This window comes from Mesorhizobium sp. M0029 (genome assembly GCF_040323735.1).
Classification (GTDB): Bacteria; Pseudomonadota; Alphaproteobacteria; order Rhizobiales; family Rhizobiaceae; genus Mesorhizobium.
In genome coordinates this window covers 55,225-278,459 of sequence record NZ_JAMYVF010000005.1, presented here as the reverse complement: position 1 = coordinate 278,459, position 223,235 = coordinate 55,225, and the positions used below count along the sequence as shown (strand labels likewise).

General features: G+C 61.9%; 218 protein-coding genes, 1 tRNA gene and 10 pseudogenes (2 of these 229 only partly in view). 128 read left to right on the top strand and 101 right to left on the bottom strand.

Features of this window, described 5'->3' with window-relative positions:
* From NKJ76_RS11805 to NKJ76_RS11795, 3 genes are all read left to right on the top strand, one after another.
* Positions 1-836 carry the 3' portion of a flavin-containing monooxygenase gene (locus NKJ76_RS11805; RefSeq protein ID WP_352537472.1) on the top strand. It extends 367 nt beyond the left edge of the window, so only the last 836 of its 1,203 coding nucleotides appear in the window; its start codon lies beyond the left edge, outside the window; the stop codon is at positions 834-836.
* A 232-nt stretch (positions 837-1,068) separates the two neighbouring features.
* The gene (locus NKJ76_RS11800; RefSeq protein ID WP_023819283.1) at positions 1,069-1,554 is read left to right on the top strand and encodes a MarR family winged helix-turn-helix transcriptional regulator; all 486 of its coding nucleotides are present in this window, start codon (positions 1,069-1,071) and stop codon (positions 1,552-1,554) included.
* Positions 1,551-2,231: a GNAT family N-acetyltransferase gene (locus NKJ76_RS11795; protein WP_352537471.1), complete on the top strand. Its 681-nt coding sequence runs from the start codon at positions 1,551-1,553 to the stop codon at positions 2,229-2,231. The genes NKJ76_RS11800 and NKJ76_RS11795 overlap by 4 nt, the downstream gene beginning before the upstream one ends.
* Positions 2,232-2,246: 15 nt before the next feature.
* Here the strand turns inward: NKJ76_RS11795 and NKJ76_RS11790 are convergent, their stop codons facing one another.
* The gene (locus NKJ76_RS11790) at positions 2,247-2,471 is read right to left on the bottom strand and encodes a hypothetical protein (RefSeq protein ID WP_023673272.1); all 225 of its coding nucleotides are present in this window, start codon (positions 2,469-2,471) and stop codon (positions 2,247-2,249) included.
* A 240-nt stretch (positions 2,472-2,711) separates the two neighbouring features.
* Here NKJ76_RS11790 and NKJ76_RS11785 point away from each other — a divergent pair, with 240 nt between their 5' ends.
* Together NKJ76_RS11785 and NKJ76_RS11780 are read left to right on the top strand one after the other, a co-directional pair.
* On the top strand, positions 2,712-3,053 hold the full coding sequence (locus tag NKJ76_RS11785; protein ID WP_023819282.1) for a hypothetical protein: 342 nt from the start codon (positions 2,712-2,714) through the stop codon (positions 3,051-3,053).
* 4 nt (positions 3,054-3,057) lie between these two features.
* Positions 3,058-3,768, top strand: a complete 711-nt coding sequence (locus NKJ76_RS11780; RefSeq protein ID WP_023687516.1) for a phosphatase PAP2 family protein — start codon at positions 3,058-3,060, stop codon at positions 3,766-3,768.
* Between the two features lie 16 nt (positions 3,769-3,784).
* Here the strand turns inward: NKJ76_RS11780 and NKJ76_RS11775 are convergent, their stop codons facing one another.
* Positions 3,785-3,976, bottom strand: a complete 192-nt coding sequence (locus NKJ76_RS11775; RefSeq protein WP_352537470.1) for a hypothetical protein — start codon at positions 3,974-3,976, stop codon at positions 3,785-3,787.
* A 79-nt stretch (positions 3,977-4,055) separates the two neighbouring features.
* On the opposite strand from NKJ76_RS11775, the gene NKJ76_RS11770 reads away from it, so the two are divergent.
* The gene (locus NKJ76_RS11770) at positions 4,056-4,325 is read left to right on the top strand and encodes a helix-turn-helix domain-containing protein (protein WP_023673276.1); all 270 of its coding nucleotides are present in this window, start codon (positions 4,056-4,058) and stop codon (positions 4,323-4,325) included.
* A 79-nt stretch (positions 4,326-4,404) separates the two neighbouring features.
* Positions 4,405-6,126: a SulP family inorganic anion transporter gene (locus tag NKJ76_RS11765; RefSeq protein ID WP_352537469.1), complete on the top strand. Its 1,722-nt coding sequence runs from the start codon at positions 4,405-4,407 to the stop codon at positions 6,124-6,126.
* An 18-nt stretch (positions 6,127-6,144) separates the two neighbouring features.
* On the opposite strand, the gene NKJ76_RS11760 is transcribed toward NKJ76_RS11765, so the two are convergent.
* Complete coding sequence (locus NKJ76_RS11760) at positions 6,145-7,002, bottom strand: NHL repeat-containing protein (protein WP_023710373.1); 858 nt, start codon at positions 7,000-7,002, stop codon at positions 6,145-6,147.
* Between the two features lie 115 nt (positions 7,003-7,117).
* Between NKJ76_RS11760 and NKJ76_RS11755 the strand changes: the two genes are divergently transcribed.
* Together NKJ76_RS11755 and NKJ76_RS11750 are read left to right on the top strand one after the other, a co-directional pair.
* Positions 7,118-7,918: a helix-turn-helix domain-containing protein gene (locus NKJ76_RS11755; protein WP_023739823.1), complete on the top strand. Its 801-nt coding sequence runs from the start codon at positions 7,118-7,120 to the stop codon at positions 7,916-7,918.
* Between the two features lie 116 nt (positions 7,919-8,034).
* Positions 8,035-9,411, top strand: coding sequence for an adenylate/guanylate cyclase domain-containing protein (locus NKJ76_RS11750; RefSeq protein ID WP_023755333.1), 1,377 nt, complete (start codon positions 8,035-8,037; stop codon positions 9,409-9,411).
* Between the two features lie 142 nt (positions 9,412-9,553).
* On the opposite strand, the gene NKJ76_RS11745 is transcribed toward NKJ76_RS11750, so the two are convergent.
* Positions 9,554-9,850, bottom strand: a complete 297-nt coding sequence (locus tag NKJ76_RS11745; RefSeq protein ID WP_023703852.1) for a YciI family protein — start codon at positions 9,848-9,850, stop codon at positions 9,554-9,556.
* A 64-nt stretch (positions 9,851-9,914) separates the two neighbouring features.
* Complete coding sequence (locus NKJ76_RS11740) at positions 9,915-10,742, bottom strand: oxidoreductase (protein WP_352537468.1); 828 nt, start codon at positions 10,740-10,742, stop codon at positions 9,915-9,917.
* Positions 10,743-10,865: 123 nt separating this feature from the next.
* Here NKJ76_RS11740 and NKJ76_RS11735 point away from each other — a divergent pair, with 123 nt between their 5' ends.
* A complete protein-coding gene (locus tag NKJ76_RS11735) occupies positions 10,866-11,456 on the top strand; it encodes a TetR/AcrR family transcriptional regulator (RefSeq protein ID WP_352537467.1) in 591 nt (196 codons plus the stop codon).
* Positions 11,457-11,463: 7 nt separating this feature from the next.
* Here NKJ76_RS11735 and NKJ76_RS11730 read toward each other — a convergent pair.
* From NKJ76_RS11730 to NKJ76_RS11720, 3 genes and pseudogenes are all read right to left on the bottom strand, one after another.
* Positions 11,464-12,263: pseudogene (locus NKJ76_RS11730) on the bottom strand (C40 family peptidase).
* 42 nt (positions 12,264-12,305) lie between these two features.
* Positions 12,306-13,247, bottom strand: a complete 942-nt coding sequence (locus NKJ76_RS11725; RefSeq protein ID WP_352537466.1) for a CHAD domain-containing protein — start codon at positions 13,245-13,247, stop codon at positions 12,306-12,308.
* A 105-nt stretch (positions 13,248-13,352) separates the two neighbouring features.
* Positions 13,353-13,832, bottom strand: coding sequence for a CYTH domain-containing protein (locus tag NKJ76_RS11720; protein ID WP_352537465.1), 480 nt, complete (start codon positions 13,830-13,832; stop codon positions 13,353-13,355).
* Between the two features lie 91 nt (positions 13,833-13,923).
* Here NKJ76_RS11720 and NKJ76_RS11715 point away from each other — a divergent pair, with 91 nt between their 5' ends.
* The 4 genes and pseudogenes from NKJ76_RS11715 (at position 13,924) to NKJ76_RS11700 (ending at position 17,629) form a co-directional block, all read left to right on the top strand.
* Positions 13,924-14,628: a CerR family C-terminal domain-containing protein gene (locus NKJ76_RS11715; RefSeq protein WP_352537464.1), complete on the top strand. Its 705-nt coding sequence runs from the start codon at positions 13,924-13,926 to the stop codon at positions 14,626-14,628.
* The gene (locus NKJ76_RS11710) at positions 14,625-15,578 is read left to right on the top strand and encodes an HlyD family secretion protein (protein WP_023739818.1); all 954 of its coding nucleotides are present in this window, start codon (positions 14,625-14,627) and stop codon (positions 15,576-15,578) included. The genes NKJ76_RS11715 and NKJ76_RS11710 overlap by 4 nt, the downstream gene beginning before the upstream one ends.
* The gene (locus tag NKJ76_RS11705) at positions 15,575-16,495 is read left to right on the top strand and encodes an ATP-binding cassette domain-containing protein (protein ID WP_352537463.1); all 921 of its coding nucleotides are present in this window, start codon (positions 15,575-15,577) and stop codon (positions 16,493-16,495) included. Before NKJ76_RS11710 ends, NKJ76_RS11705 begins: the two co-directional genes overlap by 4 nt.
* Positions 16,492-17,629 (top strand): annotated as a pseudogene (locus tag NKJ76_RS11700) (ABC transporter permease). The gene NKJ76_RS11705 and the pseudogene NKJ76_RS11700 overlap by 4 nt, the downstream one beginning before the upstream one ends.
* 4 nt (positions 17,630-17,633) lie before the next feature.
* Here NKJ76_RS11700 and NKJ76_RS11695 read toward each other — a convergent pair.
* From NKJ76_RS11695 to NKJ76_RS11685, 3 genes are read right to left on the bottom strand one after another with little or no spacing between them, the layout of a single operon-like run.
* The gene (locus tag NKJ76_RS11695) at positions 17,634-18,233 is read right to left on the bottom strand and encodes a DNA-3-methyladenine glycosylase (protein ID WP_352537462.1); all 600 of its coding nucleotides are present in this window, start codon (positions 18,231-18,233) and stop codon (positions 17,634-17,636) included.
* A gap of 17 nt (positions 18,234-18,250) precedes the next feature.
* The gene (locus NKJ76_RS11690) at positions 18,251-18,631 is read right to left on the bottom strand and encodes a nuclear transport factor 2 family protein (RefSeq protein WP_023687503.1); all 381 of its coding nucleotides are present in this window, start codon (positions 18,629-18,631) and stop codon (positions 18,251-18,253) included.
* A gap of 8 nt (positions 18,632-18,639) precedes the next feature.
* Positions 18,640-19,617, bottom strand: a complete 978-nt coding sequence (locus NKJ76_RS11685) for a threonine ammonia-lyase (RefSeq protein ID WP_352537461.1) — start codon at positions 19,615-19,617, stop codon at positions 18,640-18,642.
* 195 nt (positions 19,618-19,812) lie between these two features.
* On the opposite strand from NKJ76_RS11685, the gene NKJ76_RS11680 reads away from it, so the two are divergent.
* Positions 19,813-21,834 (top strand): hydantoinase/oxoprolinase N-terminal domain-containing protein, encoded by a 2,022-nt coding sequence (locus tag NKJ76_RS11680; RefSeq protein WP_352537460.1) that lies wholly within the window; start codon positions 19,813-19,815, stop codon positions 21,832-21,834.
* Between the two features lie 377 nt (positions 21,835-22,211).
* Positions 22,212-24,383 (top strand): malate synthase G, encoded by a 2,172-nt coding sequence (locus NKJ76_RS11675; protein ID WP_352460014.1) that lies wholly within the window; start codon positions 22,212-22,214, stop codon positions 24,381-24,383.
* A gap of 205 nt (positions 24,384-24,588) precedes the next feature.
* Here the strand turns inward: NKJ76_RS11675 and NKJ76_RS11670 are convergent.
* Positions 24,589-25,491: pseudogene (locus NKJ76_RS11670) on the bottom strand (YifB family Mg chelatase-like AAA ATPase); the annotation flags it as partial.
* Positions 25,492-25,526: 35 nt separating this feature from the next.
* Between NKJ76_RS11670 and NKJ76_RS11665 the strand changes: the two are divergent.
* Entirely contained in the window at positions 25,527-27,065 is a 1,539-nt protein-coding gene (locus tag NKJ76_RS11665) for a recombinase family protein (RefSeq protein ID WP_352537459.1), read from the top strand.
* Positions 27,066-27,080: 15 nt separating this feature from the next.
* Here NKJ76_RS11665 and NKJ76_RS11660 read toward each other — a convergent pair whose 3' ends face one another.
* The 11 genes and pseudogenes from NKJ76_RS11660 to NKJ76_RS11610 all read right to left on the bottom strand — a co-directional run bounded on the left by NKJ76_RS11660 (position 27,081) and on the right by NKJ76_RS11610 (position 35,005).
* On the bottom strand, positions 27,081-28,301 hold the full coding sequence (locus NKJ76_RS11660) for an MFS transporter (RefSeq protein WP_352537458.1): 1,221 nt from the start codon (positions 28,299-28,301) through the stop codon (positions 27,081-27,083).
* Entirely contained in the window at positions 28,298-29,692 is a 1,395-nt protein-coding gene (locus NKJ76_RS11655; protein WP_502902294.1) for an NAD(P)-binding protein, read from the bottom strand. The genes NKJ76_RS11660 and NKJ76_RS11655 overlap by 4 nt, the downstream gene beginning before the upstream one ends.
* Positions 29,693-29,737: 45 nt before the next feature.
* Positions 29,738-30,058, bottom strand: coding sequence for an ArsR/SmtB family transcription factor (locus tag NKJ76_RS11650; protein ID WP_352537457.1), 321 nt, complete (start codon positions 30,056-30,058; stop codon positions 29,738-29,740).
* 68 nt (positions 30,059-30,126) lie between these two features.
* Entirely contained in the window at positions 30,127-30,549 is a 423-nt protein-coding gene (gene arsC / locus NKJ76_RS11645) for an arsenate reductase (glutaredoxin) (protein WP_352537456.1), read from the bottom strand.
* Positions 30,546-31,235: an aquaporin gene (locus NKJ76_RS11640; protein ID WP_352537455.1), complete on the bottom strand. Its 690-nt coding sequence runs from the start codon at positions 31,233-31,235 to the stop codon at positions 30,546-30,548. The genes arsC and NKJ76_RS11640 overlap by 4 nt, the downstream gene beginning before the upstream one ends.
* Before the next feature lie 10 nt (positions 31,236-31,245).
* A pseudogene (locus tag NKJ76_RS11635) lies at positions 31,246-31,561 on the bottom strand (ArsR/SmtB family transcription factor).
* Between the two features lie 129 nt (positions 31,562-31,690).
* Complete coding sequence (locus tag NKJ76_RS11630) at positions 31,691-32,695, bottom strand: P63C domain-containing protein (RefSeq protein ID WP_352537454.1); 1,005 nt, start codon at positions 32,693-32,695, stop codon at positions 31,691-31,693.
* 248 nt (positions 32,696-32,943) lie between these two features.
* Positions 32,944-33,282, bottom strand: coding sequence for a YnfA family protein (locus NKJ76_RS11625; protein ID WP_352537453.1), 339 nt, complete (start codon positions 33,280-33,282; stop codon positions 32,944-32,946).
* Between the two features lie 14 nt (positions 33,283-33,296).
* Entirely contained in the window at positions 33,297-34,004 is a 708-nt protein-coding gene (locus NKJ76_RS11620; RefSeq protein WP_352537452.1) for a cytochrome c biogenesis CcdA family protein, read from the bottom strand.
* 1 nt (position 34,005) lies between these two features.
* A complete protein-coding gene (locus NKJ76_RS11615) occupies positions 34,006-34,395 on the bottom strand; it encodes a thioredoxin family protein (RefSeq protein WP_352537451.1) in 390 nt (129 codons plus the stop codon).
* A 1-nt stretch (position 34,396) separates the two neighbouring features.
* Positions 34,397-35,005 (bottom strand): hypothetical protein, encoded by a 609-nt coding sequence (locus NKJ76_RS11610; protein WP_352537450.1) that lies wholly within the window; start codon positions 35,003-35,005, stop codon positions 34,397-34,399.
* Between the two features lie 77 nt (positions 35,006-35,082).
* On the opposite strand from NKJ76_RS11610, the gene NKJ76_RS11605 reads away from it, so the two are divergent.
* The 5 genes from NKJ76_RS11605 (at position 35,083) to NKJ76_RS11585 (ending at position 39,181) form a co-directional block, all read left to right on the top strand.
* Positions 35,083-35,526: a MerR family transcriptional regulator gene (locus tag NKJ76_RS11605; protein WP_352537449.1), complete on the top strand. Its 444-nt coding sequence runs from the start codon at positions 35,083-35,085 to the stop codon at positions 35,524-35,526.
* A 209-nt stretch (positions 35,527-35,735) separates the two neighbouring features.
* Positions 35,736-36,581, top strand: a complete 846-nt coding sequence (locus NKJ76_RS11600) for a sulfite exporter TauE/SafE family protein (protein ID WP_502902298.1) — start codon at positions 35,736-35,738, stop codon at positions 36,579-36,581.
* A gap of 379 nt (positions 36,582-36,960) precedes the next feature.
* The gene (locus NKJ76_RS11595) at positions 36,961-37,596 is read left to right on the top strand and encodes a recombinase family protein (RefSeq protein WP_352537519.1); all 636 of its coding nucleotides are present in this window, start codon (positions 36,961-36,963) and stop codon (positions 37,594-37,596) included.
* 325 nt (positions 37,597-37,921) lie between these two features.
* A complete protein-coding gene (locus NKJ76_RS11590) occupies positions 37,922-38,416 on the top strand; it encodes a hypothetical protein (RefSeq protein ID WP_352537448.1) in 495 nt (164 codons plus the stop codon).
* A gap of 3 nt (positions 38,417-38,419) precedes the next feature.
* Positions 38,420-39,181: a ParB N-terminal domain-containing protein gene (locus NKJ76_RS11585; RefSeq protein WP_352537447.1), complete on the top strand. Its 762-nt coding sequence runs from the start codon at positions 38,420-38,422 to the stop codon at positions 39,179-39,181.
* 188 nt (positions 39,182-39,369) lie between these two features.
* On the opposite strand, the pseudogene NKJ76_RS11580 reads toward NKJ76_RS11585, so the two are convergent.
* Together NKJ76_RS11580 and NKJ76_RS11575 are read right to left on the bottom strand one after the other, a co-directional pair.
* Positions 39,370-40,017, bottom strand: a pseudogene (locus NKJ76_RS11580) (magnesium chelatase domain-containing protein); the annotation flags it as partial.
* Positions 40,018-40,267: 250 nt separating this feature from the next.
* Positions 40,268-41,332 (bottom strand): glycosyltransferase, encoded by a 1,065-nt coding sequence (locus NKJ76_RS11575; RefSeq protein ID WP_156933398.1) that lies wholly within the window; start codon positions 41,330-41,332, stop codon positions 40,268-40,270.
* Positions 41,333-41,516: 184 nt separating this feature from the next.
* Here NKJ76_RS11575 and NKJ76_RS11570 point away from each other — a divergent pair, with 184 nt between their 5' ends.
* A complete protein-coding gene (locus tag NKJ76_RS11570) occupies positions 41,517-42,590 on the top strand; it encodes a glycosyltransferase family 2 protein (RefSeq protein WP_023714454.1) in 1,074 nt (357 codons plus the stop codon).
* 92 nt (positions 42,591-42,682) lie between these two features.
* Here NKJ76_RS11570 and gshB read toward each other — a convergent pair whose 3' ends face one another.
* From gshB to NKJ76_RS11555, 3 genes are all read right to left on the bottom strand, one after another.
* Positions 42,683-43,636: a glutathione synthase gene (gshB, locus tag NKJ76_RS11565; protein ID WP_352537446.1), complete on the bottom strand. Its 954-nt coding sequence runs from the start codon at positions 43,634-43,636 to the stop codon at positions 42,683-42,685.
* Between the two features lie 134 nt (positions 43,637-43,770).
* The gene (locus NKJ76_RS11560; protein WP_352537445.1) at positions 43,771-44,145 is read right to left on the bottom strand and encodes a GtrA family protein; all 375 of its coding nucleotides are present in this window, start codon (positions 44,143-44,145) and stop codon (positions 43,771-43,773) included.
* Positions 44,146-44,149: 4 nt separating this feature from the next.
* On the bottom strand, positions 44,150-45,154 hold the full coding sequence (locus NKJ76_RS11555) for a glycosyltransferase (protein WP_352537444.1): 1,005 nt from the start codon (positions 45,152-45,154) through the stop codon (positions 44,150-44,152).
* A 124-nt stretch (positions 45,155-45,278) separates the two neighbouring features.
* On the opposite strand from NKJ76_RS11555, the gene NKJ76_RS11550 reads away from it, so the two are divergent.
* The 9 genes from NKJ76_RS11550 to NKJ76_RS11510 all read left to right on the top strand — a co-directional run bounded on the left by NKJ76_RS11550 (position 45,279) and on the right by NKJ76_RS11510 (position 54,455).
* Complete coding sequence (locus NKJ76_RS11550; protein ID WP_352537443.1) at positions 45,279-47,078, top strand: GtrA family protein; 1,800 nt, start codon at positions 45,279-45,281, stop codon at positions 47,076-47,078.
* Between the two features lie 100 nt (positions 47,079-47,178).
* The gene (locus NKJ76_RS11545) at positions 47,179-48,528 is read left to right on the top strand and encodes a putative bifunctional diguanylate cyclase/phosphodiesterase (RefSeq protein ID WP_023681311.1); all 1,350 of its coding nucleotides are present in this window, start codon (positions 47,179-47,181) and stop codon (positions 48,526-48,528) included.
* Positions 48,529-48,697: 169 nt separating this feature from the next.
* A complete protein-coding gene (locus tag NKJ76_RS11540; RefSeq protein WP_352537442.1) occupies positions 48,698-49,465 on the top strand; it encodes an SDR family NAD(P)-dependent oxidoreductase in 768 nt (255 codons plus the stop codon).
* Positions 49,466-49,470: 5 nt separating this feature from the next.
* A complete protein-coding gene (locus NKJ76_RS11535) occupies positions 49,471-50,415 on the top strand; it encodes a 2-dehydro-3-deoxygalactonokinase (protein WP_031195696.1) in 945 nt (314 codons plus the stop codon).
* Positions 50,416-50,437: 22 nt separating this feature from the next.
* Positions 50,438-51,079 carry a 2-dehydro-3-deoxy-6-phosphogalactonate aldolase gene (locus NKJ76_RS11530; RefSeq protein WP_352535242.1) on the top strand — a complete coding sequence of 214 codons (642 nt, stop codon included), beginning with the start codon at positions 50,438-50,440 and terminating at the stop codon, positions 51,077-51,079.
* Positions 51,079-51,954, top strand: coding sequence for an SMP-30/gluconolactonase/LRE family protein (locus tag NKJ76_RS11525; RefSeq protein ID WP_352537441.1), 876 nt, complete (start codon positions 51,079-51,081; stop codon positions 51,952-51,954). The genes NKJ76_RS11530 and NKJ76_RS11525 overlap by 1 nt, the downstream gene beginning before the upstream one ends.
* Before the next feature lie 95 nt (positions 51,955-52,049).
* Positions 52,050-53,111 carry a D-alanine--D-alanine ligase family protein gene (locus NKJ76_RS11520; protein ID WP_352537440.1) on the top strand — a complete coding sequence of 354 codons (1,062 nt, stop codon included), beginning with the start codon at positions 52,050-52,052 and terminating at the stop codon, positions 53,109-53,111.
* Between the two features lie 91 nt (positions 53,112-53,202).
* On the top strand, positions 53,203-53,505 hold the full coding sequence (locus NKJ76_RS11515; protein ID WP_352537439.1) for a low temperature requirement protein A: 303 nt from the start codon (positions 53,203-53,205) through the stop codon (positions 53,503-53,505).
* On the top strand, positions 53,415-54,455 hold the full coding sequence (locus tag NKJ76_RS11510) for a low temperature requirement protein A (protein ID WP_352537518.1): 1,041 nt from the start codon (positions 53,415-53,417) through the stop codon (positions 54,453-54,455). Before NKJ76_RS11515 ends, NKJ76_RS11510 begins: the two co-directional genes overlap by 91 nt.
* Before the next feature lie 18 nt (positions 54,456-54,473).
* On the opposite strand, the gene NKJ76_RS11505 is transcribed toward NKJ76_RS11510, so the two are convergent.
* From NKJ76_RS11505 to NKJ76_RS11460, 10 genes are all read right to left on the bottom strand, one after another.
* Complete coding sequence (locus tag NKJ76_RS11505) at positions 54,474-54,761, bottom strand: DUF1330 domain-containing protein (protein ID WP_023681317.1); 288 nt, start codon at positions 54,759-54,761, stop codon at positions 54,474-54,476.
* 13 nt (positions 54,762-54,774) lie between these two features.
* Positions 54,775-55,488 (bottom strand): orotidine-5'-phosphate decarboxylase, encoded by a 714-nt coding sequence (pyrF, locus tag NKJ76_RS11500; RefSeq protein WP_352537438.1) that lies wholly within the window; start codon positions 55,486-55,488, stop codon positions 54,775-54,777.
* Positions 55,485-56,081 (bottom strand): NADPH-dependent FMN reductase, encoded by a 597-nt coding sequence (locus tag NKJ76_RS11495; RefSeq protein WP_023701964.1) that lies wholly within the window; start codon positions 56,079-56,081, stop codon positions 55,485-55,487. Before NKJ76_RS11495 ends, pyrF begins: the two co-directional genes overlap by 4 nt.
* 45 nt (positions 56,082-56,126) lie before the next feature.
* Positions 56,127-56,732, bottom strand: coding sequence for a phospholipid N-methyltransferase PmtA (pmtA, locus tag NKJ76_RS11490; protein ID WP_352537437.1), 606 nt, complete (start codon positions 56,730-56,732; stop codon positions 56,127-56,129).
* A 117-nt stretch (positions 56,733-56,849) separates the two neighbouring features.
* Positions 56,850-57,980 (bottom strand): molecular chaperone DnaJ, encoded by a 1,131-nt coding sequence (gene dnaJ / locus NKJ76_RS11485; protein ID WP_023681322.1) that lies wholly within the window; start codon positions 57,978-57,980, stop codon positions 56,850-56,852.
* A 228-nt stretch (positions 57,981-58,208) separates the two neighbouring features.
* Positions 58,209-60,125, bottom strand: a complete 1,917-nt coding sequence (gene dnaK, locus NKJ76_RS11480) for a molecular chaperone DnaK (RefSeq protein ID WP_023673200.1) — start codon at positions 60,123-60,125, stop codon at positions 58,209-58,211.
* Positions 60,126-60,496: 371 nt separating this feature from the next.
* Positions 60,497-61,495 (bottom strand): LLM class flavin-dependent oxidoreductase, encoded by a 999-nt coding sequence (locus NKJ76_RS11475; RefSeq protein ID WP_352537436.1) that lies wholly within the window; start codon positions 61,493-61,495, stop codon positions 60,497-60,499.
* Between the two features lie 22 nt (positions 61,496-61,517).
* Positions 61,518-61,721: a hypothetical protein gene (locus NKJ76_RS11470; protein ID WP_352537435.1), complete on the bottom strand. Its 204-nt coding sequence runs from the start codon at positions 61,719-61,721 to the stop codon at positions 61,518-61,520.
* Between the two features lie 82 nt (positions 61,722-61,803).
* Positions 61,804-62,973: an AI-2E family transporter gene (locus tag NKJ76_RS11465; protein ID WP_023681324.1), complete on the bottom strand. Its 1,170-nt coding sequence runs from the start codon at positions 62,971-62,973 to the stop codon at positions 61,804-61,806.
* 110 nt (positions 62,974-63,083) lie between these two features.
* Complete coding sequence (locus NKJ76_RS11460; protein WP_023710393.1) at positions 63,084-64,145, bottom strand: LLM class flavin-dependent oxidoreductase; 1,062 nt, start codon at positions 64,143-64,145, stop codon at positions 63,084-63,086.
* A 234-nt stretch (positions 64,146-64,379) separates the two neighbouring features.
* Between NKJ76_RS11460 and NKJ76_RS11455 the strand changes: the two genes are divergently transcribed.
* Positions 64,380-64,808, top strand: coding sequence for a DUF6481 family protein (locus tag NKJ76_RS11455; protein WP_023673205.1), 429 nt, complete (start codon positions 64,380-64,382; stop codon positions 64,806-64,808).
* Between the two features lie 88 nt (positions 64,809-64,896).
* Here the strand turns inward: NKJ76_RS11455 and sugE are convergent, their stop codons facing one another.
* Both sugE and NKJ76_RS11445 read right to left on the bottom strand, forming a co-directional pair.
* Positions 64,897-65,211 (bottom strand): quaternary ammonium compound efflux SMR transporter SugE, encoded by a 315-nt coding sequence (sugE, locus tag NKJ76_RS11450; RefSeq protein WP_023681326.1) that lies wholly within the window; start codon positions 65,209-65,211, stop codon positions 64,897-64,899.
* A 214-nt stretch (positions 65,212-65,425) separates the two neighbouring features.
* Positions 65,426-65,551 (bottom strand): hypothetical protein, encoded by a 126-nt coding sequence (locus tag NKJ76_RS11445; RefSeq protein WP_006200611.1) that lies wholly within the window; start codon positions 65,549-65,551, stop codon positions 65,426-65,428.
* A gap of 213 nt (positions 65,552-65,764) precedes the next feature.
* Between NKJ76_RS11445 and NKJ76_RS11440 the strand changes: the two genes are divergently transcribed.
* The 4 genes from NKJ76_RS11440 to NKJ76_RS11425 all read left to right on the top strand — a co-directional run bounded on the left by NKJ76_RS11440 (position 65,765) and on the right by NKJ76_RS11425 (position 69,008).
* Positions 65,765-66,574, top strand: a complete 810-nt coding sequence (locus NKJ76_RS11440; RefSeq protein WP_023687480.1) for a transglutaminase-like domain-containing protein — start codon at positions 65,765-65,767, stop codon at positions 66,572-66,574.
* Positions 66,575-66,684: 110 nt separating this feature from the next.
* Positions 66,685-67,638: a cation diffusion facilitator family transporter gene (locus NKJ76_RS11435; RefSeq protein WP_352537434.1), complete on the top strand. Its 954-nt coding sequence runs from the start codon at positions 66,685-66,687 to the stop codon at positions 67,636-67,638.
* Positions 67,639-67,715: 77 nt separating this feature from the next.
* Positions 67,716-68,120, top strand: coding sequence for a GFA family protein (locus NKJ76_RS11430; protein ID WP_352537433.1), 405 nt, complete (start codon positions 67,716-67,718; stop codon positions 68,118-68,120).
* A gap of 81 nt (positions 68,121-68,201) precedes the next feature.
* Positions 68,202-69,008 carry a class I SAM-dependent methyltransferase gene (locus NKJ76_RS11425; protein WP_352537432.1) on the top strand — a complete coding sequence of 269 codons (807 nt, stop codon included), beginning with the start codon at positions 68,202-68,204 and terminating at the stop codon, positions 69,006-69,008.
* A 99-nt stretch (positions 69,009-69,107) separates the two neighbouring features.
* Here NKJ76_RS11425 and NKJ76_RS11420 read toward each other — a convergent pair whose 3' ends face one another.
* On the bottom strand, positions 69,108-70,361 hold the full coding sequence (locus tag NKJ76_RS11420) for a DNA recombination protein RmuC (RefSeq protein ID WP_027049054.1): 1,254 nt from the start codon (positions 70,359-70,361) through the stop codon (positions 69,108-69,110).
* A 103-nt stretch (positions 70,362-70,464) separates the two neighbouring features.
* Between NKJ76_RS11420 and def the strand changes: the two genes are divergently transcribed.
* The 4 genes from def to truA are packed head-to-tail and all read left to right on the top strand — an operon-like array spanning position 70,465 to position 73,221.
* Positions 70,465-70,995 carry a peptide deformylase gene (gene def / locus NKJ76_RS11415; RefSeq protein WP_023673213.1) on the top strand — a complete coding sequence of 177 codons (531 nt, stop codon included), beginning with the start codon at positions 70,465-70,467 and terminating at the stop codon, positions 70,993-70,995.
* Between the two features lie 5 nt (positions 70,996-71,000).
* Positions 71,001-71,951: a methionyl-tRNA formyltransferase gene (gene fmt, locus NKJ76_RS11410; RefSeq protein WP_027049055.1), complete on the top strand. Its 951-nt coding sequence runs from the start codon at positions 71,001-71,003 to the stop codon at positions 71,949-71,951.
* On the top strand, positions 71,948-72,454 hold the full coding sequence (locus tag NKJ76_RS11405; protein ID WP_023728813.1) for a GNAT family N-acetyltransferase: 507 nt from the start codon (positions 71,948-71,950) through the stop codon (positions 72,452-72,454). Before fmt ends, NKJ76_RS11405 begins: the two co-directional genes overlap by 4 nt.
* 11 nt (positions 72,455-72,465) lie before the next feature.
* Entirely contained in the window at positions 72,466-73,221 is a 756-nt protein-coding gene (gene truA / locus NKJ76_RS11400) for a tRNA pseudouridine(38-40) synthase TruA (RefSeq protein ID WP_352537431.1), read from the top strand.
* On the opposite strand, the gene NKJ76_RS11395 is transcribed toward truA, so the two are convergent.
* Entirely contained in the window at positions 73,218-73,823 is a 606-nt protein-coding gene (locus NKJ76_RS11395; RefSeq protein ID WP_027049057.1) for a hypothetical protein, read from the bottom strand. The two genes, truA and NKJ76_RS11395, sit on opposite strands and share 4 nt — an antisense overlap.
* 2 nt (positions 73,824-73,825) lie before the next feature.
* Complete coding sequence (gene dapE, locus NKJ76_RS11390; RefSeq protein WP_027049058.1) at positions 73,826-75,016, bottom strand: succinyl-diaminopimelate desuccinylase; 1,191 nt, start codon at positions 75,014-75,016, stop codon at positions 73,826-73,828.
* 115 nt (positions 75,017-75,131) lie between these two features.
* Between dapE and NKJ76_RS11385 the strand changes: the two genes are divergently transcribed.
* Positions 75,132-76,145 (top strand): 2-dehydropantoate 2-reductase, encoded by a 1,014-nt coding sequence (locus NKJ76_RS11385; RefSeq protein WP_352537430.1) that lies wholly within the window; start codon positions 75,132-75,134, stop codon positions 76,143-76,145.
* 66 nt (positions 76,146-76,211) lie between these two features.
* On the opposite strand, the gene NKJ76_RS11380 is transcribed toward NKJ76_RS11385, so the two are convergent.
* The 3 genes from NKJ76_RS11380 to dapD are packed head-to-tail and all read right to left on the bottom strand — an operon-like array spanning position 76,212 to position 78,259.
* Entirely contained in the window at positions 76,212-76,982 is a 771-nt protein-coding gene (locus tag NKJ76_RS11380; RefSeq protein WP_023673220.1) for a hypothetical protein, read from the bottom strand.
* Positions 76,983-77,003: 21 nt separating this feature from the next.
* A complete protein-coding gene (locus NKJ76_RS11375) occupies positions 77,004-77,408 on the bottom strand; it encodes a DUF805 domain-containing protein (protein ID WP_081725464.1) in 405 nt (134 codons plus the stop codon).
* On the bottom strand, positions 77,405-78,259 hold the full coding sequence (gene dapD / locus NKJ76_RS11370) for a 2,3,4,5-tetrahydropyridine-2,6-dicarboxylate N-succinyltransferase (RefSeq protein WP_023673222.1): 855 nt from the start codon (positions 78,257-78,259) through the stop codon (positions 77,405-77,407). Before dapD ends, NKJ76_RS11375 begins: the two co-directional genes overlap by 4 nt.
* Positions 78,260-78,407: 148 nt before the next feature.
* Here dapD and NKJ76_RS11365 point away from each other — a divergent pair, with 148 nt between their 5' ends.
* Entirely contained in the window at positions 78,408-79,253 is an 846-nt protein-coding gene (locus tag NKJ76_RS11365) for an LOG family protein (protein ID WP_023681343.1), read from the top strand.
* A gap of 80 nt (positions 79,254-79,333) precedes the next feature.
* Here NKJ76_RS11365 and NKJ76_RS11360 read toward each other — a convergent pair whose 3' ends face one another.
* Positions 79,334-80,053, bottom strand: a complete 720-nt coding sequence (locus NKJ76_RS11360) for a pyrimidine 5'-nucleotidase (RefSeq protein WP_023687469.1) — start codon at positions 80,051-80,053, stop codon at positions 79,334-79,336.
* Positions 80,054-80,228: 175 nt separating this feature from the next.
* Between NKJ76_RS11360 and NKJ76_RS11355 the strand changes: the two genes are divergently transcribed.
* The 3 genes from NKJ76_RS11355 to NKJ76_RS11345 all read left to right on the top strand — a co-directional run bounded on the left by NKJ76_RS11355 (position 80,229) and on the right by NKJ76_RS11345 (position 82,775).
* The gene (locus NKJ76_RS11355; RefSeq protein ID WP_023681345.1) at positions 80,229-80,990 is read left to right on the top strand and encodes a GGDEF domain-containing protein; all 762 of its coding nucleotides are present in this window, start codon (positions 80,229-80,231) and stop codon (positions 80,988-80,990) included.
* Positions 80,991-81,168: 178 nt separating this feature from the next.
* Positions 81,169-81,339: a hypothetical protein gene (locus NKJ76_RS11350; RefSeq protein ID WP_023725316.1), complete on the top strand. Its 171-nt coding sequence runs from the start codon at positions 81,169-81,171 to the stop codon at positions 81,337-81,339.
* A complete protein-coding gene (locus NKJ76_RS11345) occupies positions 81,336-82,775 on the top strand; it encodes a GMC oxidoreductase (protein ID WP_352537429.1) in 1,440 nt (479 codons plus the stop codon). Before NKJ76_RS11350 ends, NKJ76_RS11345 begins: the two co-directional genes overlap by 4 nt.
* A gap of 194 nt (positions 82,776-82,969) precedes the next feature.
* Here the strand turns inward: NKJ76_RS11345 and phhA are convergent, their stop codons facing one another.
* Positions 82,970-83,806 carry a phenylalanine 4-monooxygenase gene (phhA, locus tag NKJ76_RS11340; protein ID WP_023732756.1) on the bottom strand — a complete coding sequence of 279 codons (837 nt, stop codon included), beginning with the start codon at positions 83,804-83,806 and terminating at the stop codon, positions 82,970-82,972.
* Positions 83,807-83,945: 139 nt separating this feature from the next.
* Here phhA and NKJ76_RS11335 point away from each other — a divergent pair, with 139 nt between their 5' ends.
* The 3 genes from NKJ76_RS11335 (at position 83,946) to NKJ76_RS11325 (ending at position 86,592) form a co-directional block, all read left to right on the top strand.
* Positions 83,946-84,422 (top strand): Lrp/AsnC family transcriptional regulator, encoded by a 477-nt coding sequence (locus NKJ76_RS11335; protein ID WP_352537428.1) that lies wholly within the window; start codon positions 83,946-83,948, stop codon positions 84,420-84,422.
* 111 nt (positions 84,423-84,533) lie between these two features.
* The gene (gene bchE, locus NKJ76_RS11330) at positions 84,534-86,081 is read left to right on the top strand and encodes a magnesium-protoporphyrin IX monomethyl ester anaerobic oxidative cyclase (protein ID WP_352537427.1); all 1,548 of its coding nucleotides are present in this window, start codon (positions 84,534-84,536) and stop codon (positions 86,079-86,081) included.
* A 112-nt stretch (positions 86,082-86,193) separates the two neighbouring features.
* On the top strand, positions 86,194-86,592 hold the full coding sequence (locus NKJ76_RS11325; RefSeq protein ID WP_352537426.1) for a RidA family protein: 399 nt from the start codon (positions 86,194-86,196) through the stop codon (positions 86,590-86,592).
* A 42-nt stretch (positions 86,593-86,634) separates the two neighbouring features.
* On the opposite strand, the gene argB is transcribed toward NKJ76_RS11325, so the two are convergent.
* Together argB and NKJ76_RS11315 are read right to left on the bottom strand one after the other, a co-directional pair.
* The gene (gene argB, locus NKJ76_RS11320; protein ID WP_031209616.1) at positions 86,635-87,528 is read right to left on the bottom strand and encodes an acetylglutamate kinase; all 894 of its coding nucleotides are present in this window, start codon (positions 87,526-87,528) and stop codon (positions 86,635-86,637) included.
* Positions 87,529-87,628: 100 nt separating this feature from the next.
* Complete coding sequence (locus NKJ76_RS11315) at positions 87,629-87,835, bottom strand: amidase family protein (protein ID WP_352537425.1); 207 nt, start codon at positions 87,833-87,835, stop codon at positions 87,629-87,631.
* 56 nt (positions 87,836-87,891) lie between these two features.
* On the opposite strand from NKJ76_RS11315, the gene NKJ76_RS11310 reads away from it, so the two are divergent.
* From NKJ76_RS11310 to NKJ76_RS11285, 6 genes are all read left to right on the top strand, one after another.
* Complete coding sequence (locus NKJ76_RS11310) at positions 87,892-88,128, top strand: hypothetical protein (RefSeq protein ID WP_023696029.1); 237 nt, start codon at positions 87,892-87,894, stop codon at positions 88,126-88,128.
* Between the two features lie 120 nt (positions 88,129-88,248).
* Positions 88,249-88,788 carry a sigma-70 family RNA polymerase sigma factor gene (locus NKJ76_RS11305; RefSeq protein ID WP_023673234.1) on the top strand — a complete coding sequence of 180 codons (540 nt, stop codon included), beginning with the start codon at positions 88,249-88,251 and terminating at the stop codon, positions 88,786-88,788.
* Entirely contained in the window at positions 88,785-89,507 is a 723-nt protein-coding gene (locus NKJ76_RS11300; RefSeq protein WP_352537424.1) for an anti-sigma factor, read from the top strand. Before NKJ76_RS11305 ends, NKJ76_RS11300 begins: the two co-directional genes overlap by 4 nt.
* Before the next feature lie 224 nt (positions 89,508-89,731).
* Positions 89,732-90,289: a fasciclin domain-containing protein gene (locus NKJ76_RS11295; protein ID WP_352537423.1), complete on the top strand. Its 558-nt coding sequence runs from the start codon at positions 89,732-89,734 to the stop codon at positions 90,287-90,289.
* A gap of 207 nt (positions 90,290-90,496) precedes the next feature.
* Complete coding sequence (gene msrB / locus NKJ76_RS11290; RefSeq protein WP_031215510.1) at positions 90,497-90,991, top strand: peptide-methionine (R)-S-oxide reductase MsrB; 495 nt, start codon at positions 90,497-90,499, stop codon at positions 90,989-90,991.
* A gap of 153 nt (positions 90,992-91,144) precedes the next feature.
* Entirely contained in the window at positions 91,145-92,713 is a 1,569-nt protein-coding gene (locus NKJ76_RS11285; RefSeq protein WP_352537422.1) for an FAD-dependent monooxygenase, read from the top strand.
* A gap of 71 nt (positions 92,714-92,784) precedes the next feature.
* On the opposite strand, the gene NKJ76_RS11280 is transcribed toward NKJ76_RS11285, so the two are convergent.
* Both NKJ76_RS11280 and NKJ76_RS11275 read right to left on the bottom strand, forming a co-directional pair.
* Positions 92,785-94,386, bottom strand: a complete 1,602-nt coding sequence (locus NKJ76_RS11280) for a DHA2 family efflux MFS transporter permease subunit (protein ID WP_023755369.1) — start codon at positions 94,384-94,386, stop codon at positions 92,785-92,787.
* Between the two features lie 21 nt (positions 94,387-94,407).
* Complete coding sequence (locus NKJ76_RS11275) at positions 94,408-95,589, bottom strand: HlyD family secretion protein (RefSeq protein WP_023687455.1); 1,182 nt, start codon at positions 95,587-95,589, stop codon at positions 94,408-94,410.
* A 146-nt stretch (positions 95,590-95,735) separates the two neighbouring features.
* On the opposite strand from NKJ76_RS11275, the gene NKJ76_RS11270 reads away from it, so the two are divergent.
* Positions 95,736-96,479 (top strand): TetR/AcrR family transcriptional regulator, encoded by a 744-nt coding sequence (locus NKJ76_RS11270; protein WP_023681357.1) that lies wholly within the window; start codon positions 95,736-95,738, stop codon positions 96,477-96,479.
* Between the two features lie 66 nt (positions 96,480-96,545).
* Here NKJ76_RS11270 and yihA read toward each other — a convergent pair whose 3' ends face one another.
* The 6 genes from yihA to rpmH all read right to left on the bottom strand — a co-directional run bounded on the left by yihA (position 96,546) and on the right by rpmH (position 101,398).
* The gene (gene yihA, locus NKJ76_RS11265; RefSeq protein WP_023673242.1) at positions 96,546-97,205 is read right to left on the bottom strand and encodes a ribosome biogenesis GTP-binding protein YihA/YsxC; all 660 of its coding nucleotides are present in this window, start codon (positions 97,203-97,205) and stop codon (positions 96,546-96,548) included.
* The gene (locus NKJ76_RS11260) at positions 97,202-97,840 is read right to left on the bottom strand and encodes a CatB-related O-acetyltransferase (protein WP_023681358.1); all 639 of its coding nucleotides are present in this window, start codon (positions 97,838-97,840) and stop codon (positions 97,202-97,204) included. The genes yihA and NKJ76_RS11260 overlap by 4 nt, the downstream gene beginning before the upstream one ends.
* 317 nt (positions 97,841-98,157) lie before the next feature.
* Positions 98,158-98,724 (bottom strand): fasciclin domain-containing protein, encoded by a 567-nt coding sequence (locus tag NKJ76_RS11255; RefSeq protein ID WP_023673244.1) that lies wholly within the window; start codon positions 98,722-98,724, stop codon positions 98,158-98,160.
* Between the two features lie 340 nt (positions 98,725-99,064).
* Entirely contained in the window at positions 99,065-100,879 is a 1,815-nt protein-coding gene (gene yidC, locus NKJ76_RS11250) for a membrane protein insertase YidC (protein WP_023681359.1), read from the bottom strand.
* A 14-nt stretch (positions 100,880-100,893) separates the two neighbouring features.
* The gene (rnpA, locus tag NKJ76_RS11245; protein ID WP_023681360.1) at positions 100,894-101,247 is read right to left on the bottom strand and encodes a ribonuclease P protein component; all 354 of its coding nucleotides are present in this window, start codon (positions 101,245-101,247) and stop codon (positions 100,894-100,896) included.
* A gap of 16 nt (positions 101,248-101,263) precedes the next feature.
* Positions 101,264-101,398: a 50S ribosomal protein L34 gene (gene rpmH / locus NKJ76_RS11240; protein WP_008833937.1), complete on the bottom strand. Its 135-nt coding sequence runs from the start codon at positions 101,396-101,398 to the stop codon at positions 101,264-101,266.
* Between the two features lie 367 nt (positions 101,399-101,765).
* Here rpmH and NKJ76_RS11235 point away from each other — a divergent pair, with 367 nt between their 5' ends.
* From NKJ76_RS11235 to NKJ76_RS11190, 10 genes are all read left to right on the top strand, one after another.
* Positions 101,766-103,298, top strand: coding sequence for an ATP-binding protein (locus NKJ76_RS11235; protein ID WP_023728827.1), 1,533 nt, complete (start codon positions 101,766-101,768; stop codon positions 103,296-103,298).
* A gap of 194 nt (positions 103,299-103,492) precedes the next feature.
* Positions 103,493-103,569 (top strand) — tRNA-Arg (locus NKJ76_RS11230).
* Between the two features lie 97 nt (positions 103,570-103,666).
* On the top strand, positions 103,667-105,448 hold the full coding sequence (locus NKJ76_RS11225) for a tyrosine-type recombinase/integrase (RefSeq protein ID WP_352537421.1): 1,782 nt from the start codon (positions 103,667-103,669) through the stop codon (positions 105,446-105,448).
* A 301-nt stretch (positions 105,449-105,749) separates the two neighbouring features.
* Positions 105,750-106,670 (top strand): HNH endonuclease, encoded by a 921-nt coding sequence (locus NKJ76_RS11220; protein ID WP_352537420.1) that lies wholly within the window; start codon positions 105,750-105,752, stop codon positions 106,668-106,670.
* Positions 106,671-106,917: 247 nt separating this feature from the next.
* Complete coding sequence (locus NKJ76_RS11215) at positions 106,918-108,525, top strand: N-6 DNA methylase (protein ID WP_352537419.1); 1,608 nt, start codon at positions 106,918-106,920, stop codon at positions 108,523-108,525.
* Between the two features lie 194 nt (positions 108,526-108,719).
* Positions 108,720-111,272 (top strand): hypothetical protein, encoded by a 2,553-nt coding sequence (locus NKJ76_RS11210; RefSeq protein WP_352537418.1) that lies wholly within the window; start codon positions 108,720-108,722, stop codon positions 111,270-111,272.
* A complete protein-coding gene (locus NKJ76_RS11205; protein WP_352537417.1) occupies positions 111,269-115,612 on the top strand; it encodes a DEAD/DEAH box helicase family protein in 4,344 nt (1,447 codons plus the stop codon). Before NKJ76_RS11210 ends, NKJ76_RS11205 begins: the two co-directional genes overlap by 4 nt.
* The gene (locus tag NKJ76_RS11200; RefSeq protein WP_352537416.1) at positions 115,605-117,824 is read left to right on the top strand and encodes a DUF8724 domain-containing protein; all 2,220 of its coding nucleotides are present in this window, start codon (positions 115,605-115,607) and stop codon (positions 117,822-117,824) included. The genes NKJ76_RS11205 and NKJ76_RS11200 overlap by 8 nt, the downstream gene beginning before the upstream one ends.
* A complete protein-coding gene (locus NKJ76_RS11195) occupies positions 117,824-118,051 on the top strand; it encodes a hypothetical protein (protein ID WP_352537415.1) in 228 nt (75 codons plus the stop codon). The genes NKJ76_RS11200 and NKJ76_RS11195 overlap by 1 nt, the downstream gene beginning before the upstream one ends.
* A 36-nt stretch (positions 118,052-118,087) precedes the next feature.
* The gene (locus NKJ76_RS11190) at positions 118,088-118,327 is read left to right on the top strand and encodes a phospholipase D-like domain-containing protein (RefSeq protein ID WP_352537414.1); all 240 of its coding nucleotides are present in this window, start codon (positions 118,088-118,090) and stop codon (positions 118,325-118,327) included.
* A 66-nt stretch (positions 118,328-118,393) separates the two neighbouring features.
* Here NKJ76_RS11190 and NKJ76_RS11185 read toward each other — a convergent pair whose 3' ends face one another.
* Positions 118,394-119,497, bottom strand: a complete 1,104-nt coding sequence (locus NKJ76_RS11185; protein ID WP_352537413.1) for a GTP pyrophosphokinase — start codon at positions 119,495-119,497, stop codon at positions 118,394-118,396.
* A gap of 764 nt (positions 119,498-120,261) precedes the next feature.
* On the opposite strand from NKJ76_RS11185, the gene NKJ76_RS11180 reads away from it, so the two are divergent.
* From NKJ76_RS11180 to NKJ76_RS11170, 3 genes are all read left to right on the top strand, one after another.
* On the top strand, positions 120,262-121,029 hold the full coding sequence (locus NKJ76_RS11180; RefSeq protein ID WP_352537412.1) for a hypothetical protein: 768 nt from the start codon (positions 120,262-120,264) through the stop codon (positions 121,027-121,029).
* 225 nt (positions 121,030-121,254) lie between these two features.
* Positions 121,255-122,940: a DUF927 domain-containing protein gene (locus tag NKJ76_RS11175; RefSeq protein WP_352537411.1), complete on the top strand. Its 1,686-nt coding sequence runs from the start codon at positions 121,255-121,257 to the stop codon at positions 122,938-122,940.
* A 535-nt stretch (positions 122,941-123,475) separates the two neighbouring features.
* Positions 123,476-123,688 carry a phage integrase N-terminal SAM-like domain-containing protein gene (locus NKJ76_RS11170; protein ID WP_352537410.1) on the top strand — a complete coding sequence of 71 codons (213 nt, stop codon included), beginning with the start codon at positions 123,476-123,478 and terminating at the stop codon, positions 123,686-123,688.
* 142 nt (positions 123,689-123,830) lie between these two features.
* Here NKJ76_RS11170 and NKJ76_RS11165 read toward each other — a convergent pair whose 3' ends face one another.
* The 10 genes from NKJ76_RS11165 to NKJ76_RS11120 form a co-directional block, all read right to left on the bottom strand.
* A complete protein-coding gene (locus NKJ76_RS11165) occupies positions 123,831-124,853 on the bottom strand; it encodes a glycerol-3-phosphate dehydrogenase (protein WP_352537409.1) in 1,023 nt (340 codons plus the stop codon).
* Between the two features lie 23 nt (positions 124,854-124,876).
* Positions 124,877-126,925: a bifunctional aldolase/short-chain dehydrogenase gene (locus NKJ76_RS11160; RefSeq protein WP_352537408.1), complete on the bottom strand. Its 2,049-nt coding sequence runs from the start codon at positions 126,923-126,925 to the stop codon at positions 124,877-124,879.
* 67 nt (positions 126,926-126,992) lie between these two features.
* Positions 126,993-128,057 carry an ABC transporter ATP-binding protein gene (locus NKJ76_RS11155; protein ID WP_023832292.1) on the bottom strand — a complete coding sequence of 355 codons (1,065 nt, stop codon included), beginning with the start codon at positions 128,055-128,057 and terminating at the stop codon, positions 126,993-126,995.
* Between the two features lie 50 nt (positions 128,058-128,107).
* Positions 128,108-128,836 (bottom strand): SDR family oxidoreductase, encoded by a 729-nt coding sequence (locus NKJ76_RS11150; RefSeq protein WP_352537407.1) that lies wholly within the window; start codon positions 128,834-128,836, stop codon positions 128,108-128,110.
* Positions 128,837-128,898: 62 nt separating this feature from the next.
* The gene (locus tag NKJ76_RS11145; protein WP_023832294.1) at positions 128,899-130,398 is read right to left on the bottom strand and encodes an ABC transporter substrate-binding protein; all 1,500 of its coding nucleotides are present in this window, start codon (positions 130,396-130,398) and stop codon (positions 128,899-128,901) included.
* A 69-nt stretch (positions 130,399-130,467) separates the two neighbouring features.
* On the bottom strand, positions 130,468-131,364 hold the full coding sequence (locus NKJ76_RS11140) for a carbohydrate ABC transporter permease (protein ID WP_023832295.1): 897 nt from the start codon (positions 131,362-131,364) through the stop codon (positions 130,468-130,470).
* A gap of 2 nt (positions 131,365-131,366) precedes the next feature.
* Positions 131,367-132,254 carry a carbohydrate ABC transporter permease gene (locus NKJ76_RS11135; RefSeq protein ID WP_023832296.1) on the bottom strand — a complete coding sequence of 296 codons (888 nt, stop codon included), beginning with the start codon at positions 132,252-132,254 and terminating at the stop codon, positions 131,367-131,369.
* A 77-nt stretch (positions 132,255-132,331) separates the two neighbouring features.
* Positions 132,332-133,867, bottom strand: coding sequence for a glycerol-3-phosphate dehydrogenase (glpD, locus tag NKJ76_RS11130; protein ID WP_352537406.1), 1,536 nt, complete (start codon positions 133,865-133,867; stop codon positions 132,332-132,334).
* Positions 133,851-134,678, bottom strand: coding sequence for an HAD-IIB family hydrolase (locus tag NKJ76_RS11125; protein ID WP_023832298.1), 828 nt, complete (start codon positions 134,676-134,678; stop codon positions 133,851-133,853). The genes glpD and NKJ76_RS11125 overlap by 17 nt, the downstream gene beginning before the upstream one ends.
* 4 nt (positions 134,679-134,682) lie before the next feature.
* The gene (locus NKJ76_RS11120; protein ID WP_352514341.1) at positions 134,683-136,038 is read right to left on the bottom strand and encodes an iron-containing alcohol dehydrogenase; all 1,356 of its coding nucleotides are present in this window, start codon (positions 136,036-136,038) and stop codon (positions 134,683-134,685) included.
* Positions 136,039-136,148: 110 nt separating this feature from the next.
* Here NKJ76_RS11120 and NKJ76_RS11115 point away from each other — a divergent pair, with 110 nt between their 5' ends.
* The 8 genes from NKJ76_RS11115 (at position 136,149) to NKJ76_RS11080 (ending at position 143,854) form a co-directional block, all read left to right on the top strand.
* Entirely contained in the window at positions 136,149-137,141 is a 993-nt protein-coding gene (locus tag NKJ76_RS11115) for a sugar-binding transcriptional regulator (protein ID WP_050589940.1), read from the top strand.
* A 27-nt stretch (positions 137,142-137,168) separates the two neighbouring features.
* Complete coding sequence (locus NKJ76_RS11110; RefSeq protein WP_352537405.1) at positions 137,169-138,656, top strand: xylulokinase; 1,488 nt, start codon at positions 137,169-137,171, stop codon at positions 138,654-138,656.
* 42 nt (positions 138,657-138,698) lie between these two features.
* Entirely contained in the window at positions 138,699-139,730 is a 1,032-nt protein-coding gene (locus NKJ76_RS11105) for an NAD(P)-dependent alcohol dehydrogenase (RefSeq protein ID WP_352537404.1), read from the top strand.
* Positions 139,731-140,466: 736 nt separating this feature from the next.
* Positions 140,467-140,991 (top strand): hypothetical protein, encoded by a 525-nt coding sequence (locus NKJ76_RS11100; RefSeq protein WP_352537403.1) that lies wholly within the window; start codon positions 140,467-140,469, stop codon positions 140,989-140,991.
* Positions 140,972-141,748 (top strand): tyrosine-type recombinase/integrase, encoded by a 777-nt coding sequence (locus tag NKJ76_RS11095; RefSeq protein ID WP_352537402.1) that lies wholly within the window; start codon positions 140,972-140,974, stop codon positions 141,746-141,748. The genes NKJ76_RS11100 and NKJ76_RS11095 overlap by 20 nt, the downstream gene beginning before the upstream one ends.
* 84 nt (positions 141,749-141,832) lie before the next feature.
* Positions 141,833-142,219, top strand: coding sequence for a DUF3768 domain-containing protein (locus tag NKJ76_RS11090; protein ID WP_352519039.1), 387 nt, complete (start codon positions 141,833-141,835; stop codon positions 142,217-142,219).
* Between the two features lie 7 nt (positions 142,220-142,226).
* Positions 142,227-143,249: a hypothetical protein gene (locus NKJ76_RS11085; RefSeq protein ID WP_352514348.1), complete on the top strand. Its 1,023-nt coding sequence runs from the start codon at positions 142,227-142,229 to the stop codon at positions 143,247-143,249.
* Positions 143,249-143,854, top strand: coding sequence for a hypothetical protein (locus tag NKJ76_RS11080; protein ID WP_352537401.1), 606 nt, complete (start codon positions 143,249-143,251; stop codon positions 143,852-143,854). Before NKJ76_RS11085 ends, NKJ76_RS11080 begins: the two co-directional genes overlap by 1 nt.
* Here the strand turns inward: NKJ76_RS11080 and NKJ76_RS11075 are convergent.
* On the bottom strand, positions 143,817-144,032 hold the full coding sequence (locus NKJ76_RS11075; RefSeq protein ID WP_352514350.1) for a helix-turn-helix domain-containing protein: 216 nt from the start codon (positions 144,030-144,032) through the stop codon (positions 143,817-143,819). The two genes, NKJ76_RS11080 and NKJ76_RS11075, sit on opposite strands and share 38 nt — an antisense overlap.
* 72 nt (positions 144,033-144,104) lie before the next feature.
* Here NKJ76_RS11075 and NKJ76_RS11070 point away from each other — a divergent pair, with 72 nt between their 5' ends.
* The 7 genes and pseudogenes from NKJ76_RS11070 to NKJ76_RS11040 all read left to right on the top strand — a co-directional run bounded on the left by NKJ76_RS11070 (position 144,105) and on the right by NKJ76_RS11040 (position 150,138).
* Positions 144,105-144,767, top strand: coding sequence for a hypothetical protein (locus NKJ76_RS11070; RefSeq protein ID WP_352537400.1), 663 nt, complete (start codon positions 144,105-144,107; stop codon positions 144,765-144,767).
* Between the two features lie 891 nt (positions 144,768-145,658).
* Positions 145,659-146,243, top strand: coding sequence for a substrate binding domain-containing protein (locus tag NKJ76_RS11065; RefSeq protein WP_352537399.1), 585 nt, complete (start codon positions 145,659-145,661; stop codon positions 146,241-146,243).
* Positions 146,244-146,682: 439 nt separating this feature from the next.
* A complete protein-coding gene (locus tag NKJ76_RS11060) occupies positions 146,683-148,185 on the top strand; it encodes a winged helix-turn-helix domain-containing tetratricopeptide repeat protein (RefSeq protein WP_352537398.1) in 1,503 nt (500 codons plus the stop codon).
* A 420-nt stretch (positions 148,186-148,605) separates the two neighbouring features.
* Positions 148,606-149,205 (top strand): thermonuclease family protein, encoded by a 600-nt coding sequence (locus tag NKJ76_RS11055; RefSeq protein ID WP_352537397.1) that lies wholly within the window; start codon positions 148,606-148,608, stop codon positions 149,203-149,205.
* A 239-nt stretch (positions 149,206-149,444) separates the two neighbouring features.
* Positions 149,445-149,540, top strand: a pseudogene (locus NKJ76_RS11050) (SOS response-associated peptidase); the annotation flags it as partial.
* Between the two features lie 110 nt (positions 149,541-149,650).
* A complete protein-coding gene (locus tag NKJ76_RS11045) occupies positions 149,651-149,743 on the top strand; it encodes a hypothetical protein (RefSeq protein WP_348524298.1) in 93 nt (30 codons plus the stop codon).
* The gene (locus tag NKJ76_RS11040) at positions 149,740-150,138 is read left to right on the top strand and encodes an SOS response-associated peptidase (RefSeq protein WP_352537517.1); all 399 of its coding nucleotides are present in this window, start codon (positions 149,740-149,742) and stop codon (positions 150,136-150,138) included. The genes NKJ76_RS11045 and NKJ76_RS11040 overlap by 4 nt, the downstream gene beginning before the upstream one ends.
* 202 nt (positions 150,139-150,340) lie before the next feature.
* On the opposite strand, the gene NKJ76_RS11035 is transcribed toward NKJ76_RS11040, so the two are convergent.
* Positions 150,341-151,183 (bottom strand): plasmid partitioning protein RepB C-terminal domain-containing protein, encoded by an 843-nt coding sequence (locus NKJ76_RS11035; RefSeq protein WP_352537396.1) that lies wholly within the window; start codon positions 151,181-151,183, stop codon positions 150,341-150,343.
* On the bottom strand, positions 151,177-152,775 hold the full coding sequence (locus NKJ76_RS11030; RefSeq protein WP_352537395.1) for a recombinase family protein: 1,599 nt from the start codon (positions 152,773-152,775) through the stop codon (positions 151,177-151,179). Before NKJ76_RS11030 ends, NKJ76_RS11035 begins: the two co-directional genes overlap by 7 nt.
* Before the next feature lie 114 nt (positions 152,776-152,889).
* Between NKJ76_RS11030 and NKJ76_RS11025 the strand changes: the two are divergent.
* The 3 genes and pseudogenes from NKJ76_RS11025 (at position 152,890) to NKJ76_RS11015 (ending at position 154,502) form a co-directional block, all read left to right on the top strand.
* Positions 152,890-153,289 (top strand): annotated as a pseudogene (locus NKJ76_RS11025) (type II toxin-antitoxin system HicB family antitoxin).
* Between the two features lie 198 nt (positions 153,290-153,487).
* Complete coding sequence (locus NKJ76_RS11020) at positions 153,488-153,805, top strand: YMGG-like glycine zipper-containing protein (RefSeq protein ID WP_023690487.1); 318 nt, start codon at positions 153,488-153,490, stop codon at positions 153,803-153,805.
* 529 nt (positions 153,806-154,334) lie between these two features.
* Entirely contained in the window at positions 154,335-154,502 is a 168-nt protein-coding gene (locus NKJ76_RS11015; protein ID WP_023834013.1) for a hypothetical protein, read from the top strand.
* 202 nt (positions 154,503-154,704) lie between these two features.
* On the opposite strand, the gene NKJ76_RS11010 is transcribed toward NKJ76_RS11015, so the two are convergent.
* From NKJ76_RS11010 to NKJ76_RS10995, 4 genes are all read right to left on the bottom strand, one after another.
* On the bottom strand, positions 154,705-155,583 hold the full coding sequence (locus tag NKJ76_RS11010) for a YihY/virulence factor BrkB family protein (RefSeq protein WP_023753839.1): 879 nt from the start codon (positions 155,581-155,583) through the stop codon (positions 154,705-154,707).
* A 110-nt stretch (positions 155,584-155,693) separates the two neighbouring features.
* Complete coding sequence (locus NKJ76_RS32390) at positions 155,694-155,975, bottom strand: hypothetical protein (protein ID WP_502902293.1); 282 nt, start codon at positions 155,973-155,975, stop codon at positions 155,694-155,696.
* Positions 155,976-156,332: 357 nt separating this feature from the next.
* Entirely contained in the window at positions 156,333-156,746 is a 414-nt protein-coding gene (gene rnk, locus NKJ76_RS11000) for a nucleoside diphosphate kinase regulator (RefSeq protein WP_023753836.1), read from the bottom strand.
* A gap of 628 nt (positions 156,747-157,374) precedes the next feature.
* Complete coding sequence (locus NKJ76_RS10995) at positions 157,375-157,626, bottom strand: GlsB/YeaQ/YmgE family stress response membrane protein (protein WP_023699916.1); 252 nt, start codon at positions 157,624-157,626, stop codon at positions 157,375-157,377.
* Between the two features lie 369 nt (positions 157,627-157,995).
* On the opposite strand from NKJ76_RS10995, the gene NKJ76_RS10990 reads away from it, so the two are divergent.
* The 7 genes from NKJ76_RS10990 (at position 157,996) to NKJ76_RS10960 (ending at position 163,202) form a co-directional block, all read left to right on the top strand.
* Entirely contained in the window at positions 157,996-158,415 is a 420-nt protein-coding gene (locus NKJ76_RS10990) for a hypothetical protein (RefSeq protein ID WP_352537394.1), read from the top strand.
* A gap of 752 nt (positions 158,416-159,167) precedes the next feature.
* Complete coding sequence (locus tag NKJ76_RS10985) at positions 159,168-159,710, top strand: sigma-70 family RNA polymerase sigma factor (protein ID WP_352537393.1); 543 nt, start codon at positions 159,168-159,170, stop codon at positions 159,708-159,710.
* On the top strand, positions 159,707-160,546 hold the full coding sequence (locus tag NKJ76_RS10980; protein ID WP_352537392.1) for an anti-sigma factor family protein: 840 nt from the start codon (positions 159,707-159,709) through the stop codon (positions 160,544-160,546). The genes NKJ76_RS10985 and NKJ76_RS10980 overlap by 4 nt, the downstream gene beginning before the upstream one ends.
* A gap of 280 nt (positions 160,547-160,826) precedes the next feature.
* On the top strand, positions 160,827-161,072 hold the full coding sequence (locus tag NKJ76_RS10975) for a DUF680 domain-containing protein (protein ID WP_023670610.1): 246 nt from the start codon (positions 160,827-160,829) through the stop codon (positions 161,070-161,072).
* A 95-nt stretch (positions 161,073-161,167) separates the two neighbouring features.
* Entirely contained in the window at positions 161,168-162,139 is a 972-nt protein-coding gene (locus tag NKJ76_RS10970; protein ID WP_352537391.1) for an MBL fold metallo-hydrolase, read from the top strand.
* A 31-nt stretch (positions 162,140-162,170) separates the two neighbouring features.
* On the top strand, positions 162,171-162,650 hold the full coding sequence (locus NKJ76_RS10965) for a tetratricopeptide repeat protein (RefSeq protein ID WP_352537390.1): 480 nt from the start codon (positions 162,171-162,173) through the stop codon (positions 162,648-162,650).
* A 36-nt stretch (positions 162,651-162,686) separates the two neighbouring features.
* Entirely contained in the window at positions 162,687-163,202 is a 516-nt protein-coding gene (locus tag NKJ76_RS10960) for a DoxX family protein (protein ID WP_502902292.1), read from the top strand.
* Positions 163,203-164,023: 821 nt separating this feature from the next.
* Here the strand turns inward: NKJ76_RS10960 and NKJ76_RS10955 are convergent.
* A complete protein-coding gene (locus tag NKJ76_RS10955; protein WP_352537388.1) occupies positions 164,024-165,211 on the bottom strand; it encodes an acyltransferase family protein in 1,188 nt (395 codons plus the stop codon).
* Positions 165,212-165,804: 593 nt separating this feature from the next.
* Here NKJ76_RS10955 and NKJ76_RS10950 point away from each other — a divergent pair.
* Complete coding sequence (locus NKJ76_RS10950; RefSeq protein ID WP_023763031.1) at positions 165,805-166,845, top strand: LacI family DNA-binding transcriptional regulator; 1,041 nt, start codon at positions 165,805-165,807, stop codon at positions 166,843-166,845.
* A 38-nt stretch (positions 166,846-166,883) separates the two neighbouring features.
* Positions 166,884-167,302: pseudogene (locus tag NKJ76_RS10945) on the top strand (GlcG/HbpS family heme-binding protein).
* 40 nt (positions 167,303-167,342) lie between these two features.
* On the opposite strand, the gene NKJ76_RS10940 reads toward NKJ76_RS10945, so the two are convergent.
* Both NKJ76_RS10940 and NKJ76_RS10935 read right to left on the bottom strand, forming a co-directional pair.
* The gene (locus NKJ76_RS10940; protein ID WP_352537387.1) at positions 167,343-168,374 is read right to left on the bottom strand and encodes an L-idonate 5-dehydrogenase; all 1,032 of its coding nucleotides are present in this window, start codon (positions 168,372-168,374) and stop codon (positions 167,343-167,345) included.
* Positions 168,375-168,388: 14 nt separating this feature from the next.
* A complete protein-coding gene (locus NKJ76_RS10935) occupies positions 168,389-169,309 on the bottom strand; it encodes a 2-hydroxyacid dehydrogenase (protein WP_352537516.1) in 921 nt (306 codons plus the stop codon).
* 169 nt (positions 169,310-169,478) lie between these two features.
* On the opposite strand from NKJ76_RS10935, the gene NKJ76_RS10930 reads away from it, so the two are divergent.
* The 8 genes from NKJ76_RS10930 to NKJ76_RS10895 all read left to right on the top strand — a co-directional run bounded on the left by NKJ76_RS10930 (position 169,479) and on the right by NKJ76_RS10895 (position 176,918).
* Complete coding sequence (locus NKJ76_RS10930; protein WP_352537515.1) at positions 169,479-170,216, top strand: SDR family oxidoreductase; 738 nt, start codon at positions 169,479-169,481, stop codon at positions 170,214-170,216.
* Positions 170,185-170,763: a gluconokinase gene (locus tag NKJ76_RS10925; protein ID WP_352537386.1), complete on the top strand. Its 579-nt coding sequence runs from the start codon at positions 170,185-170,187 to the stop codon at positions 170,761-170,763. Before NKJ76_RS10930 ends, NKJ76_RS10925 begins: the two co-directional genes overlap by 32 nt.
* Positions 170,760-171,644: an NAD(P)-dependent oxidoreductase gene (locus tag NKJ76_RS10920; RefSeq protein WP_352443395.1), complete on the top strand. Its 885-nt coding sequence runs from the start codon at positions 170,760-170,762 to the stop codon at positions 171,642-171,644. The genes NKJ76_RS10925 and NKJ76_RS10920 overlap by 4 nt, the downstream gene beginning before the upstream one ends.
* A 79-nt stretch (positions 171,645-171,723) precedes the next feature.
* Positions 171,724-173,220, top strand: coding sequence for a sugar ABC transporter ATP-binding protein (locus tag NKJ76_RS10915; protein ID WP_352443394.1), 1,497 nt, complete (start codon positions 171,724-171,726; stop codon positions 173,218-173,220).
* A gap of 19 nt (positions 173,221-173,239) precedes the next feature.
* Positions 173,240-174,301: an ABC transporter permease gene (locus NKJ76_RS10910; protein WP_352537385.1), complete on the top strand. Its 1,062-nt coding sequence runs from the start codon at positions 173,240-173,242 to the stop codon at positions 174,299-174,301.
* A 25-nt stretch (positions 174,302-174,326) separates the two neighbouring features.
* Positions 174,327-175,262 (top strand): SMP-30/gluconolactonase/LRE family protein, encoded by a 936-nt coding sequence (locus NKJ76_RS10905; RefSeq protein ID WP_352537384.1) that lies wholly within the window; start codon positions 174,327-174,329, stop codon positions 175,260-175,262.
* Positions 175,263-175,335: 73 nt separating this feature from the next.
* The gene (locus tag NKJ76_RS10900; RefSeq protein ID WP_352443391.1) at positions 175,336-176,451 is read left to right on the top strand and encodes an ABC transporter substrate-binding protein; all 1,116 of its coding nucleotides are present in this window, start codon (positions 175,336-175,338) and stop codon (positions 176,449-176,451) included.
* 131 nt (positions 176,452-176,582) lie between these two features.
* Positions 176,583-176,918 carry a hypothetical protein gene (locus NKJ76_RS10895; RefSeq protein ID WP_352443390.1) on the top strand — a complete coding sequence of 112 codons (336 nt, stop codon included), beginning with the start codon at positions 176,583-176,585 and terminating at the stop codon, positions 176,916-176,918.
* Between the two features lie 251 nt (positions 176,919-177,169).
* Here the strand turns inward: NKJ76_RS10895 and NKJ76_RS10890 are convergent, their stop codons facing one another.
* Positions 177,170-177,580, bottom strand: a complete 411-nt coding sequence (locus NKJ76_RS10890) for an ATP-dependent DNA ligase (protein ID WP_352537383.1) — start codon at positions 177,578-177,580, stop codon at positions 177,170-177,172.
* A gap of 125 nt (positions 177,581-177,705) precedes the next feature.
* Between NKJ76_RS10890 and NKJ76_RS10885 the strand changes: the two genes are divergently transcribed.
* Positions 177,706-177,894, top strand: coding sequence for a DUF3606 domain-containing protein (locus tag NKJ76_RS10885; RefSeq protein ID WP_023823908.1), 189 nt, complete (start codon positions 177,706-177,708; stop codon positions 177,892-177,894).
* A gap of 5 nt (positions 177,895-177,899) precedes the next feature.
* On the opposite strand, the gene NKJ76_RS10880 is transcribed toward NKJ76_RS10885, so the two are convergent.
* A complete protein-coding gene (locus NKJ76_RS10880; protein WP_352443388.1) occupies positions 177,900-178,049 on the bottom strand; it encodes a hypothetical protein in 150 nt (49 codons plus the stop codon).
* A gap of 223 nt (positions 178,050-178,272) precedes the next feature.
* On the opposite strand from NKJ76_RS10880, the gene NKJ76_RS10875 reads away from it, so the two are divergent.
* A complete protein-coding gene (locus NKJ76_RS10875) occupies positions 178,273-180,078 on the top strand; it encodes an exonuclease domain-containing protein (protein ID WP_352537382.1) in 1,806 nt (601 codons plus the stop codon).
* Positions 180,079-180,288: 210 nt separating this feature from the next.
* Here the strand turns inward: NKJ76_RS10875 and NKJ76_RS10870 are convergent, their stop codons facing one another.
* The gene (locus NKJ76_RS10870) at positions 180,289-180,561 is read right to left on the bottom strand and encodes a hypothetical protein (protein WP_352537381.1); all 273 of its coding nucleotides are present in this window, start codon (positions 180,559-180,561) and stop codon (positions 180,289-180,291) included.
* 229 nt (positions 180,562-180,790) lie between these two features.
* Complete coding sequence (locus NKJ76_RS10865) at positions 180,791-181,984, bottom strand: phytanoyl-CoA dioxygenase family protein (protein ID WP_352537380.1); 1,194 nt, start codon at positions 181,982-181,984, stop codon at positions 180,791-180,793.
* A gap of 95 nt (positions 181,985-182,079) precedes the next feature.
* On the opposite strand from NKJ76_RS10865, the gene NKJ76_RS10860 reads away from it, so the two are divergent.
* Positions 182,080-183,114 (top strand): LacI family DNA-binding transcriptional regulator, encoded by a 1,035-nt coding sequence (locus NKJ76_RS10860; protein WP_352537379.1) that lies wholly within the window; start codon positions 182,080-182,082, stop codon positions 183,112-183,114.
* A 56-nt stretch (positions 183,115-183,170) separates the two neighbouring features.
* Positions 183,171-183,302 (top strand): annotated as a pseudogene (locus NKJ76_RS10855) (cobalamin-binding protein); the annotation flags it as partial.
* On the opposite strand, the gene NKJ76_RS10850 reads toward NKJ76_RS10855, so the two are convergent.
* From NKJ76_RS10850 to NKJ76_RS10840, 3 genes are read right to left on the bottom strand one after another with little or no spacing between them, the layout of a single operon-like run.
* Complete coding sequence (locus tag NKJ76_RS10850) at positions 183,297-185,282, bottom strand: oxidoreductase (RefSeq protein WP_352537378.1); 1,986 nt, start codon at positions 185,280-185,282, stop codon at positions 183,297-183,299. The pseudogene NKJ76_RS10855 and the gene NKJ76_RS10850 overlap by 6 nt on opposite strands.
* 42 nt (positions 185,283-185,324) lie before the next feature.
* Entirely contained in the window at positions 185,325-186,119 is a 795-nt protein-coding gene (locus NKJ76_RS10845) for a pyrroline-5-carboxylate reductase family protein (protein WP_352537377.1), read from the bottom strand.
* 15 nt (positions 186,120-186,134) lie between these two features.
* Positions 186,135-186,764 carry a TetR/AcrR family transcriptional regulator gene (locus tag NKJ76_RS10840; protein ID WP_352537376.1) on the bottom strand — a complete coding sequence of 210 codons (630 nt, stop codon included), beginning with the start codon at positions 186,762-186,764 and terminating at the stop codon, positions 186,135-186,137.
* 148 nt (positions 186,765-186,912) lie between these two features.
* Between NKJ76_RS10840 and NKJ76_RS10835 the strand changes: the two genes are divergently transcribed.
* Together NKJ76_RS10835 and NKJ76_RS10830 are read left to right on the top strand one after the other, a co-directional pair.
* Positions 186,913-188,949 (top strand): oxidoreductase, encoded by a 2,037-nt coding sequence (locus NKJ76_RS10835; protein WP_352537375.1) that lies wholly within the window; start codon positions 186,913-186,915, stop codon positions 188,947-188,949.
* A gap of 46 nt (positions 188,950-188,995) precedes the next feature.
* On the top strand, positions 188,996-189,598 hold the full coding sequence (locus tag NKJ76_RS10830) for a dimethylsulfoniopropionate lyase (protein WP_023731479.1): 603 nt from the start codon (positions 188,996-188,998) through the stop codon (positions 189,596-189,598).
* 120 nt (positions 189,599-189,718) lie between these two features.
* Here the strand turns inward: NKJ76_RS10830 and NKJ76_RS10825 are convergent, their stop codons facing one another.
* Both NKJ76_RS10825 and NKJ76_RS10820 read right to left on the bottom strand, forming a co-directional pair.
* Positions 189,719-190,780: an FAD-binding oxidoreductase gene (locus NKJ76_RS10825; RefSeq protein WP_352537514.1), complete on the bottom strand. Its 1,062-nt coding sequence runs from the start codon at positions 190,778-190,780 to the stop codon at positions 189,719-189,721.
* A 4-nt stretch (positions 190,781-190,784) separates the two neighbouring features.
* Positions 190,785-192,023 (bottom strand): aromatic ring-hydroxylating oxygenase subunit alpha, encoded by a 1,239-nt coding sequence (locus tag NKJ76_RS10820; protein ID WP_352514386.1) that lies wholly within the window; start codon positions 192,021-192,023, stop codon positions 190,785-190,787.
* 153 nt (positions 192,024-192,176) lie between these two features.
* On the opposite strand from NKJ76_RS10820, the gene NKJ76_RS10815 reads away from it, so the two are divergent.
* The 5 genes and pseudogenes from NKJ76_RS10815 (at position 192,177) to NKJ76_RS10795 (ending at position 196,403) form a co-directional block, all read left to right on the top strand.
* On the top strand, positions 192,177-193,055 hold the full coding sequence (locus tag NKJ76_RS10815) for a LysR substrate-binding domain-containing protein (RefSeq protein ID WP_352514387.1): 879 nt from the start codon (positions 192,177-192,179) through the stop codon (positions 193,053-193,055).
* 244 nt (positions 193,056-193,299) lie between these two features.
* Positions 193,300-194,238, top strand: a pseudogene (locus NKJ76_RS10810) (trimethylamine methyltransferase family protein); the annotation flags it as partial.
* 62 nt (positions 194,239-194,300) lie between these two features.
* Complete coding sequence (locus NKJ76_RS10805) at positions 194,301-194,858, top strand: trimethylamine methyltransferase family protein (protein ID WP_352537374.1); 558 nt, start codon at positions 194,301-194,303, stop codon at positions 194,856-194,858.
* A gap of 85 nt (positions 194,859-194,943) precedes the next feature.
* Positions 194,944-195,663 carry an SDR family NAD(P)-dependent oxidoreductase gene (locus NKJ76_RS10800; protein WP_352537513.1) on the top strand — a complete coding sequence of 240 codons (720 nt, stop codon included), beginning with the start codon at positions 194,944-194,946 and terminating at the stop codon, positions 195,661-195,663.
* Positions 195,664-195,665: 2 nt separating this feature from the next.
* Positions 195,666-196,403, top strand: coding sequence for an SDR family NAD(P)-dependent oxidoreductase (locus NKJ76_RS10795; RefSeq protein WP_352537373.1), 738 nt, complete (start codon positions 195,666-195,668; stop codon positions 196,401-196,403).
* Here the strand turns inward: NKJ76_RS10795 and NKJ76_RS10790 are convergent, their stop codons facing one another.
* From NKJ76_RS10790 to NKJ76_RS10770, 5 genes are read right to left on the bottom strand one after another with little or no spacing between them, the layout of a single operon-like run.
* Entirely contained in the window at positions 196,404-197,198 is a 795-nt protein-coding gene (locus NKJ76_RS10790; RefSeq protein WP_352537372.1) for an SDR family NAD(P)-dependent oxidoreductase, read from the bottom strand.
* Positions 197,191-198,531, bottom strand: a complete 1,341-nt coding sequence (locus tag NKJ76_RS10785; protein WP_352514392.1) for an NAD(P)/FAD-dependent oxidoreductase — start codon at positions 198,529-198,531, stop codon at positions 197,191-197,193. Before NKJ76_RS10785 ends, NKJ76_RS10790 begins: the two co-directional genes overlap by 8 nt.
* Positions 198,528-200,027: an aldehyde dehydrogenase gene (locus NKJ76_RS10780; protein WP_352537371.1), complete on the bottom strand. Its 1,500-nt coding sequence runs from the start codon at positions 200,025-200,027 to the stop codon at positions 198,528-198,530. Before NKJ76_RS10780 ends, NKJ76_RS10785 begins: the two co-directional genes overlap by 4 nt.
* Before the next feature lie 2 nt (positions 200,028-200,029).
* Positions 200,030-200,935 (bottom strand): dihydrodipicolinate synthase family protein, encoded by a 906-nt coding sequence (locus tag NKJ76_RS10775; protein WP_352537370.1) that lies wholly within the window; start codon positions 200,933-200,935, stop codon positions 200,030-200,032.
* Positions 200,936-200,948: 13 nt separating this feature from the next.
* Positions 200,949-201,653 carry a GntR family transcriptional regulator gene (locus NKJ76_RS10770; RefSeq protein WP_352514395.1) on the bottom strand — a complete coding sequence of 235 codons (705 nt, stop codon included), beginning with the start codon at positions 201,651-201,653 and terminating at the stop codon, positions 200,949-200,951.
* Between the two features lie 302 nt (positions 201,654-201,955).
* On the opposite strand from NKJ76_RS10770, the gene NKJ76_RS10765 reads away from it, so the two are divergent.
* The 7 genes from NKJ76_RS10765 to NKJ76_RS10735 all read left to right on the top strand — a co-directional run bounded on the left by NKJ76_RS10765 (position 201,956) and on the right by NKJ76_RS10735 (position 208,788).
* Positions 201,956-202,939: a glycine betaine ABC transporter substrate-binding protein gene (locus tag NKJ76_RS10765; protein WP_352537369.1), complete on the top strand. Its 984-nt coding sequence runs from the start codon at positions 201,956-201,958 to the stop codon at positions 202,937-202,939.
* Between the two features lie 175 nt (positions 202,940-203,114).
* A complete protein-coding gene (locus NKJ76_RS10760) occupies positions 203,115-203,999 on the top strand; it encodes an ABC transporter permease (RefSeq protein ID WP_352514453.1) in 885 nt (294 codons plus the stop codon).
* Positions 203,996-205,045, top strand: coding sequence for a quaternary amine ABC transporter ATP-binding protein (locus tag NKJ76_RS10755; protein ID WP_352537368.1), 1,050 nt, complete (start codon positions 203,996-203,998; stop codon positions 205,043-205,045). Before NKJ76_RS10760 ends, NKJ76_RS10755 begins: the two co-directional genes overlap by 4 nt.
* Positions 205,042-206,280, top strand: a complete 1,239-nt coding sequence (locus NKJ76_RS10750; protein WP_352537367.1) for a GlxA family transcriptional regulator — start codon at positions 205,042-205,044, stop codon at positions 206,278-206,280. Before NKJ76_RS10755 ends, NKJ76_RS10750 begins: the two co-directional genes overlap by 4 nt.
* An 89-nt stretch (positions 206,281-206,369) precedes the next feature.
* Positions 206,370-207,161 carry a pyrroline-5-carboxylate reductase family protein gene (locus NKJ76_RS10745; RefSeq protein ID WP_352514399.1) on the top strand — a complete coding sequence of 264 codons (792 nt, stop codon included), beginning with the start codon at positions 206,370-206,372 and terminating at the stop codon, positions 207,159-207,161.
* A gap of 21 nt (positions 207,162-207,182) precedes the next feature.
* Positions 207,183-207,824: a dimethylsulfonioproprionate lyase family protein gene (locus tag NKJ76_RS10740; protein ID WP_352537366.1), complete on the top strand. Its 642-nt coding sequence runs from the start codon at positions 207,183-207,185 to the stop codon at positions 207,822-207,824.
* A 13-nt stretch (positions 207,825-207,837) separates the two neighbouring features.
* A complete protein-coding gene (locus NKJ76_RS10735; protein WP_352514401.1) occupies positions 207,838-208,788 on the top strand; it encodes a GlxA family transcriptional regulator in 951 nt (316 codons plus the stop codon).
* A gap of 267 nt (positions 208,789-209,055) precedes the next feature.
* Here NKJ76_RS10735 and dddP read toward each other — a convergent pair whose 3' ends face one another.
* From dddP to NKJ76_RS10710, 5 genes are all read right to left on the bottom strand, one after another.
* Complete coding sequence (dddP, locus tag NKJ76_RS10730; RefSeq protein ID WP_352537365.1) at positions 209,056-210,387, bottom strand: dimethylsulfonioproprionate lyase DddP; 1,332 nt, start codon at positions 210,385-210,387, stop codon at positions 209,056-209,058.
* A gap of 72 nt (positions 210,388-210,459) precedes the next feature.
* Positions 210,460-211,152: a cobalamin B12-binding domain-containing protein gene (locus NKJ76_RS10725; protein WP_352514403.1), complete on the bottom strand. Its 693-nt coding sequence runs from the start codon at positions 211,150-211,152 to the stop codon at positions 210,460-210,462.
* A gap of 92 nt (positions 211,153-211,244) precedes the next feature.
* On the bottom strand, positions 211,245-212,894 hold the full coding sequence (locus tag NKJ76_RS10720; RefSeq protein WP_352514404.1) for an ABC transporter substrate-binding protein: 1,650 nt from the start codon (positions 212,892-212,894) through the stop codon (positions 211,245-211,247).
* A gap of 59 nt (positions 212,895-212,953) precedes the next feature.
* Complete coding sequence (locus NKJ76_RS10715) at positions 212,954-214,495, bottom strand: trimethylamine methyltransferase family protein (RefSeq protein WP_352537364.1); 1,542 nt, start codon at positions 214,493-214,495, stop codon at positions 212,954-212,956.
* Between the two features lie 243 nt (positions 214,496-214,738).
* Entirely contained in the window at positions 214,739-215,647 is a 909-nt protein-coding gene (locus tag NKJ76_RS10710) for a LysR substrate-binding domain-containing protein (RefSeq protein ID WP_352514406.1), read from the bottom strand.
* Positions 215,648-215,784: 137 nt separating this feature from the next.
* Between NKJ76_RS10710 and NKJ76_RS10705 the strand changes: the two genes are divergently transcribed.
* The 3 genes from NKJ76_RS10705 to NKJ76_RS10695 are packed head-to-tail and all read left to right on the top strand — an operon-like array spanning position 215,785 to position 218,667.
* Positions 215,785-217,140 (top strand): NAD(P)/FAD-dependent oxidoreductase, encoded by a 1,356-nt coding sequence (locus tag NKJ76_RS10705; protein WP_352537363.1) that lies wholly within the window; start codon positions 215,785-215,787, stop codon positions 217,138-217,140.
* A 17-nt stretch (positions 217,141-217,157) separates the two neighbouring features.
* Positions 217,158-218,030 (top strand): dihydrodipicolinate synthase family protein, encoded by an 873-nt coding sequence (locus NKJ76_RS10700; RefSeq protein WP_352537362.1) that lies wholly within the window; start codon positions 217,158-217,160, stop codon positions 218,028-218,030.
* Positions 218,031-218,052: 22 nt separating this feature from the next.
* Positions 218,053-218,667 carry a short chain dehydrogenase gene (locus tag NKJ76_RS10695; RefSeq protein WP_352514409.1) on the top strand — a complete coding sequence of 205 codons (615 nt, stop codon included), beginning with the start codon at positions 218,053-218,055 and terminating at the stop codon, positions 218,665-218,667.
* An 839-nt stretch (positions 218,668-219,506) separates the two neighbouring features.
* On the opposite strand, the gene NKJ76_RS10690 is transcribed toward NKJ76_RS10695, so the two are convergent.
* Positions 219,507-220,052: an autotransporter gene (locus tag NKJ76_RS10690; RefSeq protein WP_352537361.1), complete on the bottom strand. Its 546-nt coding sequence runs from the start codon at positions 220,050-220,052 to the stop codon at positions 219,507-219,509.
* Positions 220,053-220,199: 147 nt separating this feature from the next.
* Here NKJ76_RS10690 and NKJ76_RS10685 point away from each other — a divergent pair, with 147 nt between their 5' ends.
* Positions 220,200-220,928, top strand: a complete 729-nt coding sequence (locus NKJ76_RS10685) for a GntR family transcriptional regulator (protein WP_352537360.1) — start codon at positions 220,200-220,202, stop codon at positions 220,926-220,928.
* 30 nt (positions 220,929-220,958) lie between these two features.
* Here NKJ76_RS10685 and NKJ76_RS10680 read toward each other — a convergent pair whose 3' ends face one another.
* Both NKJ76_RS10680 and NKJ76_RS10675 read right to left on the bottom strand, forming a co-directional pair.
* A complete protein-coding gene (locus NKJ76_RS10680) occupies positions 220,959-221,849 on the bottom strand; it encodes a sigma-70 family RNA polymerase sigma factor (protein WP_352537359.1) in 891 nt (296 codons plus the stop codon).
* Between the two features lie 32 nt (positions 221,850-221,881).
* Positions 221,882-222,190, bottom strand: coding sequence for a hypothetical protein (locus NKJ76_RS10675; RefSeq protein WP_023681378.1), 309 nt, complete (start codon positions 222,188-222,190; stop codon positions 221,882-221,884).
* Positions 222,191-222,337: 147 nt separating this feature from the next.
* Between NKJ76_RS10675 and NKJ76_RS10670 the strand changes: the two genes are divergently transcribed.
* Complete coding sequence (locus NKJ76_RS10670) at positions 222,338-222,703, top strand: VOC family protein (RefSeq protein ID WP_352537358.1); 366 nt, start codon at positions 222,338-222,340, stop codon at positions 222,701-222,703.
* 107 nt (positions 222,704-222,810) lie between these two features.
* A protein-coding gene (locus NKJ76_RS10665; protein WP_352537357.1) for an alpha/beta fold hydrolase crosses the window boundary here: on the top strand, positions 222,811-223,235 show its 5' portion. Its footprint extends 370 nt past the window's final position; the window shows 425 of its 795 coding nt (coding positions 1-425); the start codon lies at positions 222,811-222,813; its stop codon lies off the right edge, out of view.

The window sequence follows — 223,235 nt, the reverse complement described above, 5'->3', positions numbered from 1 at the left end:
CCGCCGTCGAGCGGATCGAACGCAGAGGCAATGGCTGGCTCGTCCATACGGGCCGGGAAACGCTGAGCGCCCGCAATGTCATCGTCGCCACCGGCCGCGACCGCTTGCCATGGACGCCGGACTGGCAAGGCAAGGCGACTTTCACCGGCAAACTTGTCCACGCCGCCGATTTCGGCACAGCACAGGACTATGTGGGCAAAAGCGTGCTGGTGGTCGGAGCCGGAAATTCCGGCTTCGACGTGCTCAACCACCTCGCCCGCGCCGACACCAAGGCCATCTGCTTGTCAGCCACGCAGGGTCCGTCGCTGATGCCGAAACGGATCGGCAAGGTCGCCGTGGCGCGCTTCGGCGGTTTCATGGCGATGCTGCCGACGTGGATTGCCGATGCCGCGATTGCCGCGACGCAGCGGCTGGTGTTCGGCGACCTCACCCGCTTCGGCCTGCCGCCGGCGCCGAAGGGCGGCGCCAGCCGGCTCGGCGTCGAGCAGATCGCTATTGCCGTTGACGACGGCGCCGTCGCAGCGCTGAAGGCCGGACGGATTTCGGTGGTGGCGCCGGTGGCGGCTTTCGAAGGCGCCGGCGTGCGGCTGAACGACGGCACGGTGCTCGAGCCGGATGTAGTGATCGCGGCAACCGGCTATCGCACCGGCCTGGAGGCCATGCTGGGCGATCTCGGCGTGCTCGACGCCAAGGGCGTGCCGAAGGCCAATGGCGGCACCCCGAGCGGCCAGCCCGGCCTGTGGTTCATCGGCATGCGGCCAAGCCTGACCAGCTATTTTCACAGCGCCGGACTGCAGGCCGAAGCGATTGCCCGTCAGATCGCCAGGGAGTTGTAGACGCTTCGGTGCGCTTGGTCCGACACATCTGCATGGCGGGATCGTATATTTTGGCGGTTAGCCGAAGCGCCCTGTCCCTTCGTCATTCTCGGGTCTTCGCGACGCCGCTGCGCGGCTGCTTCGCCCGTGGGATGACGAAGCTGAGAGCTTGCGGCCAATCTCCCAACGCAGGCGCTTGAATCCACTTCATGTCTTGTTATATAAGATGTTATCAAAATCGGACAAACCGACCATGGAAGACATCATTCGATCCCTTGGCTATCTCACCCTCGGCAGCAGGCTGAAGCGCATCGGCGAGCAGTTGCAGGCCGATACGCAGCGCATGCTCAATGGGCTGGAGGTGCCGGTGCAGTCCAGCCAGTATCCTCTGCTGGCCGCGCTCGACCGGCTTGGGCCGCTGCCTGTCGGCGAACTGGCGCAGTCAATGGGGATCACCCAGCCGGGGGTGACGCGCAGCGTGGCGCTGCTGGCCGAACTGGGGCTGGTCGAGGCCGCGCCATCGAACGACGACCAGCGCCGCAGGATGATCTCGCTGACCGCGAACGGCCAGCGCCTGGTCGATGTGGCGAAGCGGGACGTTTGGCCGCGCATCGAGAACGCCGTTGCCGACTTGTGCAAAGGCCTTGCGGGGCCGCTTCTCGAACAACTCTCGGCAATAGAGGACGGCCTGGCGGCGGCCCCACTCGACCGTCGTGTGAAACAGGATGTCGCGCCATGAGCCATGTCCTCGATCGTCCGGTCTGGAGCGCGCTCGACACGCGGCATCGGATCTTTGCGTATGGCGACAGGCTCGCCAGGCGCTATCCCTCCTCGATCGTCCCCTTCGCGGCTTCCGGGGCAGACGACGCTGAGAGCCTGCAGGCGCTCGCAAGCCTCATTCCTGCAGGTGAGAGCGTGTTCATGCTCCAGGCGGACCCCATTGCCCTGCCGCCGGAACTGACCGCGACCGTGACCGCCTTCGGCGTTCAGATGGTTGCCGAGGCGCCATTGCCTTCCGTGTCGGACGAGCGTGTGCAGCAGCTGACGCAGGACGACGCGGCCGAGATGCTTGCTTTGGCGTCACTGACCAAGCCCGGCCCGTTCACCCTCAAGGCGCTGAGCCTCGGCGACTTCTGGGGCGTGAAGATCGACGGCCGGCTGGCGGCGATGGCCGGCGAGCGCATGAAGCAGCCCGGCTACAGCGAACTCAGCGGCGTCTGCTCGCATCCCGAATTTCGCGGCAGCGGCCTCGGCCGGCTGCTGTCGGTGTTCGTGGCCAACCGAATTTTTGCGCGCGGCGAAGTTCCCTACCTGCATGCCTATGCCAGCAATGCCGGCGCGGTCCGGTTGTACGAGTCCATCGGCTTCAGGCTGAGGGCAGAGATGAATGTGGCCGTCGTGCAGCGCGCCGGATAGGCCGCCTTGCGGGCCTCAGGCTGATTTCGGCTCCAACCTGCGGAAACCCACGGTTTCCATAAGCATATCTTCCTCGACCATCCCGGCATTGTGCAGCGCAAGCAGGTTCAGCGCGATCTCCCGCGCCTCCGCCGAATCGGGATGCACGTCGCGCCTGCGGCAGGCTTCGTCGAACACGCGTTGCAGCCTGGCGATGTCGTCGGGTTTCAGCAGGCCACGGTCATAGACGGACTTTGGCATGGCACTCTCCTCCAGAAGAGGTAGGGCGCCATGTTTAAATGTCCATTCTTTTCCGGGGCTTGGGTGGGCAGCTGCCTGGGTTTGCGTTAATCCGGCCCGAGCGTTGCAATCAGACCGCGATCGTGCTGCCATTCATTCAGCCACCTCTCGTCATCGTCGGGCCTGTCTCGCCGCAGTCTGCTTGACGTGTCGGCGCGCTTGCGAAACAAGGGCTGCCACAAACGACAGCGAGGCACAAAAGTGAGTTTCTGGGGACTGGCGCAGATCGTCGTTTCGACGGTGATCTTCCTGCTGGCGGCAATCGCGGCCAAGCAATGGGGGCTGGCGCCAAGCCTTGGCAAGATCGTGCTGACACTGGCGCTCTATACGGCGGGCAATCTGATGATGCTGCGGCTGGTTCGTGAGTTCGGCATGTCGGTGTCGTTCAGCCTGTCGGCGGTGATCCAACTGGTGGCGGTCAATGTGGTGGCGCTGGTGTTCTTCGGCGAACGCGTCAATGCCTTGCAGGCGACCGGCATCGTGCTGGCCATCGCTGCGGTGGTGCTGATCTCGCTCGGGCCTTACCTGCAGGGGCGACTGTAATCCGATGAAGACCCCGCGTGCGTTCACCAACTGGCTTGAATTTCCGGTGCTGCTGGCCGGGCTGGTGATAGCCGCCGGGCTGTGGGGCTTCGAGGAACTGATGGAGGTGGCGCGGGCCACCACGCCGCACGCTTTCGATACTGAGATCCTGCTCGCTTTCCGAAAAGTGGGTCAGCCGGATGTTCCCGTCGGCCCGGCATGGCTGGAAGGCGCGATGCGCGACATCACCAGCCTCGGCAGCTCCAGCGTGCTGGTGCTGATCGTAACGGCGGTGATCGTCTACCTCCTGCTGATCCGCAGGCCGAGGACGGCGCTGCTGATCTTTGTCGCGGTGGCCGGCGGGCAGCTGCTGTCGACCTTGCTCAAGGCCGGCATCGACCGGCCGCGCCCCGATCTTGTCTCGCACCTGGCCAACGAGACGTCGCTGTCGTTTCCCAGCGGCCACGCCATGCTGTCGGCGGTGACCTATCTCACGCTGGGCTCGCTGGCAGCGCGCTTCCTGCCGGGACGAACGACGAAAATCTATGTCCTCAGCCTGGCGGTGCTGGTAACGCTGCTGGTCGGCGTCAGCCGCGTCTATCTCGGCGTCCACTGGCCTTCCGACGTGCTGGCGGGATGGTGCGCCGGCTTCACCTGGGCGACGCTGTGCTGGCTGGCGGCGCGAATGCTGCAGCGGAACAAGGCGGTGGCCGATGGCAACGAGCCCGAAGACTGACGATCCGGAGCGACATTCAAATCAGCCGGTTGATCAGCCCGTGTCCGCAGCCTACCAGCAGAAAAACCGCCGACAGCAAGGCTGCCGACGTCGTCAAGGTCCTGAAAATCTTCAACTGATATTTCCCGCCAATAAGAGCCAAGGCGGTTAACGTAGCATGCTCATCCCGTATCCCGCCATCCGGCTTTGTGGAGAGATCATGTTTCATGTATGCTTTATGATGGTTGAAACATCACTATGATTGTATTACACGTCGTCTCCGCAGACTCAGACGGGGGTTCCGACCGATGATCACTGCCGCGCAGATGCGCGCCGCGAGGGCGCTGGCCGGCATCGATCAGAAGACGCTCGCCGAGCGTGCCGGCGTTTCGCTTCCGACAATCCAGCGCATGGAAGCGAGTGACGGCGTGGTCAGGGGTGTGGTCGATACGCTGATGAAGGTTATCCAGGCTCTCGACGAGGCCGGGGTGGAGCTCATCGGCGAGAACCAGACCAGCGAGCGCGGCGGCCGGGGCGTGCGCCTCAAGCCGGTCGCGCCGCCGAACCCGCAAGGCTGAGCCGGCAAATAGTCGCGACGGCGACCGCCGACAGTCCTGCCGACGATCCCGCCGCCTTCACGCAAGCGGAAGGCAGTCCATGGATCAGATCCGGCGGGCGGTGCATCAACCGGCCCAGAAGTCGGCAAAGCCGACATTTTCAGAGCTGTTCACGCCCAAGCTGGTGACGGTCTGGCGCGAAGGTTACCGCCTGCCGCAGTTCAAGGCCGACTTCATGGCCGGGCTGACCGTCGCTATTGTCGCGTTGCCGCTGTCGATGGCGATTGCGATTGCTTCGGGCGTGACGCCGGAGCGCGGCCTGTTCACGGCCATTGTCGGCGGCTTCATCGTCTCGGCGCTCGGCGGCAGCCGCTTCCAGATCGGCGGCCCGGCCGGCGCCTTCATCGTGCTGGTGGCGGCGACGGTGCAGCGCGAAGGCGTCGACGGACTGCTGCTGGCGACGATGATGGCCGGCATCTTCCTGCTCGCCGTCGGCTATCTCCGGCTCGGAACCTATATCAAATTCATCCCTTACCCGGTGACGGTCGGCTTCACCGCCGGCATCTCGATCATCATCTTCTCCGGCCAGATCGTGGAACTGTTCGGGCTGAGGCTTGCCGGGCCGGAGCCCGGGCCGCTGCTGCCGAAGCTGATGGCGATCGGCCACGCGGCCGGCACGCTCAATATCTCGGCAACGCTGGTGGCGGCGCTGACCATCGCCACCATCGTCGGGGTGAAGCGCTGGCGGCCCGGCTGGCCGGGCATGCTGATCGCCGTCGGACTGGCCTCCCTTGTCGTGGCGCTGCTTTCGCTGCCGGCGGAAACGATCGGCACCCGCTATGGCGGCATTCCGCGCAGCCTGCAATTTCCGGCGCTGCCGGCGCTCAGCCTCGACAAGGCGCTTGCGGTGCTGCCGGATGCGGTGGCCTTTGCGCTGCTCGGCGCCATCGAATCGCTGCTGTCGGCCGTGGTCGCCGACGGCATGACCGGGCGGCGGCACCGTTCCAATTGCGAGCTTGTCGCGCAAGGCTTTGCCAACATCGCGTCTGCCCTGTTCGGTGGCATCTGCACCACCGGCACCATCGCCCGCACCGCCACCAATGTGCGGGCCGGCGCGCATGGGCCGGTTTCCGGCATGCTGCATTCGCTTTTTCTGCTGGTCTTCATGCTGGTGGCCGCACCAATGGCGAGCTACATCCCGCTTGCCGCCCTTGCCGGGGTGCTGGCGGTTGTCTGCTGGAACATGTTCGAGAAGCAGGCCTTCGTCACGTTGCTGCGCGCTTCGCGCGGCGACGCCCTGGTGCTGATGGCAACCTTCCTGATCGTCGTCTTCCGCGATCTCACCGAAGGCATCGTCGTCGGCTTCGCGCTAGGCTCGATCCTGTTCATCGACCGCATGGCCAAGTCGATCGCCGTGGAGGCGGATTTGCCGCTGGTGCAGGACGATGTCGCCGACAGCAGCGGCCGCGCCTACGATGCAAGCGAGGCAAGCGACGCCGACACCGTCGTCTATCGCATCTCCGGCGCCTTCTTCTTCGGCGCCGCCTCGACTGTCGGCACGGTGCTCGACCGCATCGCCGACCAGCGCAAGAACTTCATCCTCGATTGTTCGGCGGTGCCCTTCTTCGATTCCACCGCGGCCAATGTCATCGAGGGCGCGGCGCACAAGGCGAAGCGCGCCGGCGTGCGTTTCATCATCGCCGGCGCCTCGCCGCAGACGCGGCGCATGCTGATCAACCACGGCGTCAAGCGGCCGCTGGTGACCTTTGCCGCTTCGATCAATGATGCGCGGGCGCAACTCAAAACCGCGCCCGTTGGCTGAGCCGGCAAATGTGCGCCGTCAGTCCAGGCTCAGCACCGCGATCTCACCTTCGTTCATCAGCGGCACGAAAATCCGCGTGCCGTCTGTGCCGATATCGGCGCTGCCCGGCTTGAACTGCTCTACAGCCTCCGGCGCCTCGCCGACTTTGTACCGATAGAGCGTGCCGGTCATGAAGGCGGTGGCGTAGATGCTGTCGCCGATGGCGACGACGCCGTCGAGGTCGGCAAAGTTTTGTGCGCCAGGCAGCGGCGTCACGGCTTTCGTCGCGAGATCGACCGACAGCAGGCCCCCGGGCGCGGCAGTGCTGAAGTCCGGCTTGATGCCCTTGCCCCAGGACGCCACGATCAGCCGATCGCGATCGGCAAAGATGCCGTTGGGTGCGGCGAGCTTCGCATCCTTCACGAACAGTTCCGGCTTGTCGCCGTCAATGCGGTAGATCGCATCGGCCAGCATGTCGGTGACATAAACCTTGCCCGAACTGTCCGATGTCACGTCATTGAGGAAAACGGCGCCGGGCACATCGATCGTCGAGATGAGCTTGCCGCTGGCGAGATCGACGATGCGCACCTTGGTGATGTCGGCGACGTAGAGCTTGCCGCCAGAGATCGCCGAGCCCTTCGGTGCATCCATGCCGGCGGTCCAGTGCCGGCTAACGACCTTGCCGTCCAGCGACAGCACCGAGAGATAGCCGTTGCCGTCGGCCTCCCCGGGATTGCCGACGATGTTGGAGACGATGATGCGGTTGTTGGCGGCATCGAACAGCGCCGATTCGGGTTGCTCGAAGCCCGAGGCGCGCCAGAGTTCGGCGGCCTCGGCCGCAGGCACAAGCGCGATACCGAAGGCGGCGAGACAAATGGAGGGGATGAGGGTTTTCATGGCCAGGTCTCCTGTGGTGGATGGCGGAGAGCTAGGAGTTTCGATACTTTTCCGGAAGGGCGATTCGAGCTAGTATCGGAAACCGATACGAAATGGCGCAAAAGAGGTGCATCCCATGAACGGCCTGATCTTCGAGGCGCTGAAGCGGACGCTGAAGGCCAAGGGCGTCACCTATCGTGAGCTAGCCGGGCGGATGGGCGTTTCCGAGCCGACGGTGAAGCGCATCTTCCACGAGCGCAACTGCAAGCTCGACCGTCTCGTCGGGATCTGCGCTGCCGCCGGCGTCGAGCTGGAAAACGTGCTGGGGTCGATGAACCGGGGGCCGGGACCGGTCAACCGCATCGCGCCGGAGGTCGAGCGCAAGCTTGCCGGCCGGCCGGCGTTGCTGTTCATCTTCGTCATGCTGTCGGAGAAATTCACGCCCGAGGGCGTCATGCGCTCGCAAGGCTTGAGCGAAGCGTCGATGTTCCTCTATCTGCGCGATCTCGAAGCGCTCGGCCTCATTGCGCTGGGCAGCGGGTTGTCGGCACGGCTGCTGGTCGACACACCGATCCAGTGGAATTTCGAAGGGCCGCTCAGGCCGCTGTTCGAGATGACAAACAAGAATTTCATCGGCTGGGCGATCACCCATCTGGAGCGGGAAGCGACCTTCGTCTCTTTCTCCAGGCGGATGCGGCCGGAGACGGCGGAGATGGTCAAGCGCGAGGCAGAGGAACTGGCCGAGCGCGCCAAACTGCTCGCCCATCACGACCAGCACACGACGCCGGAAGACGGGCTGACCGGCTACAAATGGACATTTGCTTTTGGCGCAACCCCGTTTCCGGCGATCATGCCGATCGGCCCGCACCCCAGGGATGCCGGTGCGTCCGACCGGCCCACCGCTCCGGCAAAGGGACGCCGCCCGTTGCCGGCTTGACGCGCCAGCCGCGTTTCAAAAACGAAACCATGATAGAGTTCGCGCGCTGATTTGCCAGACTGTACGGGGCGGGTTTGCCGAATGCGTGACCGTCCCCGCAAAATCGAAGTGATCCTATGCCGACCGCGCCAACACTTGAACTTCGCCGCTATTCGCGCCTGAAAAATTTGCGGGAGCGCGCAGAACGCCAGGGTGCTGCATTGCAGTTCTGGGCGCGCACGGCATCGCTCGCCGTGATCTCCTGCTTCTTTTCCTTGATCAGCCGCTGGGATGCCTCGCTGCTCTTCGTGCTGGCGGGCCTAGCGCTGTTCCAGCTCGTCGGCCTGATCCAGTTTCGCTTTGCGCGCCGTCGCAACGCGCCATGGTGGATCGGTTACCTCGTCGGTACGCTGGACATCATTCTGTTGACCGTTCTGCTGGTAACGCCCAACCCGTTTTCCCTCGAGGTCGCGCCGGCTGCGATGCAACTGCGCGAGGGCAGCTTCAAATTCCTGCTGATTTTCGTATGCCTTGGCGCGCTGACCCTTTCGACGCGATTGGCGCTCTATCTCGGCGCGCTCGCGGCCTTGACGTGGACGATCGGGGTGGGATGGGTGGTTTTGCATGCGGGAACCGTCATTCCGGCAACGAACCTCTATTCGCTGCCGATGACAGAGCGACTGAATCTCTATCTCAACCCCAATTTCGTCGATACGTTCGCGCAGGCGACCAATGTGTTGGTTGTCCTGATTATCGGCGCGATCATGGCGCTGGTCGTCTCCCGTTCCCGGCATCTGTCGGAAGACTATGTCAAGGCAGAGCGCGCCCGCGCCAATCTCGCCCGGCATTTTTCGCCCAATGTCGTCGACCAGCTCGCCTCGGATGACGAGCCCTTCGGTCCGGTCCGCCGGCAGGATATCGCGGTGCTGTTCGCCGACATCGTCGGCTTCACACACTATTCCGAGGATCATCCGGCCGAAGCAGTGTTCGAACTACTGCGTCAGTTCCACCGTCGCATGGAGCAGGTCGTTTTCGACCACCATGGCACCGTCGACAACTATATCGGCGATTGCATCATGGCGACCTTCGGGGTACCGCAAGCCAGCCATGACGACGCAACCCGGGCCATCCGGTGCGCTGAAGCGATGATCGCCGCTATCGAAGACTGGAATGTCCAGCGTGTGTCCAGGGGATATCCGCCGCTGGACGTTCGGATCGGTGCACAATATGGCGCCGTCGTCCTCGGCGCGGTCGGCAGCGAGCGCAACCTGTCCTTCGCGGTGGTGGGCGACACCGTCAACGTCGCCAGCCGTTTGCAGGCGCTCTGCCGGGAGCTTCAGGCGAATATTTGCTTTGGGTCACGACTGATTGAGGCCGCGAAGGCGGAATCGCTCGGGACACAGCTGAATGCGCGCGATCATGGACCGGTTAGCATCCGCGGCCGGGACGAACCGGTCCATGTCTGGGTCGAACACAGAGCCGAAAACCAGGGCGCTATTGCGGTTTCGGCGTGATGCAGGCCGCCATGTGAGACGCCTGCACCTCGGCAGGATGGACGCCAGAAACCTCGACAGGATCGCGCCCGCCAGCGTGCGCAAAGCTGGCCCGTTCGAGAGCGACTTTCGCTGCCGCATCGATGCGGTTTGGTCGAAATGGTTAGCCGTGCGTTTTCAAATGCAGCATCGGATGGTGTTCGTAGTGCCCGGCGCCATTCTTCACGATCGGGTCCTCCGAGGTGATCGCCTCTATGTCCAGATCATCGGCAATCCGATAGAGCGACACCCCATAACCGCCAGCCGGGTCCATCACGGGGCCGTGCGCGACGATAAGCCTCTTTTCAAGCAGGTCATCCAGGAATGCTCCGTGCTGCTTCATCCACTCTTCCTCATCGGTGGTCATCGTTGCCAGAAAGTCGGAACGCGGCGGAATATATTTGCACAAATAGGACTTCATTCGGCGCTCCTCGGCGAAAGGAGGCTCGCCTGCCGGACTGGCCTGGCGATGCCTTGATTTTAGATCAATCGGCCACGCCCATCTGCTTGCGGAAGCTCTTGTCGAACATGTTTTCGGGCACGAAGCGCCGCATGAAGCGAAGACGGCCTGCCGTTTTGCCAGGCGTATAGCGCATGCTCGGCGTCTTTTCGGTGGCTGCCTGTACCACTTTGTCGGCCACGGCTTCCACCGGATCGCCGCTCGCGATTCTGTTGCGCCAGGTCGAATTCATGGCTGAGCGCCCCTGCTCGTAGACGCCGGAAATCCGGTCAGGCTGTTCGGCGTTCTCTTCCAGTCCGGTGCGGGTGAAGGCGGGCTCGACAAGGGAAACCCTGATGCCGAACGTTCGAAGTTCGTGATCGAGCGACTCGGAATATCCTTCGACTGCGTGTTTGGTGGCGGTGTAGAGGGCGGTGAATGGCCCCGGCAGGAAACCGGACACCGAACTGATGTTGATGATCCGGCCCTCGCCCTGTCTGCGCATGATGGGCAGCACTTCATTGGTCATGCGAACGATGCCGAAGACATTTATGTCGAACAGGCTTTGGGCTTGAGCGACCGATGATTCCTCGGCGCCGCCGATCAGGCTGCGGCCCGCATTGTTTACCAGTACGTCGATCCGGCCGGCGAGGGCGACAACTTGCTTGATGGCGTCTCTGACGGACCCATCATCGGTGACGTCGCAAGGGACCATGTGAATGCCCTGACGCACTTCGTTGGGCGCAGCTCGGCGGCTGGTGCCGAACACGCGATACCCCGCCCGGATGAGCGCAAGTCCGGCCGCATGCCCGATGCCACCCGAAGCGCCGGTGATCAGCGCGATCCTCTCGGCGCGCGACTGAACTTGTGTCATCTCAACTTTCCTGCCTAATGATTATGATCGTAATCATTGGGTGATAATGACCGCCGTAATCATTGTCAAGCGCCTCCGCCACGTCTTATATGTCGATCATCATCAATAGGAGAGGATGCGGTCGTGAAGGTGAGCAAGGAGATGGTCGAGTTAAATCGAGAGCGGGTCATCGATACCGCTGCAAAGCTCTTCCGCGAACAAGGGATCGACGGGATCGGCATTGCCGATCTGATGAGCGCGGCCGGGCTTACCCACGGAGGCTTCTACCGACAATTCAAGTCGAAGGACGACCTCACCGTTCAGGCCATGCAGCGGGCCTTCAGTGACATGAGCGCCGATCTATCCGCCCGGCTCGCTTCGACCGATACTCCGTTGGAGACGCTCGTGCGCCACTACATCTCGGACCATCATCGCGACAATCCGGGGCACGGATGCAGCCTCACCGCACTGGCGGCCGATGCCGCCCGGCACGACGATCCAGCGCTTCGATCGTTCTTCGGAAGCATCGTCAGCAATTATGTCGCGTTGATCATTTCACTCCTGCCGGGAAGCGACCCGGCCGCGAAGCGGAGTGCCGCGATCGCATTCCTAGCGGAAATGGTCGGATCGGTGATCCTCTCCCGCGTCGTGCCCGATCCGACGCTTTCCGCTGAGATCATCGACACTGTCTCGAATGATCTCATAGGGCGCCACTCGCCATCGGCGCCGGTTTGAATGGTTGCTATTCGGCGGCCTTCGCCTCAGCGGCCCTATCTTCCCAGGTCACCGCCCGGTAGTCGAACCCAAATTCCAGCGTCGGTTTCACGATGCGGAAGAAGGGCGACAGGTCGAAGTCGCGCGGCGTGTAGAGCGAGTGGTGGCGGATGTGCAGGATTTCGCGGCGCGAATAGTTCGACTGCGCCGAGGCGCGGCCGGGCGCGCGGGTGATCTCGGGCAGGATCGGGTAGCGGATCTCGCCATAGGCTTCGGCGATCAGCGTCGAGCAGATGGCGCGGGTCGGATCGCCGGAACCGAAAGCCAGCTGCGGCGGCGCCAGCGCACCGGCACCGGTGGCGTCGGCAGGAAAAAGCGCAGCATGTCGAAAATGTTCTTGAGATCGTATTTCAGGCCGAGCTTGCCGATCATGAAGGCGACGACATGGTCGCGGTCTTCCGGGGTCAGCCCGCTCGCCCGGCAGATACGGGTGTTGTAGGTGCGGTAGCGCGACAGCGGCACGGCGACACAGCCTTCGCCGAGCGTGACTTCGATCAGCCGACGCCGTTCCGATCCGTCCTCCGGTTCGGACAACGCATCGCCGATATAGAAGGCCGCATGCGACCAGGTCGACTGGGTCAGGTATTTGATCGCCGCCGAGATCTTCTGGTTGCCTTCGATGAGCAGGATGTCGCCGGGCTCGAGCGTGCGCCGCAACGTCTCGGCGTCGGACGGCGTGTAGGGCTCATAGCCGGAGGATTCGTCCTGCAGCCGGCCGGCAAGCCAGCGGCCAAGTCGGTCCAGAAGCGTGTCGGCAGGTGCGGTCATGGTAGAGCGTGACTAGCACGCGCCGGCGGGGGAGTGCCAGCGTCAGCCGGCCGGCAGTGTCTGTTGCGGCAGTGCGGGCCCGGCGAGGTCGTCGCGCGCATTGCGGGCGAGCTTCTTTGTCGAGCGCTTGGGACTGTCACCGAACAGCTCGGCGGCACCGGCGAGGCAGCTCTTCTTCAAGCTTTTTTCCGAGCGCTTCAAAAGCTTGCCCAGGAGCTTGGTGTCCTGCGCATCGCCGAGCGGCTCGCCGTCGGCTTCGAGCAGGGCGCGCATGACGAAGACATCGTGCAGTTCGCCGAGCTTTTCACCCAGTTCGTCGACCGCCTTGCGCCGCACCTTGATCGGCGTCGGCCACAGCCGGCCGAGCAGCGAAAGATGCATCGAGTGGGTCTTGGCCGCCTTACGCAGATCGTGGAAATCCTCGGCTCCTCCGTGGGATCCGGCCTTGTCCAGCGCCTTCCTGGCCCGGCGCAAGGTCTTGCGAGCGCCTTCCGCAAGCACATCGGCTGCATGCTCAGGCAGATCGGGGAGCAGCAGCCGCTCGATCCGGATCAGGCCTTCCTCGCAGGCGGCCGTGGCCGCGCCTATGGCGGCGTCGAGACCAGCCCCGGCATGGATTTCATGCTGGCGGGCGATAAGCCGGTCGCGCACGCTGTCGAGGCCGCCGCCGGCAACCTGCTCGGGAAAGGCGGCTGCCAGCCGGTCGACGGTCTCGACCAGCGCGGTCGCCTCGCGCGGCCCGGCAAGCAGCGCCGCCACCTGACGGTAGCATTGGTTCTCAGTCCGACAGAATGTTTCATTTCCGGAACGGACCAGCCGCAGCAAGGCGCGCGCGCTCTTCAGCCGCTTGCGGCATTTGTGCAATGCCTGCTCCGGCTGGTCGCGCGCGACGGCCAGATGGGCAAGCGCCTTGCCGATCTCCTCGCCAAGGATACGCCTGACCTCGCCGGTCAGCGGCAGGCGCGGATCGATGCGAAAGCTCATGCGGCGATCTCCGGAATCCCCCTAGAGCATGATGCCGAAAAGTGTGAAGCGGTTTTCGGACGACATCATGCTCCATCTCTTTTGATTTAGAGCCGGATTCCGATTTTAGGTCGACCCGACCTTAAAATCATCCGGCTCTAGGGCGAGCGACGCGTTGTAAAATCTCTGCTCGCCGGTCACTTCGCGGCCGAGCCAATCAGGCAGCATTTCGTCAGGTACATCCTCCGGCGTCTCCAGCTCGGCCACCACAAGGCCGGCTAGAATCCCGCCGAAAACATCGACTTCGTAGAGATAGCCGCGATGCCTAACATGGTGGCGTGTCTTCTCGATGACATGTCCGATGGCGAAGGCCAGCATCTCCTCTGCGTCCGCCAGTGGAATTTCATATTCGTATTCGTCACGCTCGCGGATCCTGCTGCCGAATTTGAGCGTCAGCTTCGCCGAACTGCCGTCGCTGATGCGCACGCGCACGGTGCGGCCAGGTGCTGCGGCAAGGTAGAACTGGCGAATGCGTATATTCGCCTCGGCCATTTCTAGCCATTCGGCGGTGGAGACCAGGAACTTGCGTTCGACTTCCTTGCCCATGGCCGCCCACTAAAGCGTCTGCGGCCCGACATGGCAAGCCGCCGCGGATAATCAATTTGACTTTAATCAATCGATTGATTAAGTGCCCAGCATGATCAAAACCGTAGCCGATAAAACGCCCCGCCAGGAGACATCCCCCGCAGATCAGACGCGCGCCGCACTCGTGCTTTCGGCGCTCAAGCTGTTCGGACGGCAAGGGTTCGACGGCACGTCGACGCGTGAGATCGCCGCCGAGGCCAAGGCCAACATCGGCTCGATCGCCTATCATTTCGGCGGCAAGGAAGGGTTGCGCGCGGCCGCCGCCGACCACATCGTCGAAACCATCCAGTCGGTTGCCGGCCAGGCGCTCGGCGGCACGCAATTGCCGGGTCAAGCCGGCCCGGAGGCGGCGAGGGCACAATTGTTCGCCGCGCTGGAAGCGATGGTGGCGTTTATCGTAGCCAGACCGGAAGCTGGCGAGATCGTACAATTCGTACTTAGAGAGTTGTCGCATCCGACGGCCGCCCTCGACCGCATCTATGACGGGGTGTTCGAACCGACGCATCGCCGCCTCTGCCAGATCTGGGAACAGGCGACGGGCGAGCCGGCCGAAAGCGAGGCCACCAAGCTCGTGGTCTTCACGCTGATCGGCCAGGTCATCTATTTCCGCATCGGCCGCGAAGCAGTGATGCGTCGTATGGGCTGGCGCGAGATCGGTAACACCGAAGCCGCCAAGGTGGTGGCGGCGGTCACAAGCAATCTTGGCACCATACTGGCGGCCCGAAATCCGGTCGCCCGCAAGGAGGGCAAGCGATGAGTTTTCTCTGTTCCCTGCCGCTCGCAGCCCAGCTGTTCGGCGCCTGCGCGCCGGCAGCGCCGCTTGCCGTCGGCTATGTCGAGGGCGACTATGTCTTGCTGGCGCCGATCGAAGTGGCGCAGGTCGAGACCGTCGCGGTCAAGCGCGGCGACCGTGTTGTATCAGGCACGCCGGTGGTGACTCTCGAAAGCGCCGACGCAAAAATCGCCGTCGCCCAGGCAGAGGCCGCGCTCGCCCAGGCGCAGGCGCAGCTGGCCGACCTGCAGATCGGCAAGCGGCCGGAGGAGATCGCGGTGCTGAAGGCCGAGGTCGACATGGCCAAGGCCCAGGCCACGGATGCCAAGCGCAAATACGACCGCGCCGCCGACCTGTTCAAGCGCGGTGCCGGCACGCAGGCCGACTACGACACCGCCGCCGCGACGCTGGAGACCGCCAATGCGCAGGTCGGCCAGGCGCAGGCCAACCTCGCCGTCGGCGGTCTGCCTGCGCGTCCCGAAACGATCAAGGCGGCAGACAATCAGGTCAAACAGGCGCAGTCGGCGTTGGAACAGGCTGAGTGGCGGCTATCGAAGCGCGTGCTGGCGGCACCCTCGCCCGGCCGCATCAATGACGTCATCCGCAATCCCGGCGACACCGCCGGTCCGACCGCGCCTGTCATTTCGATGTTGCCGGACGGTGCGGTAAAGCTCAGCGTCTATGTCCCGGAAAGTGCGTTCTCGTCGATCAAGGTCGGCACGCTGCTTGTCGTCCATTGCGACGGCTGCGGGCCGGAGGTGAAGGCGCGCGTCAGCTATGTCTCGCCCGACCCGGAATTCACCCCGCCGGTGATCTACTCGCTCGAGAACCGGCAGAAGCTGGTCTACCTCGTCGAGGCGCGGCCTGAGGGCAAGGCGCAAGCGCTGCAGCCGGGACAGATCGTCGATGTCGAGCTGGCGGCCTCCGCAAAATGAACGCCATCGACGTTCATGGCCTGGTCAAGCGTTTCGGCGACAAGACTGTCGTCGACCATGTGACGATGAAGGTGGCAGAGGGCGAGATCGTCGGCTTTCTCGGGCCCAACGGGTCCGGCAAGACGACGACCATCCGCATCATGTGCGGCCTGCTGACGCCCGACGAGGGCGAAGGTACGGTGCTGGGTTTCAACATCCGCACCGAGTCGCTCCGCATCAAGCGCGAAGTCGGCTACATGACGCAGAAATTCTCGTTCTACGAGGATTTGACGATCGGCGAGAATCTCGAATTCGTGGCGCGGCTCTACCGGCTGAAGCCGGTCGAGGAGCATGTGTCGAAAACGCTGGAAGAGCTTGGCCTCACGAGCCGCCGCAACCAGCTCGCCGGCACGCTGTCGGGCGGCTGGAAGCAGCGGCTGGCACTGGCCGCCTGCATCATGCACAAGCCGAAGCTGCTGCTGCTCGACGAGCCGACCGCCGGCGTCGATCCGAAGGCGCGGCGCGAATTCTGGGACGAGATCCACCGGCTGGCGAGCGGCGGTCTGACCGTGCTGGTGTCCACCCACTACATGGACGAGGCCGAGCGCTGCCACCGCATCAGCTACATCTCCTACGGCAAGATGCTGGCCACCGGCACGGTGGACGAGGTGGTGACGAATGCCGGTCTGACCACCTTCGTGCTGCAGGGACCGCGCCTCGACCAGGTCGCCGATGCACTCAGGGACCGGCCCGGCGTCGACCAGGTGGCGCCGTTCGGCGCGACGCTGCATGTCGTCGGCTCCGACATGGCAAAGCTCGAAAAGGCGCTCGCCGATGTCGAGAAGGAGCACAAGGGCGTCAGCGTAAAACCCGGCGAGACCAGCCTCGAGGACGTCTTCATCCAGTTCATGTCCGGCTCGAAGGACAATATGGCATGAACAGCGTCTTCTCCTTCGCCAGGCTCGGTGCGCTGCTGATCAAGGAATTCATCCAGATGCGGCGCGACCGCATCACCTTCGCCATGATGCTGGGCGTGCCGCTTTTGCAGCTGGTGCTGTTCGGCTACGCCATCAACAACGATCCCAAAAGCCTGCCTGCCGCACTGGTGGCGACCAGCAATGACCCCTACACCCGCGCCATTGTCGCGGCCCTGCAGACGACCGGCTACTACCGCTTCGACCATGTTGCGCAAAGTGCCGAGGCTGCCGAATTCCTGATGGCGCGCGGCGATGTCGCCTTCGTCGTCACCATCCCGGCCGATTTCGGCCGCCGGGTGGAGCGCGGCGACAATCCGCAGATACTCATCGAGGCCCGACGCCACCGACCCGGCCGCCGCCAGCGGCGCCATCTCGACGCTAAGCAAAGTGGCCAGCCAGGCGCTGCTTCGGGCGCAAGGCATGCAGGAGGCGGCGAGTGAGGCCGCCAGGGGCCAGCTCGATGTGGTGGTGCACCAGCGCTACAATCCGGAAGGCATCTCGCAATACAACATCGTGCCCGGCCTGCTCGGCGTCATCCTGCAGATGACCCTGGTGATGATGACCTCGATCGCACTGACCCGCGAGACCGAGCGCGGCACGATGGAAAACCTGCTCGCCATGCCGTCCAGCCCGTTCGAGATCATGCTGGGCAAGGTGCTGCCCTATCTTGTGGTCGGTGGCGTCCAGGTGGTGGTGGTGCTGGCGGCGTCGAAGCTCTTGTTCGCCATCCCCTTCACCGGTTCCATGTCGCTGCTGCTTACAGCCGTATTGGTGTTCGTGCTGGCGCTGGTGCTGCTTGGCTACACCATCTCGACCATCGCCCGCACGCAGATGCAGGCGCTGCAGCTGACCTTCTTCTTCTTCCTGCCGTCGATCCTGCTGTCCGGCTTCATGTTCCCCTATCGCGGCATGCCGGGCTGGGCGCAGACCTTCGGCGAGATTTTCCCGCTGACGCATTTTCTGCGCATCACCCGCGCGGTGATGCTGAAGGGCGCCGAACTGCCGGCGGTTGCGGGCGAGATCGCCTGGCTGGTCGGGTTCGTGGCCTTGTTTGCCGGCGTCGCATTGGTGCGGTTCAGGCGCACGCTCGACTGAGCGTTCAGGAATTGAGCGATCGCGGACCGCTGACGAACGGGCTGCCCCTGACATAGAACCGCAGCGGGCGGTCCGCATCCTTCGTGATGCCGATGCGGATGCCTTGGCCGATGTCGCTGGCCTGATGCTCGTCGGCTGCCAGCCATAGCGGGCCTTGGCGGCACAGATCGAGGCCGTCCAGCGAACGGTCGATCCGCAATGCCTGGGCGAGCCGCCCCGGCCCGCGCGCCAGGTCGCGCAGGCGCTCCACGCCCCGGTTCAGCCGCATGATGGCGATGCCTTCGAGCGGCTCCAGCGCCCGGATCAGCACGCCGGTGCCGGTGCCCGGCCCCTCGCTCGAGACATTGAGCATCCAGGAGACCCCATAGGCGAGGTAGACGTAGGCGTGCCCGGCGTCAAGAAACATCGAACGGTTGCGCGGCGTCATCCCGCGATAGCCGTGACCGGCGGCGTCGCCGGTGACATAGGCCTCGGTCTCGACGATACGGCCGCCGACGATGCCTTCCGGCAATTCCCGCACCACGAGCTTGCCGATGAGATAGCGGGCGAGATCGGCCGTATCATTAGGCAGTTCGGCACGATCGAGCGGATGGTGGCTGGTCATGCTACCGCCGCCGTGTTTCAAGGTATCCGTTCGACCCATTGCGCGCGCGACTGCCCCGGCTCGAACGGATCGCCGAAATACTGGGTCTCGCGAACCACCTTGCCATCGACGAACTCCATGATGCTCACCGTATAGGACGGAATCCCGTCATAGGTCAGGACATACTCGGTGATCCAGAGGTCGCCTGACCCGGTGATCCGCCGCACGGCAAAGCGCTTCCGGTTGGGCTGGGCGGCGCGCGACGGCTTGATGTTGTGCCGTCCGCTGATGCGCTCGCCTGACTGCGGATAGTCAAGCACCGCGTCGTCGCGATAAATCTGATGCTCCGTCTCGAAATCATTGGCATCGGAGGCAGCCCAATGGCGATCGAGAGCCGCCCTTATCTCAGCGTCTGCCATATCGGTTCTCAGGCCGCAGCCATGATCTCGGCATAGGTGGTGAAATCGACATTGCCGCCTGACAGCACGACGGCGACGCATTTGCCCGACAGTTCGATCTCGCCTGACGAGAGCGCCGCCAGCGCCACGCAGCCGCCGGGTTCGACCACCAGCTTGAGATGGGCCATGGCGTCGCGCACCGCCTGTGCGGCCGCCTTGTCGGAGACGGCGATGGCGCCGGCGAGGTTCTTGCGGTTGATCTCGAAGGTGATGGCACCGGGCTCTGCGGTGAGGATGGCATCGCAGATCGAACTGTGGCCGGGCTCGTTGGAAACCCTTTTTCCCTCGATCAGCGAGCGGCGGGTGTCGTCGAAATGCTCGGGCTCAACGGCCCAGACTGCCGTGGCCGGCGAGGCATCCTTGACGGCGATCGAAATGCCGCTCGTCAGGCCGCCGCCTCCACAGGGAATGACGATCGCATCGAGGCTGACGCCGAGCGCTTTTGCCTGGCGCATCAGTTCGAGACCGATCGTGCCCTGGCCGGCGATGATGGCCGGATCGTCGAAAGGAGGCACCAGCACCATGCCCTTGTCCATGTAGGGTCGCACCACCGTCATGCGGTCGTCGCGAAAGCGGTCGAACGGCACCACTTCGGCGCCCATCTTGCGGACATTGGCGATCTTCATCGCCGGCGCGTCGGCCGGCATGGCAATGACCGCCTTGACGCCGAACATGGCAGCCGCCGCGGCGACGCCCTGAGCATGGTTGCCGGAGGAGAAGGCGACGACGCCGCGGCTGCGCTCTTCTTCGCTCAGCGAAGACAGTTTGTTGTAGGCGCCGCGGAACTTGAACGAGCCGGTGCGCTGCAGCGTCTCCGGCTTGAACAGGATGCGGCCCCCGAAGCGTTTGTTGAGTTCCAGCGATTCGATCAAGGTCGTTTCGGCGATCAGGCCGGAGAGCCGCGCGGCGGCGGCATGGATGTCGGCGATGCCGGGAAGCGTGGTCATGGCGAAGTCCTGAAAGGGATGAGATCGGCGCATGGTGCACGCAAAGGCAGGCCACGCACCAATGAAAAAATGTGACCGTTACAAAGTTTGGCGGGCATGAGCGGCGACGAGGGTCAAACTGGCCCACCTCTCCCGCCTTTATCAGCCGGGCCGTATCGGCTAAGGGCGGGGGAGCAGAATCCCGGACCGCCAGACATGACCGCCAAGCCAAAACCCCTGTTCCTCGGTATCGACACCGGTGGCACCTATACCGATGCCGTGCTGTGGTCGGAACAAGGCGGGCCAAAAGGCAAGGTGCTGGCCAAGGCCAAGGCGCTGACGACGCGGCACGATCTTGCCGTCGGCATTTCCGGCGCGGTCGATGCGGTGCTGGGAAAATCGGCCACTGATCCGGCCGCCATCAAACTCGTGTCGATGTCGACGACGCTCGCCACCAATGCGCTGGTCGAGGGCCAGGGTGGGCGTGTGGCGCTCATCATGATCGGCTTTACCGGGGCCGACCTTGCGCGCGACGGGCTGAAGACGGCGCTCGGCACCGATCCGGTGGTGTTTTGTCCGGGCGGCCATGACGTGCACGGCAATGCGGCCAAGCTCGATCTGTCGGGGCTGGAAGCAGCACTCCCTGAACTCGGCGCCTCGGTGTCGGGCTTTGCCGTGTGCGCCTATTTCGCCACCCGCAACCCGGCGCATGAACTCGCCGCGCGCGACCTCATCCGCGAAAAGACCGGCCTGCCGGTGACCGCCAGCCATGAATTGTCGGCCAAGCTCGGCGGTCCGCGTCGCGCGCTCACCACCTTGCTCAACGCCAGGCTGATCTCGATGATCGACCGGCTGGTGGCGGCAACCGAAGGATTTTTGGAAGCCCGCAACATCGCAGCGCCCCTGATGGTGGTGCGCGGCGATGGCGCGCTGGTTTCGGCGGCGTTTGCCCGCCAGCGGCCGATCGAGACCATCCTCTCCGGCCCGGCCGCCAGCCTGGTCGGCGCCCGCCACATGACGGGCCTGGACAACGCCATGGTGTCCGACATTGGCGGCACCACCACCGATGTCGCTGTGCTCGACGGCGGCCGTCCTCGGCTCGATCCCGAAGGCGCCACTGTCGGCGGCTTCCGCACCATGGTCGAGGCGGTCGCCATGCGCACCTTCGGCCTCGGCGGCGATTCCGAAGTGGCGCTGGAAGATGGCGCGCTCAACCCGAAGATCCTGCTCGGGCCGCGCCGCCTGGTGCCACTGGCGCTGGCCGGCATGATGCATGGTGCTTCAGTGACATTGGAGCTCGAGCGCCAGCTCAGGGCGCCCAACCCCGGCCGCATGGACAGCCGCTTTGCGTTGCGCACCGGCGTGCCGGACAGGCTCGCCGCCGGCCTGACCGCGCCCGAGGCGAAACTGTATGAACTCATTGGTGCCGTGCCGCTCGCCATCGACAGGCTGCTGACCTCGAACGCCCAGAACGCGACGCTGAACCGGCTGGTGTCGCGCGGGCTGGTGCATATCTCGGGCTTCACGCCCTCGGATGCCGCCCATGTGCTGGGCAAGCAGGCCAATTGGGATCCCACTGCTGCCCGGCTCGGCGCCGAACTGTTTTCCCGCAAGCGCGACGGCCGCGGCCAGAACATCGCGCCGTCTCCAGAGGTGATTTCCGAACGGGTGCTGCTGACGCTGACGCGCTGGTCGGCCGAATACATTCTGGAGACCGCCTTTGCCGAAGACGGGCTGGATGGCGCCGCCACCGTCGCGCATGCGCTGGTGCAGCGCGCCGTCGATTCCCATCCCGGCATCGCAAGGCTCAGCGTCGCGCTCGATCGTCCGGTCATTGGCCTCGGCGCCTCGGCGCCGCTGCACTATGCCGGCTTGGCCGAGCTGGTCGGTAATGAGTGCGTGGTGCCGGAGGATACCGACGTCGCCAACGCGCTCGGCGCCGTCGTCGGCCAGGTCCGCGTCTCCGCCGAAGCCCGCGTCAGCCAGCCCAGGGAAGGTTTGTTTCGTTTGGCCTCGGGGCAAACGGTGCGCGACTTCACGGACGAGGCCAAGGCGATCGCGGCAGCGGAGGCTGATGTGCGGGCGATTGTGGCCGAGCGGGCGAAGGATGCCGGCACGGATAATGCCGAGATCGACGTTTCGACCGAGTTCAAGGTGTCTACGGTTGAGGCCCAACGGATGTTTATCGAAGCGCATGTGGTGGCGGTTGCATCGGGTCGGCCGAGGATTGCGGTTTAATGCATGTCGCCCAGAAGTGTGCCGCGGTTCTGGGACAACGACATGCATCAAAACAAAGACTTAAAGCGCGTCGTATGAATCCGTTCAGCGCGACGCGCTTTAGGGTAATCTCCCTCCTTGTGGGGGAGATGGCCGGCAGGCCAGAGGGGGGCGCTGTCCCGCCGACCTCTCATCGACGCTCACCCCGCGACTCGGCCTGTTTCGATCGGTCATGGAAAGGTTTGCGTTCCTTCGCGCCCCCCTCTGCCCTTCCGGGCATCTCCCCCACGAGGGGGGAGATCAGCAGCTTCAAATTCCCCGCCTTCACCCTAAGCTGAATTGACCCTTCACCCCCGACATGCCAAAGGCCGCAAAGCCTTTCATCTGGAGAAGCCCTGATGACCGATCGCGTCGAGATCGCCGGATTGCGGATTGCCCGCGAACTGCATGACTTTGTCGGCGAAGCGCTGCCGGGTACCGGTATTGCCGCCGACGCCTTCTGGAACGGCTTTTCGTCCATCGTCCATGATCTCGCGCCGAAGAACCGGGCGCTGTTGGCCAAACGCGACGCCATGCAGGAACAGATCGACGCCTGGCACCGCGCCAATGGCGCGCCCATCAATATGGAGGCCTACAAAACCTTCTTGCGTGAGATCGGCTATCTCGTGCCCGAAGGGCCGGCCTTTTCCGTGTCGACCGACAATGTCGACCCCGAGATCGCCACCGTTGCCGGGCCGCAGCTGGTGGTGCCGGTGATGAATGCGCGTTATGCGACCAACGCCGCCAATGCCCGCTGGGGCTCGCTCTATGATGCGCTCTACGGCACCGACGCCATTGCCGAGACCGGTGGCGCCGAGAAGGGTAAAAGCTTCAACCCCGTGCGCGGCGCCAAGGTGGTTGCCTGGGCGAAGAGTTTTCTGGACGAGTCCGTGCCGCTCACCTCGGGCAAATGGGCCGGCGTGAACGGGCTGACGGTTTCGGGTGGCACCTTGCGGCTCGGCGCCGGCGCCGGCGGCACCACGCTGGCCAACCCGAAACAATTTGCCGGCTATCGCGGCGACGGTGCCAACCCGGAAGCCATCCTGCTGGTCCAGAACGGCCTGCACATCGAGATCCTCATCGACCGCACCAACCAGATCGGCCGCACCGACCCGGCCGGCATTGCCGACGTGATCCTGGAATCGGCGCTGACCACCATCCAGGACTGCGAGGATTCGGTCGCGGCGGTGGATGCCGAGGACAAGGTCATCGTCTACCGCAACTGGCTCGGCCTGATGAAGGGCGATCTGGCGGAGGAAATCAGCAAGGGCGGCAAAACCTTCACGCGCAAGCTCAATCCGGACCGCGCCTGGACCGCGCCCAGTGGTGGCGCGCTGAGCTTGCCCGGCCGCTCGCTGATGCTGGTGAGAAACGTCGGTCACCTGATGACCAATCCGGCCATCCTCGACCGCGATGGCAACGAGGTGCCGGAAGGCATCATGGATGCGGCGCTGACGGCGCTGATCGCGCTGCACGATGTCGGCGCCAACGGGCGGCGGATGAACTCCCGCGCGGGCTCGATGTATGTGGTGAAGCCGAAGATGCATGGGCCGGAGGAAGTCGCCTTCGCAGTCGAGATTTTCGACCGCGTCGAGGCGCTGCTCGGCATGGCCAAAAACACTATCAAGATGGGCATCATGGACGAGGAGCGGCGCACCACCGTCAACCTCAAGGAAGCGATCCGCGCGGCGAAGGAGCGCGTCGTGTTCATCAACACCGGCTTCCTCGACCGCACCGGCGACGAGATCCACACCTCGATGGAAGCCGGGCCGATGATCCGCAAGGGCGACATGAAGCAGGCCGCCTGGATCTCCGCCTATGAGGCGTGGAATGTCGACATCGGGCTCGAATGCGGGCTCGCCGGTCATGCCCAGATCGGCAAGGGCATGTGGGCGATGCCGGATCTGATGGCGGCGATGCTGGAACAGAAGATCGCCCATCCCAAGGCCGGCGCCAACACCGCCTGGGTGCCGTCGCCGACAGCGGCGACGCTGCACGCCACGCACTATCACAAGGTCGATGTCCACGCCGTCCAGGCGGCGCTGAAGAGCCGGCCGAAGGCGAAGCTCGATGATATATTGTCGGTGCCGGTGGCGGTGCGGCCGAACTGGACCCCCGACGAGATCCAGCGCGAGCTCGACAACAATGCGCAAGGCATTCTGGGCTATGTCGTGCGCTGGATCGACCAGGGCGTCGGCTGCTCGAAAGTGCCCGACATCAACGATGTCGGCCTGATGGAAGACCGCGCCACGCTGCGCATCTCCTCGCAGCACATCGCCAACTGGCTGCACCACAAGGTGTGCTCGCAGATCCAGGTGATGGATTCGCTGCGGCGCATGGCAGCGATCGTCGACCTCCAAAATGTCGGCGACCCGCTCTACCGCCCGATGGCCACCGATTTCGACAATTCCATCGCCTTCCAGGCCGCCTGCGACCTGGTGTTTAGAGGCCGCGAACAGCCGAACGGCTATACGGAGCCGGTGCTGCACGCGCGGAGGCTGGAGCTGAAGGCGAAAGAGCGGGCGAATTAGCGCCTGCGTTTCCCTCCCCCTCGAGGGGAGGGTGGCCCGAAGGGCCGGGTGGGGTCCTGCGTGAAGTGCGGCGACTCCCTTCGGACGACACTACAAGCAATGTCATTGCAGAGGCCCTTTCTCGGCTCGGCTCCAAAAAGATCGACCATTCTTCGGCGACCCCCACCCTGCCGCTTCGGGGCCACCTTCCCCTCAAGGAGGAGCGTTACGCCGCCTGCGCCACCCGCTCCGACATCATGCGGTAGGAAATCGCCTCGGCCAGGTGAATGCGACCGACGGTTTCTCTCGCTTCGAGATCGGCCAGCGTGCGCGCCACTTTCAGCACCCGATGATAGGCGCGCGCGGAAAAGCCGAGCTTTTCGCTGGCGTCCTTCAACAGAGACAGGCCGGCGGCATCCGGCATCGCGATGTCCTCGATAACAGAAGGCGAGCAATGCGCGTTGGTGGTCGCGCTGGTCACGCCGAGCCGCTCGAACCGTTCGCGCTGGATGGTGCGGGCGCGCGCGACGCGCTGCGCAACGGCGGCACTTTTCTCCGCCCGATCCGGCCGGATCAGATCGGCGGCCGAAACCGCAGGCACCTCGATCCTGAGATCGATGCGGTCGAGCAGCGGGCCGGAAATGCGCGCCTGGTAGTCGGTGCGGCAGCGCTCACCGCGCAGGCAGCGATAGCCGGGCTCGCCGGCCATGCCGCAACGGCACGGGTTCATCGCCGCCACCAGCTGGATGCGCGCTGGATAGGTGACGCGGTGGTTGGCGCGCGCGATCATGCAGTCGCCGGTCTCCAGTGGCTGGCGCAGCGCATCCAAGGTCTGCGGCGTGAATTCGGGAAACTCGTCGAGGAACAGCACGCCGTTATGGGCAAGCGATACTTCGCCCGGCCGCGCCCTGATGCCGCCGCCGACCATTGCCGCCATCGAAGCCGAATGGTGCGGGGCGCGGAACGGCCGCCGGTCGGTGAGCTTGCCTTCGCCGAGCTCGCCGGCCACCGAGGCGATCATCGAGACTTCAAGAAGTTCCTTGGGCGCCAGTGGCGGCAGAATTGAAGGCAGCCTCTGCGCCAGCATCGATTTTCCCGAGCCGGGAGGCCCGACCATCAACATGATATGGACGGAAGACCCTCAATAAGATAGGACACCTGGCTATGACAAAGATCGAGACTATGAGACCCCGGGCATACTCGTACATCCGGTTCTCCACCCCTGAGCAAGGTGCGGGCGACAGTCTGCGCCGGCAGACCGATAAGGCGGTGAAGTATGCCGCTCAACACAATCTAATTCTCGACGACACAACAACGTTTCGCGACCTCGGGGTCTCCGCATTTCGCGGCGCCAACGTGGCGGTGGGTGCGCTGGGCGACTTCCTATCGTTGGTACAATCAGGTGACATCAAGCCGGGAAGCTTCCTGTTGGTCGAGAACTTCGACCGCATCTCGCGCGACAGTATCTTGGACGCTCAAGCGGTCTTCACCAGCCTCTTATCTGCGGGGATCACCGTCGTCACGCTCAGCAATGATAGGGCGTACTCACGGGAGAGCCTGCGCCAAAACCAGTTTGCCATCTTTGAGATCATCATCGGGTTTATACGGGCCAACGACGAGAGCGCGCGGAAGCAGGAACTACTTCGCGCCGCATGGCACGGTAAGCGGCTCAAGTTGAAGGAGCGCGGCACGCCAATGACGCGACTTAGCCCCGGGTGGGTTCGTCTTCGCGAGGATGAGAGTGGATTTGAGCTGATACCGGAGCGCGCCGAGGTGGTCCGTCGCGTGTTTGAATTGACCTTAGCTGGTCAAGGGCAGCACGCAATTGCGAAGACCCTGAACCGTGAGGGTGTCCCCGTCTTCGGCGTGGGCAAGATGTGGCACCGTTCGTACATCAAGAAGATGCTGGAAGACCCCTCAGTGGTCGGAATGCATACGGCTCACCGGGTGGAGCGAGCAGGCGGCAAGAAGCGACGCGTCCCCACCGACACCGTCGAAGCCTATTTCCCGCCAGCGGTTGAGCGCGAAACGTTCGAGCAAGTTGCCGCTCTCGCAACGGGAAGGGGCGCAGGTAGTACAGTCAAAGGCATAGAGAACATTCTTGCTGGGCTTGCGGTTTGCCCAAAGTGTGGGTCGACAATGACGCGCGTGAATAAGGGGAGCAGGTCGCGGCCATCCCTTGTTTGTGTCAGGGCGAAGGCGGGGAAAGGGTGCGCTTACAAGTCAGTCTCTTGCGAGCAGGTAGAGTTCGCTTTGGTGGAGAAAGCCAGCGAGTTCTGGCGCACGCTTCCTGCGCCGGATGCTGCCCTCGAAGCCGAGTGGCAGAGACTTCTGGCGGCTGAGGAGGGCCATGACGCGGCGATCAGCAACATTGTGGACGCGATCAAGGGAGGGGGCTCTTCGACGATATTGCTGGACAGCCTACGGCACGTTGAAGCCGACCGCGAAGAGATCAGGAAGCAAGTCAGCGTGGTTGGCGAGAAGGTGACCGACGCTTTGACCAATAGGACGCAACAGACGGTCGAACGGCTTGTTGAAGGGTTGAGAATGACCACTCGCGACATTGTGTCCATTAACGCGACGATGCGCCAACTGTTCGCCAAAGTGACCGTGGATTGGCCGAGCGGATACCTGTGGTTCCACTGGAAACACGCTCCCGGAGAAGAAACGAGGCTCACGTTCGCATGGCCGAGCGACGCCTGAGCGCCAACCCTTCGGCTACTGCAATCGAAGCTGCAGCGCTCGGCGGCGGAAGATCATCCAGCCCAGACTGCAGGCCAGCACGACGTTCAGAATTGCCAAGCTCAAGAGAACGGCAAGCGTTCCGTGGGCGCCTCCGCGTTCCAGCAGCAATGCCCCGATTGATGGAGCGGCTGCTTGGGCGATCAAGCTCGGCATGGCCAGACGCCCCATTAGCTTTGCGTAGGCCGAGGGGCCGAACATGGCGAGGGGCAGCGTGCCTCGCGCAATGGTCTCAAGGCCGATGCCGCCCCCATAGAAGGCCAGTGCGACGGCCACAACCGGCATCCCGACCCAAAGCGCTGCAATGCCGACCGCGACGAAGGTCACCGATGCCAGTTTCGTCCAGATCGGATGATGGAAACGAGCGATCATCATCTCGACGGCGCGCGCTGACACCTGTGAGGGACCGACCATTGCCCCAAATCCGACCGCAGCCGCAAGCGTCAGACCACTGGCCTGCAGGATGGTCAGAAGGTGAACCGACACTGTCGAGGAGATGACCGCTGCCAGCGTCAGTGTAGCAGCCAGGACGATCATGACCGGTGTTGACGGCGGTTGCAGGGGCAACGACCCCTGAGCGGCCGCAGGCTGACCTTGATGGCTCTCAAGCGGTATCCCACGCGGCAGCATGAAGATGTAGAGCGGCAGCGCGATCAGGAGCTGCACAGCGGCGTAGATCAAGCAGGTGCCTCGCCAGCCGGTCTCGCCCATCAGGAAGGCGGATAGAGGCCAGCAGACCGTGCTGGCGAAGCCGCCGAACAGCGAAAGCGTGGTGATAGCTGAACGCGCGCTATGGCCGTACAGCCGCCCAAGCGTCGCGAAGGCAGCATCGTACAGTCCCGCCCCCATCCCGAGCCCGATGACCAGCCATGCCGCGATGTAGACGCCGCGGTTCGGGGCGACGGCAAGCCCGATCTGCCCGAGCCCGATGCAAGCTGCACTGAACGCCAGCACGTTGCGGCCCCCATGCCGCTCGATTGATGAACCGACATGCGGCGAAATGAGACCAGCAACGAGCAGCCCGAGCGAGAGCCCGCCAACCACCCATGCCAGCGGCCAGCCGGTGTCAGCGGCGACCGCCGGCGCAATGACTGCCGGCAAGTAGTATGACGACCCCCAGGCCATGATCTGGGTCAGACCAAGCACGGTGATGACCGTTTGGCGACTGCGCGGCGTCGAGGGCGGCGATACGATCATGCGGCGACGTTGCAGCCACAACCACTCTTGCCAGCCACTTTCGCTTCGGCATCAGCAACACAGCAAGCGTCGACCGCCACAGGGGCCGGGCCACCACAACAGCCTTGTGAAGCCGAGCCTTTGGAGGACGCAGGAACCGTGCAGACGCCAGTCTCAGGGAGCACCAGTTGCACAGCGTCGGCTGCTGCGATGTCCCCGGCGAGCGCCGCTGCGACCGAGCGAACCTGTTCATAGCCAGTCAGCAGCAGGAAGGTCGGTGCCCGGCCATAGCTCTTGATGCCGACCGTGTAGAAACCGGTCTCTGGGTGACTTAGTTGGCGGTGTCCATGAGGTGGTACGTCGCCGCAGGAATGCTCATTGGGATCGATTAGGGGCCCCAACGCCTTCACGCTTTCGAGCCACGGGTCAAGGTCGAGCCGAAGCTCGCGTGTTAGCGAGAGGTCGGGCCGTTGCCCTGTTGCGGCAATGATGCGGTCAACTGGACCAAGCCGCTGCAACCCGTCCTTGGTCATGCCCTCGACAATCAGGCCACCATCTTCCATGCGGATCGCCACTGTGGCAAAACCAGTCACAAGCGCAGTGCGGCCACTTTCGGCCAGTTCGCGGACATCAGCGCCAAGCTCACCACGGGCTGGTAATTGGTCAGCATCGCCGCCGCCATATGTGCGCACCAGGTCGGCACCGCGCGTCACCCAGACGAAGGCGGTCCCAGGTTCAACATCGGCCAATCTTGCAAGATCGAGCAAGGCATTGGCGGCTGAATGGCCTGAGCCAGCAACCAATGTCGTGCGGCCCGCATAGAGGTTGCGGTCGCGGCCGAGAACGTCAGGAATGCCGTATGCAATGCGGTCGGCAAACTCGACTTCCCCTTCTGCGGCGATGCCACCGGCCCCGAGCGGATTAGGTATCTGCCACGTTCCTGAAGCATCGATCACCGCGCGGGCGCTGTCACGCCTTGTGCCCTCGGCGGTCTCAATCACCAGCATGAAGGGGCGGGTTTCGCGTCCCTTGCTCAACACCTTGTCGACGCCCCAACGCGAGATGCCAACAACGCGGGCGCCTGTCTCGATCGAACTGGAAAGCTCGGGTAGACGCGCAAGCGGCTCCAGATAGTGTTTGACCAGTTCATCAGCCGTTGGGAACGCTTCCGGCTCTGGCGTCTCCCAGCCATGAGCCTCAAGCAAATCTTGAGCGGCGCGGTCGATGCAATAACGCCACGGGGTGAATACCCTGACGTGACCCCAATCTCTAAGGTTGGACGCAACGCTTGTGCCGGCCTCGTAGACCCTCACAGGAAGACCCTGTTTCGACAGGTGTGCGGCTGCCGCCAAGCCGACTGGACCAGCGCCGATGACGGCCACAGGGAGATCGTTTCGAGAGAGCAATATCATAGCTTCTATCCTTCCGGGATTACCGAAATAAGAGCAAAAAAGAGATCAGGCTACGGCCTCGCCTGCCACGGCACCGCAAGCGACGTCGGCACAGCACTCGTCGGCGAGGAACCCAATGAGTTCATTCATGATTGGATAATTCGCGCGGCAGATCAGCGTGGTCGCCTGCCGCTCTTGGGTCACAAGGCCGGTCAGGATGAGCCGGTGCAAATGATGCGACAGCGTTGACGCTGCTATGCCGAGGCTGTCCTGCAGGTAGCCGACGGGCCTACCCGCCTCACCTGCCCGAACCAGCGTCCGATAGAGGTTCAGCCGCGTCGGATTGCCGAGTGCTTCGAGCTGTTTTGCGGCTTGTTCGAGCTTCATCGAAATAACATACCCAGGCGATCGAGGCAGTCAAGCTCTATTTCGACAAATCCCGAAATAGGCCTTTATCAGACTACCCGCTTACCCTCAGCATCAATGATGACTTCGCCGTCTTCCTTAGTGAAGGGGCCAATGCCGGGATTGGGCAAGACGTCGAGGACCAGTTCAGATGGCCTTGCGAGGACCACCCCAAGGGGCGTAACCACAATGGGGCGATTGATCAATATCGGATGTTGAAGCATTGCGTCGATGAGTTGATCGTCCGACCATTTGGGATCAGCGAGGCCAAGCTCCTCGTAGGGCGTGTCCTTGGTGCGCAGCAATGCGCGTGGTGTGGTGCCCATGGCCGCGATCAGTTCGACCAGTCTTGCACGCGACGGCGGCGTATTGAGGTATTCAATGATCTCGGGTTTTTCCCCGCTCTGCCTGATGATCGCCAGCGTGTTTCGTGACGTGCCGCACTTGGGGTTGTGATAAATCGTAACGGTCATTCAGCGGCCTCCATGGTGGGGATGGTCTTGGCTTCAACAAGCAGCCAGCCCGCCAGCGCCAGGGCAATTAGCGCACCTGCCAGTTCGGCGGCGATGAACATCGGGACATCAACTGGACGGATGCCCGCGAAGGTATTGGAGAAGGCGCGTGCGATGGCAACGGCCGGGTTGGCGAACGAGGTCGAGGCAGTGAACCAGTATGCGGCGGTGATATAGAGCCCAACGAGCCACGGGATTGCATCGCTGCGAAATCGCAGGCCGGCAAGGATGGTGAAGACAAGACCGAAGGTGGCAACTAACTCGGCGAGCCATTGTCCCGGTCCGCTGCGCACCGTCGCGGACAACTCGACCAAGGGTAGGTCAAACATAGCGTGAGCCACCACCGTGCCAATGATCCCAGCAAGGAGTTGGGTGGCGACGTAGGCAAGTGCAGCCTTCCGGTCGATCTCTAATCGGAGGGCAAACACCAGCGTCACCGCCGGGTTGAAGTGGGCGCCAGAAATCGGGCCGAGGATGGTGATCAGAACAACGAGGATCGCCCCTGTCGGCAGAGTGTTACCGAGTAGGGACAGCGCTACATCGTCAGTCAGCCGGTCGGCCATGATGCCCGAACCAACCACAGTGGTGACCAACATCGCGGTGCCGAGGGCTTCCGCGACGATCCGACGGGATAGACCAGCGGTCACGGGTCTTTCCTCAGCATTTGCAGACCGCCTGAATGATGGGTCGGCAAAGCTCTGGGGCGCCGTTGCAGCAGTCCTCCATGAGGTAGGCGAGCAGATCGCGGAAACCGGTCATACTGGCGACATAGCGGACCATGCGCCCTTCGCGTTCGGTGCCGACCAGTCTGGCATGACCTTCCCGACATGGTGTTCTGGACGATGCCAAGACGCAAGGCTATCTCGCCAGCGGGGATACCCTCAGACCCGGCGCGGACGAGCAGCCGAAAGGTTTCCAGCCTCGTATCTTGGCCAAGCGCGGCTAATGCGCGGAGGGCGGCTGCCTTGTCCATTCATCTACCTATCCAGATGTATGGGATGTGTAGGGACGCTGTGTGACAGGCGCATGACAGCCCAGCCAGCTGGTACAGACGCGATCCTTGTTGGACGGCAGGCATGAGGAGGTTATTAGGACGAGAGCATCATAAATCGGCGTCCTCAAGGAGCAGCGAAAGTTGAGCCCCCGATTTCGGGAAGGCGTCCTCGAAATGCACCATGAACGTCGCCCAATCCTTGGAAATTCGCATGATCGCCACAAGCTGAAGAAGGTGGTCCCGAAGATCGGGTTGGCCTAGGTCTTCAGACAGGAACTGATGGTGTTTCCATTTGCGCCGCCCGGTGCCCGGCTCGGTCGGGTTCCGCTTCCGAAGTTCCTCCAGCACGCCGTCAGGCAGGCGGTCATAGACGATCTTATTCGTCAGCTTCCCGACCAACGGGGTCTTGGCTTTGCCCACGGGCCAACCCCAGCCTCTTAGCCGATAGAGCTGTCGATAGTACTCGTTCGGGAAACGCCGAGCCCAAGCCAGCTTCTCCTCTGAGAGGTATAGCGAGAGCAACTGGTGGAGGGCGTCCCTCTCTCGCTCGTCCTGGAAACCTGTGGCTTCATCAACGAGGGCTACAATGCCCACTTGAGCGAGCGCGCGAACGAGGATTTCGCACTTGTCGGCGATCTGCTGCTGCTGAGCCGTCAGAAGGTCGAGCCGGCGAGCTTCAAGGAAGAGATCGCAGACCTTGGGCAACAGTTCTGCCCTGTACCCCAGAGCCTTGCCGCCCGTGGGTGTCCGAAAGACGATTGGCACAGTTGCGGCGCGAATGTCGTCCGTGATCAAGGAGGAAAGGCTCACCGTGGCAAGGAACGGCGGCAAGTCCTCCGACGGCTGCTGCGAGCGACCCTTCGGCTTCGTGGACCGGCCTAACGCGCCGAGAAACCCTTCCTGCGTTAGGAGGCGCGTGCCGTCGGGCAGAACGGCACACGGGATTTCGCTGTTGCCGATGACGAGCTTTCCGGCGTGCGTTGCCTTCGGCAGGGTACGGTCTACATCCCACCGGGTCTTTGCACCTTGGCGAGCTATCTCGCGCTTTTGCTCGGCGGTCAGTTTCTCAGCGCGCGCCTCGCCACCACGGCTCTGGGGAGTTTGTTCTGACATAACGGTTCCTCATCGTTGCAAGCATGATACCGATACCATGCTTGCTGCTGAAGTGCAAGCATCGGTTCTAATGGATGCTTGCTGGGTAAGACGAGATGCGTCGGCTACCAAGCGCACTGACGAGATGACAAGCCTCGCTGTAGTGGCCCTGCGGCTTACGGGGGCGACGAGGCCCGGCTTGAAGTTGCGATAACGATGCGAAGGGCTAGACGAGCGACTGTCGCGCCCCTGCTGCTGTAGGCCTGGCGTTACGCGCTTCGAGGGGCGAACAGTATGATCCCCACGGCGAGTAAGGCGACAGCGCCCCCCGTGAGGTCCCAAGTGTCTGGTCGACGTCCTTCGGCCAGCCAAAGCCAGAACAGTGATGCGACGATGTAGACGCCGCCATAAGCCGCGTAGGCCCGACCTGCATAGTCGCTGGGAATAAGCGTCAGCAGGTAGGCAAACAGTACCAGCGAGGCGACCCCCGGAGCCAACCAGAGGGCTGATTTCCCCAGCTTGAGCCATGCCCAGAAGGCAAAGCAGCCGGCGATCTCGGCGAGGGCAGCGGCTGCGAACGTCAGGAAGGAGCTGAGAATGATGGCCATGTCGCTCGAACTTGTCACAGGCGCGTGGTGATGGCCACCAGCCAATCCGGCAAAGCCTGTTCAAGGCCGATTTGTATCGTTCGGTCGAAACCCGACAGGGTCATCACACCGGCAATCACCAGCAGGGCACCTAAGGCCATTTTGATGCGGCTGGACGCGCCCAGCATCCGACCCCGCCAACGCAGCAGCGCTTCGCGGGACATCAGAGCCAGCGTCAATAGCGGCAATGACGTGCCGATGCCGAAAGCCAGCATTGTGAGAATGACGGTGCCGAGGTTCTCGCCGCGTGCAGCCATGATGGAGGCCGCCCCCAGGGTGGGTCCGACACAGGGGGTCCATATCGCACCGAGCAGAAGACCGACGCCGAACTGGCCTGACATGCCTGACGTGGAGAACCCGCCAAAGCGGCTTTGCGTCCAGTTGCTGATCGGGCCAGCCGCTGTCGCGAACTGCGTCTGGAAACGAGGCACAAGCAGAACCGCGCCGAACAGGATGAGCAGCGCGGCAGCAGCCATGCGAAAGGCCGTCATGTCGAGGCCGATTGAGAACCCGACCGTAGCCACGAAGACGCCTATCGACGTGAAGGAGACGGCGACACCAATGGCCAGAGCCAACGGTGCCAGCCGATGTTCGGCCACCGCGCCAGTTAGAACGACTGGGAGCAAAGGCAGAACACAGGGCGAGAGGATCGACAAACCGCCGGCAAGCAGGGCGAGCAGCATGTCACAGCGCCTCGCGCAGCAGCGCTTCGATCACCGCTGGGTCGGTCTGCCCAGTCTGCCGGTCGACCTCCTTCCCGCTCTTGTAGACGATCATCGTGCTTTGCATCTGGACACGGTAACGAGCCAAAATCTCCTTCTGCGTGTCGAAATCGACATCGAACTTCTTCATGTTCTTGAAGTCGGGTGAGGCCAGCAACGACGCCACGATTGGCTTCTGCGCCTGACAGACCTCGCACCAGGGCGCGGTGATGTGGATCATGACTGGTCCGCCAGCCTTGAGAGCTTCGTCGAAGCCGGGAATGGTCTCGTCGCCGTTGTGGCTCAACGCCGGGCCGACAGCGGCAGCGATGGCGGCAGCAGCCGAGAACATCAGAAAGTGACGACGTTGCATGTTATGCGATCTCCTTGAGGTTCGATGAGGCGAGTTCGGGGGCAAAGTGGTCGAACAACAGGTCAGCCGCATCGGCCGCCTCCGGGGGCGCGGTGATAGTGAGGACCACTGCGCGAGAATTGCTCTTCAGGTCGAAGGTAAGGAACGCGCAGCAGGTCTGCTCCTTGCGCATCAACTCTGTGACCTCTTCCAGTGCTTCCCGCCCATAGGTGAGTTTGAGGGTCAGCGGCGTGCGATCAGCGTGATGAAGTGATCGACGGGCCAATGTGCGAATGTTGGCAACACGCTCCTTGAAGTCAGACGCGCCAAGAGTGCAGGCGATGGACAAAGCGTCATTCTCAGCCGCAGAGCCGCAAGACGGCCCGCAGCCGCACTCGTCCTGGGCCATCAACGACTTGAACGTGGCGGCGGGCACGGCTTTGCGGCGTGAGAGCAGATAGACCCCGCCGACCGGCACAGCGAGCGCGAGTAGGCCAAGGCCCCACGTACACGCAGCACTGGCGATAGCTGCCAAGCTCGTGCCGACCAGTGCTGCCGGCACCACCGCGACGGCGCAACAGGCTGCACAAGCCGCTGTGGCGGCCCCAGCCCACTTCAAGGTGTTCTTCATCAAAACGGCCTTTCCAGTTTCTATCTTTGCAAAGGCGTACGCCTTCAAGTAGCTTGAGGTTCAAGGAGAATTTTGCGATGAACCTTCACATCCGCGTGTTCACCATCGGGGCGCTGGCCAAGGCTGCTGGCGTGACGCCGCCGACCATCCGCTACTATGAGGAGATCGGACTATTGCCCCCAGCGTCGCGCACGGCTGGAGGTCAGCGCAGCTATGATGACGATGATTTGGGGCGGTTGACCTTCATTAAGCAGTGCCGGGACTTCGGGTTCGGTATTGAGCAGGTGCGCGTGTTGTTGGACCTGTCGATCAGCACCGACCGGGATTGCGTGGAAACGCGCGACATTGCCCAAGGGCATCTGGACGAGGTTCGCCAGAAGCTCGCAGAACTGCGTCTGCTCGAACGCCGACTGGAGAGCTTTGTCACGCGATGCAATGTCGCCTGTGCCGGGGGGCCGGGCCAAGACTGCGTCATCTTCAAGGATATGGCTGCGCCGGCCAAGGGCGGCTGCTGCGGATGAGGGCGACGACAAAACGCCTTCATTCCAGCTCCGACGGCACGCGATAGCCGAAGCTCTCAGCCCCCTTAGCTGGCCGCGTGGTGTTCTTCGTGGGGCGCTTCCCACACTTCAAGGGCCGCATCGGCGTTCATAACCGAAATCCGTACCTGATGTCAGAGTATGGGGGCGACCAAAATTCGCGATCTCGGCGAAGCCTTGTCAAAACGGTCCTGTACAGCCTCGATATGTTCAGCCAGAAACAACGCATGAACAACGCACCGGCAGCCACCGCAAGCCCCCCTTGCAACAAACCCGCTGCATTTGGATGGGGCGTCCTAATTGGCGCGCTCGGCGGTCTGGTGGGTCTCGGCGGCGCTGAGTTCCGCCTGCCACTGCTGATCGGCCTGTTCAACTTCGGAGCGTTGGAGGCCGTGATCCTTAACAAGGCGATGAGCCTGATCGTGGTGGCGACCGCGCTACCCTTCAGGGCTCAAACGGTGCCATTCGGACAACTCGCCGCATACTGGCATGTCATCGCGAACTTGCTCGCCGGAAGCCTCATAGGCGCATGGCTGGGTGCCGGATGGGCGACCCGACTTCGAGCTCAGACCCTCTACAAGACCATTGCTATCATTCTGCTCGTCATCGCAGGGGTGCTGGTGTTCGGTCATGACGCTCACACCGCTGGCGCGCTGCTGACTGGCTCGGCACAGTTGATCACCGGGATAGTCGCTGGGTTCATCATAGGGATCGTGGCGGCCCTGCTCGGGGTGGCTGGTGGCGAACTGCTGATCCCAACTCTGATCCTGCTGTTCGGGGCTGACATCAAGCTCGCCGGTAGCCTGTCGCTTGCTGTGAGCTTGCCGACCATGATTGTCGGGTTCGCTCGCTACAGCCGCGACCAGAGCTTCTCGGTCATCCGGCGCAACATCGCCTTCGTGCTGGTCATGGCCTGCGGCTCCATAGTCGGAACGTTCCTTGGCGGACAGATGCTCGGGTTTGTGCCCAGCGGTGTCCTCTTGCCTGCGCTCGCCGCGATCTTAGTGATCTCTGCGGTTAAGGTCTGGCGTCAGTAAGTAAGAACGTCTTCTCCTCCTTGGCTGCCTCGACAAGGGGGGCAGGAATTTTTGGTAGAAGTTTCTTTGACCCCGATCAGATACAAGGCAGCGCGCGGTCTACCCCCTTGCCCCCTTCGGTTCTACCACACACGCCTCGGGAAACCTTAGGCAGCCTCACTTTGTCCAGCCGTTCGCGTGCCAGAGCGGTCAGTCGGGGTGTGCGCCTTCCGCTCTTGCAAGCACTCGCTTCCGGGACTGCTCTGCCGGTGTTCGAGGGTGTCTGATAAGGTGTGCCGTTGTCGAACCGGTGGAAATCTGGTTCGCTAAATGCCTCTTGACAGGGCAAAACGAACCGCTTAATACCGAACCAGTCAAAACGAACTGGAGGGGTGTTATGGTGTTCATTCGGGCCTATTTGCGGGCATCGACCAAGGAGCAGGACGCGGGGCGCGCGAGGGAAGACCTTGAGGCGTTCTGCGAGGAACGCGGGCTGACCATCGCCGCCACCTATGAGGAGAACGAGAGCGGTGCGTCGCTGCACAGACCGGAGTTGTTCCGGCTGCTCAGGGACAGCAAGCCCGGTGATATCCTGCTCACGGAACAGGTCGACCGCCTTAGCCGACTGTCGGACAAGGATTGGGACCAGCTCAAGCGCGAGATCAAGGACCGAGAGGTCAAGGTCGTGGCGCTGGACTTGCCGACCTCGCACATGATGATGAAGACCGAGGACGCCTTCACCGGGCGCATGTTCGACGCCATCAACGGGATGCTGCTCGACATGCTCGCCGCCATCGCCCGCAAGGACTACGACGACCGACGCCGCAGGCAGGCTCAGGGCATCGCCAAGGCGAAGGCTGAGGGGCGCATGAAGGGCCGGCCCGAGGACGCAGAGCGTAACGAGGCGATCATGGACATGCTGCGCAAGGGGCAGAGCTGGAACACCATCGTGAAGGCCACCAACTGCTCACGCTCGACGCTTGCGAAGCTGGCTAAACGCCTCACGCCTTCTCCCGTTGTCATGGCGACCCCCTGACGCTGAGTAATGAGGACGGGACACATTTGTGGTTGTCCCTGCCGCTCACCCCGCAGTAGACGCTTGCCCTCCCGCCAATGCGGGGTGGCTACTTTGAGGATGATGACCATTGACCAACTGGACGGCTAAGCGCGAGCGGAAGGCCGACGTCAAGGGTCGGGCGAACGAGCCCAGCGCGATGTTTAGCCGATGCCGGGTGATCGGCTGCGGCAGGCCGGCCCGTGCGGGCACAGGGGACGGCTTGGATACGCGCTTCTGCCGTTCCCATGCTGATCACTACGCCCGCCACGGGAGCCCTTACAGGCCGTCATATGGGGCACGAGAGATGAACCCCTACCGGAGCGCCGCGCTGACATGGCTGGAGGCCAACCAGAATGACGCCTACGTGGCCAACGCGGTCGAACGAGTGGCCACGCTTTTGCGGACCGCAGGGCCTCATGTGGAGGCTTTCCGGCTACGTGGGCTCTCGCCGCAGGAACGCGCAAAGGCCGCCTGGGCGAGGCTGCGGAAGGCCGCAGTGGACCCTCGTCGGGTGGTGGCCGCGTGGCTCACAGTCGAAATGATCATTCGGGACGATCCGCTGGCCGAACGCAAGGCGGAGTTCAAGCAGGTGCAGGCGGCGAAGCTGATCCACAAGATGGCCTCAGGGACGCATAAGAGGTGGGGCGAGGGGGCGAACGCCAAGGAACTCCACGTTTACCCAAGGTCCCGTGGCCGCGTCCTAAGGCACGTTGGTGAGGCTCTGGAGGAAGCGTGCGCCCTACTTGTCGACCATCACAGGGCCGGCTTTCCAACTGCAATCCAACCAGTGAAGAAGTGAGCTATGGACGCCATGAACCCCCATACCGACGACCGCATAACTATCCGCCTTGACGGCTTGGTGATGGACCCCGCGACACAGATACGGCAGGAAACCAGCACTGTTACGGTGCACCAGTATCGGGATGCCATGCGGGCCGGCGTTGTCTTCCCGCCCATCACGGTCGCTCCGGTCGATCCGCAGGACCCTGACAAAGGGTTCGTGCTAATCGACGGGTGGCATCGCGTGACCGCCGTGCAGGCCCTCGGAGGGGCCACGATTGACGCCGTAGTGGCTGTCGGGGCGAAGCCCAATGAATACCGCTGGATCGCCGCGCAGAACAACCGGAGCCATGGCTTGAGGTTGACCAGCGCGGACAAGCGCGAGGTCTTCAAGGCTTATGTGCAGGCGGGACGACATCGGATGGAGAACCGTGGTCGGCGGGTCAAATCAGCTCGGGAAATGTCCCGCGATTTGCAAGGCATAGTCAGTGACCGAAGCATCCCCGGCTGGATGCTGAAGCATTTCCCGAAGGTTTACCGGGCGATGCGCGCAGGCGGATTGGAGGAGAACCCCGGTTCGGACTTCGGAAGGAAAGACAGGGACGTGATACATGCCGGATTGGCGACAACAGCCTTGGTGCAATTCAAAGCGGCGTTCACGGCCATACGGTCGAAGGAACAGCAACACGCCCTGTTGGTCGAGATCACAAGGGCCTGTGAGGATGTCGCGAAGGTGGCCACTGGCAGCCGAGAACTGCCGGCGGTGATCCCCGAAGACTTCTGAAAACCCCAGTGATATCAAAGGTATAACCGGCATAGTGCGAAAGTTCGCGCTGCTGGGGGCGCATTTGGTGGCTTAGCTCATTGTTTCTACGGCAGAAATCGGCGCTTACTTCGGGATTAATACCTGAACCAGAGCGGCGGCTCGCTATTGTCTCCAAACGCGGAAATCAACCTGGGGTCTTTCGTACACATCAGGAACAGATTGTGGCCGCCGGCCGCCGCCACTTCCAGCGCCCGCTTGGCGCTTTCCTGGCCCTTGATGTCTGAAAGGTCGGGCAGGTCGCGGGCCGAGACATGGATGCCGGGCTCGGGCCGCGACAGCACCTGCGTGCCGCGAAAATGATTGGCGATGGCAATCAGGCTGCGCGGCGCCAATATGTCGAAATCCTTGCCCGCCCAGGCCGCTTCCGGCCCGCAGCCGAACGGGCAGATCAGGCCCTTTCCCTCGGCATTGGCGCCGATCGCCGCCGGCAGCGCGCCGGCGACCGTGGCAATGGTGCCGTCGAGCGACAATTCTCCGAGCACGACATAGGAGGCCAGCATGTCGCCCGGAATGGCGCCGAGTGCAGCCATCAGGCCGAGCGCGATCGGCAGGTCGTAATGGCTCCCTTCCTTGGGAAGATCGGCAGGCGCCAGGTTGACCGTCACCTTCTTCGACGGCATCGACAGCCCCGACGCATGCAGTGCCGCCTGCACGCGCTCGCGGCTTTCGGCCACCGCCTTGTCGGCCAGCCCGACGATCTGCATGCCGACCTTGCCCGGCGCGATCATCACCTGGACATCGACCGGTACGGCCTCGATGCCCTGGAAAGCAACCGTGCGAACCCGCGCCACCATCTTGCTCTGCCCCCGGATATCGGCTCGCCTCGGCCTTGTGGCTCAGACCGCGAGCGACGTCAGGACAAGACAACCATAGATTTCAGGCCAAGGCAAGAACATTACAGGAACATGCATTCGTGGTGGCTGCAGCGCGCTGTGCCGGTTGCAAAAAAGGAAGATGGTCAAGCAAAATGGAACGGCTGCTCCGCCTCCTCGACCGCGTTTAACAAGGGCGACTAGGCCCTTCGGCGATCTGAGGGTGTTGCTTCTAAGCGGTGATGAAGGCATCGACCGAACCTGAAAGCGATCGATCGATCGCGACCTGCGGTGGAAGCCACTCCATGACAGGATATCTGAAAGGCCAAGGCAGGGCGATCCGGCGCGAAGAGCCGCTCTCCAGAAAAATCTCGTTTACAAGGTCTATGAACCGCCCGCGGTCTCGTTCGATTCGTTTCAAAGTTTGCGAACGAATGTAATCCCGGGGAATTCGTCGCTCCTTCAGCGCTAAGACAGCCTCCGCGATGGATCGAGGATCGGGTGGAACTGTGAGCGAATAGTCGTCATCCAGATAAAGGTCTCGGCCGCCATGGTTCGGCGTCGTGACCACTGGAAGGCCCGCGAGAAGATATTCCGTGCTGGCGAACATTGGTCCTTCCAGGTGAGAGAGACAGATTCCCACGGCTGCACGATTTAGATGCGTGTTCACCTGAGCCGGTGCCAATCGGACCGGCTTGCCGGTGCCGTCAAACTCGTTGATAAAGACGTGATGCGGCGCGAGCTCCCTATGCCGATTTATTCGCGCTCTTTCCGACTCCGTCGTGGAGGATCCGCTTGAATCTCGATAGAAGACAAATGCGCAACGCTGGATGCCAAGCGACAAGTCATGACGCTTCCACGGAGCCAGCTGCGCATTGTAGATTGCATCAAATTCTACAGGGACGTCATCGAGAGGCCTGAATATGTGTTCGGAGGTTGTTGACGTCTTGTTGTGCAGGACGGCGGCCTCGCCGGACTGGTTCAACAGATCAGCCTCTGCCTGAGTGTTGGATAGGAAGATTAGCGAGTGACGGGGGTTCTTGAGTCTATGCAGAACGGCATAGGTCCGGATGGTTTTGACGCTAGCACTGTTTTCGACGGACCAGGTTGGCGAGATGAGAAACCAGGCGCGGTGGCTGCGTGGACGGAAAGGCATATGACTTGCTAATCCGAGCGGCGTACCGGACATTCCCGAATAGGATATGAACGGATCGTCCGACAGCAAACTGGCCTGAAGAGCAGGTTGCGACTTCGCGGAAGGGTGCCCTTTTCTGAGGTTGTGGCCATGACGCAGCATGGCTCTGACAATCTCGAATTTGGTAGGAGGGCGATACCCGTGCTGTAGGGTCAACATGCGGCAATTGCGATCTTGAGTGCGGAGAAAAACTCGCTTCGATAGAGAGAAATTTGGCAAAGAAACACCGCCATTTGATCGACGGAATATCTCAGGCGATCAAATCTGGTGTACGGAGAAGCGCCTCTTGAAAGAAAACATCGTCCCAAGCGGAGCTGGTTCTCACATCGCGCTACCAACCGTATCCGTTTGCGTAGGCTGTTTCAATCAAGAGGCATTCATCGACACTGCGATCCGATCCGTAGCGGCGCAGACATACACTGCGTTCGAATGCGTGGTGGTCGATGATTTTTCGACCGACGGTTCCCGCCGAAGGATTGAAGAGTGTCTGTCCCAGCTTGGCGACAGTCGTTTCCGCTTTCTGCCCCGACTGCAAAATGGCGGGCAGTTGACAGCAATGATGACCGGGCTTGACGCGACAGCCGGGCCCCTGATCTCCTTTCTTGACGGTGACGATGCTTGGCATCCTGACTTCATAGAATGCCATGTGAGAGCGCATCTCAGCCAAACCCGTATCGCGGCAATGTCGAGCTCCGATGAGGTGGTGATAGATACGGCCGGCAACCTGCTTGCGGGCGGTCATCCCGTATTCCACCTGAACGACCCGCGATCGATGCCGAAAATGAGCGGCTACCTGCATGTCGACACCGAAGCTGACCCGACATTATTATTTATTGATCGGGGTACCGTGGGTTGGTTTTGGTCAACCACATCGGGGATGATGTTTCGTCGAGCTCCGCTTGAAATCATGCGTCCATCCGATCCGGACGAAATAAGGATATGTGCCGATGGTTATATGGCTCGTGCCGCCCATATGATCGGCGGAACCGTAAGGATTGGGCGGGCTCTTGGCAGTTATCGGCTTCACGGCGGCAATGGCTGGGCGGACGGGCGCATCCTGGGTACCGGAGTTGGCCTCGGCAGGATGTCGCCTGATACTGAAATAGCGATACGGCGGGCACTGGCCAATCGTTGGTGCGAAGTGGCGCCGGGACTGGCGCATTTAATCTCCCGCCACTCAATGCGCAGGACCTTGGTCGACCTGATCGGACTGTCTGCGGCTTTTGCATTGCTGGAAAAGAACTCCGATGCGGGTTTTCTGCTGAAAGACTGGGCAACACCACAGCGAAAATTGCAGACCAGACTTATCGGTCTCCTTCCTCCGAAACTGAGGCCTCGGCGCTTCCGGGACATAGTTTGATTTGATGAGCCGCTTGCTCGGCAGTCTTACCCGATAAAGAGCATCTTTCGATGCTTCTCTGGACCCACCAAAGTCCTCCGTAGCAACGCACACTACGCGGCCAAATTCCGCCGCTTCGCCTCTACCGCGTCCCAGAACAGGCTGGCGATATCCGCGCCACCAAAGCGTTGCACTTCGCGCACGCCGGTTGGCGAGGTCACGTTGATCTCGGTCATGTAGTCGCCGATCACGTCGATGCCGACCAGGATGAAGCCGCGCTCTTTCAGCGACGGGCCGATGCGGGCGCAAATCTCGCGTTCGCGCTCCGTCAGCTCGGTCTTTTCGGCGCGGCCGCCGACATGCATGTTGGAGCGGGAATCGTGGTCGGCCGGCACGCGGTTGATGGCGCCGACCGCCTCGCCGTCGATCAGGATGATGCGCTTGTCGCCCTTGCGCACATCCTTCAGATAGCGCTGGACGATATACGGCTCGCGTGACAGCTGGGCGAACATTTCGAGCAGTGAGGCGAGGTTGCGATCGTCTCCCTTGAGATGGAAGATGCCGGCGCCGCCATTGCCATAGAGCGGCTTGACGATGATGTCGCCGAATTCCTTGCGGAAGGCCGCGACCTCCTGGGGATCCTTGGTGATCAGCGTTTCGGGCATCAGATCGGGGAATTCGGTGACGAAGATCTTTTCCGGGCTGTTGCGCACCCTGGCCGGGTCGTTGACGACCAGTGTCTTCGGGTGAATGCGCTCCAGAATATGCGTGGTGGTGATGTAATTCATGTCGAAGGGCGGATCCTGGCGCAGCAGGATCACATCCATCTCCGACAGGTCGGTGCGCACCTTGTCGCCCAGCGTATAATGATTGCCCTTCTCGTCGCGGAGCTTCATCTCTTCGATGCGGGCAAACACCTTGCCGCCCAGCATCGACAGCCGGTCGGGCGTGTAGTGGAACAATTGGTGGCCGCGCCGCTGCGCCTCCAGCGACAGCGCAAAGGACGTGTCGCCGGCGATCGAGACGGTGGAGACATGGTCCATCTGGACGGCGATCTTCAGGGTCATCTTTTGGTCTCCAGCGGGTCGAGCAAGTCCAGGAAAAGTGCGTAGCGGTTTTCCGTCCGGAATTGCGGCAAGGCAAGTCGCCGATATACGGAACTTGGCGGCTTCTGCCAATCGCGCTTGCTTGGCCCAGACCTTTAACGGTCGAAGACCAGCCGGGAGTAACCGACGAAGGACAGCGCCATGGCGACCAGCGAGGCGACGGCAAGTGCCGCCAGCGGCGGCATTGCCGGCAGCGCGAACAGGATGGCGCAGTAGACGAGATAGTTGACGATGCTGGTGGCGATGCCGACGCCGCCATAGCGCGCGCCCTCCTGCGCCACGCCGCGGCTCGACGGCGAAAAGGTCAGGTGCCGGTTGATCTGCCAGGTGACGCACAGCGCAAAGCCGATCGACAGGACACGGGCGACGAAGGGACCGAGCGGCGTCAGCGCCAAGAGCAGCCAGAGCGCCGCGGCATCGGCGACGAAACCGACGCCGCCGGCCAGGACGAAGCGGGCGAGCCGGCTCACGGCCTCAGGCGGCCCGCGGCGTCTTGCCCGGTTGGGCCTTCGGGGTTTCACCAGTGCGTTCCCGCCGTTCGACCCGGCTCGACGGCACCGAGAGATAAAAAATGCGCTTCTGCTCGGCGCGTCCGCGCGATACCGAATCGAGGATCAGTCCGGTCACCATCGCAAGCATCGACAAGAGCAGCAGGCCGACCGACAGCACCCAGGTCGGCATGCGCGGCACGAGGCCGGTCTGGGCGAATTCGATCAGCACCGGCGTCATCAGGGTAAGGCTCGATGCCAGGAAGAAAATGGCGAAGGCGCCGAAGAAGCGCAGCGGCTGCGTCTCCTTCATCAGCATGGCGAACATCCACAGGATCCTGGCGCCGTCGCGATAGGTCGACAGCTTCGACGACGATCCCTCAGGCCGGCGGCCATAATCCAGCGCGATCTCGCTCACCGGCAGTTTCAGCTGCGAGGCATGCACCGACATTTCGGTCTCGATCTCGAAGCCGCCGGAAACGGCGGGAAAGCTCTTGACGAAGCGCCTCGAGAAGACGCGGTAGCCGGAGAAGATGTCGGTGAAGTCGGTGCCGAACAGCCGCTTGTAGAGGCTGTTGAAGATGCGGTTGCCGAAGGCATGGCCGGAACGGCCGGCATCGTCGGTGACGCCGCGCCTGGTGCCCACCACCATGTCGCAGCGCTCGGTCTGCAGGATGTTGATCAGCAGCGAGGCATCTTCCGGCGCATAGGTGCCGTCGCCGTCGGCCATCAGATAGATATCGGCATCGATGTCGGCGAACATGCGCCGCACGACATTGCCCTTGCCCTGGCGCGGCTCGCGGACGACGATGGCGCCCGCTGCGCGGGCCTTTAATGCCGTCAGGTCGCGCGAATTGTTGTCATAGACATAGATGTCGGCCGATGGCAGCGTCTCGCGAAAGCGCCGCACCACCTCGGCGATGGTCAGTTCCTCATTGTAGCAAGGCAGGAGCACGGCAATGGCCGGCTCATGGCGGACTTCGTGCGGCATTTCCGTCTCCCGACGCCCGGCGGAGCCTCCGGCCGCGCTCATATGCGGCCTCGCTCAGGCGACTTTACTATTTATTGAAGCTGTTAAGGCTAGGTTTAAGGCCGCAGTCTTTCCGACGAAGGTCATGATGATGAACGCAGCCAAGGCGGGTGCTTCCTCCTGGAAGTCCGATATGACGCTGGCGCTGCTTGCCATGCTGGTGGTGCTGGCCGTCAATGCCGCCACGGGCTTTCGCGAATTGAGCAATGCCGGCGGCGACAATGACAGCCTGCTGCGGCTGGTCGAGGTTCGCGACATGCTGGCCGGCCAGGGCTGGTTCGACCTGCATCAGTACAGGATGGGGCCGGAAGGCGGTTTCGTCATGCACTGGTCGCGGCTGGTCGACGCACCGCTCGCCGCCATCATCCTCGCCGCCTCAGCGCTGACCGGCAGCATGGCCATGGCCGAAGCGATCGCACAGGTGCTGTGGCCGTCGCTGCTGTTCTGCCTAGCGGTGTTTTTTACAGCCCGTGCGGCACGAAGCTTCGCCGGCGTCGGCGCCGTGCTGCCCGCTATCGTCATCGGCGCTGCAGCGCTGCATTTCATCGGCATTTTCTTGCCGGGTGCGCTCGATCATCACAATGTCCAGCTGACGCTGACCATGGCCAGCCTCAGCCTACTGCTCGAGGCGCCGGCGCGTCGCTGGGCGGCGCTGATTTCCGGGCTGTGTGCGGCCCTGACGCTGGCCGTCGGCATGGAAACCGCGCCCTATGTCGCGACCATCGGCGCCTGCATCGCCTTGCTGTTCGTCGTCGATCCCGGCGGCGAACGCCGGATCGCCAGGGATTTCGGTCTCGGCTTTGCCGGGGTTTCAGCCCTCGTCTTCGTCACCACCATCCCGCCATCGGCCATGGGCCAGCCGCAGTGCGATGCCTTCTCGGCTGTGCAGTTCGTGGTGGCGGCAATCGCCGGACTGGGGCTTGCCGCCGTGACGTCGCTCACGGTGTCCAATGGCACGGCCAGCCGCCGCCTGATCTCGCTTAGCCTGCTCGCGCTTGTGCTGGGCGCCGTCATCGTGGCGCTGTTTCCGCAATGCCTTGCGGCTCCCTACGCAAACCTCGATCCGCGCCTCAAGGAATTGTGGCTCGATCACATTGACGAGGCGCAGTCGCTGTTCAGTATTGCCGCCAGCGAGCCGGCGTCGCTGGCGGCGCGCTATGTCACGCCGCTGGTGGCGATCGCGCTGATGGCGCTTCGCCTGCGCGGACCATGGCGCCGCCAGGACAGCCTCGTCGGCGCCTTGCTGGTCGGCGCCTTCATCGTCAGCGCCTGGCAGGTCCGCGGCTCGACATTCTCGATCGCCTTTGCCGTCATCCCGCTGTCGGCCTGGATCGCAAGCTGGCGCGAACGGGCGAGGATCAGCCCTGCGCGCAGCGTATCGCTGCGCATGGCGGCGGTCTGGGTGGTGTCGGTGAATGCCGTCTGGGCCGGTGCTGCCGCCGCGACGTCGAGCGTATTCGAGGCCAACAAGGTCTCGGTCGAGGCACAGGACACCGACAGCGATCCGTCCTGCGAGCGCAAGGCCTCCTTCGCGGCGTTGGCCCGGCTGCCGCACACCACGGTGCTTGCCATCTCCAATCTCGGTTCGCCCATCCTGGCCTATTCCGGGCACCGCGTCTTTGCCGGCCCCTATCATCGCAACATCGCCGGCGACCTGCTTGCGCTCGATGCCTTCCTCGGATCGGCGGACCAGGCGAGGATGATCGCGGCGGCTCATCACGTCGGCCTGATGGCGCTCTGCCGCGGCAGCGCCGAAAGCAAGATGCTTGCCGCCAAGGCGCCGCAAGGCTTCCTGGCCAGGCTGATGCAGGGAAGCGTCCCCGATTGGCTCGAACCGGTGGCCGAAACGCGCGGAACCCCGGTCGAACTCTACCGCGTCCGCTAAAGCATCATTCGCCAGCGAAAAATCGATTTCGCGATACGCTTCCTAAACGCTTTGCTGCCAGTCTCAGCCTAAATTTCGGGCGTCACAAACAAGGATACCGATGCAAACGACGTTTGGCACCGGGCAGGCAAGCAGGGAAAACTCGGATCTGGCGTTCACCGATGCGCTGACCGGGCTTGGCAACCATCGCCGCTTCTTCGACAAGGTCGATCGCCTGATCAGCGACCGTGCAGACGATCCCGCGCCGTTCACGGTCGGCATTCTCGACCTCGACGGCTTCAAGCCGATCAACGATCTGTTCGGCCACAAGGCCGGCGACGACATATTGATCCAGGTGGCGATGCGGCTGCGCGCCTCGATGGACAGCCACTCCACCGTCTGCCGCATCGGTGCCGACGAATTCGCCTTCCTCTACCCGATGGTGTTCTCGGAGGAGGCGGCGGCCGAGAAGTCGCGCATGATGATCGAAATCCTGTCAGCGCCCTACGATGTCGGCGAACGCACCGCCAGGCTTTCGGCCTCGGTCGGCTGCTCGCTGTTTTATTCCGGCGACGAAACCACGGAAATCCTCGTCAACAAGGCCGAAACGGCGCTCTACCACGCCAAGCGTTCGGGCCGTGGCCGCGTCGTCGTCTACACCCGCGAAATGGAAGAGGCGGCCAAGCGCGTCACCCGCATCGAACAGGCGCTGCGCCGTGCCGTCTCGGCCGGTGAGGTCGAACCGCATTTCCAGCCCATCGTCGATTTGACCACCCGCCGCACCATCGGCTTCGAGACGCTGGCGCGCTGGACCGATCGCGACCTCGGCGTGGTGCCGCCGACCGTGTTCATCCCGATCGCCGAAGAGCGCGGCATCATCGGCCCGCTATCGCAGCTGGTGCTGCGCAAGGCGACCGAAGCGGCGCGCAGCTGGCCGAAGGACCTGTTCCTGTCCTTCAACCTGTCGCCCTCGCAACTCGTCGACCAGAACACCGGCCTGCACATATTGTCGATCCTCGACCGCACCGGCTTCGATCCGCGACGGCTGGAGATCGAGATCACCGAAACCGGCCTGATGAACGATCCGGCCTCGGCCGAGAAGATCGTCGAGGACCTGCGTCGCGTCGGCATCCGAGTCTCGCTCGACGATTTCGGCACCGGCCAGTCCTCGCTCGGCCGCTTGCGCGAATTCCATTTCGACAAGCTCAAGATCGACCGCGCCTTCGTCTCCTCGATCCTCGACGACCGCCCGTCGGAACACATCATCCGCGCCATTCTGGCCATGTGCGAAGGGCTCGGCATGGATGTCGTCGCCGAAGGCATCGAGGAGGAGGCGCAGGCCGACCGCCTCGTCCAGTTCGGCTGCGCCGGCGGCCAGGGCTATCTCTTCGGCAAACCGGTCGACGCCGACGCCACGCTCGGCTACCTCCGCGATTCCTATCGCGGCGCCCTCTACGCCAAGGCAGTCTGACCGGCGGTCTTGCCTGCGTCGAGCAAGTCAGCGGTGCGAGCCAAGATCGACTGTGGCCGCCATCTTGCGTCCTTTTGTCTGACATAAGCCAAACAAATCGCCGTTTTCGCCCTTGCTCCCCGGACTTGGCTGGATAGGATGCGCGCCGACCGGATCGGGAGAGAAAAATATGATGCCATCGGCCGATTTTGCCGACCTCAGGGGAGCCTCGGTGCTGATCACCGGCGGCGGTTCCGGAATTGGTGCGGCACTGACCGAGGGCTTCGTTCGCCAGGGCGCCCATGTCGCCTTCATCGACATCGCCGATGGCCTAAGCACGCTGCTTGCCGACCGCGTCGAAAAAGAACTTGGCCGGCGACCGCTCTACCTCAAGACCGATTTGCGTGACGTCGAGGCGTTGCGCGCTTCGGCCGCCAAAGCGGCTGAGGCGCATGGCGACGTCACCGTGCTGGTCAACAATGCCGCCTGGGACGAACGCCACGAGGTCGCCGACGTTACCGTCGAGTTCTGGGACAACAATCTCGCCGTCAATCTGCGCCCGCATTTCTTCACCGCACAGGCGGTCGCGCCGGGCATGAAGCGGGCCGGCGGCGGGTCGATCATCAACTTCACCTCAACCTCCTATCTCATCAACCACCCCGATATGCCGGCCTACACCGCCGCCAAGGCCGGCATACTCGGCCTCACCAAAGGTCTCGCGGGCAAGCTTGGGGTCGACGGCATCCGCGTCAATGCGATTGCGCCGGGCTGGGTGATCACCGAGCGGCAGCGGGAACTCTGGGTCACCGAGGAGAGGCTCGCCGCCCATGTCGCCAAGCAATGCATCAAGCAGGTCATGCAGCCCGACGACATCGTCGGCACAGTGCTGTTCCTGGCCTCCGACACCTCACGTATGCTGACGGCGCAGATGTTGATCGTCGACGGGGGTTTCCTGTGAGCCCGGTGAATCAAAATCCGGCAAAAGGCACGCCGGCAGTCGCCGCCGTCGACTGGGGCACGACCCGCATGCGGGTCTGGCTGGTCGACGAGGCGGGCGGGGTGCTTGCCGAGCGTCGCGGCGATGATGGGTTGATCACCGCGCAGCAAAAAGGCTTTTCGATCATCCTCGAGGGCCATCTGGCGGCGCTCGGCGCACCTGACACACTGCCGGTCATCATCTGCGGCATGGCCGGCTCGCGCCAGGGTTGGCTGGAAGCGCCTTACGTCACCGTGCCGGCGCCGCTCAGTGCCATCCTCGCGGGGGCCGCCTGCATTCCCGGCCAGAGCCGCGACATCCGCATCGTGCCTGGCCTGGCGCAGCGCCTGGAAGATGCGCCGGACGTAATGCGCGGCGAGGAAACCCAGCTTGCCGGCGCCGGTTTGCCGGCAAAAGGTCGCCATCTCGTCTGCATGCCCGGCACCCATTCGAAGTGGGTTCTGGTTGAAGACGGCGCGGTCGACGGCTTCTGCACCTGGCCGACCGGAGAGCTGTTTTCGGTGCTGGCCACTCACTCGATCCTGCGCCATTCGCTGGGCGAGAGCCCGAAGCCGGTCATTCCGGACAATCCGTTGTTCCGGGAATGGTGCCGCAAGGCTTTGGCCGAGGGCGGCGATGTCACCTCGCGGCTGTTCTCGATCCGCGCCGCCGGCCTGCTGCAGGACCTCAAGGCCGACGATGCCGCCGCTTGTTTGTCCGGCCTGCTGATCGGCGGCGAGATCGCCTCGGCAGGCCGCCGCTATGGCGAAAGCACCACCGCAATTGTGCTGGTCGCCTCGGGGTCGCTAGCAGCCCTCTACCGCCAGGCGCTCGACCTTGCAGCGCTTGCCGTCAGGACGGTCGACGCCGACGAGGCGGTGCGTGCCGGCCTTATCGAGGCGGCGCGAGAAAATGGCATGATCGCCAAATGACTCACCAGAGTGGAGTGATAGCGTGACCCAGACCGCACCCTTCCCGAAGCTCAATCGTGGTCTTGTCGCCATTCTGCGCGGCCTCAAACCCAGCGAGGCGGTTGCCATCGGCCAGGCGCTGTTTGACGCCGGCATCGAAGCCATCGAGGTGCCGCTCAATTCGCCGGAACCGTTTTCATCGATCGCCAGCATTGTCACCGCTTTGCCCAAGACAGCGCTGGTCGGCGCCGGCACGGTGCTGACTTCAGCCGATGTCGACACCTTGGCCAAGGCCGGCGGGCGCTTGCTGGTCAGCCCCAACATCGATGCCGACGTCATGGCCCGCGCCATGCACCATGGCATGGTGACGATGCCAGGCGTGTTCACCCCCACCGAAGCTTTTCAGGCGATTAGGCTTGGGGCTTCGGCGCTCAAATTCTTCCCGGCAAGCGTGCTCGGGCCCAGCGGCATTTCGGCGATGCGGGCCGTGCTGCCGGCCGATACCGTGGTCGGCGCCGTCGGCGGCGTTTCCGAGAAAGACTTTGCCGGCTACAAAGCCGCTGGGGTGACCGCTTTCGGTCTTGGCTCCAGCCTGTTCAAACCCGGCATGAGCGTCGACGAGGTGGCCTCGCGCGCCCGGGCGGCGGTGACGGCCTGGGATGCGGCCTTCGGCGGAGCGGCATGATGGAAAACGTTTCGGTTTTCTCGGACCATGTCTGCGAGCTCGGCGAGGGGCCGAGCTACGATCCCGCCACCGATACGCTGTTCTGGTTCGACATTGTCAACGGCCTGCTGCTGGAGCAGGGTGTCACGTCCGGCGCGCGGAAAGTCCATGAACTCGGCCAGATGGCCAGCGCCATCGCCATTGTCGATGACAATCGCCAGCTCATCGCCACCGAGACTGGCCTGCATGTCCGCGACGTCTCGACCGGCAAGCTGACGCTGCATACGCCCATCGAGGCCGACAATGCGCTGACCCGCTCCAACGATTCGCGCGTCCACCCTTGTGGCGCCTTCTGGGTCGGCACGATGGGCAAGGGTGAGGAGAAGGGCGCCGGCTCCATCTACTGGTTCTTCAAGGGCGAGCTGCGCACGCTTTACACCGGCATCACCGTGTCGAACTCGATCTGTTTCTCGCAGGATGGAACGATCGCCTACTACACCGATACCTCGACCGGCCTGTTGATGCGCGTCGCCTGCGATCCGGCGACGGGCCTGCCGATCGGCGAGTCGAAAGTGTTCGTCGACCATCGCTCGTCCAAGGGCTTTGTCGACGGCTCGGTCGTTGATCGCGACGGCGTGCTGTGGAACGCCGTCTGGGGCGGCAAGGCGGTCAAGGCCTATTCGCCAGATGGCACATTGTTGCGCGAAATTGCCGTGCCGGCGGGGCAGTCCTCGTGCCCGGCCTTTGTCGGGGCCAAGGCCGATCGGCTGGCGGTGACCTCGGCCTGGAAAGGCAAGGACGACAAGCAGCGCAAGCTCGACCCACAGGCCGGCATGACCTTCCTACTCGACATCCCCGTCAACGGCCGCTTCGAGCCGGGCGTGGTCATCGCCTGAGCGCTGTCGCGCAGGCGTCCGCCTCGGTCGGTTTCGCGCAAGTCTGAAGCAGGGGCCATGCCATGGTGGGACAACACCACCGAAGGTCCTGATCCATGCCGCGCCCGACCCTGATCCTCGTCCATGAGCCGGAAAAGGCCTGTCTCGGCCGGCTGGTCGCCGACGGCTTTCCCGCCGAGCGCGCCCTGGAAATCTCGTCCTATCTGGCGCAATCGACCGATCTCGCGCCCGAATTCGATGAAATCACCGCCGCTTGCGGGCGGCGCGGCCTCGCCTTCATGCCAGTTGCACTCGACGATGCGTCAAGCGCGCTGGCGAAGGCCGATCCCGCAACCACGCTTGTCTGGACGCTGACCGACGGCATTGCCTATTTCCGCGGTGCTGCAGCGCCCGCACTTGCCAGGCTGAATGGGCTTAGAACCATCGGAGCCGACGATGCGCTGTTCGCGCTTTGCCAGGACAAGTTCCGCTCCGGCGCCGTGCTTTGCGCGCTCGGCCTGCCGGCGCCGCAGGCAGGCCTGGCCCGCGACGGCCGCTGGCTGGCCGACCCGCCAGCTTCGCAAGCCGGCTGGTTCGTCAAGCCGAACCGGCTCGGCTCCAAGGTAGGCATCTGGCCGGATTCACGCTGCAACGACCTGGCCCATGCGCTGGAGCTTAGCCGGCGGGTCTATGCCGCTTATCGCGACGATGTCGTCGTCCAGCCCTATGTCGGCGGTCGCAATGTCCGCGCCAGCTTCCTTGGGCTGCAAACGGATGCCGGGGCGGAAGCGCTCGGCGTTGCATTCGTCGACTCCGGCGGCGATTTCCAGACCATGGCGGACTCGATGGCGCTTTACGGCGACACCGGCGAGGCCGCCAAGGCGGCTGGACTATACAGCGAGCCGGTGCTGGAGGCGGTTGCCGACACCCAGCCGGCAGCCGCGGCAACCATCCGCCGCATCGCCGAGCGGCTGGTCAGCGGGCTCGGCCTGCGCGACGTGTTTTCCCTCGATTTCAGGGTCGAGGCCACCGATCATGTCCACCTCATCGAGTTCGAGGTCTGTCCCGGCCTGCCCTGCTTCGATTTCCGCGCCTATTGCCTGATACAATGGGGCATGACGCTTGCCGATGCGGTTGCCGAGACGGCGGCGAACCGACTGAACCGACAGGCGATCTGAACGGCCGCGGGGACCAGCGCGACGTACCGCGCCTTGACGGCTTTTGCTCCACCTTTAGTGTCGCGGGACAGTCCTCAGGCAAGGCCGCGCGATGAGCACACCAGCAAGCTCCCTCCACCATCACATCAGGCGCATGGCCGGGCGCGATCCGCATGAGGCGCATCGCGTCGCCACGCCGCTCGAACTGCTGTTCGATCTGACCTTCGTCACCGCCTTCAGCCTTGCCTCGTCGCAACTGGCGCATGCCTTGGCCGAGGGCCACTACGCGGCGGCGCTGATCGGCTTCGGCTTGCCAGCTTCGCGATCTGCTGGGCGTGGATCAATTTCTCCTGGTTTTCCTCCGCCTATGACACCGACGATTGGATCTTCCGCCTCGTCACCATGGTGCAGATGATCGGCGTGCTGGTGCTGGCCATCGGCCTGCCGCGCATGTTCGCCTCGATCGAGCATGGCGAACACCTCAACAATTCGGTGATGGTGCTGGGCTACGTCATCATGCGCGTCGCCATGATCTTCCAATGGCTGCGCGCGGCGCGGCAGGACCCTGGGCGGCGGCGTGCCTGCCTGACCTACGCCGTCGCCATCGCGATCGCCCAGATCGGCTGGGTGGTGCAGATACTGGTCGATTTCTCGCTGGAGACCAGCCTGGCTTTCGGCGCCATCCTGGTTCTCATCGAGCTTGCCGGGCCGGCGATCGCCGAGCGCAGGGATGGCGGCACGCCCTGGCACGCGCACCACGTCGCCGAGCGCTACAGCCTGTTCGCCATCATCGCGCTGGGCGAAGGGGTGGTCGGCACGCTGGCGACGCTGTCGGCCGTGGTCGAGGAGCAGGGCTGGAACCTCGATGCCGCCTTGATCGGCATTGCCGGAATGGGTCTCACCTTCGGCATGTGGTGGGTCTATTACATGCTGCCCTCGGGGACGGTGCTGCACCAGCACCGCAATCGCTCTTTTGTCTGGGGCTATGGCCAGATGCTGATCGTGGCGGCCATCGTCGCCACCGGCGCCGGGCTGCATGTCGCGGCCTATTTCATCGAGCACAAGGCCCATATCGGCCCGGTAGCGACCCTGCTCTCGGTCGCCATTCCGCTAGGCGTGTTCCTGGGGGCGATCTACGCGCTGTATTATTATCTCGTCCAGCGCTTCGATCCCCTCCATGTCTGGCTGCTGGCGGGAACGGCTGCGGTCGTCGCACTTGCCATCATCGCCGCCCTTGCCGGCGTCGACATGGCGGTCTGCCTCATCTTACTCACGCTAGCGCCGGCCGTCACTGTTGTCGGCTATGAGCTGTCGGGGCACCGCCATCAACTGGAGGTGCTGGCGCAGGAGGAAGCGCCGCACTGAGCAGGGCAGCTTCGCGCGTCAGATACCCTCGACCAGCACGATCTCGCCATCGGCCACTTTCTGACGGATGGCGACGGCGCGTTGGTATTCCGGCGAGTGGTAGCAGTCATGCGCCGCGCTGAGCGATTCGAACTCGATAATGACATTGCGGGCGCGGCCAGGCCCCTCGGCCTTTTCATGCTCACCGCCACGGGCAAGGAACTTCACGTCGAAACGGTCGAAAGCGAGCTTGGCGGCAGCGACATAGTCCTTGTAGCCTTCGGCGTCGCGCACATCGACGCGGGCTATCCAGTATCCCTTGGGCATTTTCTTCTCCTCGTTACGCGGCGCGCATCTCTTCCAGTATGGCTTCCGCCGCCGCGCGCCTGTCGCTTGCCGCCACGATTGGCCGGCCCACAACAAGATGGCTGGCGCCGTTGCTGATCGCCTGGCCGGGCGTCACCACGCGTTTCTGGTCGCCATGGTCGCTGCCCTTGGGCCGTATCCCCGGTGTCACCACCGCCAGGTCGGGTCCGACGATGCGGCGCACCTCTTCCGCCTCCTCGGCCGAGCAGACGACGCCGCCCATGCCTGCATGCAGCGCCTGTTCGGCGCGCCTCAGCACCAGCGTGTGCGGGTCGTATTCATAGCCGGCGTCGATCACGTCCTGCTCGTCCATCGAGGTCAGCACGCTGACCGCCAGCAGGCACAGGTCGCTGCCGCGCGACGCTTCCACAGCTGCCTTCATCGCCTTGGGATAGGCATGGATGGTCAGCATCGTCATGCCCATGCGCACGATGTTCTCGACACCCTTCGCCACGGTGTGGTCTATGTCGAGCAGCTTCATGTCGAGGAAGATCTTCGTGCCGCCGCTGGCCAACTCCCTGGCGAAGTCGAGCCCGCCGGCGAAGGCCAACTGATAGCCGATCTTGTAGAAGGAGACGACGCCGTCGAGCTCCTGCACCGCCTGTTCGGCCTCTTTCACCGTCGGCACGTCGAGGCCGACGATCAGCCTGTCTCTCATGGTATGGGCCTGCATGGCTGTGGAAATCATGCCCCGGTCCGGGTCGATAGCATGCGCGAGGTTTCGATCAGCGTGCGGCATAGGTGCTCCATCGATTTGGTCAGTCTATCATCCCTGAAATTGCCGTCGCCGTCGAAGGCACTGCCGCCATCGGATACCGAGCATTCCGGCGTCACCATCTCCAGCTGGCAGCGCACCAGCACGGCGCGCAGATGGTTGATGCAGCGGATCCCGGCGAAATGTCCGTTCGAAGACGAGCACAGGCCGGCGACCTTGCCGACAAATGGCCTCACCGGCCAGCCGCCATCGAGGCGCACCCGGCTTACCCAGTCGATCGTGTTCTTGAGCAGTGGCGGGATCGAGCCATTATATTCCGGCGTCGCGATCAGTAGCCCGTCATGGGCGGCGATCAGCCGGCCGAGCTTCACGGCGTTGTCGGGAACGCCTTTTTCCTTTTCGAGGTCCTCGTCGATGATCGGCAGCGGATAGTCGGCCAGCGAAATGCGCGTCACCTCGGCGCCTTGCATGGCCAGCTCCTTCTGCGCCACATCGGCGGTCCTGCCGCTGAAGGCGCCGCTGCGCACCGAGCCGGCGAAGACGAGGATTTTCGCGATCACAGCCATTGGCCACTCTTGTCCCGGGACAGGTACAGCCGCCGGCAGTGCAAATCAATGCACCTCGCGCCGGTAGATCCACAGCTGCGTCGGCGGGATGTTGCGGAAGATGAAGTCGAAATGCTTGACCGTGTAATTGCCGCGGCCGGGCGGGATCGGCGACAACGGCCCATAGGTCAGCTGCACGATCGGCCGTCCAACCGGGATGCGGTCTAGCAGGCTTTCAATATAGGCGATCCGCTGTGCGACCGGAAAATTGAGCAGCGGCACGCCGGAGACGACGGAATCGAAAATCATCCCGCTCTTCTCCCCAAGCGTGGCGTTGAGATTGAAGGCATCACCCTCGATGACGTTGACGCCGGGATAGAGCTGGCGCAGATGGCGCACGAAATCGGTGGAATATTCGACCGCGTAGAGGTTTTCGGGCTTAACGCCCTGGGCGAGGATTGCACGCGTGATGACGCCTGTGCCGGGGCCGACTTCAAGCACCGGCAGGCCAGACTTCGGATTGACGATGGAAGCCATTTTGCGGGCGGTGACGGAGCTTGTCGGCACGATCGAACCGACCGACTTCGGCTTGTCGATCCAGCCTTTGAAGAATTTGAGTTCGTCGTCGAACTTTTCCGCCAGCGCCTTCCGCAATCCCGGACCACGTGCCATGCAAGTTCTCCTCAACACTCCCCGAACGCTACTTAGCAGCTAACAGGTCCAAGGCAAGGCGCGATCTGGCATAAGATGTTGATGACGTTCGGGAAGCGTGGCGGCCTTGGTTTGGGTTCAGTGCTCGCCGAAGGATTCGAAAAAGTCCTTCATGCGGGCGAAAAAGCCGCTCGACTGGGGCGAATTGTCCTTCGACGACAGCTGCTCGAACTCTTCCAGCAGCTCGCGCTGGCGGCGCGACAGGTTTTGCGGCGTTTCGACCGCGGTCTGGATATAGAGGTCGCCGACATTGGGCTGACGCAGCACCGGCATGCCCTTGCCCTTGAGGCGGAACTGGCGGCCGTTCTGCGTGCCTTCGGTCACTTTCACCTTGGTCTGACTGCCGTCCAGCGTAGTCACCTCGAACGAGCCGCCAAGGGCGGCCGTCGTCATCGATATCGGCACCTTGCAGTAGAGATCGGCGCCGTCGCGCTGGAAGAATTCATGCGGCTTCACCGCCAGGAAAATATAGAGGTCGCCCGATGGGCCGCCGCGCAGGCCCGCCTCGCCCTCATTGGCAAGCCGGATGCGGGTGCCGTCCTCAATGCCGGCCGGGATATTGACCGACAGCGAGCGTTCCTCGGTGACGCGGCCCTGGCCGGCGCATTTCGGGCACGGGTCCTTGATCGTCTGGCCGCGGCCTTGGCATTGCGGGCAGGTACGCTCGATCGAGAAGAAGCCTTGCGTCGCTCGTACCTTGCCGTGGCCATGGCACATCGAGCAGGTCACCGGCTGGGTGCCGGGCTTGGCGCCGGTCCCGGAGCATTCCGTGCATGAGATCGAGGCCGGCACGCGGATTTGCGCGGTCTTGCCGGCAAACGCTTCTTCCAGCGTGATTTCCATATTGTAGCGCAAATCGGCGCCGCGTTCGCGGCCGCCCGACGAGCGGCGCTGGCGCCCGCCCATCATGTCGCCGAAAATATCCTCGAAAATGTCGGCGAAGCCGCCGGCGCCAAAACCTTGCGCGCCGCCATTCATGCCGCCCTGCTCGAAGGCGGCGTGACCGAAACGGTCATAGGCCGCGCGCTTCTGCGGGTCCTTCAGCGTTTCGTAGGCTTCGTTGATTTCCTTGAACTTGTGCTCGCATGAGTGATCGCCGGGATTGCGGTCGGGATGGAACTGCATGGCCAGCTTGCGGAAAGCGCTCTTGAGCTCCTTCTCGTCGGCGCCCTTCTGCACGCCCAGCGTCTCGTAGAAATCAGCTTTCATCTTTTCCCGCAGTTCCCGCAGTCCGGATGCTCAACGTCTTGATGCATGTTGCGTCGTTTGCCGGCACGTTGTCTCGATTTAGGAGCGGTGCTGCCCGGATGCTAGGGCCGGCGCGCTTGTGCCTGTGTTTTTCAGTGACTTTTTCGGCAAGGCCCGCACTTTTTCAGCGAGGGTTGCAAAAAAGCCCGGCTTTGCGCCGGGCTTTCCGCTTTATTTGCCGTCAACCGGTCAGGCCGACTTCTTCTTCTCGTCGTTTTCGTCGATTTCCTCGAAATCGGCGTCGACCACATCGCTATCCTTGGCCGCGTCCGCCTTGGCGTCGGCTTCCGCCGCTTCCTTCTGCGAAGCTTCGTACATGGCCTGGCCGAGCTTCATGGATGCTTCGGCAAGCGTCTGCGACTTGGCCTCGATGTCGGCGGCATCGTCGCCTTCGGCAGCAGCCTTCAGCGCCGTGATAGCCTCCGATATCGCCGTGCGCTCGGTTTCCGAAACCTTGTCGCCATATTCCTTCAGCGACTTCTCGGAGGAGTGCACCAGCGCCTCGGCCTGGTTGCGGGCCTCGACCAAAGCACGCCGCTGCTTGTCGGTCTCGGCATTGGCTTCGGCGTCCTTGACCATCTTCTCGATGTCGGCGTCCGAAAGGCCACCAGAGGCCTGGATGCGGATCTGGTGCTCCTTGCCGGTGCCCTTGTCCTTGGCCGAAACGTTGACGATGCCGTTGGCGTCGATGTCGAAAGTGACCTCGATCTGCGGCACGCCGCGCGGCGCCGGCGGAATGCCGACCAGGTCGAACTGGCCGAGCGCCTTGTTGTCGGCAGCCATTTCACGCTCGCCCTGGAAGACGCGGATGGTCACGGCCGACTGACTGTCTTCAGCGGTCGAGAACACCTGGCTCTTCTTGGTCGGGATGGTCGTGTTGCGTTCGATCAGGCGGGTGAACACGCCACCCAGCGTCTCGATGCCGAGCGACAGCGGCGTCACGTCGAGCAGCAGCACGTCCTTCACGTCGCCCTGCAGCACGCCGGCCTGGATGGCGGCGCCCAAAGCGACGACTTCATCCGGGTTGACGCCCTTGTGCGGCTCCTTGCCGAAGAACTGCTTCACGATCTCCTGGATCTTGGGCATGCGGGTCATGCCGCCGACCAGGACCACTTCGTCGATCTCGCCAGCCTTCAGCCCGGCATCCTTGAGCGCCGCCTTGCAGGGCTCGATGGTGCGCTGGACGAGATCGTCGACCAGCTGCTCGAACTTGGCACGGGTCAGCTTCAGCGTCAGGTGCTTGGGGCCGGTCGCGTCGGCGGTGATGAAGGGCAGGTTGATTTCCGTCTGCGTCGTCGACGACAGCTCGATCTTGGCCTTTTCAGCCGCCTCCTTGAGGCGCTGCAGCGCAAGCTTGTCGTTCTTCAGGTCGATGCCCTGTTCCTTCTTGAACTCGGCCGCCAGGTATTCGACGAGACGCATGTCGAAATCCTCGCCGCCGAGGAAGGTGTCGCCATTGGTCGACTTCACTTCGAACACGCCGTCGCCGATTTCGAGCACCGAAATGTCGAACGTGCCGCCGCCAAGGTCATAGACGGCAATGGTCTTGCCATCCTTCTTGTCGAGGCCGTAGGCAAGTGCTGCAGCCGTCGGCTCGTTGATGATGCGCAGCACCTCAAGGCCGGCGATCTTGCCGGCGTCCTTGGTGGCCTGGCGCTGGGCGTCATTGAAATAGGCCGGAACGGTGATGACCGCCTTCTCGACCTTCTCGCCGAGATAGGCCTCCGCCGTTTCCTTCATCTTCTGCAGGATCATGGCCGAGATCTGGCTGGGCGACTGCTTCTTGCCGCCGGCCTCGACCCAGGCATCGCCATTGTCGCCCTTGACGATCTTGTAGGGGACAAGCTTCTTGTCCTTCTCCGTCACCGGGTCGTCATAGCGGCGGCCGATCAGGCGCTTGACCGCGAAGATGGTGTTTTCAGGATTGGTGACCGCCTGGCGCTTGGCCGGCTGGCCGACGAGACGTTCGCCGTCGCCCGAGATGGCGACGATGGAAGGCGTCGTGCGCGCGCCTTCCGCATTTTCAATGACCTTGGGCTCCTTGCCATCCATGATGGCGATGCAGGAGTTGGTGGTGCCGAGATCGATACCGATTACTTTTGCCATTTTTCTAGTCTCTCCGCTAAGCAGGCTCTCAGGACCCGTAAGGCGTTCCGACGAAAGCCCCTGTTCACAAGAAATTCCGCTCCGGCAACCGGCATTCCGGCACTGGGCGGCTTGGCGCGTATATAAGAACAGGCGGCATCGGGCGCAAGCATTCTGCGCATGGCATCCACCGCGCCGCGCTTGGCGCCTTTGAACAGCCGCCCGGCGGCCCGGATGTGCTCAAACCGCGCTCAAAACCCCAGGATCTGCGCGATCCCCCGGCGAAGCGCCCAGTCAGGGCTTCGAAACCACAAGAAAACGTCACCTATGCGTGAGAGAGGCGGCTCCTGGCTGAGGAAGGCGCCTGCCCACAGCAGACACAGGCAAAAGCGTCACGCGGCCTGCGACAGCGATTTATGCGCCTCGGCCAGGATTTCGAACGAGCGCACGCGTGCCGCATGGTCGAAGATCTGCGCGGTCACCATCAGCTCGTCTGCGCCGGTGCGGCGCACGAACGCGTCTATGCCTTGCCGGACGGTTTCGGGAGAGCCGACGACGGCGCAGGACAGCGCCTGCGAAATCATGGTTTTTGCCATCGGCTCGAGCGTCCGGTCATAGCCCTCGACCGGCGGCGGCAGGCGGCCGGCCCGCCCCGTGCGCAGATTGACGAAGGCCTGCTGCAACGAGGTGAACAGCAGTTTGGCCTCTCCATCGGTCGGTGCGGCGAAAACGTTGAGGCCGAGCATGACATAGGGCTTGTCCAGCTGTTCCGAAGGCTGGAAGCGCGAACGGTAGATCTCCAGCGCATGGTCGAGTTCGGCCGGCGCGAAATGCGAGGCAAACGCATAGGGCAGGCCGAGCATGGCGGCGAGCTGCGCGCCATAGAGGCTGGAACCGAGGATCCAGACCGGCACCTTCTGGCCTTCGCCGGGCACGGCGTGGATACGCTGGCCTTCCGCGGCCGGCTGGAAATAGCCCATCAGCTCGACGACGTCCTGGGGGAAATTGTCTGACGCCTCGAGATTGCGGCGCAGCGCGCGCGCTGTTCCCATATCGGTGCCGGGCGCCCGGCCGAGGCCGAGGTCGATGCGGCCGGGGTGCAGTGCCGCCAGCGTGCCGAACTGCTCGGCAATCACCAGCGGCGCATGGTTGGGCAGCATGATGCCGCCGGCGCCGACGCGGATGGTCTTGGTACCGTCGGCGACATGGGCGATGACGACGGCGGTCGCCGCGCTGGCGATGCCCGGCATGTTGTGGTGCTCGGCCAACCAGTAGCGCTTGTAGCCGAGCCGCTCGGCATGGCGGGCTAGGTCGAGCGAATTTGCCAGCGATTGCGAGGCGTCGCTGCCTTCGACGATCGGCGACAGGTCGAGAACGGAAAGTGCGGTCATGGGCCTCAAGCCTTTACGATGTTCAACTGCCTGACCCTGGTTTCGAAGGCGCGGTCGGGAATGAGGATGTCGAGCTGGTGCCAAGCAGCGGGTCCATATTCTCGAACGGGATCGCCTGCGGATGCTGGCGATGCGACGCGCTCAGCGTGCCGAGCGGAGCATCGATCGGGCCGCGATAGCCGATGCGGTCGAAATAGGAATCGAGGTCGAAGGAGGCATCGTTCATCGCAGGGTCCGGGTTGACCGGCTCGATATAGGCACTCCGCCTGAAGACAACAAATGCGAGATGACGGACAGGCGCGGCAAGCTTATGGCGCGGCCTTTCCGTTCTCTTCGGCCGCTTCCTCCTCCACCACGGCCGTCTGCTGTGCGGCGAGAAAATTGCCGACATGGCTGAGGCCATCGAAATGATCGCAGAACACTTTGACGACGACCAGCAGCGGCACCGCCATCAGCGCGCCGACAAAGCCCCAAAGCCAGGACCAGAAGGCGATGGCGATGAAGATCGCCACGGCGTTGATCTCGAGGCGTCGGCCGACAACCATCGGCGTAACGAACTGGCCTTCGACGATGTCGCACAAAAGCACGAAGCCCGGCGCCAAAAGGGCGTAGGTGATCGAGTCGAAGCTGATCATCGCAATGACGCTGACCAGCACGATGGTGATCAGCGCGCCGACATAGGGCAGGAAGTTGAGCAGCGCCGCCATCGTTCCCCAGACGAGCGGGTTGGGCATGCCGAGCGCCCACAGGCCAAGGCCGATAACCGCGCCGAGACCGGCATTGATGACGGTGACGGTGAGCAGATAATGCGAGATTTCGCGCTCGACGTCATAGACGACGCGCAAAGCCCGCTTCTTCTCACTGAGGCTGGCGAAGGACTGGATGATCTTCTCATAGAACATCGTGCCTGACGCCAGCAGGAACAGCGACAGCACGAAGATGATGGTCAGGCTTGTCCCCGCCGACAGGACGTTGCTGGCGGCGGCCGACAGGACGCCGGACTGCGCCATCGCCACCTTCTGGATGCCCGGCTCCTGCGAGGTCTCCGTCATCTGTTCGATCTGATGCGAGATCTGCATGATCCTCTCGAGCGGACGCCGTAACTGCGCCAGCCGTTCGGTAAGTTGTTGGCCGATCGACGAGGTGTTGTTGAGAAGGTCGATGACCGGGCCGCTGAGCAGATAGCCGGCAACGCCGAAGACGCAGATCGACAGCACGACCAACATTGTCGCCGAAACCACTTCCGGAATGCCGCGCTTGCGCAGGAAGCGCACGATTGGTGTCAGCGTCAGCGTCAGCAGGAAGGCGAGGATGACCGGCATGAAGAAAGCACGCGCGAAATACAGCGCGTAGATGGCCATGAACAGGAAGATCCCGATGAGCAGCGAACGCATCAGATGCGTGTCGGCACGCGCCACAACTCTCGCCTCTTCGGTCTCGGCAAGGCCAGCACCCAAAGCGGCGGGTTCGGCTTTCATGATTTTCCCTCAGCGGCGCACCGCAATTGGTGCATTCCCCTGACGGAAACGCCTCTGCAAGCCCAAGGTTCCGTTAGCCGGCAAGGCCCTCAATCCGGGCCGCCCGTCGCTCAGGCGGCTGGCGCTGCGACGGCGACGCCGGGCTTGGCGGTCTCCTTGCGCACGATCGGCGCCACCTTGGTGCCGTAGAGTTCGATCGCCTTCATGATCTTGGCGTGCGGCATGGCGCCGATCGCCATCTGCAGCAGAAAGCGGTCATTGTTGAAGATCTTGTGCTGGGCGACGATCTTTTCCGCCACCTGCTCCGGATCGCCGACGAACAGCGCGCCGTTCGGACCACGCGACTGATCGAAATGCGCCCGCGAGGTCGGGCCCCAGCCGCGCTCGCGGCCGATGCGGTTCATCACTTCGGCCTGCGGGCCATAGAAATCGTCGGCCGCCTGTTCAGTGGTGCCGGCGATGAAGCCGTGCACATTGATGCTGGTGGCAAGGCCCGAGGGGTCGGTACCGGCCCGCCTTGCGGCATCGCGATAAATGTCGAACAGCGGTGCAAACCGCGCCGGCTCGCCGCCGATGATGGCCAGTGCCAGCGGCAAACCGAGCACGCCCGCGCGCGCCGCAGATTGCGGCGTTCCACCTATTGCGATCCAGATCGGCAATTTGTCCTGCAGCGGCCGCGGATAGACGCCGCGGTCGTTGATCGGCGCGCGCAGATTGCCGGACCAGGTAACTTTGACGCCGTCGCGTATGGCCAGCAGCAAATCGAGCTTTTCGGCGAACAGCTCGTCATAGTCCTCGAGATTGTAGCCGAACAGCGGGAAGGATTCGATGAACGAACCGCGCCCGGCCATGATCTCGGCCCGGCCGCCCGACAAAAGGTCGAGAGTTGCGAACTGCTGGAAGACGCGAACCGGATCGTCGGAGGACAGCACGGTGACCGCGCTGGTCAGCTTGATGCGCTTGGTGCGTTCGGCGGCAGCGGCCAGCGCCACCACCGGCGCGGACGCGGCATAGTCGGGGCGGTGATGTTCGCCCAGACCAAAGACGTCGAGGCCAACCTGGTCAGCCAGCTCGACCTCCTCGATCAGATTGCGCAGCCGCTGATGCGGGCCGATCGCGCCGGGGCCGGGCTCCGGGCTGACGTCGGCGAAAGTGTAGAGACCGAGTTCCATGGCATGTCATCCAAATGTTCTGATTTGCCGCTAGAGGTAGCGGCGAGCCGCCCCGGCCGCCAGAGGGGCGGATAGTGAACAGTGCATGTCGGTTTCGGCCGGCTTTGTTTCAGGGAAAACGCGTCTCCCGGCTGCAACAGCATAAACTTTCATGGCTGGCATACCGTTTTGGCGCTTGAACTCTCGGTTTTCGCGCGTATGTAAGCGTCGCGAATTGACTTCAGGGAAGTGGACTTGGCTATCTACAGGGAAAAAGACATTTTCGAGCGGCGCAATGCCGCGAACGAGGCAAAGAAGGCGCTTCTGGAGCGCTTCAAGTCAAAGCCGGCGGCTGATGATCCTGCGGTTCTGGCCAAACAGGCCGAACGCAAGGCGATTCTTGAGGCTCGCGAGATACGCGAGGCCGAAAAGGCCAGGCTGAAGCAGGAAAAGCTGGCACGCGAGGCGGTCGAGAAGGCCGAGCGCGAGGCAGCAGCCGAAGCGGCGCGTATTGCGGCCGAAGAGGCAGCGCAGGCTGAAGCGAAGATCAAGGAAGCCGAAGAAAACGAGCGCATCGCCCGTTTGCTGGCCGACGAAGCCGAACGCAAGGCCAAGCGCGACGCACGCTATGCGGCGCGCAAGCAGCGTACCGGCAGGACGCCTCCGGGCTTCTCCGCCCGCTAACGCTTCGATCGAAACGATCGGACATCAGGGTCGCCTTGCAGCGGCCCTGAGGGCGTTTGCCTAATTTAAGGGTTTGATGCCTCGGAGCTCAGGCGGCGAGCTTCAGCCCCATAATGCCGCAGACGATGAGCGCAATGCAGGCGAGCCGGATGGCCGTCGCAGGCTCGCCCAGCAGCCAGATGCCAAGCAGCGCCGTGCCGACCGTGCCGATGCCGGTCCACACCGCATAGGCCGTGCCGACGGGCAGCGTCTTCAGCGCCAGGCCAAGCAGGCCCAGGCTGATGATCATCGAGGCGACGGTGAGCACCGTCGGCAACGGCTTCGAGAAGCCGTCGGTGTATTTGAGGCCGATCGCCCAGCCAATTTCGAACAGACCAGCGAAAAACAGAAAAATCCACGACATCGGGATGCACTCCATTCCATGAGCATGGCGGGCCGTCCCGGCCGGACTTTTGAGAAAGGCGCGAGGTCGTCCTCGCCGCTTCGGTATAAGCGGCTGCGCCGGTCCGATCAACAAAACACCGGCAGCATCGTTCATGCCGCCGGTGTCAAAATCTGCGCCGAAACGGTTTGCCCGGATCTCAGCCGTCCCAAGATATTGACGACCTAAGGCGGGCTTACTTTTCCTTGAGCCTCATCGCCTTCACGGGCGGCGCCTTCAGCGCCGGAGCCGCGGCGGGCTTCTTGGCGTCTTTTTTCGGCTTGCGAGCTTCCTTGCCCGCCTTCATCGCACCTTTAGCCATGATTCGTTCCTCCAGTTGCTGGGAGGCCAAGTGAAACAAGAGAAACGCCGGACTGCAAGGGGGCGGGCGTCCGTCGCCGGCGCCGGCGGGCCGCTTTCAACCGGTTTCTAATTTGCTCGTAAACCATTCCGGTCCGTGCCATGGTTGCCTTCGCACTGCAGCATCGGCCATGCCTTCGCCCGGCGATGATCAGGAAGTGCGGTCAGGACGACAATGCGAATCCGCATCGGCAGCGAGATGAGTTTCGATTTTCCGCAGGAAACGCCGCTGATCGCGATGCTCAACGTCCACTACTCCAGGGCCTCCGATCTCGAGCGCCCGGATTTCCTGACCTCCAACCCGCCGGTGCCGATCCAGAGCTACCGCGACAGTTTCGGCAATTGGTGCAACCGTTTCGTCGCCCCGCCCGGTCGCTTCACCTTCGGCACCGATTCGGTAATCCGCGACCCCGGCACGTTCGAGATGGGCGACCTGATGGCCTGGCAGCACGAGGTGCGCGATCTGCCGTCGGACACATTGCTCTTCCTGTTGCCGAGCCGCTTTTGCGAGAGCGATCTGCTGGCCAGCGAAGCCTGGCGGCTGTTCGGGCATACGCCGCTTGGCATTGCGCGCGTCCAGGCGGTCTGCGACTTCGTCCACAACCACATCGTCTTCAGCTACGGCAATGCGCGGCCGACCCGCACCGCGGCGGAAGCCTATCGCGAGCAAAGCGGCGTCTGCCGTGACTTTGCCCACCTCGCTGTCACCTTCTGCCGTGCGCTAAACATCCCGACCCGCTACTGCACCGGCTACATCAGCGACATCGGCCTGCCCAAACCTTGGGCGAGCATGGATTTCGCAGCCTGGATGGAGGTCTATCTCGGCGGCCGCTGGCATGTCTTCGATCCACGCAACAATTCGCCGCGCATCGGCCGCATCCTGATCGCGTCGGGTCGCGACGCCGCCGACGTGCCGCTGACCCACATCTTCGGACCGGGCACGCTGGCTGGTTTCAAGGTGTGGACGGACGAGATCATCGAATAGGGGCGTCTTTCCGCAAGCTGGCCTACAAGACCCTGAACGACCAGGCGATTCGTGCGTTGTGATGCCTGTGGAGCTCAGGGGCGTTACATCAGGTTCCTTGGAGGGACAGCATGGCAGCACATGGCGGGTCGAAGACGGTCATCTACGCGGCGCTCGCCGGTAATCTCGCTATTGCTGTGACCAAATTCGTCGCCGCCTTCTTCACCGGCAGCTCGGCGATGCTGTCGGAAGGCGTGCACTCGCTGGTGGATACCGGCAATGGCGGGCTGCTGCTCCACGGCATGCACCGCGCCGCCCGTCCGCCGGACCGCACGCATCCGCTCGGCCATGGCCGCGAGCTGTATTTCTGGAGCTTCATTGTCGCCCTGCTCGTCTTTGCGCTCGGCGCTGGCGTGTCCTTCTATGAAGGCGTCGTCCACATCATGGCGCCTGAGCCGGTCGCCAATCCCAAAATCAACTACATCGTGCTTGGCCTCTCAATGCTGTTCGAGGGCAGCTCCTGGTACGTGGCGCTGAAGGAGTTCCGCCAGCAGAAGGGCAAGCAAGGCTGGCTGCAGGCCGTGCAATCGAGCAAGGATCCGAGCGTCTACACGATCCTGTTCGAGGACAGCGCCGCCCTGCTCGGTCTGTTCGTCGCCTTCGCCGGCATATTGGCGGCCGAACTCCTCGACATGCCCGAACTCGACGGCGTCGCCTCGATCGGCATCGCGATGATCCTCGGCGCCACCGCCATCTTTCTGGCGCGCGAAAGCAAGGGATTGCTCATCGGTGAGCCGGCCTCGCCGGAAGTGCAGGCCAAGGTGCTGGCCATCGCCCAGCAGGATCCGGCAGTGCAGCGGGCCAACGGCGTTCTCACCGTCCATCTCGGCCCGCAACAGATCGTCGCTGGGCTGAGCATCGAATTCGAGGACCATCTGACGGCGCCTGAGATCGAAGCCTGTGTCGAGCGCATCGAGGCGCTCTTGAAAAAAGAAATGCCGGAGATCACCAGACTGTTCGTCAAGCCGCAGACGACCGGAACCTGGGAGCACCGGCGCAAGCAGGTCGAGGCGGCGTCGGACTAGTTCTGGACCAGCAGTCCACCGTTGGCCCCATCGCCTGGTCCCGCTAAGATCACCCGACGGATTTCGGAGAATCAACCATGAAAATCGATGGTGGGTGCCATTGCGGCGCCATAACTTATGAAGCAGACGTCGACCCGGAAAAGACCTCTATCTGTCATTGCACCGACTGCCAGCAACTGACCGGTACCGCCTTTCGTGTCACTGTTCCCGCGCCTGAGGATCATTATAGGATCACAAAGGGCACACCGAAGGTTTATATCAAGACGGGATCGAGCGGCGCCAAGCGTGCCCAGGCGTTCTGCGGCGACTGCGGTTCGCATCTTTACGCAACGTCGGTTCGCGACGGGCCGAAGGTCTATGGGATCAGGGCGGGGACCGCGCGGCAACGCGAGGATCTCGTTCCGACCCAACAGAAATGGCACCGATCGGCCCTGCACTGGCTTCCGGAATTCGAGGGCGTAAGCATCGTAGAGGCGCAGTAGCACCTGCCTCCCGGTTAAACGCGGCCCAAACCAGCCAATAATGTGCTAGGCTCGCCATCAAACGGATGGCGGGGGATAGCAATGTCGGAAACGGACAAAGTGTTTGCCGGCTCGATTCCGGAAAACTACGACCGCTACATGGTGCCGTTGATCTTCGAGCCGTTCGCTGCGGATTTGGCACGACGGGCAGCGTCCTTGTCGCCCGGCGCCGTCCTGGAAGTCGCCGCCGGCACCGGCGTTGTCACCCGCGCATTGGCTCCAAAACTGTCTCCGGGCGCAAGCTATGTCGTGACCGACCTCAACCAGCCTATGCTCGACTACGCGGCCTCGCGACAAGCTCCCGACAGTCGCATACAATGGCGTCAGGCGGATGCTCTGGCGCTGCCGTTCGAAGATGCGGCTTTCGATCTCGTTTGCTGTCAGTTCGGCGCGATGTTCTTTCCCGACCGAGCCGCCGGCTATCGCGAAGCAAAGCGGGTCCTGAAGACCGGCGGCCATTTTCTGTTCAACGTGTGGGATCGCATCGAAGAGAATGTATTCGCCAATGATGTGACGAATGCTCTTGCGGAGATTTTTCCGAACGATCCGCCCCGCTTTCTCGCCCGCACGCCGCACGGCTACAATGACACTGCATTGATCCGCGGCGAGTTGGAAGCCGCAGGTTTCTCCCGTGTGGTGATCGACACGAGGGCCGAACAAAGCCGTGCCTCCTCGCCGCGCCTTCCGGCGGTTGCCTATTGCCAGGGAACTCCGCTTCGCAATGAAATCGACGCCCGAGGAAAATTGGAAGCCGCAACCGATCACGCCGTGTCCGTGATTGCAGCCAGACACGGCAGCGGCGAGGTTGCGGCCAAGATCCAGGCACACGTGATCGTGGCTACGGTCTAATGCATGGCGCCAGAAGTGTGCCGCGGTTCTGGGGCAACGACATGCATCAAAACAAAAACTTAAGGCGCGTCGTATGAATCCGTTTCAGCGCGACGCACTTTAATCGTCGCCTTCGACGACACGTAGCCTGAGCTGCCCCGTCTTGGAATCCGCCACCCGCACCCCGGCTTCGGCCTTGGCGGGTCCGCCACCGCGCACTTCGGCTTCGTTTTCTCCAAACTCCAGCGCTTCGATCTTTTGGCCGCGCTTGGTCACCTTCGACGTCGACACCAGTATCTCGTCGATATCCTTGGCCGACTGGCCAAAATGCGTCTGCAACCGGCGCACGCGTTCGTCGACGCGCGCGACGTCTTCCATCAGCCGGATCACCTCGCCCTGGATCAGATGCGCCTGTTCGCGCATGCGGGCGTCCTTGAGGATGGCCTGGATGACCTGGATCGACAGCATCAAAAGCGACGGTGAGACGATGATGACACGCGCCCGGTGCGCCTTCTGGACCACGGCGTCGAAATTCTCGTGGATTTCGGCGAACACCGATTCCGACGGCACGAACATGAAGGCGGTGTCCTGCGTCTCGCCCTGGATCAGGTATTTTTCCGAGATATCGCGGACGTGAATTTCGATGTCGCGGCGGAAAGCCTGGGCCGCGATCTTCTGTTGTTCGGCGCCATCGGCGGCGCGGATGGCGTTCCAGGCTTCCAGCGGAAACTTGGCGTCGATGGCAAGCTGCGGCGCACCGTTCGGCATCCTGACCAGGCAGTCGGGACGGCTGCCGTTTGACAGCGTTGCCTGGAACTCGTAGGCGCCGATCGGAAGGCCGTCGGCGACGATCGCCTCCATGCGCGACTGGCCGAAGGCGCCGCGCGTCTGCTTGTTGGACAGGATCGCCTGCAATTGCACGACCTGGCCGGCCAGCGACTGGATGTTGCCTTGCGCGGTGTCGATGACCGCCAGCCGTTCCTGCAGTTTGGCGAGGCTCTCATGCGTCGATTTGGTCTGTTCGGTCATGGTTTGACCGAGCCTGCCGGTCATGGCGTCGAGGCGCTGGCCGATCGACTGGTTGAGTTCGGCCTGCCTTGCGCCGAACACGTCGGCGATGGCGCCCATGCGGCCCTGCATCTCGGCCTGGCTTTGCAAAATGCCGGCCATCCGCGCCTCGGCGTCGCGGGCGTGGTCGGCGGCTTCCGCCGCGGCGATGGTGCGCGCCTTGGCCGATCGCCACAGCGCCACGACAAGCGCCAGGAACAGGCCGAGAAACACCAGCGCGCCGAGGGCCAGTGCATGGCCGAGCGTGATCGTCGTGGCGCCAAGCCGGGCAACGGGTTCGGAAAGGATGGTGCTCAGGTCGTTCATCCCGCCAGCATAGCCGATTCGCAGACCTGGCACAGATCAAAACGTGAACGAGACCGATTCGCACCGGTTGACGCTTCTCCTGCGACGTTTTAGGTGAGGCGCCATGTCGATCAAGCCGCTCATCATCCTTCCCGATCCTATCCTGCGCCAGGTTTCCAAACCGGTCGAACGCGTCGACGCGCCTTTGCGCAAACTGGCCGACGACATGCTGGCGACGATGTATGATGCGCCGGGCATCGGCTTGGCCGCAATCCAGATCGGCGAGCCGCTGCGCATGCTGGTCATCGACCTCGCCAAGGAAGACGAGCCGCCGGCGCCGCATGTCTTCATCAATCCCGAAATCCTCGAAAGCGCCGACGCTCGCTCGGTCTACGAGGAAGGCTGCCTGTCGATCCCGGACTATTACGCCGAGGTCGAGCGTCCCGCCTCGGTGCGCGTGAAATATCTCGACCGCGACGGCAAGCTGCAGGAGATCGAGGCCGAAGGCCTGATGGCGACCTGCCTGCAGCACGAGATCGACCATCTCAACGGTGTGCTGTTCATCGACCACATCTCGAAGCTGAAGCGCGACATGGTGGTCAAGAAGTTCAAGAAGCTCGCCAAGGACAAGGCGCCGGGCAAGCTGGTGGGATAGGGAAGATGCCGCTTCGCGTCATCTTCATGGGCACGCCGGAGTTTTCGGTGCCGGTGCTGCGCGCGATTGCCGAGGCCGGGCACGAGATAGCAGCCGTCTACACCCAGCCGCCGCGCGCCGCGGGCCGCCGCGGGCTGGAGCTGACACCGTCGCCGGTGCAGCGCGAGGCTGAGCGGCTGGGCATCGAAGTGCGCACGCCGCTGTCGCTGAAGGGCGAGGCCGAGCAAGCTGCTTTCCAGGCGTTGCGTGCCGATGTCGCGGTCGTCGTCGCGTATGGTTTGCTGTTGCCGAAGGCTATTCTGGAGGCTCCGCGCCTCGGCTGCCTCAACGGCCACGCCTCGCTTTTGCCGCGTTGGCGTGGTGCAGCTCCCATCCAGCGCGCCATTATGGCCGGCGACGTCGAGACCGGCATGATGGTGATGCGCATGGAAGAGGGCCTGGACACCGGTCCGGTGGCACTGGTTGAAAAATGCGCCATAGAGCCCGATATGACGGCCGGCGATCTGCACGACCGCTTGATGAATATTGCTGCCACGCTGATGGTGGAAGCGCTGTCCCGATTGGAGACAAATACCCTGGCATCGACTTTGCAGGCGGCTGACGGGGTGACCTACGCCAGGAAAATCGATAAGTCGGAGACACGTGTGGACTGGACGCGCCCGGCTGCGGAGGTCCACAATCACATTCGCGGGCTGTCGCCATTCCCCGGCGCCTGGTGCGAGGCCGACATCGGCGGCCGCACGGAACGGCTGAAACTGCTTCGCTCGACGCTTTCTGAAGGTACGCTTTCTGAAAGCATGGGCGAGTCGGGAGGAATTCTCGATGACCGGCTGACGGTCGCCTGCGGGTCGGGCGCGGTCAGGCTGGTCGAAGTTCAACGGGCGGGCGGAAAGCCTGCTGCCGCGCAGGAGTTTCTGCGCGGGGCCAAGATCGAAAAAGGAATGAAGTTCTCATGAGCATGATGTCGATACGCGGCGCGACGCCGCGGGACCGCGAGGCCATACGCCTGGTCGAGGAACACGCATTCGGCCAGCAGGCGGAGGCCGGGCTGGTCGACGCTCTGGTCACCGGCGGCGACGCCGTTGTCGAACTGGTGGCGGAAGAAGACGGCCAGGTGGTCGGCCACATCCTGTTTTCCAGGCTGTTCGTTCAGAACGGCGGCAAGCAGTTTGCAGCCGTGGCGCTGGCGCCGTTGGCGGTGGAACCTTCGTTCCACGGCTCGGGCATTGGCGGTGCGCTGATCCGCGAGGCGCATATCCGCCTCAGGGATGCCGGCGAGACGCTCGCCGTTGTGTTGGGCGATCCGGCCTATTACGGCCGCTTCGGCTACAATCATGCGCGCGCCGAAAAGTTCGAGAGCGAATATCAGGGCGAAGCGCTGCAGGCGCTGGCCTGGGGTGACGCACCCGAAAAAGGCAAACTGGTCTACGCCCAGGCCTTTACCGCACTCGCCGCCTGAACGAAGGGTGTATGCCGCGTTTTCGTCTCGCTATCGAATATGACGGCAGCCTCTTCGCCGGCTGGCAACACCAGGCGGATCAGCCTTCGGTGCAGCAGGCGATAGAGCAGGCGATCGAGAAATTCTGCGGTGAGGCGGTGCGGATACGCGCCGCCGGCCGCACCGACGCCGGGGTGCATGCGACCGCCCAGGTGGCGCATGTCGACCTCGCCAAGGCATGGCCAAACGACAAGGTGCGCGACGCCGTCAACGCCCACCTGCAGGCGGCAGGCGCGCGCATCGCCATCCTGCAGGCGACGGTTGTCCCCAATGAGTTCGACGCCCGTTTCTCGGCCACCGGACGGCACTATCTCTACCGCATCCTCAACCGGCGCGCGCCTGCAGCGATGGAAAAGGGCAAGGTCTGGTGGGTGCCGAAGCGGCTGGATGCGGACGCCATGCACGAAGCGGCGAAAGTCCTGCTCGGCCGACATGACTTTACCACCTTCCGCTCGACGCAATGCCAGGCCAACAGTCCGGTGCGGACGCTTGAGCGGCTCGAAGTAAGGCGCCAGGGCGACCTGATCGAAGTGAGGGCCTCGGCGCGCTCTTTCCTGCACAACCAGGTGCGCTCCATGGTCGGTTCGCTGAAACGCGTCGGCGACGGCGGCTGGACCGCCGCCGACCTCAAGGCAGCGCTCGCGGCGCAAGACCGCGCCGCCTGCGGCCAGGTGGCGCCGCCCGACGGGCTTTTTCTCGTCGGTGTAGACTATCCGGAAAAGTTCTAAGCTGGAGCGGCGGTCGGCACCGTGATGCCGAGCAGCGCCACCAGGCCGAACAAGACGGCTAGAGACACCACCAACATGCCTGCGAACACGGCGCTGCCGACAGCCGCGCCCTTGCCGATCGCGGCGTTGGTCATCCGCCAGGAGAGTACCAGCGACAGCACCACCAGAACCAGCCACACCAATTCGGCAACCGGGTTGCCGGACGGCAGGAAAAGCCTGATCAGCGCTGAAGGCAGCAGCATCCAGGCGGTGATCGCCGACGCCCAGTTGCTGGCGACGACATAGTGGACGAAGCGGTCGCCGATGCCGGCGCGCGATGCGACCAGGGCAAGCACAAACAGAGGCAGCAGCCACGAGCCGAGGTCGACGGTCGCCAGGCGAATCAATATGCCCAGCCGGCCGGCGAACGCATTGGGATCGCCGATCTCGTTGGCCGTGCCGACCCAGCCGACGATCATCGCCGGCGCGGCGACGACGATGGCGAAGAAGGAATTCCAGAAGCCGTCCGCCGAAAGGTCGAGCAGCCGCAAGCCGTCGGCCTTTCCGAGCATCAGCCGCCAGGCGCCGTTAAGCGATGAAGAGGTCTCGTCAACCGAAAGCATGATCAGCCCTGCTCGAACCAGTCATCGATGAAGCGCTGGTAGATTTGGGTCAGCGTCTCGAGGTCGGCCAGTGCGACGCGCTCGTCGACCATGTGCATGGTCTTGCCGACGAGGCCGAACTCGACCACCGGGCAATAGTCCTTGATGAAACGCGCATCCGAGGTTCCGCCCGAGGTGGACAGCGCCGGCTCCTTGCCGACTGTCGCCTTGATCGACCCGCGCAGCGTCTCGATCAGCTTGTCGTCGCGCGTCAGGAAGACATGGCTCGGCCGGTCGCGCCAGATCAGTTCGTAGTCGACCGGCGTCTTGCCGGTCCGGTATTTCTTGCGCTTCGCCGCCTGGTCGAGGCGGTTATGGATCTCGGCCTGCACCGTCTCGGCAGTCCATGTGTCGTTGAAGCGGATGTTGAAGGTGGCTGTCGCCTTGGCCGGAATGACATTGGTCGCCGGGTTGCCGACATCGATCGAGGTCACTTCCAGATTGGTCGGCTGAAAATCCTTCGTGCCCTTGTCGAAGACGGGCGACAGCAAGGCGTCGACCATGCTGATCAGGCCGCGCACCGGATTGTCGGCGAGCAATGGATAGGCGACATGGCCCTGGCGGCCGTTGACCGTGACACTGCCCGACATCGAGCCACGCCGGCCGATCTTGATCATGTCGCCGAGCGTGTCCGGATTGGTCGGCTCGCCGACGATCGCGGCGTCCCATTTCTCGCCCTTGGCCGCCGCCCAGTCGAGCAGTTTTGTCGTGCCGTTGATGGCCGGCCCCTCCTCGTCGCCGGTAATCAGCAGCGAGACCGAGCCTTTCGGACCCCCCTTTTTCTCGACATGGCGCGCCACGGCGGCGATGAAACAGGCGATGCCGCCCTTCATGTCGACGGCGCCGCGGCCATACATCTCGCCCTTGGCGATCTCGGCGGCGAAGGGCGGATGCGTCCACGACGCCTCGTCGCCCGCCGGCACCACGTCGGTATGGCCGGCAAACATCAGATGCGGCCCATTGCCGGAGCGACGCGCGTAGAGGTTCTCGATGTCGGGGGTGCCGTCTTCGGAAAACATCGGGCGTTCGACGGAAAAGCCGAGCGGCTTCAGCATGCCTTCCAGGGCAGCCAGCGCGCCGCCCTCGGCGGGCGTTACGGAGGCGCAGCGTATGAGGGTCGCGAGGTTGGCGGCGGGATCGGTCGGCAGTTTCATGGGCAAAGCGATAATCGAAAGCGAAAGGCCTGTCACGGCCAGAGATGATGACCGGTCCTGCCGCCGACATTATGGTTTTCATGTCGTATAGTGCAGGCCAACACGAGATAGTCGCATGGCCAACGCCGAAAAGACCATCGTCATTGCCGGCGCCGGCAGCATCGGCTGCTATGTCGGCGGCTGCCTGGCGCTGGCCGGACGCAAGGTGGTGTTTTTGGCGCGGCCAGGCATCGCGACGGCCTTGCTGGACGGTGGCCTGCGCATCACCGATCTCGATGGTCGCGACCGATCCATCCGGCCGGAGTCCGTCACCACCGATCCCGCCGCTGCCCTCGCCAGCGCCGACGTGGTGCTGGTGGCGGTCAAGAACGGCGCTACCGAGGAGATGGCGTCGCTTGTTGCCGGACATGCGCGTGGCGATGTCGTGGTGGTCAGCCTGCAGAACGGCGTCGGCAATGCCGACCGGTTACGCGCCGTGCTCGGTGGCCGGACTGTACTCGCCGGCATGGTGCCGTTCAATGTCGTCCAGTCGGCCATAGGCAATTTGCCGCTTCACGTGCATCGCGCCAGCGACGGCAAGGTCATGATCGAAGATGGCGTGACCGGCCTTGCCGGCCTTCTCGATGTCGAAGGGCTTGGCGTGGAAACCCATCCCGACATGAAAGCCGTTCAGTGGGGCAAGCTGCTGATCAACCTCAACAACGCGCTTGTCGCCTTGTCCGGCCTGCCGCTGGCGAGCGAACTTGCCGACCGCCGCTGGCGGCGGATCCTGGCCGGTCAGATCGACGAGGCCCTGGCGGCGATGAAGGCGTTACATATCGCGCCGGCGCGGATCGGCGGCTTGCGTCCCGGCCTGCTGCCGAAGCTGCTCCGGCTGCCGGACTGGCTGTTCCGGCTGGTCGCCCGCCGCATGCTCGCCATCGACCCGCAGGCGCGCTCGTCGATGTGGGACGACCTCCAGCGCGGTCGGCCGACCGAGATCGGTGACCTGCAGGGGGCCGTCCTGAGCCTCGCCGAAAAGGCCGGCACGCCGGCGCCTCTGCTGAAGCGGGTCACCGCGCTGGTGCGGCAGGCCGAGCGGGAAAAGCGCGGCTCACCCGGGCTGACGCCGGAAGCCGTCACTGGATAGTCTACTTGCCGCGAGCCTCGGGCCTTGGCCCGCATAGCCCGAAAACAGGCGCGTGGGCCCGCCGCGTCACAGCTTTGGTGCGCGCCTCGGAGCCGGCGCTTTGCTCGCCGGGCCTGGCGCCGGCACGGGCTGCGCCGCCGGGTGGTTCTCGATCAGCGTGATCTTCTGCCAGATCTTGCGCGACAGGTTGGACGCTAGGTTCTCGACGTCGTTGACGCCGTCGATGACCACATCGTCATTGACGGACTGCGCAAACAGCGCCGCGATCTTGCCGGTGATCGACAGCATTTCCGAGCAATAGTCGAGGTAGCGCGCCAGGTCGGCGGCATTGGTGATGCGAGCCGGCGAATGCGCGGTCGGCCTGAAATTGGCGGACAATGCTGCCGGATCCTTGGTCAGCTGGTGCATGTCGATGACATGGATCAGCGATCTCAACCCATGCAGCTGGCGAAACACCCGCTTGCGCTTGATGCGCTCCTCGGTGCGGATCAGCGCCAGCAGGCCGAGCACGGCAAGGATCATCATGTTGATCGTGGCTTCGATGCCTTGCACCGACTGCACCGCATCGTCGGCCTGCGAGATATGGATGAGCGGCAGGATGGTGCCGACGAACAGGAAGATCAGCGCGCCGGCGGCAACAGCGGCGACGATGGCGCCGCGCAGCCACCAGATCGGCGCTTCCAGCGCCTGCGCCGCCTTGGCCAGGTCGCGCGACAGCGACACCAGTTCGGCGGCGACGCCGCGCAGGCCGGCATCGGGAAAACGCTCGGCGACGCGCTCTTCCAGCCGCTCGGCGGTGTCGATGATCAGTTTCGGATCAAGCGTGCGGTAGCGCATGGCGAGATATCCGGTCGGCGCTCATGGTTCAGCCGGCGCGTTGCTGCGTTTGCCGTAGCGGTTCGGACCGGGGTCACCGCGGAAACACGCTAGAACGATGAGAAGAATGGGGCCGATGATAAGAGAGATCAACGCGTAATAAGTCGGCTTGCCGAAATCATGAAACCGCTTTGCGGTTACCGCAAAGCTCGACCATGTCGAGATGAGCAAAACGACCCAGAACACAAGTGCCCAGTTCTGGCTGGTTGCGGTGCCGGGTTCCAGTCTCGACAACTGGTAGAGCGGGAAAAACTGTGCAAGCACCAGCAGCAGCCCGGCGAGCACGTAGGCACTTGGGCTGACGCGCCCTGAGAGGCTGAAGAAAAGCCAGGGAAGTGGTGGTGTGTTGGGCAATCTAGAGCGCTCTGGTTGCTCGGACAGGATCAATCACGCAGCAGTTCGTTGATCGAGGTTTTCGACCGGGTCTTGGCATCGACGCGCTTGACGATGACGGCGCAGTAGAGGCCAGGGCCCGGCTCGTTGTTCGGAAAGGCCTTGCCCGGCATCGAGCCGGCGACGACGACCGAATTCGGCGGCACCTCGCCATAAAACACTTCGCCGGTGGCGCGGTCGACGATCTTGGTCGACTGGCCGATGAACACACCCATTCCGAGCACCGAGCCTTCGCGCACGATGCAGCCCTCGACCACTTCGGAGCGCGCGCCGATGAAGCAATTGTCCTCGATGATGGTCGGGCCGGCCTGCATCGGCTCCAGCACCCCGCCGATGCCTACGCCGCCCGAGAGGTGCACATTCTTGCCGATCTGGGCGCAGGAGCCGACCGAGGCCCAGGTGTCGACCATGGTGCCGCTATCGACATAGGCGCCGACATTGACGAAGGACGGCATCAGCACCGCGCCCGGCGCGACATAGGCCGAGCGGCGCACGATCGAAGACGGCACGGCGCGGAAGCCTGCCTTCTCGAAATCGACCGCGCTCCAGCCGTCGAACTTCGACGCCACCTTGTCCCACCAGACCGCCTGGCCGGGGCCGCCCTTGATGATCTCCATCGGATAGAGCCGGAACGAGAGCAGCACCGCCTTCTTCAGCCATTGGTTGACATGCCATTTGCCATCGGCCTGGCGCTCGGCAACGCGCACGGTGCCACGGTCGAGCAGGTCGAGTGAGGACTGGATGGCGTCGCGCGTTTCGCCCCGGGTCGCGGTCGAAATCGTGTCGCGCTCCTCGAAGGCCTTCTCGATCGTCTTTTCGAGGCTGGCCAGATCAGGCTTCGACATGAATTCGCTCCGTTACCACGCTGTTAAGGCCGCCGGCCTTAACCTTGTTTTGAAAGTCGCGCGGACCCTATGTTAAGGCGTATTGGGGGTCAATCGCGCGTGCGCCATGGGACGGCGCAAGTGAACTGTTGGGACGGGTAGAAAGCATATGACTCCTATGGAAAAGGCGGGATGGACGCCGCTGCCGCATTCGGACGAGGATCTGGAGCGCTCGAAAAGCGTTCCCGACACGCCGCAGACGCGCGCCGAAACCTACCGGCTGGCCTGGAACGATCCCGACTTCATGACGCGCCGGGAATTGCGCGCTGTGCGCTTGCAGCTTGAGCTCTTGAAGCCCGAAATGATCCTGGCCGAGCGCGGCATCCGCTCGACGGTCATCCTGTTCGGCGGCGCGCGTATTCCCGAGCCCGGCGGCGAGGCCTGGGCCGCCAAGAACGAGACGCAGAAGAAAAACCTCGAGGAAAACAGCAAATATTACGAGGAGGCGCGCAAATTCGCCCGCCTCTGCTCACAGCAATCGGCCACGTCCTACTACCGCGAATTCGTCGTCGTCACCGGCGGCGGTCCAGGCGTCATGGAGGCGGGAAATCGCGGCGCCGACGATGTCGGCGCGCCGTCGATCGGCCTCAACATCGTCCTGCCGCACGAGCAGGCGCCGAACGCCTATGTGACCCCGGAGCTGTGCTTCAACTTCCACTATTTCGCCATCCGCAAGATGCATTTCGTCATGCGCGCCAAGGCCGTCGCGGTGTTTCCGGGCGGCTTCGGCACCATGGACGAATTCTTCGAGACGCTGACGCTGATCCAGACCGGCCGCATGGAGCGCGTGCCGGTGATCCTGTTCGGCAAGGCGTTCTGGCAGCGCGCGATCGACCTCGATTTCCTGGCCGAACAAGGCACCATCACGCCCGGCGACCAGGATATCATCGACTTTGTCGACACCGCCGACGAGGCCTGGGGGATCATCAGCCGCTTCTACAAGTTGGGGGAGTAGGGGAACCGGGAATTGAGGAACTGAAGAATTGAGGAAAAGGAGGTCCGGATCGGTCTTCCTTTCACCAGTTCTTCAATTCTTCAGCTCCTCAATTCCTCCACCCCCTCCACTATCCCCGTCAGAAACGTCGCCAGATCGTCGGTGACGAAATCGACGTCGTCCTCATTGGCCGGATCGCGTTCCCAGATTTCAGCAAAGGTCGGCTCGAAATTGCGCGGCACCACCAGCACCGTGGTCATGCCCAGTGATTTCGGCACCTCGAGGTTGCGGGCGAGATCCTCGAACATCACCGCATTGTGTCCGGTGACGGCGTGCAGTTCGGCAAACTTCTCATAGGTCTGCCGCGACGGCTTCGGCGTCAGCCCGGCGGCGACGATATCGAAAATGTCGTCGAAATGGTCGAGTATGCCGAGCTGGCGCGCGGTGCGCTCGGCGTGCCTGCGGTCGCCATTGGTGAAGATGAACTTGCGGCCGGGCAGCTGGCGGATAGCGGTGCCCAGCACCGGATCCGGCACCAGCCACGAATAGTCGATATCATGCACCTTTTCGAGAAAGTCGTCGGGGTCGATGCCGTGACGCGTCATCAGCCCGTTCAGCGTCGTGCCATATTCGAGATAGAGTTCCTTCTGCAGCTTGCGCGCTTCCTCGCGCGGCAGCGTGAGCAGTTCTCCGACATAGGCCGTCATCTTGACGTCGATCTGCGAAAACAGATTCGAATGGTGCGGATAAAGCGTGTTGTCGAGGTCGAACACCCAGTCGGTGACATGGGCGAAGCGGGCGGGATCGGGCAGCGTGGTCATGGCGTCCTTATGGCATGAAATATCTGCCGTTCGAACCCCTTTCTGATGTAGAGCTTATCCACAACCTATGTGCATCTAGAGTTGTAAAAATGGGCTCACCATTCAAATTTTAGCCATCACGGAAAGGTGGCCTTCAGGGCTTGCTGGCACAGAGACGGTTCAGTGGGAGCCAGCGATGAGTCGCATAGTCTTAAAGTCCGCCGCGGTCGCATTCGGCTCGGTAGCCATCTCGCTTTTGCTGACGCTGATCATCGTTCCCGCCATGGGTTTTCCGGTCGACCGCACTGTCTGGCTGACATCGACGGTGTGCCCGCTGGCGCTCGCCTGGATCGCCTGCGCCAGCACCTTCTGGCAGAGCGACCGACTGAAAAACGCGCATCGCGATCTCGCCCGCGCGCATGCCCAGCTCGCCGCCGCGCATCGGCGCCTGTCGGCGAAGGCGAGCCGCGACGACATGACCGGCATGCTCAACCGCGAGAGCTTCTTTGCCGCGTTGGACGGCTCGCGGCGCAAATCCGATCGCGGCGCGCTGCTGATCATCGACGCCGACCATTTCAAGGCGATCAACGACAGTTTCGGCCATCTGACCGGCGATGACGCACTGGTGTTGATCGCCAGCGCCATCGAGCGCGGCGTCCGCAGCGGCGACGTGCTCGGCCGCATTGGCGGTGAGGAGTTCGGCGCCTTCCTGGTCGGCGCTACGGAAGCCGAAGCCCGGCGCGTGGCCGAGCGCATCCGCCGTGAAGTCGAGCTGGTCCGCTTTCGTCCGGTCGACGAGCGCACGGTGCCGCTGACCGTCTCGATCGGCGGCATCACCTGTGCGCAAGATGCCGATGTCTCGGACCTGATGCGCGCCGCCGACCGCCGGCTCTACGAGGCCAAGCACCGCGGCCGCAACTTGTCGATCCTCGACCGGGATATTTCCGAAGCTGCGTGAGGTGTTGGTGGTGGGGCTGTTAACGCTTCGCCAACATTGTTTCCACGCAACTGCGCCGTTTACCGGGTTGTAACTCGTTTACAGGCAAGGCTTGGCACGGGAATGGCATGTCTGGCCGGTACCTGTGCCGTTCAGGGAACGCCATGCGTGGATCGAAGCCCCCATCCAGAGACGTGTCATGAGTTTCTTCATCAGGAAAATATCGCGCCGCACCATCGTGCAGGCGCTGATTGCGATGCCGGCGCTACAGCTTTTTCGCAAGCTGCCTGACAGCGACCGCCCTCCGGCCGATCCCGACGAGATCGTCGTGGTCAATGGCTGGATCCTGAAGCGGAGCGACCTGGCATGATCTTCGACAGCTATGAGGCGTTTCGAGCCTCGGATTTCAAGCCCAAGGTCTGCATTCTCGGCTCCGGGCCTGCCGGCACCACCATCGCCAGAAAGCTCGGCGCCGCCGGCATTCCGGTGGTGATGCTGGAAGCCGGTTCCCGTGAATTCAGCGATGAATCTCAGGATTTCTATCGCGGCACGACGGTCGGCGATCCCTATTTCGATCTCGACATCACCCGGCTGCGCTTCATGGGCGGATCGTCGAACCATTGGGCCGGCTGGTGCCGCGTGCTCGACAAGCAGGACTTCGAACCCAAGGCATGGGCGCCGGACACCGGCTGGCCAATCAGCCGCGCCGACATCGAGCCTTATCTGTCCGAGGTGCACGAGATACTCGAGCTTCCCGACTTCAAGCCCGATGTGCCGATTTCAGACGACATACGCTGGGTGCAGCTGATCAAGAGCCCGGCCGTGCGCTTTGGCGAGAAATTCTCCGACGAGCTCGACAAGAGCAAAAACATAGCGCTCGTGCTCAACACCTATGCCACCGAACTTGCCGGGGACGGCAAACGAGTGACCGGCGCCGGGCTGTGGTCGAACGGCAAGGATGCCGGCGCTTTCAGCGCCGATTATTTCATCGTCTGCGCCGGCGGGCTGGAGAATTCGCGGCTGCTTCTATGGTCGAACCAGCGCTCCAATGGCGGCGTGGTGCCGAACGCCACGGCACTTGGCCGCTACTGGATGGAGCACCCGACCTTCGAGGGCGGCAATGCCATCCTGGCCGATTACAGCGAGTTCGAGGTCGATGCCGTCAACGAGGCGTTCTTCTCGCCGACGCTCGCCGCCATGGAGCGGCTGCAGATCATGAATTTCGGCATACGCCTGATCGAGACGCCCTATGCCGGCGTCAAGAGCCTGATTGCCGACCTTGCCTGCACCGCGCCCGAGGCCGCCGAATGGGTCGCCTACCAGCTCAGCCAGAACCTGCGCTGCGCCGCCCAGCTCTACGTCGCCTGGGAACAGACGCCGCTGGCCTCGAACCATATCGAATTGTCGAAGACCGATGTCGACCGTGCCGGCGTGCCGCGCATCGAGCTGCACTGGAAGAAGTCGCCGTTGGAGCGCCGCACCATCCTCGAGGGGCTCAAGCTGTTCGGAACGACGCTGATCGAGAAGGACCTCGGCCGCGTCCGCATCATGGACTGGCTGACCAATGGCGAGGACTACCCGACGGATGAGGAACTGGCCGGCCACCACCACATGGGCGGCACGCGCATGGGCACCGATATCACCAAGAGCGTGGTCGACGCCAACTGCAAGGTGCACGGCATGGACAATCTCTATGTCGGCGGCTCGTCGGTGTTCTGCACGTCGGGCGAATGCAACCCGACGACGACGATCACCGCACTTGCCTGCCGGCTAGGCGACCATCTGACCAAAGTAATCACGGTGTGACGAAGTCATCCACGGTGTGACGAAGTCATTACCGTCTGATTGTCAAAAAAGCGAACGGCGCGACAGGATTGCTGCCGGCGCTACCCATGCCTTGGTGTCGAAACCCTCGAAATCAGCGCCAACGAGATCTCCTCCTCCTTTGTGGGGAGGGATTAAGGGTGGGGGTAGGTGCCGCGCAAACCCTTTAGGATTTGCTAAACCGTCGCTGGATCCAGCGCCGGCTGCCCCTTGCGGCGGGCGACGATCGCCTTGAAATCGGCGGTCCGGAACGCATCGCGCAACACGTCGAAGGACGGCAGCACGAAATAGGCGCGCTGGAACTTGTCGATCTCGTAGCCGGTGCGCATCACCGTTTCGAGGTCGAAGGGCACGTGGTGCGCGTCCGGGCTCGCGACGGCGAACTGCAATTCGGTGAACGACGACATCAGCCCGGCACCGAAAGCTTTCCGCTTCTGGCCCTCCTCCTGTATCAGCCCGTATTCGGCGGTGTACCAGTAGAGCCGGGTGATCATCTCGTCACCGCCCAGTGCAATCACGCTCTCGGCCTTTTCGCCATACATCTGCATGAAGTCGGCAAACACCGGCTGTGTCAGGATGGGCACATGGCCGAAGAAGTCGTGGAACATGTCGGGTTCGACGATGTAGTCGAGCTCGTCCTTGGTGCGCAGCCAGTTGGTCACCGGAAAGCGCCGGTTGGCGAGATGGTCGAAGAAGGGCGCGGCCGGGATGAGGCCAGGCACGGCGACGATTTCCCAGCCGGTCAGCTTGCGCAGCTTGTCTGAGACCGCGCCGAAATCCGGGATCTTGTCGAGCAGGCCGAGTGCGGCGATCCCATCGAGATAGGAATGGTGCGCCAGCTTCTGCGTCAGCTTGGTCTGCCGGTCGCACAACGTGCGCCACACCGCCTGTTCGTCGGCGCTGTAGTTGTAGCCCTGCGCCACGGTGAAGTCGGAACGGCACACTGAATAGTCGCCACGCAGGCCTTGCGCCGCGCAATCACGGGCATATTCGGCAACGCTCATCGTCGTCATGGTTCTTCTCCCCTGATCGTGACACTTGAATCTGTCCGCAGAGTCTAGCGGCGGCCGGCGAGGCAATTCAGCTTTGATGATGGCTTGGGTCCATGATTTGAGGTAAAAATCACCAAGCAGAAGCTGAAAGAGAGTGAAAATGCCTCAGTTCGACGATTTCGAGATCAAGATGCTGGATGTTCTTCAGCGCGATGGACGCAAGCCCGTGTCCGAACTGGCGCAGGAGATCGGCGTGTCGACGACGCCTTGCGCCCGCCGCTTCGAGGCGCTGCAGGAGGCCGGCATCATCAAGGGCTTTGCCGCCGTGCTCAACCGCCGCGCCGTCGGCCTGATGGTCGAGGTGTTCATCCAGGTGCGCCTCACCAGCCACAGCGACGGTTCGCCCGAAACCTTCATCGCCGCCGTGCAACGCATGGACGAAGTGTCGTCATGCTGGACGATGACCGGCGACCACGATTTCCTGCTGCACGTCATGGTGCCGTCGGTCGACGAACTCAACGCCTTCGTCATGCACCGCCTGATGCGCCTTGCCGGCGTGCGCGACGTTCACACCCAGCTGGTGCTGCAGAACATCAAGGGCCCGGGCCACGTGCCGCTCGCCCACCTCAGGCGGTAGGACACGCATCGCCATTTCTGCGGAAAAGCTGCACGCAAACTGCTGAACGGAGCCCAAATGCGAAACTGAAACGCCGGCTACGCCATGCGGACCGTCGCTCAAAGGTCCGTCATGAACATCGTGCTGATCAATCCGCCGCACACCGCCATCGGCAGCCGCGTGCCCGATGACCATCTGCCACCGCTCGGCCTGCTGGCACTGGGCGGCCCGCTTATCGACGCCGGCCATAAAGTCCGGCTGGTCGATGCCGAATTCGGGCCGATGCCGTTGGAAACGCTGGTGCGCGATGCGCTCAGCGGCCAGCCCGATTGCATCCTGATCGGCCACTCCGGCTCGACCTCGGCGCATCCCACCGCGCTCGCGATCGCCCGCATGGTCAAGGCGCTCGAGCCGGCGACGCTGGTGATCTATGGCGGCGTGTTCCCGACCTATCACTGGCGCGACATATTGGCGGCGAGCGATGTCTTCGACTTCATCGTGCGCGGCGAGGGCGAGGCAACCATCCTTGCCCTGGTCGTGGCACTGGACAATCGCCGGCCGCTGGGCGATGTCGCGGGTATCGCCTATCGCGACGATCTCGGCCGCCCCTTCGCGACGCGGCCGGCCGGGACCACTGCCAATCTGGACGAGTACCGCGTCAGCTGGGAGCTGATCGATCACCGCCGCTACAGCTATTGGGGCGGCAAGCGCGCCGTGGTCATGCAGTTTTCGCGGGGCTGCCCGCATCTGTGCAACTATTGCGGCCAGCGCGGTTTCTGGACCCGCTGGCGGCACCGCGACCCCAAGAAATTTGCGCAGGAGATTGCCTGGCTGCACCGCCAGCACGGCGTCGAACTGATCAACCTCGCCGACGAAAACCCGACCGTGTCGAAGAAGGTTTGGCGCGCCTTTCTCGATGCGCTGATCGCCGAGAACGTGCCGGTGCTGATCGTCGGCTCGACCCGGGCCGACGACATCGTGCGCGATGCCGACATCCTGCACCTCTATCGCAAGGCCGGCGTCATCCGCTGGCTGCTCGGCATGGAAAACACGGACGAACAGACGCTTCAATTGATCCGCAAGGGCGGCAGCACCTCATCCGACCGCGAGGCAATCCGGCTGCTCCGCCAGCATGGCATACTGTCCATGGCGACCTGGGTGGCCGGGTTCGAGGATGAGACCTTTCGCGATCTGTGGCGCGGCTTTCGCCAGCTGCTTGCCTATGACCCCGACCAGATCCAGGCGCTCTATGTCACGCCGCACCGCTGGACGCCGTTCTTCCGCATCGCCAAGAACCGAAAGGTGATTCAGACGGATGCCCGGCTGTGGGACTACAAGCACCAGGTGCTGCAGATGACCCGGCTGAAACCGTGGATGCTGTTCTTCTCGATCAAGCTGATCGAGGTCGCGGTGCAGTCGCGGCCGAAGGCGCTGGCGCGCATTCTCTTCCACCCCGATCCCGAACAGCGCCATTCGATGCGCTGGTACACGCAAATGGGCCGCCGCGTGTGGTTCCGCGAGGTCTGGGGTTTTCTGGCCCGCGACCGCCGCCTCAAGGATGGTCCGACGCTGGCTGAGTTCTGGGGCGCTCCGCAGGATGCCGATGAGGAATCCATGGTCGTCATGCGCCCGTCGCGCAAGCCGGCCGAAGCGGCTGTCGCGATCTCGGCCGGCGCCTGACAGGCTCGCTGCTATTCATAGATACGTACCGTATGCGTATTGACATACGCAGCGTATGTACCCACCTCATGCATATGGGACGTATGTGAGTGCCCCGGACAATGGAGTGAAAATGACCAAACGTGACGCGATCTTTCCTGCCGGCCGGCAGGCTCTCTACGAGATCAATCGCTATTCTGCTGCAATCCGATCGGGCGATCTTTTGTTCGTCTCGGGCCAGGTCGGCAGCCGCGAGGACGGGTCGCCCGAACCTGTCTTCGAAAAGCAGGTCCAGCTTGCCTTCGATAATCTCGCGGCAGTGCTGAAAGCAGCGGGCGCCACGTTCGACGATATAGTCGACGTGACCACCGTCCACACCGATCCGGCAGCGCAATGGCCCGTGATCGATGCCGTTCGGCTGAAGGTGTTCGGTGAACCGCCCTACACCAATTGGACGGCGGTCGGCGTCAACTGGTTAGCCGGCTTCGACTTCGAGATAAAGGTCATCGCGCGCCTGCCCCAGCCTGCCTAACGGCTGGCCAGCCGATCGACTGGCCGCCAAGCCAGTAGCACCTCAGGGCACGATCAGCGTGCCGGCGCCGTGTTCGGTGAACAATTCCAGCAGCACCGCATGCGGCGTCTTGCCGTTGAGGATGACGACGCCTTCGACGCCGCGCTCGATCGCCTCGATGCAGGTCTCGACTTTGGGGATCATGCCGCCCGACACCGTGCCGTCCTTGATCAGCGCCCTGGCCTCGGCCACCGTCAGCTCGTCGATCAGCTTCTTGTTCTTGTCGAGCACGCCGGGCACGTCGGTCAGGAACAAAAGGCGCGTCGCCTGGCAGGCGCCTGCAATGGCGCCGGCGAAGGTATCGGCATTGATGTTGTACGTGTGGCCGTCGCGGCCCGGCGCCACCGGCGCCAGCACCGGGATCATTTCCGAGCGTGCCAGCAGATCGAGCAGGGTGCGGTCTACCTCGACCGGCTCGCCGACGAAACCGAGATCGAGCACACGCTCGATGTTGGAGTCCGGGTCGATCATGGTCTTGCGCGCCTTTTCGGCGAACACCATGTTGCCGTCCTTGCCGCACAGGCCGATCGCCCATTCGCCCTCGGCGTTGATCAGCGCGACGATCTCCTTGTTGATCGAACCGGCCAGCACCATCTCGACGATCTCGACCGTCTTCTGGTCGGTAACGCGCAGCCCGCCTTCGAACTTGGATTCGATGCCCATCTTGGCCAGCATGGCGCCGATCTGCGGCCCGCCGCCATGGACGACGATCGGGTTGACGCCGGACTGCTTCAGCAGCGCGATGTCACGGGCGAAAGCCTTGCCGAGCTCGATATCGCCCATGGCATGACCGCCATATTTCACCACCACCGTCTTGTGCTCGTAGCGCTGCATGTAGGGCAGGGCCCGCGAGAGCAGGGCGGCCTGCATTTCGGCGGTGGCGGTGATCTCCGTCATCGGCATGGTTCCCTGGATGTGGGTAAGGACGGCGGCGTCTTAGCGGGAATTGGCCCAGGCCGCAAACAGCTTTGCTATCACGATGATGAAATCTGCCGGATCAGGCCGGCACCTTGAGCGGCGCCCGCCGCGTCAGCCAGCCGGAAATCTTCTCCATCTGCGCGGCGAGCGACAAAAGCGTCTGCTCGTCGCCGGGGCGGCCGACGGCCTGGATGCCGAGCGGCAGGCCGGCATCGGTGACATGGACCGGCAGCGCGATCGACGGCTGGCCGCTGACATTCTGGATCGCCGGCCAGTGGTGAACCACAGGCTCTTGTCCATCAATTGCCCAAACAAGGATCTGATCTCCAAGAGACGGGTCAAATGCAATTTGTCGAGCAGGTTTTCGATGAGCTCGTCGGCCCCCTTCGGGTCCATGGCGCCTCAGGCAAGCGGCGGATGCGCAATGATCGGGTTGCCTCGGCGCGCGCGATCGCAGCATCGACAAGGTCTGGCGGCGAGATCTCGCCTCTGTGCAACAGCTCTGCCAAGCCGGTCGCATCGTTCTCCCACAGCATCCGTTCGGCCGACATTGCTGTTCCCCTATCTGCGGGAGGCTAACGACAGCCGATTTCCTTGGCAACCGACCGGCGATTACTGGCGATCGGGCGCGGACATCGATTGCGTGGACAACAAGATTTCTGCCTTTGCAAATAAATCGTGATCGCTTAGCTTGTCCGTATGACGCCGCAGGATATCTCCACCCTGATTGTCCGGACCTCGATGAAGGATCGGACTGCGTTCGATCTGCTTTACCGGCAAACCAGTGCGAAACTTTTCGGCGTGTGCCTTCGTGTATTGAAGGATCGCGGAGATGCGGAAGAAGCGCTGCAAGAGGTCTTCGTCAAAGTGTGGACGAAGGCGGATCGTTTCGCTGTTTCTGATCTCAGCCCAATCTCCTGGCTGGTGGCCATAGCACGCAATCATGCGATTGATCGCATCCGGTCGCGACGCAAGCCTGCTGCCGATATCGATGCCGCGCTCGACGTGGCTGACCCCGGTCCGGGGCCAGAGGCTATGGTTGTTGCGGGCGGTGAATCCGAGCGCATCTATCAGTGCCTTGAAGAGTTGGAACAAGACCGGGCGCAAGCCGTTCGGGGTGCTTATTTGAACGGCGAAAGTTACGCCGAGCTCGCGGAACGTCACAAGGTTCCGCTCAACACGATGCGGACATGGCTGCGCCGCAGCCTGTTGAAACTTAGAGAATGTCTGGAAAGATGACCCTGGCAGAAGAAAATGGACCGGAACGTGGAGGCGACGACCTGCTCGCAGCCGAATACGTTCTCGGCGTGCTGCCGGCGGATGAGCGCCAGATAGCCTCCGGACGCATCGACGCGGAGACCGGCTTTGCCCGTCTCGTCGATTCCTGGGAAGTGAATCTCTCGCCGATGGCTGCCGCTTATGCTGAGGTAGAGCCGCCGGCCACCATCAAGCCGGCTATCGATCGCCGGCTGTTCTCCTCCACCGCGGCGTCGACGACGGCCCCGAGCGGCAGCCTGTGGTCCAGCCTTAGCTTCTGGCGCGGCCTCACCGCAGCGGCTCTCGCGGCCCTGGTGCTCTATGTCGCCGTGCCTTACGTCAGGTCGCCGGTCGTCGTGCCGCAGGAGCGCCTCGTCGCCTCGCTGGCTGCCGAAGGCAGCGATGTCAAATACCTTGTCGTCTACGACGCTTCCCGCCGCGATGTCGGCCTGTCACTGGTTTCGGGCGAACGCGCCGCCGGCAAGGACTTCGAACTGTGGATGATCGAAGGCAAGAATGCGCCGGTCTCGATGGGCGTCATTCCCGCCGGCCAGGTCACCCATATCCCGGTTACCCCGGCCGTGCAGCAGAAGCTGGCGCAGGGCGCCGTGCTCGCCGTCAGCGTCGAGCCGACGGGCGGTTCGCCGACCGGACAGCCGACCGGACCGGTCGTTGCCGCGGGCGACCTGAAGGGCATCTGATAGATCGTAAAACCATGACGTGATAATGAAGGCAGCGGAAGTAGATCTTCCGCTGTTTTCGTTTTGGATACGCTGCTGGAGATTAGAGATTCGATCTCCGGAGATAGTTCGCCGACAAGATAAAGGATAAATTTTTCCCGGCGCGCGGAAACTCAGGCAGTTCTATTCCGTATCTCCTCATGTTCCCGAAAGAGGAAACAATAACCCCGAGGAGTTCGAACACTATGCGTAGAATCGCCACCCTTTTGCTCGCCGGTACCATTGCCGTCTCCGCCCTCGCCACAATCGCCTATGCCGAGAATCCGATGGTTGGCGGCGCCGCCATGTACGCCAACAAGAACATCGTTGAGAACGCCGTCAATTCGAAGGTTCACACGACACTGGTCGCCGCCGTCAAGGCTGCCGGCCTGGTCGAGACGCTGCAGGGCGCCGGCCCGTTCACCGTGTTCGCACCGACCAATGAGGCCTTCGCCGCGCTTCCGGCTGGCACGGTCGAGTCGCTGCTCAAGCCCGAGAACAAGGACAAGCTCACCAAGATCCTGACCTGCCATGTCATCGGCGCCAAGGCGATGGGCGCCGATGTCGCCTCGATGGCCAAGGCCGATGGCGGCACCCACAAGGTCAAGACGGTCGGCGGCTGCGAGCTGTCGCTCAAGGCTGATGGCGGCAAGGTCACCGTGACCGACGAGAACGGCAATGTCGCCAAGGTCACGATCGCCGATGTCGAGCAGTCGAACGGCGTCATTCACGTCATCGACAAGGTCCTGCTGCCGAAGATGTAACAAAGCCCCTGCCGCCGACGAACAGGCGGTAAGCTCTCTGATTGCGCGGCTCCCCCCGTGGGCCGAGCAAACGACCGAGCGCTCCATCCCGTCCGCAACAAGCGCGGAGCCGGTGTGGAGCGTTCGTTTGCAGGACAACCGTCACCGGCTTTTGATTTTCCAGTGGCGGCCAAATCTGGCAAAATGATCCGCAGGAGGATTTCTGTCATGAACCGTCGAGATTTGCTTTTGAGCGGCGCCGCCATCGCTGCCGTGGCCGGCGCGGCGGCAACGTTGCGCATGGGCGGGCCCGCTAAGGCTGCCGAAACCTTCGAGGTCACCAAGACCGACGCCGAATGGCACGCCATCCTGTCCGACGAAGCCTTCAACGTGCTGCGCAAGGAAGGCACCGAGTATCCCGGCACCAGCCCGCTGCTGAACGAGCATCGCAAGGGCATTTTCGCCTGCGCCGGTTGCGACCTGCCGGTCTACCCCTCAGACACCAAGTTCGAGTCCGGCACCGGCTGGCCGAGCTTCTGGCAGGAGATTGCCAACGCCGTCGGCAAGACCGAGGACCGTTCGCTCGGCATGACCCGTACCGAGGTCCACTGCCGCCGCTGTGGCGGCCATCTCGGCCATGTCTTCGACGATGGCCCGGCGCCGACCGGCCTGCGCCATTGCATCAACGGCGTTGCGCTCAGCTTCAAGCCGGCCACTGCCTGACCGTTCGGCGTCTTTTAGCGGGGTGGGGATTTGGCGCCGGTGTGACGACCGCCTCCTATCTCTTGAAATGGGGCGAAAACAGTCAACTTCAAGAATTGGCAGACGGCTTTTTATGCGTAGATTCCGCAGCCCTTAACGAGAGGGCCAGAACCTATGCAACGAACTGAAGCACGGGCTCGCGACGGCGAGCCCAAATCCACCTCCAAATCGACCGACGGTGTTGATGCGGACCGGCCGCGAATATCCCATTCCGTGGTGATCGCCGGCGGCGGCCCGACCGGGTTGATGCTGGCCGGCGAGCTTTCCCTGGCCGGCATCGATGTCGCCATCGTCGAGCGGCGCGAGAACCAGGACCTCGCGGGCGCGCGCTCGGGCGGCCTGCATTCGCGCACCATCGAGATCTTCGACCAGCGCGGCATTGCCGATCGGTTCCTGTCGCAAGGCCAGACCGCACAGGTCGCAGGCTTCGCCGGCGTTTCGCTTGATATCAGCGACTTCCCCACCCGCCACAATTACGGGCTGGCGCTGTGGCAAAAGCACATAGAGCGCATCCTTGCTGACTGGGTCGAGGAGCTTGGCGTCACGTTCTACCGTGGCCGCGAGGTGACAGGCTTGGTGCAGGATGGCGGCGGCGTCGATGTCGCGCTGAGCGATGGCGGGTCGCTTCGTGCCGATTATCTCGTCGGCTGCGACGGCGGCAGAAGCCTCGTGCGCAAGGCGGCGGGCATCGAGTTCCCCGGTTCCGAGCCGACAACCAGCAATTTGATCGCCGAGATCGAGGTAACGGAAGAGCCGCAATGGGGTATCCACCGCGATGCCATCGGAATTCACGGCCTCAGCAGACTGGAAGACGGTACGGTGCGGGTGCTGGTGACCGAACGCGAGGTCGGGGCCGGCGGCGTGCCCACATTGCATGAGCTCAGCGAGGCGCTCATTGCCGTCTACGGCACCGATTACGGCGTCCACAATCCAACATCGCTGGCCCGCTTCACCGACATGACCCGGCAGGCAGCCTCATATCGCAAGGGGCGGGTGCTGCTGGCAGGCGACGCCGCGCACGTGCATCCACCGGACGGTGGACAGGGGCTGCAGACCGGCGTGCAGGACGCGGTCAATCTGGGCTGGAAGCTCGCCCAAGTGGTCAGGAAAACTGCGCCCGAAAGCCTGCTCGACAGCTACCAGGCGGAGCGCCACCCGATTGCCGCGCGTGTGATGAAAAACACCATGGCGTCGGTCGTGCTCCGTCGCGAAGACGAGCGCACCAAGGCGCTGCGCGATACAGTGTCGGAACTTCTCGGCATGGAAGAGCCGCGCAAGCGTTTTGCCGGCATGTTGTCCGGCCTGGACATCCACTACGATCTTGGCGAGGGGCATCCGCTGCTGGGGCGTCGCATGCCGGATCTCGACCTCGTCACCGCTGCCGGTCCGCTGCCGGTTTTCGCCCTGCTGCACGACGCTCGGCCGCTGCTGCTTAATCTTGGTGAGCCCGGCGCTTTTGGTATCGGCCAGTGGGTGGAGCGGATTCAGCTGGTCGACGCCAGCTACGATGGCGCGTGGGAGCTTCCGGTGCTGGGGGCAGTCGAAGCCCCATGCGCAGTGCTGGTCCGGCCTGACGGTTATGTGGCCTGGGTCGGCGGCCCTGAAGCAGCCGGGCTAACCGACTCGCTGACCAAATGGTTTGGGCCGCCTCGACCAAGGAGCTTGACAACGATCGATGCTTAAGCGTGACCCCGGAAATCGGGGGTGATTTCCGGGGTCACACATGAGGGCGCCAGGCGGGGGATCCGGCGCGCTCAATGGCCTCCGCCACCGCTGCCCGCGGGCGGCGCCGGCTTGGCGATGACCAGGGTGAAGACCGCCATGGTCGCGAACAGCACGGTCAGCATGGTGAACACATCCATGAACGACAGCAGCGACGCCTGCTGCTGGACCATGCCCGACAGTTTGGAGATCGCCGCCTTAGTGGCGTCGAGGCCGGGAGTCTGCTGGAAGTCGAGCGTCATGTTCTGCAGCTTGGTCTGCGCCGCCGCACTGCCCCATTCCACATGCTCGGCCAGCCTGGCGTAGTGGAAGGCGCTGCGATCGATCAGCACGGTGTTGATGACGGCAAGGCCGACCGCACCGCCGAGGTTGCGGGTCAGGTTGAACAGGCCCGACGCGTTCTTCAGCCGGTCCGGCGGCAAGGTGCCGAGCGCAATGTTGTTGATCGGCACCATGCACAGCATCATCGAGCTGCCGCGCAGGATCTGCGGGATCAGCAATTCCCAGAAATCCCAGTCGGCGGTCAGATGCGTCATCCACCATGTGCCGGCAGCGAAACCGAACAGCCCGATCATCATCATGATGCGCAAGTCCATCTTGCTCGACAGGATGCCGGAAATCGGCGCAGTGACGAACATCGCCAGGCCGCTGACGAACAGGGCTTCGCCGATCATCAAGGAATCGTAGCCGCGGATGCGTCCGAGGAACACCGGGTAGAGATAGGTCAGACCGTACAGGCCGATGCCGATGACGAAGGAGAACAGCGAACCGAAGGCGAAATTGACGTTGGTGAAGGCCCTGAGATCGACGATCGGCTCCTCGGCGGTAAAGGCGCGCCAGAAGAACAGCGCCGCACCGACAACCATGATGATGGCGCAGATGAACACGGCCTGTTCCTGCAGCCAGTCATGGTTCGGACCTTCCTCGAGCACATATTCCATGCAGCCGAGGAACGCCGCCATGCCGGCAAGGCCCCACCAGTCGAACTTGCTGAACAGGCCGAGATTGGGCTTGTCGAAATCGATCAGGGTCCAAGTCGTGACCGTCACCAGAATGCCTGGAATGACATTGATGAGGAACAGCCAGTGCCACGACATGGCATGGCTGATATAGCCGCCGACGGTCGGGCCGATGGTCGGCGCCAGCGTCGCCACCAGGCCGATCATCGGCGACACCATGGCGCGGCGCGACGGCGGGAAGATGGTGAAGGCGGCGGCGAAAACGCTCGGGATCATGCCGCCGCCGATAAAGCCCTGGATGGCTCGGTAGACGATCATCTGGTCGATGTTGGTGGCGGTCGCGGCCAGCGCGCTGGCCGCCGTGAAGCCGGCCGCGGCGCCTGCAAACAGCACGCGCGTCGACAGCATCCGGCTGAGGAAGCCCGACAGCGGGATCATCACCACTTCGGCGATCAGATAGGCGGTCTGCACCCATGGGATTTCGTCGGAACTGGCGCTGAGGCCGGCCTGGATCTCGGCCAGCGAGGCTGAGACGATCTGGATGTCGAGGATCGCCATGAACATGCCGAACACCATCGCCAGGAAGGCGATGAGGCGGCGCGTCGAGATGGTCGTCGGTACCGCCGGCATGGCAGGCGCCGGCGCCGCTCCTGCTGTTATGGTTGCGGTTGCCATGGCATTGCTCCCGGCGTTCGCTCAGTTCGCCGCGGCCGGAGCCGTGCGGCTGTCGACGGCGACGACGACGCTCAGGCCGGCGCGCAGCCTGCCTGCCTTCAGCACATCGGCCGGCACGTCGATGCGAACCGGGATGCGCTGCACCACCTTGGTGAAGTTGCCGGTGGCATTTTCCGGCGGCAGCAGCGAGAACACCGCACCCGAAGCCGGCGCCAGCGACGACACCGTGCCTTCGAAATCATGGCCGTCCGTGGCGTCGACCGAGACCCGCACCTTCTCGCCGGGCACCAGCTTGGCCAGCTGCGTCTCCTTGAAGTTGGCAACGATGTAGAGCTTGTCCAGCGGCACCACGACGGCGAGCTTCTGGCCGGGGCTGACGAGGTCGCCCTGCTCGACCGAGCGGTTGCCGACGACGCCGTCATAAGGCGCCTTGAGCACGGTGAAGGACAGATCGCGCGCGGCCTTGTCGCGGTTCAGCCGCAGCGAAGCCAGCGTGCTGGCCGATTCGGCGCGCTGCGCTTCGAACACGCCGATATTGGCCTGTGCGGCTGCAATCTGCGCGTCGGCGCCGACAAGGGCCGCATTGGCCTGGTCGAGAGCGGTCTGGGCATCGTCCAGTTGCGCCTGTGTGCCGACATGCGTCTTGACCAGTTGCGCGGCGCGCTGCTGGGCGCGAGCGGCGTTGTCGGCTGCCGCCTGGTCGGCGACCTTCTGCGCCTGCGCCTGTTGCAGCGAAGCTTGCGCCGCCTTGGTCTGCGCGTCGATACGGTCGAGCGTCTTGGCCAGCGTGGCGATCTGCGCCTCCGCCTGGGCAACGGCTATTCTGTAGTCGCCGTCGTCGATCGTCAGCAGCGGATCGCCGGCCTTGACCTGCTGGTTCTCCGAGACCTTGACTTGATCGACATAGCCGGAAATCTTCGGCGAGACGAACGACATGTCGGCCTGGACATAGGCATCGTCGGTCGAGATCAGGAACCGGCCGTCGGTCCAGTAATTATAGCCATACCAGGCCCCGGCGCTGAGCAGAGCGAGGCCGATGATCGGCAGCATGAACGAGCGAGCCGACCGCTTCTTCTTGGCCGGCACCTCGGCCAAAACTTCGGCGGCAGGCTTGATGGGCGCTTCCGGCGCTTCGATAACCGGCGAGACCTTGGCGTTGGGAAAGGGGCGGACTTCGGCGGTGGTTGGCGTGTTCGAGGACATGATATCTCGCTACCGTAGCTATATAAGGAAAATGTGTTATACTGAACCGTTCGGTTCGATGTGAACGTTGACATAGCGCTAAAGCAGGCCCATATCAAGAGCAATCGAACCGCTCGGTTCGAATTATTTCGCGAGGTGTGACTTTAATGGCCGACACGTTACCCGACGTCGAAAATGATCCGTGCGATGTGCTGGATAGTGCGCGTCGCGGCCGCCCGGCGGCGGGCCAGGATCCGGTCAAGCGCAGCCAGATTATCGAGGGCGCGCGGCGCGTGTTCATCGACAAGGGCTTCGAAGCGGCGTCGATGAACGACATTACCCGCGAGGCTGGCGTCTCCAAGGGCACGATCTATGTCTACTTCGCCAACAAGGAAGAGCTGTTCGAGGCGCTGATCGAGGAAGAGCGCGGCACCATCTTCAAGAACATGTACGACATGCTCGACCGCGCCGACGATCTGCGCCAGACGCTGGTGAAGTTCGGCAAGGTGCTGTCGATGAAGATCACCTCGGCCAAGGTCATCCAGGCGCAACGCACCGTGATCGGCGCCTCCGACAGGATACCCGACATGGGCGCGCGGTTTTACGAACGCGGCCCCAAACGCGGCCACGACAAGGTGGTCAAGTTCCTCAATGCAGCCATCGAACGCGGCCTGCTCAAGATCGATGATGTCGATCTTGCCGCCTATCAATTCACCGAACTGTGCCTCGCCGGCCTGTTTCGCCAGTGCATCTTCGCCTACCGCACCAAGGCGCCGAGCCAGGATGAAATCGACCACATCGTGCGGTCGGGCGTCAGCCTGTTCCTGAAGTCCTACGGCACTGAAAAGCTTGCCGAGGAAGAAAGCCACCAGATGATCGCGCTCGAGGCGAAGTCCAAGGCAAAGGCCTAGTTAGCCAAAGGTCTTTTTTCGCAACTCCGGACGGAAAACCGCTTCACACTTTTCCCGGAGTTGCTTTTAACCGCCATTGGCCGCCAGCACGATCGCCGCGCGCAGTTCGTCCAGACCCTCGCCCTTTTCCGACGACGTGGCGAGCACGAACGGAAACGCCGCCGGCCGCTTCTTGATCTTCAGTAATGTCTCTTCGATCAGCTGCGGCACGCCGGCGGCCTTGATCTTGTCGGTCTTGGTCAGCACGATCTGGTAGGACACCGCCGCCTTGTCGAGCAGCGACAGCACTTCGTCGTCCTTGGCTTTGATGCCATGGCGGGAATCTATCAGCACATAGACCCGCTTCAGCGTCACGCGGCCCTTGAGATAGTCGAAGACCAGCTTGGTCCAATCGTCCACCTTTTCCTTCGGCGCGCTGGCATAGCCGTAGCCCGGCATGTCGACCAGCGCCATTGGCGGCAAGTCGGTGCCTTCGCCGGAAAACCCGCCCGGCACGAAATAGTTGAGCTCCTGCGTGCGCCCCGGCGTGTTGGAGGTGCGCGCCAGCCCGTTATGGCCGACCAGCGCATTGATCAGCGACGACTTGCCGACATTGGAGCGGCCGGCAAAGGCGATCTCCGGCGGCCCCTCCGGCGGCAGGAACTTCATCGCCGGCACGCCGCGGATGAAGATCCACCCCTTGGTGAACAGGTCGGTTCCGATGACGGTGTTGCCCAGCGCGTTCAAATCGCTGCCTCCAGCCTGGAAATATCGGCGCCCCGAATGGCGTTGAGGTTGCGGCCGATCTTGTCCACCGGCCAGTTCCACCACGCCACGGAAAGCAGCCGCCTGACCGTCCTGTCGTCGAAACGCATCTTCACCACCTTTGCCGCATTGCCGGCGACGATCGCATAGGCCGGCACGTCATGCGTCACCACCGATTTCGCCGCCACGATGGCGCCATTGCCGACCGACACGCCGGGCATGATCACCGCATCCATGCCGATCCATACATCATTGCCGACCACCGTGTCGCCGCGCAGTTCCTGCGACCACGTCTTCGGGTCGAAGCCTTGCTCCCAGCCATGGCCGAAAATGTTGAACGGATAGGTGGAAAAGCCGGACATGGCATGGTTGGCGCCGTTCATGATGAAGCGCGCGCCCTCGGCGATGGCGCAGAACTTGCCGATGATCAGCTTGTCGCCGATGAAGGGATAATGATGCAGCACGCACCGCTCGGCGAATTTGTCCGGTCCGTCAGGATCGTCATAGTAGGTGAACTCGCCGATCTCGATATTCGGCGCGGTGACCAGGGGCTTGAGGAAGCCGACGCGGGTGTGCATCGGGATCGGGTGTTTGATGTCTGGGTTGGGTCCGTCCATGGCGAGATCCGTCGAGAGTGGCGCAAATTAAAGCCGCCATTCGAGATGGCGTGATCCGCCCTATAGCACCAATCGCCCGATGAGCGAGCCCTGCTGGGCTTCGATGTTCAGTTCGTGCCGCGGCAGATCACGATCAGGTCGACCGCCGCCGTCGGCTAAGGCGCCCTGAAACAAAAAAACGGGGCCCTGCGAAGGACAAGCAGGACCCCGGTGGTGTCGAAGACGGCTTCAAAAGAATGGCACCTCCTCGTGAGGTGGGGAAGGCAGACCGAGAAAGCCCGTCGCAGCCCGCCGTCATTCCCCGTTGCGTAAAGCCGTTACTTCGGCAACAGCACCTTGTTGACGACGTGGATGACGCCGTTCGACTGGTTGACGTCGGCGACCGTTACCTTGGCGGCGCCGCCGGATTCGTCGACGATATAAAGCGCGCCTTTTTTTACCTCGGCGATCAGCGTGTCGCCGCTGACGGTCTTCATTTCATACTTGCCACCCATCGCCTTGGCCTTGGTCATCATATCCTTGGCCGAGATCTTGCCGGCCACGACATGGGCGGTCAGGATCTTGGTCAGCTTGTCCTTATTTTCGGGCTTCACCAGCGTGGCGACGGTGCCGGCCGGCAGTTTCTTGAAGGCGGAATCGGTCGGCGCAAACACCGTGAAGGGTCCCGCGCTTTCCAGCGTGTCGACCAGGCCGGCGGCCTTGACGGCGGCAACCAGCGTCTTGTGGATCGGCGAGTTGAGGGCGTTCTCGACGATGTTCTTCGAGGTCAGCATCGCAGCGCCGCCAACGGCGGGATTGGCGAGCGTATAGGCCGTCGTAGCTGCGAGGCCCGATAGAGCCAGGCCGGCGGAAAAGCAGAATGCCTTGAGGATGGACTTTGCCATTGGAGAACCCTTCTGGTGCGACAATTGTTGATTCGATTGTCGGGAAGAGTTACGCGGAGATTGCGGGAAAGTTTCGGTGCAGAGTAAAAAAGGATAATGATAACAAATATTTAAAGGCGAATGCCCATTCCACGCGCCGCATCCCCGCGATGGACATGACGGGGTCACGGATCAAAAACAGCGGTCTTCGGATTAGAGCTGATCGGTGTTGATCGGCCTTGGCGGTACAAGCAGCAGCCACGCCGGTTGCACGCCGCAAGTTTCGCGCCTCACGGGAACGTGATGCGCGCCTCGTCCACAAAAAACACCGGACGAGCCGGGGCTTTGATTGCCACGCTGTTTATTCAGCTGGCGAGGGTTTCTTTCGGAACAATGCCGTCAGATTGTCCCACAATTCGATCTTGGCGCCCTGGCGCTTCATGATCACGCCCTGCTGCAGGATCGACAGCGTGTTGTTCCAGGCCCAGTAGATGACGAGGCCGGCCGGGAAGCTGCCCATCATGAAGGTGAAGATCACCGGCATCCAGGTGAAGATCTGCGCCTGCGTCGGATCCGGCGGCGTCGGGTTCATGCGCATCTGCAGGAACATGGTGATGCCCATGACGACCGCCCAGGCGCCCATATGCGGCAGGAATGCCGGCGGCGCGAAGGGCAGCAGGCCGAACAGGTTGAAGACCGAGGTCGGATCGGGCGCGGCCAGATCCTGGACCCAGCCGAAGAACGGCGCGTGCCGCATCTCGATGGTGATGTAGAGCACCTTGTAGAGCGAGAAGAACACCGGGATCTGCAGCGCCACCGGCCAGCAGCCGGCGAGCGGATTGATCTTCTCGGTCTTGTACAGCTCCATCATCGCCTGTTGCTGCTTCATCTTGTCGTCCGCGTATTTCTCGCGGATCTCGAGCATCTTGGGCTGCACCTTCTTCATGTTCGCCATCGACGCATAGGATTTGTTGGCGAGCGGGAAGAAGAGGGTTTTGACGACGACGGTGGTGGCAAGGATGGCCAGACCGAAATTGCCGAAGAATTTGTACAGCGTGTCGATCAGGTAGAACATCGGCTTGGTGATCCAGATGAACCATCCCCAATCGATCAGCCGGTCGAACAGCCTGATCTGGCGATCCTGGGCGTAGGCGTTGATCTTGTTGACTTCCTTGGCGCCGGCGAAGATCTCGGTCTCGACCGTCGCCGACTGGCCGGCGGCAATGGTGATCGGGTCGGTGAGGAAGTCCGACTGGTAGCGCGGGCGGCCATTGTCGTAATAGGCATAGTGCGGCTGGAAGGGCTGCTTCTCGGTCGGCACCAGGGTGACCGCCCAATATTTGTCGGTGATGCCAAGCCAGCCATCGGTCGATTTGCTCGGCGTATAGAGCTTGTTCTTCTCGATGTCGGCGTATTTGTGCTCCTGCAGGCCTTCGGTTCCCGTGACGCCGATCAGGCCTTCATGCAGCACATAGGAGCTGGCGACGGCCGGCTTGTCGAAACGGATGACGCGGCCGTAATTGGACAGCGTGACGGGGGTCGAGCCTGAATTCTGCACCGCATCGGAAACGGTGAACATGTAGTCGCCGTCGACGGAGATCGTGCGCTTGAAGGTCAGGCCCTTGTCGTTGGTGAAGGTCAGCGTCACTGGCGTCGCCGGCGTCAGCGTCGCATTGCCGTCGACGCTCCAGACCGTTTCCGGGCCCGGCACCGTGCCGGTCGTGTCGCTGCCGACAAAGCCGATCTCGGCATAATAGCCGGTGGGCAGCGCCTGCGGATTGAGCAGCTGGATCTGCGGCGATGTCTTGTCGACCGTCTCGGTGTAGTGCTTGAGCTTTAGGTCGTCGAGGCGGGCGCCGGTGAGGTTGATCGAGCCCGACAGGCTCGGCGTGTCGATGTTGACGCGGGCCGTCTTGGCCACTTCCTGCGCGCGGCCTTCCGGCGTCGTGACATAGGTGCCGGGCGCGTTTGGAATGGCGCCGGGCGCCGCGGGCGCCGGCGTGCCGCCGGGATTGGCGGCCTCGGCCGCCTTCTTCTGCTCCGCCGCCCGCTGCTCTTCGATGCGGGCCGCCTCGCGCTGCTGTTCGCTCCGCGGCAGCACATAGAAATATTGCCACAGCCCGAGGATCAGCACCGACAAGACGATGGTGATGTAGAAGTTCCGGTTATTTTCCATCGAAAGCCCTTGGCCTATCGTGTTCCGCTGAGACGGCGGGAGAGTTCGGCCTTCAAGTGGCCGAACGGAATGGTGAGCACGTCTTCACGCCCGACAATGACATAGTCATTGCCGGGCGCCATGTCACTTGCGGCATGGGTGCGCACGGCTTCTTTCAGCCGCCGCCTGACGCGGTTGCGCACAACCGCATTGCCGACCTTCTTGGTGACGGTGAAGCCGACGCGCGGCGGCAGACCGTCTTTGCGGTCGAGAACTTCAACGAGAAAAAGCCGCCCGCGCCGCTTTTCACCGCGGCGGACGGCCAGGAATTCCGCACGTTTCAGAAGCCGCTTGGGGTTTGGTCCCACTGGCTTGCCGGTTGCGGGCAACGATCTCGTCTTCCGTTCAGGCGCTGAGCCGCTTGCGGCCGCGGTTGCGGCGAGCTGCGACGACGCCGCGACCACCCTTGGTGGCCATGCGAGCACGGAAACCGTGCCGGCGTTTGCGGACGAGTTTGGACGGTTGGTAGGTACGCTTCATTTGTTTTAATACCGCGGGGTGCGGCCCTTCTTGATTCTGTCACTGTGTAACAGGAGCTTTGCCGGGCCGGCATTGGCGCGATCGAAACCGCGCCGGGACGAATGGCCCGAGCGTGAGCGGCTTATAGAAAGAAGGGTTTTGGGAGTCAATCCAGCGCGAACTATGAGTTCGTCGCAGCGCGAACGCCAGTTCGTCGCAGTGCGAACTGCCAGTTCGTCACGACGCGACACCCCGTTCGTCGCGGCGCGAACACCCAGTTCGAGGCTATCTTTATTGCTGGCACCATCGTCCAACGAAGGATGAAATTGGCAAAAAAGCCGCAATCACCTAATCTCAACCGATCAAGCGTTTGTGAAGACAGGCCTTAATGAGCGAAGTTGCATCAGCGGATGAAGGGAGCGGCCCGGCGACAGCCGATGCCAGCCCGGCGACCGTTCGCCCGGTTGCGAGCCGTTCGGTGCCCAATCGTTCAGTGCCCTTGGCGCGCGGCCTGTCGACCAAGCTGCTCTTGCTCACCATTGTCTTCGTGCTCCTGGCCGAAGTCCTCATTTTCCTGCCCTGGATCGCCAGCTACCGCCTGGCCTGGCTGAAGGAGCGGCTAAGCACCGCTGCCGCGGTGTCGATCGTGCTGGTGCAGGGCGAGCCCAATTCGCTCTCCCGCGCCGCCCAGAACGACGTGCTGATGGCAATCGGCGCCAAGGCGATCGCGGTGCGCGACGGCGGCGTATCGCGCCTGCTGGTGGTGGCCGAGATGCCGCCGCAGGTCGACGAGCATATCGACATCGCCAATGTCGGCATGATCAAGGGCATGACCGGGGCGCTGGATACGCTGTTCTTCGGCGGCAAGCGCATGCTCAGGGTGTTCGGCCCGGTCGGCGACAGCGACAAGGAATTCGAGCTGATCATGCCCGACTATTCCCTGCGCAACGCCATGCTGCGCTATTCGCGCAACGTCGCCTTCGTCTCGCTGCTGATCTCGTTGTTCACCGCAATGCTGGTCTATGCCGCGATTGACCTGATCATGATCGGCCCGATCCGCACCATGACGCGCTCGATGCTGTCCTTCTCCGAGGCGCCCGACGATCCAGGGCGCATCATCCACCCGGCCGCCCGCGCCGACGAGATCGGCGTTGCCGAGCGCGAACTGTCGCAGATGCAGGAACGGCTGCAAAAGATGCTGTCGGAGCAGAAGCACCTTGCCGACCTTGGCCTCGCCGTCTCCAAGATCAACCACGACATGCGCAACATCCTGGCCTCGGCGCAGCTGATGTCGGACCGCCTGCGCCTGGTCAAGGACCCGACCGTGCAGGCCTTCGCGCCAAAGCTGTTGCGCGCGCTCGACCGCGCCGTCTCCTATTCCGAAGGCGTGCTCCACTATGGCCGCACGCAGGAGCCGGCGCCCTCACGCCGCCGCTTGCGGCTGCGCCAGCTGGTCGACGACGTCCACGGCCTGCTCGACATCGAGGACGGCATCGAATTCGTCAATGCCGTCGAGCTCGCCTTCGAGGTCGATGCCGATTCCGACCAGCTGTTTCGCGTGCTCACCAATCTGTGTCGCAACGCGGTCCAGGCGATGGCGGCCGACGCCGAGAGCGCGCTGGTGCGCCGGCTCGCCGTATCGGCCGAGCGCATAGGCAGCGTAAGCCGCATCATTGTCACCGACACCGGTCCCGGCCTGCCGGCGAAGGCACGAGAAAACCTGTTCGCGGCGTTTCGCGGCTCGGCCCGCAGCGGCGGCACCGGCCTTGGCCTGGCCATCGCGCATGAACTGATCCGCGCCCATGGCGGCACGGTGGAGCTGGTCGAATCGATCGGCGGACGCACCACCTTCGCCGTCACCATCCCCGACCAGCCGGTCCGCCTCGACCAGGCCCGCAGCGGCCTGCGCCGCCCGGCCTGAGCTGTATTTGATATTCAGCCGAAGCCGGACTGAGCTGAATCTCAGCACCCCTTGATCGGCACCGTCGAAGCAGCTGCGACAAAACTTTTGCCGGATTGGCTTGCTTTTCGGAAATTCAGTCGCTAGGGAACACGTCTTGTCGCGGCCGGTCGTCAGGATCGGTTAGCGGGGCTATGTAAAGCATGGCCTGTTGCGCGCCCGTAGCTCAGCTGGATAGAGCACCAGACTACGAATCTGGGGGTCAGGAGTTCGAATCTCTTCGGGCGCGCCACTCTTCAAGCAAGTGCTTGAAATCGCTTAAGGCGTTGATTTTACTGCTATCTGATCCGCACGCGTGCTACTTTCGCGTGCTACATTCGGGGTGTAAAATGGCGCGCATGAAATACATCCAACGTCGCGCGAACCGGTTCGAATTCCGGTTCGCTCTGCCTGACGACATAGCCGGTCGGCCATTCCCGATGCCTTGGCCGGAAGATATCGAATGGTGCGTGAACCGCAGGTCTGGGCGATTTAAGAACGAGCTGGTCAAATCGTTGCGAACCAACGATCAGCGAACAGCCGAACGAGCCGCCCTTCCTTTGATCGAAGAAGCTCACCGTCTCGTCGATCTTGCCAGGAAATCAATTACTGACGGGCCGCCAGCAGAGATCGCGCCAGCCACGATCGATGTGCTTGCAGCCGCTCACACCGCGAGGCTGATGAGAAACGACGAGGCATTGCGCAGGAAGGGTCTTGGACTCGACCTCGAAACCGGAGCCTTTTCGCCAGATGGAGCCGGGATGACTGACGGTGACATTGCGGCGTATCGGGCAATCGTATCCTCGCTTGACAAGTTGTCGCGTGATGAAGTTGCAAAAATGCGCGGCAGTGAAGCGATCCACGGGATCATCAACAAGTCGGTCGAGGACGCCGGGATAGTCCTCCACCCGGATGATCCCGCCTGGCGGCAGCTTGAGCTAGCGTTCATCAAGGCCCAGAGGAAGGCGGTGCAAGCTATTACGGCACGGCTAAACGGAGAGGAGATCGCATCCCCTGACCTCCCCACCACGAAAGCTCTGCCACTAACGACCGCTCTAGCGAACTGGTCTCAGTCGAACAGTCGGTCGGCTCGGAAGCCACGTCAGGAGTCGATCAACGAAGCGACGCGGGCCGTGCAGAGGTTCGTCGAGCTGCATGGTGACCTCGACGTCGGCAAGATCACCAAAACGCACACTCGTGAATTTCGCGACGCGCTCGCTCGCGTGCCGAAACGACTGCCACACAAGTTGGCGAAGATGCGGTTGCCCGAATTGCTGAAGAATGATCTCAGCGCCTACGAGCCAAGGGACGCTCAGACCATCAACAAGAGCCTGAATCTTCTCGCCGGCGTTCTGACCAAGGCTGAGAAGGACGGACACTTCGATGCCGCCTCGGGGTGGTCCAATCCGTTCTATGTAACCTTCGATGTATCAACGATGGAAAAGGGCCACTACGAGCCATTCAGCGTCGGCGAGTTGAACAATCTATTTGCTTCTCCGGTCTTCGTCGAAGGGAAGCGTCAACTCGGCGGCAAAGGCGAAGCCGCTTTTTGGTTCCCGGTCATTGCACTTTACGCTGGCGCGCGGCGATCTGAGATTGCGCAGCTTAGGCTCGGTGACATTCGTACCGGTGGCGCCGGCATTGCTTTCATCGACTTCAATGACGACGGCGATGATCAGAACCTGAAGACTACGAGCTCGGCTCGGTCAGTGCCGATCCATCGCGACCTCATCGCCGCTGGTTTACTCGACTATGTCGCTGAACGAGCGAAGAAGGCAAAGGCTGACGATCCGCTTTGGCCCGAGTTCAGTTCGCCAATCGGACCAAAAGCAAAGTTGTGGTCGAAGTGGTTTGGCCGCTACTTGGGTGAGTACGCCGTCGACAGCCCGTCGAAAACATTTCACTCCTTCCGGCATACCTTCAAACGAGCTTGCCGCGAGGCCGGAATTTCCGAGGAAGTCCACCACGCGTTCACTGGCCATGCTGGTGGCGGAGTCGGCCGCAGCTATGGACGAATGCGCCGGAGCGATGGAGTTATGGATCGTGGCATTTCGCTTGAGCGGCTGCAGGCTGAGATCGATCGGGTTACCTATGAAGGACTTGTGTTGCCGCCCTGGAAAAGCCACTCGTGACATTGGTACCAAACAGTCATGAGTCGATCACTTAAGTTGACCACAGATGCCTGTTATCCGGAATGGCAGCAAGGAGCCGACAGCTGCCCGACCGCTTTTAGGCGGCACGGCTGTGACAGCGGTCGTCAGCCTGTTGATGGCGCGATCCCGAGGAACAGCGATGTGTGCCTTTCAGAGCGGGCCATCTCCTAAGATTGGTGATTCGATGCGCGATTCGGCGAGATGAGTTTCCGCGCCACACGAGAAGCCGCCGCCAAGAGCCCCGACTTGCTAACTCGCTGGGACCCGCCATAATCGCAACATGGTCAAGATTTTCCTTGGCGTTACCCACAGGCCGTGGTTCGACTTTCTCGCGGGCATCGCTCCCGAGGAAGTCAATTTTTGGCAGCCGTCCGGGGCGGGCGAGTTTAAGGCGCTGCAACCGGGCGACCTCTTCCTGTTCAAACTGAAGGGGTCCGACGCGGTTGCCGGCGGCGGCGTGTTCGGCCACGCATCTCTTGCGCCGCTCTCGCTCGCTTGGGACGCCTTTGGCCGGAAAAATGGCAACGAGTCGCTCGCCGACATGCGCTCGACGATCGCGAAACTGCGCCACCGGAGCGCACCGCTGGGGCCGCGCGAGGACCCGGTGATTGGATGCAGGATTCTTACTGAGCCTTTTTTCTGGCCCAGGGACCGCTGGATTCCGGTGCCGGACAGCTTCTCGCGGAATATCGTGGTCGGGAAGGGTTATTCGACCGATACCGACGAGGGGCTACGCCTCTGGCAATTGGTCGGCGAGCGGCTCGCAACGACGCCTGCCGCGCCCATGCCAGTAACCGGTGACCGCTACGGCAAGCCAGTGCAGATGCGGCAGCGGCTCGGCCAAGGCGCCTGCCGCCTCTCAGTGATGGATGGCTACGGCCGCAGTTGCGCGGTCTCAGGCGAGAAGACGCTGCCGATCCTCGATGCGGCGCACATCCGCGCCTATGGGGATGGCGGTGACCACGAGATGTCCAACGGCCTGCTACTGCGCACCGACATCCATCGCTTGTTCGACCTAGGCTACGTCACGGTGACCGATCGCAACTGCTTCGCAGTCAGCGAACGGCTGAGGGCGGACTTCGACAATGGCCGCCACTACTATGCGATGCAAGGCACCGAGATTGCGATGCCGCGTCCCGGGTTCGCACCGCCGGCGCCCGAGACGCTCAGATGGCACCGCGAGAACCGGTATTTAGGGTGAATCTCGCTTGCCTGGATCCCGGTGCCATGTCTAATCCGCGACTTTCATTTGTCCGCCTTCGCCGGCCAAAGAGAAATTGTGTTTCAACTTCAGTCGCGTCGAAGACAAGACCATCTGATGGGATCCGAGGGACAGCAGAAAATCACTCGAATTATTGCAATCTTCCTTCGAACAGGTTTGGATACAGAAAATCGCCATCCTATAACCGCATGGTGGCGATTATCGTTGCCGGTGCCGGGGGATGGGGATGGACCACAAGGGAACGAAGGCCGCTCTACTTGCGCGCGCGCGCTCGACCGCCCGTATGCTGGTCGAGCACGCGGCGACGCCTCAGGCGCGCGCCGATGTCTGCCTCGACCTTCTCGCCGACATTGGCAACGACCCCCGCCACGACGCGTTCCGCCGTATCCTCCATGCGCTTCCCCCCGATGAGCGCCACTACTGGATCGGCACGCTCTACACCTTGATGCTGCCAACTAAGGTCCGCCGCTCGCAGGCGACCTACTTCACGCCGCCGACCGTGGCCGACGCGGTGGTCGATCTTGCCATCGAGGCGGGCTTCGACCTGGCGACGGACGACGTGCTCGATCCCGCGGCGGGAGGAGCGGCCTTCCTGTCAACACTGGCGGGACGGATGGCAACCGCGGGACTGAAGGCCAAGGAGGTGGCATACCGTCTAAACGGCATAGAGATCGACAAGGGGCTCGCGATGCTCTCGAGCCGGCTCATTGCGGAGAGGCTCGGTTCCCCCCTTCCGCGCGAGGTCATCCTCACCGGCGACGCCCTGCGGGTGACGATCCCAGCATCCTACGGCCTCGTCATCGCCAATCCTCCCTACGGCCGCATAGCCATCGACGACGTTCGCGGCCGGGCCTGGCGCAAGGTCGCCCACAGCGGTCACATCAACAAGTATGCGCTCTTTGCCGAACTCTGCTTCCGGCATGCCAAGCCGGGCGGCATCGTGGCGCTCGTCATCCCGTCCAGCTTCCGCGCCGGCCCGCTATACGACCGTATGCGTGCCTTCATCCGCTCGCAGGCCAACGTGCTAGCGGTTGGCTCGATCGCCGGCAGGGACGGAGTGTTCATCGACGTCGCGCAGGACATCAGCGTGCTGATCGCGCGGAAGGGAGAAGTCCACGATGTGCTGGCGCCGGTGCGCTTTCCCGTCGTCGGTCTTATGCCGTCGTGCGATCCTGTGGTGGAGCAGAGACTCCCTGCGAACTTCGGCGACGCCTGGCCCTTGCCCGCGATTGATCCCAAACTGGTCGGGGGAGCGACCCTCGCCGATTACGGTGTAACGGCGCGCGCGGGCTACTTCGTTTGGAATCGCGAGAAGGACCGACTGGTCCAGAAGCTCGGTCAGCGGCAGCGCGGATTCCCGCTGGTGTGGGCGAAGAATGTGCGGCCCGGCGAGCCATGTTGGCCAGCCGGCAAGAAGGGGGCGGGAACGGACTTCGTGACCTTTACTGGCGACAGCGCGGCAATCGTCACCGGACCGGCGGCAGTCATGCAACGCACGACCAACGACAAGCAACCGCGCCGACTGGTGGTCGCGATGGTCGATCCATCAGTGCAGGCGAAATGGCATGGATTCGTTAGCGAGAACCACACGATCGTGCTGACGGCCGACGACGCCGACAAGCTCGAGCTGGCCGTGCGCCTCCTCAACACGGCCGGCGTCGACCAGCGCTATCGCCGCGTCTCAGGCAGTGCGGCCGTGTCGGTCACCTTGCTGAGGCAACTCGATCTGCCGGCACCGGCTGCGTTCGCCTCCGCGCTGGTCGACACTGACGACGCCGAGGCGGCCGCAATTCAGGCATATCGGGCCCAACCTGAGACTGTCGACGCCAGATGAGGCGCGACCGCCCCTTTCAGCGGTCGCCGGGCACCGACCTTGGCGATCGTGTCGAGCAGCGTCAGGCCTCGCTAGACAAGCGCCAGGCCCTGCTCTCGAGGATGGCGAAGTCCAACGCCGACCGTAGCGCTGCTGCCGCCACGAACCCTAAGGTCGCGACACCCGAGCGTCCACGGCGCGAGGTCGATCGATACATGGACGCACTCGCGGCGCAGATTTTCTACCCGCTGGGTCGGGCAGAGTCGGCCGAGATCACACCCGCATACGCCAGGCTGGTGCGTTCGGCTGCCGAGGTGGCGAGCGACGGGTCCGTGCAGGTCGTCATGCCCTGGCCACCAGCACGCGTGTCGCCGTCCGCGATCGTGGGCCTGCTAGCGATCGCGGCCGTGGCCAGTGCTGAGGCCGAGCAGGTCGATGTGCAGGGAGCATCCGAGAAGGGACGTCGCCGCGCCGACGAGGTGCGCGCCATAGTGTTCCCCTATGCGCGTAGCACGCACGCACAGGCACGGCAGGTGCAGGTCGACCGGCATGCACTCGGTGCGGTCAACTTTGAGCACCTGAAGCGCTACATGAACGCAGCCGGTGATGCGGCTAAGGACTTCCATCAGGTCCTCGCACGTGTGAGAAACCTAACCGGCCGAGCCACGGACGGGCGAGACTACGCGGAGTTCGAGCATCCGATACTCGACGAGATCGTGCCGCACGGGCCGCCGAGGGGCGAGCGCTCATCAAACAGCACTCTGCTGTGGCGGACTCGCGCCAAGACCGACATCGCCAAGCAGCGGCGCTCGGGCGAGGGCGACGATCCAGCGAAGGCGTCGTTCTTCCTCTACACGGTCCGCGCCGGTGAGCGCCTCGGCGTCGACCTCCGCGCGATCACGCGTGTCCCAGACTTGCTGATCCTCGATCTGACCCGCCACGCACGCAACCGGCTTGGGTGGGACTGGGTGAAGAAGGCGGCGGACATGGTCGCCTGCCTGCGCGAGGTGCATCCCGCCACGGGCATCCTCGCGATCACCGACGACCCTTGGACCTACGGGACCGCGCGCTTCGAGATCCTGGGGACACGCAGACCAGGACGCAATGGAAAGGCGATACCGGCAACTGGCCATGTCGCCTATTCGGAGGTGCCCGAGATCTTAAGGTCTTCCGCGACGGGCGATACCACCTTCGAAGGGGGCGGCCGAATCGATGTCGAGGGCTTCTTCGGGGACGTCGACCACAACATCGAGGCGCTGCGTCGCCTCGCCAACAGCCTCGCCGACAAAGGCGACGCCGAAGGGTCGACGACGGCACGCAACCTCATCGCCACGGTCCGCAGGACCGCCATGCTGCCTGGATCGCTCAGGGAGCTCAGCAGGTTCCTCGAGCGCGAGACGTCGACTGCGGCGGCCGACGACCTGCTAGCGGGCTACCGGGTCACGGCCGATCTCGCGACGCTGAACGATCCGAGGAGCCTCGCCAGCCAAGTCGACGCAGAGGCGGGCTCCCTGTCCGGCGCCCGCGAGATAATGCGCAAGCTGGAAGGCGGAACGCCCATGACTACCATGTTGGAGAGTGCGATCCAGCCGGCACTCAGGTCCAGCTCCAAGTCGATCTTCGTGTTCAGGTCGGACCTGGTCGCGGAATTCGCGGCCGACCGCCTGACCGCAAGCCACCCGAAGCTAGGCGCGCGGATCGACTCGGAAATCATCCGTTTCGGCGGGGAACGGATGCTCAAGACCGTGGCCGATCTTCCCCCGAACTCTCGCAACCAGTTCAAGCGCGTGGTCGTCGTCGCGCCGACCCGGACCGCAATCCTGAAGATGCTCAGCCAACCCTGGTTGCCTGAGCAAGTGACGATCCTGGCTGACGCCGACACACTCGCGTTTGCCGCTCGCGACGCCGAGCGGCTGGCCGGCGAAATCGACATCGCGCAGCTCGCAGCACGCCTGCGCTCGTTCGCCGCGAGGGCCAACAAGCGCGTCGAGGAGATCGGCCGGCACTTGGTCCGGTTCGAGATGCCGACGGACGACGTGGACTTTCCCAACGGATCCGTCATCGACCTGAGCGGCGTGGGCCGCGGCGAGCGCAACCTCGTCGAGATCGAGCTAAAGAACGGCCAGCGCATAATCGCCCGCCGCAGCACTGGGATTGTGCTACGGGACGACGGCGCAGCGACGACGTCGTTCGTCGAGCGTCCTGCATCTCAGGTCAAGAAGGGTGACGAGGTCTGCGTGATCGGCCACGGCTTCGTGGAGCGCGCCCGCACGCTCGTGAACATCCGGGCGACTGCGGCCGAGGAGATCCGCGACTATCATCAGTTGGTCGTCGAGCGCTTCGCCGCGATGCTTGGGCCCACCGTGATCGCGAAGCTGCGGTCGCTGGTCGCCGCCATGGGCGAACCGGCAGTGCCTGCCGAAACGGCCCGTTATTGGATCGACTTGGACGGCGAGGTCGACAAGCCGCTGCACGATGTCGTGCCGCATGCGCCGCAGGAGGAGGAGACGTTCATGCGCTTCACCGCCGCGCTCGGCATCTCCGAACGGATGGCGCGCACGTTCTGGCGCTGGGCGGTCGTCGCGCAACGCTCGCACCGTGTCCGCTATGGCAACGTGTTCCACGACGCGTTCCGCGGCATCCTGACCGATCCCCACGCGGCGATGGCGAGCAACCGCGACCGCACCGACGAGATCCGCACGCTGCGGGCGATGGCGGAAGAACATGTCGCGATCGTCGATGAAGTTCGGAGTTACAGAGCGTCATGAAGGGAAAAACCGACAGCGAGCTCGCAGCGATCGACGTCGAGCTGAAGGAGGCGGTCTGCGACGCGCTCGTCAATGCGATCGTCGACCGCGTCAGCGGTGCGGACGAGCGCGGCCGGAACCTGCTCGGAAGCTCGCCGCGCCGAGGCATCTTCGCCGGGCAGCTGTTGCCGCGCTTCGACATCACCGGAAACGACGACGAGACGACCGACATCCGCATCGCCGCAGTGGGAATCGATCTCGTGGCAGTGGCCGGGACCGGCGCAACGATGTGGGTGACGCCCCGCCTATCGGTTTACGTCAGGGTCATCCCGGAATGGGCCGATCTCGTGGCAGGCGGCGGGGAGCTCGAGTTCGACTTCCGGCTGCGGGCCAATATCCAGCAGCAGATCGACGATGTCATTCGCAACGAGCGCACGCCGGCCTTACAGGCGGCTGGCGTCGACCGTCCCGACTGGAAGGCGATGGACGAGACGAAGCGATCGAAGGTCAGGGCTGCGCGGGCGCAGATCCTCGCCGAGGTGCGCAGGAAGGCATACGGGGCCCACGGCATCAAGCTGCTGAGCGGCGAGCCGGAGTCTGACCCGGTCGACTCGCAGCCTGGCCAGACAGCCGACGCCGATCCGACCACTCCTGACGACGTGGCGCCGCCGGTCCCGCCGATCGCGCGCCTGGTCCGGGAAGGGCGCGAACTTCCCTTGACCCTGGTCGATCCGGCGCCGATCCCGGGCAAGTGGAGGCGCGTGGACCTCGACCTGCCGACCCTGGAGTTCGGCTGCGACGCCAGCGACACCGACCTCACCTCGACCGTCGACGCCTACAACCGAACTCTGGCGGACGCCACCGCGGCGCGCCTTGAGGCCTGGGTGGCCGGTGAAGGCGCCGGCATCGCATGGCGGGACGCCACCGTCCAACCGAACGACACACTGTCGGAGACCAACTGGGCCACCGCGATCGCAGTGCTCGCGGCCCGCCCGGTCGACCGCAACCGCATCGTCCCTGACCTGTCACGCGTCGTCGTGAAGGTGGAGCGCCAGACAGATTTCCTCGACGCCACCGCGCTCTCGATGCGCGTCATGCTGGACAACCAGTCGGCCGAACCATCGCCTCTCGACGCGCGAGGACGCTGCAACACCCTGTTCAACGCAGGCCTTTCGATTGCACTGCCTAGCGCCGCGCACCGGGCGCTCCAACTAGACCGGGTGGAGCCCTCGTATCGTTTCCGCGACCATCTCGACTATCCGGCGATCGGTCTCAACTGCGGAGTAGACGCCCGGACGGAGGGCGCGGTGGTGATCCTGCGCACCACGTCCGCGCCGCGCTTCGCGCAGCCACGCATCGTCGCGGGCAACCTCGACCTGCCATTCCAGTTCGCCGTGTTGAAGGATCCGGCCTTCGATGCCTCACGGCTGCTCGCCCTGCCTCATGCCTACACCGCCTGGATCGACGGCCAGGAAACACGGCTCAAGGACAAGGTCACAGCTGGACTCGAGCCCGGGGACGCGGCGATCGAAGCGGCGCGGCTGCGCAAGGACATAGCCGCCCAGCGCGCCGAGGCCCGCTACATCGAGCGCGGCGTCGAGCTGCTGATCGCGTCTAAGAAGGTATACGACACCCTAGCAAGCGGTGGCGGTGGCGGTAGCGACAGGCGGTCCCTCGAGCGGCGAGCGGCGCCGTGGCGAGCGTGGACGATGACCAACGAGGCATTCGCCCTGCGCGACTCGTTCGACGCGAATCGGGGCTGGCGCCTATTCCAGATGGCGTTCGTCCTAGCGCACGTGCCGGTGTTCGCCTCGAGGATGGACGAGTGGCGAGAGCACCACGACCTTCTGCTCGACGAGGACGGCGTCAGCCTGCTCTACTTCCCGACGGGCGGCGGCAAGTCGGAGGCGTTCTACGGCACGCTGCTGTTCGCGATGTTCCTCGACCGCCTGCGCGGGAAGGACCGCGGCATCACCGCGATGATCCGCTACCCCTTGCGCCTCCTTACGCTCCAGCAGGCGCAACGGCTCCTGAAGCTGGTCGTGCGCGCCGAGCTGGTCCGCAAGGCGCATGGAGTCGGGGACTGGCCGTTCGAGATGGGCTTCTGGGTTGGCAGCCAGAACACGCCGAACCACTACCGCGACTTCAAGGTGGACATCCCGCTGGCCGCCGATCCCGACCATCCCGACGACGAGGGCCTCGACGGCGAGACCGGTGGCGACCAGGAACGCGATCGTGGCCGCCGCTACGTCGAGGCGCGCGAGGCCTACGACAAGATTCCGGACTGCCCCGTCTGTGGTGAGCCTACCGGCCTCAGGCGCGACGAGCGCGACGGGAATTATGGCCGCCGCGCAGCGATCCTGTGCTTCAACGACCGGTGTGACTGGAACCGCGAGCATGGCGGGCGCCACCCACTACCCTTCCTGCTTACCGACGACGCGATCTACGCGCGGGCCCCCGCCATCGTGCTCGGCACCGTCGATAAGCTGGCGATGCTCGGCCAGAACACCGGCACCATCAGCAAGGTGCTCGGCATGTTCGGCCTCGCGCGCCGGATCGACGAGCGCGGCAACCTGGACAACCCGCGCAGCGAGGCCGACTTGAAGCGTGACCCCGGATCCGACCACTGCGCCAATGTCTTCCCCGCCTATTCGGGTGGGAAGCGCGTATTCCGCGACCCATTCCCCTCGCTGATCATCCAGGACGAGGCCCATCTGTTGGAGGAGAGCCTCGGCACCTTCAGCGGCCTGTTCGACACGCTGTTAGACACCATCCTCGAGGACATCGCCGACATGGCCGGCGACGAGTTGGAGGTTGCGCGGCGATGGACGGGCGACGGGTGGGGCGCGGCGCGCATGCCCAAGGTCATCGCGGCGACCGCCACCATCTCGGCGCCAGAGCGGCAACTCGAGACGCTCTATCAGCGCATCCCACTCCGCTTCCCCTATCCCGGACCCGATCTCTACCATTCCTTCTTCGCTGAACCGGCCGCGCCGCCTGCTGCAAACGCGGACCGCGTGGGCCTCGCCGCCTCGCTGCCGTTCGGCCAGGCGCCCGAGGCGACCGCACCTTGGATGCGTCTGTACGTGTCGCTCATGACCAACGACGCGACGCACACGGTTACGACGGTTGGCGTGCTCGCCGCCTTCCACGGGATCATCACCGCACTGTGGGACGGCTTGCTGGACGATGACCGCCGGACAGGCACTATTGCCGGTCTCCGCGACGCGGTGTCGCAAGGCAGGACCGGCGACTGGCATCGCGCCGCCATCGACCGCGCCGTGGCCGAAGGCCGCGAAGTCGACATCTTGGCGCTCGTCGATCTGCACCGGATCGCACTCGCCTATGTCACCAACAAGAAGGGCGGCGACCAGATCATTGACGCGCTGAGCGCGGCGGTGGAGCACGAGCATCGCCGCATAAAACGGGCGCATGCCGCGTTCGATAGCCGACTGATCTCCGGCGGCATCGACATGAAGGACATCCAGGCGGTGATGGAGGCCGCCGAGTCGTCGTTCGCCGGCACCGATTATCCCGACGTCACCCAGACCGTGCGCAACATCGTGGCGACGTCCGCCATCAGCCATGGCGTGGACGTCGACCGCTTCAACAGCATGTTTTTCGCCGGCCTTCCGTCGGACATCGCCGAATACATCCAGGCGTCGAGCCGCGTCGGACGCACACACGTCGGCTTCGTCATGCTGCTGCCAACGCCGCAGAACCGACGGGACCGCTACGTCGTCGAGACGCACGACATCTTCCACCGCTTCCTCGAGCGCATGATCGCGCCGCCTGCCGTCGAGCGTTGGGCCGAGAACGCGATCAAGCGGACAATGGCGTCCTACGTGCAGGCCTGGGCGATGCTGCGAGAGGCGCGCGACTTCATCGCGAAGGACGACACACGCAAGTTCGAGGTCGCGCACATGGACCAAGTCAACCGTCTAGCCGCCATGGAGCAACGTGATCATCTCGCCTTCACCAAGGCTCTGGTCGGGTTCATGCTGCGCGCCAGCGGTTTCGCCGGGAAGGGTGCGGCGCACCTCGGCGCGCCGCACTACGAGAAGTTCTACCACGGCCTCGTCGACAAGCAGGTCGAGAACTTCGCGCGCGACATTTCGAGCAGGGGAACGATCTCGAGCCTGCGCGACTATTGGAAGGACCTGCCCGCGTTCAAGCCACCTATGACATCGCTCCGGGACGTCGACGAGGCAGGATACATCGTCGCCGCCGCGCGCGATCCGCTCGCGAAGGGGAAGACGACGGAGGTCGACAGGCGCGACCTAGCCAAGGTGATGCGCGCCATCAGGACGCAGCGTGGCAGCTCCTCGGAAATGGATGCAGATGGGGGCAGCAATGGCTGACGATAAGGGAAAAGACTGGCGGACCGCCTCCACGCGACGACCCGCCGCCTTCGGCGTCGCCCGATCGGAACCCGATCCGCTCGAGCCACCGACCATGTCGCGATCGCGCGTCCAGATCGCCGGCTCCTACGCGCCCGGCGTGCTCATGACATGGGAGGGCGGCAAGGGGATCTGCCGCTCGGTCCCGCTGGCCAACGAGGCGAAGGACCTGAAGCCGACAACCATCGCGCTAATCTTCGAGAACCTGCGCGATTCCGTCACGAACTGGCGTGACCGCGCGATCAAGGCGCTACCCGACGCCCTACCCGAACTCGTCCTCGATACGCCGTTCCGCGATTCCAAGACCGGCGAAGCGCGGGTCGAGCGCACCCATTTCCAGATGACAAGCCCGGACAAGGTTGGCTACGTCCCCTATCCGCTGCTCTACCGATGCGGCATCTGCGGATCAACCCGCGAGTTCGGAAGCGTCGGCGACCAGGCGCGGCAGCCGCTGCCGAGGAAGTGCAATGGCCACGAGGCACGCTGGACCCAGATCGATGTCCTATACGTCCACTGGTCCGGCGACATCGAACCCCTCAGCCCCTTCAACTATAACTTCGATCCCCAGACCGGCGGCACACGCCAGATCCGCATGTGCACCTGCGGTTCCGCTAGCTTCAGGCTGCGCAACGACGCACCCGTCTTTTCGGAATGGCGATACGTCTGCGAGGGCTGCGGTGAGACCCGTCCGCTCAAGAAGGCCAACCCCGAGGTGCTTTCGCGCCTCCAGATCCAGCAGAACGACGGCGGCCGGACGTTCCAGTGGATCGAGGTCAACATGCTACCCGTCTCCTACCGGGCGAACTCGACCTTCTACGTCCAGCGGACCAGCTTCATCGTCTTCGAGGACAGCGCCGTCGTCGAGCTGATGACCCCGACACGGCGCGATGCGCTTGTCACCCGCCTAGCCCAGATTCACGACATACCCTTCTCCGAACCTTCCGACGACGAGATCCGGGACCGGGTCGAGGCGGATCCCGCCCGCGCCGGCGAGTGGCGCGAGTATGAGACCTATCTCGACATGGCGAGGAAGGCCGAGGAAGGTGGTCGGGCAGAGGCGGCGCGCCGGCACCGCGACAACGCGCACGACCAACGCGAGGGGTGGTTCGCCGACGGGGTCGTAGAACGAGGCCGGCTGGGTAGCCCCGCCGTCCTCCAGGCGATCGCCATACGCGAGGCCTGGACGCGCCGCTACGATCCCATCCGCCTGACGATCCAGCACGACGCGTTTGTGCGCGAGCACATCGAGCAGGCGATGACGGTTCACGCGGCGGTCGACGTCATGAACCCCGACATCGCCCTGACGGACGTCGTCAACGATCCGGCGCGCCAGGCCAAGTATCAGGATACGGTCGGTTCGTTGCTCCGCCACATCGGCGTCAAGCGGCTCGTCCTGGTCCGCGGCCTGCCGATCTGCGAGTTCAGCTTCGGCTACACGCGGGTGTCGGCGACGCCGATCTACAAACGCGAGCACAACGGGAACAGTGTCGACATGCCGGTTCGGCTGAAGGCGTTCGATCCACTGCCGATCGCCGACAACAAGCGACCGATATACGTCACGCAGCAACTCAACGAGGCGCTATACTTCAAGCTCGACGAGGACCGGGTGCTCCGGTGGCTGGCGGCAAACCAGATCGTCGACGTGCCAGGCGACCATGTCGGCCGCGCCTATCTGGAGCGCTACGACGACTTCGGACCGTTCCTGGAGGTGTTCAAGGACAGGGAAGGTATGGGCGGCTACCCCCGCACGCTGCCGGCATACGTCTATCTCCTGCTTCACACGCTCTCGCACCAGATGATGCACTCGCTCGCGGACACGTCCGGCGTCGATCGCGACGGAATCGGCGAACACATCTTCCCCGCCGACCTGTCGTTCGTCATCTACCGAAAAGGCATGACCCCGGACCTGGGCAACATCTCTGCGATGTGGCGCAACTACGCCGAGGCATTCCTGAAGCGCGCGCTGGACCCGCGCACGCTCCGGTGCGGATCGGGCAGCCTGTGCGATGCTCGCGGCGGCGCCTGCCCGGCCTGCGTGATGGTGTCGGAGGTCAGCTGCATCGCATCGAACCTGCTCCTGTCGCGAGCCGTGCTGAAGGGCGGAAAAGGACCCGAGTGGGAACCGAAATCTGCGCCGAACCTGATCGGCTTCTTCGATTCCTCGCTCGCCTGATGAGCGGCGAAATCCTCTTTTCGCCCAAGGAGACTGCTAGGCTGGTCGTGACCATGCCGCCGGGATCCAGCCGCCGAGCCGATGCGCTCGCCGCCGACGTCGCCAATGAGTATGTCGCGCTGACGCGCACCACGGACGCGTTCAGGCATCTGGCCAGCCTCGCGCGCGAGCGGTTCAGCATCATGATCCCATTTATCGATAGCGTCGGCGCCGAATGGGCTGCCTAGCTGTTCGAGGCGACTAAGGCGGCCGAGCGCCGGCTCGTGTTGCGTGACGCGTCCCAACTTCTGAGCTGCGGCGCCGCAGGCGGGCGTGTCGAGGCCAGCGCGAGACGGATCATCGACTATGGTGCCGCGAACTTGGCCAACGAAACCTTCCATGCGAAGATCGTGCTGGCCGAAGGCGTCGCTGCCTATGTCGGATCGGCGAATCTGCTGAAGCGGTTGACGTCGACGATCCTCGAATGCGGGATGCTCGTCGAGGACCGGCGGTCGGCGCGGTGAAGGTGCTGCTAGACGCGGTGACCACGATCGCCGAGCGCTGGCGGCGCCGATGCAGCTGGCGACGGTTTAGGCCTGCTGGTTCGCGTTGTCCGCGCGCCAGTCGTCGAAGGTCTCGCGCGCGACATTGGTCAGCATGCCCGCGAAGGCCGCCGGGTTCGCCGCGTAAAGCGCGTGGCGTATCTCAGTGAACGCGTTGAACTTCTCACCGCGCCCGCTGTCGAGGAACCATGCCTTGTATTGCCGTACGAGCCCGATCGTCGAACGCAGGTAGAAGTTGAACTTCCCGCGGCTGATCCCGGGATCGCGCTCGACGATGTCGGCGGTGAAACCGTCGACCTTTTTGGCCTCAAATTCGACACCGGGGAAGAAGTGGCGCGCGATGCGGAGAAGCCTGAAGGCATCCAGCGGCGCGTATTGTCCCCGCCCGATGTCGGCATCGACCGCAGGCCCCGGCGCCTCGCCCCCCTGCGCGATCTCCTGGGCCTCGGCTTCGGCGTCCGGCTCGGCTTCCGCCTTCACGATCTGAAGCTCGGTCTCCTCGCGCACCTGCCGGAATTCGCGATCGGCCAGCTCGAACAGCGCAGCGAGGGTGTTAATGCGGCGCTTCAGCGCGGCGGGGATCGACTTCTTGTATTTGATCTTGTGGTCGAGCGTGCTCCAGGAATCCTGGACGACGGTGCGTATCTGCAGCTCGAAGCTGTATGGCGCGAACAGAGCATAATCTGGCATCGCGGCACGCACCCCGTCCAACCGCAGGTCGAGGTGGAGCCCCTTGTAGCCGAACGCGTTCTCGGTGCCCTCGATCTCGGCCGTCTTGTCCGTTACGTCGATTACGTCGAGGTGCTCGCGGATGAGCTGGCCGATCGGGTCGATCTCGTCCTCGTAGAGACAGACGAGCCGAAGCCCGATCAGGTCGGTGATGTGGTCCTTGATCTCATAGGGCGTGCCGCTCTCCTCCAGGTCGCCCTGATACTTCCGCATGAACTTCTTGATCGATTCTTCGCGGTCCTTAATGCGTCCGGTCGCGGCCGCCACGTCTAGCTCCGCGTGCGCCAGGAGCGAGCCGAGCAAGGTTAGGAACGCCTCCTTCGCCTGATCGAGACGCTGGGCGTTGTCGTTGTAGTATTCACGGAAAGTGGCCTTCTCGGCCTCGAAGTCTAGCGACGGCATCTTAGAGATTCCCCTGCTCGCATCAAAGCACGTAGCTATTTCTAGGCAAGCGATTTCTGGCGGTTCAAACCGGCTTGGACCGATCGGACACGCACACGCTGTGCAGATCGTCTGCGCGGTTTGGGGCGGAGCCGAAGGTGATGTGGGCGTCGCGGCCATGTGGTTGGCTTTGGAGCTTGATCGAGCTTGCCACAACGTCCGATTGGCGGACTGCGCGCCCTCGGCACCGTGGCTGCGCTCCGAAGGCCATCTTCCACGGTCGTACCCATGGCAGCAGCCGCTCCAGCGGCGGCATCGCGAAGGCGATGGCCACTCGACAGACCGTTGAACTCCGTCTTCTGCTGACAACATCGTTAGTTCGCGGCGGCATCTGCAAACAGCAGGTAAGTCCCAGTTGCAGACCTCCCGCTTAGTGCCAAAGCGATCCGGAATGAATGACCGGTTTCAGTATAAGCAGTGTGTCGGCTGAACTTCTGACATTGGGCGCAAAGCAGTTGCGGATAGGCTCACGCCATTTGCCGTGAACTGCCACATGGCGAGACTGCCCGCTGAACTCCGTCCATCGATCGCGACTGCGTTTGACTCGGCTATATCGATTAACGCTTTAGGTTAGTTGGTCCTCGTCCAACCACGCTCTGGCTAGACCGGTCTTTGGAGAATGCCGCGTTCAGCCTAAGGTTCGGGCCCCCCAATTTAAGTTTCTGCACGCGACAACGGTGGTGATATGGATAAGCCCAACTAATTTCGTCAGGCGTGATGGCAGTATGAAACCATTTTGGCTTACCGCACCTATCTCTCCACAGTACGACGTTGTGGTTTTGCGGCCTTTTGCCGATGCCAAGCGCTCGCATTTCGAGACAGTGAACGATGTATCCAGGTACAGCAAAGATTTGGAGAGCAGGCTGCTTCGAAAGCCTAAACCGTGCCGCACGGAAAGCGAAATTCTGAGCGATTGTCGTCACGGCTATTACGATTGCGAGAAGCCATTTTGTCCCAAATGTGCACGAGTATTCCGACGGTGGCTTGCTAGTCGCACCTTAAGGCTCTTCGGAAAGCGTCGTGCCCACGTGGTGACCATTTTTCTTCAAGAAGTTGCTGTTGGAGCCTTGCATTCAACCGACCCCATAAAATTGAGAAACCGGCTACGCATCAAGCTTATGAGAGCTGGTGTAGAACACAGTGCCATGGTCGGCGGTATCGAAGCAGGTTTCAAAGCCGATAGGGCATCCTGGCTGCTCCACAGTCACTTTGTGGTTGAGGGTGATATGGAGAGCGAACTGCGCCGACTTGAGGTCGGTTCAAGCACATCCCGTGTGCCCTTGATGATACAAGCCTTGAATGAGCCTACCGCACAGCTGCCATATATGCTGAAATTCCATAGTTACCATCGGCCGACGCCATCGCAACGTGCCTATCCGCTCAAGCCGACGCAAACCAAAGAACTGGTACGCTGGCAGGGCCAGTACGCGTTCCAAGACTTTCTTTTCCTAAGAGGTTTGCGACGACGGGGGCCGGACCTAGAGCGTCTCTGACGGGGGCTATTACCCCGGTTGACTACGCGACTACGTGACTACTCGATCGCAAAAGCGTGCAATAACAGTGGTTGCTCAGTGTTGCCAAGGAATTCGATCTAAGGCGTATGTTGCTGCAAGGGGCTTGCCTCTCCGTGCTTGCCGCTGCAAAATCTCGTCGAATTCTCGCGTACAGCGCGTTGGAAGGTCACTCTTAGGTCTAGTAAATCACGTAGTCACAGTGAGGTGCACGTGCGCAGCAATCGTAATGCTACCTCTGCACCTCGCATAGCTACGGCTGGCGAAGGTTACAACGGTGAACGCTACCTAAGAATCGATATTGGGCGAAGAGCCAGAGTGATCGTAAGGATCGACAATCTTACGGGGCAGAACAAGCGGGCTGAATTTTTCGAGCGTCTCAATAGGCATGGGGCTCATTTGATCTCGCCTAAAGCGCAGGGAGCGTTCATCGGACAAATCCAGGCTGATGGTTACCGTAAGCCGACATTCGTGGTTGTAGATAAATGTGGATGGGCTGAAGGCGCTTTCGTGCTGCCCAATCGGATCCTTGGCAAACCAAATCGCAAGCTTGAGGCTGACCTTCCAGATGCTGTTGCGAGCGCAAACAAATATGGGGTTCGTGGGACACTTGATGGCTGGAAAGAAATCCCGAATCTTGCGCGCGGCAACAGCCGCTTCATCCTAGCGCTCGCCTTAGGGTTCGTCGGCCCGCTCGGCGACATTCTCCAAGCCGAGCAGGTTGCCATGCAGTTCGTTGGCGACGGCGGGAGCGGCAAAACCAGCGTGGCGTTTGCCGCGGGCTCGATTTGGGGAACCTCCGCTAGATCCGCAGAAAGTACGAAATCCCTGGGATTCATGGAGACATGGAACAATACTGAAAATGAGGTGGAGCAGGTTGCTGCGGCTCATAACCACACATTCTTGATACTCGACGAAACGCGCACGGTTGGGTCGTCAAAGGGGAAAGACCAGCTAGCCGTGATGAAAAATGTGATCATGAAGCTTGAGCGTTCAAGCGAAAAAGGCAGGATGACGGCCACTACGCCAAAAAAGACTTGGTGGACTGCCGTTCTAAGCACCTCGAATTTATCGTTGGATGAACTGGCGCTCGATAGCAAGGCGGAACTAGACGATGCGTTTCGAGGGCGAATGATCGACATACCGCTTCCGGAGGGTGGAGCGGGCGTATTTCAGGACCTTCACGGTTTACCTGACGTCTCCGCAATTTCAGGGAAGATTCGTGATCTGGCTCAAGCCAATCATGGAGTCGCCGCACAAGCATTTCTCGAAAAGTTGACCGCATGGCGGGCCAAGGACGAGAACAATCTGAAAGCTTGGCTCAACCTGAAGCGACGCACCTATTTGAGACATGCCAAAGCCCTCCCGACCAATGGTAGGGAGTTGGGGCGATTTCACCAAAAATTCGCGACGGTGTACGCGGCAGGACGCTTGGCAAAAAAGTTCGGATTGCTGAACCTAGCTCTAGATGAACTGCGCAATGCGATATTGCAATGTGAGCGCGATCATCTCGCCCATGTTGCATCCGCGGGTGAGATGCCAGTCAAAAAGAGCTTTTCGAACGTTGATACTCTATCGCGGTTCCTAAAAGAAAACCGATCGAGCTTTGTCGATCTTAGGAATGGTTTGCCAAGTGCCGTCAGTAAGGGCTCGTTGGGTTACATAAATGTCCACAACGGATCGATAGAATACCTGCTCACGGGCAAGGTTCTCGTGGCAATTATGGGTTCTGAAGATCAGGTGAGAGAGCTGAAACGCGACCTCGGGGACCAAAACCTGCTTGTGGTGACCAAAGCGGGCCAGCAGAAATTGCGGTACACATGTAAACGCCAGATCGCGCTTGACCAGGGGCGCGCAACCGTGACCGCGATTAAAGCCGAGTTGATCGACTAAAATTCCAGGCCTTCCCCATCTCGAGCGGCCATGACGACGCTGCCCGCTCGTCTGACGAAATTCCTCTCGCGTGGACGGCAGATAACCCCTTTCGAAATGACGTATAGGCGGCGCGAAAGATATTTTCGCGCCTGGAGAGATTTGAGATAGTTGACGCGGCTTTCTTAGCTTGTTGGAGCACCTCATCACTGGAGGGGTGGCGCGGCGCACCGCTGCGTGCATGTCTACATGAGTCGACGGGATAGATTCAGGGAGCGAAGGCCGTCCGGTCCACTCGGGACTTTGCAACTCGCGCCACTATCACCGATTGACCACAAGTCAGTTACGTGAACGTCGCATCGCACCTGATGTCCGCAATGCGCCTCATGCACGAACCCGCTCCGCGGGTGGGGCGCCTCGGCCTGTGATGGCGCGACAGGCATTTGACTTGAGCGGGTAGAGGCGTCGACCTGACCATGGAGTTCCCTTCAACGAGAGGAACTCGCCATGGCTACCCTGTCGACCGGATGCACCAATCTCTCCGCTTCGCCAGAGCATGCAGCACGACATGCTCATGCGTGGCCTGGGCTCCCATACCCAGCAGGACTACGTTCGTCACGTCCGGCGCTTCGCTGCGTTCCTTGGCCGCTCGCCCGACACTGCGACGGCTGCGGACATCCGTCGATTCCAGTTGCATCAGCATGAGAGCGGCGTCGGCCCTGCCCAATCAATGGCGCGGTCTCGGCATTGCGGTTCCTGTTCCTCGTGACGCTGAAGCGGCGGGATCTGGCGTGTGCGCTAATAGCGCTTTCGGACCAATTTGGATTGAAAGAGGGCGATACCTTTAGTTAGTAGCGGTCGCATCTCGCTTCGAAAAGTCTTATGCGTTGGGCATTCTGAGTGTGTAAGACTTAAAGTAAGTCGAATTGGAATGGCGCGTCGTCGAGTAAGGCATCGATGATGGCGGACGTGAGCGGGAAACCCTGGCGTTGTGTTGCGTTGCCGGTCGAGGCAGCCGGAATCCAGGCCGATAGCGCTCGCGCCGTGTCGATCCCTTCAACCGTCTCTCCGGTGAGTTCCGCCGCCATCGCCGCGCTCACCGTTCGCCCCTGTCCCAAGGCGTGGCCGAGGCGGCTGTTGCGGCCGCCGCCCACTGTGACGTGCAGGTCGCCGATCCCGGCAAGGTCGAAGGCGGTGTCTCGCCGCCCGCCAAGCCGCTCGCACAATAAGGCCATTTCGCGCGCCGCCTGGTTGAAGGCACCTGCGGTGGGATTCCTGGTGGCGCCGCCACGCTGCACATCGGTGAAGCGCGTCTGCATCGCGCTGACGCCAATGGCGAAGAAATTCTTCAACGCGGCGCAGCCTTCGACGCCGGCTGCATCATCGGTAGTCGACAATCGGTAGTAGCTGGTTTGCATCAGTCGGGCAAAACCCGTGGCAATTTTCTCGTCGGCGCAGGCATAGACGCTCGCCGTGGGAAGGCGGTTCGCCAACTCACGCGCGATGCACGGGCCGCCGATGCCTATGAAGTGCTGCATGAGTCCGACCGCGGGCGGCACCGCTTGCGCGTAGGTGGAAAGCCTCCCGTCATCACGGACCAGACCCTTAGTCACGAAGGCGATCGGCTTCGGCGTCTGAAGCATTTCGTTGAGCTGCTTGACCGCCCATGCGATGCCAGGGCTGCTGACGCCGATGACGACAAATTCCGCTTCCGCGAAATGTGTGGGGCGCAACGCACCGAAGTCGATCGGTCTGACGCCTGCGGGCAGCGGCGCGTCGAGCTTGGGGTGGACGCCGCCCGGCCGCCGCATCGCCGCAATGGCCACACTGTCGAGATGTGTGCCGACAAGCAGCACCTCGTGGCCGTTGTCGGCCGCCGGCACCGCAAGCGCGCTGCCCATCACGCCCGCGCCGAGGATGAGGATGCGCGCCATGTCTGGATCTCCCTTCGTGTCTGTCAGCGCATCATCGCGGCGACATTGCCGCCGTCGACTGTCAACACGGCACCCGAGGTCGCCCGCGCCTTGGCCAGATGGACGAAGGCTGCCGCAACGTCGCTGCCCGTCACCTCGCGCGCGACGAGATTCCCGCGCATATATGCTTCCGCCGACATGCCGCGGGCGCGGCTGCGCTCCTCGACCATGGCATGCGTCATCAGGCCCGTGCGGATGCGGTCGGCGTTGACCGCGTTGGAGGTGATGCCATCCGCGCCGTGTTCGATCGCGTACTGGCGCATCAGCGACATCAGCGCCGCTTTCGACGTTCCGTACGGCCCGAAGTCCGGGCCTGGATTGACCGCCTGCTTCGACACGTTGAAAACCAGCGCACCGCCCGTCGCCTGGGCGCGCATCACCTTGACGGCCGCGCGGGCGATATAGTGATGGCCCCAGAAATTGAGCGCGAAGGCTTTCTCGAAGAGCGCGTCCGATACGTCGACGAGCTTACCCTGGAAGGCCGCACCGGCATTCGAGATCACGATGTCGACGCCGCCGAAACGCGCGCTCACGGCGTCGATCGCCGCCTGGACCGATTGCGGATCAGTCACGTCGCAGACCCTCCCGAAGCCGCCCAGGCGAGCCGCCTGCGTCGCCACAGATTCTGCGTCAATGTCGAGCATGGCGATCTCAGCGCCTTCGGCGCGCAGAGCCTTGGCGATGGCGAGCCCGAGGCCGCCCGCGGCACCGGTCACCACCACGACCTGCCTGGTCAGCGGCTTCTCGACGTTCTTGGCGAGCTTGGCTTGTTCCAGCGACCAATATTCAATGTCGAACAGGTCGGCCTCTGGAAGGGCTTCGAAGGCATCGATGCCCTCGGCCTTTGTGATGACGTCGATCGTGGCCTCGACGACGTCGCCGCACACCGCCGCGGCCTTGCTGGTCGGACCGGCGGCAAAGATGCCGACGCCGGGGACGTAGAAGACACGCGGCATGGGGTCAAGCATGGTCTTGATCCCACCGCTGCGGGTATTGTTGCGCTCGAAATAGGCTTTGTAGTCGGATACGTAGGCGGCGACGGCATCGCGCACCGATCCTGCCCACGCGTCGAAATCGTCCGCGACGGGAGCAGGCAGGGCCACCCCGAGCCGCTTGATGTGGATGACATGCTCGGGCGTCGCGTTGCCGCGCGAAACGAGGCTCGCCAGGTTTGATGCATTGCAAAAGTCGAGGATCTTCGGGTTGGACCGGTGTTCAAGCACGAAACGCTTCGGCATGCCCTCGATCCCGGTATCGATAGCGATCGCGCCACGCAATATGGGCGCGATCGCTGCCGCGGTCGCCAGGTTGGAAGGCGGATTCGCCACCGTAAACGGCTTGGGATTGCCCTTTGCGAGGCTGCGTTCGGCCCGGTCAATCTTGGCGATCATATCCTCGTAGGAGGTGCGGGCATCGTCCGACCACGTAAAGATGCCGTGCTTGAGCAGGATCATCCCGTTGGCCTCCGGATCGGCACGGAATGCGGCGTCGCAGGCCTTGGCGAGGTCGAAACCCGGCATGACGTAGGGGACGATAATGGCCTTGGGAAACAATTCGCGGATCAGATCCTCGCCGTTGGGCTGGTTCGTCAGCGACACGATCGCATTGGCATGGGTGTGATCGATATGCTTGAAAGGAAGGATCGCGTGCAGGATCGCTTCGACGGAAGGGTTAGGGGCCGTCGGATCGAGCAGCAGCCGGCGCTGCATCATCACCATCTCCTCGTCGCTCATCGACGCGAACTTCACCAGCGCCTTGAGCGGCTGAAGCTGGACGGCGGGTAGACCCTGCGGCTCGATCGTTCCCATGTCCCAGCCGCTGCCCTTGACGCAAAGCACCTCGACCGGGGAGCCGTCGCGCTCCGTGAAAACCGTTTTCACCGAGGTATTGCCGCCACCATGGAGAACGAGCTCCGGATCCGAACCCAGCAGCCGGGTGGTGTAGGTGCGGATCGCAAGATCACGGTTCACGCCAGCCGCGACGTAGCCGTCGACGGTCGCTGCAAAGCCCGTATCGGACCATCTTGATTTCATGAAGGCTTCTCCTTCGCGCGACGTCGTGGCGCGCCTCAATAGGGTCGATGGTGACCGACGATCTAACCTAAAGCCGTCGTTCGCTTGCCGCGTCGAAGACATGAACCTTCGAAGCAGGCACGTCGAACCGGACCTCGTCTCCCTCGCGGAACGGCAAGGTCCGGTCGACGATCGCGAAGAATTCGCCAGCCGCCGCAAGTGTGCAGAGCTGGACGTCGTGGCCGAGCCGTTCGACGAGGATTGCCGTGGTGCGGATCGGTCCGTCCGCCGAGACGACGACATCTGTCGGGCGCACCCCGCACACCACCTTCTGTCCTGGTTTGGCTGTCGTCGAATCGGGCAGAAGCAAGCGGCCATTGACGGTGTCGACGGCCGCCGCGCCGTCCGCGGCCACGACGGTTCCGTCCATGAAGTTGATGGCTGACGAGCCGATGAAATCCGCGACATACTTGCTCGACGGCGTGTCGTAGACCTCGTCGGGCGATCCCATCTGCTCGATCTTGCCGGCACGCATGACGACCACCTTGTCCGCCATTGTCATGGCTTCGATCTGGTCGTGGGTGACATAGATGGTTGTCGTCTTCAGCCTGTTGTGGAGCTGCCGGATCTCGGTGCGCATATGCGCGCGCAGCTTGGCGTCGAGGTTCGATAGCGGCTCGTCGAACAGGAAGACCGAGGGTTCGCGCACCATGGCGCGACCCATCGCCACGCGCTGGCGTTGTCCGCCCGAAAGCTCCTTGGGGTAACGGCCCAGATACGGCGTGAGATTGAGGATTTCGGCGGCGCGCTCGACCTTCGCCTTAACCTCAGCGGGGGGAAGCTTCGCGACCTCCAGGCTGAAGGCGATGTTCTCGTAGACCTTCATCGTCGGATAAAGCGCATAGTTCTGGAAGACCATCGCTATGTCACGCTCGCGCGGATGCATGTCGTTGACGCGCTTCCCGCCGATCATGAGGTCGCCGGCGCTGACCGACTCCAGCCCGGCCGTCATGCGCAGGAGGGTCGTCTTGCCACAGCCTGAAGGCCCGAGCAGCACGACAAACTGGTGATCCTCGATCGAAAACGAGACGTCCCGCATGATCTGCACGGCACCGAACGATTTGCCGATGCCCCTATATTCTACCGTCGCCATGAACTGGCCTCCGCATTTCTTCTTTTCGTTGGGCGCCGGATTTCCTGGCGTCAGTATTTCTGCCGTGTCGGCGTGATGACGATTTCCTGCACGATCGCTTTCTGCGGCATTTGGTATGCGTCGAGAATGAGCTTTGCGACGACGTCGGCCGAGATACCGCCTCCGATCGCCTTCTTGTTTGCCTGGTAGCCGGCAAGTGTGTTCTTATCGTTCACATGGTCCAGAACCTCCGTCTCGATGATCCCGGGCGAGAGCACGATCACTCGCACGTCGTGCGGTGCGAGATATTCGCGAAAGCTTTCGGACACGGCATGAACAAAAAACTTGGTGCCGCAATAGACGGTATGGTCCGGGTAGACCTTCCGGCCGGCGATCGAGCTCATCATCATCAACGTGCCGTGCTTGCGCGCGATCATTGCAGACATCACAGCATGGACGCTGTTCATCACGCCCTTGGTGTTGATGTCGATCATCTCGTCCCATTCTTCCGGCGGCTGGCTCGCGATGTCGCCGAGACGCGCTATACCGGCATTGGCGAACATCATGTCGACGGGTCCGAACTTCGCTTCGGCGTCCGATACCGCTGCGGCGATCGCCTGCCGGTCGCGCACGTCGACCCTGGCGAGCACGGCGTTGGGCAAACCGAGCGCCTCGAGCCTGTCGAGCCGCCTCGCCATCAGCAGCACGGGATGGCCGGCCGCTGAAAACGCGCGCGCCGTGGCTTCACCTATGCCCGAACTGGCGCCGGTGATCGCAACGAGCGGTCTGTCTCTAGTCATTGATGCACCCTCGCGTTGATGAAGAAACCGGGGCAGCTCGCACTGCCCCGGCGATCTGTCTCTTAGCCCTTCATCACGGCATCGACCTGGGTGGCGATGTCGTCCATGGCTTCCTTTGCCGAGCCGTAGTTGCCGGCGAAGTATTTGCCGAGCGCCACCGGAATCGTGTCGCTGGAGAGCTGTGCCCATTCCGGCAGATCCGGCTCCGAGCCCATGTGGTTGGCGATCGTCTCACGAACGACGGGCAGATGCCGTGTCGTGCCGGCCCCGACCTTCGCATTGGCCTTGACGCGCGGATCGTCATAGACGCTGGCGCGCGTCGGACCCGTGCCACCGCCGAGCGCGGTGATGAGCGCTTGCGTGTCTGCGCAGGTCGCCCACTGCATGAACACCCACGCCGCGTCCGGGCTCTTGGAGTATTTCGAGACGGCCAGGGACGAGCCGCCCTGGTGGCCGACGCCGGGGATTTCGCCGAAGCCAGTCTGGTCCTTGGTGCGCAACGAGGTCGCCTTGGGCGGAACGGCCACATCGCAGAGGCCGGAAATCTTGGTCTGCGTGGGATCGTCGAAATACGGGAAGAACTCGCCCCAGGACAGCATCGACGCCGCGACGCCCTGCGCCACTGCCTGGCCCTGTCCGTCCCATGTCCAGCCGTCGACGCCGGCCGGCATGCTCTTCTTGAGGTTCGTCCAGTATTCCATGGCCGCGAGGCCCTGCTCGTCATTGCCGACGAACTTCTTGTCGGCGTTGAAGATCGAACCGCCATGGCCCCAGAGCATCGAGGTCCATTCGCATTCGAGCGCGTAGTGGCCGGACTTCATCTGCCCGGCGATGCCCGCCATGCTCGGGCCCTTGGCGTCCATGATCGCCTTGGAGTTGTTCGCGAGCTCTTCCATCGTGGTCGGCACCTTCAGGCCCAACTCCTCATAGATATCCTTGCGGTAGATCATGATGAAGATCGGGATGTCGTAAGGGACGCCAACCATCCGGTTCTCGTACATGGCGATGCCGTCCACGAGCGCCGGGAGGAAATCGTCGATATTATAGTTCGGCATGGCGAGGTCGGGCTTGGCCTGGATCTGCTCGCGTGGGTCGAAAACGTCCTGGCTGAAGGACGCGGCCCAGCTCTGGTCGATATAATAGAGATCGTAGGTACCGAGCGACGAGGCGACGTCCAGCGTCATCTTTTGCAGGACCTGCTCCAGCGGCAGGACCTCGATCTCGACCTTGATGCCGCTCGCATCCTCGAAATGCTTCTTGAGAAACGAGTTGAGCGCATTCGACGGCGGAGTCGATTCCGTGGCGAGCTTGATGGTGGTGCCGGCGAACGGCTTGCCGACATCCGCAACCCATTTCATGATCTCCGGCGAGGGCTGTAGCGCTTCCTGGGCAGCGGCCGACGGCACGAAATTGAACAAGCCGCGGTTCATGCCCATGCCAAGTGCGCCGGCCCCGAGGCCGAGCTTGCCGGCGAGCCGCAGGAAATCGCGACGTCCCATCTCCCCCTTCACGAACCGGTCGGTAATCGATGCGAGGTGCATCTTCCGGATACTGTCTTTCATTTCACTTCCTCCAAAGTGCGGACGGCACCATTGCCATCCGTAGTCCGATAGAACCTGTCCATCCTTTGCCTACTGCTTGAGCGACCCCATTGTGAGGCCGCGCACCAGGTGGCGCTGGACGAGAAGTATGACGATAAAGGCTGGCACGATGGACGCCGCGCCGAGTGCTGCCATGTTGCCCCAGGCCGTTCCGATCGACGTCACGAAGGTCGACGAGACGACCGGCACCGTCTTCAGGCTTGTCTGTGTGAGGGTCAGGACGAACAGGAATTCCGTCCAGGAGAAGATGAAGCAGAGCACGGCGCTCGCCGCGATGCCGCCCTTGGCCATCGGCAGCACGATGCGGCGAAAGATCGTCCAGCGCGACGCGCCGTCGACCAGCGCACTTTCGTCGATCTCGGTTGGAATGTCGTCAAAGAAGCTCTTCAGCAGCAAGACCGCCAGCGGCAGGTTCATCAAGCCATGGATCAGGATCACGCCGGTGTAGGTGTCGAGCAGACTGAACTGCTTGAAGATGAAGAACATCGGGATCGCGACAGCGACCGGCGGCATCATCCGCGTCGACAGCACCCAGCTCACAAAATGATGGCGGCCACGGAAATTCATGCGCGACAGCGCGTAGGCCGCCAACGTCGCCACCACGATCGCCAGGATGGTCGAGAAGGTCGCGACGATGATCGAGTCGAGCAGCCTCGGCGCCATGTAGAAATTGCCGCCGCCGGGAGTGACGGCTTCCTGACCGCCGAAGCCGAAACCGAGCGAAATTCCGAACACCTGCTCGAAATTGCGCACCGTCGGCTCGAACGAAAAGATGATCGGCGGCCAGTTGAAGATGTCTTTCGCGTTGCGGAACGCGACCGATGTCCAGAAATAGATCGGGAAAAAGAACAGGCCGACCACGACCCAGCCCGCGATGGTGCGAAGCGCGCGCTGGCCTGATGTCTGATGCGGGAGCACGTCGGCCATCGTTACCACCGCACCTTGAAGACTTTGATGAATATGTTGGCCATGACGATAACCATGAAGAGGCTGACCAGGCTGAGCGTCGCGCCGTAACCCCACTTGGTGAAGCTGAAGGTCTGTTGCCACGCGTAATAGCTCAGCGAATAGGTGGCGGTGCCCGGACCGCCCGACGTCATCGTGAAGACGTAGTCGAAGACGCGGAACAGATCGATTCCGCGCAGCAGCACCGCCACCGCGATGACCCGCGACATCATCGGGAGCGTAAGCCGCCGGAACGTCTGCCAGGAACTGGCGCCGTCAATCATCGCCGCCTCGTATGGCTCGGAAGGCAGCGAGCGCAGGCCGGCAATGAAGATCAGCACTATGAATGGCGTCCATTGCCAGATCTCCGCGAGCAGAACCCCTGCCAGCGCAGTGCTGGAACTGGCGAGGATCGGATGTGACTTGTCGAGCAAGCCCAGCGAATCCAGCGCATAGGTGATGACACCGAATTGCGGATCCTGGAGGAGCAGGAACATCATGCCGGCGATGGCCGGCGGGATGACAAGCGTCATCGACAGAATGGCTCTAAGGGCGCCGAAACCCGGCAGTTCCGCGTCGAGCAGCATCGCGATCGCCATGCCGAGCGTCAACTCGATCACCAGCGCGATGGCGAAGTAGACGAAGGTGACGCCAAGCGAACTCCAGAATCGCGTGTCCACCCAGATCTGCTGCCAATTCTGGAAACCAACGAACGCAAGCGCGCGCTTCTTCGGCACGAACTCGTGGAAGGACAGCCAGATATTGTAGATCAGCGGGTAAATGGTGAAGACGATCAGGAACGCGACAAGCGGCAGCAGCCACGGCACGGGCGAGTCCGATATCGAGAGGCGCTTGATCTGCGCGACCGCCATAAATGTCTCCTCCCAACTCCCCGGCGGGGAGCATTCCTTGTGAAGCGGGACTAGCTCCGCGTCACTCCTTCTATCGCCTAGATAGCCAGGCGCAGACCCGTTCCCGCAGCACTCGCCGACCGGTTCCTCATCCAGCCGTCGAGTTCCTCAATTTCCTGCGCCGACATCCGCAGCACCGATTTGGTTCTTCGCCAAACCACGTCCTCGGCTGTGCGCGCAAACTCGAAGTCGATAAGATAGCAGACCTCGGCCTCCGACAGGCTGCAGCCGAAAATTCGGCCAAGGTCGGCTTCCACGCGTGCGTTTCCCAAAATGACGCGAGCCCGCGTACCATAATGGCGTACAAGCCGCCGTGCCTCGCGCGGGTCGAGAAACGGGTAGTCCTCACGCAGGCGCCAGGCGAGCTGCTCGGCGCCGTCGATCGGGAAATCGCCGCCTGACAGTGCCTTGGTCGCCGTCCAGCCGGCATGACGTGCGACATCCGGAAACAATCCAGCCAGACGACTGAGGGCATCCTCGGCGAGGCAGCGGTAAGTCGTGATCTTGCCGCCGAAAACCGTGAGCAGCGGCGCGGTCCCTGCCGGCACATCGAGCGAAAGCACGTAATCACGCGTCGTGGACTTCGCGTCGACAGAACCATCGTCGTAAAGCGCGCGCACCCCGGAATAGGACCAGACGACTGCATCGGTGGTGACCGGCTCGCGGAAATAGCCGGACGCGGCGCTGCATAGATAATCGATCTCGGCCGCCGAGGCGCGCACCTCATCTGCCGGACCCGCCTGATCGACATCGGTCGTGCCTATGAGGGTGAAGTCGTCCTCATAAGGGATTGCGAAGACGATGCGGCCGTCCGGCTGCTGGAAGATGTAGCAGCGATCGTGGTCGTAGATCTTCGGAACCACGATATGCGAGCCGCGCACAAGCCGCAGCTTGCCGTCAGCCAGGACGCCGGCACGCTCGATCACGTCACCAGCCCATGGACCCGCCGCATTCACTAGGCTGCGCGCGCGGATGGTCCGCCGTTCACCGGTCTCGACATCTTCCACGACGACGATCCACAGCCCGCGTTCACGCCGCGCCGCCAGGCAGCGTGTGCGCGGGTTGATCGACGCGCCCTTGCTCTCCGCGTCAGCCGCATTGAGAACGACCAATCGGTTGTCCTGTACCCAGCAGTCCGAATACTCGAAACCAATCGAGGATCGGTGGCGCAGCGGCTCGCCAGAAATATCGCTGCGCAACCGCAGCGTCTTCGTAGGCGGCAGCCGCTTGCGCCCGCCGAGATTGTCGTAGATGAACAGGCCGAGCCGCAGCAGCCAGGCTGGACGCAGACCCTTGCGATGGGGAAGCACGAACCGCATCGGCCAGATGATGTGCGGTGCGATTCCCCACAAAGTCTCGCGCTCGGTCAGCGCATGCCGAACAAGTTTGAAATCATAGTGCTCCAGATAGCGGAGACCACCATGGATGAGTTTGGTGGAGGCCGAGGACGTGGCTCCTCCGATGTCGCCCATCTCGCACAGATAGACTGAGAGCCCGCGACCTGCGGCGTCGCGTGCAATGCCGCAGCCGTTCACGCCACCGCCGATGATCGCGATGTCATAGACTGCGTTCATGCTGCCACCGATCGTGACTGGCGCCTTGCAGGATCGTGTTGGCGACTTCCACGAAGCCCTCGCCACCAGGTCCGCGGGACACGAAGGCGGGCAAGGCATCGATCGCGTCGCGAAATGCCAGCACGTTGGAGACACCGCAGGCATTCGGGAAGAAGCCGAACATGGGGGCGTCATTGGGGCTGTCGCCGACGAAGACGGCAAGGTCGCGATCTCGGTCGATATCGAACCCGAGAATGTCCGCCGCAAAGCGCCGCGCGGTCGACAGCTTGTCGTAGGCGCCGAACCACCCGTTGACATGGATGGAAGATATCTTGGCGACGGCGCCTTCCGCTTCGAACATCGCCTGGATGCGGCCAGCCGCCTCGAGAGGCAGCGGCGGCACGTCTTCGCAGAAATCGATCGCCAGATCGGCCTCGCGGTAAAGCTGGTCGGAGGCGATGGCGCAGCCTGGCACCGCGCTCAGGATGCGTTCTCCGAGCGCTGCAAGCCGAGCGCGGTCGACCGCCCTTTGCTGAGTTTCGACGGCGAAAACACGACGCATGCGCCGCGCGGATCGATCATAGGCGAAGTAGAAGGCGCCATTCTCCCCGACGACCCCGTCGATAGGCCACATCCGGGCAATCATGTCGCACCAGCCCGCCGGACGGCCGGTGATCGGCGCGACCGCGATGCCTGCTGCCGAGAGTGCCTCGAGAGCGGCATAGGCCGAAGCGGGAAGCACGCCATCGTGGGTCAGTGTGTCGTCGATATCGCAGAACACAACCGCGATCCTGGCAGCAACCTCGACGGGCATGTCTGCGAGCGGACGCATTCTCTTAGAGCTCCCCGGCCGCGAAATCTTCGAGGAGGCCACTGTCGGCGGCGAGGTCAAGGAAGGAGTAGCGGTTGCGCATCTCGCGACAATGGACCACCGCCTCGCGGTAGAAGTCGACGGGAAGTCCGAGATCGGCTGCCGTCAGCGGACCGCCTGCGGCAGTGAGAAGGCGGACCATTTCGGCAACCGGCAGCGTGAAGGCCAGGAGTTCCTGCCGCAACTCTGGCCACAGAGTGACGAGCGTCTCGTTCAGCGCCTCGGCACCGGCTGCGTCGAGGAGCTTTGGAGCAATCTCGGCATAGCACTGCGCGGCCGCCTCAGTGCCCATGCGTCGCGCCATGTCCTGCGGATCGATGCGCGTTGGGCGGACAAGCGGCGGCGTTTCGCTGGCAAGCATGGTCTGCTGCAGCCGCGCCATGGTGAGCGTGGCGACGCCAACCTGCTGACCATGCAGGGTGCCTGGATGCCGCTTTCCGGCGAAACAATCGATGTAGTGCGACACCTGATGCTCGCCCATCGAACCATGGTTCGACATGCCGGTGAACGAGACCCCAAGCCCACATAGCGTCAGCACGCGGTACAGATAGCCGTGAGCGGCCAGGTCGCCTTTTGGCAGGAGTGCGGCGCGAGCGTTGAGCTCGGCTTCGTCCTTGTCCTGGATGAGAAATGGCAGCGTGGCATAGAGCGTCAAAAAAAGGCGATGCGAAAGCCACCAGTCCACCTGCGCGACGGAGCGCACCAGGCAGTCTGCGAAACCGGCGGCGGCGAGGTGCTTGGGAGCGGCGGCAGACACGCCAAGATCCGCAAAGAAGCCTGCCGGGGCGTGCGAGGGCAGGGAAACCTTCAGCCCGCTCTCGAGCGTCATCGAGGCGGTGGTCGAGGTATAGCCGTTCATGGACGCAGCGGTGCCGAAGACGCAGTAGCGCCGGCCATCGAGGCCGGTGACGTATTTGCAAAGATCGTTGATGGTTCCCGAGCCCACGGCAACGACGGCCCCGACGCCCCTCAGATCGTCTGCGAGGCGCGTCGCCGTGGCGATGTCGGCATGTGGATTGTCGAGGATCAGCGTATCGACGGAACCGAGCGCCTTGAGCGCCTTTGCGATCCGCCCGCCCATGGCGTCATAGGTCGCTGCGTCGGCAACCACTTTGAAACTGGTGCCAAGCTTGAGTGCCCGAACGAGGTCCGCCTCGCGGCCTTCGAGGCTATCGGCGATCACGACGGACTCGTATGGAACCGTCTTGATCAAGCCGGTCTCGGGATTGACCCAACGACCGGCGACGATCTCACCGATGAGCTCCGACCAGTCGATGCCGGAGGGCGGCGATGATGAAGCGAAGGGCGCTGCCATGTTCATGAGAATGCCTTAGAGATCCTGCCACGACAAAAGATATCGAGATGTGGCATATGTCAAGACACTTGCCAGTCACAATTGACATAAGTCCAATTATATTCGATGAACTTGCCATGAAGCGCGAAGCGATCCCGACCAGTTCCCGTCTCGCGACCCTCGCCCCGGCGGCGGTAATCCCGACCGAATTCGACGATGCGATCGTCTGGGCGGCCTGGCTCTACTATGCCGACGAGATGACCCAGAGCGAGATCGCAAAGATGCTTGGCGTCTCACGCGCGACGATCGTCAACTACCTCCAGGAAGCACGCGCGCGTGGCATCGTGACAGTTAGGATCAGCAGCGAGGCGGGCGGGCGGACGTTGCTGGCGCGTCGCCTCAAGGAGCGGTTCGGTTTGGAAGGGGCGTTTGTCATCCCGACGGGCGACGATGCCGCGCTAGTGAAGCGACTCGGCGATGCCGGGGGCAGAGTGTTGGCCGAAATGATCAGGCCTGGCGATACGATCGGCGTGGCCTGGGGGCAAACGGTTCTTGCAGTAGCCGATTCGGTTTCGCTTCCCGCCGCGCTGGAGGGCTTGACGGTCGTTCAGGTCTCTGGAAGTTCGACGGGCAGCCCGGATTTCTCGCCAGAACTGTGCACGTCGCTTCTGTCGCGGCGGATCGCGGCGCGCTGCGTGAACTTGCTCGCGCCAGCGGTTCTGTCGACGCCTTCGCTCAAGCGACAGCTTCTCGCCGAGCCCGTGCTCCTGAAGCAGTTCGAACTGATCCACTCGGCCAATCTCATCCTGTTCGGCGTCGGCGACATCGGGCCGCGCAGCACGGTGCGGGCCTCCAATATCGCGACACAAACGGAGATGGACGCCTATGTCGCGCGCGGCGCCACTGCCGTCATCATCGGCAGGTTCATCGACCGCGACGGCAAGCCGATGTCCGGCGAGCTGGACGATCGAATGGTCGGCATCGAGTTGGAGGAACTAGCCCAAGTGCCGATTAAAGTGTGCGTCGCGGGCGGGAAATCCAAATTGCCTGCCATTCTTGCCGCTTTGAAGGGCGGCTATGTGACCCATTTCATAACCGATGCCGCGACCGCCGAGGCGCTTACGGCCTGACAATCTGAAGCCCTGGAGGAGGAGACCATGGCGAAAGACACCCGATACGTCGTCGGAATCGACTCGTCGACGCAGTCCGTCAAGGCCATCGCATGGACGCGCGACGGCATGCCCGCGGCCGAGGGCCGCGCGCCGCTCGACATCAGCCTGCCCCGGCCTCTGCATGCCGAGCAGGACGCCGACCAATGGTGGGTGGCCACCCGTACCGCGCTGAAGGCCGTGACGGCTGCCATCGACCCGGCCAGCATCGACGGCGTCGCAATCTCGAACCAGCGCGAGACCATGGTTCTCGTCGACGAGCAAAACCGTCCGCTCGCCCCGGCAACGCTGTGGCTCGACCGGCGCGCGCAGGCGATGACGCAGGAACTCAGCGACGTGTTCGGCGCCGAGACGCTGCACGGCATTTCAGGCAAGCCGGTTGGCGTCATCCCCTGCCTCTACAGGCTCGCTCATATGCGCAGGCATACGCCTGAACTTCTGGACAAGGCGCATCTCATTCTCGACGTCAACGGCTTCCTGCTTCGGCATCTTACCGGAACCTCGCACGCGACCTGGACGAGCGCGGATCCATTCGGCATTTTCGATATCCGCGAGAAATCATGGTCGCGCCCGCTGCTCGATCACCTCAAAATCCGGAAGAACCAACTCCCCGACGTTCTCGCGCCGGGTCGGCAGGCCGGCACGATCCACGCTTCGGCCGCGGCCGAGACGGGTTTGAGAGAAGGGACACCGATTTTCGCGGCTGGCGGCGACGGCCATTGCGCATCGCTCGGCGTGAACGCGGTGCGGCCCGGCATCGTTTATCTCAATCTCGGCACGGCGGTGGTCAGCGGCGTTTGGGCGGCTCAGCCGGAACTCAGCCGTTTCTGGCGAACCCTGATTTCGCCGACAGGCGAAGGCTACCTCCTGGAATCGTGCCAGCGCTCCGGCGCCTTCTTCCTCAACTGGTTCATCGACAATTTCGCCGGGGGCCGTAGCGATCAAAGGGTTTTTGCGAAACTTGACGAGGCGGCGGCTTCGATCCCGGTCGGTTCGGATGGCGTCTCGGTATGCTCCTATCTCGTCGGCTGCATGGACCCGCACTGGGATGAAGACGCGCGAGCGACTTTCACCGGCATGGCGCCCGAACATACGACCGCTCATATCTATCGCGCCTGCCTGGAAGCCATCACGCTCGAATTCGCGCGCTCGCTTGTCGCGGTGCGCGACAAGCGCTTGGCCACGGAGCGGATTCTGGCGATCGGCGGCGGAGCCAGCAATCCTGTCTGGCTCAAGATGATTGCCGACTCGACGTCGATTCCGGTGACCCTCAGCCTCTCTAACGAAGCATCCGCCCTTGGCGCGGGCATCTACGCGGCGGTCGGGGCAGGATGGTATCAGAGCCTGCAGACCGCGGCAGAGGGTATGACACGCACCGCCGGCGAGATCGAGCCTGATCTCTCCACGGCAAGCGCGTGGGCAGCGCTTTCAGCGCGGCAGGCGCGGGTCTATGCTGCGAACCGAATGCTCGTCTGACGATCGCGGTGCGACAACAGAGATTTTGAATGGAGTGAGGTCATGCTAGCCCTGGTTCTCGAAAAGCAGCACGAACTGAGCCTGCGGGAGATTGACCTGCCGCTCGATGTCGGGCCGACCGACGTCAAGATCAGGATCGACACTGTCGGCGTATGCGGCAGCGACGTGCATTACTATACGCACGGCCGGATCGGCCCTTTCGTCGTCAACGCACCGATGGTGCTCGGCCATGAGGCGGCAGGCACGGTGATCGAGGTGGGCGGCGAGGTAACGGCGCTCAGGATAGGCGATCGCGTCTGCATGGAGCCGGGTATTCCCGATCTCTCGTCGCGGGCATCCAAACTCGGACTCTACAACATCGACCCGACCGTGGTGTTCTGGGCCACCCCGCCGGTCCACGGCGTTCTCACCCCTGAAGTCGTCCATCCCGCCGCCTTCACCTACAAGCTGGCCGACAATGTCTCGTTCGCGGAGGCAGCTATGGTCGAGCCTTTCGCGGTCGGGCTGCAGGCGGCTGTGAAGGCAAAGATCCAGCCCGGCGATGTGGCTGTCGTCACGGGCGCCGGGCCAATCGGCATCATGGCGGCGCTGGCGATGCTCGCCGGTGGTTGCTCCCGCGTCATAGTTTCCGACATCGTCGACGAGAAGCTCGCCATTGCCGCGCGCTATCCAGGCGTTTCGACGGTCAACGTTCGGTATGCGCGACTGGCAGACGCCATCGCCAAGGCAACGGACGGGTGGGGCGCGGACGTGGTGGTCGAGGCAAGCGGTGCACCGAAGGCCTATGGTGGCATTCACGACCTGATCCGGCCGGGTGGCTGTCTGGTGCTGGTCGGCATGCCGGTCACCCCGGTTGCCATCGATGTATCATCGTTTCAAACGAAGGAAATTCGCATCGAGACAGTGTTTCGATATGCTAATGTCTTCGATCGGGCGCTGGCCATGATCGCTTCCGGAAAAGTGGACCTCAAGCCGCTGATCAGCGCGACGTTCCCGTTCGAACAGAGCATTGCCGCATTCGAGCGCGCTGCGGAAGGACGGCCCGGAGACGTGAAGCTGCAGATCAATCTGTGACGATAGGCCGCTGAACTGGCAATGGCTTTCGATGACCGTTGGATCTGCCGACCCGTCGCGGAATACACCCCCTTGGCAGCGATCGAGGTACCTCCGCCATCAGAATGACGTCGGCATTCTTGTCGGCTTCGCGAACAATCTCTAGGATCGATGACAGCTGATCGCCGAGGATCACGCGTAACACTGAGCTCGACACTGATGCCCGCCTTTCCGTCTGGTAAGCGATAGGGCTGCCGCCGCACATCCCATCATCAAAAGTTGGGGCTTTAGGTCTGGCGTTCAAGAGGGCGGAACAATAGCTCCAACGCGCTTCGGTGGAACAGCAGCATCAGGGTCACGAAACGCCGACCTACGTAGAAATTGCTGCACAGTACTCTCAACCTCGCAAGCCGCAGCGCAGAACGAAACGCCACTGGTTGCGCCTACCTTATCTCCCTGCCGCTCGGATGATTGCGCCCTAATTCAATCACTATCTTCGATCGCAAGCCCGAGCATGTGGAAAGGGCGCCTTCAGTGCCCCCTTTCCGTTTCGGAAATCGTCGGAAGCTTGCGCTCGGCTCAGAGTAGCCAGTATCAGGTGCTTAATTCACCGCTTACCCTCTCTGGGGAACATTTATTCGGTTTTCCGGCGAATTGCTCCATTCCTATATCCAGTCATACTTACATCTATATTTGACTTCTCAGTTTGTTCATGCTATGTTCTATTGTGACTAAATAAAAAGCAATGGAGATTGAGATGGAGAAATTTGCCGTTATTCTTGACGGTAGCGTTGAAGGCAGACCGCGTGCGTGCACGTTCGCGGGGGATGCGATTGGCGCAGCTCTTACTGTCGCACATGCGCAAGGTGTCGCCGTGGTAGTCCCGTCGAACGACGAGCTTGTCGCCCTGGCAAAGGAGATACCGGCCGGTCGAGTGTCCCCGGCCGGCAAGGTCGTATGTGTGTTTGTAAAACACGATGTCTACGGAAAGTTCGCGGCTTTGATCGGCACCGAGCACGAGCTGCGACCAGCCGATGCCGGCAGCGCCGCCGACCAGCCTCCCGTCACGGCACCGGCGCAACAGCTGGATCTTTGGTCTAGTATTGTCGTCGGCTCGACTGTGCTTGCCACGGTCGGCCGCGAGGACGGCTGGTGGGAGGCCGTTGTCCTTGCCGCCGATCCCTCCAGCGACCGCTTGACGTTGTCGTGGCGTGATTGGCCGAACCTGCCGTCGTTTAGTACATCGCGTCGCCGCGTAGCGCTTGCTGCACAGAGCGCTTGAACTTCAGGATGCCTTCGGCGGGAACGCGCCCGCCGAAGGCACATTTATTCCGCCAAAAGCGATTGCGCAATCTCAAGTTGCATTTAAACTCATAATATGTTATAATGGTTGTGTCAACTGGTTGAGCTTTGTCGAAGATAGCCGGCCGTTTAACCGCCACCAAACACAAAAGGAATTCAAAATGCGAGGTCAGCCAGCAAAGTTGCTGCGGCCGTCGGAACTGCGCGCGCTTATAAGCTGGAGCAAGCGAAGCCGGCTGCCGCTAAGAAACCGTGTGATTGTACTTTTGAGTTTTCGTGCGGGCCTTCGCGCCTGTGAAATCGCTGCCCTAGATTGGTCGATGGTCTCGACAGCGAATGGCAAAATCGCGCCATTAATCGAGTTGCCTGGTTGGGCGGCGAAGAAGGGGAGCGGTCGACGCATTCCGATGCACCCCGAAATCAGCCAAGCGCTAAAGCAACTCGTTCGCGGTGCCGACCTGACCGGGCCAGTCATCATATCGGAACGCAGAGACAGAATGAGTGCCAAAACCATCGTCAATTGGTTTGCTCGTGTCTATGGCGATCTAAGCCTCGACGGCTGCTCATCACATTCGGGTCGCCGGACATTTATCACCCATGCTGCTCGAATGATCCATAAGGCCGGCGGCTCGTTGCGCGACGTTCAGCAGTTGGCCGGCCACAAGTCGCTGAATACCACCCAATCCTACATCGACGGCGACGCTACCGCCCAACGCAAGCTGATGCGTCTCCTCTAACCCCTACTGAAAATCCAACGACCGTCACCTCGGCAGCAATCGCTGCCGGGTCGCCTGCGCTCGTGCTCAAAAAAGGAAAGCCTCATGACCAAGAAAGACAACGGAATGTCACCGGCTGATATCGAAATGATCCGAGGAATGCTCGATGAAAACCTAGGCAAAATCCGTCAACTCAACGACGACCTTAGGATCCGACGTCTCGGCGGAACAATTGTCATTACCGCTGGTATCGCCGGCCTCGGCGCATCGGCCGTAACAAAGACCATCGCCGCAATCGCCGCCTTCGATGCTTTCACGCCTGAGAACGATCCCAACGGCGAGCATGACTGTGCCATCATGACCGTCGATGGCGTCAAAATCATCTGGAAAATCGACTATTACGACCTGAAACGGCAGTTTCTTTCACCCGATGCCGCCGACCGAAACGTCACCTCTCGCGTCATGACCGTCATGCGCGCCGATGAATATTGAGAGGCGCATGACGATGGTGAAAACAATTGATGACGCCCGAGCGATGATGACAGCGCTGGTCTCCCTGCCAGCCCAGTCAAAACATCATGGCAATGATCCATTGGCCCTCGGCCAATCCTCAGATGCGTCAGCGGCAATTGCCAATTCCGATACGTCGTTTCTGTACCGATCACTGATTGACGGTTTTAGCTACCAGGGAATTCGTGACTCACACGCTCGCGCCTATATCGAAAAACACGGCAACGCCGAATGGTACGGCGTCACCGCTGCGCTCAGCAGGGAGGGACGTTCCAGCGAGGAGGAACTCTGCCCGAAGCTGACCGACTTTGATAGCTATCGCGGTTGCCGTTATCGCAAGGCAACTCAGACCTGCGCTAATCCCGACAGCCTGGCCAAGTGCCCTGTGCCGAGGCTGGCATTGAGAAAAGGCGTCCTCAACGAGCAAGCTTTCTCGCTCTATCTGTTCATCCGCGACGTCTGCCGTGGCGATCTGGTTGCCTTCATCGACCGATTGCTTGATGTGACCAACACCGGCGAAGACCCGGTCTCCGCCGGGCGCGAAGAGCTTCTGGCGGCTTTCACGCAAGTCGTTGGCGTCTCACGCAAGCTTGCCGGCATGATGCTCTCACAAATCCTCCTCAACGCTGGTCCTGATCGCGAACGATGGCACGCCGTCGGCGCATCAGTCGTCGTCGTCGATTCGCTGGTGCATAACTTTCTGCACCGGACTGGCATCCATGCTGCCTATCAAGCTGATCATCTCTATGGGCAACGCTGCTACAGCGCTGTCGGCTGTGAGTTTATCTTGCGCGACCTCGCAGCAAAAATGGCTGACGAGCCGACACTCTCCAGCTCGCCACGAGCGCTGCAGCATGCGGTCTGGCGTTTCTGCGCCGCTGACGAACTATCCGTCTGCAATGGGAACAACATTCGTGACACTCTCCCCTGCGAACTCCATTGGTGCCCGCTCAGACACCACTGTAAGCGACTTGCCCTCCGACCCGCGAAGCCTGCGAGGGAGGAGGCCTGATGTCACATCACGCACCGCTGCCCTTTCGCCAAGGCGAACTTGATGGCCTCTGCGGCATTTACGCCGTCATCAACGCAATCCGACTCGCGCTCGGCGCGCGTGCCAACCTTCTCCGGCGACCCGTTTGGCAGGATCTTTTTGTCGCACTGCTGGAATCGGTTGATCTGTCAGTAGGGGCGGCCCACGCCGCGTCGAACGGTATTGATACACAGCCTATAAGATATTTGCTGAAGGCCGCGATCTTGCATCTGGCGACCGAACACGACCTGACCATCCGAGCAAAACCCATGCTGTGTAGAGATGAACGGCCCTGTTTTGAAGAGCTCTTGCGTCGTATCGGCGATTGGGTTCGACAACCGGGTCAGGCCGTATTGTTATCGGTCTTCGGCTCGCTCAACCATTGGACGGTCGTGCGCCGTGTCAGCCACCGCTCACTCATCCTTTTCGATAGTAGCGGCTATACGCGGATCTCGCTCGATGCATGCTCTATGGCCTACGAGCGGCCAAGGCCCAAAGGACGACAGCACATCGTCCCACACGACGCCATTTTTTGCGTCGCTGCCACTCCTAGTCGCGTGGCGGCTGAACCAACTCAATGTGGCTAACCCCCAACGCTTGAGAGAGAGCGTACAGCGTCTCAACCGTAGGGTTCCGCTGGCCTCGCTCCAATCCGCTTACGTATTGCTGACTGAGGTTGGCACGTTCTGCGACGGCCTCCTGCGTCAACCCTGACTGAGCACGAAGGCGCGCAAAGTTTCGGCCTACGAGCTTGCGCATGTCCATCAGCGAGCAATCGCCGAATTCCTCGCGCGAGTTTATCAACTATAGTATGTAACGTAAAACTGGAGAAACGAGATGACATATCGATCTACCGGACGAAACGAGGAATTAAACGCGGCTGGTGCGTCCATTGGCGGCAAGTGTCTGAGCTACGAGGCTACCACGAGACGGCTTCAGGAGCCGCCAACAGCCAATTTTTCCATAGGTCAGGGCGACACTGGTGCAAGGGCACGCGATCAAATCGGCTTCCGTCGAAGCGGTTTGGCATGGCTCGGCGCGATCACTGCAGCCTTTCTAATAACCGGCACATCTTCGTCAAACGCGGCTCAAGGTGTGGATGCTCAAAAATTGCCACCTTATAACAATATGCGGGAACTCTTTTACGAGCACGCATTGCTCCTATCCAACCCGCTGACTGCTGGAGAAGCGGAAGAGAAGCTGAGGCAGCGCGGGGTGTCTCAAATGACGGCCTTTGTTGCTGGTTTCACCGAGGAGTCATCATCCTGGCTTGTCCAACTTGCCGCCGAGGTTGGACCAGCCGTTACGCCCGGAAAAGGATTCTTCTGTCGTGTGTCCATCGATGACGCAGAAAGCATGGCGCGTCTGCGGCTGGTATCGGCTATTCGACCTGGAATCGTCATCTCAGGTGAGTTGGCAGAATATAACGTCGATCTCCCGAATGGAGTGATGTCTATCGTGCTTGACCCGTGCCAGATTGTTGATCTCCCTCCCCAGTAAACCAGGTGATCGCTGGGCTTTTGATAAACAGCGCCAGTGAGAGCGCCGGGTCGGAGCTGCTCTGTGTAAGCTTGGATCGAAATGGCCTGCTGCGCCACTCTATCGGCACCCAAACCTGCGAGCTTCCAGTGCCAATGACGAGAAGATAAGGCACGACTTTGGCGCTGATTGATCGCCGAGCGTGCTTAGTTCGCCGCCGTTGCGGCAGCCGTATTTTTGTCGGGTCGATCGGCCGAAGCCCGATTTCCGAACGGCCGATTTGAGGCCGGAAGCGGAAGGTCGGCTTTTGGCCGCCGAAGAATGATAGCAGACGAAAGCGTCGGCAGACGAACGTCTGAAACCGACCATCAGCTGATTGATGAACGCCACCTGGCATAGCTGAGATTAGATCACGCGACATGGAAAGCTCGATGACGGCCGCGTGGCAAATTTACTCGGTCCTAGCGTTACATGGTCTTTGCCTTCGCGCCCAATGCGTCGAACGCGCCCGGCACGACCGCCTACTGTCCGGATCAGCCCCTACCTGCGGCTGAAATGGCGTCTCCAGCGGCGGTTGGGTGATGTTGGACGTGTAGTTGGTGATCGTAGACGCCGCAAGAACGGCGACCACCTCCAGCACCGGCTCTCATCAAAGTCCGCATCGAGGAATTCGCGCTTTTCCACCTCGCTGAGCCCACCGCGCCTCTCGATAGGCGTACGCGTGAGTTTCGCCAGAGCCGCATGCCTGGCGTCCACAGGTAGAGCGCCATCTCTGATGCTGGTGACAGATTCAGCGCCGACCCCCTCGGCAATCGCCAGATAGGAGTGAAAGGCCACAGCCCACTCTGCCTTGTTGGTGACTGCATTTGTCAAAAGCAGGATCTGGATCTCCGCTTCGCTGAAGCTCCCGCCATGTACCCGCGCGAAGAGGTCGGTCAAGCTGCCGATAAGCACAGGCGAGGTTGCCATCGTGCCGGCGATATTTGGAATCAAGCCGAGGTCGACGTCGCCTTGCGTCTCGGGCCGCGTCCGACGGGCGACCTCATCGTCTCCAAGTTGAAGACAATCGAGCGTCGTTTGGTGGCGTCGAAAGAATATCTGTCTTCAGTGCCACCAGTCGATCGGCCAGAAGACATTGGTGCGCATGTCTGTTTGCCGACCACGAATTCACCTCAAACGCCGCTGTGGCTGTTCAGGCGGGATCTAGAAAATATCGAATTGACCGTGCCGGCGAAGATCAGGACCAGCAACACACTGGCGCTTCGCCAGTTGGTACGCGACGGCGTCGGGATCTCGCTGCTGCCGGAGTGGTCGGTGGATGAGGACATCAAGAGCGGAAGGCTTGTCCAACTCCTCCCTGGTTGGAAGATCAGCGTCGGGGCGCAGGAGAGCGCCGTGTGGGTAGCTTATCCTTCCCGCGCCTACCTGCCGCTGAAGACGCGGAAATTTATTGATTTCTTTAAAAAGCAGATATTGTCGGAGGGTTCGAACTCTTGATCCTCTACCACCTTCAAAGTCCTAACCATTCTCCGATCCCTTCATGGCTTCCCGGAAGCCCGGCGTTTGCGGGATGTGCGGCGAAAGCTGGGGAGAGCGGACACAACGTTCCCGCCCAAACTGCTCTCCGAATGCCCATCTTTCTCCGAAGCTGGGGAGTACCTCCCAAAATCCCTGATTCACAACAGCAATATCAATGCTTTAGCGCCAGCCTTGCTCCGGTCAGTTCTGCGGTTCGCTATCTCTGATCAGCGGCGCAGGCCAATACGCAGTCGGGATAGCCACTCCGGACATTCGCGCGCAGCGGCCAGCGCCCGATCGCTATCTTCTAATCGATGGACAGGTGGCCGCGTTCTGGGCATAGGCCTCGAAAGCGACCCGGGGATTAAAGCGGTGCCGACACTGTTCCGAAAACCGCCGGAACGTCTAATATGCCCAGATGCAGGGGACACGCATCGCTTTTGGTCCGTTCGTACTCGATCCCGACATCGGGACGCTCCTGAAAGAGCAGATCCCGATCGTTGTTGGGCATCGTGGGCTGACGCTGCTTGCTGCGCTTACGGCCCGGCCCGGCGAGATCCTGACCAAGGCCGAACTGATGGACGCTGCCTGGCCGGGAACCGCCGTTGAGGAAGGCAACCTTACGGTCCAAATAGCGACACTGAGAAAGGCACTCGGTCCGGCTGACAACGGCGGCGAGTGGATCGCCACGGTGCCTCGCGTCGGCTACCGCTTCACCGGGACTGTCGAGCCGGTGGCGAGCGCATCCCGCAGACCGATACCAGGGTCCGGCAAGCCGTCGATTGCCGTCCTGCCTTTTGCCAATTTGAGCGGCGATCAGGACCAGCAGTATCTCAGCGATGGCATAACCGAGGACATAATTACGGAGCTGGCCAGGTTCCGCTCCCTCCTTGTCATCGCGCGGAATTCATCTTTTCAGTTTCGCTATCCGGCATTGGACATTGCCGAAGTCCATCGCAAACTCGGAGTTCGCTACCTCGTCGAAGGCAGCATACGAAAGCTCGGTGATCGCATTCGGATTACCACACAGTTGATTGACGCTACCACCGGTACCCACCTGTGGGCCCAACGGTACGACAGGGCCCTCGACGACATCTTCGCATTGCAAGACGAGGTTGCGGCTCTCATCGCCTCGATGGTCGAAGGCCAAGCGGAGGCCGATTCGACGAGCAGGACCAGACGCAAGCCTCCGGCCGATTGGGATGCATACGACTGCTACCTGCAGGGGCGCGCACAGTTCTACCGGTATGAACTGGACATGGCCGAGCCCCTATTCGTCCGGTGTGTCGAGCTCGATGCGACGTTCGCTCAAGGCCACGCCTTCCTCGCGCAGGCGCTCGTCGGCAGATTTTGGTACGACAACGATCCGCGGACGCTACAGAACGCCTGGGACTCGGCACGAACGGCGCTCGCTCTCGACAGGAGCGATGGCGTCTGTCACCAGAGCATGGGCCTGGTGCTTACGCACATGCGCCAGCACAGCGACGCGGGAGTGCATTTCGAGCAAGCGCGCTCATTAAACCCGTTGGACGTGAACATAGCGGGGGACTACGCAAGCTGGCTCAACTACGGCGGCCGGGCCGAGAGCGCGCTGAACGTGCTTGAATCTGCGCTGCTGCGCGACCCGTTACCTCCAATATGGTTCTGGGAGGTGAAGGGCAGCTCCCTCTTCCTGCTAAGAAGGTACTCGGAGGCCGTCGGTTCGTATCAGAAGGCCGGCGACCAATTCTTCATTCATGCCTTTCTCGCAGCGGCGTACGCTCATTTGGGCGAGACGCAGAAGGCGCGTGCTGAAGTTCAGGAAGCACTGATGAGGAAACACGACCTGACTATCCGGCTGATTTCACGTCTCCCGTTCGCCCACCAAGTCGACCTCGAGCTTTTCACGTCAGGCTTCAGAAAGGCCGGTTTTCCCGCGTGAACGCACCTTCGGGAGCGCGCCGGTCAGGCCCGACAGCCGAATGCACCCCAACAGGTCATCGAACCCCCTAAACCAGATCGAAGTCGAGGGGCGTCGGCACGCATCGGCTTCGGGGCTAGCATTCCGCGCGTCTCGTCTTCTGGACTCTTCGTTGAAACAGTCGCATCCTCTCTGCGGGGATGAGGGCGTGGACAAATACCGATACGACAATCGATCTGATCGCTGGCGAAAGCGAACCGGTGCCAAGCATAGCCGTGCGCACCGATGGGCGAATGTGCCGCGGCGCCTGATTTTGGTGACTGCGGTAGCGGCTGGCGCTCTGGTCGCGCAAACCGCCATCCAGCACAGCGAAAGTTTGCCAGAGATCAATGCATCGAATTGGTTCGGCTCGAGCCGGCGCCGATCGCCGGTGTCGCGTCTGTGATCGACGGCGACACGATCGAGATCCACGGACAGCGCATCCGCTTCAACGGCATCGATGCGCCCGAGAGTAAGCAATATTGCGAAGACGCTAAGGGCTTCGAATACGCCTGCGGGCGCCATGCTGCCCAAGCCTTGGACGAGTTCCTGGCTGCATCGCGTCCGTTGCATTGCAGCTTTGTTAACCGAGACCGGTACGGCCGGCTTGTTGGGGATTGCGATCGCGCCGACGGTCGCAACGTCCAGAGCTGGCTTGTCGAGCGGGGCTTGGCACTAGATTGGCCGCGCTACAGCCACGGAGCCTACGCAAGACAGCAGGCGAAGGCCCAGGCGGCGAAGGTCGGTCTGTGGGCTGGAGCGTTTCAGGCGCCATGGGATTGGCGCGCAGAGCATGCGAACGGCACCACCAGGCCGTCAGCAAAACAACCACTCGGTATCATGCGTAATGGGCAGGTGGCGCAGAGCTATTCTTGTCAGCCACGGCGAACCTGTCCCCAGATCAGCTCATGCAACGAGGCGAACTGGTATTTGGCCAACTGCTCTTGGGGCGGCAAGCTCGACCGCGACAAGGACGGCATTCCTTGCGAGAGCCTTTGCTAAGTCCGCAGTGAGAGGGACATGGCATGATCGTCGTCGACTTTGCCCTTTTTGCCTCCACGGCGCAGACCAAGGGGAACTCTGTGGTCGCCCAGAGCCTTCCGCAAGGCTACTGGCGAAGGCAATCAATCGGTCACCGCCGCCAAGATACGCGGCGTCTGGCGCCGCAGCGACGAGTATAGGAGAATTCCGACCTTGGCCCGCTCAGCGTGCCTGAACTCCTGCGCAACTGAGGCAGAGCGATGTGCGGACGTTACACCAAATATCTGTCGTGGTCGGAAATCCACCGGCTCTACCGCCTGACTGCGCCGGCGGAGACGGGCCGCAACGACGAGCCCTGGTACAACATCGCGCCGACTCAGGATGTCCCATTCGTCACTGCCGGTGAGGATGGCACCACAGGCTCCGTGAAGGGCGCTGGTGGCTGGTCCCTTTCTGGGCAAAGGAAATGCCCAAGGCGGCTATGTTCAATGCGAGGATTGAGGGCATCGATGCAGCGCCCGCCTTCCGCGACGCGCCTACAAGTCCAAGCGCTGCCTGATCCCTGCCGATGGCTTCTACGAGTGGACGATATCGCCAGCCGACGGCAAGAAAGACCCTTGGCACATCTACCAGCCAGGCCACGCGCCTTTCTCGTTCGCCGGCCTTTGGGCTTACAATTCCAATCTCGACATAACCAGCTGCACCATCATCACCGAGCCTGCCGCAGAACCGATGAAGCAGTTGCATGATCGGCAGCCTCTCATTCTCGACCCGGCCTACTATGACGCCTGGCTGGACCCGGCGACGCCCAAGGACAGCCTCAAGGACATTCTCAGCCACGACATCGACGGTCAGCTGCAGTTCAATCGCGTTGGGCGTGAGGTGAACACCAGCGCCGTCAACAAGTTGCCCAACGACCATCCCGGCCTCGTTGGGCCGATCAACCCGCTATGAGCAACGAACCGGGCCGGCTTGCCGAAGACATGACAGCGATTCCGCGCGGCCGAGAGCCGATCGAAAATCGCTTTGCGAGCATTCTGGCTGCGGCAAGCTCGGCGGGTTTGGCTTTTCGAGGCATAGACAGAAGTCACATTGGTTCTGTTGTTTGCGTCCCGGCGACGGCTATCGGTTTCTATAGGAGTTGACGTCCGACCATCTAGCGCCCCTGTTCGAGGCATGGCATCGAGAAGCTGTGAAACTCTTCAAAATGCCCCGGAAAGGTCCGGGCGAGATACCGCACCACTCTGGAATTATCCATCAACCGGTCGAAAAAGCGGTTGGCTGCGACAAGCTCCAGGCCCACCTGGCCATGACGTTCCGCGGCGCTGAGAACCGCAAGGCTTACCGCGCCGACATCGAGCACCATCGCGCCGCGCTGGTCTTCAGCCTGTGTGGTGATGGTTGAGAGATTAAAACCCTCCGCCAGCAGGGCTTGAGGTGTCAGAGCGACGAGTAGTCTCGTGTAGGTGATCCTGACCCGGTCCATCGCCACCATCAGCCGGGCAATCTCCAATTGCCTGGCTGGCAGCACCTTCTGGAGCAACCCGAAGGTTTGTGTTTTCACCGGCGCGTCCCGAAGCAGGTCGAGGACATCAGGGCAAATTCCGTTAACGGCTTTCCGGTTCTCGCCTGTCTCGGAAGCGGGTTTTCCGGCAGGGCAGAACATTTGCGGCTCGCCGGTCGCGCCACGCACCCTATGTGCCAGTAGCCTTGGCATTGTCCCGAGGCCCTCGGACACCAGTGTGGCGCAAAATTGCTTGTCGCGCATCATCAGGTGGAGCGCCGCGACGATCCGGTCCAGGCTCTGTTCAGACTTTGCCGCTTGCGTGACGAAATCGCGCATGCGTTTGCATTCCGTATCGTAGGTCGCCAAAAATTCGTGTGAACGAAGCCTCTTCTTGGACCCTAATGCGCCAGCAACAATATTGCTCGCATGTCTGTCGCCACCGTTTTCCAACGCACGGTAGGCGGCGTCCTTGGCTAAGCGCTTGACTACCAAGCCACCCCCCCGACAGGCTCTCGCTCTGCCAGCCTGATAATGGGGTCGAGCGTGGGAAAAATATAGCTGTCCAGCGGTATCCCATTGATGGCATGCAGTTCCGATTTGCCCGCGATCTCATGGGCAGGCGCAATCAAATAGTCCCGAATGGTCAGGTCGCCGGGATTCATACGGATCAGGACGAAAATGTCGGGTAGCGGCCGTTTATCGGCCTTCGAAAACCAGCGTGGATAGCCGAAGCCGGAAACCCTGCATCGTCCCATTGTAATCGCCACCGTGATCTCCTCGTTTATCCGCAGGAGGTCCATCGCCATGTCATGGGCAGCAACCCCGCCCTGCCTATTAATCGCGCCCACAAGATCCCGGATAACCTGCAGCCTCATTGATTCCAGGCGCCGGTTCACGCCAATGAAGCGGTAGTTTTTGGATGGCTCGTATCCGATCAATTCATAGGCTTTGACAATGGTTCCAAAACGCCACTGGTAGCGTTGGGCCGGCGGGCACCCGGGATCCGCGTCGATCATGGCCAACGACAAGGCGCCACGGCGAGCCAGAAGTGCCCTAAGGGCGGCCAGCATCTCGTCGTTGGTCATGTGGCGATAGATGGTCTTGAGGACGATCTGCGCGCGGTCGAACAATTTGCGGTCGACGATCGCCTCCAGCACGTTTTCCACCCGCACCCACTGGTCCGTGGGATTTCGGACTTGATGGCTTCTCAGCCGGGCCGAATGCTTGTTCCAGACGCTGTTGCCAATGTAATTTTCGTTGGTCAGCACCGAGTGCACGGATTCCCGCGTCCATGGTCGCCCTAAATCGCTGAGTTCGCCGCGCTTGTTGAGCAGTCTCGCCATCTCCAGCTCTGTCTTGCGTGTTCTGACAAAGTGACTGAAGATCCACTTCACTGTTGCAATTTCGTCAGGCGGGCCGAGCACCAGAACTATTCGATCCGTCTGTTGGCTCTTGTATTCGCGGGATGAAAGGATGCCTTTTGAGCGGCCGTGTTGATCGACAAGCAGGCGCCGCAGGCCAAAGCCGGCCTTCCCACCCTGCCGGAAGCCCAGCCGGATCAACCTCGCCTGGCCGATGAAGACTTTTTGCGAGAGCATTCTGCTCTGCTCGGCAGCCATGCTCCGTTTGATTGCTTTGAGGACGTCTGACCCGATGCTGCCGTCATTTGCGAATTGCTCGGCGCAAAATTCGATACGCACGCCGGCCATCTGGCATCGGTATTCGTAGGCTGCGCTTTCATCAATGTTCTGAAAACGCCCCCAACGGCTTACATCATAGACCACAACCGTCTCAAAATCGGCTCGCCCACTTTCGACATCGGCCAACAGCTTCTGAAGACCGGGGCGCCCTCCAAGGTTTAAACCGCTGCGACCGAGGTCCTCGTAAGTGGCGACAATGTCGTAAGCCATGATATCGGCATAGTCGCGAATGGCATCCGCTTGGTTGTCGATCGAGTAGGTCTGGTGTTCCGTCGACATGCGCACGTACTGCGCGGCGCGAACTCTAGGCACAGTCTGGTTCCCGCCATTTGGCACTTTCCCCACACTCTCGACCGTTGCCCAGGCAATGTCTGCCTGGGGCATGCCCAACCTACTAGGCAGCTTCCTACGGTCCCATTAGGAATACCTCGACAGTTTGTGTCGAATGGCTCGATAGTCTGATCGAGCCTCAAAGCCGCTCCTTGGGGGAACCGACCCGTGCGTCACTATATCGGACTGATCCACAAGCAAGCGGACAGCGACTTCGGCGTATCCTTTCCCGATTTTCCGGGCGTGGTCACCGCCGGCACCAGCCCTGGACGACGCCCGCGCCATGGCCGAAGAGGCCCTGGCCTTCCATCTCGAAGGCCTTGTCGAGGATGGCGAAGCCATTCCCGAGCCATCATCCCTGGAAGATGTCGTGTCGAACAATGACAATTTCAGCCGGGTCGCCGTCCTGGTAGCGCTCAAAGCCGAGACCACAAAGGTGGTGCGCGTCAACGTCACCATTCCCGAAGATGTCCTCGACCAGATAGATCGATATGCGGAACGCCATGGCTATAGCCGGTCCGGATTCCTAACCGCCGCGAAAAAGGCGATACGCGACGAGCCAGCCTAGCTGCTCATCAACGGATTCAAACCGATGCGCTATTGACCTGTTCGCGCAGGCCGTTTCCGCTTTGGCAACCATTGTCTTCAAGGCCCGAGAAACCACGTCTCATTTCGGGAGCGGGCTTGCCGCCGTTTGGCCGCAATGCGCCAGCAACTGGCAACCATTCGCCCCGATCCGCGTTTGGGGCTCCAAAGGAGTTCCAAGATGATCATCAGACAAACCATTGCCGCCGTGCTCATGACTGCAGCACTTGCAGGCTGCGCGACTCAGACCGAACAGCAGCAGAGGGCAACCACAGGCGCACTCATCGGCGGCGGTGTCGGCGCCCTCGCCGGCCAGGCACTGGGCGGCAACACCGAAAGCACGGTCGTGGGTGCCGCCGGCGGCGCCTTGCTCGGCGCCGTCATCGGCCAGTCGACCACGCCGCAGCGCCGCGGCGAACAGCTTTGCCGCTACCAGGACCGCCGCGGCCGGATCTACACGGCGCCTTGCGATGATCGCTATTACAACAACGACTATTGATCCAGCCTCCCTGGAAGTGCGGCTCTCTTACCTTTGCTGCCGCCCTTCCAGGGACCCGGGATCCGTTCGGCGTTTCACAATATGAGAACGCCCGCTCAGTCCATTTACACCCTCTGCCTCATGAGCTTGCGCTCGGTGCTTGCAAGGATCCCATTTCGCGGAAGCGACGTGAAGCGGTGGTTTTTGGCGCCAACAATGACATCGCATTGCGGCTGCTGAAAGTGCCGACAGCGACCACCGGCTGCTGCCGAAGAGCGGGGGTGACGGTCACGCAGCCAAGCATCAAGGCGCCAAGCGCGCCTTGGCCAAGCGAACGGCTTGCGCTGCATGCACAAAATGTGGGATAATTTGTTAGGTGGAGATTCTCGCTCACACCATCCAAAGGCCTCCTTCGGAGGCCTTTTTCATGTCATGTTGCTTGGCAACTGAGTGCCACAACGAATGGGTGGCAGTCCTCGCCCAGGCGAAGGGGCACTGCCGCCCAGGTCCTTCGACCGCTTTCACGTCGTAAGCTTGGAGAACAATCCCGATGCTCAAAAGCATTGCGGGCTGGCTCGATGCTGCAACTGCGATTGCCATTGTTCGGCTCCTGATTGACCTCATGAACCTGTACCGCTCCGCTGCCGCCAAGAAGGCGCCGGACGGCAGGCGCGCGAGTACAAAGCCGATACGCAAGCGCCGTCCGCGTCGCCGCTGAACCGCGTCTTTCGCAACTGAAACTGTGACCCTCATGGTTTGACCAACCAGCGCACTTGCACTCATCATATGGTGTCGACCGTATCCAGCTCGCGTGCCCTGCTCGGTGATGCGGTCGGCGCCATGGGTGATGTGGCGTCGCGAAGCCCCGGCCGGTGCGCCGCGCGCCTAGTCGATTTGGTAGTTAGTGGCATGTGTTGCAGTCAAGCACTGTGAAGCACAGCATCCAGATCGGACCTGCTGCCGTGTCGAATGGAATAGGCGCGAGTGATTTCCGCACCAAAAAGAAAAATTTCCGCCGAGTAGTAAGCCCACAGCAGGATGACGAGCAGCCCACCGGCGGCCCCATATGAGGCCGCGACCGCGCTGGAGCCTATATACCAACCGATAAGCGATTTCCCGAGCGTGAACAGGGCAGCGGTTACAACAGCGCCAATCCAGACATCCCGCCATTCCAGGGTTCGATCAGGCAAGATCTTGAAGATAGCGGCGAAAATAGCTGCGAGGAGGACAAAAGAAACGACCGCGTTGATAACGGCCAGGACAAGTGTCCCGAACGGCAACTGTGCGTTGATGAGGTTGCCTAGGGCCGAAATCGCCGTGCTCGCGACTAGAGAGACGAGCAACATGAAGCCAAGTGCGGTGACCAGTCCCAGACTTACCGCACGTGCGCGCACCAGGCGCGACAACGAACTGCCCTGCGCTTCGACCTTCCATATTATGTTCAAAGACTGCTGTATTTCGCCGAAGACCCCGGAAGCGCTCACAAGCAAGGTGATGATGCCAATCACCGCCGCCCAGGTGCCGCCGGATGGCTTTTCGGATGCGCTCTTCAGTGCGGTTTGCAGGATATTTGCGCTTTCTGTACCCATCATCCCTGTGATTTGGGCGGACAATGCCGCTTGGGCTGCCTCGTGACCGAATGCGAGACCCGCAATTGCAACCACGATGAGCAGAATTGGCGCCAACGATGTTGTGGCATAAAAAGCGATCGCCGCGCCATGGCTGAGAGCATTGTCGTTGACGAACCCAACGACGGCTTCTCGCACCATTGCCCATGCATTTGTGATCGCGCGATGCATTTTGCGCCCCAGTCGAATTGGCGTTCACTAGCAATGCACCAGCACATGTGATGTTCCGGTTGCGGGCTACTAACGCCCTCAGGGGGAGCAGGCAACGTCAGTGATGCGGCCTATGACGGTCCGCGACCGTGCCAGCCAAACGCGAGCACCCCGGCCGAGCACGCGAAGGCCGGCTTGCCCGCTTCACGCTCGACGCCGAGCAGATCGAACTCGTCGATCGCATAGCACTTTGCCTTCAGCCAGTTGGTCGACGGACCGCTGCGGTGTTTGCTGTCGCGGCGCTTCGAGAAAAGCATGCCAACAAGACCGCGCATCTCGTCATGTGCCACGATACGGGTTTCAGCAGGGCCGTCATTTACCCGAGACGCGACGCGGGTGCTGAGGGTCACCACGTTCGGGGATGTCTTCCCGAAACGTCACAACCGCGCTCGTAATCTTTCGGTCAGGTAAATCCGAGAATGTGTCACGGCGGGCGTGGTGGCGCTCCTGCAAAGACCTCAAGAATGGTGCAGTCCTTAGTGGTCAATTGGCAACGATCGAAAGTGGGCACGGCACGTTTCCAGCCGGCCTCTGAAACAATCCGGCGTCAAGCAGTTGAGCGGGCGGGAAACCTACCCTGCGCCGGGCAAGGACACCCGGCACAGGGTTACACTCCCGCGACCGGGCTGCCCGCGTGAGTGAGCAGACGGATCGAAACGCCCATGTCTAGCCCGCCGCAATGGTCGAAGGCGCCGGCGCGCGCCGATCGGCTACATCGACGGAGGGGGCTGGCCCACCTCAAGCACCAGCAATTCGTGCCGACGCCCGTCCCGGGCGGTCCACATGATGGACTGCCCAGCCGAAAGGCCGATCAGAGCCGTGCCGATCGGCGTGAGTATCGAAACCTTGCCTTCGGAGATGTCCGCATCGCCAGGGAAAACCAGCGTCACCGTTTTCGGATCGCTGGTGTCGGGCTTGAACGTTACAGTCGAGCCCATCCGGACCGCGCCGGCGGAGACCCAGCCATCGGCCACGATGCGAGCCCGCTCGAGTTCGGCGAGCAACTCATCCGACGCCTCCGGGGTTCGTGCGGCAACGGTGTTCGCGAGGGCCGACAAACGTGCGTGATCCGACTGCGTGATTCGGATGTTCGGCTTGCGCCGGATTTTCTTGGTGACTTGCATTTGAATACTCATGTTTCTGCCTGGCGTCGGACCTGCCAAGGGATCGCCAACGATTGTCAGTGCGACGGAAATCTATCCTGAACGCGCCGATGTTGCAGGGCCGATGCGGCCCTGCGCCAATGTCACATGTCGATTTTACATGTTCACCCCTCGGCTCGGGGCGCGCATGGCAGCCGAGCCGAGGGTTACGATCCCGCTATGGGGCAAACCCGGAAAAGGAAATCCCGACGGATTTTGGCAGCGGCGCACATAGCCCCATAGTTGGTAAAGTAATCTGCGGAGTCAAGGCGGCCACGCGAGCCTGAACCCAGATGCCGGCAGATCGATCTTGATCTGGGGGAGTACGACACCGTTCACCACTAACAACGGCAGGAGTCCGCACTCCCCTTCTGAGCGGAGGCGAAATCAGCAGCGTCAATCCACTAGCGCGGCGGTTGATGTCTCGAGCGCCGCTCTTCCGGCCAAAGCGCTGGGGCAGCACCACGAGCACGACGGCCTCGAAGCGGAAAGGTCGCCTAAACGTAGCCGAACTCGCTGATGTGAAGACCGCGACAGGTGCAGCACCAGAAAGGCGCGTGAGCGCAAGGCTCAGGCGCCTGAACCAGAATGTTTCAAGGTCGAGTGGTCGCTAGCGTCTAACCATTCGGCCCACGGCAATCAAAATACATGCACCGATGAAGCCGGCGGCAAGATAGCCAAGCCAGCCGGTCAACGATATCCCCACAAGTCCGAGAAGGACGTTGGCGAGGATGGCGCCGACGATCCCCAAAATGATGTTCATGAGCACGCCCATATTGCTTTTCATGAACATCTCGGCGAGCCAGCCGGCGATACCGCCGATGACGATCGCAGCTATCCAACCGACACCTGGATTTTCCATAGTTCCCCCTTTTCCTTGAACCTAAATTGGTTCGGCGGGGAAACGTCCCATAAGTCAATAAAGTTCCGCGACTGTCTGAGCTAGACTCAGCAGTCGCGTCGCCGGGCCGCTGCGCGCGACTTGCGGGCTATCGCCACTACGGCCCCAGCAGGCGACAGCTCTTGCATGCGGTGGCGTGGTCATTGCGCAGCATCGCATCTGAGACCCATGACTGGTGCAAAAAGATCATGACATTGAATTCCACTCTTTACAGGAACAAGTGTCTTTTCTCGGGATTAGGAACGGCGTCGAACCCCAAAGGAGACTCGCGCAGTCGTCGGCAACATCCAGCGGCACGAACGGAACGTCCGGCTCATCGGCGGGTCGGGTATGACTTCTACGTCCGGCTCCGGCCAAAGCGGTATCCCGAGCGGCTGGGACAGCAAGCTCTCCGGCTCATTCTTCAGCGACGCCAATTCGGGAAGACTTCTGTCGCAGGATGAGATCCGCAAGAACTGGTCGTCCCTGAGCTCTGAACAGCAGGCACAGGTTCGCTCCGACTGCTCGAGAATGCCAGTAACGGCACTGGTTTCTGGCACAACGACCGGCACGGCAGGTAGCTCAGGTTCGACCGGCAATGATACAACGGCGAGTATCGGCACCGGCTCTGGCATAGCCACCGGCACGTCAGGCAGCTCTGGTTCGACCGGCAGCAACACCACGGCCAGTAACAGCACTGGTTCGGGCGCGAACTCGGCTGATCAAATGGCTTCGATGCAGCAGCTCTGCACCCAAGTCCAAGGGATGTGACTGAATGCGGGCTCCGGGCCGGCTTGGCCGAAATAAGAAGAGGCCTTGAAGGCCCGGACGTCGCTTTGGCTTGGTAGCAATTTCGGCGCTGAAGTCGGTCGGTGATCGGTGTCAGAACTTCGCGTTAGCCGGGCGACAAGTGCCTGAACGCCCTCGCTAGGAGTAATGCCGAGACTCTGGAATTGCCTTCCGAACTTGGAGAAGGTTAGCTGCGAGTTCACTTCCCTCTCGGCTAACGCCAGATGGACAATGTCTGTGCGCCGCTGGTGCCGTCTGTCGCATGGCCTCAGTCATCTTTTTTCGCTGTCCGGGAATAAAACGCCGCCCGCCCTGGTCTTCCATGCATACGCTGCTGATTGACCTTGAAGGAACGCCGCACTGCAAACCCACACATTGCCGAGCACGACGGTATCGGTCGACGCGTTCCAGGACCTCTGGAAGGCGATAGGTCGGCCGCCTGCGGCCCGCTGGCTCACCTGTCTGCCGAAGGTGCTGCCGCGGTCGGGATCGGGAAAGCTCAGGTGCCGCGGATGCGAAATGGGTCGTGAATTCGGCAATGCTTGTGCTCGAGAAGCATCCATCTGGATGCATGTTTGCGGTCCAGTTTGTGATTGACATCAATGCGACGTTTGCCCTCACATTCAACGCAGTTGGCGACCCGGGATGTTTCCTCTGGGTTCGATCGCAACGCAGAACCATTCTCGCCAAATGAGCGTACGAGCTCAAGGCGAGGCGCATATGACGGTGTACCGATGCTGAGCAGCAATGCGCGAGCCGACCGCTTCGGCGAAGTGGTAATGCCCCATCTCGCCGACGCGCTTTCGCTGGCCCGCTGGCTGACGGGCAATGCCACCGACGCAGAGGATGTCGTGCAGGACGCCTGCATGAAGGCACACGCCAACATCGCAAGCTATGCAGGCGGCAATGCACGTGCCTGGCTGCTCACCATCGTTCGCAACTCGTGTTACACATGGCTGGCGCGCAATCGCCCGCGCAGCATCGTCTCGGTGGGTGACCTCGGTGATCTCGACGAGGTGAGCGCCGCTCACGCAGTCGATCTGAGTGAGAGCGAAAGCCCGGAGGCGAGCCTGATCGCCAAGACAGACGTGGCGGCCCTGGAGGCGGCGATCGCCGCTCTGCCGCAACCCTTTCGAGAAACGCTCGTGCTGCGCGACGTGAATGGCCTCGCCTACCGCGATATCGCAGCCATGCTGGGCGTGCCGATGGGCACGGTGATGTCGCGGCTGGCGCGGGCGCGTGGCCTGCTGATCTCTGACCTTGGGAGGGCGCAATGAGTGCGCACAACGATGGATTGCCCGAGGACGCCGCAGGCATGAACCTGATGCTGCACGCGCTGATAGATGGCGAGCTTGACGCCGCCGCGGCCATGGCTGTCGAGCGGCGCATCGCCGCCGATCCCAAGCTGGCGGCCGAACATGCCCGCATCATGGTCTTGCAAGGGGCTGTGGCCAGGCTTCCGAAGCCCCGAGTGAGCGACGAGTTCAGCGCGCGCATTGCAGCCATGGCCGCGTCCAGCCGCGTCGAGGTGCTGCGGCCCAGAGCGCCGACACAGGCGAAGTCCGCTCGAACGTGGTGGTCGGCGCGCAACTTCGGATCATTCGACTGGCGCGCCATGGCGGCCTCGATCATGATCAGCGCAGTTCTGGCCAGCGGCGCGACGCAATGGGCGATGCAGCCTAGCGTAGCCGACAGCTTTGCCGCAGGGGTAGCCAGCGGCCACCAACGCAGCCTGCTGGCGGCCAGCCCCGTCGATGTAGTCTCGTCGGACCGACACACCGTAAAGCCATGGCTCGATGCAAGGCTCGGCCTTTCGCCGCCGGCTCCTGATATGGTGAAAGACGGATTTGCGCTCATCGGTGGCAGGGTCGAGGTCATCGGCGGCCGGGCAGTGCCGGCGCTGGTTTATCGCCACCGCGAGCATTTGATCACCCTTGTCGCCGAGCCGCAAAATGCCGGGACGGTGACCGACCCCGTCGATCTCTCGGAGGGCGGCTTCTCGCTGGTGCAATGGAGCGACGGCGCCTTCTCCTACTGGGCGATTTCCGACATGGAGCGGCCGGAGCTCGACGACTTCGTGGCGCGCTTCCGCGCCGCGGTCGTCCCCGGCTGATAACCGACCGTCGGCACTCCAACCGATATCGAGTGCCGACCTGCGCTAGCCTTGACGTTCCTGCCCGGGTGACGGACCACGGCAGCAGCATGGCGCCGACGTCGAACGCGTCCTCGTGCAGCGTCGGCTCCAGTTCGGGGCGGACGCCGGCCCCTGTTTTCGGGAAATCTCAAAAGAATTTCGCGCCGCCCGGGAATAAAGGGATGTCCTGATGGGTCTTGTTGTTAGCGGGGCCAATTTCCCGGCACGCACCCAAGAAACGAAAAAAGGATCTACCGAAATGACCAAGCTCGCTCTCAGCGTGGCTGCCATGCTGCTTGCCTCAACCGCTGCCTTTGCCGGCAGCGACCATGGCGGCAACAACTCCAATCAGCCGGTCGCTACCGTTGACACCAATGCCACTGCTTCCATTTCCCCCTCCCCGCGCCAAGCCGGCGTCGACACCATGGTGACGACCGGGCCGCGCCAGGGGTCGGTTCAGGACATCATCACCAGGCACAACAACGACGGCATCTGGGGCCGCTGAAGGCACCCTTCCGAACATCTTCTCTTACCACTCATGATGGAGAGCCAAACCTTTGGCTCTCCATCATCACCCCATAAGGCTGCAGGAGATCACCTATGTTCATGATGACACGTCGCACGTTGCTTGGAACCACGCTCGCCGCGACCGCCTTCGGTCTGGCCGGCAAGCTGGAATTCACCCGTCCCGCCTTCGCCGAAACGTCGGTCGAGCCGGCCGTCGGCTTCTACAAATACAAGGTCGGCGATATCGAAATCACGGCCATCTACGACGGCATCTGGCGCAAGCCGCACGACCCGGCCTTCATCAAGGATGTCTCCGTCGAGGACACCAAGGCAGCGCTTGCCAAGGCCGGCCTGACGACGGATTTCATGCCCATCCCGCTCACCGTCGTCGTCCTCAAGATGAACGGCAAGCTGATTATGATGGATGCGGGATCGGGCGTCGGCCAATGGCAGACCAATGCCACCCATCTGCCGGCCAACATGGCCGCCGCCGGCATCGACTATAAGACGATCGACACCATCATGATCTCGCATTTCCACCCCGACCATGTCTGGGGCCTGATGGAAAAGGGGACCAATGCACCGGTGTTCCCCAATGCCGAGCTGATCGTCAACGCCACGGAATACAAGTGGTGGACCGACCCCAGCCGGCTGGCCAAGCTGCCGGAAGGCCGCAAGCCGGCGGGCAAGCGCATCGCCGAAAATTTTCCGAAATGGAAGAACTGGAAGCTGGTCAATGACGGCGCCGAAGTCGCGCCCGGCATCCAGATCATCGCTGCGCCCGGCCACACGCCGGGACATTCGGTCTACCTCGCCAGCTCCGGAAAGGAACAGCTGATGATCTCGGCCGACACCATGTATGTGCCCGCCCTTCTGGCGCCGCATCCGGAGTGGCAGGGCAGTTACGACCAGGACGGGCCGATGGCGATCACCACGCGGCACAAGCTGATCGATCGCGTGATCGCCGACAACATCCGGATCTCGGGTTCGCATTTCCCGTTCCCCGGCACCGGCGTCTTCGTGAAGGACGGCAATGCCTATGGTTTCACCCCAGTTCAGATTTGAGCGCGAGCTCCCAACCCAAGCGAGAAAGATGATGAAACAATACTATCCGGGCAAGCACGCCCTGTTTGGCCTGCTTGGCGCCATTGCCGTGCTGACCATCGTTCCCGTGGCCACTATCCTGCCGGCCTATGCGGTCGACGACATCGAAGGCGCCGATGCGCCCGACCTCACCGCCGTCCAAGCCAAGATTGCCGTAAAAGACTACAAGGGCGCGCTGGCCGATCTGCGTGATCTCGCGCAGGACAACCAGCAGGCCGATGTCTACAACCTGCTCGGCTTCACGCTGCGCAAGACGGGCGATTTCACCACCGCGCTGACCTACTACAACAAGGCGCTCGAGCTGAAGCCCGACCACAAGGCCGCCCGCGAATATCTGGGCGAACTTTATGTAGAGACCGGCGACATGGCCAGGGCCAACGAGCAGTTGGCGTCGCTGCAGAAGCTGTGTCCCGCCGGCTGTGAAGAACTCGAAGACCTCCACAAGGCCATCGACACCAAGGTGACCAAGTAAACCAGGCGGGCGCTGCAAGGCGCCTGCTCCTTTCCCATGGAGCCCATCGTGACAACCACACAAACCGCCTGGAAACCACATCTCACCGACTTGACCCTGCTGACGGGTCGCCTGCTGCTCTCATTGCTCTTCGTGCATGAAGGCCTGGAGTTGGCGACGCATTTCGCCGGTGCAGCCAAGGCAATGACGGCGCTCGGCGTCAGCCTGCCGCTTTTGATGGCCACCATAGCGCTGCAGCTGGGAGCTGGCGTTTCGATCGGCCTCGGTCTGCTGACGCGTCTGGGCGCGGTCGCGCTCGGACTGTTCTGTTTGGCAACGGCAGCTTTGTTCCACACCAATTTCGCCAACCAGAACGAATTGCTGCATTTCGAAAAGGATCTCGCCATAGCGGGCGGCATGTTCGTCCTGGCCATAGCCGGCGCCGGCGCGATATCTCTCGACAGGGTGCTGAACGGCCTCGTGAAGCGCCGGCAACAGGACAGAGAGACGGTTGCGGCGCTCATAGCGGCCGGTAAGCCTCTCTCGGTGGGCGATATCAAGCTTCCACTCTAAATCGCCAAGACGCCGGGTCCCATAAACCCGCCCGCCCGATCCGAACGCTACAAACGCCTCGGGCAACCCCTGATGACGAAGCCGTTCATGGCGGGTTGTTTATCGACGTCCGCTTATCGGCACGGATAGGAACGCCCTATCGGCCGATATTAGGCGCATCGCTGCCTTTCGTCGAACGTGCCCGCACTGGTCCACCAACGCGAAAGTTGCATGTCACAGGAGCGCTCAACTCTCGGCAATAAGAAGGCCGGCCGCTCTCCACCCAGACGCGGCGGGCTTTTGCTTTGCAGATGCCAGGACCCGGTCGAGGGCTGGCGCAATCCATTGATCAGAAGGCTACAGCAGGATGTGCGCCTTGTGCGCGATCAGACCAGCCAAGATGATTATCACCGCCAAGATCACTGCCCATGAAGAGGTTGCGGGCGACAAGCGCCTTTCTTCCCGCGTACCGCTTCATCTCGCCAGCGCTTAGCCTGGTCAGCCCCTATGTTCATCTTGACCATCGGTTCGGTTGCCTTATCGACCACAACAGGGAAGCGCCGCGACATTGCGCCAGCGCAGGGTAAGGGTTTGCCTGCCCGTTCTGGCTGAGTCGGCGCACTGACTTAAGCTGAACTTCGGAAAAATTTCGTCACAGCGACAGTTGACGATAAGCTGATCTGGCCCTGTCTCGTTCTCGTGGCCTCGCGCTTGTCGCCAATCAGATCTACACAAGAATATCCGGTCCTTAATGCGGCATCGGCTTTCAACTCGCCGCACACAAGAGGGCGCGACACAGTCGTAGGTGAAATTCAATCTAGGGAACTGGCTGGCTTTGCGCCCTACTCCGCCGGGGTCTTCTCCAGCGCCGGCGCGCCGCTCTTTCGGCCAAAGCGCTGGACGACGAAGCGGCCCGCCTTCTGGCCGGGGACCTCGATCAGAGTGTAGGTGATCCAGGACAGCAACGTCACCGTCGGCAGCACAACGGCAACGACGATGGCGAAGCGCAGCGGCGGCGACAGTTCGTGGCCGAACTCACTGATGACGAACGCCGCGACGGGCTGCAGCACCAGCAGATGGATCAGGTAGATGCTGAAGGAAAGCTCGCCCATCAGGTGGAAGAACCGGTTGCTGAGCGTCACGGCGATCGCTCGCGCCAACATTCCCGCCCTTCCAGGCAGCATGCGGTAGAGAACCAGCGCAAAGAAGCCCGCCACAAGCGCTTCGCGCACCAGAAGCTTGCCCAGCCCCTGGTCGCCACCAAAGGGCAGCGCCGCCAGCAGCAGCGCCAGTGCCAAGTACAGGATAGATCGCGGCTGGCTCTGATGCACGACTCCGGCCAGCAGCATCCCGCACAGGAATATCTGCACCTTCAGCGGCAGAAAGGACGGCATCGGAAAATGGATCGACAACAGCCGCATCGCAAACACGATGACGCAGCCGGCCGCCGCGACCACAAGGGCGCTCCTGATCCAGTCCAGCCTGCGCACCAGCAGCATGACCGCCGGGAACACGGCATAGAACTGCATCTCCAGCCCCAGGCTCCAGTCAGGCAGCGGCGTGCGATAGGCGAGGTTCGGCACCAGCCCAAACAGGAACGTGAGATGAGCGACGATGTTCTTCAGGCTGCCGTCGAGGTAGCGTTCCGGCGCCTGGTGCGATCTGGAGAGGAAATCGTCGATGATGATCCTGCAATCGTAGAGATAGGGGCCAAGCGCCAGCGCCAGGAAAAGCATGACATAGAACAGCGGCGCGATCCTGAAATAGCGGCGCGTCCAGAATTTGAGCCAGGTTTCCGATCTTTGCCAAGGCTCCTTTTCCTGGCGCAGCTGATAGTGGAACACCATCAGGAAGCCGGACAGCATGATGAACAGGTCGACGCCGAGATCCGGCTCGCCGACGATCGGAATTTGCCAGCCGCTCAAAAGCATGCAGTGCCCGACCAGCACCCAGATCGCCGCAACCGCGCGAAGCCCGTCCAGGCATTCGATGCGCGACGACTTGATGATGCTGGTTTCGTAGCTGGCCATGTTGCACTGCAGCATGGCGCCTGAGCAGCGATTGTCAACCCGGTGAGCGATGACGAATTGCGGTTACGAGTGCTGGACCGACCCTCGTATCGCCGCGCTCCATAAGTGGGTTTCGGACGAGGCCACGTGGCCCTGAAGGCCGGGACGGTCAGCCGCGCCAAACGGCGACAATTGGGCGCACTGCTGCTCGACAGCTTGTGAGCCGTGTTTGGACGGCTCTCCGTTAGCGAGGGTCCTATTTGAGCGCTCTGCTTTTGGGATTCCGCTGGGGCCAGCTCAAAGACCTATCTGAGGCGCGAAGCTGACGCCACCGGCGAATTTGAACCGAATACCCCATCATCCTATGTTCATGATTTGTGCTTCGAAAGTCGCATAAATGGCAGTCTGGAATTGGGAGGGAAATCTCCAGAGGCCGAAACCCAAGGCGGACATGACGGCTGTTGCCAGCTCGCGGTGATATCGATAACATCTCGAAGTCGACCCGATTCTGAGAGGTGGTGCATGGACGCGGCCGGACGCCAGACAAACCCCGTGACTGAGTGTCTGGCGCTTACCTCTGTCAGGCCGGCGCGGCCGGCCGATAGAGAGCGCTGATGGCCAAGGCAGCCTCATCGAAACCGAGCGAGAGCTACGCTCCGACGATGGTCGACGTGGCGCTGCGGGCGGGTGTGTCGACCATGACGGTTTCGCGGGCCCTGAAGGAAGGCGGTCGCGTTTCCAAGGCGACGCGGGAAAAGATCATGGTCGCGGTCAACGACCTCGGCTATGTGCTTGACCAGTCGGCCGGCAGCCTTTCCTCGCGCAAGACTGGATTTGTTGCCGCGATGGTTCCGTCACTCAACAACTCCAACTTCGCCGACACGGCGCGCGGCATTACGGATGAACTGGAGAGCACGGGGCTCCAGCTTCTCCTCGGCTACACCGACTATACGGTCGAGAAGGAGGAAAAGCTGATCGAAGCGATGCTCCGTCGGCGGCCGGAAGGCATCATCCTGACCGGCGGCGCTCACACGGATCGCGCCCGCCGCCTTTTGAAAAGCGCCGGCATTCCAGTGGTCGAAACCTGGGAGTTGCCGGTAAAGCCGATCGATCAAGTGGTTGGTTTCTCCAACGAGGAGGCGATGGGGCTTCTCGTCAAGACGCTCGCCAGGAAGGGTTACCGAAAATTCGGTTACATCGGTGGCACGACCTCGCGCGACACGCGCGGCAGCCAGCGGCGCGAAGGCTTTGTCAGAGCCATCGAGGAGCTCGGCCTGCCGACCGGGCGCCTCGTTTCCTTTGGCGTGCCGCCGATATCCATCGAGCAGGGCGGCCAGGCCGTCGTCAGCATGCTGGAGCGTTGGCCGGACACGCAAGCCGTACTCTGCGTTTCGGACCTTTCGGCCTTCGGCGCACTGATGGAATGCAAGCGCCGGGGCATGCGGATCCCGCAGGACATCGCAATTGCCGGCTTCGGCGACTACGAGGTAGCCGCCTTTTGCCATCCCGGCATCACCACCGTGAATGTCGACTGCTACGGGATCGGGCAACAGGCCGCCCGCAGATTGATCCAGGTGATCCGAGGCGACGAGAAACGACACGGCCAAGAAATCGTGCTCACCGGCTATCGCGTCGTCGAGCGCGAAAGCACCTGAGTTCTTTCATCGATTCAAACGCAGCGAAGGGCAGCCCAATAGCGATGTTTCGCGAGACCATCAGCCTCACACATGACGGCGCCTTGAAAGCCGTCGCTGCCGGGGCCGCGCGCGCTGTGACGATGGGCGTGCCGCAATGTCTTGTGGTCGTCGATGCGAGCGGCGAGACCTCGCCAGCCTGCATATGGACGGCGCACGGTTCCTGAGCCTGCACACCGCGTGGGCCAAGGCGCGCACGGCGGCGTCGATTAACGCTGCCACCGGCGACATGGCGCCCGAAGCAGCAACCTTGGCCGGGATCGCTTCACAAGGCGGCGTCACCAATCTGCCTGGCGGCCTGCCGATCCGCTTCGATGGCCGCCTTGCGGGCGGCATTGGTGTCGGTTCGGGAACCGGCGAGCAGGATTTCGACGTGGCACGCGCCGCGCTGGCGGCGATCGGCGCCGACGCGATTTAAGGCAATGTGCCGATGCGCCTCCGGCGCAACCGAAGCATATTCAGAACGCGATCTGAACCTTCATGGATTTGCTTCGGTCACCGGCGATGTCGAAAGCCGCGACCGCCTCGTCGAGAGGATAGATGCCCGTCAGTAGCGGTTTGACATCCACCCGGCTGCGATTGATCAGGTCGACGGCGAGCGCAAACTCCTCGTGGAAACGGAAAGTGCCCCGCATCTCGATCTCTTTCGCGACGATGAGGTTCTGCGGGATCGACAGATCGCCGCCGAGACCGAGCTGCACGAGCACGCCGCGCGGCTTCAGGACATCGAGCCCTGCACGCACCGCGCGTTCATTGCCGGATGCCTCGAACATGATGTCGAAACTACCCTTGTCGACATTGTAGGCGGCTAGCTTTTCGCTGTTGGTCGCGACGTTGATGGTGCGATCGGCGCCGATCTCCAGGGCCTTCGCCAGCACGCCCTCCATGACATCGGTGGCGACGATTTCGCGCGCACCGTGGGCCCGTGCGGCGAGGATGCAAAGCGCGCCGATCGGCCCGCTGCCGGTGACCAGAACCCGCTTGCCGAGCAGCGAGCCGGCGCGATTCATGCCATGCAGGGTCACCGCAAAAGGCTCGGCGAAAGCGGCTTCATTGATGGAAACGTGGTCGGCTATTTTGTGGCACTGCCACGCCTCGGCGATCAGGCGCTGGCGGAACGCACCCTGGATGTGCGGCATCGGCATGGCGCTGCCATAGAAGCGCATGTTGAGGCATTGGTTCTGCATGCCTTGCAGGCAGTAGCGGCAGGCATTGCATGGTCGGCTGGGCGAGATCGCGACGCGATCGCCGACAACAAGTGTCGAAACACCGCCGCCGATGGCCTTCACTGTGCCGGCAACTTCGTGGCCGAGGATCATCGGTTCGCGCAGGCGGATCGCGCCGAAGCCGCCATGATTGTAGTAGTGCAGGTCCGAGCCGCAGATGCCGCCGGCTTCCACCGCGATCTCGACCTGTCCGTCGCCAGGGGAGCCCGGATCGGTCTCCTCGACCCGCAGGTCTTTTGCCGCATGGATGACGATCGACTTCATGATGGGATCCTTTCTCAGACGACCGGTGTCAGCAAGGTCTGTCCACCGAAATGGGCGGCGAGATTATCGCGGACGAGCTGACCCATGGCCTCGCGGGTCTCCACCGTGCCGCTGGCGTGGTGCGGTTGCAGCACGACATTGGTAAGCTTCAGGAAGCGCTCGTCGATGGTTGGCTCGTTCCAGAACACGTCGAGCCCGGCACCCTTTATGGCACTGGATTCCAGGGCCGCGAGCAACGCCGTCTCGTCGATCGTGCTGCCGCGCGAAATGTTTATGACGATACCGTCCGCTCCGAGCGCTGCCAGGATCGACGCATTAATCATGTGTTTCGTGCTTTCGCCGCCGGCGAGCGTTACGATCAGAAATTGGCTGTCGCGCGCCAGTTCAAGCAGATCGCCGACGAACGTGTAAGGAAGGTCGTCGCGCTTGCGGGTGTCGAAATAGGAAATTGTACAGTCGAAGGCAGCGGCGCGCTTCGCCACCGCCGCACCGACGCGGCCCATGCCGACAATGCCCAGCCTTTTCCCACAGACACGCGTGACCAGCCCCATATTGCCCTTGCGCCAGCTTCCATCGCGTACATAGGCATCGGCCTGCGGGATTTTTCGCGCCACGGCGAGCAGCAGCCCGATGCCGATATCGGCTACGTCCTCGGTTAGAACATCAGGTGTATTGGTGACACGAATGCCGTTCGCCCTGGCGTACGCAAGGTCGATGGCGTCGGTGCCGACGCCGTAGCAGGAAACGATTTCGAGCTGCGGCAGCTTCGCCATCAGCGCAGCACTTGCGCCAAGCTCGCCGCGCGTAGCGATCGCGCGGATCGCGCCGGAGTGGCTTGAGAACAGTGCGTCCTTGTCCTCGGCCCGCCAAAGTTTGTGGACGCGATATTTCGCCTCAAGATCTGCCATGTCCCAATCCGGATAGGGACCTGTCATCAAAATGTCGGTCACGGCGTCATCTCCTGTGCATTTTTCCAATTGACTATGTTATCGATAACATTCATGTCAATAGGGACTGGCGGCAGGTACGTTGGAAATCGTGGCCGCTCCAGGAAACATTGCTCAGGAGGAGCGTTTGGGCAGTTCGTTGTTCGATTTGGCCGGCATGCGGGCGCTGGTCACGGGTTCGGGGCAAGGGATCGGCCTTGCCTTGGCGGAGGGGCTGGCGCAGCACGGCGCCGAAATCGTCCTCAACGGCCGCAGCGCCGAAAAGATCAAAACTGCCGCGGATGCGCTGGCGGCCAAGGGGTACAAGGTCCATAGCGCCGTCTTCGACGTCACCGATCATGCGGCGGTGGCGAATGGCGTTGCCGAGACCGAGACGACGATCGGCGCCATCGACATCCTCATCAACAATGCCGGCATGCAGTTCCGCGCGGCGCTCGAGGATTTTCCCGCCGACAAATGGGACGAGTTGCTGCGCAACAACATCTCCAGCGTCTTCTTCGTCGGGCAAGCGGTGGCGCGGCACATGATCCCGCGCAAGCGTGGCAAGATCATCAACATCGCCTCGGTGCAGAGCGAGCTGGCACGGAGCAACATAGCGCCCTATACGGCCACGAAAGGCGCGGTGCGCAACCTGACGCGCGGCATGTGCGCCGACTGGGCCAAGCATGGCTTGCAGGTCAATTCCATCGCGCCGGGCTACTTCAAGACACCGCTCAACCAGGCGTTGGTCGACAATCCCGAATTTTCGGCGTGGCTGACCAACCGCACACCGGCGGGTCGTTGGGGCGATGTCGGCGAACTGGTCGGCGCGGCGATCTTTCTGGCGGGACCGGCCTCATCCTTTGTCAATGGACAAACGCTCTATGTCGACGGTGGCATCACGACCTGCCTTTGAACCCGCGCTCATCGTCGTGATGGGTGTCAGCGGCTGCGGCAAGACCAAAGTTGGCGTCGAGATCGCCGCGCGGCTTGGCCTTGCCTTCGTTGAAGGCGATACGCTGCATCCGCGCAGCAATGTCGAAAAGATGTCGGCGGGCATACCGCTTGCCGACTGCGATCGATTGCCTTGGCTGGATCTGGTCGGCGCAGCCTTGCGCCAGGCGCGTGAGGAGGGTCGCGGGCTAGTCGTCAGCTGTTCCGCGTTGAAGAAACCCTATCGCGATAGGCTTCGCGATGCGGCGGGCGAGTCGCTGGTTTTCGTATTCCTGGAGGGGTCGCATTCGCTGCTGCAAGCCAGGCTAGCCGCGCGCCGCGGCCACTTCTTTCCACCGGCGCTGCTCGACAGCCAGTTCGCCACACTGGAGCATCCAGGCGACGAGCCGCTGGTGGTCACGGTGGACATCGACGCGCCTGTCGACACGATTGCCGATAGAGTGTTGCAGGGCCTGGGTGCACTTTGGGTCGACCCTGCCGGGATCAAGGAAAAAGGCACGTTGAAATGACGCAACCAACAAAAGTCGCCGTTGTCGGCGCCGGCATCATGGGAACGGCGATCGCCACCCGCCTGATCGAGGTCAAGCAGGCGGTCACTGTGTTCGATCTGGACAAGGCCAAGGTCGCCGCCCTGACCTCGAAGGGTGCGGCTGGCGCGGCGTCGGTCGCCGAGGCAGTGCGGGCGAGCGACTTCGTCATCCTCAGTCTCAACCACGCCGATATCGTGCGTTCGGTGGTATTCGGCGATGCCGGTGTCGCGGCTGCTGCGTCGCTGGAAAAGCTTTTGATCGACATGTCGTCGATCGACCCGGCTGACACTGCGCAAATGGCCAAGAAGCTCGCGGCCGAGACCGGCATGAAATGGCTCGACTGCCCGCTTTCGGGCGGCGTTCCCGGTGCGCTGGCTGGCCGGCTGACCGTCATGGCCGGCGGCGAGGCGGCAGACTTCGAACAGGCGCGCTCGGTGATGCAGCATCTCTGCGCCAACTACACGCTGATGGGCCCGAGCGGGGCAGGGCAGACCACCAAACTGATCAATCAGCTGTTCTGCGCGGTGCTGTTCCAGGCCGTCGCAGAGGCGGTGAAACTTGCCGAGGCCGGCGGTGTCGATCCGAAGGCCATCCCGGCGGCGCTCAAGGGCGGACGCGCCGATTCCAGTATCATGCAGGAGTTCATGGCAAAGTTTGCCGCCCGCGATTATTCAGCCACCGGCCGCATCGACAACATGCTCAAGGACCTGGATTCGCTGCAGGCCTTTGCGTTGAAGACCAGGACGCCGATGCCGATGACCGGGCAGGTGGTTGAGATCCACCGCTTGCTCTGCGCCGCCGGCCTCGGACCCAGGGATTCGGCCGAAATGATGCGCCTGCTCGACGGCAAGACCAGCTAAGCGGCTAGGCCTGATTTTGTCGCTTGACGCTCAGAAATGTTATCGATAACATCATTTGGCGATCTTGGGAGGAACGCTTGTGTCTGAGGAAAAATTGATCGAGTTCAAGTCGATTACCAAGGAGTTCGGCGGCACCCGCGCGCTCTCCGACGTGTCGCTCGATCTGCACAAGGGCGAGATCCTGGCACTGCTCGGCGAGAACGGCGCCGGCAAGTCGACGCTGATCAAGACGCTTGCCGGCATCTACCGTCCCGATGGCGGCAGCATCTTGTTTCGTGGCGAGCCCTATCACCACCGCCCGCCACGGCCGAACCAGCGTCAGTCGGTCGCCTTCATTCATCAGGATCTCGGCCTGATCGAATGGATGACGGTCGGTGAAAATGTCGGCCTGGCGCAGGGATTTTCGCTGCGCTCCGGTCTCATCGACTGGCACTCCACCGAAAACCGGGCCCACGAGGCGTTGAAGCTGGTCGGCTGCGATTTCGATCCGACGACGCGCGTCCAGGATCTGACGCGCACCGAAAAATCGCTGGTCGCCATCGCTCGCGCTTTGGCCACCGAGGCCGATGTGCTCGTGCTCGACGAGCCGACAGCCAGTCTCCCGGCCGACGAGGTCGATCGCCTGTTCGACGCCATCCGTCCGCTCAAGCAGCGTGGCGTCGGCATGATCTATGTCTCACATCGCCTCGATGAAATTTTCCGCATCGCCGACCGCGTCGCCGTGCTGCGCGACGGCAGACTGGTCGGCCAGAAGAAGGTCGCCGAGACCAAGCCGGACGAGCTGGTCGAGATGATCGTCGGCCGTCCGGTAAGCCAGGTTTTCACCAAGGCTGAGACGCAGGCCGGCGAGACGGTGTGCGCTGTTCGCGACCTGGTCTGCGCCGGCGCAGGTCCGGTGTCGTTCGACGTGCGCAAGGGAGAGCTGCTCGGTCTGGTCGGATTGCGCGGCGCCGGACAGGAACTGGTCGGCCGCACGCTGTTCGGCTGCCAGGCCTTTTCGGGCTCGGTGACGATCAATGGCGCTACGCCCGACCTGTCGAGCCCGATCGCGGCGATGGCGGCCGGCGTTGGGCTCATCGCTCGCGATCGGACCGAGGAGTCCATTGCGGCCTCCTTGTCGATCCGCGAAAACAGTTTTCTCAATCCCGGCGCCGGCAAGCGCGGCCTGTTCTCGTTCCTGGCGCCTCACAAGGAGGCTGCGCTAGCGCAAGTGATCGGCGGCTCGGTCGGGTTGCGCCCCAACGATCCGAACCTGCCGATCGAGGCGCTTTCCGGCGGCAACCAGCAAAAGGTGGTCGTCGGGCGCTGGCTCCACACCGGCCGCGCATTGCTGATCGCCGAAGATCCGACCGCCGGCGTCGATGTCGGCGCCAAGGCCGAGATCTACCGGCTGATCGGACGCGCGCTTGAAGCCGGCCTCGCCGTCGTCGTGGTTTCGACCGACTTCGAGGAGATCGCCCATATCTGCCACCGTGCCCTGGTGTTTTCGCGCGGCCATATCGTGCGCGAACTCACCGGCAGCGACCTGACCACATCCGCCGTGATCATTGCGGCATCGGCTTCCGAAGCCGCCTGATCTTTCTGGGAGCGAACTCATGCAATCGATCGAATCCAGCGCACTCGAACCAACCCGTGGCGAAATGGCGGGCTTGCCGTTGGGGCAGAAGATCATCCGGCTGCTGCCGGTCTACGGGCTGGTGATCCTGACGGCGCTGCTGATCCTTTTGTTTTCGATCCTGCTGCCGAACACCTTTCCGACGCTGCTCAATTTGCGCTCGATCATCTCCGACAAGGCAATCATCGCGCTGCTGTCGCTGGCGGCGATGATCCCGATGGCGTCGGGTCGCATCGACCTCACCGTCGGCTACGGCATCGTGCTTTGGCACATCCTCGCCATCAGCCTGCAGACCATGTTCGGCGTTCCGTGGCCGCTGGCGGTGATCATCGTGCTGCTTCTCGGTGCTGCGACCGGCTTCCTCAACGGCCTGCTGGTGGAAGTCGCCCGCATCGACTCCTTCATCGCCACGCTCGGCACCGGCACCGTGCTCTATGCGCTCGCACTCTGGCACACTGGCGGCCGGCAAGTGGTCGGCGTGCTGCCCGACGGCTTCTACGCGCTCAACGGCACGATGGTGTTCGGCCTGCCGATTACCGGCCTCTATGTCCTGGCCATCGCCGTCGCGCTGTGGATCATCCTCGAATATCTGCCGATCGGCCGCTACGTCTATGCCATCGGCGCCAATCCGAAGGCGGCTGCGCTCAACGGCATTCCGGTGCGCCGCTTCGTCATTGGCGCCTTCATCTCGTCGGGCTTCCTGACGGCGCTGACAGGCGTGCTGCTGGCGTCCAAGCTGCGCATCGGCCAGGCCAGCGTCGGGCTGGAATATCTGCTGCCGGCACTCGTCGGCGCTTTTCTCGGCTCGACCACGATCAAGCCCGGGCGCGTCAATGTCTGGGGCACGATGACGGGCGTCATCATCCTGGCGGTCGGCATTTCCGGCATTCAGCAGTTCGGCGGCTCGTTCTTCGTCGAACCGCTGTTCAACGGCGTCACGCTGCTCGTCGCCATCGGCATTGCCGGCTACGCCCAGCGCAAGCGCGGCGCCGCGCACAGGGCCAGGACCAGGACCAAGGCCGTAGCGCAGTCCTCGAAGTGACAAGTCGAGCCTAGGGGATCACGACATGAGCGACTACGAAATTCTGGACGATCGCTTCCGAAAGCTGACGATCGGGCATGCCAAGCTCGAACGGCTGTGGACCGGCAGCCGCTGGGCCGAAGGGCCGGTCTATGTTCCCTCGGCAAGGCATTTGCTGTGGTCCGACATCCCCAACGACCGGTTATTGCGCTACGACGAAAGCGACGGCTCGGTCAGCGTCTTCGAAACCCCTTGTAACAACCAGAACGGCCACACGCTTGATGGCGAAGGCCGCGTCGTAGCCTGCGAGCATCGCGGCCGGCGCGTCTCCCGGCTCGAACATGACGGGCGCTGGCAGCCGCTGGTCGAAGCCATCGACGGCAAGCGGTTCAATTCGCCAAACGATGTGGTGATCAAATCCGATGGGACGATCTGGTTCACCGACCCGGTCTACGGCATCGAAAGCCACTACGAGGGCGAGATCGCCAAAGCGGAGATCGGCGGCTCCCATGTCTACCGGTTTGATGAGCTTTCGGGTGAGGTGAGCGCCGTTATCACCGATATGGTGCAGCCGAACGGCCTGGCATTCGCGCCTGACGAGATGACCCTCTATGTCTCCGACAGTGGCGCCAGCCACGTGCCCGGCCTGCCGCGCGCAATCAAGGCCTATCACCTTGCCGCCGATGGCCGGTCGGCGCGCGCAGGCGGCATCTTCGCCGAGTGTGGGGCAGGCCTCTTCGATGGCTTCCGCGTCGATCGCGACGGCAACATCTGGGCCTCCAGCCCCGACTCGGTGCGCGTCCATGCACCGGACGGAACCCTGATCGGCCGTATCCTGGTTCCCGAGCTCGTTTCCAATGTCTGTTTCGGCGGCCCCAAGCGCAACCGCCTCTACATCACCGCGGAGACATCCCTCTACGCCATCTACGTCAACGCACATCCGGCTGGCGTTGGTCCGGTGGCGGGTGACATCAGCCGGTGAAATGCCGCAACTCCATTCGAAAACCGAGTTTTGAAAGACCATGCAGTTTCTTGAAACCAAGGGAGGTACCAACATGCAACGCAGAACATTCCTGAAATCATCCGTCGCCTTGATGGCGATCGCGATCGCTGCTCCGGCCCTGTTGGCGGGCCAGGCTCGGGCGGACGCGATGGCCGACGCGATCGCGGTCGTCCGGAAATATGCACAGAAAGTGACGACCTGGGATGGCCCGACCACCGGTCCTAAGGCGCAGCAAGGCAAGACGATCGTCGTGCTCGCCGGCGACCTCAAGAACGGCGGCATTCTCGGCGTTACCAACGGCGTCGAGGAAGCGGCCAAGGCGATCGGCTGGGAGGTCAAGGTGATTGACGGCGCCGGCTCGATCGGCGGCCGCACCGCTGCCTTCGGCCAGGCCATGGCGTTGAAGCCGAATGGCATCGTCATAAACGGTTTTGACGCGGTCGAACAGGCGCCGGCGCTGGAACAGGCCGAGGCCGCAGGTATCCCGTTGGTCTCCTGGCATGCCGGACCGGTGATCGGGCCCGACGAGAAAAGCGGCGTGTTCGCAAACGTGTCGACCGACGCCATGCAAGTCTCCACGGCGGCGGCCGACTGGGCCTATGCCGATGCCAAGGGCAAGCCCGGCGTGGTTATCTTCACCGATTCGACCTACGCCATCGCCATCGCCAAAGCCGACAAGATGAAGGCGGAGATCGAGCGGTTGGGCGGCAAGGTGCTCGAATATGTCGACACGCCGATCGCCGAGACCTCTCAGCGCATGCCGCAGCTGACCACTTCGCTGCTGCAGAAGTACGGCGATGCCTGGACGCATTCACTGGCGATCAACGATCTTTATTTCGACTTCATGGGACCCTCGCTAGCCGCCGCCGGCAAAGCCGGGACCGACGCGCCGATCAATGTCGCTGCCGGCGATGGTTCGGAATCGGCCTATCAGCGCATTCGCGCCAGCCAGTTCCAGAAGGTGACGGTCGCCGAACCGCTCAACTTGCAGGGCTGGCAGTTGGTCGACGAGCTGAACCGCGCCATCGCCGGTGAAAAATGGTCGGGCTATCTGTCGCCGCTGCATGTCGTGACCGCAGACAATGTCGAGTTCGACGGCGGCCCGACAAATGCGTTCGACCCCGGCAATGGCTACCGCGACGCATACAAGAAGATCTGGGGTAAATAGGAGCCAGGCGATGCGGGCGTAACACGCGATGCGCCCGCATCGCATTCGTACCCCAAATCCACGAATTGCACCGCGCCTGCCCTTGCCGGCCGGCGGCCATCCCAGGCGCAGAAAATCAGGAAAGACTCGCCATGATCATTCGGTACGCCCTGTTCGAAGGCGAAATCCAACCCGGACGCGAGAGCGAATTCCGGCGCTTCGTCAGGGAAAGGCTAGTGCCGCTGTGGACACAATTTCCTGGGGCGGAAGAGGTGCGCGTTCTGGATGGCACCGAGCGGGACGACGGCGCCCCCGTCTATGCCATGGTGCTTGCCATTCGCTATCCCGACATGGACACCTGCAGCCGGGCGCTTCAATCCGATGTCAGATTTCAAAGCCGCGAGTTGACCGGAGAGCTGCTCGAGATGTTCACCGGCCGCGTTCATCACCATGTTTTCGAGGCTAACGAGTATCCAACCGCTCGATAGGATGATCCAAAAGGCTTCACACGACAAGCGCCGCCGCACGTCCGAAACTAGACACCAACGGCATCTCAGACGGTTCACCCGTCGGTGTTCGTTTTGCAACAGCTCGATCGTGCCAAGGTCCGCCACGCCAGCACCTGCTCCTCGCGCATCCATGCTAGCGAGCGATGCTAGACTTTCCAGACGCTTGGCGATCGAGATGAACCCGAGTATCGGTTTTGGTTTGACCTGTTTGTAAAGCTCGTAAAGTCGGATCACGTGTTTTGGGCGTAGAGCTCGGTTACAGCTCTCGCGTAACGGTGGTGGACAGGACGTTCGCGCAGTTTAAGGTGAAGCAGATCAAAGGCAACAAAATACAAGTCGTGCTGCCGGCGGGTGATAGCTCTGCGCAGCGCTGTGAAGTCCGAAAGGCCCTTGTCGTTCAGAACGACGATCTCGCCGTCGACGATGGCGCTTTCGGCACCAAGGCGCTTGGCCTCTCTCACCAGGTCGCCATATTTCGCCGTCCAGTCGTGGCCGTTGCACGTATAAATGCGTGTGCCGTCTTCATCGATGGCCATCTGCGATCGGTAGCCGTCGAACTTGACCTCGTGGGTCCAGCCTTCACCCTCGGGAGGCTTCTCCACAAGGGTCGGCATCAACGGCTCGATGAACTTCAAACGCATGCACTGACCCACCCTCCGGCGATTCAATAAGATTAAGCTAAAATAGTTCCGAAACCGGAAATCAGCCTTTTGGTGCAACAAACACGTCAACTCGGCGTTGCGGGATGAGCGAAGGAGGAATCGATATGGCCGACGACAAGAGCAAGCGGGATTTTCGCGATCGGGACCGTGTCTCAGCCGACGAGGATTATGAAGTTGAATATTTCGCAACAAAGACCGGCATCACACCCCAGCAGGTCAAAGAGCTGATTGCGAAGCACGGCAACCAACGCGAGACGCTGGAGCGGGAAGCCAAGGCGCTGCGGAAACAATGACCAGGCTATCGGATCTCGGCAGACCACTGGTCGGGCACCGACATGAAGGCCCGCCCGCGAGCGAACTCGCGCATTTCATCCCTTGCCCTGTTTGCGGCCAGCAGATCGACATGCGCGATTTTCGCCAGGTCGCTTATCGTGCTGATCCGGAGCACGAGCCTCTCGAACGGGACGCGTAGGACCTTCGTGGGGGTAGCCCGCGCCTGCTCCCTCATCCCTTGTTGCACAGATCTGGGACACAGTCTTGCCGAGGGTTTGACCGCGTCAGCAACTCGCTGATAGCCTTACCTGTCAGTATTGGTGGAGGGAGGCATGAAACGCTGCATTCTCCTGTTTGCGGCCGTGACGCAGTCGCTTTAGGCTGGGAAGGACGCCGGCTTGACCGATCTGCGAACGTCCTGGGCGAAGCGAAAGGTGGTCGAGTATTATCTGGCGAACGTCTCATTTGAGGCAGCCTATCACCATTGCGGCGGCGATGATTTCATCGCGCTCGGCGACACGACCCCAGTCGAATTCCTGCTGTACTTGTATTTCGGGAAGACCGAGCGAGATTTGAAGAACTTTGCCCTGCGCGACTTGGGCATACTGCGCACCAACAAAAATGCGAACCTGAGTGCGCGCTTCACCGACGCCGACGAAGCCCATGCAAGCTTTCACTACAGCCGGCTGCTTGATCGACTCGAGATCAAATCCGAGGTTACCTTTCGCGCCTCTATTTCTGAAATTCTTGACGGTCCCAAATGCACTACCGACTACGCCGAGGAATTGAAAAGCAGAGCGGCGCACAGGGCGGGACAGTTTTTTGACAAAGACGGCGAGAAAGAAATTGCGATACAGCTTTATCGTGCCGGCTCATCCTTTGAATGCAATGAGCGCCTGACGCGTTTGCTGTACTCAACGGGAGATAAGAAAGGGTCGGAAGAGCTTCTTCGCAGGATGATTGACGATCCAGCGAGCGATGATGAATTCGTCTTTGCAAATGATTTTTATGCCCGCAAGTTCAACGGCCGAAGAACAGGGCTTTGCACCGAACTGCTGCGGGCCGGCCGTACCGTCACAGTCGACGACAGCTGGCGCGGAAATCCAGAGGCTGGTGTAGCTGGCGTCATGCGACGGCAGGGCCGCACGGTCTTCTATGCAGAGAATCAGCTCTGGCACTGCCTGTTCGGTTTGCTGTTCTGGGAAGAACTGTTCGAGTCCGGCCAGCTGCATTCGAGCTTCGACTGGGTGCCGCATTGCCTGAAAGACAAGAGCTTCGCGCGTCTATTCACGCGCGAGATCGACGCGAAACTGTCTGCCGTGTCGTCGCGGTCCGCGCTCGCCCTAATTTTACGCACCATCGCAGGAAAGTGGGGGACGCCGAACGGGCTCTTTGCCTGGGATCATGTCGACGTGGATGCGATACGGCCCTTGCTTGCCGCTCATCCCGGCGGGGTAAGCACGATCCTTCGGCTCATGAGCGAAGATTTTCGCGCTATGCGCGACGGCTTTCCGGACTTGATGACCGAACTAAACGGCGAGGTCGCTTTTCTTGAGGTGAAGGCGGAAGGGGACGCTGTACGCCGCAATCAACTCACACGCCTGCGTCAGCTCTCCAGCGCAGGCATCACGGCGGGAATCGTGCGGGTCGATTTTCGCTTCGATCCCGATCAAGAGTATGCCGTTGTCGACATCGAAACGACCGGAAGCTGGTCGAATGGCGACCGGGTTACTGAGATCGGTGCCGTAAAAATCCGCAATCATGAAGTTGTCGATGAATGGACTTCGCTGATCAACCCGCAGCGCTCGATCCCGGCGGCCATCACACGGCTCACTGGCATCACAAACGCCATGGTAAGAGACGCTCCGCTCTTCGCGGAGATCGCGGACAGCTTCTTGCAATTCATGGGCGACGGCATCTTCGTCGCCCACAATGTCAACTTCGACTACGGCTTTCTCTCCGGCGAATATGAACGGCTCGAGCGTCGCTTCCGGTTTCCCAAACTATGCACGTGCGCGACCATGCGCAGGCAATTCCCAGGTCATAAGTCCTACAGTCTTGCCAATCTTTGCGACGTGCACGACATCGACCTCAAAGGCCATCACAGGGCACTTTGCGACGCACGCGCCGCAGCTCATCTTCTCAACCTTATTAATGGGAAACGCGATCCCGGTCCTGCAACGCTCGCGGAGGAAGCTGCATAGGCTGGCGCAGCCGTGAGCTCGATTTTCACACGCGTCACATTGCCAGCAATCGCCGCTGTTGCGATCACGGCAGCACCAATCGCAGCGCAAATCATTGTAATCTCCGGGCCGGTGCAGGGCTCGATCATGAAGAGGATGTACTAACAACCGCTTCTGGTGAAGCGAGACCGATTGGCTCTGTCACTGCCGCGGCCCGGTATCGGGGACCGATCACCTTCTAAATCGACTTGCCAAATCAAAGCCCGCTGGCTTAAGCCGGCGGGCTTTCGACGAATTCATCGCCACGCTGGAGCGGTTGATCGGCGTCACCGCCATCCATCTAACCTGACCCGGCAGAGAATGAACAATGCCCGGCCGATATCGAACTTCAATGTCAACAAGGCGGTGACGGCAATGGCCTCCGACCGCAGAAACCGAGCCGCCCGCGTCTTTATGGGACTGTTCGCTGGCGGTCCGGCCAATCTGGAAGCCCATGGTTTCCATGCACGGGAGTTCTATCGCGCGATCAGCCTCCATGCTGGTCTGTCACACAACGATCAAGCCTCTGGACGGACCCTGCCGCCGGTTCTGCCGCCTGCAGGCAGGTGAAGGAGTACGAAATGCTGATCGCCAAGGACGTCATGACGTTGCCGGTCAACCTAGCGAGCAGCCTCGCAAACGAAATGCAAGAGGCACACGGAGGCGCCCCCGACGAAGGGTGCTAATGGACTCTTCACGTCAGCTTCTTGTTGACCTGCTCGTCCAGCGCCTTGCCGAAATCCTCCGCTGTCCAGCCAGCGTCCAGCGCACGATGGAACAGCGCCTGTTGCGTCTCCGGCGCAAGTCCGCCTATCGGCGGGTCGCGGTCGAGGTTGGTCGGGAAGGAATAGCCTTCGGCCGTCGAGGCGATCGCATTCGCGGCCGCATCCTTCGAGATAGCCCCCGTCGCCAGCATCTTCTGGATGGTCGGATAAAGCGCTCGGCTCATCCTGGCGCGGTCGACGCTTTCCATCGCCCGGCCATAGCCTGACGAGACCTGCAGCAGGTTGGCCATGCGGCGAATGTCTGAGGAGCGGTTGTTGCCGGCGCCGTGGAACAGGGCCGGATTGAAGAACGCCGCGTCGCCCTTCTCCAGGGCAAGCTGCACGTGGTGCTCGGCGAAATAGGCCTTGAACTCGGGCAGGCCCGTGGCGAGATAGCCGTGCAGATAGGCTTGCGAGTAGGGCAGATAAAGCGTCGGTCCGCTCTCCAGCGGCATGTCGCAATGGGCGACCGCACCCTGCAGCGTCAGCACCAGCGAGATGCGGTGAACATGCACCGGATAGTGCTCGATGACTTCCGGAGACTGGAAGCCCAGATGATAGTCGCGATGCGCCGATTGCGCCGCGCCGCCAGGGTTCACGCAGTTGATCTGCGACGTCATCTGATAGGCCGGGCCGAGCCAGGCCTCGGAGATCAGCGCGATGATCTCATTGCCGTAATAGGCCGCGAAGGCGGCGGAGTCGCGCAGGCAGAATTTTTCGAGCGCATTCCAGATGCGGTCATTGGCGCCCGGCTTGGCGAAATGGTCGCCGCCGCCGGTGCCGGTGGCATGCTGTTCGGCGATCATGTCGTTGAAAAGCGTCGTTGCGGCGTTGATCGGCGCGGTGTCGGCAAACGCCTTCTTGAACGCCACCACGCCCGGTCCGTCGGTCAGCGCCTCGACCCATTCCGCCAGCAGCGCCTTGCGGGTTTCGGCATCGCCCGCCGCCTTGCGCACCGCGTCGCCATCATAGATCGGCACGTTCTTTTCGATGCTGGCGGCGAAGGGATAGTCCGCAGCGTCCGTCTTCTGCTCGACGAGTGTGCGAAAATCCTCGATGTCGCATTGCTGCTTGGTCAGCCAGACCCTCGCGGACCGGATCCTGGCTAGGTTGTCGGCCTTCATGACGCATCCTCCTGTTGCGATTCTGATTGTGAGTGCCGTATACAACAGCCTGCTGTGCTTGTTGCCTCGCAAACACCTCAAAAACACCTCAGTCGATGTCGCGCGCATTTCTTCTCAAGGATATCGCCCTCCAAGCCGGGCTCAGCCTCGCCACCGTCGATCGTGTGCTGAACGACCGGCCGGGCGTGCGCGAGCACACCGTGCGGCGGGTGAAGCAGGCCATCGGCGAGCTCGAACAGCAGCGCGACCAGATCGGCCTTTCCGGCCGCAAATTCGTCCTCGATGTCGTCATGGAAGCGCCCGCCCGCTTCAGCGAGGCGGTCCGCCAAGGACTTGAGCAGGCGATGCCGTCCTTGCAGCCGGCGATTTTTCGCGCCCGCTATCACCTCGCCGAGACCCGCAACGTCGAGGCCACCGTCGGGATCATCGATGGCCTGCAGCGCAGGGGCAGCAATGGCGTGTTCCTCAAGACGCCTGACATCGCGGAGGTGAGGGCTGCGGCAGCGCGGCTTGTCGGCGCCGGCATCCCCGTGGTGACGCTGGTGACCGATCTCCCCGACACAGGACGGCAGGCCTATGTGGGGGTGGACAACCGCGCGGCGGGCGAGACGGCGGCCTACCTCTTGGGCGAATGGCTTGGCGGCGGCCCGGCGCGCATACTGGTGACCATCTCAAGCAACCGTTTCCGCGGCGAGGAAGAGCGCGAGATCGGCTTCAGGCAGGCGCTTCGCGAGCGCTATCCCGGGCTTGGCATTGTCGAGGTCAGCGAAGGCCATGGCCTCGACCGCGACACCGGCCGGCTCGCGCGTGATGCCTTGCGCGCGCATTCTGACATTGCCGGCGTCTATTCGATCGGCGGCGGTAATCTGGCTGTGATCGAGGCTTTCGCCGCGCTTGGCCGCCCCTGCCGCGCCTTCGTCGGTCATGATCTCGATGCCGACAACATCGCGCTATTGCGGGCCGGCCGCATCAGCGCCGTGTTGCATCACGATCTCGGTCAAGACATGCGCAACGCCTGCCTGCATGTCATGCGTGCGCACGGGCTGCTTCCGAAATCGCCTGTGGCGGGAATGGCCAACATCCAGATCATCACGCCGTTCAACTTGCCGCGGGCGGGGGCGGCGCCGTAGCTGCCGTCGAGGCAGCCCGGCACGTCATGTCGGGCTGCTGGGTTTATGAGGGCAAGGTTGGCGGCGCGCCGCTCAACGAGGAATTCGGCAAGGCCGTTGGCGCCTACGCCTATTGCCGCGATGCGGCCGTGGCAGTCGAAACCGCCAAGGACTACATGAAGCGCAAGCACAACGTCCGCGCTTCATAGCCCCAAGGCAATCTTTCGCCCTTCGTGGAAGGCATAGGGCGCCTGGCGCGGCGCGACGGCGTCGCCGATCTCCATGAAAGGCTGGGACGTACTTTCCAACTCTTTCGCCAGCCAATTCGCTGCCACATTGGTGGTTGCCAGAACAAGGCAAGCGCCCGGCACGAAGCTTTCTTCACCGGTGTTGTGGTCAACGACGGTCGCGCCGTCCCCGTGCCACGCCAGCACGCTGACATCCACCAGCCATGTGACGCCAAGCTGACGCAATGTCCGCCGCAGCGGGAAATCGGCAGCCGTGCGCTGGAGTTCCTTGCCGACCAGCGGATCGGGCGTCAGAATGGTGACTTGGTGACCTTCCTCGGCAAGTTTCCAGGCTGTGCCACCGCCGCGCCAACCGCCGCCCTCATCGAGCAAAAGCACGCGCTTACCCGGTCGCGAAACGCGGGCCATAACGGACTCGATGGAGAAGACATTGCCCTTTTCGATGCCCGGCAGGCTCGGCATTGCCGGCAGAGCCTTCTGAAACCCGGTTTCAGGAGACACGGACCCCGTAGCCAGGATGACGGTATCAGCTTCGAATGAGGCGATTTCCGAAGCTTCGACATAGGTATTCAGTCGTACGTCGACGTTCAGTTTGCCGAGCTGGCGATCATACCACCCAATGAGGTCGAGGATTTGGCCGCGTCGCGGTTGCAGTCCGGCGAGCAGAAAGTTCCCGCCCAATCTGCTGGAGGCTTCGGCCAGCACCACGTCGTGACCCCGCTCGGCGGCAACCCGAGCCGCCTCGAGGCCGGCGGGACCGCCGCCGACGACAAGCACCCGTTTCTTGATGGCGGCTGCGGTGAACCGGTCACCATCCCACTCAAACTCGCGCCCTGCCGAGGGATTGATAAGGCAGCTGATCCAGTAGTCGCGGGAACGGCGGCCCCAGCACATCTGGTTGCACGATATGCATCCGCGCACATCTTCCGGCCGGTCTGCAGCGGCCTTGCGGGCCAGGTGCGGGTCGGCGATCTGGCCCCGCACGATCGAGACCAGGTCTGCAGCCTTCTCGCCGAGCACCGTTTCGGCGTTTTCGGGCGTCCTGATATGGCTTTCGGCGATCACGAGCGCCGTCTTGACCACACTCTTGAGGACCGCTGCGAGATCGGTGCCAAGCCTCTCCGGGTAGAGAAACGTCGGCATTATCTTGTAGAAATCGAGGTAGCTGCCGGTGCCGCAGGTCACGTAGTCGACCAGCCCCTGCTCATCGTGCAGCCGAATGATCTCCGCCAGTTCTGGCCGACTAAGCGCGACGGTGTAGTCGGGCTCATCGCTGACCGACAGTCCAACGATGAACTCTCGGCCGCATGTTTCGCGGATGCGGGTCAGGATCTCGCGGGAGATCCGCGTACGATTTTCGAGCGAGCCTCCCCACTGGTCTTCACGTCGGTTTGTCCAGGGTGTCCAGAACTGATCGACCAGTCCGAGATAGGCGGCCCAGACTTCGACGCCGTCGAAGCCGGCTTCCTTGCAGCGGCGCGCGGCCTGGACAAAGCCGTCGATGGTTTCCCAGATCTCATCCTCGGACATAGCGTGGGAACCGTCGCTGTCATGGTAGCTTGGCAGGCCCGAGGGCGACCAATGCGCATGAAACGAGTTGTCCGAATCTCCGTGCGCACCGACGTGATAGAGCTGCTGGATGGCGATCGCCCCATAGTCCTTGATCGCGCGCGCAATCGGCTGGAAGTGCGGAATGACGCTATCGTCGCCAGGTCGAAAATTGCCGCGTGTCAGGACGGCGGCCTGATGAACGGGCATCGGTTCGACAACAATCATGCCGGCCCCACCGATGGCTCGCTCGGCATAGTAGGCGACGTGTCGTTCTGTCGGCACGCCATTCTCCGCCATGTTGGCGGTATGAGCCCCGAACACGATCCGGTTTCGCAGCGTGCGACTGCCCAGCTTTACTGGCGAGAACAGATGCGGAAAGAGTTTTGACATAAGTATCTCACCAGCAGTCGGATGGCACGGCTCGTGCGGCGGTCAGTTGGCTTGTCCCATCGTCACGGATTTCTGAAGCGCTGCGGCAAGGCCGTCCGTCACGGCAGATTCAAACCCGGCTGCACGCATGGCTTCGATTGCTGCCGCGGTGGTGCCGCGGTAGTCGAGGAAGGTCTGGACGATATCTTTGGGATTGTCTGCGCGAGCCTCGAGGAGTTTTCCGGTTCCAACAAGCACCGCGCTGACGCCCCGCCGGGCAATATCTGGGTTCATTCCTCGGCTGACCGCATCGTCGATCATCGCCGCCGCCAAAAGCGCCGGAAACGCCGGGCCGGAGCCGGTGAGGCCGGTCATGTAGTCGATGTCTGCTTCGGTTTTGACTTCGTCGGCAGCGCCACAGGCTTCCAGGATCCGGCGAATAACATTGCGGTCATCCGCGGTGACGCCTTGGGAGCCTATCCAGGGCGTGTAGGAATTGCGCACCTCTGCGGCTGCATTAGGAAGCGTGCGGACGACGCGGTCGGTCTTGAGACGTCGAGCCAATTGGTCGAGAGGGATCCCGGCCATGACCGACATGACAAGCTTGCCGGACGCAGAAATGTCGATGGCAGGCCAATCCTGGGGCCGGACCGAGACGATGATGACATCAGATCGATCCACCATTTCCTGATTGTCCCTGGTCCAGGCGGCGTTTGGCAGAAAGCCCGGTTGCCCGCTCCTGTAAGAGAGCATGAGGTGCTCTGCTGCAACTATTTGTGCATCGACAATGGCCTCGGCGAAGGCGCGTCCAAGCCAGCCGCCACCGCCAATTATCCCGATGCTCATGGGTTCGCTCATTGTCGCAACTCTTCCTCAGTCCGCCAAATAGTCATGTCTGGCGAAGAACCGATCCAGTTCACGCTGCTGCGGGGTCTCGCCTGTAAAAATCTCCACGTATCCGGGAATGCGCTTCATGCGGGCCGTGAGATCTTCCCGGGTCTGCATTGAGATGTAGCCGATCTGCACGAGGTAGACGGTGCGCGCTCGAACATCGGCCAAGCTTTCCTTGTAACCGAAGCGGACGAACATCTGGCTCATGGCGTCGAGACGCGTCTGGTCGGCTTTCTGGACCTCCGCCAGAATGTCAGGGGATTGAATCGCCCAGCTTCTGACTGCGAATTCGAACTGGGCATCGAACAAGGACTTGTCGAGCCAGCAGTCGAAAACGTTCAGCATCGCTTCGGCAACCGTCTCGGCATAGGCCTCGGCCTGCTTGACGAGGCTGCCGGTGTTCTTGTCGCGCCAACGCGCTACGAGGGCCGCCAACAGTTCTTCTCTGTCCTTGAAGAACCAATAGAAGCTGGTGCGCGACAGGCCCAGCTTCTTGGCCAATGGCGAGATTCTCACCGTGTCGACGCCGGATTCCAGAAGCAGGTCGTAGGCGGCTTCGAGCCATCCCTCCGGCGATCCACGCCATCCGCTATCGTTCGAAATCTGCTCCATGGGCGACTAGCCTAACAAAAGGTCAAACTGAAAACCAGCAAAATGTACACCTGTGTCGACTCTGTCGACTCTACCGAAGCTAAACTTGACATATGTGTACATTTCAGGTTAGCGTTCGCGCTTGTCCTACCAGCCCGGAGCCGGTCAGATGTCGAGCGATCCTCTTCTGCAACCTTACAAACTCAAGCATTTGACCCTGCGCAATCGCATCATCGTGACCTCTCACGAGCCGGCTTATCCGGAGGACGGGATGCCGAAGGAGCGCTATCTCGCTTACACGCTAGAGCGGGCGCGGGGCGGTGTAGCGATGACGATGACAGCCGGGTCCGCAGCCGTCTCGAAGGACAGTCCCCCGGTTTTCAACAACCTGCTCGCCTACAAGGACGAGATCGTGCCATGGATCAGGCAGATGACCGATGCGGTGCACGAAGAGGGCGCCGCCATCATGATCCAGCTAACCCACCTTGGACGGCGTACACGCTGGGACAAAGGCGACTGGCTTCCCGTTGTGGCGCCGTCCCATCATCGCGAAGCCTCCCACCGCGCGTTTCCCAAGAAAATTGAAGACTGGGATATCGAGCGCATCATCAAGGACTTCGCGGACGCCGCCGAGCGGATGAAGGCGGGCGGGATGGATGGCGTCGAGCTCGAGGCCTACGGTCACCTGCTCGAACAATTCACGTCTCCTCTCATGAATGACCTTGACGGCCCTTATGGCGGTTCCCTTGAGAACCGCATGCGCTTCTGTATGGACGTCTTGAAGGCGATCCGGTCACGGGTCGGCGAGGACTTCATCCTGGGCGTGCGCTATACTGCGGATGAATGTCTCCCCGGCGGCACTGGCAAGTCGGAGGGCATTGAAATCTCCAAACGGCTTAGGGAAAGCGGACTTGTCGACTACCTCAACGTGATCCGCGGTCACATCGACACCGATGCTGGTCTGACGGACGTCATTCCGATTCAGGGAATGGCGAATGCGCCGCATCTTGATTTTGCCGGTGAGATTCGTGCGGCAACCAACTTCCCAACCTTCCATGCAGCGAAAATACCGGATGTAGCGACGGCGCGCCACGCCATTGCATCGGGCAAAGTCGACATGATCGGCATGACACGCGCCCACATGACCGACCCACACCTCGTGCGCAAGATCATCGAAAAGCGCGAAGACGAAATCAGGCCCTGCGTGGGCGCCAACTATTGCCTTGACCGCATCTACCAGGGCGGGGCGGCATACTGCATTCACAACGCCGCAACCGGCCGCGAACTGACCATGCCTCACATCATCCCCAAGGCAGAAACCCGCAAGAAAATCGTCATCGTCGGCGCAGGTCCGGCCGGCCTCGAGGCCGCCCGCGTGGCGGGCGAGCGAGGACACGAGGTCGTGGTCTTCGAGGCTGCCAGCAACCCTGGCGGACAGATCCGCCTGACAGCGCTGAGCCCGCGCCGCAAGGAGATGATGAGCATCATCGACTGGCGCATTGCCCAGTGCGAAAAATACGGAGTGACCATCAAGTTCAACGCCTGGGCGGAAGCCGAAACCATCGAGGCGGAAAATCCGGATGTCGTCATCGTTGCGACGGGCGGGGTGGCGCACACCGACGTCCTTTCCAAGGGCAATGAGTTGGTGGTGTCTTCATGGGACATCATCTCCGGAGACGTAAAGCCGGGTAGCAATGTCCTGATCTTCGACGACGCCGGCGACCATGCCGCACTCCAGGCCGCGGAATTCATCGCGGGTGGGGGAGCGAAGGTTGAGATCATGACGCCGGATCGGTCCTTCTCCCCCGAGGTGATGGCTATGAACCTAGTGCCTTACATGCGGTCCCTGCAAAAGCTCGATGTGACCTTCACGGTCACCTATCGGCTCGAGTCTGTTGAAAAGAATGGCAACCAGCTCATTGCAAATGTCGGCAGCGACTACGGCGGCATATCCAGGCAACGCATCGTGGACCAGGTCGTTGTCAACCACGGCACCATTCCACTCGATGACATCTATTTCGAGCTGAAACCGAAATCGACCAATCACGGCGAGATTTCACACGATGAGCTGATCGCCGGACAACCGCAGTCGGTGGTGCGGAATCCGCAAGGCCAATTCCAGTTGTTTCGTATCGGCGACGCCGTTTCAGCGCGCAACACCCACGCTGCGATCTACGACGCACTTCGACTGGCGAAAGATATCTGACGTCCGGCCACGGACGATACCACCCGCTCACACCAAGGGCTGCAAGATGAACAGAAGTGATGCCCTGCAATATTTTGTAGACACCGCGTTCGTGGCCTTCGACCAGTTCGCACACGACCTGCGATCGCGCAGATCGATCATCCAACTCTTCGCCCAATCGGAGGTTCCTGGGCCGGAAAGGACCAAGGCCGGGAGCCGTTTGCCGGTCTGCTCTTATCTTGGCTCGGCGTTGGCGGAAGAAGCGATCCCGTCCACGCTCCGCAACTTGATCGAACGCTTCAAGGCGATCGAGCCGCTGCTCGAATGGCGGCCGAAATCAAATCCCGCCCCGTCTGCCAGCAGCAATTTCGCTGACGGTCACGCCAACGCGATGATCCTTGGTCCGGGCGGCATCGAGGACAGAAACGATCTGTGGCTCGGCGTCACTTTGATGGCTCCTCACGTCCGGTATCCCGACCACAATCATCCGCCGGAAGAAACCTACCTCGTGCTTTCGGATTCCGAGTTCAGGCAGGCTGACAAGGAGTGGTTTTCGCCGGGCATCGGTGGATCATTCTACAATCCGCCAGGCATCAAGCACGCGATGAGATCGCTGGAGTCACCGCTTTTCGCTTTCTGGGCGCTGCTGGTAGAACAGACCCATCATTGAACGACTTTTCCAGCAGCTCCATAGAACTGTTCGTCGACGCCTTAGCGCCATCCATCTTCGATTGAGCGCGGAGCGCCGCGCATCGAAGACGGACCGGATCGAGGATCGATCGAATGTTTTCTATGCGGCGACGCTCACACGACCGATCGGGCGAGAGCAGCAGGCAAGGATATAGCCATCGGCGATGTCCTCGTCCGTGATGCCGCCATTGTGCACCATGTGCACCCGCCCTTCGGTCTTGAGGACCTTGCAGGTCCCGCAGATTCCCATCGAGCATCCTGAAGGGATCACCAGGCCCGCAGAGCGTGCTGCTGCAAGAAGGGTATCAGTCTCGGCGCATTTCGCTGTGACGCCAGACGAGGCGAAGATGATCTCAGCCTGATTCTCTTCGTTTGGCATGACGTCGTCAGGTACGTCCTCGGCCTGCTCCGGCTCTGCCGCGAAGCTTTCCTGATGGTAGCGACTCATGTCGTAGCCGAGACCCGCAAGGGCCTCGCGCACGGCCCGCATGAAAGGCTCAGGTCCGCAACAGAACACCTCGCGCTCCAGATAATCCTGCGCCATCAGGCCCAGCATGATCTGGTTGAACATCCCCCGATAGCCGGTCCAGGACCGGAAGGGATCTGCCTCTTCGACGACCCATTTCAAATCGATGCCGACGATGCGCGACGCCATCAGTTCCATCCTGTCGCGCAGGATGATGTCGGACGGGCGGCGCGCGCAGTTGATGAAAACAATGTCCGGCTCGCGCCCGGAATCGTAGAGCCAAGTGGTCATCGCAACCATCGGTGTGATGCCGGAACCGGCCGAGATGAAAAGGTATTTCTCGACCGGATGATGGACAATCGAGAATTTTCCAGTCGGCCCTATAGCCTTGATGCGCGCGCCTTTGCGCAAATTGTCGAGCATCCATCTGGTGCCGATCGACCCTTCTTGCGCCTTGACCGTGACGGTGAGGGCAGTCGGACGCGAGGGCGAAGACGAGATCGTATAGGTGCGATAGGCCGGCCCCCCAGGAATTGGCAATTCCAGGGTGACGAACTGTCCCGGTTCATGATTGAACAGCGCGCCTGACGGACTCTGAAAGCTGAAGGTCACGACATTCGGCGCTTCCGGAGTACGGGTGACGCATTCCAACTCTTCTGCGTCGGTCCAGAACGCGAGTTTTTTGAATGCGCTCATCGGCTTATTCCGCTGCAACTTGACGGGGCGCAAGCGCGCGCTCAAGCCAGGCTGCATACCAGTCGACAAACTGCGTCACGCCGCTTTCCTGCCCGGGCGAATAGGGGCCAGGGATATAGGCCGGCGATAAGATTCCCAGCTGGTTGTTTTCGACAATCTCGCGGTCTTCGTCATTGGTAGCGATCCAGACCTCGGTCAGGCGCTTGAGGTTGTAATCCACACCTTCGACCGCGTCCTTATGCACAAGCCAGGTGGTGGTGACTTCGGTTTCAGTGGCGCTGATCGGCAACACCCGGAAGGTGAGGGAGTGGTCCGGCAGGAAGTGGTTCCAGGTAGAGGGATAATGGAACACGAGTAGCGAACCGGCGTCGGGCGGCGCAACCCGGCCAAGGTTCTTGGTGACGGCCGCCTTGCCGTCCATCGTATAGCTCATGGCCTTTTCCTGAAGCGGCATACGCGCCAGGCGGTACTGCCCGTCTCCGGCGAGTTGGAACTGCGCCGGCGCACCGGCGGCCGAGCAACGGTCGAAATGCGCCTGGAGCTTCGCCGATACCCTTCCATCAGCCTGAACGCCGGCGACTTCGGGATCGAGCGGGAAGGAGCGGCACAGCGCCGGATGATTGCTGCTGCAGTGATAACATTCGCGGTTGTTCTCCCACACCAGCTTCCAGTTGCCTTTTTCGATGATGGTCGACGTGTACGCGACCTTAGAATCCCTAAGGTCGTGGACTTCGAGATATGGCTGAGCCATCTGGGCGAAAGCCTCGAAATCAGGTGGAGTGGTGGACAGGCAGATGTAGATCAAGCCGTCGAGATTGCGAAGATTGACGGGCTTGAGACCATGTTTTGACGCATCGAATGCTGGGCCCATGTCATTCGCCCAGATCAACCTACCGTCAAGTTCGTACGTCCACTGGTGATAGGGGCAAACCAGCTTGGCCACCTGGCCTTCGCGTGCCTTGCAGATCAGCGACCCGCGATGACGGCACGAATTGTGAAAGGCGCGGATTTCGCCGTCGCGGTCTCGGACGACGATCACTTCATAGGTACCCACGCGCATCGTTACATAGCTCCCAGCTTTCGCAAGCTGGCACGCCGGGGCCGCGTAGAGCCATTCCTGGTAGAAGATGTGCTCGAGGTCGAGCTGGTAAATCGTCGGCGATGTGTAAAATGGCTGCTCAAGGGCATAGCCCGAGACGCGGCGCGCTAGCAATTCCTGGATCGAGGGGGAAGGGGTGTTCATGCGGAAATTCCATAGATGGCAGACCTATTTGGAATGAAATTCTCGGGCTTGAACGCCTTTTGCGCAACAGCAGTAATTTTCAGCACGAGTTAGTTCAGCTAATGTCTTCCACGCCGCGAGCTCCTATGAGCCAAGCGGTTACAAAGGGGTTTGATGCCAAGACCGTACGATCTCTCCTCGGTGACCGCACTTATCTGCTTCGAGGCGGCCGCCCGAAATGCAAGTTTCAAGAAGGCCGCTCAGGAATTGAACGTGACACCCGCGGCTATCAGCCACCAAATCAAGGCGCTTGAGGGTGACTTGGGATGTAGCCTGTTCCTGCGCAGGAGCCGCGGTGTTGAGTTGACCGAGAAAGGGGCGTTCTTGTTCCTTGCGGTGCAACGCGGGCTTGAGACGATTTCCGACGCCGTTAGTCACACGCGCGATCGGCCGGAAGCCGCAGACGTGACCATCCGGATAACGACGGCCGTCAGTTCGCTTTGGCTTACACCGAAGATTTCAACCTTCTGGAAAAGCCATCCCACCATCACTGTCTCACAGATCGTGAGCGACGTGCCTAGAGCAGCCATCCGTTGCGATCTAAGTATTCAATACGGAGATGCGCAGGAGAATCTCGAAGAGTGTCACAAACTCTTTCACGATCGCATCGTGGCGCTGGGAACGCCAAAATTCGCCGCTGAGCATGGCATTAGCCGAGTTGAGGATCTGCTCAAGGCACCTTTGATTCATACGAATAACGAGGAAACCGACTGGGAGAACTGGCCGGACTGGTTTCAAGCGCTTGGACACACCATCCCAAAGGGCCGCAGGTTTTCAGTCAACAACTACATGATTGCCCTCCAGGCCGCTCAGGATGATATCGGGGCGGTGTTGGGATGGGATGGATTGGTCAAAAGTCTGATGGATCAGGGACGGCTGGTCGCACTTGTGCCCGACAATATTCCATCGCCCAGGGCATTTTATCTGAAAATCCATCCCAGGGCAGGCCCGAAAGCCCGGCTCTTCGCGGAATGGCTCGTAAAGAGCACATAGCGGTTTACCAAAATGTTTCTGCGCGGGACCGAGACAGGCTAACGCGAAGGGGTGCCGTCCGCTCGTAATTGCTTTGACTGATAATACTCCCGAGGCTGCCGAGCCCACAAAGGGTTGGGCTCGCGCTGGTTGAGCTAAACGTCCGCGTGGCAGACTTGCATGTCGCATTCGGCATGTTCAGTTCCGTTTTGTGTAAGGCTCGGTCGCCAACGAGTGTCAGTGTGCTGCCATTCGGGGATTTGACATGAGCAACATCGCAACGTCAGGCAGAATCAGATCAGGAGGTCGTGCAGCGCGACAAATCCTGCGTACAACCCCCGACTTTCAAATGCTGCCCGGTTTGACCCGTGGCATCCCCGTCTGTGAGGTTATGGATGGATCCCAAGTCGAGAAGATCGACAATGCCTCCATGCACATCCTCGAAAACATCGGCGTGCTTTTTCGCGATCCGATCGCGCTGGACGATTGGAAACGCGCCGGCGCCAAGGTCGAGGGAGAGATGGTCTACCTCGACCGTGGATTAGTGCGTGAACTCATTTCCACCATCCCATCGGATTTCATCTACCATGCGAGAAATCCCGCCAACAATGTCCGTCTCGGCGGACGACATTCGGTCTTTGTCCCGATGACGGGCGCTCCCTATCTGCGCGACCTGGATGATGTTCGGCGCAATCCCATGCTCGAAGACCTGGCGATGTTCCACAAGCTGAGCCACATGATGCCCGCACTGCATTCGTCGGCACATCACATCGTGGAACCTTATGATCATCCGATCAGCCAGCGGCATCTTCGCATTACCTATTCCTCGATGAAGCATTCCGACAAGATGTTCATGGGAATGACGACGAGCGCCAAGAACGCCGAAGATGTGATGGATATGTGTGCGATCCTCTTCGGCGAAGATTTCATGGAAACGCATCCCGTCACTACCGGCAACTGCAACGGAAATTCCCCGCTGGTCTGGGATGAGGTCATGCTGGGTGCAATGCGGGCGTTCTGTCGGCGCAATCAGCCGGTGCTGTGCTCTCCGTTCGTGCTCGGCGGCGCCAACACGCCAGCCTCCGTGCCTGCGACCGTCGCACAGCTTAACGCCGAGGCACTCTCGGCGCTGGCGTACACCCAAGTCATCCGCAAGGGGACGCCGGCGATCTATGGCCACTACCTGTCGACCGTCAGCATGAAATCCGGCGCCCCGATGGCAGGCACGCCCGAGATCTCCCTAATGAACTTCATGATAGGGCACAAATGGCGCGCCATTATAACCTGCCATGGCGCACATCGAGCCATCTCGGTGGGGCCAAGACCTTCGATGCGCAAGCCGGCTATGAAAGCGCAACGACGATGTCGGCGGTCCTGCATTCGGGCGCGAACTACATCTGGCATTCTGCGGGTTGGAATGAGGCCGGGATGCACTGCTCGGTCGCAAAATTCGTCGTAGACGCGGAGCAATGCGCCATGGCCTATCGAATGGCCGAGGGACCTAAATGGGACGATTTCGATCAGGCCCTAACCGCGATTCCCGATGTCGGACCGGGCGGGCACTATCTGGGCCATCCTCACACATTGGAGAATTTTCAAAAAGCGTACTTCATGCCCGAACTCTTTGACAACAACTCGGTCGAGCAATGGCAGGCGGAAGGCGCCCTCGACACCACGAAACGCGCCCTGAACCACGCTCGCCGGCTGCTGTCGGAGTACCAAGAACCCAAGCTCGACGAGGCCAAGGACGAGGCGCTGAGGGACTACATCGCTCGTCGTGAGCAGGAAATCCCGGCAGCCGATGAACTCAATCAAAGCTACTAGTTTTCTGATGGCTGGCGAGTGTCTGCGTTGAAACGACAATGCAAGGGCGGCTGAACTGTTGCTCGTGAAGAAAAGGAAGGCTGTGATGAGGGGTAAAGTAGCGCTGGTGACCGGCGCGGCGGGCGGTATAGGGTCGGCAGTTGTGCGAGCCCTTTGTGCGCGGGGTGTGAAAGTCGCGGTCGCCGATCGAGACGTCTCGGCGGTCGAAGCCGACGCCCATTTTCCGGGCGACCTCCGCGACGCCGCCTATTCGGGCGCACTTCCAGAAGCGGTCGCCAAAGCCCTCGGCGGCCTTGATATCGTCGTCAACAATGCAGGTGTCATCACGCGCGGCAAAGTCACTGAAACGACTGACGCAGACTGGTCGCTGTCCCTAGGTGTCAATGTCGAGGCGCCGTTCCGCATCAGCCGCGCCGCGATACCGCTCATGGCCAAAGCCGGCGGAGGCGCGATCGTCAACATCTCTTCCTGCTGGGGCGTACGACCCGGCCCGAACCATGCGGTCTATTGCATGACGAAGGCGGCCATCGCATCGCTGACGCAATGCATGGCAATCGATCACGCGCCGCAGGGCATCCGGATCAACGCCGTTTGCCCCAATGAAGTGAACACGCCGATGTTGCGCACCGGCTTCTCGATACGCGGGCTTGACCCGGATACAGCAGTTGGGGAGCTAAACAAGACCGTACCGATTGGCCGCATCGCCGAACCGGAAGACATTGCCGATGTGGTGGTTTTCCTCGCATCCAACGAGGCGCGCTACGTCTGCGGCGCGCTTGTTGAAGTGAACGGAGCGAAGTTCTGAGTATGGGCCGCTTCACCGGAAAGGTGGCGCTCGTCACCGGCGGGCGCAGCGGCATCGGTCACGCCATTGCGCTTCGCCTGCGAGAGGACGGCGCGCGCGTGTTCACCGCACAGCGAGGCGATCATGCCGAGTTCGAAGCGAGGACCGCCGACTTCGCCGACGGCGGAGCCCCCGAGGCCATTATCGACGACGTCGTCGGGCTCGCCGGGCGCCTCGACGTGCTGGTCAACAATGCCGGCATGATGCAGGAAGCCCGCGTCGAAGACGTGTCGCTCGCCGACTGGGAGCGGACCTTGCGCATCAATCTGACCGCGCCGTTTCTCCTGATCAAGGCAGCCCTGCCGCACCTGCGCGCAGTGAAGGGTAGCATCGTCAACGTTGGCTCGATCGAAGGTCTCGGCTCCAACTCGAAGCACGCCGCCTACTGCGCGTCGAAGGCTGGTCTGCATGGGCTGACCCGTGCCGTGGCGGTCGATCACGGCGGGGAAGGCATTCGTTGCAATGCAGTGGCGCCGGGCTGGATAGACACCGACCTCAACGTTGATTTCATCAACAGCATGCCCGACCCGGTCGCCTTTCGCCGCGACATCGCCCGAATTCATCCCATCGGTCGCACCGGCAAGCCGGAAGAGGTTGCAGCCTTGGTTGCCTGGCTGGCATCCGAAGAGGCGGCTTTTGTCACTGGACAAGTCTGGACCGTGGACGGCGGCCGGATGGCGAAGCTCAGTCTGCCACAGTGATTAGCGGGCGCCGAGCGTTGCGCCGCCGTCGATGACGATGTTTTCCATGGTTATGTGGCGGCTACGGCCCGACAGCAGGAACAGGACGAGATCACAGACGTCCTCCACCTCGGCCATGCGGCCGAGCGGGATGCCAAGGCGGTAGCGTTTCGGGTCACCCTTCAAAACGCCTTCTCGACTGCCTGTTGTCGTCTGAAAATGTTGCTGCATTGCGGTGTTCGTTGAGCCCGGCGATACGATGTTGCAGCGAACGTCATACTCGGCAAGCTCCAATCCAAGACACTTCATCGCATGAATGATGCCGGCCTTGGAAGCCGGGTAAGAGCCGAGCCCCATGCGCGCCGCTGTGCCTGAATTCGACCCCAATGTTACGATGCTGCCCGCATGTCGCGATGCCATATGCCGCGCGACCGGAAGCGTGATTTCCAGTGTGGAGATCAGGTTGAGATCGATAACCCGACGCAGGCTTTCAGGGTCGCAATGCAGCAGACTGCCTGTCTCCAGCATACCGGCGGCATTCACCAGCCCGATGATATTGGGATCGGTATCGATCCAGGTCGCCAGTCGAGCGCCAAAGGCTCGCGCGTCGCGAAGATCAAGAGCTTCGGCAACCAACCCGGGTGCGGCGTCGCCCACACCCGCGGTGAGCGCCTCAAGTTTCTTTTGAGACCGTCCTACCGCGATCACTCTTTTGCCCTCGCGCAAGGCTGCCAGAGCGATCGCCTTGCCGATACCCTGGGTCGCGCCGGTGACAATGATCGTGCCTGTTCTCTGCATCGGATTGGTTTTATTCATCGCGCGCTTTCCATTCCTTCCAACGCAGCAAGAAGTTGGCGCCAATCTGGCGAAACGGTTGCGGTGGCAGTTTCCTAGGCCGCGCTTGGGCCGTAAAATAGTCCGTGACAATGCTGGTCTGTCCGCAGGCCAGTTCGGCTGCGCCAATGCCGGTCAAGGTCCCGCGCGTCGTTCCAAGACCGTTCTGGACGCAGCCGGAATAGACGCCGTCGTCGACCTGGCGCATCACGGCAACGCCGTTGAGCGTCAAGCATAGGTGTCCGGACCACGCATACTCCATGGTCATGCCCGCGAGGCTCGGGAAGCGCTGATCAAATTTGCGCTGCATGACTCTGGCGGCGCGCTGGAGGTCGGCTTGCGTCGCCTCGCAGTTCGGCCTCAGCACTGCACAGGTGCGTGTCACGACTCGGTTTCCGCCCTGCCCGAGGTCGATGCGACGCACGGTGGTGCCCATGGGATCGGAAGGTGTAACCCCCCAGCGTGGCTGGCCGCCGAGGCTTTTGAGCGCTTCAGCATCCAGTTCGGGTGTCATCACGGCGAACAGAAATATCTGCATTAGCCGGTCTTGCTCGAAACCGAAGCTTTCCAGATGTCCGTTGACGGTCAGGATCACACGCGGGGTGCTCACCGAGCCGGTTGGCGCAATCACGCGCCAGCATCCGCTCTCGCGCACGAAGCCAGTGACCGGGCTGTCCTCGAAGATGGTGACGCCTTTGCTCACGAGACCAGCACCGAGACCGCGGACGTATCCGGCCGGCTGCAGCATCACCGTACCGGGCGTGTAAAGCCCGGAAACGTAATGCGACGAGCCGGTGACCTCACGCATGGCCCGTTCGCCGAGCAGTTCGCTCGGCTCGCCGAGCTTTGTCAGGTGGCTGGCGTAGCTCCTGTTGTGTTCATCTGCAGCGGCGCTCGCTGCACCGTTGATCTTGCCAGCTGGGTCAAAGAAGTTCCGGTCTATGCCGTATTCTTCGACGGCATCGCGTGCATAGGCGATGGCGTGGCGATTGAGCCCGATCATTGCGCGGTCGTCGCCGTCGCCGGAATAATTGTCAGACTGCACTTCGTGCGGCAGGTCGATCATGAATCCTGAATTACGCCCGGTGCCCCCTTCGGCCAGTCGCCCGGCTTCGAGAACAGTGATACGCGCTCCCGGCTGCAATTCTGTCAGCCGCCTTGCCGCTGACAGGCCGGCGAAACCACCGCCGATGATGACGAAATCGGCGGTGCTGTCGCCCTCAATTCGCGGGAGCGACACCTGTTGTCCAAGGATGGCGTTCCAGGCCGCCGGTCCTAGACGTACCGGCAAGCGCCGCGCGGAGTATGAGCTCAATCCACAGCCTCATCGGCGTCGTCGGCAAGGTCGACCCAGATGGTCTTGATGCGAGTGTACTGGTCGTGCGCGTGAATGCCATTGTCACGGCCACCGAAGCCAGACGACTTGAAGCCCCCGAAGGGTGTCGTGATGTCGCCTTCGCCGAATGAGTTGACAGTCACGGTGCCTGCTCGAATGGCGCGGGCGCCGCGCAACGCGCGCTTGACGTTGCTGGTGAAGATCGATGCAGCAAGGCCGTATTCCGTGTCGTTGGCCAGCGCGATCGCCTCCTCGAAGCTGCCAACCGTGAGTACCGAAAGTACCGGGCCGAACACCTCCTCGCGAACGATCTTGGAGTTCGTGTCTGTGACGTCGATGATTGTGGGTTCGACAAAGCCGTCCTTGGCCTTGCCGCCGAGAAGCACTTTTTGCCCCTTCTCAAAATAGGAACACACCTTATCGAAATGCGCCATCGAGACTAACGCGCCGACGCGATTTTCCGGATTGAGCGGATCGCCCATCGGCCATTCCCGCGCGTGCGCCACCACCCGTTTCATCAACTCGTCTTTGATGCCGCGCTGGACGATAAGACGTGAGGCCGCGCTACAGTTTTCGCCCATGTTCCAGAACGCGCCGTTGACAATGTGGGCGGCGACACGGTCGAGATTCTCGGCATCGTCGAGAACCACGGCTGGATTTTTGCCACCCATCTCGAGGGTCACCTCCTTGAGATTGGAGTCGGCCGAATATTGAGGGAATCGCCGTCCTGTCGCGGTCGAGCCGGTGAAGGACACCATGTCTACATCCATATGGCGTCCGAGAGGTTCACCAACTTCGGCGCCGCCACCTGGCAGCACATTAAATACACCCGCGGGGACGCCCGCTTCCATCGCGAATTCGGCAATTCGCAGTGCGGTCAGCGTCGTTTCCTTGGCCGGCTTGACGATGACGGAATTGCCTGCCGCAAGTGCCGGACCGATCTTCCACGCCAGCATCAGCAGTGGGAAATTCCAGGGCAGGACGAGGCCCACGACGCCGATCGGCTCCCGAACGATCATTGCAATATGGTTGTCGGAGGTTGGAGACACCTGATCGTAGATCTTGTCGATAAGCTCCGCATGCCACTGCAAGCAGTGGATCGTCTCGGGCACGTCGACGTTCTCGCAGTCATAGATTGTCTTGCCGCTGTCGAGGCTTTCGAGAACCGCGAGTTCGCGGGCGTTGCGCTTTATAAGCTTGGCCATGCGGAGCAGAATCTGCTTGCGTGCTGTCGGATGCAGGCGCGACCAGCGACCGTCCTCAAAGGCGTCTCGTGCTTTCTGGACGGCGAAGTCCACGTCCTCGGCGGCGCATGCCGCGACCTTGCCAAGGACTTTTCCAGTCGCTGGATTGGTCGTATCGAAGGTTTTTCCGGAGATCGCGGGCCGAAAGCTGCCGTCTATGAAGGCCTGGGTCGGGAACTCGATCTTGGCGGCAAGCGCTGCATATTCTTCGTGTGTGAGAAGATTGCCCATTTTCATGCCTCCGCCTGGATTTTCGAGATCGTCCGCTTCAGTACCTGGACGACCTGTTCGAGCTCGCGCATATCATCCCTGTTCAGCGCCCGCAGGGGCGGCCTGGGGGGGCCGGCCTTGAAGCCGGCCATCTCGCAGCCATACTTGATGCACTGAATGAACTTGCCGCCTTGTTCAAGCACGCGCATCAGCGGCATCATGGCCGACATAATGCGTCGGCCCTTGGCAAAGTCACCATCGATTGCGCAAGCCTTGTAAAGCGCGATGTGTTCTTTCGGCAAAAAGTTAGAGCCGCCGCAGACCCAGCTGCGCGCGCCCCATGCGAAGAATTCAAGCGCCTGGTCGTCCATCCCGCACGACATCTGAATATGCGGATAGTCTCGCGCCAGAAGATGGACGCGGTTGATGTCGCCGGAACTTTCCTTGATGGCGCAGAAATTCCGGCTTCGCCCCACCCTGTCGAGAAACTCTTCGCCCATGTTGATGCCCATGCGGCCGGGATAGTTGTAGAGCATGATCGGAAGGTCGGCCGCGCGGTCGATGGCAAGCGCATTCAAGGCATTCTCGCGTTCCGTTGGGACCGAATAGGGAGGCGAGCCGATCAGGATGGCAGAGGCGCCGATACTCGCTGCGGTGTCGGCCATCGTGATCGAATCGGGTAAGCGGATCGCGCCGGTGCCGATGATCAGTTCTACCCGATCTCCGATGACCTCCTTGGTAAGCTTGGCCATCTCGATCCGTTCATCCATGGTATGGGCGTAGTATTCGCCTGTCGATCCGCCATTGATGATGCCTTGGACACCAGATTCGATCAGATGCTCGACCATCATGACAAAACTATCCCGATCAATCGAACCGTCGTCGTGATGCGGAGTGATGACAGGTGTGTAAATACCCTCGAACTTCATAATTCCCTCACTTTCACTCGGCGACGGGTGCGCGACCCAAAGGAATCTGGATGCTGGGCACGCGGACAAAACTCTCGATTTCTGTTCGAGACAATTCCCAGTGCGCAATCGCTAGGGCGGCGGAGCCGTCAGAATCGGCAGCCTCGATCAACTCGATGAATTCATCGTGCTGGTCGGCGGCTATGGCGCGCTGCGCTGCCAGTGCCGGATTGCGCGGATTGTAGAAGGTCATGCCAATGCGGGTGTGGTCGATCAGCAGCCGCCGCAGGCTTGGTATCAGAAAATCATTGTCAGCCATCTCGCCAATAACCGCATGGAAGCGTTCGTTCATAAGGGCTCTACCTGCGGTGTCTCCATCGCGGATGGCGGCACGAAAGAGCAACTGGATATCCTTCAGTCGCATCACTTGTGCCGGCTTGGCATTCTCCGCAGCCAGCCGCGAAACAGCCGAATAGATCATCGGTGCGGCAACGAAGAAGTTGCGCAACGTCTTGTGCGTCATCGGGGCAACTTGAGCTCCGCGATTTTCGTGCAAGACGAGATAACCTTCTCCGGCGAGCTGGCGCAGCACTTCGCGAAGCGGCGGACGCGAGATTGAATAGGCATCGGCCAGTTGCGTCTCGTCGACGTAAAGACCGGGTTCCAGGTCTTGGGTCAAAATTCGCCGCCGGAGCGCATCCAGGCAGATCGCTTTCCTACTCCGATTGTCCTCTTCCATAGCCCCCGCTCCCGATCGCCTCGACGCGAACCTTAGTGAAGGTTCTTTGTAGCGGGATAAAATACATATTGTCTACAGCTTCGTTTTGTGTTTTTTAGCGCAGGTAAGATCGCCAAGACGGGCGACTGGGAAATGGGGCCGATCATCCTGCTGCGATTCCAACTGGCGAGCGTTTGCCACGTTGTGATCATGAAATTGCAGCATTCTAACGCTCTATACAAGCAATCTGAAGGTGCGCCAAAATATATATGAGAGCATGCTTATCGAATTGCTACATTCACATCACTACAGAGGAGAATAAAGTGAAGAATATACTTCCTTTAACGGTCGTCATCGCTGCAACATGTTTTGCTGGGTCAGCTTATGCAGATTGTGGCGATGTTTCATTGGGTGAGTTTAGCTGGCAGTCCAGCCAGGCCATGACGAATGTCGATCAGGCGATCTTGCAGACAGGCTATGGCTGCAACGCGACCGTCGTGGCCGGTGATACCGTCCCGACCATCACCGCTATGATTGAAAAGGGCCAACCGGATATAGCCTCTGAGGCGACACCGAGTCTGCTTGGAGCAGTCTACACGGATGGGGAGAAGGAAGGCCGGATCAGCCAGGTTGGCACGGCAATCAGCGACGGTCAGGTTTCGGGTTGGTACATTCCGGAATACTTCGCCAAGGCGCATGCGGACATTAAGACAGTCGAGGATGCCATGAAGCATCCAGAACTGTTTCCCTCAAGCGAGGACTCGTCGAAGGGCGCTGTCATCCAGGGCCCGCAAGGCTGGGGCGACACCGTTGTCACCGCTCAGCTCTTCAAGGCTCTGAATAACCCCAACTTCGTCATGGTGCCGACCGGATCGGCCGCTGCTCTCGATGGTGCCATTTCGAAGGCATATGAGCAGAAGCAGGGCTTTATCACCCAATACTGGGCGCCTACCTCCCTTCTCGTCAAATACCCAATGGTGCGCCTCGAGATGGCACACGATGAAGCTGAATGGGCACGCTGCACCTCCAAGCAGGACTGCCCAGACCCGAAGCCGAACTATTGGAAGCAGGCCGAGATGGTCACGTTGGCAAGCAAGTCGTTTTCGGATCGCGCCGATGCGGCTGTCAAAGACTACTTGGCCAAGCGCAGCTGGAACCAGGCAGAAGTTAGCAAGGTGATGGCTTGGATGACCGATAACCAGGCAAACGGTGCCGATGGTGCCAAGTGGTTCCTGAAGAACATGCCGGAAGTTTGGGAGAAGTGGGTTCCCGCCGAGGTCGCAGCGAAGGTCAAGGCCGCTCTCTAAAACCTGAGACTACCGGAAGGCCCCGGCGACTCCGGGGCCTCCCGGATCGCAGGCCGTCGTCCAATGGACCAAAATGCCCTTTGCCCGTGCGATGGACAAGGCGGAATTTAAATTCGCCGCCGCCGATCCGGCATGCACGGTTTCGGCGCAAGGTGGCGCAGAAGGGGGAATAGATATGGATTGGCTGTTCAAGTTCCCTCAGGTAAGTCCCGAGGCTCTTCTCGCTATCAAGCGCGGCATTGACGGTTCTCTCAAAGCGCTGACTCGCCTGTATGGCCAGTCTATCGAGAACTCTTTCTATCCACTGCAGCGTATGCTGACTTTCTTTGAGAACGTCATGACAGGTGCGCCGTGGCCGCTCATCATTCTGGTGCTCGCCGGCATCGCTTGGTTTGCGTCCCATAACAGGAGCGTGGTCGCGGGAGTGGTCGGCACGCTGATCGCTATCGGTCTCCTGGGCCTCTGGCACGATGCTATGCTGACGATCTCGCTTGTTTTCGCCGCGACGATCTTCTCCATCGGTATCGGCATTCCCCTGGGCATCATGATGAACCGCTTGGAGCGTTTCGGCGGTGTCCTTAAGACACTCCTCGACGTCATGCAGACCATGCCGCCCTTCGTTTACCTCATTCCCGTTGTCATGCTGCTCGGCATCGGCCGCGTGCCCGGTTTCATTGCCGTCGTTATCTATGCCATCCCGCCGATCATCCGCCTCACCGACCTTGGCATCCGGCTTGTCGATAAGGAAGTGCTCGAGGCGGCCGACGCCTATGGCTGCTCACGCTCCCAGAAGCTTTGGAAGGTTCAGTTTCCACTCGCGATGCCCACGATCATGGCCGGTATCAACCAGACCATCATGATGGCGCTGGGTATGGTGGTCATCGCCTCTATGATCGGCGTGCAAGGCCTTGGACTCAACGTGCTTCAGGCCATCGCCAACCAGTATTTCACACAGGGAATATTCAATGGCTTCGCTATTGTCGGCATCGCCATCATTTTCGACAGGATCAGCCAGGCATATGGTCAGCGGCTGCAGAAGCACCGAGGCGGCGCGGCATGAGCAGCAACGAAACTTCGATCGAGATTCGTGATCTCTATAAGATATTCGGGCCTTCGCCTCGGCAGTACGTCGATTCGATTAAGAACGGTCTGACGAAGACCGAACTGAGCAAAGTCCATGGGCATATTCTGGGCCTGAACAATATCAATATCTCGATGCCGGGAGGTAAGATCCAGGTTGTCATGGGCCTTTCGGGGTCCGGGAAGTCGACTCTGATCCGCCACGTCAACCGGTTGATCGAACCAACCTCCGGTTCCATACTTGTTAACGGGCGCAACGTCCTGGACATGCCGGAAACGAAGCTGCGTGAGTTTCGGCGCAACCATACTGCCATGGTTTTCCAGCGGTTTGGCCTGCTGCCGCACCGCAGCGTCATCGACAACGTGACGTTCGGGCTGGAAGTGCGCGGGATGGAAAAGGCCAAAAGCCGCGAGATCGGCATGCGCTGGATCGAACGGGTCGGTCTCAATGGGTTTGAAGCGCGCTATCCCAATGAGTTGTCGGGCGGTATGCAGCAGCGGGTCGGACTCGCTCGCGCCCTGAGCAACGACGCCTCCATTCTGCTGATGGATGAAGCCTACTCGGCTCTTGATCCGCTGATCCGAACCGACATGCAGAAGATGTTGCTGGAACTGCAAAAGGAATTGAAAAAGACCGTGGTGTTCATAACTCACGACCTCGACGAGGCACTTCGGCTTGGCGATTCGATCGCGATTCTACGTGACGGGGAGATCATCCAACAAGGTGACAGCCAGCGTATTCTAATCCACCCCGCCGACGACTACATCAAGCGTTTCATCAAGGATGTGAACCGCGCGCGTTACCTGAAGGTTGACGCGGTGATGGAGGCGCTCGGACAATCCGACACCGGTTCAATGCCAAAGTTGAAGTCCGGTACCACGCTCGAGGTCGCCGCCGGAGAACTGACGAGTTCATCCTTCGATACGGCTATCATCATTGATGACCGTGATCGCCCTATCGGAGCGGTTTCCCTACGCCTGATCACGGCGGCCATCTCATCGGAAGGCGAGGCGGAGGTGAAATGATCGGGATCCGCCATCCGATTGTCGGGGGCAATACGTCAAACAATAAGCTCGGGAAGCTATCCGACCACGCCTTTACCGGCAGGGAGACAAGAGCTTCAGCCGGCACAAAGCAGCACACTCAGCAAGCCAGGATCGAGCAGCCTGACTACAATCTTGTGCGTCAAAAGTCCCTCGAACCAGGCTTGGCACGATCGCAGACGCCCCAACGTTTTTTGTTCGCTTTGGTTGATGACTTCACGCATTTCGCGTTTTCATGCGCGAGCGAGCCGCTTCGTCTCGCCAATCTTGTGAGCGGAAAGCAACTCTACACATGGTCGCTTGGCTCGGCGGACGGAGCATCAGCTAGAAGCTCCAACGGTTTCGAGACCAAGGTGCATCACAGGTTCGATAGGCTTCCGGCATGTGACATGCTGTTCGTGCTCTCTGGAATAGACATGCAGCACAAAGATATCCGCCTGCTGGTCTCGGCAGTAAGACGGGAGCGCGCCCGCGGCGTGCAAATCGGGGCCTTGTGCTCGGGTGCACACATCCTGGCCCGGGCCGGCCTTCTGGACGGTGCGCGCGCCGCAATCCATTGGGAGTACCATGACAGTTTCCGCCAGGAATTTCCCCAAGTAGACTTGGTCCGCAGCGTATTCGTCGCGGACGAAAGGTGCATCACCGCGTCAGGCGGCACTGCTGCCACAGATTTGATGCTTCACCTGATTGAGAGGAAGCATGGTCGAGATCTCTCGATCGCCGTGGCCGAGCAGATGGTTTACAGCGGCGTTCGCACCGCCAACTCTGTACAGGGCTTCTCGCTACAGGCGCGCAGCGGCATCCGAAGCAGGCATTTAATCGAGGCAATTCAGATCATGCGCGAGCGAATCGAGGAACCGCCGTCTGCCGCTGAGATCGCCCGCCGCATCGGAATCACGCCTAGGCAAGTGCAGCGTCTCTTCGAGAGGTACCTCCAAACGACACCCAAGAAGTATTTCTTGGAAATCCGGCTCGAGCGCGCGCGACATTTGATCCTGCAGACGGAAACCGCTGTTACGGAAGTTGCCTTCGCTTGCGGGTTTGCGAGCCACGGTCATTTTTCCAGGCTGTACAAAGCCACCTATGGGGAATCGCCGTTTGCGCACAGGCAGGGAGGGCGGCTTGTCCGTCGTCAGGAATGGCCGACAACGCGCAGCCGGGAAGTATCTGAAGAGTCCAGTCGGCACGGCCTCCAAAGGCAGTTTTCCGGTATCTGATCAGCTTGCTCCACAGCAACCAAACTTGGCGTGGCTCGCTAGAAGATTCCGACGCTCGACATCTGTAGGCCAGAGAGGGAGATTTGCACGTGAGCATCGAAGCGCGCATAGGCATCATTGGCGGCAATGGCTGGCTCGGGAGCGCCATAGCGCAAGCAGCTGTTTCAAGCGGGTCGATTGATCCGACCCGCTTGACGTTATCTGGACGATCAGATCGCCGCGTGGACATTCCGGGTGCAAAGTGGACCCATGACAACAAAAATTTGGTCGAACGTTCAGACGTAGTAGTTCTTTCGGTCCGCCCAGATCAATTTCCAGGAGTGCTCATTGATGCCCGCGGCAAGCTGGTGGTGTCCGTAATGGCCGGTATTTCGGCGCAGACGATTGCTGACGGCACGAATACGCACGAGATCGTCCGGTCCATTCCCAATGCTGCCGCCGCGATCCGCCGGTCCTTTACCCCGTGGTTTGCAACGGCTTCGGTCTCGGCTGAAAACAAGCGCGTGGTCCACCAGCTGTTTGAGGCTTGCGGGGAGTCCGCCGAGGTACCGCTTGAATTCCACGTCGACTATTGTGCGGGTATGACAGGCACCGGTGCGGCTTTTCCAGCTCTGCTTGCCGAAGCGCTCGTAGCACATGCCGTCAGCCAAGGGCTTCCGCCCGATTTTGCCAAACGCGCCGCCAAGGGTTTGGTGGCCGGTGCCAGCCAGCTGTTTGCTAGCGGCGATGTCGACCCGGCAGACATCGTCAAAGAAATGATCGACTATCGCGGCCTCACCGCCGCGGCGTTGCAAGCCATGCTGGATGGAGGGTTCAACCATGTCGTGGCAAGCGGACTGGAGGCCGCCGCCGCTAAGGCTGCGACAATCATTCGTAATTGAAGCACGAGGAGAAATCAGGATTTGGAAAGCCGATCGACATTGCTGGAAACGTTTGTGGCGGCCCTCGATGAGGCGTTTGCAGTTGCCCCCATGGAGGCGGAAGCGGAAGCCTCAGTCGCCCGAATTTTTGAAGCACTTCGCGTAGCGGGCACAAGCGGCACCGTACAAGGCACGCGAATCCCGGTTTGCCGGCATCTTGGAAATGCCTATTCCTTTGGGCGGTCAGGATCAGCGCAGCTCGCTCGCGTCACGGATGCATTTGCTGCGTTAGAGCCAAATCTGAAATGGGCTGTGCGGCCAGCAAATGGGCCTTTTGCCAGCGAGAACTGGTCGACTGGTCACGCAAACTCGATGATCATCGGGCAAGGAGGTCTCGAGCAACGCAAGGACGTCGCCGTCGGCGCTTCGCTGCTCGCCCCCGATGTTCGATACCCTGATCACAATCACGGGCCCGAAGAAGTGTACCTCATCTTGTCACCAGGCCGTTTCCAGCACGGCAATTCGGGTTGGTTCGAGCCGGGTGTCGGTGGGACACTCTACAACGAACCGAACATCCGGCACGCTATGGCCTCAGACAACGCTCCATTGCTGGCTTTCTGGTGCCTATGGGTCGGCAGCCAGCCCCCTGCTGACCTTGGCAGACCGGTTAAGTCGTCGGAATAGAGATACTTATCGCGTGACCAAGAGATTTGCATTTTTGCTGGTTCGGGATTTCACGCTTTCGCCCCTCTCGCTGTTCATCGACACACTGCGCCTGGCAGGCGATGAAGGGGACAGGAGCCGTCGGGTCGAATTCGACTGGCAGATCATCGGCGATCATGGCCTGCCGATCAGGGCGAGTTGCGGCGTCGAATTGCTCCCTGGCAAAACCTCGGGCAGACCCGAGGATTTCGACAACATTGTCGTGGTCGGGGGCCTTCTCGACAAAAGCCGCGGACTAAGCTCCGATGGTGAGCAGTTTCTTCTTCGCGCTGCCGAGAAGAAAATACCGTTGACCGCGCTCTGCACGGGAAGTTTCGTCCTTGCCCGATATGGCTTGCTGGATGGATACAAAGCAACCGTAAGCTGGTTCCATATCACAAATTTTCGGACGTCATTTCCCCAAGTCAACGCAAACGCCGACAGTCTTTACTCGGTCGATCGTGATCGCGCGACCTGCGCTGGAGGTACGGGCGCGGCCGATCTGGCAGGTTTCTTCGTTTCCCAATTGATCGGCCAGAAGGCCGCGGAGAAGGCGGCCAAGATCCTCGTCCTTGACCGTATCCGCAGCACCCGCGATGTCCAACCACTTGGCGATCTATTTCCAAATGCATCGAGCCGGGTGGTAAGACGAGCTTTGCTGTTGATGGAGAGCAATCTGGAAGAGAAAATGTCTGTCACAGACATAGCCGGTCGGGTCGGTTGCTCCCGGCGGCAATTGGAAAGGCTCTTTGCGGCTGAACTCGAGCTGAGCCCGATGGCGTCCTACCTGGCCCTGAGGGTGCACTGCTCTAAATCCTTGCTTGAAAATAGCGATCTGCAGATTGGCGAAATCGCGTCCAAGTGTGGCTTCACGAACGCCGGACATTTCAGTCGCGTTTTCCGCCAGCACACCGGCGTTAGGCCGACCACGATCAGGAGCGGCTGATTTGTTGCCTGCTTTGACAGAGGCCGTGAGTAACCGTGACGGGCCAAGCACAAGACCGCCCGTGCGGCTGGCTTAGGGCACCTCGTGAGGCGCCTGGAGAACGGCGGCGTGACTGTCTCGGTCGTGCCGACAAGCGGGATACCCATAGTCAATCCGCCATCAAGGGTTCGATCGTCGCCTGTCATGGGGTTGGTCGTCGAATAGCAGGAGGGTGATGCTTCGGCCGCCAAACTCACCGACATCGAAACCAGACCTGGAGACAGCGGCTCAACTGATCAATGCAGCGTCGAAAGGACACCTCGTGAGCTTCTCGTACCCGTCCTCGGTTATCAGGACCTGCTCTTCGAGTTTTACGCCTTCACGGCCCCCGACGGCACCAATGTAAGCCTCTACGCACAATGTCATGCCTGGCTCGAGGATGTAGTCGAACGCTCCCGGAATGAAATCTTGAGGGTAATAGATCGCAGGATATTCGTCACACAGCCCGATACCATGCATCATGACCCCGTATCGTTGATCTACGAATTCTTCAGGTAGTTTGTGGCCGCGCTGGGTGAGCTCAGTGAAGGCGATGCCTGGCCGCAAAAGTTCCATGTTGGTCGTTATGTGCTCAAGAGCTATGGCGTGAAGTCTGCGTTGTTCATCGCTGGGGCGCCCATCACCGCAAAACCAGGTTCGCGAAAAGTCTGCGCACATACCATATGGTCCCACCATATCGGTATCGAAGGCAACCAGATCTCCTGCCGCTATCCTTCGGGGTCCTGCTTCCTGCATCCAGGGATTTGTCCTCGGGCCAGAAGTGAGTATTCGTGTCTCGATCCATTCGCCTCCGCGCGCGATGTTTTCTGCATGGAGAACTGACCACAATTCGGTTTCTGCAATACCTGGTCGCAAAAGCTGGCGCATTTTCGCAACCGCGATTTCGCACGTTGCCAGGGAGCAGCGCATGGCATTGATCTCGTCGATACCCTTTACAGCCCTTGCATGCTCCATGAGTTGCATACCGTTGCAGATCTCGATGCCGGCGGCGTCCAGTGCGCGCAAGCCGGGGATCTCGATCTTATCGACTGCAAGGCGGCGGTTCTTGCCCCCATGCGTTCGCAACAACTCATCAATTTGCCCTGCAAAACTTTTGGCAACGGCTTCCTCCTGATCGCCAGCCGCGAAATAGTAGAAGCCCGCACCGTCCATGCGAATCTCGTTCACCAATAGCAGATGCTCCGAAAGGTGCCCGCAGTGATGGAGGTCCCAAAGAACAACGTAGCCACCTGCTGAAACAAAAACGGCCCGTGACGGATTGTGCGTGATCCAAAGATGCATGTTCGAGGAGTCAGTTGCATATCGGATGTTCAATGGATCGAAGCATAGCACGCCGGCGTAGTCCCGCTTGCGTAGCTGGCTCACGATCCGTTGGAGGCGCGTGCTTCTCATCCGATCGAGGGTGGGAGCCGAGAGACCCAATGCAGCCCACTCGGCAAACGCGATGTCCGTCGGTCCTATTTCGACACGATCATTGTCGTCGATGCTCCCATCAGGCCTTCGCGCGATCTCTCCCCTAGTGGGATCGATTTTATGACTGATGATCGAAAACGAGGACATGTTGGCGAAGTCTCTTGGGTTCGGCAAAGAATGCCTGTGCCTCTGTTCTGCGGGTATCGGCAGTATGGGTACTCAGTTGCGGACGTTGTGCTTGCGCTTCATGAAATCCTTGGCCGTCTCGACCGCTACCGCCGCGTCGCGGCAATAGGCATCGGCGCCGACGGCCTTGCCGAATTCCTCGTTGAGCGGCGCGCCGCCAACCAGGACGACATAGTCGTCGCGAATGCCCTTTTCCTTCATCGTGTCGATGACGACCTTCATGTAGGGCATGGTCGTGGTCAGCAGCGCCGACATGCCGATGATGTCGGGCTGGTGCTCTTCAATCGCTGCCATGTATTTCTCGACCGCATTGTTGATGCCGAGGTCGATGACGTCGAAGCCGGCGCCCTCCATCATCATGCCGACGAGGTTCTTGCCGATGTCGTGGATGTCGCCCTTGACGGTGCCGATCACCATCTTGCCCTGCTTGGGCGCGCCGGTGGCGGCGAGCAGCGGCCGCAGGATGAACATGCCGGCCTTCATCGCGTTGGCGGAGAGCAGCACTTCGGGAACGAACAGGATGCCGTCGCGAAAATCCTCGCCGACGATGCGCATGCCTTCGACCAGCGCCTCGGTCAGCACCTTGTAGGGCACCCAGCCGCGCTCGAGCAGGATGTTGGTGCCTTCCTCGATCTCTTCCTTCAACCCGTCATAGAGGTCGTCGTGCATCTGCTGCACCAACTCGTCGTCGGAAAGCTCGGAAAGGATGATCTCGTCGTCGGCCATGTCGGGTCGCCTCACGCATAGTTCAAAGGAGGTCGGCACCCCATGCTCGATGGCGCACCGACCAGGCTTCCGGTTGGAGCCTTGGGAGTCTGCTAGGCTGCCAGCCAGACTTTCTGCAAATCCATCTGGAAAGTCTGATGGATTGCATAATTCTGAACTTTTTTGTTCATGTGACCAAAGAGGCTTTGCCAGAACGGCTGGATGATGACCCCAGAATCCTGCAGCACGTCTTCGATGTCCTGCATCAGTTCCTTCCGCTTGGCGGCGTCGCTGACCGAGAACGCCTTTTTGAGCTTGGCATCGAAGTCGGCGTTTGCGTACGCAGTCTCATTCCACGCCTCGCCAGTGCGATAAGCCAGCGCCAGGACCTGCACCCCGAGCGGTCGCATGTACCAAACGGTCAGCGAATAGGGATACTTCGCCCAGTCGTTCCAGAAAGTCGAACCCGGAAGCACCGTGCGCTTGACCTTGATGCCGGCCTCTCGAAGCTGCGCCGCAATGGCGTCACCGGTGTTTTTCTGCCAGTCTTCGTCGATCGAAATTAGTTCATGCTCGAAGTCGGCATGTCCGGATTCAGCAATGAGTTTCTTCGCGCCCTCGACGTCCCGGCTCTTCTTGGGCAAGGCATAATATTCCGGATGGATCGGCGCGACGTGATGGTTTTCGCCGACCGTTCCCCGTCCTGCATAGCCGAGTTGAAGGATGGTGTTGTTGTCGACCGCCATCTGCAGCGCATTACGGACCTTCTTGTCGTCGTAGGGTTTGTTGGCCGTGTTGGTGCGGCACACCAGCGTCGTTGCGGTGGCGACCTCCGATTTGACCACGTCCATCTTGTCCAGAATGTCGATGAAGTCAGCCGGTGTCTCCATATTCACATCGATCTCACCGGAGTCGAAGGCTGCCACCGTTGCCTGGAAGTCGGTGCCATAATCGATGAATTGCACTCCATCCAGCAGAGCTTCGCCGCCCCACCATTTGCCATTCTCCCGCCGCTTGACTTCAGCCTTGCTGCCGACCGCGTAGGATACCAGTTCGAAGGCGCCCGTTCCGATCGGCTTTGCGACCGGGTCGGCGCCGCCGGCATCGAAACTGCGATGGACGATCAGTCCAGGGTAGTCGGTGAAATTCGCGATGATGGCGATGTCCGGGTCGCTCAGCTTGAGCTTGACGGTATGGTCATCGACCTTGACGATCGCTCCATCTCTCGCCTTGCCGGTCTTGGTATCGATCAGTCCCCCGACGCGCGCGGCCATCGAATTGCCGGAGACGCCCTTCTCGCACCAGCGGGTGATGTTGAGGACTACGTCATCGGCGTCGAAAGCGTCGCCATTGTTCCAGGTCACGCCCTTCCGGACATGGAAGACATATTCGGTGGCATCCTCATTGACCTCCCAGCTTTCCAGCAGGACAGGTTCAAATGTGAATTCATGTGTGTAGCGAACCAGCGGTTCGAGCCAGCAGCGAGAAATGTTGGCAAGTTCAACCCAGTCATAGGTACGTGGGTCTTTCTGCGCCTTGACCGGCATGGACACGCGCAGAGTCCCGCCCTTCTTCGGCTCGGCCGCGCGTGCGGGCTGCGGCAATGCCACGCCGATCAAGCCGTAGGCCATCGCAGCCGAGGCGCCGAACGTGCTTGCAAGCGCGAGAAACTCGCGCCGGTCCATTTGTCCGGCTTTGACGTCGCTCGCCATCTTTTCGATGGCAGCCGGAACGTGATTCCCATTGCTTCTGAACAGTCCCATTTTCTTCTCCCTTGTTAGTGTTTCCCGGATATTGATCGCGTGGGTTCTTGGGCGGATGCCTAGGCGAGGCTTGGCGAGATTTCCTCCTTGCGATGCGCCACGAATGCATCGAGTTCCTCGCGCACGGCTGGATCCATCTGCGGCTGCTCGTAACTCGCGATGATCGATGTCGCTTTCTCACGGCAGCGCTGCGCCATATCCTTGGAGCCTTTGACCTTCCACTGCTCATAGCTGAGGTAATCGAGGATCTCAGGCGCGAAGAATGCGTCCTTAAAGCGCTTGAGCGTGAAGGAATCTCCGAGATAGTGGCCGCCGGGGCCGATGCGCCGCACTGCCTCGAGAGCGTCGTCGAAATGCTCGAACGAAATCCCCCGCGCGTATTTTTCGATCAGCAGGTTCTGTTCGGCATCGGCGACAAACTTCGCCATGCAGCATACGAGGCCGGCCTCATCCCAGCCGCCCGCGTGCATCATCAGGTTCGCGCCTGCGCTCGCCCCCGACATGTAAGCGATCGCCGACTCGTAGCCGGACTGAGCATCAAAGGTCTTGGCGGATGACTGGGATGCAGTCGTTCGCCACGGCAGACCATACCGCCTTGCCAGTTGGCCGATGACGGCGTTGATCAGAGTGACTTCGGGCATGCCGGACATCGGGGCGCCGCTGCGCATCGACACCGAGACTGAATATTGCCCATAGATCATTTTGGCGCCGGGCCTGACCAACTGGGTGTAGGCGAGGGCTGCCAGCGCCTCGGCGTTCAACTGGGCGATTGTGGCCGGGATGTCGGCGGGAGTGTTTGCGGCACCGAGCACAAAAGGCGACAGCAGGACGACCTGGTTCGCTTCGACGAAAGCGCGGAGCCCTTCCAGCATGGTCGAATCCCAAACCAGCGGTGAGTTTCCCGATACGTGCCCCATCATCACCGCGTTCTGGTCCATAAAAGCCGTGCCATGGACGATCTGCCCCATGGCGACCGAGTCCTCGGCTCGCTGTCTCCCGGTCGTCAGACCGAAGAAGGGCATGTTGGTTTCCACCAGGCTCGAATGGTTGATGTGCAAATGGCGCCATGGAACAGCGATGTCGGTCGGCTCACAGGTGAACCCGCCGGCGATATGGAACCCCGGCAGCATCTGGGTCAGCCGGTTCATGTTCCGCAGATCCTCGATCGTGGATGCGCGTCGCACACCCTGAAGGTCACGGACGTTTGGCGCGCCTTGCATGGCGCCGAAGGTCATTGTGTCCGGCGCGATCTCGAAACGCTGTGACGGATCGCGAGATGTCATCTCAAAACGGGATGGCGCCTTGGAGATCAGATGCATCAGCATCTCGCCATCGAGGCGCACACGCTGGCCTTGGACGTCGGCGCCAGCCTCCTTCCATTGCCGGATCGCCGTTTCATCGCGGAATTCGATTCCGATCTCGCGCAAGATCGCCAACGAAGCCTGGTGAATGCGCTCAAGCTGCTCAGCCGTGACGGCCTCCACAGGCCGAATGCCGTACTTGATGGTCGAGACGCGAGGCCTCTTCTCTGCTTCCCGGGCGGCTACGACCGACGCGCGTCCTCCGCGGCGCCGGATTGCGGGAGTATCAGTGTCCAACATCGCGTTTTCCCAGAGGGGCGCAAAAGGTCGCCGTCAAAAGAGCCTTCTTCGGTCCGCGTAAGGAACGCGGCCCTGCTCATTGACTTTGATGATAGGGTTCGGCGAACGCCCTGAGGACTCGCAAAAGGTTTCGCTGGCGTTAAACTCAGTTTATACCTGGGTCGACGGCGCAGGTGCCGGTTACCTGGTAAGGATAGCCGACGCGGCGGGGTCAGGAACCGGGGCGCGACGCCGGTAGCCGGTCTAAGGGCGCAATTCCTTCGACTGAGCGAGGAACCAGTCCACAAGAACCTTGCACTTCTTGTTTTTGCCGGCATCTTCATTTGACAAGAGGAAGAAGGCGCGGTCGGTCTTGATCTCGGTCGCGATGGGCCGAACCAGCTGGCGGTTGTTGAGCAGGTGTTGGGCGGTCAGGGACCATCCCAATGCGATTCCTTCGCCTGCAAGAGCTGCTTGAAGCGTCAGCTGATAGTCATTGAATACAATGTTAGGCTTTGTCTCGTTGGCATCTCCGCCTGCAAGCGCGACCCATTCCGGCCAGCTCATTCGCTTGCGAAAAGCATCGGACGAATGAATGAGCTGGTGTCGAACCAATTCATCGACGCTCTTTGGAGCGGCATGTGCCAGAAGATATGCGGGGGAGCAGACGGGAAAAATGATCTCGTCGCATACGAACCAACTATTCGTACTGTCAAAATCCCGTGGGCGCACCCATACGGTGACGTCCACTTCGTGATCGGGCTCGATATCCCGATCGGTGGCGACAACCTTGATCATAACGTCCGGATGTTCTTCCTGGAAATGATAGAGTTGAGGCGCAAGCCAATGTGCGGCTAGGGATGTCGACGCAGCAAAAGTGATGTATTTCTTTCCGCGATCGGAGATGGTCTCAAGCCTCTGTTCCAGACGGCGGAAACTGGTGCGCACCTCATCGTAGAGCTGCCGGCCAGCCTCCGTCAGCTGCACGCCTCGATTATCACGGGCAAAGAGCGCGGTCCCGCAATGCTTCTCGAACGACTTGATCGAGTGCGAGACGCTCGGTTGCGTCACGTTGAGCTCGCTGGCTGCGCTTTTGAAACTCAGGGTTCGGGCAGCCGCTTCGAAGACAAAAAGCGAATGCGTCGAAGGCACCAGGCTACGAAGCTTTGACATGAAGCAGTTCTATATCAGACGCCATCTTTTCCGTCTACGAGATGCCCGCCAACTGGTCTATTCGAACAGGGAAACAATGCGACCGCGGATTGTTGCCAAGCCTTCGTCATCGGTCGCCTGAACCCAGCGAGTTGGCAGTGAATTCGTTCAACCAAACGATGACGAAAGAGCGCAAAGTCGTTCAGCCACCCCATCCCGAACCGACTATGTCCGGTTGGTACACTACGTCAGGGCCGGAGTTGGCGCTGCTACCTCAAGAAGGCGACGTTGCATGTGACTGCCTGGTGATTGGCGGCGGCTGGATGGGGCTGCACGCGGCCCGTCGATTTGCCGAACTCAACCCGCAGTCTTCGGTTGTCTTGGTAGATGCCGGCCGCATTGGCAACAATGCATCCGGACGGTGCATGGGTTTCGTCATCGATCTCGCGCACAATCCCCGGAAGCGCGATTTCGTCGAAGACATCAAAGGGAACAAGGAAGAGTTGTTCGTTAACCTGGACGGGATCGCCTACATCCGAAGCGCTGTCGAAGAGCATGGGGTCGATTGCGACTGGGACGCGCAGGGAAAATACCACAGCGCGGCCACCGCTCACGGCGTGGAGGACCTGCACCGCTTTTCGGCGGCGCTGGATAAGCTTGGCCAGAACTACAGCTGGGTGGAGACCCCCGAAATTCAGGCGATCACCGGCAGCAAGCACTACATCAAAGCCTTGCATCATCCCGGCACCGTCTTGGTCCAGCCTGCGAAATATCTCCAGAATGCGACAAGAAGCCTGCCCGCGAACGTCACCGTTCACGAAAACACCCCCATCGTGGCGGTGCAGTTCGGGGCACCGAAGCACGTCTGCGAGACCCCCACCGGAACTATCAGGGCGTCGAAGGTCATCATCTGCGCGTCAGGCTATCTGACCAAGTTCGGTTTCTTCGACAACCGCGCCATACCGCTGTACACATTTGCGAGCATGACACGACAGCTCACCAAGAGCGAGCTTTCGCAGGTGGGGAACAAGAGAGCTTACGGACTTATCCCAGCCAACAGCTTCGGCACGACGGTTCGTCGCACGATCGACAACCGGCTTTTCCTTCGCAACGTCTATTCCTATGCGACGGACTTCAAGACCACCACGCAGGACGTGATGAAGGCTCGGGTGCAGCAGCAGATCGCATTCGATCGGCGGTGGCCGGAGCTCTCGTCGATGGGATTCGAGGCCAGTTGGGGTGGCCTTCTTACTCTCGCGCAAAATGGCGGAATGGTCTTCGGCGAGTTGGCGGAGAAGGTCTACGGCGCCGCATTCTGCAACGGTACAGGCGTCGCGCGAGGAGCTGCCTTCGGCAAGGCCATAGCCGACCTGGCGTCAGGGCGATCGTCGCCGGTAGTCGACATCCTCAAGACTCGCGCAAGTCCCAGCAAGCCGTATCCCAGGCCTGTCACAGCGATGGGCGTTCGAATCGTAACCGCGGTCCGTTTCCGACAGGCCGGAGCTGAAGTCTAGATACAACGAGAGAGATCATGGCGGACCTGAAGGGCATAAATCTGGCAATGCAGACACCGTTCGATGAGAATGGTGCGATCAACTATTCGATTTTCGAGGATCTGATCGACAAGTACGTCGCCGCAGGTGTTCACGGGCTGGTGCTTGGCTCAGGGACCGGGCAACATCCCTATCTTACCGAGGCCGAGTGCAACCGCCTCTACGAAGTAGGCGCAAAGCGAATAGCTGGTCGCTGCAACGTCATTTGCCAGACCTCCGCTTTGAATATGGACGAAGTCATCAGAAGGTCGCGTCACGCGGAGTCCGTCGGCGCCGACGCATTGATGGTGCTGCCACCCTACCTGGAGGGTCCGAGTGATGAGCAGGGAATCTTCGACTTCTACAAAGCGATCGATGCCGAACTGGGTATCGACCTGGTCGGCTACAACATCCCACAGGCCACCGGCATTTCGGTTTCACCGCAGCTGTTTGAGCGCCTGAGCCAGTTGAAGAACTTCAACTACATCAAGGACAGTGCAGGGGACTTTACTGTCCATCAGGAATACCTGCAGACAAGCGGCACGGTCCTCAATGGCTGCGACACCACCACACTCTACGCGTTGATGGCCGGGGCACGCGGCGTCATATGGGGCGGTGCGAATTACATGCCTTCTGAAGCGGTCGAGCTATATAGATTGGTGGACCGCAATGAGTACGAACAGGCGCTAGCGCTCTGGCAGCGCATGTTGCCCTCGTTGCTCTTTATCTGGAGGTCGCCCTATACGCCGTCGGTGCTTCGAGCGGCGCAACTGCGCGGCTACGGGACAGGAAATGTTCGCAGCCCATTAAGGAAGCTATCGGCAGATCAGGAAGCGCAGCTTCGCCGTTCGCTTGAACCGTTGGGCGTCTAGAGCGAAGAGAGGCGAGGGCTTCGTGAGAATCGTTCATGTTGGTGCGAGTGGCGTGATCGGCAAGGCCGTGTCGGCCGAACTCGGCAGACGGCATGATGTCATCGCTGTCGGCCGAAGCACCGGCGATTTCCGGGTCGATATCGACGATCCCTCGAGCATAAGTCGAATGTTCAGCCAGATCGGCGAGTTCGATGCCCTGGTATGCACAGCGGGCACGGTTCATTTCGCCCCGCTCGCGGAGTTCACCATTGAGCAGTATGCAATCGGCTTGCAAAGCAAACTTATGGGGCAGGTGAACCTTGTCAGACTTGGACTTAAATTCCTTCGCGAGGAAGGATCGTTCACGTTGACCTCCGGTCCAACGAACGACGATCCGATACCGCTTGGGACATCGTCCGCGATCGTCAACGGCGCGCTCGAGGGATTTGTCCGAAGTGCTGCAATTGAGCTTCGGCAAGATCGTCGGATCAATCTGGTGGGTCCGACTATGCTCGAGGAGTCCTCTGCACTCTACGGTCCTTACTTCCGGGGTTCGAAGGCCGTCGCGACGAACGACGTGGTGCTTGGTTACGTCAAATGTGTCGAAGGCAAGCAAACAGGATGCGTTTACAGGATTGGATGGTCACGAGATCGCTGACCCGAATGTGGCACAACGGGCAGATCTGCGAGCTGGCGCAGGGAAATACTCTGGATATGAAGACCTCGGCCCGCTTGTTGCATTGGGCACGTTTGAGCGGCGACACATCGATCACCACTCTAGAGCGCCCCCGTATTTTCACAGAGCCATTCAGCCAGATCGCTATGCTCGTCTACCCGGACTGTCACCTTGCCGACGATAACCGCAGAACAATGACCGGAACCATTACCGCGATTGGTGTACGTCTACGAAACGCAATCCGCTGCGTCGGGAGAGGCAATAGCGTTTCCGGATCGAACTGATTGAGATGCTTTCATGCCGGAATTCGTGCACCGCGTTGCAAGCCACACTGTGCATGAACGTCTGCTTCCGGACTGCAAACATCCCGAAAGCCGGAACGTCCGCCCTCAGCCCAGATCAGTCATTGCCAACGCAAGCGTTGCAAGATCGGTGCCCCAATCTTTCGGCTAGCCGCAGTGGCCTTTGTCGCCGATTCATGCTACAGGCGTGCTACGATACGATGAAAATAGATAAACAGAATCAATGGTTAAGGCGATCGTGCGCTGCTTCTCTTCGGGCGCGCCATTTCCGCCGAAACTGTGATTTCCTGCGATCCGCTAGCCGGTCTTAGCCTCACATATGAAGAGCAGGTCGCGGAACACGCTGCCGAGCACCGCCTCATTCGAGTGCTGGAGAACTGGACGCCGCCTATTCCAGGCTTCTTCATGTATTACCCCAGTCGCCAGCATCAGCCTGCCGCACTAACTGTGCTCATCAACGCGCTGCGGTGTTCTTGAAATGGGCCGGTATGCGCCGACCGTTATTCCGCCTATCCCGGATCAGGGCCCAATCGGCCTCGCCCCAGCCAGATACCGCTCATTGTCGAACGGCTCGGCCTGGGTGCTGTCCGGACTCCACATGTGGCGGTGGGTCTCGGTCAGATTGCCGAGATAGACATGCAGTGCGCCTGAGCGGGCACTGCCGGTGTTGGCGACCGCATGCACCGTATCCGGGGTCATATGCACCACCGCGGGCGCCGCGATGTCGTGGCGTTCCGGCGCATCGATCTCGCTGCCGTCGACGGGATAGATGAAGTTGGTCTCGCTGCCCTTGTAGATGCCGATCAGCGCATCCATCAGATGGTTGTGCGGCGGGTACTGCAGGCCGGGTGACAGCGTGATGTGGTAGATGGTCAAGTCAGGGCTGGCGTGCAGCAGCACCTCATCGTCGTCTTCCTCATGCGCGAGCACGCCTGATGCATGGAAGCGGTCGGTGTGTTCGCGCAGCACCGCCTTGACCCGTTCGAAGACATGAGCACCACCTTTGGCTGCGTTGACGATATCGGCGGTTACGGCGTAAAGAGGCGAGTTGGCGGCAAGAGACATTTGTCGTCATCTCCATTGGGAAGCTCAACCAATACAACTGAGATGCTCAGGCTAGCGAATGCCGACAGACCCGTCAACCGGATGCTCGAAACGGGCAAGCAGACTACGCGGGCAGACCACGCGGGCAGACCACACGGGCAGGCAGATATGGCTCTTCCGAAATCAGTGTCACCGTCCGCCGTCAAGGCGCCGTCGACCGCCGACATATTGCGCAGCGAGGAAGCTTATGAGCAGCTGAAGAGCGACATCGTCGCCTGCGTCCTGCAACCCGGCGAAAGCCTGACCGAAAAGCAGATCGGCGACCGCTACCAGATCAGAAAGGCGACGATCCGCTCGGCTTTGGCCCGCCTGACGCAGGAAGGGCTGATCAAGAGCGAGCCGCGCCGCGGCTATGTCATCGCACCGCTCAGCCTGCGCGACGTCAACGAGATCTTCGACGTCCGCAGCCTGATCGAACCGGAAGTGTTCCGGGTGGCCGCGGCAAACCTCACCGAACGCGGGCTCGACGACATCAGGCTGGCGGCGCAGAAGGTGCTGAAGCCGGAGACGCTGCGCAGACATGTCGCCTTTCTGGCGGCCGACCGCGCCTTTCGCCTGGCCCTGGCCGAACTCTCCGGCAATCTGCGGCTGGTTCGCCTGCTCGACCAAACGCTCGACCAGTCGGAGCGTGTCCTCCATCTCGGCTTCAAATCGCGCGACTTCACGCAAGCGATCATCGGCCAGCAGAAGGAGTTGGTGCTTGCCTGCGAGCTGGCCGAAGTCTCGGCCATCGCAAAGCTTGCCCGCTCGCAGTGCCTGTCGCTCAAGAAGCAGGTGCTCGAGGCCTTGCTCGCCGGCTCCAAGCTGCAGGACGCCAATTTGCAAAGCTTCGCCTGAGGCGCGAAGCCCGCGCTCTCTGGCCGATGCTTACTCGTCGATGAAGCGGATGTCCGCATCGGCAAGGCAATAGGGCGCGTAGCGGAAATCGCGGATATGGCTGACCTTTCCATCCTGCCAGTCGACCAGCATGAAGCCGCGCACGGCGTCATCTCCCGCTTGCGGGCTGCGGATCAGGATGGCCGGCCTGCCGTCGACGAAGCCGAGCGACAGCGCCCAATCCTGGACACGGTCGTAATTGCCGAAATAGTTGGAAACCTGCGCCTTGCCGCGCATGCGGGTGCGATTGACGACTTCAAGCTGGATGTCCTCGGCAATCAACGCGCGCACGGCGTCGAAGTCGCGCGCGTTGAACAGGTCGACATAGCGGCGCAGGTGCCGCTCGTCACCGGCGTCGAGTTTTGGGGCAGGCGCCTGCTCGTCCTGTGACGCCAGCAGGCGCAGCTGCGACCGCCCGCGATGCAGCGCTGCCTTGGTCGCGGCCAGGGTCGCGCCGGACACTTCGCAGGTTTCGTGCAGGCTGAGGCCAAGCACGTCGACAAGGATCACGGCGCTGCGCTGCACTGTTGCCAGCTGCATGAAGCTTCGCAGGCTGGCGGCGGTGGCGAGCCTCGCATCGGCGCTTGCGGAGGGGTCTTCGATCGTCGTCATGTCGGTCTCGCTCATGCGCGCCTGCTCCCGCTGGCGCCGGCGCAGATGATCCTGCGCGGCATTGTGGGCTATGCGGAACAGCCATTGCTCCGGACGCTCGACGGCGGCGTCGCCGTCGATGGCCTGCAGTGCCTTGATCAGTGTCTCCTGGACGATGTCCTCGCCATCGATCACCGAGCCGGCCATGCGGGCGCAGTAGCGGTGCAGCTTCGGTCGCAAGGAGCCGAGCATCGCCTCCAGGGCAACGCGGTCGAGTTTTGCTGTGTTCATCCTGTCCGTTCCCAAAATGCCGGTCTTTGCATTCAAGCCGGCACGACCTCGCCGGCCAGCATACGATAATTGCCGACGATCTTTGCCGGCGATCTGGCAAGCGGCGTCGAGCGGCGTCCGGCATGATCGGCGCTGAAGGCCTTGAAGGCTGCGAGCCCGGTCAGGCCGTCGCCATCCTGGCTGACAAGATGGATGAACTCGCCATTCTCCAGTTCCAGGACGAGGTAGCGCACGGATTGCGGCTTCGTGTCGTCGAGTGCCTCGAACACCTGTGCAACCAGCATACGGTTCTCGGCGATGCTTTCGTCCTTCACGCCGTAGCGGATGAGATTGTAGCCCATTGTCGTCTCCTGTTTTTCAACTCTGCACAGAGAAGACGTTTCGCGGCCTCGAAAAGATTCGTCGCCCGGCGAATCTTTTCGATCGTCCGGATCGTCTTTCCCGTCGACGGCTGCGCGGCAGCCGTCCAGGAGCAGGAGAGACCCATCATGCACATCCAGTTTGCCGAATTGCCGGTGTTCGACCAGGACCGCGCCAAGGCCTTCTACACCGGACATCTTGCTTGCCAAGTGGCGGAGGACCAGCTGATGGGCGACAGCGGCTGGCGCTGGATCGAGCGGACATTTCCCGGCGCCGTCACCAATTTGCATTTCGTCAAACGCCCCGATGACACGCCGGGCACTGAGCCCGTGCTGGTGCTCGTTGATGGCGATGTCGAGGCAACGGTCGCGGGCCTGAAGGCGCGCGGCGTCGAAATCATCACCGAGCCGCAGGAAGCGCCTTGGCAGCCGGGCCGCACGGTCGCCGAATTCCGCGACAGCGAGGGCAACCGCATGGTTGTCGCCAGCAAATGATCGGACCCGGCGCAAACCCGAACTTTGACATGAGAACAACAGGAGAGATGGACATGACCCCCCAAACGTCGACGCTGAAAGTACCGGGCGCCAGCCTCTAGTATGAGATGCGCGGTTCCGGCCCCGTACTGTTGATAATCCCCGGCGGACCGCAGGACGCCGGCGTCTTCGCCGATGTCGCGGGCCACCTCGCCGACCGCTACACGGTGGTCGCCTATGATCCGCGCGGCAATTCGCGCAGCACCTTCGACGGAGAGCCGCAAGAGCAGGACCTCGATGTCCATGGCGACGATGCTGCGCGATTGATCGAGGCGCTTGGCGCCGGACCGGCCTATGTGTTCGGCACCAGCGGCGGCGCCCAGATCGGGCTCAACCTCGCCGCCCGCCATCCCGGCCGGGTTCGTGCGCTGGTGGCGCATGAGCCGCCCAGCATGATGCTGCTCGACGACCCGTCGCCGTCACTGGCCGGCATGCGCGACCTGCACGACACCTATCGCAGCCAGGGTGTCGAGGCGGCGATGCAGAAATTCTT

What these genes read in the sequence shown, in the direction of transcription:
- NKJ76_RS10940 (WP_352537387.1), bottom strand. Translation starts at nt 168,374, where the DNA reads ATGAAGTCGATCGTCATCCATGCGGCAAAAGACCTGCGGGTCGAGGAG.
- NKJ76_RS11070 (WP_352537400.1), top strand. Translation starts at nt 144,105, where the DNA reads ATGACATATCGATCTACCGGACGAAACGAGGAATTAAACGCGGCTGGT.
- NKJ76_RS11545 (WP_023681311.1), top strand. Translation starts at nt 47,179, where the DNA reads ATGCAAACGACGTTTGGCACCGGGCAGGCAAGCAGGGAAAACTCGGAT.
- NKJ76_RS11715 (WP_352537464.1), top strand. Translation starts at nt 13,924, where the DNA reads ATGATCAAAACCGTAGCCGATAAAACGCCCCGCCAGGAGACATCCCCC.
- NKJ76_RS11770 (WP_023673276.1), top strand. Translation starts at nt 4,056, where the DNA reads ATGATCACTGCCGCGCAGATGCGCGCCGCGAGGGCGCTGGCCGGCATC.
- NKJ76_RS10960 (WP_502902292.1), top strand. Translation starts at nt 162,687, where the DNA reads ATGGAGCCCATCGTGACAACCACACAAACCGCCTGGAAACCACATCTC.
- NKJ76_RS11280 (WP_023755369.1), bottom strand. Translation starts at nt 94,386, where the DNA reads ATGGCAACCGCAACCATAACAGCAGGAGCGGCGCCGGCGCCTGCCATG.
- NKJ76_RS10985 (WP_352537393.1), top strand. Translation starts at nt 159,168, where the DNA reads ATGCTGAGCAGCAATGCGCGAGCCGACCGCTTCGGCGAAGTGGTAATG.
- NKJ76_RS11590 (WP_352537448.1), top strand. Translation starts at nt 37,922, where the DNA reads ATGAACCCCTACCGGAGCGCCGCGCTGACATGGCTGGAGGCCAACCAG.
- NKJ76_RS11310 (WP_023696029.1), top strand. Translation starts at nt 87,892, where the DNA reads ATGCAATTTGTCGAGCAGGTTTTCGATGAGCTCGTCGGCCCCCTTCGG.
- NKJ76_RS11395 (WP_027049057.1), bottom strand. Translation starts at nt 73,823, where the DNA reads ATGCTTTCGGTTGACGAGACCTCTTCATCGCTTAACGGCGCCTGGCGG.
- NKJ76_RS11630 (WP_352537454.1), bottom strand. Translation starts at nt 32,695, where the DNA reads ATGTCAGAACAAACTCCCCAGAGCCGTGGTGGCGAGGCGCGCGCTGAG.
- dnaJ (WP_023681322.1), bottom strand. Translation starts at nt 57,980, where the DNA reads ATGAAAGCTGATTTCTACGAGACGCTGGGCGTGCAGAAGGGCGCCGAC.
- NKJ76_RS11150 (WP_352537407.1), bottom strand. Translation starts at nt 128,836, where the DNA reads ATGACTAGAGACAGACCGCTCGTTGCGATCACCGGCGCCAGTTCGGGC.
- NKJ76_RS11520 (WP_352537440.1), top strand. Translation starts at nt 52,050, where the DNA reads ATGCCGCGCCCGACCCTGATCCTCGTCCATGAGCCGGAAAAGGCCTGT.
- NKJ76_RS10760 (WP_352514453.1), top strand. Translation starts at nt 203,115, where the DNA reads ATGGATTGGCTGTTCAAGTTCCCTCAGGTAAGTCCCGAGGCTCTTCTC.
- NKJ76_RS11775 (WP_352537470.1), bottom strand. Translation starts at nt 3,976, where the DNA reads ATGAAACATGATCTCTCCACAAAGCCGGATGGCGGGATACGGGATGAG.
- NKJ76_RS11680 (WP_352537460.1), top strand. Translation starts at nt 19,813, where the DNA reads ATGACCGCCAAGCCAAAACCCCTGTTCCTCGGTATCGACACCGGTGGC.
- NKJ76_RS10750 (WP_352537367.1), top strand. Translation starts at nt 205,042, where the DNA reads ATGATCGGGATCCGCCATCCGATTGTCGGGGGCAATACGTCAAACAAT.
- NKJ76_RS10700 (WP_352537362.1), top strand. Translation starts at nt 217,158, where the DNA reads ATGGCGGACCTGAAGGGCATAAATCTGGCAATGCAGACACCGTTCGAT.
- NKJ76_RS11460 (WP_023710393.1), bottom strand. Translation starts at nt 64,145, where the DNA reads ATGGAACTCGGTCTCTACACTTTCGCCGACGTCAGCCCGGAGCCCGGC.
- NKJ76_RS10690 (WP_352537361.1), bottom strand. Translation starts at nt 220,052, where the DNA reads ATGTCTCTTGCCGCCAACTCGCCTCTTTACGCCGTAACCGCCGATATC.
- NKJ76_RS10975 (WP_023670610.1), top strand. Translation starts at nt 160,827, where the DNA reads ATGACCAAGCTCGCTCTCAGCGTGGCTGCCATGCTGCTTGCCTCAACC.
- NKJ76_RS11160 (WP_352537408.1), bottom strand. Translation starts at nt 126,925, where the DNA reads ATGAAATCAAGATGGTCCGATACGGGCTTTGCAGCGACCGTCGACGGC.
- NKJ76_RS11300 (WP_352537424.1), top strand. Translation starts at nt 88,785, where the DNA reads ATGACCCTGGCAGAAGAAAATGGACCGGAACGTGGAGGCGACGACCTG.
- NKJ76_RS10920 (WP_352443395.1), top strand. Translation starts at nt 170,760, where the DNA reads ATGACGCAACCAACAAAAGTCGCCGTTGTCGGCGCCGGCATCATGGGA.
- NKJ76_RS11755 (WP_023739823.1), top strand. Translation starts at nt 7,118, where the DNA reads ATGAACGGCCTGATCTTCGAGGCGCTGAAGCGGACGCTGAAGGCCAAG.
- NKJ76_RS11725 (WP_352537466.1), bottom strand. Translation starts at nt 13,247, where the DNA reads ATGAGCTTTCGCATCGATCCGCGCCTGCCGCTGACCGGCGAGGTCAGG.
- NKJ76_RS10885 (WP_023823908.1), top strand. Translation starts at nt 177,706, where the DNA reads ATGGCCGACGACAAGAGCAAGCGGGATTTTCGCGATCGGGACCGTGTC.
- rnk (WP_023753836.1), bottom strand. Translation starts at nt 156,746, where the DNA reads ATGCAAGTCACCAAGAAAATCCGGCGCAAGCCGAACATCCGAATCACG.
- NKJ76_RS11475 (WP_352537436.1), bottom strand. Translation starts at nt 61,495, where the DNA reads ATGACCGCACTTTCCGTTCTCGACCTGTCGCCGATCGTCGAAGGCAGC.
- NKJ76_RS11760 (WP_023710373.1), bottom strand. Translation starts at nt 7,002, where the DNA reads ATGAAAACCCTCATCCCCTCCATTTGTCTCGCCGCCTTCGGTATCGCG.
- NKJ76_RS10780 (WP_352537371.1), bottom strand. Translation starts at nt 200,027, where the DNA reads ATGGGCAATCTTCTCACACACGAAGAATATGCAGCGCTTGCCGCCAAG.
- NKJ76_RS11285 (WP_352537422.1), top strand. Translation starts at nt 91,145, where the DNA reads ATGCAACGAACTGAAGCACGGGCTCGCGACGGCGAGCCCAAATCCACC.
- NKJ76_RS11030 (WP_352537395.1), bottom strand. Translation starts at nt 152,775, where the DNA reads ATGCCCCAGGCAGACATTGCCTGGGCAACGGTCGAGAGTGTGGGGAAA.
- NKJ76_RS11525 (WP_352537441.1), top strand. Translation starts at nt 51,079, where the DNA reads ATGGAAAACGTTTCGGTTTTCTCGGACCATGTCTGCGAGCTCGGCGAG.
- NKJ76_RS11665 (WP_352537459.1), top strand. Translation starts at nt 25,527, where the DNA reads ATGACAAAGATCGAGACTATGAGACCCCGGGCATACTCGTACATCCGG.
- NKJ76_RS11675 (WP_352460014.1), top strand. Translation starts at nt 22,212, where the DNA reads ATGACCGATCGCGTCGAGATCGCCGGATTGCGGATTGCCCGCGAACTG.
- NKJ76_RS10935 (WP_352537516.1), bottom strand. Translation starts at nt 169,309, where the DNA reads ATGACAGGTCCCTATCCGGATTGGGACATGGCAGATCTTGAGGCGAAA.
- bchE (WP_352537427.1), top strand. Translation starts at nt 84,534, where the DNA reads ATGAACATCGTGCTGATCAATCCGCCGCACACCGCCATCGGCAGCCGC.
- yidC (WP_023681359.1), bottom strand. Translation starts at nt 100,879, where the DNA reads ATGGAAAATAACCGGAACTTCTACATCACCATCGTCTTGTCGGTGCTG.
- NKJ76_RS11205 (WP_352537417.1), top strand. Translation starts at nt 111,269, where the DNA reads ATGAAGGGAAAAACCGACAGCGAGCTCGCAGCGATCGACGTCGAGCTG.
- NKJ76_RS10990 (WP_352537394.1), top strand. Translation starts at nt 157,996, where the DNA reads ATGACTTCTACGTCCGGCTCCGGCCAAAGCGGTATCCCGAGCGGCTGG.
- NKJ76_RS11165 (WP_352537409.1), bottom strand. Translation starts at nt 124,853, where the DNA reads ATGGCGCGCATCCTCATCCTCGGCGCGGGCGTGATGGGCAGCGCGCTT.
- def (WP_023673213.1), top strand. Translation starts at nt 70,465, where the DNA reads ATGTCGATCAAGCCGCTCATCATCCTTCCCGATCCTATCCTGCGCCAG.
- NKJ76_RS11465 (WP_023681324.1), bottom strand. Translation starts at nt 62,973, where the DNA reads ATGAAAGCCGAACCCGCCGCTTTGGGTGCTGGCCTTGCCGAGACCGAA.
- NKJ76_RS11210 (WP_352537418.1), top strand. Translation starts at nt 108,720, where the DNA reads ATGGACGCACTCGCGGCGCAGATTTTCTACCCGCTGGGTCGGGCAGAG.
- truA (WP_352537431.1), top strand. Translation starts at nt 72,466, where the DNA reads ATGCCGCGTTTTCGTCTCGCTATCGAATATGACGGCAGCCTCTTCGCC.
- NKJ76_RS11215 (WP_352537419.1), top strand. Translation starts at nt 106,918, where the DNA reads ATGGACCACAAGGGAACGAAGGCCGCTCTACTTGCGCGCGCGCGCTCG.
- NKJ76_RS10725 (WP_352514403.1), bottom strand. Translation starts at nt 211,152, where the DNA reads ATGGCCGACGACGAGATCATCCTTTCCGAGCTTTCCGACGACGAGTTG.
- NKJ76_RS10865 (WP_352537380.1), bottom strand. Translation starts at nt 181,984, where the DNA reads ATGAAGGCCGACAACCTAGCCAGGATCCGGTCCGCGAGGGTCTGGCTG.
- NKJ76_RS11325 (WP_352537426.1), top strand. Translation starts at nt 86,194, where the DNA reads ATGACCAAACGTGACGCGATCTTTCCTGCCGGCCGGCAGGCTCTCTAC.
- NKJ76_RS11445 (WP_006200611.1), bottom strand. Translation starts at nt 65,551, where the DNA reads ATGGCTAAAGGTGCGATGAAGGCGGGCAAGGAAGCTCGCAAGCCGAAA.
- NKJ76_RS10850 (WP_352537378.1), bottom strand. Translation starts at nt 185,282, where the DNA reads ATGTCAAAACTCTTTCCGCATCTGTTCTCGCCAGTAAAGCTGGGCAGT.
- NKJ76_RS10755 (WP_352537368.1), top strand. Translation starts at nt 203,996, where the DNA reads ATGAGCAGCAACGAAACTTCGATCGAGATTCGTGATCTCTATAAGATA.
- NKJ76_RS11745 (WP_023703852.1), bottom strand. Translation starts at nt 9,850, where the DNA reads ATGAAGTCCTATTTGTGCAAATATATTCCGCCGCGTTCCGACTTTCTG.
- NKJ76_RS10900 (WP_352443391.1), top strand. Translation starts at nt 175,336, where the DNA reads ATGCAACGCAGAACATTCCTGAAATCATCCGTCGCCTTGATGGCGATC.
- NKJ76_RS10970 (WP_352537391.1), top strand. Translation starts at nt 161,168, where the DNA reads ATGTTCATGATGACACGTCGCACGTTGCTTGGAACCACGCTCGCCGCG.
- NKJ76_RS11065 (WP_352537399.1), top strand. Translation starts at nt 145,659, where the DNA reads ATGTACCCGCGCGAAGAGGTCGGTCAAGCTGCCGATAAGCACAGGCGA.
- NKJ76_RS11420 (WP_027049054.1), bottom strand. Translation starts at nt 70,361, where the DNA reads ATGAACGACCTGAGCACCATCCTTTCCGAACCCGTTGCCCGGCTTGGC.
- NKJ76_RS11020 (WP_023690487.1), top strand. Translation starts at nt 153,488, where the DNA reads ATGATCATCAGACAAACCATTGCCGCCGTGCTCATGACTGCAGCACTT.
- NKJ76_RS11540 (WP_352537442.1), top strand. Translation starts at nt 48,698, where the DNA reads ATGATGCCATCGGCCGATTTTGCCGACCTCAGGGGAGCCTCGGTGCTG.
- NKJ76_RS11405 (WP_023728813.1), top strand. Translation starts at nt 71,948, where the DNA reads ATGAGCATGATGTCGATACGCGGCGCGACGCCGCGGGACCGCGAGGCC.
- NKJ76_RS10870 (WP_352537381.1), bottom strand. Translation starts at nt 180,561, where the DNA reads ATGGAAACCATGGGCTTCCAGATTGGCCGGACCGCCAGCGAACAGTCC.
- NKJ76_RS11115 (WP_050589940.1), top strand. Translation starts at nt 136,149, where the DNA reads ATGAAGCGCGAAGCGATCCCGACCAGTTCCCGTCTCGCGACCCTCGCC.
- NKJ76_RS11090 (WP_352519039.1), top strand. Translation starts at nt 141,833, where the DNA reads ATGACCAAGAAAGACAACGGAATGTCACCGGCTGATATCGAAATGATC.
- NKJ76_RS10950 (WP_023763031.1), top strand. Translation starts at nt 165,805, where the DNA reads ATGGCCAAGGCAGCCTCATCGAAACCGAGCGAGAGCTACGCTCCGACG.
- NKJ76_RS10770 (WP_352514395.1), bottom strand. Translation starts at nt 201,653, where the DNA reads ATGGAAGAGGACAATCGGAGTAGGAAAGCGATCTGCCTGGATGCGCTC.
- NKJ76_RS10720 (WP_352514404.1), bottom strand. Translation starts at nt 212,894, where the DNA reads ATGGGACTGTTCAGAAGCAATGGGAATCACGTTCCGGCTGCCATCGAA.
- NKJ76_RS10675 (WP_023681378.1), bottom strand. Translation starts at nt 222,190, where the DNA reads ATGGGCTACAATCTCATCCGCTACGGCGTGAAGGACGAAAGCATCGCC.
- NKJ76_RS11125 (WP_023832298.1), bottom strand. Translation starts at nt 134,678, where the DNA reads ATGCGTCCGCTCGCAGACATGCCCGTCGAGGTTGCTGCCAGGATCGCG.
- NKJ76_RS11085 (WP_352514348.1), top strand. Translation starts at nt 142,227, where the DNA reads ATGACGATGGTGAAAACAATTGATGACGCCCGAGCGATGATGACAGCG.
- NKJ76_RS10805 (WP_352537374.1), top strand. Translation starts at nt 194,301, where the DNA reads ATGGCGCGCCATTATAACCTGCCATGGCGCACATCGAGCCATCTCGGT.
- NKJ76_RS11620 (WP_352537452.1), bottom strand. Translation starts at nt 34,004, where the DNA reads ATGCTGCTCGCCCTGCTTGCCGGCGGTTTGTCGATCCTCTCGCCCTGT.
- NKJ76_RS11365 (WP_023681343.1), top strand. Translation starts at nt 78,408, where the DNA reads ATGACTCCTATGGAAAAGGCGGGATGGACGCCGCTGCCGCATTCGGAC.
- NKJ76_RS11720 (WP_352537465.1), bottom strand. Translation starts at nt 13,832, where the DNA reads ATGGGCAAGGAAGTCGAACGCAAGTTCCTGGTCTCCACCGCCGAATGG.
- NKJ76_RS10670 (WP_352537358.1), top strand. Translation starts at nt 222,338, where the DNA reads ATGCACATCCAGTTTGCCGAATTGCCGGTGTTCGACCAGGACCGCGCC.
- NKJ76_RS10710 (WP_352514406.1), bottom strand. Translation starts at nt 215,647, where the DNA reads ATGTCAAAGCTTCGTAGCCTGGTGCCTTCGACGCATTCGCTTTTTGTC.
- NKJ76_RS11180 (WP_352537412.1), top strand. Translation starts at nt 120,262, where the DNA reads ATGAAACCATTTTGGCTTACCGCACCTATCTCTCCACAGTACGACGTT.
- NKJ76_RS11440 (WP_023687480.1), top strand. Translation starts at nt 65,765, where the DNA reads ATGCGAATCCGCATCGGCAGCGAGATGAGTTTCGATTTTCCGCAGGAA.
- NKJ76_RS10955 (WP_352537388.1), bottom strand. Translation starts at nt 165,211, where the DNA reads ATGGCCAGCTACGAAACCAGCATCATCAAGTCGTCGCGCATCGAATGC.
- NKJ76_RS11790 (WP_023673272.1), bottom strand. Translation starts at nt 2,471, where the DNA reads ATGCCAAAGTCCGTCTATGACCGTGGCCTGCTGAAACCCGACGACATC.
- NKJ76_RS11135 (WP_023832296.1), bottom strand. Translation starts at nt 132,254, where the DNA reads ATGGCGGTCGCGCAGATCAAGCGCCTCTCGATATCGGACTCGCCCGTG.
- NKJ76_RS11710 (WP_023739818.1), top strand. Translation starts at nt 14,625, where the DNA reads ATGAGTTTTCTCTGTTCCCTGCCGCTCGCAGCCCAGCTGTTCGGCGCC.
- NKJ76_RS11275 (WP_023687455.1), bottom strand. Translation starts at nt 95,589, where the DNA reads ATGTCCTCGAACACGCCAACCACCGCCGAAGTCCGCCCCTTTCCCAAC.
- NKJ76_RS11550 (WP_352537443.1), top strand. Translation starts at nt 45,279, where the DNA reads ATGATGATGAACGCAGCCAAGGCGGGTGCTTCCTCCTGGAAGTCCGAT.
- NKJ76_RS11470 (WP_352537435.1), bottom strand. Translation starts at nt 61,721, where the DNA reads ATGAACGATGCCTCCTTCGACCTCGATTCCTATTTCGACCGCATCGGC.
- NKJ76_RS10775 (WP_352537370.1), bottom strand. Translation starts at nt 200,935, where the DNA reads ATGAAGTTCGAGGGTATTTACACACCTGTCATCACTCCGCATCACGAC.
- fmt (WP_027049055.1), top strand. Translation starts at nt 71,001, where the DNA reads ATGCCGCTTCGCGTCATCTTCATGGGCACGCCGGAGTTTTCGGTGCCG.
- NKJ76_RS11295 (WP_352537423.1), top strand. Translation starts at nt 89,732, where the DNA reads ATGCGTAGAATCGCCACCCTTTTGCTCGCCGGTACCATTGCCGTCTCC.
- NKJ76_RS11380 (WP_023673220.1), bottom strand. Translation starts at nt 76,982, where the DNA reads ATGCGCTACCGCACGCTTGATCCGAAACTGATCATCGACACCGCCGAG.
- NKJ76_RS11435 (WP_352537434.1), top strand. Translation starts at nt 66,685, where the DNA reads ATGGCAGCACATGGCGGGTCGAAGACGGTCATCTACGCGGCGCTCGCC.
- dapE (WP_027049058.1), bottom strand. Translation starts at nt 75,016, where the DNA reads ATGAAACTGCCGACCGATCCCGCCGCCAACCTCGCGACCCTCATACGC.
- NKJ76_RS11110 (WP_352537405.1), top strand. Translation starts at nt 137,169, where the DNA reads ATGGCGAAAGACACCCGATACGTCGTCGGAATCGACTCGTCGACGCAG.
- NKJ76_RS11425 (WP_352537432.1), top strand. Translation starts at nt 68,202, where the DNA reads ATGTCGGAAACGGACAAAGTGTTTGCCGGCTCGATTCCGGAAAACTAC.
- NKJ76_RS11610 (WP_352537450.1), bottom strand. Translation starts at nt 35,005, where the DNA reads ATGAAGAACACCTTGAAGTGGGCTGGGGCCGCCACAGCGGCTTGTGCA.
- NKJ76_RS11655 (WP_502902294.1), bottom strand. Translation starts at nt 29,692, where the DNA reads ATGATATTGCTCTCTCGAAACGATCTCCCTGTGGCCGTCATCGGCGCT.
- NKJ76_RS10895 (WP_352443390.1), top strand. Translation starts at nt 176,583, where the DNA reads ATGATCATTCGGTACGCCCTGTTCGAAGGCGAAATCCAACCCGGACGC.
- NKJ76_RS11145 (WP_023832294.1), bottom strand. Translation starts at nt 130,398, where the DNA reads ATGAAAGACAGTATCCGGAAGATGCACCTCGCATCGATTACCGACCGG.
- NKJ76_RS11800 (WP_023819283.1), top strand. Translation starts at nt 1,069, where the DNA reads ATGGAAGACATCATTCGATCCCTTGGCTATCTCACCCTCGGCAGCAGG.
- NKJ76_RS11060 (WP_352537398.1), top strand. Translation starts at nt 146,683, where the DNA reads ATGCAGGGGACACGCATCGCTTTTGGTCCGTTCGTACTCGATCCCGAC.
- NKJ76_RS11220 (WP_352537420.1), top strand. Translation starts at nt 105,750, where the DNA reads ATGGTCAAGATTTTCCTTGGCGTTACCCACAGGCCGTGGTTCGACTTT.
- NKJ76_RS11010 (WP_023753839.1), bottom strand. Translation starts at nt 155,583, where the DNA reads ATGCATCGCGCGATCACAAATGCATGGGCAATGGTGCGAGAAGCCGTC.
- NKJ76_RS11615 (WP_352537451.1), bottom strand. Translation starts at nt 34,395, where the DNA reads ATGCAACGTCGTCACTTTCTGATGTTCTCGGCTGCTGCCGCCATCGCT.
- NKJ76_RS10890 (WP_352537383.1), bottom strand. Translation starts at nt 177,580, where the DNA reads ATGCGTTTGAAGTTCATCGAGCCGTTGATGCCGACCCTTGTGGAGAAG.
- NKJ76_RS11705 (WP_352537463.1), top strand. Translation starts at nt 15,575, where the DNA reads ATGAACGCCATCGACGTTCATGGCCTGGTCAAGCGTTTCGGCGACAAG.
- NKJ76_RS11185 (WP_352537413.1), bottom strand. Translation starts at nt 119,497, where the DNA reads ATGCCGTCGCTAGACTTCGAGGCCGAGAAGGCCACTTTCCGTGAATAC.
- NKJ76_RS11765 (WP_352537469.1), top strand. Translation starts at nt 4,405, where the DNA reads ATGGATCAGATCCGGCGGGCGGTGCATCAACCGGCCCAGAAGTCGGCA.
- NKJ76_RS11155 (WP_023832292.1), bottom strand. Translation starts at nt 128,057, where the DNA reads ATGGCGACGGTAGAATATAGGGGCATCGGCAAATCGTTCGGTGCCGTG.
- NKJ76_RS11795 (WP_352537471.1), top strand. Translation starts at nt 1,551, where the DNA reads ATGAGCCATGTCCTCGATCGTCCGGTCTGGAGCGCGCTCGACACGCGG.
- NKJ76_RS10830 (WP_023731479.1), top strand. Translation starts at nt 188,996, where the DNA reads ATGAACAGAAGTGATGCCCTGCAATATTTTGTAGACACCGCGTTCGTG.
- NKJ76_RS10965 (WP_352537390.1), top strand. Translation starts at nt 162,171, where the DNA reads ATGAAACAATACTATCCGGGCAAGCACGCCCTGTTTGGCCTGCTTGGC.
- NKJ76_RS11120 (WP_352514341.1), bottom strand. Translation starts at nt 136,038, where the DNA reads ATGAACATGGCAGCGCCCTTCGCTTCATCATCGCCGCCCTCCGGCATC.
- NKJ76_RS11255 (WP_023673244.1), bottom strand. Translation starts at nt 98,724, where the DNA reads ATGGCAAAGTCCATCCTCAAGGCATTCTGCTTTTCCGCCGGCCTGGCT.
- NKJ76_RS10715 (WP_352537364.1), bottom strand. Translation starts at nt 214,495, where the DNA reads ATGTTGGACACTGATACTCCCGCAATCCGGCGCCGCGGAGGACGCGCG.
- NKJ76_RS11270 (WP_023681357.1), top strand. Translation starts at nt 95,736, where the DNA reads ATGGCCGACACGTTACCCGACGTCGAAAATGATCCGTGCGATGTGCTG.
- NKJ76_RS11780 (WP_023687516.1), top strand. Translation starts at nt 3,058, where the DNA reads ATGAAGACCCCGCGTGCGTTCACCAACTGGCTTGAATTTCCGGTGCTG.
- NKJ76_RS11105 (WP_352537404.1), top strand. Translation starts at nt 138,699, where the DNA reads ATGCTAGCCCTGGTTCTCGAAAAGCAGCACGAACTGAGCCTGCGGGAG.
- NKJ76_RS11235 (WP_023728827.1), top strand. Translation starts at nt 101,766, where the DNA reads ATGAGCGAAGTTGCATCAGCGGATGAAGGGAGCGGCCCGGCGACAGCC.
- arsC (WP_352537456.1), bottom strand. Translation starts at nt 30,549, where the DNA reads ATGACCGTTACGATTTATCACAACCCCAAGTGCGGCACGTCACGAAAC.
- NKJ76_RS11075 (WP_352514350.1), bottom strand. Translation starts at nt 144,032, where the DNA reads ATGGACATGCGCAAGCTCGTAGGCCGAAACTTTGCGCGCCTTCGTGCT.
- NKJ76_RS11140 (WP_023832295.1), bottom strand. Translation starts at nt 131,364, where the DNA reads ATGGCCGACGTGCTCCCGCATCAGACATCAGGCCAGCGCGCGCTTCGC.
- NKJ76_RS11625 (WP_352537453.1), bottom strand. Translation starts at nt 33,282, where the DNA reads ATGGCCATCATTCTCAGCTCCTTCCTGACGTTCGCAGCCGCTGCCCTC.
- NKJ76_RS11605 (WP_352537449.1), top strand. Translation starts at nt 35,083, where the DNA reads ATGAACCTTCACATCCGCGTGTTCACCATCGGGGCGCTGGCCAAGGCT.
- NKJ76_RS10685 (WP_352537360.1), top strand. Translation starts at nt 220,200, where the DNA reads ATGGCTCTTCCGAAATCAGTGTCACCGTCCGCCGTCAAGGCGCCGTCG.
- pmtA (WP_352537437.1), bottom strand. Translation starts at nt 56,732, where the DNA reads ATGGCACGTGGTCCGGGATTGCGGAAGGCGCTGGCGGAAAAGTTCGAC.
- NKJ76_RS11350 (WP_023725316.1), top strand. Translation starts at nt 81,169, where the DNA reads ATGAGTTTCTTCATCAGGAAAATATCGCGCCGCACCATCGTGCAGGCG.
- NKJ76_RS11200 (WP_352537416.1), top strand. Translation starts at nt 115,605, where the DNA reads ATGGCTGACGATAAGGGAAAAGACTGGCGGACCGCCTCCACGCGACGA.
- NKJ76_RS10815 (WP_352514387.1), top strand. Translation starts at nt 192,177, where the DNA reads ATGCCAAGACCGTACGATCTCTCCTCGGTGACCGCACTTATCTGCTTC.
- NKJ76_RS10825 (WP_352537514.1), bottom strand. Translation starts at nt 190,780, where the DNA reads ATGAGCGCATTCAAAAAACTCGCGTTCTGGACCGACGCAGAAGAGTTG.
- NKJ76_RS11555 (WP_352537444.1), bottom strand. Translation starts at nt 45,154, where the DNA reads ATGCCGCACGAAGTCCGCCATGAGCCGGCCATTGCCGTGCTCCTGCCT.
- phhA (WP_023732756.1), bottom strand. Translation starts at nt 83,806, where the DNA reads ATGACGACGATGAGCGTTGCCGAATATGCCCGTGATTGCGCGGCGCAA.
- NKJ76_RS10800 (WP_352537513.1), top strand. Translation starts at nt 194,944, where the DNA reads ATGAGGGGTAAAGTAGCGCTGGTGACCGGCGCGGCGGGCGGTATAGGG.
- NKJ76_RS10820 (WP_352514386.1), bottom strand. Translation starts at nt 192,023, where the DNA reads ATGAACACCCCTTCCCCCTCGATCCAGGAATTGCTAGCGCGCCGCGTC.
- NKJ76_RS10860 (WP_352537379.1), top strand. Translation starts at nt 182,080, where the DNA reads ATGTCGCGCGCATTTCTTCTCAAGGATATCGCCCTCCAAGCCGGGCTC.
- NKJ76_RS11690 (WP_023687503.1), bottom strand. Translation starts at nt 18,631, where the DNA reads ATGGCAGACGCTGAGATAAGGGCGGCTCTCGATCGCCATTGGGCTGCC.
- NKJ76_RS11260 (WP_023681358.1), bottom strand. Translation starts at nt 97,840, where the DNA reads ATGGACGGACCCAACCCAGACATCAAACACCCGATCCCGATGCACACC.
- gshB (WP_352537446.1), bottom strand. Translation starts at nt 43,636, where the DNA reads ATGACCCTGAAGATCGCCGTCCAGATGGACCATGTCTCCACCGTCTCG.
- NKJ76_RS11225 (WP_352537421.1), top strand. Translation starts at nt 103,667, where the DNA reads ATGGCGCGCATGAAATACATCCAACGTCGCGCGAACCGGTTCGAATTC.
- argB (WP_031209616.1), bottom strand. Translation starts at nt 87,528, where the DNA reads ATGACGGAGATCACCGCCACCGCCGAAATGCAGGCCGCCCTGCTCTCG.
- NKJ76_RS10795 (WP_352537373.1), top strand. Translation starts at nt 195,666, where the DNA reads ATGGGCCGCTTCACCGGAAAGGTGGCGCTCGTCACCGGCGGGCGCAGC.
- NKJ76_RS11170 (WP_352537410.1), top strand. Translation starts at nt 123,476, where the DNA reads ATGCAGCACGACATGCTCATGCGTGGCCTGGGCTCCCATACCCAGCAG.
- msrB (WP_031215510.1), top strand. Translation starts at nt 90,497, where the DNA reads ATGAACCGTCGAGATTTGCTTTTGAGCGGCGCCGCCATCGCTGCCGTG.
- NKJ76_RS11335 (WP_352537428.1), top strand. Translation starts at nt 83,946, where the DNA reads ATGCCTCAGTTCGACGATTTCGAGATCAAGATGCTGGATGTTCTTCAG.
- NKJ76_RS11100 (WP_352537403.1), top strand. Translation starts at nt 140,467, where the DNA reads ATGGAGAAATTTGCCGTTATTCTTGACGGTAGCGTTGAAGGCAGACCG.
- NKJ76_RS11585 (WP_352537447.1), top strand. Translation starts at nt 38,420, where the DNA reads ATGGACGCCATGAACCCCCATACCGACGACCGCATAACTATCCGCCTT.
- NKJ76_RS11495 (WP_023701964.1), bottom strand. Translation starts at nt 56,081, where the DNA reads ATGGCTGTGATCGCGAAAATCCTCGTCTTCGCCGGCTCGGTGCGCAGC.
- NKJ76_RS10995 (WP_023699916.1), bottom strand. Translation starts at nt 157,626, where the DNA reads ATGGAAAATCCAGGTGTCGGTTGGATAGCTGCGATCGTCATCGGCGGT.
- dapD (WP_023673222.1), bottom strand. Translation starts at nt 78,259, where the DNA reads ATGTCGAAGCCTGATCTGGCCAGCCTCGAAAAGACGATCGAGAAGGCC.
- NKJ76_RS10835 (WP_352537375.1), top strand. Translation starts at nt 186,913, where the DNA reads ATGTCGAGCGATCCTCTTCTGCAACCTTACAAACTCAAGCATTTGACC.
- NKJ76_RS11660 (WP_352537458.1), bottom strand. Translation starts at nt 28,301, where the DNA reads ATGATCGTATCGCCGCCCTCGACGCCGCGCAGTCGCCAAACGGTCATC.
- NKJ76_RS10910 (WP_352537385.1), top strand. Translation starts at nt 173,240, where the DNA reads ATGCAATCGATCGAATCCAGCGCACTCGAACCAACCCGTGGCGAAATG.
- NKJ76_RS11195 (WP_352537415.1), top strand. Translation starts at nt 117,824, where the DNA reads ATGAGCGGCGAAATCCTCTTTTCGCCCAAGGAGACTGCTAGGCTGGTC.
- NKJ76_RS11015 (WP_023834013.1), top strand. Translation starts at nt 154,335, where the DNA reads ATGCTCAAAAGCATTGCGGGCTGGCTCGATGCTGCAACTGCGATTGCC.
- NKJ76_RS11685 (WP_352537461.1), bottom strand. Translation starts at nt 19,617, where the DNA reads ATGACCACGCTTCCCGGCATCGCCGACATCCATGCCGCCGCCGCGCGG.
- NKJ76_RS10680 (WP_352537359.1), bottom strand. Translation starts at nt 221,849, where the DNA reads ATGAACACAGCAAAACTCGACCGCGTTGCCCTGGAGGCGATGCTCGGC.
- NKJ76_RS11080 (WP_352537401.1), top strand. Translation starts at nt 143,249, where the DNA reads ATGTCACATCACGCACCGCTGCCCTTTCGCCAAGGCGAACTTGATGGC.
- NKJ76_RS11360 (WP_023687469.1), bottom strand. Translation starts at nt 80,053, where the DNA reads ATGACCACGCTGCCCGATCCCGCCCGCTTCGCCCATGTCACCGACTGG.
- NKJ76_RS10790 (WP_352537372.1), bottom strand. Translation starts at nt 197,198, where the DNA reads ATGAATAAAACCAATCCGATGCAGAGAACAGGCACGATCATTGTCACC.
- NKJ76_RS10925 (WP_352537386.1), top strand. Translation starts at nt 170,185, where the DNA reads ATGTCGACGGTGGCATCACGACCTGCCTTTGAACCCGCGCTCATCGTC.
- dnaK (WP_023673200.1), bottom strand. Translation starts at nt 60,125, where the DNA reads ATGGCAAAAGTAATCGGTATCGATCTCGGCACCACCAACTCCTGCATC.
- pyrF (WP_352537438.1), bottom strand. Translation starts at nt 55,488, where the DNA reads ATGATTTCCACAGCCATGCAGGCCCATACCATGAGAGACAGGCTGATC.
- NKJ76_RS10845 (WP_352537377.1), bottom strand. Translation starts at nt 186,119, where the DNA reads ATGAGCGAACCCATGAGCATCGGGATAATTGGCGGTGGCGGCTGGCTT.
- sugE (WP_023681326.1), bottom strand. Translation starts at nt 65,211, where the DNA reads ATGTCGTGGATTTTTCTGTTTTTCGCTGGTCTGTTCGAAATTGGCTGG.
- NKJ76_RS11430 (WP_352537433.1), top strand. Translation starts at nt 67,716, where the DNA reads ATGAAAATCGATGGTGGGTGCCATTGCGGCGCCATAACTTATGAAGCA.
- NKJ76_RS11750 (WP_023755333.1), top strand. Translation starts at nt 8,035, where the DNA reads ATGCCGACCGCGCCAACACTTGAACTTCGCCGCTATTCGCGCCTGAAA.
- dddP (WP_352537365.1), bottom strand. Translation starts at nt 210,387, where the DNA reads ATGTCCTCGTTTTCGATCATCAGTCATAAAATCGATCCCACTAGGGGA.
- glpD (WP_352537406.1), bottom strand. Translation starts at nt 133,867, where the DNA reads ATGAACGCAGTCTATGACATCGCGATCATCGGCGGTGGCGTGAACGGC.
- NKJ76_RS10905 (WP_352537384.1), top strand. Translation starts at nt 174,327, where the DNA reads ATGAGCGACTACGAAATTCTGGACGATCGCTTCCGAAAGCTGACGATC.
- NKJ76_RS11650 (WP_352537457.1), bottom strand. Translation starts at nt 30,058, where the DNA reads ATGAAGCTCGAACAAGCCGCAAAACAGCTCGAAGCACTCGGCAATCCG.
- NKJ76_RS11515 (WP_352537439.1), top strand. Translation starts at nt 53,203, where the DNA reads ATGAGCACACCAGCAAGCTCCCTCCACCATCACATCAGGCGCATGGCC.
- NKJ76_RS11385 (WP_352537430.1), top strand. Translation starts at nt 75,132, where the DNA reads ATGGCCAACGCCGAAAAGACCATCGTCATTGCCGGCGCCGGCAGCATC.
- NKJ76_RS11305 (WP_023673234.1), top strand. Translation starts at nt 88,249, where the DNA reads ATGACGCCGCAGGATATCTCCACCCTGATTGTCCGGACCTCGATGAAG.
- NKJ76_RS11345 (WP_352537429.1), top strand. Translation starts at nt 81,336, where the DNA reads ATGATCTTCGACAGCTATGAGGCGTTTCGAGCCTCGGATTTCAAGCCC.
- NKJ76_RS11695 (WP_352537462.1), bottom strand. Translation starts at nt 18,233, where the DNA reads ATGACCAGCCACCATCCGCTCGATCGTGCCGAACTGCCTAATGATACG.
- NKJ76_RS11505 (WP_023681317.1), bottom strand. Translation starts at nt 54,761, where the DNA reads ATGCCCAAGGGATACTGGATAGCCCGCGTCGATGTGCGCGACGCCGAA.
- NKJ76_RS11575 (WP_156933398.1), bottom strand. Translation starts at nt 41,332, where the DNA reads ATGCTGCGTCATGGCCACAACCTCAGAAAAGGGCACCCTTCCGCGAAG.
- NKJ76_RS11740 (WP_352537468.1), bottom strand. Translation starts at nt 10,742, where the DNA reads ATGACACAAGTTCAGTCGCGCGCCGAGAGGATCGCGCTGATCACCGGC.
- rpmH (WP_008833937.1), bottom strand. Translation starts at nt 101,398, where the DNA reads ATGAAGCGTACCTACCAACCGTCCAAACTCGTCCGCAAACGCCGGCAC.
- NKJ76_RS10980 (WP_352537392.1), top strand. Translation starts at nt 159,707, where the DNA reads ATGAGTGCGCACAACGATGGATTGCCCGAGGACGCCGCAGGCATGAAC.
- NKJ76_RS11045 (WP_348524298.1), top strand. Translation starts at nt 149,651, where the DNA reads ATGCCCAAGGCGGCTATGTTCAATGCGAGGATTGAGGGCATCGATGCA.
- NKJ76_RS10930 (WP_352537515.1), top strand. Translation starts at nt 169,479, where the DNA reads ATGCGGGCGCTGGTCACGGGTTCGGGGCAAGGGATCGGCCTTGCCTTG.
- NKJ76_RS10840 (WP_352537376.1), bottom strand. Translation starts at nt 186,764, where the DNA reads ATGGAGCAGATTTCGAACGATAGCGGATGGCGTGGATCGCCGGAGGGA.
- NKJ76_RS11355 (WP_023681345.1), top strand. Translation starts at nt 80,229, where the DNA reads ATGAGTCGCATAGTCTTAAAGTCCGCCGCGGTCGCATTCGGCTCGGTA.